Here is a 230,686-nt window from a genome sequence, read left to right as displayed (position 1 = left end):
CGGAAAAAGAAAGATTAAATGAGTTTTTATACTGAGTAATTAATTTTTCTAATTTGTGAAATGGCTCTAATTCGAATTTTCTGGGATGAAATTTACCGGAGTATTCTAAAAGATCAACAACACCTTCATATAAATAGAAATAATCAAATGCTATTTTTGTATACTCATTTAGGGATACTTTGATCGTATTTTGCTTAACTTCATAGATCAACCAACTTTGGGAAGAAAGCATTCTGAGTGCTACGTTTATATATCCTGCATTTCCTCCAAATTCTTCTATGATTTCAGAAATGGATACACTTTTTTTAGTAACGATATAATCAGTTATTCCTTTTTTTAAGAGTGAATAGGCAACAGGAGCAACGGTTATACCATCTAAATGTCTGAATAATTCTTCTCGGAATATTTGCTTCTCCTCTTTTGTTAGCATAGATACTTAATTAAGTTGGTTGTCAATTGTTTTAGTTCAATGATTTACCAAATTAAGCATTTATTTCCGAAGTTTTTTTAGGATTTTTTGTTAGCTGTTTGCTTTTTGTCTTTTTTTTCAGGCATCGGTCCTCTTAAATGAATAACAAGTCCATTAAGAAAATTACGAAGAATTTGATCCCCGCATTCCATATATTTAGGATGATTTTCATTTCTGAAAATTGCACCAAGTTCGCTCTTTGTTACTTTAAAATCTACTAATGAACAAATTTTTACAATTTCATCATCTCGCAGTTTGTGAGCTACTCGTAATTTTTTGAAAATATCATTATTTGTTAATCCCATAGAACAAAGGTACCTTTTTAATTGACTTCAAGAAAAAAATATCCTTTATGTTCCAAAACAAATATGTTTATAGGATATTTGCATTTTTAAATTATATAGTAAAATATGTATAGTAAGGAAGAGAAATTAAGTTTGTTATCAGAAATGATTGATTTTGCTAAGGCTGATAAAAAAATAAAAGATGAAGAATATAATTTTATTTTAGCTGTGGCTTCTCAATTAGAGATATCAGAAGAAGAGATTGGTTATTTAGTGAGAAATAGTGCTGAGAAACGAAATCTACAGCCAGAATCTCAAAGAATACTTCAGTTTCATAGATTAGTGTTGTTAATGAATGTGGATCAAGAAGCAGCTCTTTCGGAAGTAGATAAAATCAAAGAAATGGGCTTGCATATGGGATTACGACAAGAAGCTGTTGATACGGTTTTAAAGGAAATGCATAAATATCCCAATAAAGTAATACCTCCAAAGGACTTAATAGAGATTTTTACTAGGTTTTATAATTAAAGAAGAAAATTATTCATAATAAATATAGCCTTCAGATATCCTCTGAAGGTTTTTTTTTGGTTTTGTCATAATGATTTGACATTTTGTCATTATTTTCAAATACAAATATGTCAAAATGACACAAAAATAGTAATGGAACTCTAATTGCTATATACTCATTGAATTTAAATCTAGAATAACTTTAAAAAAATAAATACAATGAGTTTAATTAAAAGAACAGACAGATTACCACTTATTTTCGACGATATTTTTAATACCGATTGGTTTGGTGGTATCGCCAATGAGCACAAAATAGGTTTTAATACTCCAGCAGTGAATGTAAAAGAGAGCGATAATGATTTTATTATTGAATTGGCTGCACCAGGTTTAGTAAAAGAAGATTTTAATATCGAATTAGATAATGATGTATTAACAATCTCTTCGGAAACTAAAAATGAGGCGAAAGAAGAAAAAGATAATTATACAAGAAAAGAGTTTAGTTATCAAACGTTTAAACGTTCATTTAATTTGCCAGATACAGTAAATATCGCGGATATTTTAGCTTCTTATGATAATGGAGTATTATTAGTGAAACTTCCTAAAAAAGAAGAAGCCAAGGTACAGCCTAAACGTTTAATAGAAATTTCATAAGTTGTTTTTTGAGATTTGAGTTAGTTAGTTAATGTTACGAAAACGCCCTTATATCAAGGGCGTTTTTTATGTTTTAAAGGCAAATGTTAGCAATTAGTTTTTTGCTTAGTCTTTGTCAAATTTTATAATTACGAAAATTTTCCGTATCATTGTGATATCAAAATGATATTATTATGAAAAAAGAAAAAAATATAAAGACAAGTAATGGTTACATGATGTTGATGGTACTACTATTGTTAATAGTAGGAGTTGTTACTGGTATGGTTGTGACAAAAAATCCTCTATTTCTGACTTTAATAGTAGTTATTGTATTGGTAATCAAAGGTTTTTTTATTGTAAACCCTAATAGTTCTAAAGTAATGGTGCTTTTTGGAGCGTATAAAGGAACAGTAAAGGAAAATGGTTTTCTATGGGCTAACCCTTTTTATTCGAAACAAAGGATTTCTTTAAGAGCTAGAAATTTTTATAGCGAACGAGTAAAAGTTAATGATAAAATTGGAAATCCTATTTTGATAAATGTGATTTTGGTTTGGAAAGTTAGTGATACTTATAAAGCAGCTTTTGATGTAGATCATTATGAAGATTTTGTGAGGGTACAAACAGATGCGGCAGTAAGAAAATTAGCAGGTTCATATCCTTATGATAATTTTGCAGAGGGACAGATAGAGGTAACTCTCTTATCTGGTATGGATGAGGTAAATGAAGCTTTAGAAAGTGAAATAACGGAACGCTTGGCTATTGCAGGGATAGAAGTTATGGAAGCTAGAATAGGGTATTTGGCTTATGCTCCAGAAATAGCAAGTTCTATGTTAAAAAGGCAACAAGCTGTAGCAATAGTAGCAGCGCGTAAAAAGATAGTAGAAGGAGCTGTGGGGATGGTAGAAGATGCATTGCTTAAATTATCTCAGGACGAAATAATTGATTTCGATGAAGATAAAAAAGCTTCTATGGTTAGTAATTTAATGGTAGTTTTGTGTGGTGATAAGGAGGCGACTCCTGTTATTAATACAGGAACACTACATTCGTAATTTATGAGTAAGAAAAAATCATTTGTTCTTAGGATATCCCCAGAAACTTTTAAGTTAATAGAAAAATGGGCAGATGATGAATTTCGTAGTGTTAATGGTCAGTTAGAATGGATGATTTCTAAAAGCCTTAAAGATGCCAAGCGACTTAAACCCAAAAAAAAGGATGATGATTCTGAAAAGGAATAGGAAATAACATAATTTGCAAATGATTGTTTTCAAAAATGGGATGATTCGAAAACAATCATTTAATAAGTTATAATGTATTACCGTAATAACAATCTTTAGAAAGGGCTTTAGAATAGCTTGTTTTACTTTCTAAATCCATAATAAGATATGTTTCTTTTTTTAGCTTGATTTCTATCCTGTTGTACTTCCAATAAACCTTAATATCATTGGACTTAAGATTTTTAATGTAGCTATATTTATTTGCATAATCTGTGGTTAGAGGAGGTGCATTTCCATTTTTTGTAGCTTCTTTAGGGCTCATAGTAATAGATTCTGGATCTACTACAGAACAAAGAAACCCATCAAAATCAATACCTTGTTTGTCAGGGTTTAAAACATAAACCCAGATTGAGTATTCATCTTCTTCTATCATTAATGTTCTACCTGATATTGGATCAGTAGAAGTTATAAAAATACCATCGGTATTATTCTCTGTTCTAGTTTTTAAGGTGCCTAAAGCAAAAACACTAGTAAATATTGATAATAAAATTAATTTCATTTTTGGGGCGTATTTGATAATATTAATTGAATACTACAAATGATCTGATGTACTATTCTTAAGCCCTAATAAAATTATGTGAATCATTATCCGATTGAAATTCGGATGGTTTGTGTGGTTCACGAATTTAAGAAATTAATTGTTAACTTAGATCTATTTTGAGTCTTAATTTTGTGAGATTTCCCCCTTTTGTATTGAAGGAAAAATCTTATTTTTTTACTATTTCTGACTCTAATTCTTCTAAACCTGACTACTCATCTGTTAATTTTTATCCACTGGTTAAGTGTTTTTAAAACAGGGTATTGATGTTTAGTTCGGTCTTGTTATAATGTTTTGAATAATTATAAAATTCATTATAAAAATCGAGATAATGAATGATTAAATTTAAAGACTACTCAAGCAAAAAAATATTAAACTAAACTTAATTTTATAGCGCTTTCTGCGCAAGCAATAATAGCATCTTTGACAGGTATTGGTTTCCAATCTAAAAGTTTTACGGCTTTATTATTATTTACCTTTCTTTCTGTACCCAAGTCAATCAAGATTGGTTTAATTGTTTTGTCGATATTAGAAAATAACCGTACTGCAAAATCTGGTAAAGTAAACTTAGGAACTTTTTTATTTGGATAATTTTCTCTCAATATATTAGCAACTTCCTGAAAAGTCATATAACCTGCAGAGCCAACAAACCGTTCTCCTGCTGCTTCAGGAGTTTCTAGAGCTCTTATGTGTAAATCCGCAACTGATCTTACATCAACCATATCAAAACCAATTTTTGGAATTGCAGGAGAGCTGCCATCCATAGCTTTGATGACAATATTGGCAGAAGTTCCAAAATCTTTTTCAAGTATAGGACCTAAAATAGCTCCAGGACATACAGTAGTCAACTCTAATCCGCTAGTATCATTTCTAATAAAATCCCAAGCTGCCTGTTCTGCAATAGTTTTACTTCTAAAATATGGAGTAGAATCATTTATATTGGAAACATCGGTCCAATTGTTTTCGTCAAAAATACCTTTTCGATTTGATTTGTCTTTTCCATAAATAATTGCACCAGATGATGAGGTAAGAACCACTCTTCTTAATCCGTGCATAGAAGCGGCTTTTAGAATATGTAAAGTTCCTGATTTAGCTGGTATGATAAGATCATCTTCGTTTTTGGGTAATTCTCTTGGAAATGGAGATGCAATATGTAAAACATCCTGAACCTCGCTAACCAAATCATACCATACATCTTTATCTAATAAATCCGCTTCTGCAAAACTTAGTTTATCAATATTTGGGGTCTTCTTTTTTATAACTTCTTTGATTTCTTTGGCTCTATCCATACTTCTTAAAGTACCGATTACCTCATATCCTTTATTTAATAATTGTATAGCGGTATGTGAACCTAAAAAACCAGTAATACCTGTTAATAATACCTTTTTGTTATTCATGCTTAATATGATTTTTTCGAATTTATAGATCCAGCCATTTTTTGAAATTAGAAGTTCTTTCTCTAGAAACAATAATTTGCTCTTCTTCTTGAGGTTTTAGTTTTAGTAATAATCTACTGTTAAAATAACTGTGAATCTCTATGACTGATTTTACCGATATCATAAATTTTCTATTAATCCTAAAAAAATGAACGGGATCTAGAATTTCTTCCAATTGATCAATAGAATATTCAATAGGATATTGTTGACCATTATGAGAATAAAGGAATATTAATCCTTCGTTAGATTTGAAATAGGCAATATCTTCTACACTAAAAGTATTGAACTGATTTCCAACCTTAATCATAAATCGTTTTTTGTACTCTTTATTAAATAGCTTTTTGATGTTTGCTAATTTTTGTTCGTCAAAAATGGGTTCACTATTGGATTGTGATTTTCTATATTTATTTAGGGCATTATTAAGATCATTCCGATCTATCGGTTTTAATAAATAATCTAATCCATTGTATTTAAAACCTCTAATAGCATATTCATTATATGCTGTAGTAAAAATAACAGGAGGATGATCTTCTAGCATATCCAAAATATCAAATCCATATCCATCGTTTAATTGTATATCTAAGAATATTAAATCTGGTTTTTGATTATTATCAAACCATTTACGGCCATTTTCTACAGATGTAATTTGCCCTATAATATTTATTTCAGGAGCCAACTCTTCTATTAAAGAAGCAAGTCGTTTAGAGGCAAAATTTTCATCTTCAACAATTACTGCTGTCATTTTAGGATACTTTTATAATGGAAACTTCTTTAATGTTTTTAGGAAGTAAAGGAATGGTTACTTTAAAGTATCCATGTTGGGTTTCGATATTTACTTTTTGATTGGTATAAAATGAATACCGTTTTTTTATATTCTTTAGACCAAGTTTTGTTGATTCTTCTTTCTGCGTTCTTACGTGTAGATTGTTTTGAACGATCAAACCATCTTTTTCTGTCGAAATTATGGTGACTTCTAAAGGTTTTTCTTTAGAATAGTAATTGTGTTTTAAAGCATTTTCTACTAACATTTGTAAGGAAAGGGTAGGTATAACAAAATCTTTTGGGTTAACTGTAATATGTGTTGTAATGCTTAAAGCTCCTTGATGTCTAACATTCATCATGAAAATAAAAGAATCTAAAAAACTTAATTCTTTTTCTAAACTCACTAAATCCTCTTCACGATTATCTAGAATGTATCGATAACAAGTTGCCAATCTAGATACGAAATCAGATGCTAAATCTCTATCCTCATACATTAAAGAGGTTAAAGTATTTAGGCTATTAAAAAGAAAATGTGGACTGATTTGATTTTTTAGGGATTTATATTTAGACGTCATAATCTCCTTCTGTAAATCATTCATTCTATTTTCCATTTCTTTTTTCTGTTGTAAAGAATGATAGAATAAATTGAAGATTATTAAAGCAAACCCTAGAATAGCCGCTCTAAAAAAATCAATTCTAAATCGCAACCAGGGGTCATCTGCATCAATTTGACAAATTTGATCAAATTGAAAAATAGCGAGATAATATACTAATGCAGAAATGGGAAGACAAATAGCTAAATTAATAACTAATATTTGTAATCCTTTTGTTAAATCAAGACCTTCACCATTATTTGATTGCTGTCTTTTTACCAGCCAATCATTACTTTCCCAGGCAAGCATAAATAAAAAAAATGCACTACAATAATAAAAAATGGCAGGAGCGTCAAAAATTGATTCCTTTTCTTCATGAACTATTGTTAGTTTGATTAAGAAATAAACCACATTAATTATAATGATCCTTATTCCTATTTTTTTTAATGTAGTTTTTTTTACCATAGAAATTATAATAGTACTGTTAAAGATACATAACTACGAATCAAATTGTCTAACACTTTACACCGAACTGTCAAAATAAGAGTTGAACTGTATGAAAAGTTATTTCGTTTGTAAATGTCAATTGATAAGTCAATAAAAAAGATCCAATAAGAGTTTTAGACAACTCAATTGATAATTTAACAACTCTACTATTTTAATTAGAAGGATTAGAATCAAGTTAGCAGATTTGAGTAAAATCAAAAAGGTTATGAAAAAATATATTTTCTTGTTTACTCTTTTATGTACAACGATAAGCTATTCACAAACTGGTGTTATAAAAGGAATTGTTTTGGATAAACAATCAGAAACTCCTCTAATCGGCGCCACTGTAGAGTTATTAAATACCGAAGAAGCTAATGGTGTTATTACAGATCTTGATGGTTTTTTTACTTTAGAAGGAGTTCCATTAGGAAGACAAGTAATTCGTGTAAGTTATATTGGTTTTGAATCTATAACACTACCGAATATAGTGGTTACATCTGGTAAAGATGCCGTAGTAAATGTAGCTTTGATTGAAGCTTTTGATAGATTAGACGAGGTAATAATTACATCTGATACTAATAAAGCCAGATCTATTAATAAATTAACATCAGTATCAGCAAGGCAATTTAGTTTAGAAGAAGTAACTCGTTTTTCTGGTGGAAGAAGTGATGTGGGTAGGCTAGCAGCGAATTTTGCTGGAGTATCAGCTCCTGATGATAGTAGAAATGATGTGGTAATTCGAGGAAATTCTCCTACAGGATTATTATGGAGATTAGAAGGAGTTCCGATTCCTAGTCCTAATCATTATAGTACATTGGGAACAACTGGAGGTCCTGTGTCTGCTTTGAATCCTAATCTGTTAAAGAATTCAGATTTTATTACTTCCGCGTTTCCGGCAGAGTATGGAAATGCAATAGGAGGAGTTTTTGATCTTGGCTTTAGAAAAGGAAATAAAGATGATTACGAATATACTGCTCAGGTAGGAATTTTTACAGGTATAGAAGCAATGGCAGAAGGTCCGTTAGGAAAGAATAATGGTTCTTTTTTAGTCGCAGGAAGATATTCGCTTGTTGGTTTATTAGGAGTTGGAGCAGGAGGAACTTCTGCTGCTCCTAACTATAGTGATGTGTCTTTTAATCTTGATTTTGGGAAAAGTAAATTAGGTAATTTTTCATTATTTGGTATCATCGGTTTTTCTGATATTGATTTTCTTGGAGATGATATTGATGAGGATGATCTGTTTGCTGCAGAAGATGAGAATTCTTTTGTAAAATCTAGATTTGGTGTGATAGGTTTAAAGCATCAAATTAATATTACCAACAAATCATATCTTAAGACAATTTTGTCTGGATCATTTACGGCAAATGATTTCGTTGCGGATCGATTTATAGATAAAGAGACTCCACAGGAAAGAGTTATTCGATATACAGAAGCTGATAATAAAGAAAACCGATTTACTTTCTCAACCCTTTATAACGTAAAATTAAGTAATAAAAGCACCTTAAGAACTGGAGTATTATTAGAGAATATTGGTGTAGAATCTTTGTTTCGTGATAGAACGGAACAACCTGATATTAATAATGATGGAGATCCAGATATATTTACTTTTAGAGATTTAGATGAAAACCTTACAATTATACAGCCTTTTATTCAGGGACAATTTAGATTAACAGAAAAGCTAACTATAAATGGTGGTATTCATAGCCAATATAGTACACTAAATGAACAATTTGTAATAGAGCCAAGAGCAGGATTAAATTATAAGATATCCCAAAATCATCGTTTGAGTTTTGGGTATGGTCTGCATCATCAGCCTGTTCCGCTACCTCTTTTGTTTTTAAACGAAGAAGTGGATGGAGAAATTCTACAAACAAATAAGGAGTTGGATTTTGTGAGAAGTAATCATTTTGTATTAGGATACGATGTGAAACTGGGCAATAGTTGGAGAGGTAAAGCAGAAATATATTATCAAGATATTGATAATGCAGCTGTAGAATCATTTCCATCTAGTTACTCTTCTTTAACAGAAGGAGCGGATTTTGGTTTTGATAATGATAGAACTTCTCTCCTAAATGAAGGAACTGGTTTTAATCAAGGAATAGAGCTTACGTTAGAAAAGTTTTTTAATAAAGGATATTACGGATTATTAACGACATCAATATTCGAAAGCAAATATGAAGGAAGTGATGGTGTGGAAAGAAATACTCCTTTTAATAATGGGTATGTTATTAATATGCTTGCCGGTAAAGAATTTGCTATGGGTAAAAACAAAAAAGATGTTTTATTTTTTGATACTAGAGTAACATTTTCTGGTGGAAGATATTATACACCTGTTGATCTGCCTGCTTCACAAGCGGCTGGTTTTGAGGTTTTGCAAGAGGATATTGCTTTTAGTGAACAAAATGACGGATATTTTAGGTGGGACGTTAAGTTTGGTTATAAAATTAATAGCAGTAAAAAGAAAACTTCTCATCAATTTTATGTTGATCTACAGAATGTAACTGCTAATGAAAATCTATTTGCAAGACGATATAATAGATTGACTAATAATATAGATGAGGTAAATCAAATAGGGTTTTTTCCCGATTTTGGATATCGTTTTGAATTTTAACATAAAAAAATCACCATGAACACAATGAGAACACTATTATTCACGTTTTCTGTTATTTGTAACTTGGCTTTCTGGGGGTATGGACAAGGAGATAATAATGATGTTAAGAAAGGATTTATGGATAGCCAATTATATGATATCGCATATTTGATTCAATTTAGAGACAGCGTAAATACCAATGTCTCTAAAGTGCCAGTTGCATGGCATCTGGATCATACGCTTAAGGTAGTAAACAGAATTCATAATATACTACAGAATTCTGATCCAACTGTCTACGAAAAACGTTTTAGTTTAACACGAGTTTTTTCATTTACACTTGGATATATCCCTAGGGGAAGAGCAAAATCCCCTGCAGCTGTTTTACCGCCTAATACTATAAAAACAGAAGATATATTATCTCAATTAGAAGAAGCCCGAGAAAACCTATCAGAACTAGAAAAATTAGATCAAAACGTGAATTTTATCCATCCAGTTTTTGGTCAATTAAATAAGAAACAAGCAAAACGTTTTTTGAAGATTCATACTAAACATCATTTAAAAATTGTACGAGATATTTTAGGTAAAGAATAAAACCTAGACCTGAGGAGAACTTTTAATAATCGAAAAACGTAATCAATAATTGTTTTAGTTACGTTTTTCGATTTCTAGAGCTCTTTTATAAAAAGCTCTAAAATCTTCTTTTTTATAGGTAGCTCGCATAGCAGAAAGGACGTCTAATAAAGATAAGCTATTCCATTCCCATAATAATGTATCAAAATTATAAATGTACATTGATTTTTCTACTTCATTTCGTATTTTAATAATTTCTGTTTCATTAAAATTATTCTCCTGAAGCCTAGTTATAAGTAGTTCTCCATTTTCTTTAGTTAACTCAGTATCTAGGTAAGGTTCTAAAATCCAATCCCAATTCCAGCTATAAGGGGACAAAGGAATGGCATTTCTTTCTGCAAATGCTTTTAATGTTTCCTTTTTCTCTGCAGATATAAAAACTATATCATCTTTTAGAAAGATTTTAATAGCTCCAAATTCTATGCCTATAGATTCAATTTCACTAGCGTGAACTAATCTTTCTGGATAGATGATTGAAGGCTCAAATGGATATTCATAAAACCAGATAGCATTTTCCTGTATTTCAGAATTTCCTATTCCACAAAATAGATTTTTTGCGAATAGCTTTCTATTGAAAATTGCGGATATGTTTTTGAAAAATTTCAATAGGGATAATTAGTTAAGCTTTATTTAAATTTAAGTTTTAATTCGCCATTCTCTGCTATTAAATCCCATTCTTTACAGAGTTGATCAAAATCTTCTTTTATTTTTTCAATATCTGCTAGATTCATTTTTGGGACTTTAATTCCATTAATGTTTTGAGCTTCCCAGTTTATTAATTCAATGAACTCTTCAGTTTTTGCAGCTCCAGAACCTATAGATTGCAAGTTTCTAGCCATAATTTCAGATAACCAGGTTTCTGCACCAAGACTCTTAATAACCTCTTTGTCAGATAACTCTTGAATAGTCATTCCTGATTGAATTTTTCCGTAAAATCCATCTCTTAAATTGAACCTTGTTTCAACGACATAATGAGCAATATCATGATTTGGGATTTCTGGTCCTAAATTTACAGATGTAGAAGTCCCATTTTCTCTTTTACAAGTCAGCATATTTCTATTTTTACCTTTTGCAATTATGATCTCCATTTCTCAAATTGTATAAACAGGTTTTTCTTGAGTAATCAAATCATTTATAGCATCCCAGAGTAAGATTCTTTTTTCTAGGGATTGTTTTGCCACTAGTAATGTTTCATTCCATTTTTGCTCATCTGTTCCGCATAGTTCTTCTATCATTTGAAGAGATAAAGGTCCATGTTCATCACCATCAAGTTCGATATGTCTCTCTAGATAGTATTTAAGCTTGTTATATGTATTGTTTTCGGAATCAGCCCGTTTCAATATTTCTATAAACATATCTGGGATAAGATCTTCTCGTCCGAATGTAAAAGAAGAAGCGACTAAGTGAGGTTTGTTAGTTTCAATAATAGAAAATGAAAACTTTACAAAATCTGCTACTCTTTTGTCAATGTTAATTTCATTTAATGAATATAAAACCGAGTGGCCAGATTCAATTTTTGTTATAAATTTATTAATTTCATTTGTATTTGCTTTTACTTGTTTCATAGCGTCCAAATACATTTCAAAATGACTTTTGGGCTCTCCCATTTCATTGATGTCACTTTCTTCTCCATGGACAATTTCATTTATAAACCTTGAAAGTGTTGGATTATTTGAAGGCGTCCAAGGAATTTGAACATTCGTTAAGTTTATTTGAAGGCTTTTTAAAAGTGACATAAAATCCCAAACTGCAAATACATGATTTTCCATAAAGGTTTTAATGTCATCTATTGTTCTCAAGTTTTTGTACAGTTGATGATTCTGCAACTGATTTCTCAATTCAGAAATTTCATTTTCTATATGTTGAATTTTATCCATTTTTTTGATAGCTATTAGTAATTCCAAAAATATCCAGTCTATACTTTTTATGTATGATTTTATTATAGACTTATATTATTGTTAGATATTATATGTTTATTAATAATTATGGTTGCAATATTGTTGTTGTCCATTCCTTATTGTTCAATTGAAAAAGAGTTCTATGATGAAATCTATTCGTCTTGAATTCCATAAACTCGATTCTAATAGGCTGTATAGCATATCCTCCCCAGTTTTCAGGTTTTACAACATCGTTATTTTTATAAATTGATTCAGCTTCATAAAACTTTTGTTTAAAAGTGTCTATACTTTCAACAATATTCCCTTGTTCACTAATTGTCGATATAATTTTAGAGTCTTTAGCTCTTGGTTTAAAATAAGATATAGCTTCACTATTACTTATTTTAGAAGCATTCCCTTGAATTCGTATCTGTCTTTGAGTAGTTTCCCACCAAAAAGTAATTGCTATTTTTGGAGATTTTTCGATTTCCATTCCTTTTCTGGATTGAAGTGGTCCAGTAATTATAAAGGCGTCATTTTTTAGCTCTTTTAGAGATACAAATCGAGCATTAGGATACTCATCTAATCCAATGGTAGATATACAACAAGCAGCAGGAAGACTGTTTGTGCTTTTTTCAAGCTCTTCGGCATACCACTTAGTAAATAATTGGAAAGGATCTATATTCATGAGTTTTTTATCAAATAGTGTTCAACTTCTGATATTCTTTTTTCTTTTTCTTGATCAGGTAACCAACTCGCTTTAAAACTATTTTTGACTAAATCAGCTATTTGCTTTTTTGAAAGATTTAAAGCATTTGCAATACCTATGTAATTTTCATTCATATACCCCCCAAAATAAGCAGGATCATCAGAGTTTACAGTTACAAGTAAATTTTTGTCCATCATTTTGACTATTGGATGTTGCTTCAAGTCAGAGACTACTTTTAGTTCTAAATTAGAAAGAGGGCATAACGTTAAAGGTATTTGAGAAGTAGCTAATTTGTCTACTAATTTGTCATCATCTAAACAACGATTACCATGATCAATTCGAGTGACTTTTAATAGTTCTAATGCTTCCCAAATGTAAGATGCAGGCCCTTCTTCTCCAGCATGTGCTACCGTAAGAAATCCTTCTTTTCGAGATTTCTCAAATACTCTCTCGAATTTTGAAGGAGGATTTCCTACTTCAGATGAATCTAATCCAACTCCACTAATCCAATCTTTGTAAGGCAAAGCTTGATCCAAGGTTTTAAAAGCAGAAGCTTCGTCTAAATGTCTTAGAAAGGATAAAATCAATTGATATGTAATACCTAGTTTCTTTTTTCCGTCTTCGAGAGCTGAGTAAATTCCTTTGATAACGGTATCAAAAGATATTCCTCGATCTGTGTGTGTTTGAGGGTCAAAAAATATTTCTACATGAACCACATTTTGTTCGCTAACTTTAGTAAGATAGGCCCAAGTGAGATCATAAAAATCTTGCTCTTCAATCAATACATTAGCTCCGGCATAATAGATGTCAAGAAATTCTTGTAGATTATTAAACTGGTATGCATTTTTTAAAGCTGCAACAGAGTCATAAGGAATCTTCTTTTGATTTCTTTTCGCTATTTCGAACATTAATTCAGGCTCAAAAGTTCCTTCTATATGTAAATGTAATTCTGTTTTCGGAATGCCTTCTATGAATCTTTCTATGGAAACCATATTCGTTCTAGTTTTTTAGTTTACTATTTAAGAAAATAACAGAGATCTGATTTTAAGAATATTGTCTAATGCATTATACTTTTTGATCCTGAATTTTAGCTTGTAACATCTTTATTTCATCTCGTAATCTTGCAGCAGTCATAAAATCTAGTTCTTTTGCCGCTTTTTCCATTTCTTTACGCACATTACGAATTCGAGCTTCTAACTGTTCTTTTGTGAAATAAGCAGTTTCTTCTTCTGCTGCTTGCAATGATGGAGCAGTCTCGAATTGATACGGTTCTACTTTTTTACCAGCAAGTGCATTATCCAGTGATTTTTTTATTGCTTTAGGAGTAATACCGTGTTTGGTGTTATAAGCAATTTGCTTTTCTCGACGATAATTAGTTTGATCAATAGTGTCTTGCATACTTTTTGTAATTTTGTCCGCATACATGATAGCTAATCCGTTGACATTTCTAGCAGCTCTCCCTATGGTTTGCGTTAGCGATCTATTATTACGTAGAAAGCCTTCTTTATCAGCATCTAAAATAGCAACTAAGGATACTTCGGGAAGATCTAATCCCTCACGAAGTAGGTTAACCCCAATCAATACATCAAACAGCCCTTTTCGTAAATCCTGCATGATTTCTACCCGTTCTAATGTATCTACATCACTATGGATATATCTACAACGAATATCAATTCTGGTAAGATACTTTGTTAACTCTTCGGCCATTCTTTTGGTAAGAGTAGTAACCAATATACGTTCGTCTTTTTCAATACGCTTATGCATTTCTTCAATTAAATCATCAATTTGATTAAGGCTTGGACGTACTTCTATAATTGGATCTAATAATCCTGTCGGACGAATAATTTGTTCTACATATGTACCTTCACTTTTTTGTAATTCATAATCTGCCGGTGTTGCACTGATATAAATTATTTGGTTCTGAAGAGCTTCAAACTCCTCAAATTTTAAAGGACGATTATCCATCGCAGCTGGTAATCTAAAACCATATTCTACAAGATTTTCTTTTCTTGACCGATCTCCTCCATACATCGCGTGTGTTTGTGGTATCGTTACATGACTTTCGTCTACGATCATTAAATAATCATCTGGAAAATAATCTAATAAACAGAATGGTCTGGTTCCAGGCTCTCTACCATCCAGGTAGCGAGAATAGTTTTCGATTCCTGAACAATATCCTAATTCTTTGATCATTTCTAAATCAAAATTAGTGCGTTCTTCTAGTCTTTTAGCTTCAAGAAACTTTCCAATCTCTTTAAAATATTCTACTTGTTTACCCAGATCTAATGCGATTTGATCGATTGCTCCGTGTAATATATCAGGAGAGGTAACAAACATATTAGCAGGATATATATTTAGGCGATCATATTTTTCTATAATTTCATTAGTTTGTACATCAAAAGCTTCTATTTCTTCTATTTCATCACCAAAAAAATGAACTCTAAATGCATCATCAGCATAACTTGGATAAATATCTACTGTATCTCCTTTAATTCTAAAATTACCGTGATGAAATTCTCCTTCAGTTCTGGAGTATAAACTTTGAACTAGTTTATGTAACAAGGCAGTTCTTGATACAAATTGTCCTTGTTGTATAGAGATTACATTCTTTTGAAATTCAACAGGATTTCCAATACCATATAAGCAAGAAACTGAAGCAACTACTAGTACATCTCTTCGCCCAGAAAGCAGGGAAGAAGTAGCACTTAATCTTAACTTTTCAATTTCATCATTAATTGATAAATCTTTTTCGATATAAGTACCTGTTGTTGGGATATATGCTTCTGGTTGATAATAATCATAATAAGAAACAAAATACTCTATAGCATTTTCTGGAAAAAACTGTTTAAACTCAGAATATAATTGAGCTGCTAATGTTTTGTTATGTGCTAATACCAATGTTGGGCGTTGTACTTCAGAAATAACGTTAGCCGCTGTAAATGTTTTACCAGAACCTGTTACTCCTAGTAATGTTTGGTATCTTTCTCCTGCTTCTAAGGCATTAACAAGCTGCTTTATAGCTCCAGGTTGATCTCCTGTTGGTTTAAAATCTGACTTGAGTTCGAACTTCATTATATATAGACTGTCTTTTCTGAATAAAGATAAAGAATACTACTATGATTTTTTATGATGAATCGAAGTTTTAGGGAAAGTTTATCGTATTAATGAAAAACTGCCTTTTCGTACTCTTCCATCACTAAGTTCTACCCTATACCAATATTCACTTGATGGCATAAGTGTTCCTCCATAAGTTCCGTCCCAGCCATTTCCAGATGGGACTAGCTGTTTTAACAACTTGCCACTTCGATCAAAAATATAAATAATCGAATTACCTAAAACCTGCGATGAAATTCCGCCCACGTTCCAAGTTTCATGGAAACCATCTCCATTTGGAGTAAAATATTTAGGAAAACCAACTACGGAAATAGCTTGAGAGGCTTCTGGTCCGCAACCATTTTTGTCTCTTACGTATACTGTATGGAATCCTGGAGGGACATCTGTAAAGATTGGACTATCTTGATACGTTCGGATATTAGCATCATTAAAAGCAATCGCATATTCGTAGTCTCCCGATCCTAAAACATTAATAGCTACCGTGTTGTTATCCAAAGCATCATTAATTTCAATAGGTTGTATAATAGTCGCTGGAGAAGAACTTGTAACTGAAACTATTCTATCCTTAGAACATCCGGTGATTTGATTGGTAATCGATACTGTATATGTTCCCGCTTGAGATACCCTGATACTTTCTGTAGTCTCACCATTTGGAGACCATAAATAATCAAAATTATTAGAGGTTCCAGATTGTAACCCTGAATTGATAGTTACATTACTACCTTCACACAAAAAAGCTTCTGCTGATTCCTCAATATCAGGTAAAGGGTTTACAAAAAGTGCTACTTGATTAATACCATAACATTGGTTTAGATTGTCTTCTATACGAGCATAAACAATATCCGTTCCTTGGGTTCCTGTGGTAGTGTTAGTATATGAGGTTATGAGATTAGTTTCGCTTAAAGCGTCATCAATATTTTGATAGTAGACAACTGATAAATTAGGGTTATTGATTCCAAAAAGTACTTGAGCATTGGCAAGTGTTAAATCGAATTCTGTAAAACCATCTTCAATACCATCATCGTCACATGCAGCTATAGAAGCATTATTGGCAGTAGTGATACTTACCTGAAGATCTAAAGTAACAATTCTAAAACAGTTATTGGTGTCATCAGTAACTCGAACAAATAGTTGTTGATTTGTTGTTGAATTCTGATAAGCATCTGTATTCGTAATTGAGGGTGCTCCCATATTAGCTGCTGTTAGGTCTTCAAAAAATGTAACTGTTCGATTAGGGTTGCCATTAGTGATTTGATCAATTGATTGATTGAGATTAAATAGAGTAATACCATCGGTTGGATTATTATATTCATCACATTGTGTAAGTGTAGAAGCATTTGCAACAGGAAGTGGATCAACTTGTAACTCAAAACTAGTGGTACTTAAACAAAGTAAGGAAGTATTTTCTTGAACTCTAACAAAAAGTGTTTGTGGATTAGAAATGTTAATATAAGGCGTTGTTTTATCAATAATATTTGTTCCTGCATCAGCGTCAGATTGAGATAGATGATAGGTTAATGTATAATCCGTTGGATTTAATCCATTAAGAATTTCTGAATCCTTATTACTTAATAAGAAAGAAACAAATCCATTTGTGTCATTACCATCATCATTAGTATCACATACTATAAATGGAGTAGGAATAGCTATAGGGGGACCAGGATCTGTTATTAAAAGAAAGGTGTCTACTACAAAGCATTCTGTGATTGTATTTTCTATTCTTACATAAATGGTTTGATTGTTTTGTGTACTGAGATAAGGACTTGTTAATGCCCCATTTCCTAGGCTGGCATCTTCTTCAGAAGCGTGATACGTAATAATGGTATTTATTTGAGTTCCAAGAATTGCTGCAGTATTACTTTCTAAATCAAAATTTGTCATTCCGTCATTAGGATCTGTAACGATATCACATTCTGTAAGGTCTAAACTAGTAGAAGTACCAGAATCATTTTGAGGGCTATCAGGCAGAAGTGCTGTTCCTGTAAATTCTAAATCAAAACCACCATTTTGCGAATAGTTATCGATTAATATGTAATATTCTTCTCCTGCAAGAGCATCTATAGATCTTACAAATCCATTTCCTTCACTACCAGGTCCCTCACTAGTTTCTGTTTCAGTGTCATTAAGTCCTGTTAAAGTAGATACTCCAGCCGCTGGAGGATTAGTAGATGAGCATCTAATAGAAGTACCGAGTGCATTACAGGTGACATTGGGGCCGTAAACAGCAAAATCATAATCTTCAGCAGCACTACTAGATTCTGGTGTTATGGTAAAGGCTAACGTTCCGGACTGGACTATATTCACTTTAATCCACAAGCTTTGACTTTCCACAAATGCGCAATCTGGAGGGAAATTGCCGGGTAAAGCAAAATCATTAGTACCAACTCCGTTAGAATTAAGCTCTAAATTTGTATTTCCACAAACAATAATGCTATTTATACAATCCGTAGGCTCGTTTTGTGCATATCCATTAAAGCATAATATAAAAAGTAATAAAGTGAAGTGTAATTTTTTTACCATCTACAATCTCTGTTAGGCCACGAATATACTAATAATATACCATAGCTTTATAGAAGAAGAAAAGGCTTGTAGATGTATTATCTTATCAAAGAGAAACTTCCTTTCCGAATTCTTCCATCACTTAATTCTACACGAAACCAATACTCGCTAGAGGGCATTAACGAGCCGCTATATGTTCCATCCCAACCATTTCCAGATGGAACTAATTGTTTTAATAATTTCCCACTTCTATCAAAAATATAAATGATAGAGTTTCCAAGTACTTGAGCAGATATTCCCTTTACGTTCCAAGTTTCGTGAAAACCATCTCCATTTGGTGTGAAATATTTGGGAAAACCAACTACAGAAATAGCTTGAGAGGCTTCTGGTCCGCAACCATTTTTGTCCCTAACATATACCGTGTGGAATCCTGGAGGAACATCTGTAAAGATTGGGCTATCTTGATACGTTCGGATGTTAGCATCGTTAAAAGCAATTGCATATTCGTAGTCTCCAGATCCTGAAACATTTATCGTTACTGTATTGTTGTCCGATGCATCATTAATTTCAATAGGTTGTATAATAGTCGCTGGAGAAGAATTTGTAACAGTTACCATTCTATCTTTAGAACATCCAGTGATTCGATTCGTAACTGAAACAGTATATGTTCCTTCTTGAGATACATTGATACTTTCTGTAGTCTCGCCATTTGGAGACCATAAATAATCGAAATTACTTGAGTTTCCGGATTGTAATCCTGAGTTAATAGTAACATTAGTGCCTTCACATAAAAAAGCTTCAGCTAATTCTTCAATATCTGGCAGAGGATTTACAAATAATTGCACTTCATTAATACCATAACACTGATTTTGATTGTCTTCTACTCTGGCGTAAACAATGTCTTGTCCTTGAGTTCCTGGAGTTGTATTGGTATAAAATACAATTTCATTAGTTTCACTTAGCGCATTTTCATTAGTTTCATAATATGAAACAGAAAGATTGGGACTTGCTATTCCGAGCAAGACTTGAGGGTTTGCTTGTGTAAGATCAAATTCTCTAAAACCATCTTCTATGCCGTCATCATCGCAAACTGCTAAAACAGCATCACTCGCGGATGTAGTACTTACTAGTAAATCTAAGGTAGTTGTTCTAAAACATCCCGTAATATCATCTATTACTCTTACGAATAGTTGTTGATTAGTAATTGTATTTATAAAAGTATTTGTATTTGAAATAACAGGGGATCCAGTTTCGGCAGATACCATATCTTCAAAAAATAATACTGTACGATCTGTTGATCCACCAGTAATTTGATTTATTGCTTGATTTAAATTGAATGATGTTATTCCGTCATTTGTGTTCAGATATTCATCACATTGTGATAGAGAAGAATTATTGGCAACGGGCAATATATTAACGGTTACAGGAATTTCTGTAGTATCAAAACAAGCTGTGTTCAAGATGTTTTCAAGTCTGGCAAATATAGAGGTCATCGTGTTAGATAATATCACACTTGTTGGATCTGGAAATGGATTCGTATTATTCTCGGCATCAATTAATGTAGCGTGATAACTAAGGTTGTAATCAGAAACATTTTGACTGCCATAAATGTCAGAATTGATTGTGGTTAGATCATATGTAATCATTCCATTGGTGTCATCTCCATCATCTGCATTATCACAAGCAACTATTGGACTAGTATTAAAAGCTGTGGGTCCATCAAAAATCTGTACCTGAAAACTAGATGTATTATAACAGACTATATTTTCTATATTCTCAATTCTAATGGCAATAGTTTGTGGGTTGTTTTCTGTTACGAAATTTCCAGATATCTCATTTATATCAGCATCAGCATCGGCAATCGATCTAAAATAACGAACTTGAAACTGACTAGGATCTTGCATTCCGAGAATAGAGGAATCATAAATAGAGAGATCTAAACTTGTTATTCCGTCATTATTATCATCACAGATGATTTCATTCATTGGTGTATTTTGAATGGTAGGAACTTCAAAAAATGTCACATTAGCAACACCAATTAAAGGGCAACTTCCATCATTTAGATCAACTTCTAATCTATAATTCCCAGTGGTTGTAATGTCTAGAAAATAAGGAGTGTTTGTGACTGCTACATCATTGATATACCAAGTATATGTGGCTGTAGAGATATCTTGATATTCAAGTCTAAATGTGTCTCCTTCACAAAGTAAAAGGTTTACATTATTTACGTCACCATTATTTATGATATCAATTGACTGGGCAAAAATAGATTGGATAAAAGGAGGAAGTCCTATTCTGGATCCTCTTCTTCCATCCGTGTTAACTAATAACCCTCTATCACTATAGTTGATATTTGTTGCTAATTCTTCGGGGTTTTCTATAACTCCAAGATAATTTCCAGTTCCAGAATCAAAATCATATAAAGCTCTGTAGATTCTACCGTCCGGTCCTAATTGCAATGCTCCCGCACTAAAATTAGAATTGTCTTGTCCATTCTCATTTAAAATTCGAGTGCCACTAGCGGCGATTTGGTTGTCGGGTAATGTAAGATCGAATTGCATAAGAAAACCATTGCCAAATCCTCCGTCTCCAATACCAACTGTAGTATATAAACGTTGACCACTTTGTGAAAATTCAATACCGTAAGGTGCATCACCATCATATAATTCTATCTCATTACTTACAATTCCTGTACTATTATCAAAATCATAAAACAATACTTTGCCAGGCCCATCACCTCCAGTTACAGTAGTCAATCCAAAATGAACTACAGCTAATTTATCACCTTCCGGAGAGGCTTTTAGGTAACCTAATGCATTACGACGGTATCCAGAAATAGGAACAGTAACTCCAACCTGTGATGTAACGGGAGTAGTGTTAACACCTGTTTGATCAACACTAAATGCATAATAGGTATCAATAAAATGAGTAATTACCCAAAAAGAATCACAATCGTCACTTTTTACCGCTGTTATTTTTTCTGAACATCTGTATAAGCTTTCTAAAGAATCAGAAGTATCATACGTTATTAGCGGAAGATTTTTTTGACCAGAAATTACAGCCCCATTTCCTCCATCTAACGACATATCTACTACCGAATATAATAGTCCATCATTTACTCCATCTCCATCATTGGTGTTGGAATCTCCATCTGCATTAAAATGATGAGGCTCATCTACAGTAAAAACAATATAAATATTAGGAGTGTTTGGCTGAGGGACAATCAATGCAGATGAGGTACTCGAAGTATCTCCTCTTAGATCTTCTCCATTTAACATGATACTATGATTCTGCGTATAAATAGTCGAACCATCTGTATAAAAAAGAAGATTTCCAGTAGCATCAGATATTGTTGTACATCCTTCTAAAGTACTTATCCTACCATCTGTAAGTGGAGTAGGAGGTGTAGTACTAAAGTTGACTCCCGCATTTTGTCCAAAATACCAGTTATTAGCTTCTCCTTGCGAAAATACTGAAGCTCCTAATAAAAGGAAAAAGATGAACGATATGTGTTTCATGAGTTGAGTTCCAAAAACCCAAAGATATTATAAATCTCTCTTTTTAAGAAGATAATACGAAAGTCTAACAAATATTACAGTCCAGATTAACACAATTAGTATCTCATACCAGTGTACAGCATAGTCTCTTTGAAAGTTTTCTCCTAGTTGATTAGCTGCAGATTGTATAAAATTTAATCTAGTTATTGGTTCGTTAATAAGATTAGACATACTATCTAAAGGTAAAAAAGGTATAATTTTATCTATGATATCAGAATCAAATTTCCATTTAATTAAACCAGAAAATAATCTAAAAGCGCCTTCAATTAGCTGCCAAAAAATAAGAAAACCAAGAGCAAAAGCTGAACGTTTGATAAGTATTCCTAAAAACATACAAAAAGAAAAGAAACCAACTAATTTTATGAAATAAGCAAAAATAAATTCTAAATCCGAAAATATAATTGAAATCTCATTGTAATCAGAAAATATCAATCCTAGAATTAGAGATACTAAGAATAAAAAAATGGTAGATATTAATGAAAAAACAACAACGGTAAGAAACTTAGAAGCAAGAAATTCTTTTTTGCTTAAGCCATCTATTAGGTTTTGTTTTAATGTCCTATTAGAGTATTCATTCGCCATAATAGATACAATAACTATGGCTAAGAAAAGCTTTAACCAAGCAGCAATCCAAGCATTAAAATGCCATATATATGGAAAATTAAAGATCCCTTGATCCGCTAAACGAAAATTCACTCCTCCAAAACTAAATTCATAAGATGCTATAAGAGAAATAAGGAGTATTAATACAAAATAAGTTATAGTCAGTACTTTCGCAGACTTATTATATCGTAATTTCTGAAATTCTATATTGAGTAATCGTAACATGGCTTTAGTTTAAGTTGTTGGTTAATTGTAAGAACTGTTCTTCTAGACTTTCTTTACGCTTTACAAGATGTGTCAGAGTAATACCAGCGTCATATAGCTGTTTGTTAAGACTTTCGGCATCTAATTCACTATTTAAAAAAGCGATCAGTTTGCCGTCCTCTTCTTTAATATTACCAAAAGTACTTTGTTCAGATAACCACTTCTTTAAGATGCTATTTTGATTACTGTTTAATTCAAAGAAACCATGACTTGCATTCATTTCATCAACCGGTCCAGAATATAATTTCACTCCTTTTCTAATAATAACCACGTGACTACATACTTTTTCTACTTCATCTAAGAGGTGAGATGCTAAAAGAATTGTAGTGCCTTGAGATGCAATTACTTTAATAATTTCTCTGATTTGATGAATCCCTTGTGGATCTAATCCATTTGTAGGCTCATCCAGAATAAGGATCTCTGGATCATTTAGCAATGCAGAAGCAATTGCTAATCGTTGTTTCATACCTAAAGAAAAAGTTCTGAACTTACTGTCTTTTCTATCTAAAAGACCAACAAGTTCTAGTTTTTCATCAATTTTATCAGCCGCTACTTCTTTTATTTGACATACTAACTTTAAGTTTTGAGCAGCAGTCATATAGGGGTAAAAATTAGGACGCTCAATAATTGCTCCTACTTTTTTTAGTGCCTCATGGGTGGACGACGATCCGTCGAACCAGGTAAAATCTCCAGAAGTTCTATTGACAACATTAAGAACAATTCCTAAAGTAGTTGATTTACCGCTTCCGTTAGGTCCTAAAATACCATATACGTTTCCTTTTTTAATTGTAAAGGAAAGATCATTGACGGCTGTTATTGGTCCGAATCTTTTGGTAAGATTCTTTAAAGTTAGAATGGTTTCCAATTGTGATTATTTTTGGTGGTTATATTAAACTAGACGACCGGTATTAAGTTTTGTTACAATAAAGTTGTGGTTTGTTAGTAATTGAATATTGTATTTCGAAACCTTTTCTTTCGTAAATTGCTATCCGAAAGCAGCTGAATATGGAAGAAAAGTTAATGTCTAAAAAGAAACCTACCTATCCAATTAATGATAGTTTGGATAGGTATTTAAAAGAATGTAATCGTAAAATAAAGATTCCAGTATTTTACGATGATTTGTTGAGGTTTTCAGGCTCCATAGTTGTTTATGATAGTAATGATGAAGATACATTGTGGGTTCGTGTATATTATGAAGAGCATGAGCGGCCAGAGATTGAATCTAGTTTAAAAAAAGTATATACGATATTACATTCTGATGGAAATGAAGATGCTATAGAGTTTCTTAATATCGATGCAATTGACTATTGCACCTTTGGAAATTCAAAGCCTTTTAGAGTTCGAGTTCGGAATATACTGAATGATAACTATACGTATATTTATGTTAAGAAAGCAGATGCTTCTCGTATCTACGGATTGGAACTAGAGCATATGTTTTCGCCCAATAGAATTAACTTTTTAGTATATAAAAATACACTTATAGAAGAGCATATTGCAGGTATTCCTGGAGATGTATTTATTAAAGATTTTCTACCGGATTTAAGTGATCAGGCTAAATCCCAAATAGCAAAAGAGTTTGTGAAGTTTAATGAACGTTGCCAGATGCGTTTATTAGGAGATATGAGATCATATAATTATGTTATTATCCCTATCCATGATTTTGATCATGTAGAATATAAAATAAGGGCTATAGATTTTGATCAACAATGTTTCGAAGGGAAGTTAAAAGTATATCAACCACAATTTTTTAAGGAGAATTTTGATATGGTAGATATTGTGATGAATAAGCTTCAGCCTAGTTCTATAGAGCAGTATAAAAAAGAAGAACGTTCTATTCTTGCAAAGCGAATATTGAATTCTAGATCCCGTTATGAAACCCTTGTGAAATGTATGTGCGAAGACACTATTTCTACAGAAAAAAACTTAAAAGAATTAAGAGAGCATTTATATAATTTTACACTAGACTTAAAATTTAGGCGAAGTAAGTCGATGGGAGAAGTTTTAAAAACAGCGTTGGATTTCGTGAAGCGTAATTATGAAAATGTAAATATGAAACGATTGTTGGAAGGATAATTGGGAGTCGGAAGTCGGAGGACCGATGTCAGAAGTCAGAAGTCAGAAGTCAGAAGTCAGAAGTCAGAATTAAAATAGTAGACTACCTCTGACACCCGACTTCTGGCCTCGAACAATTATTTCATTTTTTTCTCAAGTTCAGCATTTTTTTGTTTTAAAGCTTTTACTTCTTTGATGAGGTTATCGGTCTTTTTATTCTGCTCAATCATATAGAGTGTTAACTCTTCTATTTTTTGAAGTAGTTTGGCGTTCATTTCTCCTAATTGGATACCATTTTCTCCTACTTCTGCTGCAGAAGGAATGTTTTCTAAATGCCCTTTTTCTGCGATATGATTTTCTACTTGCTGCAGAGTAGGTAGGTTGTAACTATCTTTGAATACATAATCTGGCCAATTTGAGTGCAAAGCTACCTTAACTTCTTCTGCCGCTATTTTTCCTTTGACACCTAATTTGTAACCTTTAGTGTCTGCGGTTCCAATACCGACATTTCCATTTTTCATTATAGACATTTTACTGCTTCCGTCAACTTGAAAACCAAATCGAGAAGTAGTCGATCCACCTGCAATATTTATGTAACTATTTCCATCTCCAGAGGTAAAAAGATTTACGTATCTGCCATCAGTATTTGATGTTTTAATTACTCCTACTACGTGTAGTTTTGCTGAAGGATTTGCGGTTCCGACACCTGTATTACCACTTACATATAAATTTGAATCTTGACCTCCAAATCCTACTCTTACGTGTTTACCAGTATTGTAGTTAAGATATAAATCACTAATTGCTCTACTTTGATAATCTTTACCATCGACATGTCTTGTTCTTAGACGGTAATTTTCTTCTCCACCTATATTAACGTGTCCTACAACTGTTAGTTTTGATAATGGGTTAGTTGTTCCAATACCTAGATTACCATTAGCTGACATTGTCATCATTTTTTGATCATAATTGGTCCACGCAAATAAAGGTCTGTTCTGAACCGCACTATTTAATCTCCTTGCATTAAAATTTATCAATGCATTGGATCCATTATCCATTGCATCAGAGGTAGATCCCATAATTGCAAGAGAATACCTGTTATCTGTCTGATGATATCCTTTGATTAATGGAATAAATTGATTTGCAGATCCGGTAGAATTTGCTATTTGTAAATAATCAGAAGGAGCATCCGATATTTTAAATCGCATTAAACTTTCTGTTTGCCCTGTATTAGATAATATATCTAGTTTAGCTCCGGGGTTAGTAGTTCCGACACCTAGATTACCAGAAGGATTAAGAGTCATTAAATGACCAGTTCCTTTATTGAAAAAATACATATTACCTATAGTTTTTTCAACACTTCCTATATACAGTTGATTTGCTCCATTTAGGCCAAAAGCTCTAGAAAAACCTGTTTCTCCAGTTTTTTGAACTCTAATATAATCCGAAGAGTTATTTAAATCTATATTTTGAGATTTTCCTTCAACAAAAAAAAGTGCGATTGCTATTATTAATAATGTCTTTTTCATGATTTCTTTCATTGTTTGTAATTTTAAAATGTAATAGTTCTAAAAACTTTGGATGATTATTTTTTTAGTTCTTCAATTGCATTTTTTAGTTCTTTCATCTGTTTTTGTTGTTGTTGATTAACTTTATCCTGCTCAATCATATAAAGTGTTAACTCTTCTATTTTTTGAAGAAGTTTTTTGTTCATTTCCCCTAATTCGATACCATTTTCTGATACTTCTGCTGCAGAAGGAATGTTTTCTAAATGTCCTTTTTCTGTGATATGATTTTCTACTTGCTGCAGAGTAGGAAGGTTGTAATCATCTTCGAATACGTAATCTGGCCATCCCACTAAATCTACTTTTACTTCTTGAGTATGGATATTGCCATTTACAGCTAGTTTGGCATCCGGTGTGTTTGTCCCGATACCGACATTGCCTCCATTAAAAAAAGAAGTTCCATAAGAGTGAATTTGTACTTTTTTTGTTTTATCTGTTTCAGAATTTGCGGTATACATTTCAAATTTAGAATATAAAAAACCATTTGATGAACCACCAGGTTTAAGCATAAAAACATTATGATTATAACTTCCAGGTATTGTTCCCATTGTCATATTATGCCTAGCCCAATATATTCCATCGTCATTTAGCCCAGAGTTCAAAAACATTTTACCTTTTACTTCAAGTTTTTCTTGGGGAGTAGTTGTTCCAATACCGATGTTACCATTTGTTCCAATTAAGAATTCTTCTTTTCCAAAACCATCATAACCTCCTACCCAATAATGAAGACCATTATTATCAACTCCAAAATCAACTGTACCAGTATTAGATCCTGTTCTGTTTAATTGAATTTGTATTGCACTATCCTTAGCATCTACTTGTAGTTTTTGAGTTGGATTTGTAGTTCCAATACCTATCTTGCCTCCAAACGGATTAAGAAGTAAATCAAATTTTGCAGCAGTTGTAGTTTGTTGTGTTTGAATTACAGCTTTTAGATTAGTGTTATCTACTCCAAACCTAAGACTTGCATCATTACCATTATTATCAGCTCTTAAAACTAAAGCACTATTTGGTAAACTTATATCATTTGATAAATCTGCATTTTTTAAAACTTCTAGTTTACCAGAAGGACTTGTAGCTCCAATACCTACATTACCATTCTCGTCAAAGACTATTTTGTCACTTATGCCATTTGGTTGAAATCTTATTTTGCCTGAAGCAGATCTCATAATTAAACCGTTTGATAATTGGCTGTCAGTTCCTAAAACACCAGCATTGGCCCAAGTATTTACTTGGTTGTAATTAGAGGAAGTAGATAATAGATAAACTGATTTCCCTGGTGTTCCTTCTCCTATTATGATTCCACGTCTTGCGGAATTACCACTATTATTGTTATTAATTTCTAGAAGAGTAGAACCATTTTGATTCTTTTCAATGTTCAAAATGTTTGCTGGATTTGTAGTTCCAATACCTATATTACCTCCAGGAAGAATCGTTAACCTTTCTTTTGTACTGGTTGCATCTTCAAAAATACCAAAGCGATCTGCCGTTATAGTCCCTGTTGCCCAAACTCCATTAGAAGAATTGCTTTGGAATAAACTTACAGAACTAGGTGATTGTAGGTTTATTTTTTCATTGTTAGAGGTCTCTGTTTGTGATATACTGTGTAATGATATCAACAAGAAGGAAAGTGTTAAAAAAACAATTTTTTTCATGATTTCTTTAAATTATTTGTATTGCTATAACTTCCGTAAACTTTATAATGCTTTTATATACGTGTCTTGAGAGAACTAAATGTTACCTTAGAAAATGAAGTTTTTTTTGAAATAAATGGGCGAATTCAAGAGAAATCTATGGTTTTACGATAAGATAAAGCTGAGATCTTAATGTCGGAAGTCAGATGATAGGAGTCGAGTTGTCGGAAGATTAATAGACTACTTTACAACCTCTGACTTCAAGCTTCTCAAGCTTCGGACATTTTTAATCTTTCTGTTCTTTATTAAAATATACCAGGTAATAGTACATCTGTTTTTCTTCATCCCAACCTTTTTCTACAAATTTTTCTGCAGATTCTGGATTGATAAAATCCATTTTAATTTGGATGTTAGTATCTAAATTAATAGTGTTTTTAATCTTTTTTCTTGCTGCAGAAACTGCAGTATTGGCAATTGGGAACTCAGTAAGATCTTCGATATGATATTTTGGAGCTTTTTCTGTTTTGTAGTGTTTAAATTCTGGGATAAGATCTGGATTATCTATAACTTCATTAAGGAAAGCGGATTCTTCGAAGGTGTCATTTTTAGCAAAGTGATTTACAGCTCGGTTCATAAACATCACTTCTTCTTTTTTGTCTTCTGCTGGTAATACTACGTCCTTTGCAAAATCCTGACAGAACTTCATGTATTTTTTTGTGTAGAAGTTTTCATCGGCAAATGCTTCTACTCCAAGAAAATGCTCTAACCAATATTTAGTATCATAACGGTTAGAGTCTACAGAAAGAATTTTATATCCTTCTTCTTTTTTATGATTGAAAATAAGGCAACCTTTATCAAGTTTATTAAGGTTAACTCCTTGTTGGTGTAACAATGCTATGTTAGTTCCTTTTTCTTCAAATTGAAGGAAATCATATTTTAATTCTGATTTAAAAATTCCAACAGCAGAAGTTTTTTCATTATCTATGGTAAGATTATCTAGATAAACAACATATACTTCACCACTTTTGATATGTGGGTGTTGCGATTGCTCGTATAATAAAGAAGCAATTCTTTTGGATTTTTCGTGTGCTGATGCTGGATTGTTAAAAATTTCGGTCACTATCTTATATAGCGGATTAAACTCCACATCAACTTCATTAACAAACTGAAAATAATTCTCTTCTTTTTCTCTAAAAGGCTTAAAGAAATACTCCTTTAATAGCGCAGTTAATTCATCATTAAGTGCATACGGAGCATCAGAAAGAAATATGTTCTCGTTTCTACTTTTGTTTCCTATTTTATGAATCGAAAGAGATTCAATCTGGGTGCTATATAAGTTGATCATATTCTTTTAGTTTTAATTCCAATGTTCGTCAAATCCTAATTCATCATAATCATCAAGGTCTAAGAAACCTTCATCATCACTATTTTGGTCTAAATCATCAGCTTTAAATTCTTTATCGGGAGCATTGTCAGGAATTTGTCCGTGAACGAACATAACATTCGGGTACTCTCGTCCATTTTCATATTCTGCAATTTCGGCAAGCTCTACTAAAAACGTCCACATGCTTAAAAAATCATATATGTAGATCAATCTTGGAGAAGCTTCATGAACTACATCATTAAGTGTTGTTTCATTCATTAATCTTACTGGCTGATTGCCATCACTCATGTCAAAAAGAGATATCTCTTCTCCTTGATTCCATTGCTCATCACTGGTGTAAAAAGATGCCATTTCCATACCATCAAAACCAAAAGATTGGTTGATGACATTATGGAACTGCTCTAAAGTAGCATCTTGTTCGATTTCGATATCTCTAAATACATCTTCTTCTGTATCCAGGATAATTCTGAAACGGTAAATCATTCTTGATTAATTTGGATTGGCAAAGATACAAACTTGTTCGTGACTATTTTAAAATTTTAAGCTTCAATAACTTTATTTTTAAACACCTCTAATATGATATAAAACTGTACACCAAATAATAAGGATGATATAACCAAGTGCAAGGGTTGTGATAGAAAAGGGAAATCAAAATAATACATTAATATTCCTGTTAATGCTTCTAAACCGATTAATCCTATAACCCAATTTAATTTAGATATTCCTAATTGCATTTTTTTGTTATACCAAAGAAGCCAAGTATTTATTAAAACAATCAATATGGAAAATGATCTGTGTATATAGAAGGTGAAAGTAGGAGGGCTTAACCATTCGGATTTTGTATGCTCTCCAACAATTTTAATTTGTTCATCAACATATTGTCTTACCTGAGTTCCTAACGCCACTTGTATTAGTGTAAGTATAGTAGAAAAAAGTAATATGTTTTTAAATGTAGTTCCGAACTTAATGGATGTGATTTTTTCTCTTGTTAAGAATAATACATATAACAATATTGCTAGAATAATGAAAGCAACCAACATATGGACAGTAATTCTAAGTGGTAGTAAATTAGAATCGACTACAATTTTCCCTAACCAAGCCTGAAAGGCCATTGCAATAATTGTAATACACGCATATATGGGTATTTTACGATTTTCTTTCCAAAATCGTAACGATAGGATAAACATCAATAAAATTGGAATTCCAGAAAGTACTGTAACAAGTCTGTTGATATATTCAATCCAAGTATGCCATACATTAAACTTAGCATAATCATGTTTGGTGTAGGGTTCCCAATTATCAGGATTGTATGTGGAAGCAGATGAGAAGTCTCTAGTTGCGATTCTTAATTCTTTATCCAATATGACTATAAACCCTTTTTCATATTCATAATTAGCTTTCCATTGGATCTGAGCTTCATCTGTAGGGGGAATATAATACCCAAAGCATTTAGGCCAATCTGGACATCCCATTCCGGATCCTGTCATTCTAACAACTGCTCCAGCAATTATGATTAAATATATAAGTACAACCGATGTAATGACAAGTGGCCTGAAATATTTTTTCATATGTTTATACTAAAGATTATGAGTGTCTTAGTTATTTTTTTAACCCTAGTTCTTCTCCTTTATTAATCATAAATTGATAAGCAGCTTCATGTTCATTTGGTATTTCTCCCTCCAAAATAGCTTCTTTAATGGCTTCCTTTATAATTCCAATTTCGCGAGAAGGTTTAATGTTAAACGTTTTCATAATTTCTTCTCCGCTTACTGGGGGCTGAAAATTACGAACATGATCTCGCTCTTCTACCTCGACCATTTTCTGACGTACAATTTTAAAATTGTTGTGGTATTTTTTAAAGCGTTTAGGGTTTTTGGTAGTAATATCAGCTTCGCAAAGCGTCATTAATTCGTCTATATAATCACCAGCATCGAATACCAATCTTCTTACTGCAGAATCTGTTACATCTGAGGCAATAACAATCGGGCGAGAACTCATTAATACCATTTTCTGAACAAACTTCATTTTGTCATTCAAAGGCATCTTTAGGCGCTTAAATAGTTTAAATACCATTTTAGAACCTACAAATTCGTGACCATGAAATGTCCATCCTACTTTTTTATTAAATCTTTTTGTAGGAGCTTTTCCTATATCATGTAATAACGCTGCCCAACGAAGCCAAAGATCATCTGTGTTTTCGGATATATTATCTACAACTTCTAAGGTGTGATAGAAGTTATCCTTATGTTTTTGTCCTTCTACTTCATCAATGCCTTTTAGAGCCATTAATTCAGGCAAAATGTATGGTAGTAATCCTGTCTGTTCTAGTAAAAGAAAACCTACTGAAGGTTTTTCGCTAAGTAATATTTTATTAAGCTCATCAACAATGCGTTCTTTGGTGATGATTTTAATTCGGTCTTTATTTTTCGTTATCGCTTCTAATGATGTTGGTTCAATCTTGAAATTGAGTTGCGTAGCAAAACGAATTGCTCTCATCATTCTAAGAGGATCATCAGAGTAGGTTATATCTGGATCTAATGGTGTACGAATAATTTTAGACTTTAGATCTTCTAGTCCATTAAAAGGATCTAAAATATCTCCAAATGTATCTTCAGAAAGGCTTAGTGCTAAGGCATTAATAGTGAAATCTCTTCGGTTTTGGTCATCTTGTAATGTCCCATTTTCGACAATTGGGTTTCTACTATTTTCTCGATAAGATTCTTTTCTGGCACCTACAAACTCGACCTCTATGTCATTAGCTTTTAACATAGCCGTTCCGTAGGTCTTAAAGATTTGAATTTTTGGATTTCCCGGAAGTAATTTAGAAACTTCTTTTGCCAATTCAATTCCGCTACCTACAGCTACAATATCGATATCTTTTGCGGTTCCTCTTTGCAAAATATGATCTCTAACAAAACCACCGATAACGTAGCTTTCTAATTGAAGATTAGCTGCTGCTTTGGTAATAGTATTAAAAACAGAATGTTGTAATGCTTTTTTATAATTTTTCTCTTCCGACATGAATCAATTTACTTCCTGATAATTTTCACTGTGCTATCACCACCTATTTTTATAATTGAAGAAGGTTTAGCATCTTTATTTTTCAACGGCAAATTTACAACATAGTCAACGCCTTCCAAAATCTCTTTACTTATTTCTTTTAGGTTGCGAGGAGTGGATTTTCCACTAATATTAGCAGAAGTAGAAACGATTGGTCTTTTGAATTTTCGGATTAACTTTCCGCAAAAAGGATCACGAGCGACTCTAATTCCGAGTGTATTATCTGCTGCAATTAAATTTTCTGCCACTCTTAGTGGTCTGTCATAAATTATTGTTGTCGCTTTAGATGCATATTTTAATATGTCATAAGCAACCTCAGGAACCTCTTCTACATATTGTTGAAGCATCTTGAAATCACTAACTAGACATAACATGGACTTACTATCTGCTCTTTGTTTTAAAGCGTATATCTTGTCAACCGCCTCAGCATTGGTTGCATCACATCCAATTCCCCATACAGTATCTGTTGGATATAGAATAAGTCCTCCTTTTTTAAGAGTATCTATTGTTTTTTGTATTTCTTCTCTTTGATCTTCCATTCTTGTTGAATTTTAGAATTATATTTTCTATGTCAATGCACTGTAAAATTATCGTTTATAGATATTCTGGTCTTACTGTGTTGATAATTATAGTTAGATGATACTTATTAATCTAGTATTATATTTTTATAAACTTCTAAAGTTTGCTGTGCCATATTAGCGGTTGTGAATTTTGTAATAAGTTTTTCATATCCTTTATCAACAAAACTCTTTTGTTTTAAAGGGTTTTCTGAAAGTTCTATGATATGTTTAGAAAGGCTTTTAGGAGTATGCATAGGACTTAATAAGCCATTAATATCTTGGTCAACAATTTCTGGAATACCACCTACATCAGTACTTATTACTGGAGTTTTATGATAAAAAGATTCGTAGATTACTTGTGGGACACCTTCGCTTTGAGAAGTGACAAGGCTTACATCAAATTGTGGTAAAAAATTGGATGCATTGGGAGTGTATCCTAAAAACTCTATATGGTTTTCTAAATTTAATGCTTTGATTCGTTCTTTTAAAGCCTCAGTTCTGTCAGTAAACGTACCTATTTGTATAAAGAAGAATTCTTTTCTTTTTTGTTTGTTAATAATAATATCTACAATATCAACTAAGGTGTCTAAGTGTTTAGCTCTGATGTGATTAGCTATGTTTCCTATGATAATTTTGTCACTTGCTAGATTGTATTTCTCTCTAAGTAAGAAAGGTGTTTCTGTACTTTTGGTTTTTAGATTTGTTCCATGGTAAATAGTAATTAGTTTTTCCTGATTTTCGATTCCTGCAGAAGCAATTTTCTGAGTTTCTTTGGATACACAAAGTACTTTTTTAATTTTAGGGTAGTTGTACTTGTACAACGTCTTTTTACGTTGTTTAATAGGAAAAGAAGTTTTTTTACTAAAAACAAAAGGAGGTAGTTTGTAAAATTTATCTGCTAAAATCGCTAGTAATATGGCACTAGGATCATGAATATGGATGATGTCTACTTTCTGTTTTTTACATACTCGACCTAGTTTTATGAAAAATCTAGGATCAAATTTTGGCCATAGAGTGGCAGGAATAAAATTTAAGTTGGTTTTTTTTAATCTTTTATGAAATGCACCATTTTTTACACAAAAAATTGTATTCCTTACTTCAGGATTTGATAAAGCTAGCTCAGAGCATAAGTTTTCTATATGGTTTTCGCCACCACCCCAGTTTTTAACAGCAGATAAATGTAAAATATGCATACTACTTTCGTGCAATTGTTTGTTTTAATTTTAATGACTCCGATAAAGAAGCGCCTTTTAGAAAAAGTATAAAAAGAGAAAAGTTTTTGGGTTTAAAAATAGATTTAAAAAAGAACTTAAAGGTTAACCAAGATCTTAATACCTGATAAGCTAGGTATCCTGAGTTTTTTCTAAGAACATATAATAGTGAAATTTTTAATTCCTTTTTAATGGCTATACTTTTCTGGGTACTTTGTCCCTTAAAATGAGTGTAACGACCTTGCGGAACAAGATAACAATGACCATTTGATATGTTCTTCGAAATTCTATAGCAAAGATCCGTTTCTTCGTAATACAAAAATATATTAGTATCAAAACCTCCAACTTTTTCAAAAGCATCTGCCGAAACAACTAAAAATGATCCAGGTACACTTTGTACTTTAACTGAAGCGTCATAGATTTTCTTTCTCTTAGGATATTTTGTTGGATTAGTTTTTTCTAATACTTTTCTTCCGAATAGTTCTCTGCGTAAAGAAAGAAAATGATCAAATGATTTTTGTACTTCTCCTTTTTCATTATACTGTTGAGGAGCACATATTGATGCATCTTCCGTTTTTTCTAGAAAATTAAAAACAATATTTAGGCAATCATTTTGTAGGATGGTATCGTTATTAACGAAAGCGTAATATTTTCCATTAGAAAATTGTATTCCGTGCATATTTCCTCCTCCAAAACCAGTATTATACTTACTTCGGATTAGTTTTAGATTTGTGACTTGTAATTCTTTAATCTTTTTATCCAGTAGTAGATAATCATCTAATTCTGAGGCGTTATCAACTACAATAAATTCATAAGATATGTCGTTTGATGTCTTCTCTATAATTGACTTAATACAATCTATAGTAAAAGAAGAAGAATTGTAATTGATTAGTATAATCGAAATATCTTTCATAATAATTTATGCGCTTAAGGATCAAAAGTAAAGGTTGCATTTCGATAAAACAAGCAATTGGAATTTGTTTAGTTTTTGTTTTAATAATGTTCTTAACGAATAATATATTACCTGATTGCGAGAATACCAATGTCAACAATATTTAAATAGGTTTTTTTGATGGAAATTATATCGTTTAATTTTAAATATATTTGCAGAATAACTTAACAAATGGATTACGAAAATAAACCTAGTGGTTACTACGACAATATTAGAGACGAAATGATTCAGTATTTGCCGGAAAACCCAAAAACTATTATTGATGTTGGCTGTGGAAATGGAGCTTTTGCTGAAGTCTTAAAAAATACAACAGGCGCAGAGGTTTGGGGTATAGAATATATGGACAAAGAAGCTCAGGTAGCCAAGAGCAAATTACATAAAGTTTATTCTGGAAAATGTGAAGATTATATAGATGAATTGCCAGATAAGTATTTTGATGCAATTTATTTTAATGATGTATTAGAGCATTTGGTAGATCCTTATGAGGTTTTAGATAAGATAAAGCATAAACTAACGGCAAATGGTGTGTTGATTAGTTCTATTCCTAATGTTAGATATCACAATACCTTTATGAAAGTTCTTGTTCAGAAAGATTGGAAGTACGAGGATTTTGGTGTGATGGATAGAACGCATTTACGCTTTTTTACAAAAAAGAGCATTCAGAGAATGTATGAAGATCTGGGTTATGAGGTTTTAGTGCATACAGGCATCAACCGAAGTAGATCTATAAAACCGTACTTGTATAACATTCCGGTGTTATTTACTCAGCTCGATATTAGGTATCCTCAATACGCAACTGTAGCAAAATTCGAAAACACCTAATGACCATGAAAAAAAACTTGGTTGTACATCCAGATCATACTGATTTGACTCCGGCTATTGAAAAAGCAATTGTTGATTTTGATAATCATAAAGAAATTTTAGGAGATGCTGAACGAAATGTCATAAAGATAGTTACTGTAGGGAATAAGAAATTTGCTATCAAATCTTTTAAAATCCCTAATATTGTCAACCAAATTGTTTACAAGTTTTTTAGAAAGTCAAAGGCGGAGCGATCATATAGATATGCTAATAAACTATTAGATTTTGAAATTAAGACTCCTTTTCCAATTGCCTATGAAATAAGGAGTACTTCTTTTCTATTTAAAAAGAGTTTTTATATAAGTGAATTAGTAGAAGCTGATCTTACCTATAGAGAATTAACTACTGATTTTAGTATTGTTGATCATGAAGAAATACTAAGAGCTTTTACTAGGTTTACATATAATTTACATAAGAATGGAGTGAACTTTTTGGATCATTCTCCTGGAAATACTTTAATAAAAAGAAAGGAAAACGGTTATGATTTTTATTTAGTAGATCTTAATCGCATGGAGTTTGGTAACATGAATCTTGAAACTCGTATTAAAAATTTTGCACGTTTAACTATTCATAAATCTATGATAGAAGTTATGAGTGATGAATATGCAAAATGTAGTGGAGAAGATAAGGCAAAGGTATTTGATCTTATGTGGGGATATACCAAAGATTTTCAACATCGTTTTTATCGTAAAATACGTATTAAAAAGAGAATATTTTTTTGGAAGAAAAAATACAAAGAAAGAGTGTCTAAAAGTCCTATTTAGTTAGTTTTTAGTGAAAAGTTAGTTGTTTTTTCATGTGAAGAGAAGATTAAAAAGAGAAGTAGTTATGTCAGGAAAAAGTAACTTAAAAGAGCAATTATATTTTTCACTAATTCATAAATGGAAATATATTGTTGTTATATTATTTTCTGTCTTAAGAAAAAATAAATCTAGAAGGATAATAAACAAAGCAGTTTATATCGCTAGAGAAAAGGATAAAGATTGGATTTTTGGAGCTAAAGTAAGACGGTTATCTAAATATTCATCTTTAAATGCAACTACATTTTATCATAATAAGTTAAAGAATTTGCCAAAAGCAGATGCGTATTATTTTATTTACCAAAACTATTTTTGTCGATGCTTAAGGAGTACTCCAAGTATTTTGTTTAAAAAAAATGTAGTGATGTTCACACATCCCACTTGGTCCAAAAAATATTCTAAAACTCATGTAGTTTGGTGCCTCAATAAAGCGGATTATGTTATTTGTTTAAATTCTGAAATTAAGAAGTATTTGATAGATCTAGGTGTAAAACCTGATATTCTTAAAGTAATGCATATTGCTACCTCTTCTTCTTTCTTTTACTCGCACGAAAGAGGTTCTGGAGGTATAGGATTTTGTTCAACATTTAGTGATCGAAAAAACCCAGACTTAGTTCTTGATTTAGTGAAAAATATGCCTGATCGACAGTTTTATTTAATTGGTCGTCATTGGCAACAATATGATAGGTTTAATGAGATATCTGACTTACCTAATTTTAAGTACCTTGAAGAAGAACCTTATGATTCTTATCCAGATTTGTATAGTAAAATAGATGTTTTTGTATCTCCATCTTTGATCGAAGGAGGTCCTGTGCCTGTGTTAGAAGCAATGATGTCTAATTGTGTTCCCGTGGCATCAAGAACTGGTTTTTGTCCAGATCTTATTACAGAAGGAGAAAATGGTTTCTTGTTTGATGTAGATGCCGATTATAAAGAAGTAATTACCTTAATAGAAAAAGCATTTTTAATTAAAACGGATGTTAGAGAAACCGTGTTGCCTTATACTTGGGAGAATTGTTCTAAAAAAATAGATGATTTGTTTATTAATTGATCTGATCTTGTCTTTTATTTTATAGTGTAGGGTGTTTTTGTGTTATCTTCAATGTTGCTGTTTGAAAATCAGTATTATAGGTACATAGATTCCGTATGCGAGAAACTATAGAGAAAGCCATTTTTTAAACTTCCCTATTTTTTCGATCGCAACAAAAATGTTGCTTTCAGAAGCAATAGGAGTTAATGATACTTTTATTCTAGATTTGGATGTATAGTACATTTCTTCAATACATTTTAGATGAATTATGTATTTTCTGTTAATCCTAAAATAATTGGAAGGGTCTAATTCTTGTTCTAATTTTTTTAAAGAAAAATCTATAGGAATCTTTTTACCATTCCAGAGTTGAATGAAAGTTAGTTTTTCTTCCGTATAGAAATATGCAATTTGATCAATTTCGATAGTCTTTAAACTATTGTTCATTTTTACTAAAAATCGTTTTTTATAATCTTTTCCGTTGTGAAGAAACAAGTCTTTGTATTCAGGCAACTTGTTTTTATTAAGCCCAAAGAATTTATCGATGCTCCTTGATAATGAGTTTTTAGCGACTGGTTTTAATAAATAATCAATACTATTTTGTTCGAATGCTTTAATTGCATATTCTGAGTATGCGGTGGTAAAAATTATTGGAGTATTTATTTCTAATATTTTAAAGATTTCGAAAGAATATCCATCGGATAAATTGATGTCCAAAAAAATTAAGTCAGGACTCTCTGTCGATAAATACTGTATTGATTCATTTATGGAGGTCAGAACCTTAACAATCATTATTTGGTTATTGACTTCTTGAATTAGATTTTGTAATCTAATAGCTGCAATACTCTCATCTTCTATAATAATAGCTTTGGTCATATTTCAGGTTGAATAAGTGGTATAGAGGCTATGTAATTGTTGTTAAGTATGTTAAAAACAGGAATCTCGGAATGCAACATCTTGTATTGATTTACTAAGTTCTTTTGTCCAATACCAAGCGATTTTTCATAATCATTATTTTTAGGTTGGAAGTTATTCACGACTTTAAGACTTAAATTATCAATTGAAATAGTTATTTTTAAAGGTTTACTGATGTCCACACTGTTATGTTTGATAGCATTTTCAAAAAGTAATTCTAAAGTCATAGGAGGTAGTAGAAGGTGTAGTTTAGATTCTTCGATATCATTTTGAAAAATGATACTTTCTCCAAATCGAATTTTCTGCAATGACATGTATGAATTAATAAGTTCTAATTCTTTTTTTAACGGTACTACTACCTCTTCGCTCTGAGTTAAGTTATAACGGTAAATATTAGATAATTCTTGTAAAAAGTGTTCTGCTTTTTTTGTATCAATACTTATTAAGCCAGATAAACTATTAAAACTATTAAAAAGAAAATGAGGATTTAATTGTTTTTTTAAGGCCAAGTATTGAGCTACTGATTTTTCATTTTGATATTGCGTGAGCTTAATTTTGATGTCCTGTTTCTCTTGCTGAGATTCTAAGAAAATTTCAATAAAATATACGAAAGCAATGACTGCGAAATTGATTAATAAAACTAGCCAGAACACCAAATCAAAAAAAGATCTTTCAAGTTCTTTATCATTTTCAAATGTATAAGCAACTGTCTGCCAGATAAATGTTAGTGTAACTGTTTTTGTTAAAATAACGGTAGTCCAAACACTTAAGAACTGAGATCTATTTTCTATATCTATTATTTTTGGAATTAGTTTGTTTTTTAAATAAACTCTAGACCAAAAAATAAACAAAGTATAAATGAAACTTACAGGTAATAATATAATAGTTTCAGAAAGCCCTTCTTTTAGATCAGCAGTATAAATTTCACTAATAAGGTGAAAAGCATTAAACAGAAGAATAATGAATAAATAAAAATAAATCCTGTTAGTTTTCAATTTATTAGTTTTAATTTTCTATGATTGTCATGGTATCTTCTTCGATATCTACTGTATAAAAGAACCCTAATGCTCTATTATTGGGGTTGCTTAAATTTATTAAATTTCCACGTATTGAAGCTGGTGGCGGGTTACCAATTATTGGATTACCTAAATTTCCTGTTTGTATAAACAATTCGTTTAAGAAATCGAAATAGTCTTCAGATATTGATAATTGTTGTGCTGTAGCAATATCTCCGATTTCAAAAGGCACTTCATCATTTGGATTTACACCAATACGTTGTCTACCATCAAAGAATTCATCTGAAACAATTAAAACCTCGCTATTTCCTGGATCCGGAACTATAATAAATTCATTGTTTTTGAAAAGACGATAATAATAAAAATTAGCAATATCTATAGGGTCTGTAGTATCAAATTTAACAAAATATCCTGCATCTGTTGCGATTGTTTCTTCTTCAAATTCAAAATAGAAATTATCAAATGAAGGTACTTCACTTATAGAATCTGACCCTTCATAGGTTTCTCCATTCCAATTTATTGTGATTGTGTATGTGTTTCCAATTTCTGGAATGATTTCTGTATTTTCATAAAACCCATTTGTAGAATGATTAAATATCCAAGAATTAGTGCCATCTGTTACTGTAACGATTGCATCATCTACAAAAGGTTGGTCTTCTGTAGATAAAAAAGAGGCAGTAGTAGTTAGTTGAATCTGCTGTATAGGTAATGGACTGATAGTGTTTCTCTCTAGTCCCCCATTGATAACTAGTCTTGGAGTACTTTCATTTAATGTGATGTCATTGGTTACGTCTGTTTCGCATGACAGGAAAATTGACGAGATGATTATTACAGATATTATAAATAAATTTTTCATTTGATTTTTTTTTAGAATTTGAACTCATAAGATATACTAGGTACAATACCAAAGAATGATAGTTTGGTTGCTTGGGTCATTCCTGTAGCTATTTCTTGATCTCCAACTTCTCCAACTTCATTAAAGTAGATAGAAGCTGCGTTTTGTCTGTTATACACGTTTACAAGGCTGAATACCCATTTACCGTTTTTACCTTTTTTAGGGTTTAATGTTGCTGATATGTCTAATCTGTGGTAAGCAGGTAAACGATTTCCATTTCTATTATTGTAATCGGCAACTACTAATCCATTTTGTTCATATCGTCCTGTAGGATAGGTTACTGGTCTTCCTGAACCAAAAACAAAATTAGCTCCAAAATCCCATCTTTTATTTAGTTTATAGAATCCAACTAGATTTAATTCGTGTAATTGATCACTGTTGGATGGGTAGTATTCGTTATTGTTGATTCCGAGAACTTTAGTTTCTGATTTAGCAAGTGTATAACTTAACCATCCAGTTAATCTACCTTCATTTTTATTTAGTTGTACTTCTAATCCATATGCTCTTCCTTCTCCTTGTGCAATTTGCGTTTCTATCTCCTCAGTAAATATTAGATCCGCTCCATCAATAAAATCAGTAACATCATTGAGTTTCTTGTAATATGTTTCGAGACTTAAGTCATATTTTCCTTCATTGAATGATGTAAAGTATCCTAACGCTAATTGATCAGCATATTGTGGTTTGATGTAAGGCCCACTAGGAGACCATACGTCCAGAGGAGTAGGAGAGGTAGTGTTGGAGATTAAATGTAAATACTGATACATTCTATTATAACTTAGTTTAAAAGAATTAGAATCATTTAATAAATATCTTGCGGATACTCTGGGTTCTATTCCATTAAAAGACTTTATGCTTTCTCCAGAACTATATTGTGTGGTCTCTATGATTTCATTTTCTTCATAAGTATCTTGTTCAACATTGTAGGTTAAAGGGCTTCCTGTATCATATTGACTTATTTCTTGAGATCCTAGTCGAAAAAAGTTGGACCATCTTAGTCCATATTGAACACTAAGTTTATTTGATAATTTTTGTTTTAGATCAACATAAACCCCGTTTTCTAAACTAAACTTATCACTAAATTCTTCTCCATTGATACTGGATCCATTTAGAGATGATATTTTTCCAGGTTTAAATTGATAATATGTCATATCTACTCCTGTTTTAAGTGTGTTGTTATTATTAATGTACCAAGACAGTTTTGGTTTTAGGTTGTAGTTGGTGATACTGGATTTCCATCTAAACTCGGAACCTGTTCTTAGATTATCTAAGTTGTATTCGTAATTACTAAAAATAGCGGAAGTCTGTAGAAATAATTTCTCGTTGATAACGCTTGTCCATCTTAATGTTCCAGATGTATTTCCCCAAGTTGTTCCTAATAATCCATCAAGTTCAAATGTGTCTCTACCGAAATATCCTGAAAGAAATAATCGATTGTTTTTATTCAAGTCATAGTTCGCTTTTAGATTGAAATCATAGAAAAATAAAGAGCTATCTTCAAAATCCTCTAGAAGGAATGAAAATAGGTCTATGTATGATCTTCTACCTGCTAACATATAACTACCTGAAGCTTCTTCTTTATCACCTTTTAGAATAGGTCCTTCAATTAATGCTTTGGCAGAGATAAGACCTATTCCGATGTTCCCTCCAAATTTTTTAGTATTTCCTTCTTTTTGTTTTATATCCAGTACAGAAGATAATCTTCCTCCATATATAGCTGGAATTCCTCCTTTGTATAATTTAGCATTTTTGATGGCGTCAGAATTGAATACAGAGAAGAAACCAAATAAATGTGAAGCGTTATATATAGTAGCTTCATCCAGTAATATTAGATTTTGATCTACAGAGCCACCTCTTACATTAAATCCAGAAGAGGCTTCGTTTACACTGGATACTCCTGGTAATAGTTGTAATGATTTTAGTACATCAGGTTCTCCAAGGATAGCTGGCATTTTCTTAATAGTTTCTCCTTGTAATGAAATAACACTCATTTCTGTTGATTCGATTTTTTTTCTTGTGTTATTAGATGAAATGATGATTTCATCTAATTGAGCTAACTCTTCTGTTAGATTAAAATCTATTTTTTGATTATTTGTAATTTGAATTTCTTTAAGAATAGTTTTATATCCTAAATAACTGATTTCTATTTGATGGGTTCCTTTTTCTATGTTCATGGAATAAAAACCATAATCATTTGTTGTGGTTCCTATGGAATTATCAATAATGATATTAACTCCTAGTAATTTCTCTCCAGAGCTAACATTTTTTATATATCCACTTATGGTAAATTGTTCTTGTCCAATTGTTCCAAGTGTGCATAAAAAGAGCAGGTATACAATTTTTTTGATCATATGCATATAGTTTTAAATATGTTTTATTCAAAACTATATGAGAAGCTTTCTTGGATTTTAGAAATATGGATAAACCTTGAAAAAACCTGATGAGCCATTATTTTTTTACGTGAATAAAAATGGAATAGCAGGTTTTATTATCAAAAACCTTTGTTTAGTTAGGTTAGAATGCTGATTTATTGTTTTTGTTGTTTAATTAATTCCCTTAGCTTAGAGTATTTTAGAAAAGTAATGTTCGCAGTTTGTATGCATATAACCAAGCCATTAAATCCGTCTAGAAATCCAAATCTTAGAAAATAAGATTTTAAAAATGCCCAAGTTGGATTAAGAATAATCTTCCAAATAGGAGCTCTTTTTCCTAGTTGATAGTAAGATTGTGCTGATATTGTAGAGAACTTATCTGTTTTAAGATTAAATTCCTGGTAGGTCGCATAATTCCAATGTAATATATCACCTTTTAGTTTTGAGGAAGCTTTAGGGGCTGTCAGTTTAAAAGAATCGTGAGGATTTATACCTTTCCACTCTCCCTTTCCCTTTATAAAAGCCCTTAATTTTTTATCTGGATACCAATCAGAGTATTTTATCCATTGCCCACAAAAATTATTATATCGATTCATATAGTATCCATCGTGAATCCAATTGGATTTTAATTTTATCAAAGAGTTCTGAAGTTCACAAGATAAAGCCTCATCACCATCTAATGATATAATATGATCATTAGAAGCTTGAGTAATAGCAAAGTTTTTTTGTTCTATATATCCTAAAAACTTTTGCTTAATAAATTTTACATCAAACTGTTTACATATTTCCTCTGTTCTATCTGTAGAAAAAGAATCGACAATAACGATTTCATCAACCACACCCACTAAAGATGAGAGGCATCGCTCTATTTTTTTTTCTTCATTGTAAGTGATAATAACAGCAGAGAGTTTAACCATTCGGATACTTTAAGATTGATGCTTTATTTATAAAGGTATCGTGCAAAAATAGTTATTTTTACGGCAATGCAATCACTAGAAATAACAGTAATCATAAGTACTTACAATCAACCAGAATGGTTGAGTAAAGTGCTGTTTGGATATGAATGCCAAAGTATAAAGAATTTTCAAGTAATTGTTGCAGATGACGGGTCAACAGAAGATACAAAGGAATTAGTTTTAAAGTTCTCTAAAAGAGTTAGTTATCCTTTAAAACATATTTGGCACGAAGATCAAGGGTTTAGAAAAACAGTAATTTTAAATAAAGCTATTACAGTAGCAGATTCTGATTACCTATTATTTACGGATGGTGATTGTATTCCTAGAAAGGATTTTGTTGAAACTCACCTGCGGATGAGAAAACTCGGTTGTTTTTTGTCAGGAGGGTATTTTAAGTTGCCAAAAGATATTTCTGAATTGATTTCTGAACAGCATATAAAAAATCAAGAATGTTTTGATGCTAAATGGTTAATAAGTAAAGGGCTAAAATCTTCTTTTAAGCTAAATAAATTAACAGCTGATGGATGGAAAGAACGTTTTCTTAATTTTAGTACACCCACTAAAGCTACTTGGGATGGTATGAATGTCTCTGGGTGGAAAAAAGATGTTTTATTGGTAAATGGTTTTGATGAGCGAATGCAATATGGAGGAGAAGATAGAGAGATAGGAGAACGGTTATTTAATCTAGGAATAAAGGCTAAACAGATACGTTATAGTGCGATTTGTGTGCATTTATATCACGAAAGAGGATATGTTCATCCAGAAATGATTACAAGGAATAAGGCTATAAGAAAAGTTACAAAACGAGATCAAGTGATTAGAACTCCTTTTGGAATTGAAAAGGACTAAAGATTTAAATTTTTAAGGAACGTTCTAAGTTTTGGGATTATTAATTCTGAAGAAAGATTTTTATATAATTCTAATGCATGATCTTTCATTTCTTTTGGAGTTTTATCTCCGTATAATTCTGGCTTGGTGTCATAAAGATGTACAGAGTCATGTGTAATACCATCTTCAAACATATTCCAGTCTTTTTTAATAATCCAAGGCGAAAAAATAGTAAAAGTTGGTTTGTCTAGGGCTTTTGCCATATTTACAGCTCCGCCTTCATTTCCAATTAAAACATCGCAATGAGATAATATAGCTATAAATTCACGTAAGCTTTTTCCGAATACATTAAAATGAATATGTTGTTGTGTGCTTTTTGTTGTTAAATCATAAATAGTTTTAGCATCTTCTTCTTGACTAGGTATATAGTTAAAAAGAATATTGGCTGAGGTTGTTGTCACAATTTCATCAATAACTTTGGCCATGTATTCGAAAGGTAGTGTTTTTCTAATTTCGCTACCTACAACACTTATCATTATCAGCGGTGTCTCTGAAGAAATTCCGTTGGTAGTTAGATATGCTTTAGAAGTTTCCTGTTCTTTTTTTGTCAAAAATATTTTAGGACGAATTATGTTGGAAGTAAGTCTGTCTTCAGGATATACCAACCGAAGTCGATTTTCTATTGCAATAGAAGCATTAGTAATAGGGTCTGATTTTCTATGTACTACTTCAGAATAAATAAATTTAGTGTACCATTTATAAAAAGATATTTTTTTTGGGGCTTTCGAAAAGAAAGAAATAAGATTACTTTCTAATTTTCCGTATGCATCTATAACCAAATCATATTTTGCCTTTTTGATTTCTTTTAGAAATGAATAAAATGCTTTTTTACTATCGCGATATTCATTTTTAAATTCAATAATTGTGTTGAAAAAAGGGTTTTCTAGAGTTACTGGTTTTGTATTAGAATTTACTAAATAGTCAATCGTTGCATTTGGGTACTCTTTAGTTAGTGCCTCACAAATAATTGTACTTGTAAGTACATCACCGATCATTTTTTGCTGAATGACTAATATTTTCATTTACCTAACTATTGATTAAAAGAATGAGCTTGCCTAAAAGACAAGCTCACAAGTATACATATTTATTTCTAATTATACAGCTACATCGTGCTCTCTCAAGGCATCATTTAGGGAAGTCTTTTTATTAGTACTTTCTTTACGCTTACCAATAATTAAGGCACAAGGAACATTATATTCTCCTGCAGCAAACTTTTTAGTATAACTTCCTGGTATAACTACTGATCTTGCAGGTACGACTCCTTTTCTTTCTACAGGAGTATCACCAGTTACATCAATAATTTTGGTAGATGCAGTTAATACCACATTGGCACCAAGTACAGCTTCAGTTTCTACGCGTACTCCTTCTACTACGATGCATCTAGATCCGATAAATGCATTATCTTCTATGATAACAGGAGCCGCTTGAAGTGGTTCTAAGACACCACCAATTCCAACACCACCACTTAGATGAACATTTTTTCCAATCTGAGCACAACTACCTACCGTTGCCCAAGTATCTACCATGGTACCTTCATCTACATATGCACCAATGTTTACGTAACTAGGCATTAGTATGGTTCCTGGAGAAATATAAGCTCCATGACGAGCTACGGCATTAGGAACGACTCTAATTCCTTTTTCTTTATACCCTTTTTTTAATGGAATTTTATCGTGGTATTCAAAAATACCAGCTTCAAGTGTTTCCATTTTCTGAATAGGAAAATAGAGCACAACTCCTTTTTTCACCCATTCGTTTACTTGCCATCCATCTTTAGTTGGTTCTGCTACGCGAAGTTCACCAGCATCTAATAAGTCGACTACTTTTCTTATAGCATCCTGAGTGTTTGACTCTTTTAAAAGCTCTCTATTATCCCAAGCTTTTTCTATGGTTTCCTTTAGTTGGTTCATTTATTAAAAATTTTCGTAAAGATAACAGCTTCATTCGAAAATCATATGCTCATTGAATATTTTAGGATACTCTTAATAATTAGAACTATTTTATAATAATGTCATACTTTTGCACAAAATATAATATGGCAAGGATTTTAGCAATAGATTATGGAGGAAAGCGATGTGGAATTGCTGTTACAGACGAGTCAAAGATTATAGCCTCTGGATTGACTACTGTAGATACTAAGGATTTATTGAATTGGTTACAAGAATATGTTTCAGCCGAAGATGTAGAGTTATTTGTAGTGGGAGAACCAAAACGCTTACACGGAGATCCTTCTGAAAGTGAGAAATTGATACAGCCGTTTTTGGAGAAGTTGTCAAAAATGTTACCTGATATTCCTGTGAAAAGAATAGATGAGCGATTTACTTCTAAAATGGCTTTTGATACAATGATTGCCAGTGGAATATCTAAAAAGAAACGAAGAGATAAGGCATTGGTAGATCAGATTAGTGCTACCATCATCCTTCAGGATTACCTTTATAATTTGTAAAGGTAAATTTAAAAATAGAGAATAAAAACAGAGAATATTAATAATATGATTTTACCCATTGTAGCGTACGGCGATCCAGTATTAAAGAAAAAAGCAAAGGAGATTTCTAAGGATTATCCTAAGTTTTCGGAATTGCTCGAAAACATGTTCGAAACGATGTACAATGCTCATGGAGTAGGTCTTGCGGCTCCACAAATTGGACTTCCAATACGTTTATTTTTAGTAGATGCAGAACCTTTTGCGGATGATGAAGAACTTTCTGAAGAAGAGAGAAAAACATTAACAGGGTTCAAAAAAGTTTTTATAAATGCTGAAATTATAGAAGAAACTGGAGATGAATGGGCTTTTACAGAAGGATGTTTAAGCATTCCAGAGGTTAGAGAAGATGTCTTTAGAAAAGAAACGATCAAGATTAATTATTTAGATGAAAATTTTGTGCAACATACAGAAACATATAGTGGTCTAGCTGCTAGAGTGATCCAGCATGAGTATGATCATATTGAAGGAGTTTTGTTCACAGATAAATTATCAAGTCTTAAAAAACGTTTAATTAAAGGAAAACTTACTAATATATCTAAAGGAAAGATTAGTGCTGATTATAGGATGAAGTTCCCTTTAGCTAAAAAAGGACGTTAATCGATTTTTAGAATTTACATAGAATTACAATACAATTTATGTTGGTTAATGTTTGATTTTTAAAAATGAACTACTGATATTTGCCAACTTTGAAGATAAATTTATGAGCTTAGACAAAATATTATCAATTTCTGGAAAACCAGGTTTATATGAATTAAAGGCGCAGACCAGAAGTGGTTTTGTGGCTGAATCATTAGCGGATGGAAAAAAACTTTCTGTTAGTATTCAAAATAACGTTAGTATTCTTAGTGAAATTGCAATCTATACTTTTACAGAAGAAGTTCCTTTAAGAGAAATTTTTAAAAGAATCCAGGAAAAAGAGAATGGAGAAAAAGCAATTAGTCACAAAGAGTCTAAGAATAAGTTAGAAGCTTATTTTAGCGAAGTATTACCTGATTATGATGAAGACAGAGTATATGTAAGTGATATGAAAAAAGTGATACAGTGGTATAATATTTTACAAGCTAAAGGAATTACTGATTTTGAAGAGCCAGAAGAAGTAACTTCTGATGAAGAAGAATAAAAAGTTTTTAGATAAACAAAAAACCCATCTCATTTAGATGGGTTTTTTGTTTTAGAGTTTTAATAATTCATTATCAGTTTTTTACACTGTTAAAGAATTATGGATAAGTTGCAGAAATATTGCTTTATTTTCGATACCTAGTTTGGGTTCTTCTTTGTATTTTTGCGCAAAATTTAAACACAACCGAACAAATAGTTAAGTTTACATGGCTAATACCAAATATGTTTTTGTAACTGGAGGCGTTTCTTCTTCTTTAGGAAAAGGGATTATAGCAGCTTCATTGGCAAAATTGCTACAGGCTAGAGGATACAGAGTTACAATTCAGAAATTAGATCCGTATATCAATGTTGATCCTGGAACATTGAACCCATATGAACATGGAGAATGCTATGTAACCGATGATGGTGCAGAAACCGATCTGGATTTAGGACATTATGAACGCTTTTTAAATACACCAACTTCTCAGGCGAATAACGTAACTACCGGAAGAATATATCAGAGTGTTATTGAGAAAGAACGTCGAGGAGAATTCCTTGGTAAAACTGTTCAGGTAGTACCTCATATAACGAACGAAATAAAAGAAAGAATTCAAATTCTTGGCAAGAGCGGGGATTATGATATTGTAATTACTGAAATAGGTGGAACAGTTGGTGATATTGAGTCCTTACCATATATTGAAGCTGTTAGGCAGTTAAAATGGGAATTAGGAGATACGAATGCTTTAGTGATTCATCTTACATTAATACCATACCTTTCTGCCGCTGGAGAATTAAAAACTAAGCCTACACAACATAGTGTGAAAACATTAATGGAAAGCGGTATAAAAGCAGATATTTTGGTGTGTAGAACAGAACATGAGTTGTCAGAAGATCTGAGGAGAAAGCTGGCATTGTTCTGTAATGTAAGGCAAGAGGCGGTTATTCAGTCGATTGATGCATCTACTATTTACGATGTTCCTAATTTGATGTTGGAAGAGGGGTTAGATGCTGTGGTATTAAAACAACTTGTACTTAGAGACGATAATGTTCCTAATTTGGATAAATGGAATGATTTTCTAAAACGACATAAGAATCCTAAGTGTGAAGTAACAATAGGTTTAATAGGTAAATATGTAGAATTACAAGATTCTTATAAATCTATTTTAGAAGCTTTTATTCATGCTGGTGCAGAAAACGAGGTAAAAATAAATGTAGAAAGTATACATTCAGAATATATAGATGATAAGACTATAGCTACTAAAATTGCGCATCTTGATGGTATATTAGTTGCTCCAGGTTTTGGAGAAAGAGGAATAGAAGGAAAGATAAAAGCAGTACAATATGCAAGAGAAAACAAATTGCCTTTTTTCGGTATTTGTTTAGGAATGCAAATGGCAGTTATAGAGTATTCACGTAATGTTTTAGGATTAAAAGACGCATGCTCAGTAGAGGTAGATGAAAACACAGCGTATCCAGTGATTAGTTTGATGGAAGAACAAAAGAATATCACAGATATGGGGGGAACTATGAGGCTTGGTGCTTGGGATTGTGAATTAGTTGACGATAGCAAAGTGTCCGAAGCCTATGGAAAACCTTTAATTACCGAACGCCATCGTCATCGTTATGAATATAATGATCAATACAAAGAACAATTAGAAAAAGCAGGGCTTAAAACAACAGGAATAAATCCTAAAACAGGTTTAGTAGAAATTGTGGAAATTCCTGAACACCCTTGGTTTGTAGGTGTGCAGTATCATCCAGAATATAAAAGTACAGTAGCTAATCCTCATCCGCTTTTTGTAGCTTTTGTAAAAGCAGCAGTGGCATATTCTAACTGTAATAAAGATGTCAAAGTGTCATAGTATCTCTAACTGGCTAGATAATTGACAAAAGAAAAGTAATATAATTTTAGAAAGCCTCTTTTTTAACCTAAAAGGATAGAGGTTTTTTTATACACATATCAATGGAAGAAAAAAAGTTTGACCTTAATACAGTAATTGGATTTGTACTGATATTTGGAATTTTTGCGTGGATGTTTTGGGTTAATAAACCAACACCAGAAGAGATTGAGGCTCAAAAGGCTGAACAAGAACAAGTTGAAGCTCAAGAAAAAACTGAAGATAATAAGACGACAGATTTTGTAAAAGAAAGTGAAGCTATTGTGGCGAATCCACAAGATTCCCTTGCGGTAGTTGCTGCTAAATCTCAATTAGGTGCATTTGCGTATTCTGCTAGTTTGCCTTCTGCAAAAGAAAATGTTACTAAAATTGAAAATGAAGTTTTAACTTTAAAGATTAATAATCGAGGAGGTTATATTCAAGAAGCATTATTAAAAAACTTCAAAACGTATGATTCCGTTCCTTTATATCTAATTAAAGATGGCAAAAACGCTTCATTTAATCTTAATTTCGGAACAACGGATAATAGAATTTTAAATACGAAGGACCTGTTTTTTGAACCAACTGTTACTAAAAATGGGGATAATACTGTTTTGTCCATGAAACTTAAAGTTTCTGATTCTAAGTTTTTAGAATACCGTTATGAATTGAAACCTAATGATTATATGTTGGATTTTTCAATTAAATCACAAGGATTACAACAGGTGTTTAATTCAAGTCAGGTAGTTAATTTAGATTGGAAATTACAGGCTATAAGACAAGCTAAAAGTGCTTCTTACGAAAATCGATATACGGAGATTCTTTATGAGTATGATGGAGGGAAAGATGATTATACTGGACAAGGAGATTTTGCAGAGGACACTGAAGAAGAAGTAACTTGGGTAGGATTTAAACAACATTTCTTTACTTCTGTTTTATTAACAGATACTCCTTTTAAAACAGCAACATTTGCTTCGAAAAATGTTGCTAATACTAGTGAATTAGATGATAAAGACATTAAAGTTACAAAAGAGTTTGCAGCTTCTATGCCTCTAGAACTTAAAGGTGGTGAGTTAAACTATAATATGAACTGGTATTATGGTCCTACGGATTATAAGATTTTAAGTTCTTATGATCGTAACTTAGACGAGATTGTGCCGCTAGGATGGGGGATTTTTGGAGTGATAAATAGATATATATTTATTCCATTTTTTGGGTTTCTAAGTGGTTTTCTACCATATGGTATAGCTATAGTAGTAATGACAATCGTGGTGAGAATTGTATTGTCTCCAGTAACATATAAATCCTATGTTTCTCAAGCGAAAATGAAAATATTAAAGCCTGAGATTACAGAGATTAATGAGAAGTATAAGGATAATGCTATGAAAAAGCAGCAGGAAACTATGGCTTTATATAGTAAGGCTGGGGCGAGTCCTATGAGTGGCTGTCTACCAGCGCTTATGCAGATTCCTGTGTTTTATGCGTTGTTCAACTTCTTTCCGAGTGCCTTTGATTTAAGACAGAAGAGTTTCTTGTGGGCTGATGATTTATCAAGTTATGACACTATTGCAAAATTACCATTCGAAATACCATTTTATGGTGATCATATTAGTTTATTTCCAATATTAGCTTCTATTGCTATATTTATTTATATGATGATGACAACTGGGCAAACGATGCAACAACAACAACCTGGGATGCCTAATATGAAGTTTATTATGTATTTGTCTCCTTTAATGATGTTGATTTTCTTTAATAACTATGCAAGTGGACTTTCTCTATATTATTTTATTTCTAACTTGATTACTATTGGTATTATGTTAGTTATTAAGAATGTGATTATAGACGAAGATAAAATTCATGCTAAGATTCAAGAGAACAAGAAAAAACCTAAAAAACAAGGTAAGTTCCAGAAGAAGATGAAAGAATTAATGGAGCAAGCGGAACAACAAAAAGCTAGTAAGAAATAATAAAAATTTTAATATTTTAAAAAGCCCCTTTTTCTAATTAGAAAAAGGGGCTTTTATTCATCTACCTATTTCTAGTTAGGAATTATAACGGGCGATAATACCATAACTTGATCTATCACGTGTATAACACCATTAGTGGCTTGTATATCTGTTATGGTAATATTGCTGGCATTTATAGTATCTGTTCCTTCAGGACGGACAGTTTTTGCTGTAGCATCTATAGTTATTTCTCCAGTTATGCCGAAAAGATTGCCATCAACTAAATTTATTTCTCTAAAGTTAGAATCAGGAATAACATGAATATTTAATGAATTCTCTAAAATAAGTTCTGGAATATCACTAGGAGTACTCCAAGAAGCATCAGTATCTAGTAGAGCATTAAAAGCAGTATTATTTGGTGCAAAAACTGTAAAAGGGCCCTCTCCTTGTAGTGTAGTAACATAGTCAAAACTATAAGCGGTTAAGGCTTCTACTAATCTTGAAAAATTTGGATCTGCTGTAGCAAAAGTGGTTACATCAGGTAAACCAATTACTGCGTCTATTTTATGGATAATACCGTTAGATGCCGCGATGTCCGGTGTGCTTACAGTAGCACCTCCATTAAAAACTACTCCATTTGTTGTATTGTAGTACATGCTAATAGTAGATCCATTAGGGCCAGCAGTTGAGGAAGTTTCAGTATAACCGGCTACATTGTTAGTAAGCGTAGTGGAACTAACTTCTCCAGGAATTACGTGATTTAATAAGATTTGTTGTAATTCATCTGTTGGCACAGCGCTAATATCTGCATAATTGTTTGCAGTTAGAAAGGCTTGAATAGCTGTATCTGTTGGAGCTAAAACAGTGAATGGTCCACTACCATTAAGTACAGATACTAAATCTCCATCTGCAGCAGCAAGAGCCATTACCAATAAAGATAAATCTGAGTCTGCAGTTGCTATAGCAACTATATTATCATCTGTGGGTATGATAACATTACCATCATCATCATCGCCACAAGATGAAGCTGTTAAAATTAATGCTGTTATTACAATAGCATTGGTGACTTTTGAAATAATTTTCATTTTTTTGAGTTTTAAAAGTTAAAATTTGTTCAGATAAGCTAACGGAGTATTTATTTCATATATTTTCAATAATTTGTTAAACAAAAGTTAACAAGGTCTGGTTTTGAGATTAGTTAGTTGTTTTTTTAGAAGTTTTAATGTTTTTTTTGTAGGATTTTTTTACCTAAAAAAATAAAATATTTTCTTTTGATTATATTTTTGATGAATATTGGTACGTTTTTTGGATTATGAAATTACTAAAAATGAAATAAAACCATGCGAAATAGATTTTTGTTTTTCGTTTTTGTTTATATCACTGCTATAGGATATGCTCAGAAGTTTAATTCTTTTGATGCAGACGGTAAGAGACATGGAAAATGGCAGAAGAAATATGAGAATAGTGATCAACTTCGTTATGAAGGGACTTTTGATCACGGAAAAGAAGTAGGAGAGTTTAAGTTTTATAAGCCAAATAGTGGAACAATGCCAACGGCTATTAAAGTTTTTACTTCTGACACGGATAGTGTGCAAGTAAAATATTTTACAGCTAAAGGAAAGGTAATTAGTAAAGGAAAAATGCTTGGTAAAGAAAGAGTTGGAGTATGGACTTATTATCATAAAGGATCCCCTGAAATAATGATGACTGAAGAATATAAAGCTGGAAAATTAGATGGAGAACAGAAAACATATTTTGAAAATGGTCAGCTAACCGAAAAAATAATTTATACTAATGGTAAAAAGCAGGGTAAACGAATAGTATATTCTCAGAAAGGTGTTTTAATTAAGGAGTTTACTTATGTAGATGATCAATTGCACGGAATTACGAAGTACTATGATGTAAAGGGAAAAGTTAAGATAGAAGGTGCTTACAAAAGAGACCGTAAAGATGGAGTGTGGAATTATTATGAAAATGGAAAATTATTAGAACAGAAAACATTCCCTATTGGAAAAACAGGTTCTTAGTATCGATTTTTAGAATCGATAGATAGATAAAACCTTAAGGCAATGCACAAGCATTGCTTTTTTTATTTGTTATTTTTGCAGATAATTTTTAAAATAAATATTTCTTCAATTTTTTGAAGATATTAAGTATAGAAAACGTTGGTAATGAAAAGGGTTATTGTAGGTTTATCGGGAGGAGTAGATTCAAGTGTAGCAGCATATCTTTTAAAGGAACAAGGATATGAAGTGATAGGTCTTTTTATGAAAAATTGGCATGATGATTCTGTTACTATTTCGGATGAATGCCCATGGTTAGATGATAGTAATGATGCTTTACTTGTAGCCGAAAAATTAGGTATTCCTTTTCAAACAGTTGATCTTAGTGAAGAGTATAAGGAACGTATCGTGGATTATATGTTCAACGAGTATGAAAGAGGAAGAACACCGAATCCAGATGTACTATGTAACCGAGAGATTAAGTTTGATGTTTTTTTAAAAATAGCAATGTCGCTAGGTGCGGATTATGTTGCAACTGGACATTATTGCAGAAAAGATACAATAATAAAAGAAGGAAAAGAGGTGCATCGCTTATTGGCAGGAAAAGATCCTAATAAAGATCAATCTTATTTTTTATGCCAATTATCACAGGATCAATTGTCAAAAACTCTTTTTCCGGTTGGTGAATTACTAAAACTTGAAGTGAGAGAGATTGCAAAAGAACAGAATCTTATTACTGCTGATAAGAAAGATTCTCAAGGATTGTGTTTTATAGGAAAAGTAAGACTTCCAGAATTCCTTCAACAAAAGTTACAACCAAAACAAGGAGATATTATTGAGATTTCTTCATCAGAAGAAATGTATAATAGAACAGCTCCGAATTTTAATTCTAAAAAAGAAGAGTTAGAGTTTCTTTCTTTAAAATATGAATATGATATAGCTGATGGGAAAGTAGTTGGGAAACATCAAGGGGCGCATTATTATACAAAAGGGCAACGAAAAGGTTTAGCGGTAGGAGGTACTCCAGAACCATTATTTGTTATTGAAACTGATGTGAAGACTAATGTGATTTATACCGGACAAGGTAAAGCACATCCTGGTTTGTATAGGAGGGCTCTTTTTATTAGTAATGAAGAATTACACTGGGTAAGACCGGATCTTAAATTACAAATAGATCAAGAATTAGATGTAATGGCAAGAATACGCTATCGACAACCACTGGATAAGGCAACTTTGCATCAAGTAGATTCTGGTATGTATATTGTTTTTGAAAACCCTCAGAGTGCAATTACAGAGGGACAATTTGTTGCTTGGTATATTGATGAAGAATTAGTTGGGTCTGGAGTAATTTCGTAAGTTATTTCAATTATTTTCTAATTCCATTACTATTTTATCTATTAAATTCGGATTTTTACTGCTGAGGGTAAATTAATAAAATCAGAAAATTTGAAAAGTGGAAAATTTATTGAGTTAAATAATCTGTCAAGCGGTCTGTATTTAATAGAATTAATTTCGGGTACCTCGCGTCATACAATGAAGATATCTAAAAACTAATGAACAAGGTTAAAGAACTTTTTAAAATTAAATATCCCATTGTTCAAGGTGGGATGATTTGGGCAAGTGGATGGAAGCTTGCAAGTGCAGTTAGCAATTCTGGAGGTTTGGGACTTATTGGGGCAGGTTCTATGTACCCAGATGTGTTAAGAGAACATATTCAAAAATGTAAAAAAGCAACGGATAAACCCTTTGGCGTAAATGTTCCAATGTTGTATCCAAATCTTCAAGAAATTATAGAAATTATAATTGAAGAGAAAGTTAAAATAGTATTTACATCTGCAGGTAATCCTAAAACATATACCTCTTACCTTAAAGAAAAAGGTATTACTGTAGTACACGTGGTAAGTAGCTTGAAGTTTGCTTTAAAAGCACAAGATGCTGGAGTAGATGCTGTTGTAGCGGAAGGTTTCGAAGCAGGAGGTCATAATGGAAGAGATGAGACTACTACTTTAACTTTAATTCCTATGGTCAAAGAGAAGATTAAAATTCCTTTAATTGCAGCTGGAGGCATCGCCACAGGTTCTTCTATGTTTGCTGTGATGGCATTAGGAGCCGATGGAGTTCAAGTAGGTAGTAGGTTTGTAGCAAGTGAAGAAGCTTCTTCTCATCAGAGTTTTAAACAAATGGTGGTTGATGCTAAGGAAGGTGATACACATCTTACATTAAAGGAGTTAGCTCCAGTAAGAATGTTGAAAAATAAATTTTACAATGATGTTGCAGCATTGTATGATAAAGGAACATCATTAGAAGAGTTAAAAACATTATTAGGGCGTGCAAGAGCAAAAAAAGGAATGTTCGAAGGAGATTTGGTAGAAGGAGAACTTGAAATAGGACAGGTGTCAGGTTTGATTAATGATATCAAACCAGTTGTTGAAATAGTGAGAGATCTAGTCTCTGGTTTTAAAGAAATACAGAAATCAATGAATAAAATTCAGTTTTGATTACTTTACTTTGGAAAATACTAAATCCGTAATGTATTTCTCACAAATATTTAAAGTATCATAAGAATTTAATTTTTTTTGTATAAGCTTTATGTTATTGTAATAAATATCAGCCTCTAATATTTTGTTTGCAGCATTTTGTATAGAGATAATCCTTGGTCTTTCCGTTTTTAGATCGATACCTAATCCGCAATAATCAATACGTGCACAAATCTCATTTTTACCTTCATTAATACCTGCAGTAATCATTGGTACTCCATGCTTAATACTAATCATGATGCTCCCGTATCCGCCATTGGTAATAAAAATATTTGTTAATGGCATTATTTCATCAAAAGGTATAAAATCTTCTATATGGATGTTTTTATGGGGATATTTCTTTTGTAATAATTTAGTTTCATTATGTGCGGTAGCTACTAAAATATTATAGTTAGTATTTTTAAAAGCTTCTAATGATGGGATAATAAGTTTTTTATTGTTTTTTTCTACTGTGCCCTGAGAAATTAGAATGGTTTTTTTACTGGGATCTAATATTTTTTTCCAATCTTTAGTTTTCCTATTATGATGATTGATTGACCAAGTATCTAAAGCTCCAACATATTGTATCGTTTTAGGTATAGTGTATCTTGGGTAATCCATCTCCGGTATTCCATTTTGTAAGAAGATAGAAGAGTTTAATGGTGAGATGTCAAAAATATTATGTTTTTCTTTGGGTAGATTCAAATTTTCTAATAGTTCATTGTATGCTTCTTTAGTATCTCTAAATAGTAATTTTTCTGCCATTAACTTTATAAAGTTTTGTTTTCGTTTACTCAAAAAATTAGTAGCAGGCTGATGTCCTAAACCGTATTGAGGAATATCTGGTGAGGATAGTGCTAATGGAACAACCCCAATACCAACAACTGGAATATTTAATTTATCTTTTATAATGGTACCAGGAAATGTATTGTCGAATACTAAGATTTCGAAAGAGAATGATGAAGATACTTCCTTGATATCTAAGTAGTAATCTTTCATTCTATTTATGAAAAGATTTATAATATCAAATTTTATATGAGATATTCCTTTTAGTTTTTTGCGTTCTGGATATGCTTGATCTAATTCTGATACTTTGATTTCTTTGGATTTTTTAAAAGGAATATAAGGGATTCCCATCTGTTCTAATTTTTTTTCATAAACTTTTCCTGTATACCATCTTACATCATGTCCTTTTTTCTTTAGATGCACGGCTAATTGGGTCATTGGATTAAAATGCCCGTCAGCGGGTATACAAGCAAAAAGAATTTTAATAGAGTGCATATAAATTGTATTACTGTTAAGAGAACTTCAAATCTATAGTTTTTTTATAAAAAATTACTTTTATTCTTAAATTATAAGGAGCATGATATTATCCTTATTTTTGAAATAAAACTATACAATGAACTCTAGGGAAAATCAATTAAAAGCTTTTGATAGGTTGCTTACTATAATGGATGAATTGCGAGAGCAATGTCCATGGGATAAAAAACAGACATTACAGTCACTTAGACATCTTACTATTGAAGAAACTTATGAACTAGGTGATGCGATATTAGATAATAATTTAAATGAGGTTAAAAAAGAGCTTGGAGATTTACTATTACATATAGTTTTTTATGCTAAAATAGGAAGTGAAACTAAAGATTTTGATATTGCAGATGTAGCCAATGAAATATGTGAAAAATTAATTAGTCGTCATCCTCATATTTATGGTGATGTAGAAGTAATTGATGAAGAAGATGTAAAACGAAATTGGGAGAATTTAAAACTTAAAGAAGGTAAGAATAGTGTTTTGGAAGGTGTTCCTAAGTCTTTACCTGCTTTAGTCAAAGCAAGTCGTATACAGGATAAGGTTGCAGGAGTTGGTTTCGATTGGGAAGAGCCACAACAGGTTTTCGAAAAACTAGAGGAAGAATTAGGAGAACTTCAAGACGAAATTGAAAAACAAGATGCTGATAAGATAGAGTCTGAGTTTGGCGATGTATTATTCTCGATGATCAATTATGCTCGTTTCTTAAATATTAATCCAGAGGACGCGTTAGAACGAACCAATAAAAAGTTTATAAAACGGTTTCAGTATTTGGAAAAAAAAGCAAAAGAAAAAAGTAAGAGTTTACAGGACATGACACTTGCCGAAATGGATGTGTTTTGGGAAGAAGCGAAAAAAATATAATATAATGATGCTTTTTTTCCATTTTTCGGATAATAAAAATTATAATTTTATTGATATTTTGTATGTTATTTACGGTAATACCATATTTGTTTAAAATAAATTTTAGTTTCAAAACTGTTGATTTTATTGAGTTTTTTAGTAAGATATTATCGGGAGACGCTCTATTGTGAAAAAATTAAGAAAAAGTTGTCGTAAATTAGAATCAATAATTATTTAGTAATAATTGTGTGGCTAACTCAAAAAAATATAAAAAAATATCTTTACTAGGTATCTTTGTTTTATTTTCCATTTCTTCAACCATATATGGTTTTGGTAGCAATGGAATAATAGATGAGGAGAATACTTTGTCCTACACTCAAGATAGGTATGATACTAAAGAGCAATATCAATCTGTAATTGATAGGTATCTTAATGCATTAGAAGAAAAACAAGCGGATTCTTTATCAGTATTTCAGAAGTTGGCTTTTACCTATTCCGAAATGAGAGAACCGGAGCTTGCCGTACAATATATTGATAGGTATGTGAAAGCAAGTTTGGATATTTCTTTTGCAGGTCATAGTTTCTTTAATAATATAAGTGACTCTGAACCTTATCAGCTATTAGCAAATAAGTATCTCAAAAAAGTTGATTTGTGGTCGATTTTTTGTTTGTATGTCGGTTTCATTGGTTTTTTTGTTGCGATAGTTCTAAATCTTAGAAAGCGTTCGGACAAAGTGGCGAATCTTTTAATGAGTTTTTTTGTATTACTACATTCTTTTTTTATTCTACATATCTGCGCGCTATTGACAAATTATCAATATTATTTTTCACATAGTTTGTACATATCTACTTCTTTTTCATTTTTATATGGTCCTTTAATTTATTTTTATTTTAAAAGAGTTATTAATAAATATGTTTTTAAAACTATAGATCTTTTACATTTAGTTCCTACTGTATTATTAATTGCATTCTTGTTGTTGCCAGTATATTTTTTATCAGCAGAAGAAAAATTAAAAATGATGTTAAATGGTACCGTTCCGCATGGTGCTTTAATCACTATTGTGAAATTGATGTCACTTATGATTTATGGCGGATTGGTTTTAAAAATTTATATTAAGTCAATTAGAAACAAGAGATCAGTTTTACGCTTTGAATCTGTTTGGCAAAGAAATATTGTAATTTTTTGTTCTGTATATATAGTCACATATAGTATTTATGCATTTTTAATTATTTCTAAAATTTACAGTGGTTTTCTATTCAATATGCAGGTTGGATTAATGGCGTTATTAGTATTGTATGTAAGTTATACTGCTTTTGTTCAACCTAGTATTTTCGGAAGCCTAAAGGTGATCAAGACTAAGCCACAAAATAAATTACCTGTTACTAAGTATGTAAAATCTGGACTTACGGAAAGCTTATCAGCAGAATTAAAAGAAAAATTACTGTATTTATTAAACGAAGAAAAAATCTATAAACAAAATAATATAACCCTTCAAGGGCTCTCAGAGTTAATGGACACAACGAGGCATAATACTTCTCAGATAATAAATGAACATTTTAATTTAAACTTTTTTGAGTTAATTAATAAATATAGAATCGAAGAAGCAAAAGAGCTTTTACAAGGTGAAAAGCATAAAAAATTTAATATTATTGATATCGCTTATGAAGTAGGTTTTAATAATAAAGTAACCTTTAATAAGTCTTTTAAAAAGTATAACCAAATCACACCTTCGGAATATCTAAAAACATTTGTAGCTTAGTTTAATTAGGGTACGTTTTAGTAAACATTCTTCGGAATTAAGTAAACATTATTCGGTAAAGGTAAACCTTGATAAGGGTTACCCGACTTTATATTTTCTATCCTTTCTTTTACATTGTAATCATAAAAGGGATGTGCATTTTCTATAAAGACTTTGTTCAAGTTTTATGAAATGTAATATTTGAGTTAGCCATGAAGATATTCATTATTGCCATCTCATTATGGTTACATTATTTTCGTTTTAATGATTAAATTTAATTGTATTTAAAGTATTAATATATTGGTTTTAAGTTTTTTAAATTATTTTTATGTAATTTTTAAACTTGTTTTTCGACCAATGGGATGTTCGATTAGTTTTATGAAAATAATAATAAACATATAGTATTTTTATCTACACAGATTTTTCAGCATATTATGTTACAAACTCAACTAAACCTAAAATCTGCTTATTGTTGTATATTTTTACTTTGTTTTCTTTTTAGCAGTGGTCTATTTGCAAAGAATAACAATGTGAACTTAGTGGTAGATTTTATTTCCGACACCACGCATGCTTTAGCTAAAGCTGATACGCTTTTTAGTTTAAAAAAATATGATCTGGCAATTTCGATATACAAAACGTTATTAATTGATGATTATAAGGATCCTAATTATTTACATAAAAGGTTAGCCTTTTCTTATGCTAAATCTGATCAGCCAGATGAGGCTAGTGTTTTTATTGAAAAATACATTCTAGGTACACTTGATGTATCATTTGTAAATCATAGTTACTTCGATTCAATCAAAACATACGATAAATTTAAAATATTGCAAAAAAAATACCAAAGCAAAATTAACGGATGGGCTTTATTTTGTTTATATGTAGGATTTATTGGTGTTTTTATTTCTACTATTTTAATATTTAAACCTACTAAAGATCGATTAGGCAATCTTTTAATTGGTTGTTTTTTATTACTCCATTCTCTTTTTATTCTTAGAGTTAGTATTCTTATTACTAATTATGAATTTTATTTACCACATACATTATATATATCCGCGTCTTTTTCTTTTTTATATGGCCCGTTTATTTATTTCTATTTTAAAAGAATCAATCAACAACATAAATTTCGAAAAGTTGATTTATTGCATTTGCTACCAACGCTTTTGTTTTTGATTTTTATGATACCTATATATTCTTTATCGAGTGAAGAAAAATTATATATGATTATTCATAACGAAAGACCTTATGTTATTTTAATAATGATAGCAAAATTAATTTCATTAATGATTTATGGATTGTTGTTAGTAATGGAACACTTTAATAAAAGAAAGAAAGAGAAGACTTTGGATATATCAAAAAAGAATTGGCAAAGAAACTTAATAATGTTTTATAGTCTTTACGCTGCATTTTATGGAACATATACATTTATTTTCAGAAAATATGAAATGGGAAGTTTATTATTTAATCTTCAAATTTTTCTAATGAATTTGTTAGTGTTATATATAAGTTATAATACGTTTTTTAATCTAGCACTTGTTAGAGATAATAAAAATAGATCTCTAAAAACTCATAACATTAATAAATTGAATCCTTTTAAATATAGTTCTTCAAGTTTAACAACAGAATTGTCGATAGAATTAAAAGATAAACTTGTTAAGCTTATGGACAAAGAAAAAGTATATCGAAAGAATGATATTACTTTGCAAAAAATAGCCGATCTATTAAACACAAATAGGCATAATACCTCGCAGATTATAAATGAACATTTTGGACTAAATTTCTTTGATTTAATTAATTCATATAGAATTAACGAAGCTATGTCAATTTTAAAAAAGAACAAATCTGGGGTTGTCAATATTATTGATGTTGCCTATGAAGTAGGGTTTAATAATAAAGTTACTTTTAATAAATCTTTCAAAAAGTATAATCAGATTACTCCATCCGAATATTTAAGAAGTTTTAGTGTCTAACTAAAAAAATAGTTCTCTCATTTTTATTTTTTAGTATTATAATTAAAGATGTAAAATGCTTTTGTTTTTGATTTTTGTTAAAATCAAACCCTTACAATAGAAAGCTAAGTAAATAAGTAAAATTTCATCGGTAAAAAGGTAAAGCTTGATCATTTTTAACTAGTTGAAGTCCCATAATCACTTGTTTTGTCAAATATTGCTAGAAAGAGAAGGAGAATTTTTTAATCTACAGAATGCCTTATACATTTTATAAAAAGTCAATAGATAGATTGAATTAGCCATCATTATCATATTCTTTTTCTCTTTTTGCAATTTCTAACGGAGGTTTAATTTTATGAAATTTAATTTATGAAACAAATTAATTACAAATTACTGTTGTTTGTATTTTTTGTATCCAGTATTTCTTTAGCACAAGAAAAAATGATCACTGGATTAATAACGGATAATAAAGACTTACCCTTACCGGGAGTTAATGTTATTGTTAAAAACACATCCAACGGAACGCAAACGGACTTTGATGGAAATTATAGTATAAAGGCAAATAGAGGAGCTGTACTATCGTTTAGTTATGTGGGTTTTGCTACCAAAGAAATCGTGGTAGGCGATTCAAATAATATTAATGTGCAATTAGAAGCCTCGGCAGCTGAGTTGGAGGAAGTTGTAGTAGTTGCTTATGGATCGCAGATCGAAAAAAAATTGGTTACCAGTATTACTACAGTTTCAAGTGATGATATACAGGATATTGTTGCCGATTCTCCACAAAATATACTACAAGGACAAGCGGCAGGAGTACAGGTTTTTTCTAGTTCTGGAGGTTTAGGAGCTTCTCCTACAATTAATATTAGAGGTACTAATTCAATTGGTAGTAACACAAGACCATTATTTGTTATCGACGGAATAGTACTAGGTGATAACTTTACTACTTTTGGACAAGGTTCGGGACAAGGGATTAATCCTTTGGCTAATATAAACCCAAATGATATTGAAAGTATTTCTGTTCTAAAATCAGCAGCAGCAGCAGCATTATATGGTTCACGTGGAGGCAATGGAGTTGTATTGATTACAACTAAGAGCGGAAGAAAAGATGGAAAAGTTACGGTGGATATAGACATTAACACATCTTTTGCATCTATTACAGATTCGCCAGATTTATTAAATGCTCAAGAATTCATTGATTTTACAACACTTATTAGAAATGGTTCAGCGGTAGGAGCAAGTCCATTGACTAGTGCTGGAGGAGAGTTTGATGCTTTAGATGCGGTTTTGAGAACTGCTTCGACACAATCATATAATTTTAGTGTGCGAGGTGGTAATCAAAATGGAAACTATTTTATTGGCGCAACAAGAGAAGACCAAGAAGGTATTAGAGTAGGTGATAATCTAGAGAGAACTAGTTTTAGATCAAATGTCCAAGCGAAAGCAGGTAACTGGTTGACAGCAACATTAAATGCAAATATCTCTCATAACAGATTTGATAGAGTACCAGCAGAGAATGCTTTTGCTTCTCCATATACTATTGCATTATTACAAAGACCAGATGTAGAACCATTTGATGATGAAGGTAATTTTACGACAGCTGGTAACGTAGGTGGGGGCAATGTAATAGCTCAAGAACTATTAAATCTAAATTTATCGACAACTACACGAATCGTTGGAAATGGATCTTTAGATTTTAATTTATCGTCTTTATTAGATGGATTAAGTTTTAAACAAGATTTTGGAATAGATAGGGTGTTTACAGAAAACCAACAAAGAAATGTTGATCTATTAACTCCAGGTGGATCTGCGGCAAACTCCGTTTTCCAACAAAATAGATATATACTTAATAGTATTCTTACCTATAATAAGAGTTTCGGTGATTCACATAATTTAAATGTTTTTGGAGGATTCTCTTATGAAGATAATGCTTTTAGAAATGTACAAGCTCAAGGTACAGGTTTCTTATCTGATGCTCAATTGAATATTGAATCAGCTTCGACATTTCCTGTTACTTCTTCAAGCGGAGATGCAACTAGATTAGTTTCTTATTTAGGTAGAGCTTCTTATGACTACGCAAATGGTAAGTATATTGTTGAAGGTACTGTAAGAAGAGACGGTTCTTCAAGATTTGGTGCAAACAATAGGTTCGGTACATTTTGGTCGGCGGCAGTAGGATGGAATGTTTCTGATGAATCATTCATGCAGAACGTTGATTGGATTCAAGGATTAAAATTAAATGGGAGTTATGGTACAACTGGTAATGATAGAATAGGAAACTTCCCTTCTTTAGGATTGTTTACAGGAAATAACTTTAATGGTAATTCAGGGTTAACTCCATTCACTTTGGCAAATCCAGATTTACGTTGGGAAAGTACTACGACTTGGGATGTAGGGTTAACTGCCGCTTTTTTTAATAGAAGATTGTCTTTTAATGTAGAGTATTATGAAAGAGTTACAGATGATTTAATTTTATTTGTTCCTGTGGATCCTACATTTAATTTTGGACTGAATGGAAGAAATGAAAATATTGGAGAATTACAGAATACGGGTGTAGACTTTTCTATGGACGCTGTGATTTTTAAAGGAGCTAATGACGGTTTTAAATGGACCTCTAGTCTAAATCTTGGATTTAACAAGAATGAAGTTACAAGTCTTCCTGAATCAGCAAGCGTAGATGAGAATGGAAATAGGTTTGTTGCTCAAGCAGGTGGGTCACTTGCATTTTCAGGACAGAGAGCAATAGAAGGACATTCTGCAAATTCATGGTATTTGATTCCATATATTGGAGTTAATCCTCAAACAGGTGATGCTGAATGGCTTGATGCTGATGGTAATCCTACAACAACCCCAACGGATGCAGATAGAAGAATAGTTGGTCAAGCAAATCCTGATGTAGTTGGAGGATTTTCGAATGTGTTTACATATAAAAATTGGTCGTTAAATACATTATTTAACTTCTCTGTAGGTAATGACATATTATTAACTTCTAGAACATTTACAGAAAACCCAATAAGCGGTTTTAATAAATCATCAAGAGTTTTAAGTGTTTGGCAACAACCAGGAGATCAGGCTCTAATACCTAGTCCCGATAGCCCAACAATAAATACATTTAATCAAAATTCTACAGCTCAATTAGAAGATGGGTCTTTCCTTAGATTAAAGAATGTAACTTTAGCATATACACTTTCTGATAATTTTTTAGATAAGATTTTTATTAATAAAGTAAGGTTATATGCTACTGCTACAAACTTATTGACTTTTAAAAGTGATGGGTTAGATGGTTATGATCCAGAAGTATCAAATGGATCTAATGGTGCTGGTGCTATAGGACAAGATTTCTTTACTTTACCACAAGCTTCAACATATACTTTTGGTATTAATTTGTCCTTCTAAACAATTTAACGATATAATATACACGTATGAAAACAAGTATAAATAAAAATAATAAGTTTAGTTTACTAGTAATTTTACTGGTAATACTAACGACTTCTTGCGAAGATAGAATAGAATTATTACCAGAGGATGATACGGCTAATGAGGTTGTGTTTTCAAACGGTTCCTTAGCATTAGGAGCTGTAACAGGTATATATAATAGAGCACAACAGGATAATGTACTTAACGGAACATTACAATTTATTACAGAGTGGCAGTCTGATAATGTAGATTTCATAGGTACTTTTACCACATTTGGAGAGATAAGAGATTATGCTACATTATCTGCTAATGGAGCGGTATTTGGTATATGGGATGATAGTTACGAAGTTATCGGAGCTGCAAATCTAGTTATCGATAATGTTCCTTTAGTACCAGATGAGAGCTTTACAGAAGAACAACGTACAGGAGCTATAGCAGAGGCTAGGTTTTTAAGAGCTTTAGTATACTTTAATATCTCAACAATTTTCGGACAACCTTTACAAATTGGAGCAGGAGCAAATAATTTGAGCGTACCTCTTGTAGTTACATCAGAACAAGGTCAAGAGTTACCTAGAGTAACTTTAGGGCAAATATATGATTTTGTAGAAACGGAATTATTAGCTATCATTCCTGATTTAGAAACCAATAATAGAATAGGAGCTAGTTCAAGAGCCGCTGAAGCGCTATTAGCGAAATTGTATTTGTATCAAGAACGTTGGGGTGATGCTGCAAATTTTGCAAACGATGTAATTAACGATTCCTTCTATAGTTTAGCTCCTGATTATACTTTTTATGACTCTCCAGATTCACCAGAACATGTATTTACATTAATAAATGATGCAGTAACAGGTCAGACATCTGGGCAAGGATTTTCAGGATTAAGTAATCCTGTCCCTGGAGGAAGAGGTGATGTTCCTTTTTCTCAAAATTTGTTAGATGCATATGCTGAAGAGCCTGGAGATTTAAGATTTGATAACTTGACTCAAACTGGACCTGGAGCTGAAGGTGCGGATAGAATATTTACTAATAAATTTCCGGAGGACGTTAACAACTCTGATGACGCACCTGTATTAAGAATTACAGAAATGTATTTAATAAGAGCAGAGGCTAATTTTAGAGCAAGTTCTTCTGTGGGTTCAACACCACTGGAAGATATTAATCTATTAAGAAATAGAGCAGGATTATCTGATTTAACAAGTGTTGATTTAGATATTATTTTAAATGAAAGAAGAAAAGAATTGGCTTTTGAAGGACAAAGACGAATGGATCTTTTAAGAAACAACTTGAGTTTAAGAAGACCGGATCAACCAAACGAAGCTCTTTCTGCTCCAGGTATGGATAAAACTATATATCCAATACCTCAAGGGATTAGGGAATTATCTCCATTTATAGAACAAAATCCTGGTTTCTAATTATAATAAAACATGTAAGGAAAGGGAAGGTCTACTGAAAAGTAGACCTTTCTTTATTCCATATTTCAAGATTTAAATTTGTGAAGCATATTATTTTGATGGTTAGATATAAAAGGTAAACATATAGTATAATTGAATTTGATTAACTATTAACTTATAGCTATTAGATGTATAGATTGTTCATTTCGTTTAATTGATTAATCCCTTTAGTGAAATACAATGAAACGTCTTGATTAAATATAAAACACTACTATTCATTTTCATAAGTAAATTTTTATCGGCAAGGTAAACGTTGATAGGCTTTATCCATTTTTTTGACTTCTATAAGTTCCTTTATCACTCAATCATTAAAGGAACGGGCAAGAGATTACCAATAATAATTGTGTAGTTTAATCATATTGGTGATGTTATTATTGAGTTAGCCTTCAATATACTCTTGCCTTCTTTTATGTTATGACTAAATATTGGAGTATAAATCTTGAAAAATTTCAATTATGAAAATCAACCATTACAAATTATTAATACTCGTTTTTTTTATATCGAGTATTGCATTAGCGCAACAAAGATCCATATCTGGAACTGTAACAGACAGTAACGGATTACCTATTCCAGGAGTTAATATAATTATTAAGAAAACAAAAAGAGGAACCCAAACAAATTTCGATGGAATCTATTCTATAGAAGCAGAAAATCAAGAAATTATTATGTATTCTTTTCTTGGATATATTTCGCAAGAAATAATAATTACCAATCAAAATATGATAGACGTAGTCCTTGAAGAAGATGTTAGTGCTTTAGAAGAAGTGGTAGTAGTAGGTTTTGGGACACAATCTAGAAGGAAAATTACAGCTAATATAGCTTCTATTTCTTCTGATAAAATTAATGAAATACCAACTCCAAGTTTACAAAGTACCCTGACAGGTAAAGCAGCAGGCGTACAAGTAACACAATTAAACGGTAAAGTAGAAGGAGGAGTAAAGGTAAGAGTTAGAGGAATATCTACAATATCTTCTTCTCAGGAACCTTTATATGTAGTAGATGGTATTCCAATAACTAATTCTGATGAATCTATTAATGATTCCCCAATTAACCCTTTAATTGCATTAAATCCTAATGATATAGAATCAATCGATATTCTCAAAGATGCTTCTTCTGCCGCTATTTATGGAGCCAGAGGAACGAATGGAGTTATTATTATTACAACAAAACAGGGGAAACAAGGGAAAACAAAAGTGTCACTTAATTCTTCTTATGGAGTTAGTAGTGCTACGAATATTAGAGATTGGCTTAATGCAGAACAGTATGTAGAATTAGTAACAGAATCTGCATTAAACGCTGGTTTTACTCAAGCCGGAATAGAAGGGCAATTTGATTTTTATGCTAATGGATTAGATTGGAGAAATGGAGAAGTCGATACGGATTGGCAAGAATTAGCTTTGGTAGATGGATCAGTACAAGATTTTGGAGTATCGGTTTCAGGTGGAAGCGAAAAAACAAGATTTTTTATGTCTACCGCATATAATAATACAGATGGTATTGTTCGTGGAAATCAATTAGAAAGATATTCTTTTAGAACAAATATAGATCATACACTTTCTGAAAAGTTTAGAGTGGGAACTAATTCAAGTGTTTCGAAATCTATAATAGACAGAATTTCTAATGATAATGCATTTGCAACCCCACTTCAGGCAATAGCGCAATCACCACTTTCTCCTGCGTATTTAGCAGACGGTGTTTCTCCTAATAATGAATCTACGGAATATTATAATTTTTTGACAGAAGAATTTAATGGAAACTTCAAAACGAATATCTGGAGAGTATTAGCAAATGTGTATGCTGAATATAAAATTCTACCTGAATTAAGTTTTAGATCAGAGATAGGATATGATTTTCTATCTCAGGTAGCAGAACGTTTTTCCGGAAGTCTTACTGAGTCAGCTTCGGTTGGTGGATTTGGAACTGCAAATGCTGTTCAAACAGAAAAGTATAATTTAAATAACTACTTCACCTACAATAAAAGGTTTAATGATACTTTTGATTTTGAAGGAACCTTAGGAATGAGTTATGAAGATAGTCAGCGAAGATTGCAGTTTGCCCAAGGTCAAGGTTTTCCTTCTGATGATTTACAAACATTAAATAGCGCAGCAGAAATTACAGCAGGTGGATCTAGCCGAACTAGATTTAATTTTCTCTCTTACTTTGGTAGAACTACACTTTCAATTGCCGATAAATATCTGTTCAATGCAAGTTTACGATATGATGGTTCTTCTAGATTTGGGGATGAAAATAGATTTGGATGGTTCCCAGCAGCATCAGTGGGATGGATAGTTTCAGAAGAATCGTTCCTTAATAGTTCAGAAGTTGTTTCACTGCTAAAACTTAGAGGAAGTTGGGGAATTACAGGTAATGCAGGTATTGGAAATTTTGCAAGTTTGAGTTTGTTTCAAGGAACTCCATATAATCAAAGAGCGGGATTAGCTCCTACTCAGTTAGGAAATCCAGCACTTAAATGGGAAAAAACAACTCAGGTGGATATAGGATTAGATTTTGGTTTCTTAAATAATAGAATCTCTGGAGAAATTGATTACTATGTAAAAGATACCGATGACCTTCTGTTAAATGAGCCTGTTCCGGGAGCTTCAGGTTTTCCTAATATTACTAGAAATGTAGGAGAAATGAAAAATAGAGGATTTGAATTCATTATTAATACAAAAAATATTGTTTCTGCAGATGGTAGTTGGAGTACATCATTAAATCTTTCTACGATTGATAATGAAGTAACTAAATTGCCAGGTGGAGATATTATAGCAGGGAGAAACATTGTACGAGAAGGTGAAACGGTTTCTTCATTTTATGTAGTAGAATTTGCAGGTGCTGATCCGGCTAATGGAGATGCTTTATTTGTTAGAAATACTGTGAATGCAGATGGTTCAATTGATAGAAGTACTACAAATAATTTTAATGAGGCAGATAGAATTATAGCTGGTAGCCCTTACCCTGATTTTATAGCTGGTTTTACTAATAATATATCTTATAAAGGAATTGATTTTGCATTTACTTTTCAAGGAGAATGGGGTGCCTCGATATATAATAACGGCGGACGATTTCAATCGGGAAATGCAAGATTTTTCGATAACCAAACTACAGATCAATTAAGAAGATGGCAACAACCAGGAGATATCACGGATGTTCCACAAGCTCGTTTGTTTAGTACAAATGGACAGCAGGCATCTACAAGATACCTTCAGGAATCAGATTTCATAAGATTAAGAAATTTGACTTTAGGATATACCATACCGCAAGAGGTAACAAAGAAATTTTATATGGAACGAGTAAGAGTTTATTTCACAGGTTTTAATTTACTCACTTTTACTGACTATGATGGATACGATCCAGAATCTACTGCGGATTTTAACGGAGATTCTAATATTCAAGTAGGAGAGACTTTTTATTCAGCTCCTCCTGCTAAAACATACACACTAGGTATAAATATTGATTTTTAAAAACGTATTGATATGAAAACATTAAAATATATAAAACTGATAATGATCGCAGCACTGATTGTTTCGATTTTTGGGTGTGAGGATAATTTGGAGTTAGCACCTGAACAAAGTTTATTACCAGAAGTAGCTACATCAAATCCTGCTAATTTGCAAAATATATTAACAGGTATTTATGATGAAGCTGGACAAGCCGTTTCATACGGTGGTCAAATAAATTTAGCATCAGAATTACTTGGTAATGATACAGATCTTTCTTGGAATGGTACTTTTGAACAGCCAGCTCAATTAATAGAAAAACAACTAGTACCGGACAATACTTTCGTAAGGGATTATTGGTTAAACGCTTATGAGGTTAATAATCAGGCTAATATTGTATTAGCAAACTTAAGTGTATTTGAAGATGAATCAGAAAGAAATAGAGTAGAAGGAGAAGCTAAGTTTCTTCGTGCTTTAGTTTATTTCGATCTAGCGAGATTATTTGGACAATCATATGATGCAGCTGGAGGCAATTCTCAACTTGCCGCCCCGATTGTATTAGATGCAATATTAAACCCTAGTGATATCACTTCTCCTTTAAGAAATTCTGTAGAAGAAATGTATGGTCAGGTGATTTCTGATCTTCAAAATGCTTACAATTTGCTTCCTGATTCTAATGGAGTATTTGCTGATAGATATGCGGCACAGGCGTTATTAGCTAGAGTATATTTGCAACAAGGCAATTATACAGGAGCGAGAGATGCCGCTGATGATGTTTTACAAAATAGCGGACATTCTCTAACAGAGACATATGATGGAGCGTTTAACAATGATGGGGACTCTAGTGAAGATATTTTTGCCTGGCAAGTTACCAGTCAAGATGGTATAAATCAAATGAATACTTTTTGGGCAGGCCAGGCATTTGGAGGTAGATCAGGAAACCCTGATGTGTCAATAAATAGTTCGTTTTTTGATATTTTTGATGATGTAAATGATGATAGATCACAATTTTTTTATACAACTTCTGGCGGGACTGCTACAACCAAATGGCAATCACAGTTTGCTAATATTCCATTTTTACGCATTGCAGAAATGCACTTGATTAGAGCTGAAGCCAATCTCAGATTAACAACAGCAATTGGGTTAGATCCTTTGGTAGAGATTAATGCACTTAGAGGTAGGTCAAATGCTGGAGCACTTGGAGTTGTTACTTTACAAGATATAATTGATGAACGTAAACGCGAACTAGCGTTTGAAGGTTTTACTTTGCACGATATTAAAAGATTACAAGGTACTGTAGGTCCGTTGAATTATGATGATAACTTTTTGGTAATGCCAGTTCCTCAAAGAGAAAGAGATGCGAATCCGAATTTAATACAAAATCCAGGATATGGGAGTTAATTGTTGAGTTTTTATATTTTTCAAAACTGCCTGGAAATATAATCAGACGAAATCTACGGAGTGGAATGAACTATAATCTGATTCAAAATAATTTTCTGGGCAGTTTTAATCTCTTAGGGAAATAAGACCGAAGATTGTGTATATCCTTTTTATATCCCAAAAAATTACCCGTTTAAATATTGTTTTAAACGGGTAATTAATTTTAAAAGAATTTTTCTTGAAATTTTATTGTTTTAAAATTTTTCTAGTAGAAGACTTACCGTCAATAGTTATTTTACAAAAATAAATACCACTTGCTAGAGATTTTTCTGCCAGTTTATATTGGTGCTTTCCTAAGCTTACTTTTGTATTAATAATAGTTTGAGAAGCTCCATATAAATTAATAAGTTCTATCCTTACGTCACTTCTATTCTTTAGTATTTCTAATTGTAATACAGAGTTTTCGGTTATAGGATTAGGAAATATTTTAATATTCTTATCTAATGTTTCATCTTTAATATTAGTATCATTTAACCTTATTGCATCTGGATTTTGATCGTGCCAGGTTCCATTATAATACCACCCATTTTGACAACGATTTAGATCTGGTGTTTGAGAAACCCCACTATTACTAAAAATAAAATTAGAGCAAGAAGTATTTGGTAATGTATATCGGTACCAACCATCTGTCGCTAATGTCATAGGTTCTCCTGGCCAACCAGTTGTTGAGTTAGAAGGAGTAGCATTCCAAAAATAAATAGTTGGAGATGTATATGAGTCTGATTTAAAGTACACTGTTAAGTCTTGACTTACTTCAGGGTTACTATCATACCAAGTTCCATTGTAATACCATCCATCTCCGCATCTTTGTAGATCTTGTGTTTGCGATATTCCATTATTACTGAAAATTATATTAGAACAATTAATTCCTTCAAGTTTTAAAGAATACCATTCATTACCAATATTATTCATTGTTACACCAGGCCAAGGAACTGTTGCGTTAATTGGAGTTGTATTCCAGTAGTAAATAGTTGGATTAGATAATGAACCTTTAAAATATATTGTCATTGAATCAGATGTATTATCTGAAAAAGTAAATGAATTACTGATAATTTGAGAAGATAGTCCTTCTACATCGTATGCAATAGCACGTATAGTTGTGTCAGATGTAATACTTAATGGGGCAGTATACTTATCTGAAGAAATAGAAGGTTCATCACCATTTAAAGTATAATAGATTTCTATTCCTTGTGGATTATTATCTGTAGCGCTTAATGATATACTTACGGTTTCTCCAATATTAAAAGATCCACCTTCAGGTGACATGGATATTATTGGAGGCGTATTTCCTGTAATTCTTGGATCCGTATCGTACCATATACCATTATCATACCAACCATCTTTATTTCTACTTAAATCATCTGTTTTAGCACCACCATTATCATTAAATAATAGGTTAGTGCTTTGTACTCCTTCGAAAATATATTCATACCATTCAGAGTTGTCTATTCGATTCATCTGAGGTCCTGGCCAATTGCTTGGAGGTAAAACGTCTGGCGATTCATTCCAATAATGTACATTTACTTGAGACCAAGAAGATGGTTTTTTTAAATAAACGTGTAATCCTTCTATGGGGCCAATTCGATAGTTTTGTGTAATAATATCAGAAGCAGTACCATCTTTATCAAAAGTAACTGCTTTTATAGTAGTCGATTCGGTAATAGTAAATGAACTATTATAAGCAATGCTAGAAGCATTAGGATTAGAACCATCAGTAGTGTAATAAATAGCATAAGGAGCTCCAGCACCACCTACACCTTCAAGAGTAACCTGAATAGGATCTTCAGAATTTGTAATATTAGGATTAATAATAACAACAGGATTGCTAGGGCCATTAACGCAATTTTCGAAAAAACCACCTCCGCAACCTCCAATAAGTCCAGGTCCATTTAACACATAAATTCCTGCTGATCCAGAAGTTACTGTAAAGTTTAATATCCCATTTTGTGCTGCAATTTCACGACCAGTAACTGCATCTCTATATAAACCATTTGTCATTCCTGAAATAGAGAATGATGCATCTCCATCTTTTGCTAACCCTACCGCAACTTCACTATTTTGATATATTCTTCGATAGGATACAGCATTTCCGGGAGCTTCTTTCCAATCCCAACTTCCTTTTTGTAAAGCGGGAACAGCTTTTCTAATAGCATTTAGTTTTTTAATATGTTGGTATATCTGATGATTAGAAGCTTGATCAATAACATCTCCATAGTATGCTCTACCGGTTTCATTGATGGATTTTTCGATTCCAGATGCGTCATGAATATCATTAAACTCTCCGGCTTTAAATCGCATTTCTGTTCCGTAATATACGGTCGGGATTCCTCTCCAAGTGAACATGAAATTCATGCAAGCAGCTAAATTCTCATCAGATCCACCATAACGTCTATTCCAGTCATTATTTGGGCCAAAATCATGATTGTCTAACCAAGTAACTAAGGTAGAAGGGTCGCTATATAGATTATCATATCTTGCAGCTGCTTTTACTGTTGGAAAAGATTGTCCTTCTTCAAAAGTACCGTGAAAAGTGGCTTCTCCGAAAAAATCTATTACAGCAAGATCTAAAGGTTCTGAATTATTAACTTCTCCTCTCCAAGTATAATAATGTGGGTTAGTTTCATCAACAGGATGTAGTTCGTGACGTTTTTGTGCTACTTCTCCAAAAATAAATAGATCGGGGTTGATAGCTTTAAATGCATCGTAAAAATAAATAATATCCTCTCTGCTCATATGTTTAACGGTATCCCAACGAAAAGCATCTACTCCCATATTTATATACGTGGCATAGGCATTTACAAGATAATCTCTAACCACTTGACTACCTGTATTAAGATCAGGTGTATCACCAGCTAGTGCTCTGTTTTGTAAATTTTCTATATCATCAAATCCTTGCGCAAAACCATTTCCAGAATGATGGTACCAATCCGGATCAGATGTATCAACATAGCTTTCTTTGCCAGGGAAATTGTAAGCGGACAGATCTTGATTATATGGTGGAGGCATTTTTTGTAAATTCGCTCTACTCCATATTAAACCATCTTCTGGATTAGGAGTTAAACCGTCATATTCCCAATTAGGATTATCTGGAGCGTACCAAGGTTTTGTTGGATCTGTATTATATTTTATCTCAGCGACATCCTTTATACCAAAACGACCGGCGTGATTGGTTACAACATCTAGAACAATTTTCATATCACGAGCATGAATTTCATTTATTAAATCTTGAAAGGTAGCTCCGGGAGACTCTAATCGAGGATCTACTTTCGTAAAATCCCATGCGTGATACCCGTGATAATCTAAAGGGCTTCTGTTGTGTACAATTGGTGTTATCCAAATAGCGGTAAACCCGAGATCTTTAATATAATCTAGTTTTTGGATTAACCCTTTAAAATCTCCTTTCCAAGTTACATCTTCTGGATCCGTAATTGTTGGATTTATTGTTGGATCAGGATTGTACGAGGACCATTCTGTTGCTGCATTATTACTAGAATCTCCATCGAAAAATCTAGAGGTCATTAAAAAATAAATTGTTTCTTCTCTAAAATCAGTCTGCGCTGTTAGAATGTTAGAATTGAGAAATAGACTCCATAGACATATTATGCCTAGAAGTTTAGGTAGTGAGTTTTTCATAAGTTTTAGTGTTTGAATTGTGTTTGTGTGAAATTTTATACTTCTTTCAGAAGTTGTGATTTATATTGTCATATTGATTTGATTAGGTGGTTTTTGTTAAAGAGGTGATACTTTTTTAGTTTAAAAAATGATGATTTACTAATTTAAGCAATAATTGAGTATTAATTTGATTGTTTTTTTACTCAAACGTTTTCGTGTTGATAAGATTTAGAAGTGGTTATATACTAACACCCTGTGCCAATAATTTTAATACATGTTTTAAAAACTTATTTTTTGAAACATATTAATTTATCGGAAACTGATAGATCATTAAAATGATAGTTGGTTTTAATCCAATTTAAAGTTTTTTGTGTGTAGAAGAATACGTGGGTCGGATCATTTTTATACCACCAAGAATTAAAATCAATAGATCGGTTATAAAGATAGGTTTTACAATATAAACTTCCTTTTTCCTGTAATAAGGAGTGTAATAATTTGAACTCTTGATTTGGATTGTAAAAGTGTTCCATTACTTCACAACATGCAATGTAATCATAGGTTTGGTCTAATGCTTTTGGATTTGGATCAAAAAATGGATCATATGTAGTGATATTGTATCCTATATTTCTTAACATCGAAGTGATCACAGGACCACTACCGCTTCCAAAATCCAGACCATTATGTTCTTTTTTATATTCATCTGTAATGGAATTCACTATGGGGGACACAAAATTTTGATAACCAACGTCCGTCACATCATTGTTATGAGTATCATACCTGTTTTTTTCATCTATACTAGATAGAAAATATGATGGATACATTCCAATCCCATCACAATGAGTACACTGATAATAGCCTCTTTTTTCGGTAACAGAAAATTCTACGGTTTCTGATCCACAAAGAGCACAATTCATAGATTATAATTCTTTAATTTTTTTAAGCTTGTTTTTCCAGACTTGTAAACTGTCTTTATGTTTTCCAATGTTTTTCTTTACCTCTATTACCAGAGGGTTGTTATCATCTGCGTGTTTAAAAAATTGTAGATTATTTTCTAATTGGCGAATTTCACCATGAACTTCATCTATTTTTTTACGAATGAAGTTTTGCTCATTTCTAAGTGCTCTATCATCTGATTGATTGGCAAGAGAACTAAGTTTGTTTTCATACTTAATCATCTCAGTTTGCTGTCTACTAAGATTTAGTTGTTCAAAAAAGGTGTCTAAGACCTTATTATAATCAGATTCTATGTTTTTCTTTTTGTAAGGAACTCTACCTAGGCTCTTCCAAACGTTAATGTTTTCTTTGATTGTAGTAAGATCAGTTTCGGGATCACCAGATAATTTTAGTTCTTTAAGTGCTTCTATGTGCGCTAATTTTTTCTCATAAGAAGCAACTTCTTCTTTATTAGCTTCATTTTTTTCAGCGTGGATTCGATCAAAATAAGAATTACAGGCATCTTTAAATCGTTTCCATATTCTATCGCTGTCTTTTCTAGGAACGTGACCTATTTTTTTCCAATCCGCTTGAATTTTTTTCATTAGCGGTGTAGTTATAGAAAAATCATCACTATCCTTATTATCTTCAGCGATTTTGATGAGTTCCATTTTCTTATTTAGGTTTTCGAACTGATCTTTCTTAAGACCTTTATAGAATGCATTTTTATTTCTGTTAAAATCTCTTACCGTACTTTTAAATTGACTCCAAGTTTCTTCATTAGCATTAGAAGGTACTTTTCCAGCTTGAAAGAATTCTTCCCTTAGAGCCTCTATTTCTTTGATTTTTTGTTGCCATCCGCCATGATTTTTTGGATGATCGGAAGCTACGTTGATGATCTTAGAAATAATTTCTTGTTTTACTTCTAGGTTTTTTTCGTAAACTTTATCTTGTATTTTAAAGAAATCTTGACGGTTTTCGTGTATCTTTTTAGTAAGAGCACTAAATTTTTCCCATATAGGTTCTCTATATTCTTTAGCTACTGGGCCCAAATCTTCTTTCCACATTTTATGCAGAATTTGCAATTCTCTAAATGCCCTATTTACATCAGTTTCCTGAGCTAATTCTGTGGCACGCTCAATAATCTTAAGTTTTTGCTCTAAATTATGTTTGAAATCCAGATCTCTAAAATCTCTGTTTAGATGAAGAAAATCATAAAAGTTCTCTGTGTGATGATGGTATGTGTTCCAAACTGTATTATACTTATCTCTTGGAATAGGACCCGCATTATGCCATCTTTCTTTTATTTCCTTAAAGTGGTTATATGTAGTATTAATGTTTTCTTCTACATTTAATAGCCCTTTTAATTCTTCAATTATATCCAATCTTTTTTGAAGATTAACTTGTAGATCTTTCTTTAAATTTTGGTAATATGCATTTCTTTTTTCTTTATAATCAAAATAAACAGAATTAAACTCTTTTTTTAATGGAGTAGAGTAGTAGAAGTCAATTATATTACCGCCATCTGCTAAAAATTCATCTTTTTTCTGCTCTACTTCCTCATTAAACTTAGCATTAAATTCAGTTTTAATTTCCTCCACATGCTCCTTTATTGCCTGGATCTTTTCGCTTTTAATAAGGTGGCGTAATTCAGATATGAGCTCATCTTTGCTCATTGCATGATAGTCTTTTTTTTCTATATCGTGTCGCTCTAACTTGCTTTCATCCTCACTATCTTTTGCTACTGCCTGATCCATCTCATTTTGGATCTCATTTTCAGAATCAGAGATAACTTCTTCTTTTTTTATTTCTTCAGTAGCTGTAATTTCTTCGGTAGATGGTTCTTCTGCAGGTAGTTCTTCTGTAGCAGTCTTTTCTTTTACAGTAGTTTTTTCAGATAGATCGTCTTGAGTTGACTGTGATTCAGTAACTTCTGTGACAGTTTTTTCTTCTATAGCCTTTGTATTGTTCTCTTCGTTTCCATCTGCTTCTGGCAGGTTATCGTGTGTGGACATTATATAAAATGTTTTTGTTTGTCTGAGCTTAACGATTGACTAAGATACTAACATCTTATATAAACTCAAAGCAAATGAGCTGTTTTAGGAATTACATTTGTAGGAATTATATAATAATTCTGATATAGGAAATGAAAAATTATTGATTCCAGATCTCCCAAGATTTCTCGGCTTGGAGTATTAGCATACGTAAACCATTACTAGTTTTCGCTCCATATTCTTTTCCTTTTTTCATAAAGGTGGTTTCTTTTGGATTGTAAATAAGATCGTATAAAACGTGATGTTCACTTAAATATTCAAAAGGAATGTTTGGGTGACTTTCTACATTAGGGTGTGTCCCCAATGGAGTACAATTTATAATTAATTTAAATTCTCTAATAATATCTTCATCTAGATCATTGTAGCTCAATTCTTTGAAATCAGGGTTTCGAGATACAAAGTTGTGTTTTATATTTAATTTATTTAATGCAAAAGCAATTGCTTTCGATGCTCCTCCGGTTCCTAGGATTAGAGCTTTTTTAATCTTTTCATTTAATAATGGCTTTAAAGATTCTGTAAAACCGTAATAGTCACTGTTATAACCTGTTAGTTTTCCGTCTTTGTTAAACTTAATTACATTTACAGCACCAATTTCTTTGGCAGTAGGATCCAATGAATCTAAGAAGGGGATTACTTCTTCTTTATAAGGTATGGTTACATTCATTCCTTTGATATCTGAATCTTGTATTATAGTTCTTAAATCATCGATCGTTTTGATATCAAAATTTTGATAAGAACAATCCAGATTTTCATTTGCGAATTTGTTAGAAAAATAGTTTCTAGAAAATGAATAACCGATATCTCTACCTAATAATCCGTATGTGTTCATGTTGGTTTGGTTTTTAATGTTTTCTCGCCATACCATTCCAACCAAAGGACAATCCCTATACCCACTAAAATAAAAAAGAAAGCAGCATAGGTTGGTATTATTGTAAGATCTGGAAGGTAGCGATCGTAGTTGTCCAGTATGGGATTTCCTTGTGCATCGATCAATATTTCTCCTAGATCATTTTTTTTATACATTTTATGTTTCCATGGCCAAACAACTCCTAAAGAACCGGTTATAAAACCAATAATAGCAGCAAAAGTTGCATTTTTGTAATGCTTTAATACATATCCTAAAAAGTGCGATAATGTAACTAGGCCAGTTATAGAGCCTAAACTAAATACTACAAGAACTTGGAGCAATCGTAACCTTTTAGCATTTTCCATAAAAGATAAATCCCACCGTATTAAATCAGCTATAGTGTCATATAAAGCATTTACAGCATCTACTAATAATAACACATAATTACCAAATAAGATTAAGATAAAAGAGCCTGATAATCCAGGTAGTGTCATACCAGAAACTCCGACTATACCACAAAAAAAGACAAAGAATAAGTTGTCATTTTCCTTTGCAGGTTCAAGTAAACTAATACTTATTCCGACTATAGTACCTATGATAATAAAACATATATTGCGTTTATTCCACTCATCAAAATTTTTGGTTATGTAGTATATTGATCCTATAATCATTCCAAAAAATGCTGCCCAAACGTACAGTTCATAATGGATAATTAGATAATCAAGAATTTTAGAAACACTAAAGTAGCTAATTAACATTCCTGAGATCAATAGTGCTAAAAACCGGCCGTTTATATATCTCCAAAAACTTTTGAATCTAAAATTGATAAATAGTTTAAATGCTTTTAGGTTTATTTTCTGCAATGAATAAATAAATTCTTCATAAAAACCAGCAACAAAAGCTACAACTCCTCCAGAAACACCAGGTACTTTATTAGCGGCTCCCATAGCCAAACCTTTAATGACTAGAAAAAACTTATCGCTAAACGTTCTGGTGTTTTGAGCCATAGATATTAATCTCCTTTTTTAGTTGCGAGTCGCTCTAGTGCAAGAATTAATAGAAACCCTATTATAATAAAAAGAAGTACCCAAATAATTCTAGGATCGCCATCAAAACTAGAAGGTAGAATACTTTTTTCTAGAAAAGGAACTTCAATACCTTCTGAGTTCGTTCTCCATGAAAGTACTTTTTTCCAAGGCCATAATTTGTTTAAAGAACCTATCATAAACCCTGTAAGTAAAGCTAATGTCATATTCTTATGGTTATTAAACATCCAGTTTAATATTTTAGAAAAAAGCTTTAAACCAACTATTGCTCCAACAGCTATGATCAATATTTTATAAAATGCTTGCCATAATAGATTAAAATCTAAGGAAGTCAACCCTTCTCTAAATTGATTTAATATACCAATGAATGTTTCATAAGCTCCTAAAATTAAAAGAATGAATGCTCCGGAAACTCCTGGTAAAATCATCGCTATTATAGCTATAAAACCACAAAATAGTAAGTACCATAGACTTTCTGGTGATGCAATTGGTTCTGCAATTGTTATAAAGTAGGAGATAACTGCGGCTAATAGTATGCTTATAAGAACCTTAGGACTCCAGATTGTTATTTGTTTTCCAATATAAAGTATACTCGCCAATACCAATCCAAAGAAAAATGACCATAATAATAGCGGTTCATTATGCAATAACCATTTAAGAATTTTTGCTAATGACAGAATACTTATTGCGATACCTGAAAATAGTGCTAATAAAAAAGAAAGATTGTATTTTTTCCAAGAAGCAACAAACCCTTCATTTTTCCATGCCTTAAAAAAATTAAGGTCTAGATTATTGATTGTAGAAATCAACTCTTCATATATACCCGAAATGAAAGCTATTGTTCCTCCCGAAACTCCAGGAACTACATCCGCAGCTCCCATGGCAATTCCTTTAGCTGAAACTACCAGATAGTCCTTAAGACTTCGTTGCATTCTTTTTGATTTAGCATTTGTTATACAAACAAATGTATGTATTTTTTGTTGTAAATTTTGTTGTTACTTAAAGGAAATTGAAGTAATCTATTTGATTTATAAATTCCACAAAAAAACAGCTTGATTACCCTTTGTATTCAGAAATAATATTCTGAACTAATGTAAGATTAAATACGTGTTCAAATAATTCTTCCAAAACAATAGTGAACTCAATATCTAATTCCAGTGCTTTTCTAAGATGAAATTCACCTTTGCTAAATTCTTGTTTCTCGTAATATAAACCTGCTAGCCTATATTGTATTTCTGCATTTTCTGGATAAAATTCAATAGCCTGTTGCATATTTTGAATAGCGGCATCAGACTCTCCGATAAATTTTAAAATATCCGAACGATTAAGCCAAGTTTCTAACTCGTAGTTTCCAAGTTCTAAAGCCTTTCGGTATCCTCTTTCTGCTTCTTCAAAGAAAGCTAAGCGATTATTAATTTTAGCATAACGTTTCCAGTATAAAACATTTTCTGCATCTATGCTAATCGCTTTATTGGTATAATACAACGCTTTTTGATAATTGCGTTTTCTCATATAGAAATCAGTGATTGCAATCCATCCTTTGTCCAAAAGTGGATCTTCATGCACTGTTTTAGAAAAATGTTGAATTGCTAAATCATCGCTACCTAATTTTTCGAAACATTTACCAATTCTGAGTAGAGCAAAAGAAGTTGGGTCGTCTAATTCTAAAGTAATCCGATAATTTTCTATAGCTTCATTGTAGCGTTTTAATTTTTCTAAGACCTTTCCTTTTTCTAAATAAGCACCTATAAAATATTCATCACTAATAATAGCAAAATCAAATGCAGCAAGAGCTTTTTCATATTCTTTAAGGTCAAAGTACTGTTTGCCGACTTGATGCCAGGCAACTTCACAATATGGATTTTTATCTAAAAACATATTGAGATAATTTATTGCTTCTTCATGTTGTTCAAGAAAATCAAAACAGTAAATAATATTATATAGTGCCGAGTAATCTTGATTATCTGATTCTAGACATCGCATGAAGTTTACTTTTGCATTTTCAAAATCATCCATAAACAAATACTCCATACCTATAAGAGAATATACATCTGCTTCATCAGTAGTATATTGCAGCGCAGTGCTTAGTAATTCGATTGCTTTTAAGTGATCATTTTGTTTAGAAAGTATATTGGCTTTTTGGATATATATTTCTTCATTTTCAGGTTCCAATGCATGAAGCTGTGCCAGAAGATTATCAGCTTTATCTAAACGATCTTCAAAAACAAGAATTTCAACTTGTAATAGTTTTAGATTAACAGAAGAAGGATGTTGAGAAAGTCCTAGAGAAATTGCTTTTTTGGCTTTAGCAATTTTTCCATTCTCTAGATAATGATGAATTATTGATTCGAATTCATCAGAATCAAAAAATTTAACATCATTAGATCTCAGCATAGACTCATATCGAGTAATTGAGAAATTATTTTCTTCGAATTCTTCGTGGTTAAATTTCATACACGTTGATTAAAGATGCCGAATAAATCATAAATGCGTTGTAAATCTTTTTTGTTTTCCCCAACAATTAAGAGTAATACAAAACACCTTACTTAATTTATATTGGCATTATTGATTTCCTCTGTATTAAAATTACAAATGAATTGGTATAATACTACTTCGGAAATCATTTGTTTGTTAACAAACTAATTAACAAAATGCGTACCATTTATAAATGAATGGATTACAGTTTTAAAAAATAAAAGCCTTTGGATGCTACTGGATGTGCGATATGGTAAGATAGCTTACTAAATATAAGGAATTTATATGAATTAATCAATATCGATGTTTGAATTTTTATGATTTACAAGTTCATCCAATATATCGATGATTATTTGACAACCGATACTAATTTCTTCTTCCGAGATCGTTAAAGGAGGCGTAATACGTACTGCTTTTGGTTCAAAAAGAAGCCAAAAAAGTATTAATCCTTTATCTTGACATCTTAAAACAATTTCATTTGTTATTTCAGCAGAAGGTGTTATTAAAGCTAACATTAACCCGACACCTCTTATTTCTTTTATCAAAGGGTGTACTAAGAACGATCTAAATAATTTTTCTTTTTTTAATGTTGCTGCCATTAAGTCACTTTCTGTAATTTCCTGCAAAGTTGCCAAAGCGGCAGCCGCGATGACAGGATTGCCTCCAAATGTGGTAATATGACCAAGTTTTGGATTGTCTTGTAATTGATCCATCATTGAAGAAGAAGCTGTAAAAGCTCCTATTGGTAATCCACCACCCATTCCTTTTCCCATAACAATTATATCCGGAATGATATCATAATTTTGAAATCCAAACAGTTTTCCGGTACGACCAAATCCAGGTTGAATTTCATCTAGAATTAGCAAAGCGCCAACTTCACTACAGCGTTTTCTAACTTTTTTAAGATAATCATTAATAGGCTCAATGAATCCAGCTCCTCCTTGTATGGTTTCTAGAATGACACCTGCAGTTTTATTTGTAATGCTTTGTATATCAGCTTCCTTGTTGAAATTAATAAACGAAACATCCGGAATAAGAGGTCTAAAAGCTTGTTTTCGTTCTTCAAAACCCATAACACTCATTGATCCCATAGTATTACCATGATACGCTAATTTAGCAGCTATGATTTCACTTCTTCCAGTAGTTCTTCGTGCTAATTTTAAGGATCCTTCTATTGCTTCTGTTCCTGAGTTTGTTAAATATGTTTTTTCTAAAGGATTGGGTAGAAGAGAAGCTAGTAATTTGGTAAGTTCCACTGCCGGTTTTTGAATATATTCTCCATAAACCATTACATGTAAATACTTGTCAAGTTGCTCTTTTATAGCGTTCACAACTCTAGGATGTTTGTGACCAAGACTACAGGCAGATACACCTGCTACAAAATCTAAATACTTTTTGTTTTCAGTTGAAAAAATATGACTCCCTTCTGCATGCGAAATTTCCATTGCCAAGGGATGTGGAGTAGTTTGCGCTTGATAAGTAAAGAAATCTTTTTTCACATTCGTAAAGTTAAGTCAATATGAAGTTTTCGATAGCTTATTTTAATGTTTAAAAAAAAGAAAAGATTTAAAAAGAATCTTGTTTATTTCTTTTCTTGAATACTATCTAAAGTCTTTTTGTTTTTTAACGTTGTTACTGTAATGCTATCTCGTTGTCTTGCCGTACGATTAAGATCATGGTCCACAAAAGCTACCTTTTTTGGTAATTCTTTTTTAGAAGTTGTATCATTTTTCTTTTTGGCTTTTGTGTTTTCCTTAGTCTTTTTCTTGGGTTTTAGAATTTCATCCAACTCTTCATTAGTTTCCTTTAATTCTGCGTCTTCAAGTTTTTGCTCTAATAGTCGAGAACCTTCGGATTTGTTTTCTTCTAGACGCTTTATAGTTTCTTCATCAAAGAAGTCATCATCTTCTACAGGAAGTGGTATCCCTGTTATTTTTGTCAACTTGGGAGGTGTTTCTCCTCTAAAAAGATCCTTCTTACTAAGTATTTGTTCTTCTCCTCTCCATTTAAAACCAGATAGTTCCCTAGCATTTTCAGGCAAATCAATTTCTCTATACAATGTTCCGTCTACATTTTGATAATAGTAGACATCTACAATTTCTCGTTGTTCTAGTAGTAATTTTATCGAGCTCGATAATACTTTATTAATACCAATCAGTTTAAGTTCTCCTTCACTTTCTCTTTGATAAAATATAGTTTCTGTATTCTTATCGATATCTACTTGATAAATTTCATTGTCTTTAAATAATCCATACAGCGTTTGACCTTTCACCTGATTATATCCAGCTTTTAGTGTGTCTTCTTGGACTAAAAATGCATTTTGATACACTAGCAGTGAATCAAGCTTTTCAGTTTCAGTATTTGATATAATCTTTATAGTATCACCGGTCATTTGATTTCGCTGAGACCAAATAATAGGTTTTCCTATCATTTTAGTATATCCAGTGGTTTGATCAACATTAATAGAATCACTCTTACCACTCATATTACTTTTAAAAATTCGAACATCATAAAAACCATTCATAATTCTACGTTCTGGTTTTCCTGTAACCATTAAAGTGTCACTGTGAATATAAATAGAGTCTTTTTCCTGTAAAGTGGATGCTAATGCTCTTTTTGTGATAAATACAGAATCTTTGTCCTTAAAAACTTCTGCATAATGACCGGTAATAATCGAATTATTGGCGGTATCTAATACTTTAATGTTATTCGTGGCTGATGCAAATTGTATGGCACTATTATAAAATATACTATCACCAAAAACAGTTCGATTATCATAATCGATACGAGCATTTTTTATAGCATATCCAGTCTTTACTTTAGTATCATAAAAACCACGCTCGCAATAGAGTGTGCTTTCTTCTCCTTTTACTGTTGATGGTCCGTATAAATATGCATGACCGTTATCTGTATAATAATCCAAACGATCAGAATCTACCGTATTTTCTGGGTTAACAATTTTTACTTTTGTATTAAATGAATATTGTTTTCTGTCCATAAAATACCTTCCTATTTTACTAGTAAGGGTATTAGAAGAATCTTTTACTGTTCCACCACTTCTGTAATAAGCTTGCTGACGTAATCGATCAAAAAATAGTGTATCTGTTGTTAATGTATTCGATGGGGTTTCTAAAAAGACTTTTTCTCTCGCATATGCAAATTTACTATTACCATTATATTCAGCATAAGCACTTGTCATAGTAAGCGTATCTCCTTGCTTCATTTTTACATTACCAAAAGCTCTTACAAACTTATCTTCTCCATAATGAACGGCTTGATCACACCATATTTCAATGCCTTCGTGTTCAATATAAACTTGTTTTTTTACTTTGGCAAGAATCGTTGCACCGGGAAAACGTTCTTCGTTTTTAATGGTACGATCTGATTGAACCTTGATTTTTTTACCTTCTTGAGCAAACGAGATAGTGCAAAAAAGAAGTGTAAAAGTTATATAGAAAAATGTATTTTTCAAGTATCTGTAATTTGTCTGCAAAATAACGAAAATTGTATGTAATGATTGTATCCGTTCATGCATAAATACTTAAGCAATGAAGTTTTGTTGCATTTTTGATCTAAAATCAATGAATCATTATAATTTTCTGCTAATGGTTATTAAGTTTAACTAGAGTATAATTTAGAGAAAAGGATTTTCGCAAAACAGAAGTTATTAGCCTTTTAATACTATAAACGAAAAATCCCTTATTACCGCACGTAACAAGGGATCTATACTTTACTAAGAATAAAGTTAAATTAAGATTGTAATCCTGGAATTTCAACAACTTCATTTACATCTTGGGTATAATCGATTCCAGCTACTTTAAACCCAAATAAGTTAAAGAAATCATTACTGTATCCTTCTAAATCACCAATAGTTGATAACGTTTCTGTGGTGGCACTATCCCAAAGCTCTTTTATCTTTGCTTGAATATCTTCGCGCATTTCCCAATCATCGACTCGTATTCTGCCTTTGTCATCGGTAGCGATTTCATTGTTGTTATATAATCGATCTGCAAACAAACGTTGCATTTGCTCTATACATCCTTCATGAACATTATTTTCTTTCATTATTTTGTATAATAAAGAAATGTATAGAGGAATAACAGGAATAGCTGAACTAGCTTGTGTTACTAGCGCTTTATTTACAGAAACATATGCTTTCCCGTTTATATCAGCAAGAGAATCAGTAATATCAAATGCTGTTGCTTCTAAATGATCTTTGGCGCGACCAATAGTTCCTTTTCTATATACAGGTTCAGTTAACTTAGGACCAATATAAGAATAGGCAATTGTTTTAGCTTCTGGAGCTAATAAATTTTCTTTTTGCAAAGCATCAATCCAGAACTTCCAATCTTCTCCCCCCATAACTGTCACTGTATTTTCTATGTCTTCTTCAGTCGCAGGTTCTATGGATACTTGAGATATATTTCCGGTATGGAAATCTACAGTTTTATTTGTGTAAGAATCTCCAATAGGTTTTAAAGAGGATTTATGTTTTACTCCAGTTTCTGGATGTACTCTTACAGGAGAAGCTAAACTATAAATTACTAAATCAATTTGGCCTAGATCTTTCTTGATAAGAGCGATGGTTTGCTCTTTTATCTCATTAGAAAATGCATCTCCATTAATACTTTTGGCATATAATCCGGCTTCATGCGCTTGTGTCTCGAATGCAGCAGTATTATACCATCCTGGAGAGGCTGGTCTATTTGTTTTAGGTGGTTTTTCTAAAAAAACTCCTATTGTAGCAGCGTTAGAACCAAAAGCACTAGTAATTCTTGAAGCAAGACCAAACCCGGTAGATGCTCCTATAACTAGTACATTTTTTGGACCTTCAATGGCTCCTTTAGATTTAATATAATTGATTTGATTTAGTACATTTTGTTCACATCCTTTAGGATGTGCTGTCAAGCAGATAAAACCGCGAGTTCTTGGTTCGATAATCATTGTGTAATGTCTTTTCTGAGTGTACGAACATAGCCTAAAAAGAGTCGATTTCCAAGTAAAAGAACAGGAGATTGAATAATTTTTGAAATTCAATAACTATCCAGTAAAATCCATGAAAGTATTTTTAAAAATGTATATTGATACATAGTTGAAAAATATGTGTTAATATTTACGAAAAAGGTAGTGAATCAGGTGGTAAATAATTCATTTTATCCTCTTTAGAGTTGAAAATATCGAAACTATAATGAGCATTTACTAATTCTTTAAAGTTGTTCTATAAATCGGGAAATTCCGTAATGAATCCTTTAAAATTATTCGATTTAGATTTTTGTATGTAGTGGTTTACAATGTTAACTGCTGCAATCGTCAATGTACTATTAAACTTATCGGTTGCATTTAATTTAGTCACATATGATAAAATATGATTAGAAATTTTTTTACAGGCTGTATCTGCATCACTAAAACTTATGTATATCCAAGCTAGTCTTAGGTGTGCTTCATGATTGAATAAAGAAGGGTTCAGAGTGCCTTCTTTGAATAATCGTATAAATTCTAAATCATCTAAATCAAAATGCGTCTTCATTTTTAATGATATTAGCTTTTATGGTTTTTTACCGTAAACATTGGTAATGCAACTTGGTATTTTACTACAATTAGTCGAATAATAATAATTAATAAGGTTGTAATTATATATATAAGATTAATTGGAGTGTTCAGTGTATATAAAATCATAAAACATATTCCTCCAGCAATAGATGCCGTTGCATAAATTTCTTTCCTGAAAATTACAGGAACTTCATTACATAGGATATCTCTAATAACACCTCCAAAACATCCCGTCATGGTTCCTAATGCAATAGATACAATAGGGGCTAGGTTGGTCTGTATGCCTGTTTCTACTCCTATAATAGTAAAAATACCTAATCCTATAGTATCAAATAAGAAAAGAGACTTTTTTAGGTAATCTATTTTATTTCGGAACAATATAGCTAGTATAGTTACTCCACCGATCAAGTACATGTTTACAGTGTTTTGCATCCAGGATACAGGTGTTGCACCAATTAATACATCTCTTAGAGTTCCGCCACCAATAGCTGTGACAAATGCAATAATAAAGATTCCAAACAGATCGAATCTTCTATTCATCGCACTTAAAGCTCCAGAAATAGCAAAAGCAATAGTTCCTAAAATATCCAAAGTATCGAAAAGTGTCATTTTCTTTTATTTTGGAATAAAAGTAGGGTATCTAATTGAAATTATGATTTTTCGGATTCATCTTTCTGATGATTATCTAGGATATCTATATATGAATAACAATTCTTAATAACTTTAGTGTAAGGTTTATCATCAAATTGCTACTTTTACATCAGTTAAATAGAAAAGATTATGTCAGATACTATAGAAAGAATAAAATGCCTTATTATAGGTTCAGGACCTGCAGGTTATACTGCAGCAATATATGCAGCCAGAGCAGATTTAAAACCAATTATGTACACTGGTATGGAACCAGGAGGTCAGTTAACTACTACGACTGAGGTAGATAATTTTCCGGGATATCCTGAGGGAATCGATGGACCTACAATGATGGTGCAATTACAGCAACAAGCCGAGCGTTTTGGAACTGAAGTCCGAATAGGGATGGTTACTTCTGTCGAATTTAGTAAAGAAGTAGGAGGTATTCATAAAGTTACAGTTGATAATACGAAAGAGATCGAAGCAGAAGCTATAATAATATCTACTGGTGCCACTGCTAAATATTTAGGTTTGCCTAGTGAACAGAAATTACGTGGAGGTGGAGTTTCTGCCTGTGCAGTTTGTGATGGATTCTTTTATAAAGGACAGGATGTTGCGATCGTGGGAGCGGGAGATACTGCAGCAGAAGAGGCTACTTATTTGGCTAATATTTGCTCTAGTGTTACGATGCTTGTGCGTAAAGATTATATGAGAGCTTCGAAAGCTATGCAACATCGTGTAAATAATACTCCAAATCTTAAAGTGCTTTATAATACAGAAGTTGATGAGGTGATAGGAGATCAGGTAGTAGATGGTCTGCGTATGGTAAACAATCAAACTGGAGATAAGTCTGAAATTTCAATAACAGGATTGTTTATAGCTATTGGTCATAAACCTAATACTGATATTTTTAAAGATCAGATTGATATGGATGATACTGGATATATTATTACAGAAGGTAAGTCTACAAAAACAAATATTCCTGGAGTATTTGCTTCTGGAGATGTTCAGGATAAAGAATATAGACAAGCGGTTACTGCTGCAGGTACTGGTTGTATGGCAGCATTGGATGCAGAAAGGTATCTTGCTACAATAGAAACTAGTGAAGAAGTTTCTGCGTAAATAATAGTATATCGATACGATAAAAAACACCTGATATGTATTTAATACATATCAGGTGTTTTTTTATTATAGTTTTAGTAAACCAGGACTATAATCTATTTTTTTCTTGTACAATATAGCTTCATTAGTAAATACAGGGATATTGATTTTTGGTTCTCCAAGAAGGTAAATCTCTGAATCATCCTTGGCTTCAATAGTAATTTCTTCATTGGCTATTAAATAACAATCGGTAGAACCTTCAGCAATTATTGAAGTTTTTTCTGTGATTAATTTTTCACCATAGAAATCAGTATTTCCATCAGCTCTTAATAGCATCGAAGTTACTTTCCCTTCTAATTTTGCATATCCTTTTTGATATAAGTCTATTTTTAGGCTATCTGCTTCTACGATACCTTTAAGTTCGGAGTCATCATTTACTTGATAAAAAGCTTCATTTGCATTTATATGTAAATCAACATTAGATTTGCCATTTGTAATACTACTTGTTTTATCAGCTTCAATACTTAGAAACATCTCAGAATCATCATTACTTTCGATTCTTATGTTCGAAGCTTTTATTAAAGAAGTAGATTTAAGTTGTACTTTATTAAAAGATACTATCTTCTTTAAATCTTGAGCATAACTGATTTTAATATTAAGTGCTTTTGAGCGTTTGATCCTTTTATCAGACTTAATATTTAAGATGCTATCTTGTACAGTTATATTGATTACTTCCTGTAAATTACTATCTGCCTCAATAGATATTATATTATCACTGTCTTCTTGTAATGTTACTTCAAAATTATCATTGAGTTGTATTGTATGAAAAGCATCTACTGATTTTTGTTCAGTAACTACAATTTTATTTCCTTTTATTTTCTCTTTTTGCGCGTGTAGGTTTCCTAAACCGATTAGGCATAATAAAGAAAGTGCCCATGTTCTCATAGTATGAAAGTTTTTATTTTAAACTGTGTTTTTTTTATTTCAGTATAATACGAGTCAAAAAAATATCATCTTCAATTCAATATTATTTATTAAATATAATGTTGTTTTAAGCGATATTTCAAAAGACGTACCAAAAAAAAGACTCTTTTAGATTAGAGGCTTTTTTTTTCTACCAAATGCAAAAAAAACGTTTAACAAGGCAATGTTATTTAAGGTATTATTTTACTTTTTTCGCTTCTTCTACTATTTTACCATTTTCGCGTACAATCATTTTTGAGACTACACTGTTCTTGTCTTGTATAAACTCAAAGGTGAGAGGGCTTTGTTTATGAAAAAATAAATTTTCTGTTTGCGGGTATACTATTGCGTTCATTTTGCCAGCATTTACTTCTAAATGTTGCTCTTTTTTGGTAATAATTACTGTTCCCGTTTGTGGCGCTTGGTAGGTTCCTATATATTTATTTAAGATATTATCTGATAAGGAAATTTCTTTTTTGTCTGTATTTTGTGGCGCTGGTTGGTGATCGTAACTAAGAACTCTAGTCATTTTCCATTGTTCATCTTTATGTCGCCAAACGTGAGTAAATTTAGCTATTTCAACAAGTTTTTCTTTTTTATCTTTTTCTGAAACATAAAAAACGTGTTCTCCAGTAATAATTGCACCATAATTATTTAGAGGATATACCTGTACACTACCTTCTACAACTTCTCTGCGAACTCTTGGGTTTTCTGGATTGCATAATCCATTTTCTACACTGGACATCATTTTAGTAAGTCCAGAAGTAAGCCCTCCTTTATCGTGATAAAACTCAAAATCTTCTACAAAAAAAGTTTTAAATGTAGTAATATCACAAGTGTTATATGATTTCCAGAATTTTTTATCTAGCTCTAGAATTGTTTCTTCTAATGAAGAATTATTTTGTGCGGTTAGAAGTGAAGGAATTAACGCTATAAATAAAAGTTTATGAGTTTTACTTAAAATTGTTTTTAACATGATAGTTCGTTTTTGATTGATTAATTTTTTTGATTGATTTTTTGGAGTATAATTGGGATCCATTTTCTAAAAATGGTCCATATCATAAATGATATTATTATGAGAACTAAACCGATACCTATTGGTAAGATCCCTCCAAAAGTATAGGTAAGCCCAAGTATAAAGCCCAGTAAATTTCCTGGAAGATATATTGGAATGAAAAAAGCTAGAATGATTGGCGTCCAAATAGCATATTGTAAAATGTTTTCTAACCGTAATTCCCATAATAAAGCTATTAATATTCCGAAAACTAATCCTCCAATAAAACCCTTTGCGATTTTTGATAAGCTGTAGGTAATTGAGTTTTTATTATGTAGCCACTTACTTAAGGAAATCAAAATCCAACTTAGTAAGGGGATTGATAATAATCCCCACCAATTTGATATTCCAGGTAAATCTTCTCGGGCTAATAGATGATGTGTCGTTACCCCATTATTATAATGATATTCCCAAAAGATATGAAGCCCAACTATTGATGTAACAAGAATAATGAATGGTAATTTGTTCTGAATTACTTTTTGTGTGATCATTTTTTGATTTTTAAAATGATGAAAAGAAAAAACCACCCAAAAAGCATAAATATCTAAATAACTTGTCTGTCAACAATGGAAGCTTTTCAGGTGGTTCGATTTTTGGTTGGTTGGTGGTTGGTCTGTGGTTGAATTTATTGGTTATATATTTGTTTAATTTCTTTTTACGTTTCCTCCAGAATTTTCTACTTCATCAACTTTTCCAGGTTCTCCATAGTAATTAATATTAGCACCACTAGTTGCTTTTCCTGTAAATTGATCTTTAGCATGGATTCTAATCATTGCACCACTAGTAGCTTTTGCTTCTGATACTAAACTTAATAATTCACTAGCTCTAATATCAGCACCACTAGTTGCGCTTGCATTATGGTTGTTTACTTTTCCGGATAGATCCATCATTGCTCCACTGGTTACAGATGTAGTAAGTGTTTCCGCTTTTACTTTTAGTTCAATATCTGCACCACTTGTTGCACTAATTGCAAGGTCTTTTTGTACAACTGCTCCTTGAGATGTTACTTTAGAACCACTAGTAGCAGATATTTTTCCTAGTTTATCATATGATACATATACTGTTTTCTCGTCTGCTTGATAAATGTTTTTGTCAGAAGTGATATATAGTGTCTCGCCTTCTACATATACCTCTATATGCTGATGCAAATTTTCATTAGCTTCAATGATTACTTTTCTATCTTTTTTATTCGTTAAAACTACATCTAAACCTCGACTTGATTTGATAGTATCAAAGTTTTCGTTAATGGTCTTTTCTTTTTTAATTACATCTCCCTGACCTCTAATTCCATTAAAGGCTATGTTACAAGAACAACATAATGCAGATAAGCATATGGTTACTATTATTTTAGCTAGTGTTGTCATAATTTAAGTGATTTAATTTGTTAAACTGTTCGTTTTTTGATTGTTACTAATTATCGGTTTTGATTTTTATTCCGTTCTCGTCAATTTTTATATCTACTTCTTCACTTTTGATTTGTACTCCATCTTCGTCAATCTTAAGATTTGCATTGTCATCATCAGAGTTGATATTAATTTTTACTCCGTCATCAGAATCCTTATCATCTTCTTCCCATTCATTGTATTCCCATTCATCCTTTGGACAGTCTAGACAACTAAGTTTTCCATCTATTAGTTTTAGATACTTACCTTCTTTACCATCAATAGTTAGATAATCGTTATATTTCCAAGAGTTATTAAAACCAGAGGTATTATCATCGGCATATATTGTCATCCCTTCGGGTATAGAAATTATGATTTCAACTTCTTGATCATTGTACTTATTTGTGTAATCAGTGATAGCATATCCGTCTAATAATAAGGTGTTCCCTTTTATGTCATAATTATACTTGATTGCAGCAGCTCTTTCTTTTGCTCCATCATAACTACTTCCTTCTGCATTTTTTCTAATAATTAATTTTGGTGTTGAATCCTCTCTGTTTTCTTTAATCAAAACTTCTACATCCTGAATTACAATCACCTTATTATCATTTTCATCTCTTTTTATTTTAAAATCATTTCTGTGATATAAACCTCTTACATATCTGTTGTTTCCAACCATTTTTATAGTTAAAGTGTCGTTTGATTGTATGTTTAAGTTTCTCGAATCTTCGATTACTTCTGCATCATAAGCTTCTTGAGTAGCTTGACGAATCCCTACTACGGTTAATCCTATTACAGATAGAATCCAAACAGCTAAAAGAGCTAACTTGGCTGGTGTACCTATTGATTTTAGATTATTGATTACAATTTTTAATCCTAAAATGAATAAAAAGAAAAATGGAATACCTACTGCAAATAATGTAAGTAATGATACCAACCATAAAGGAATATTAGGATGATTGACAACATCAATATATTCAGTAAATGGTGTTTCTATAAATCCAAAAGTACCAACAGTAAATAAACTAATAAAAAGACTTATTAAAGTAATACCTGCAACTATTATAAGTAATACACCTATAAATTTTACGAATATTTTTAATACTACTAATAGTACATCTCCAAGGGCGTCAAAGAAACTAGTAGATCCACTTTTTACTTTATCACTATATTTTTGATAATCTACGTCTTTAACTTTATCTGCAACATCATTAAATCCTTCCTTGATTTTTTTTTCAATGTTACTGATATTTACTGCCTCACCTTTCATAGCTAGGTAATCTGCAGTACTTTTTGCTTCTGGTACAAAAATCCAAAATGCTATATATATAAGAATAAATGCACCACTAGAGAATACAGTAAATAATATCCATGCGATTCTTAACCAAATAGGATCTATACCTAGGTAATGACTTAACCCGGAACTTACACCTCCTACATACGAGTTAGAAGTATCTCTGAATAATTGTTTAGACTTGGTAGTTCTTTGATATGATGATTTTGGTTCATCTTCAAAAATTTCTTCATCCAATCTATAATCTTCGGGTTGCCCCATTACTTCGATTACTTCATCAACTTCTTTGATGCCTATTACTTGTCTTTCATCTTTTATTTTTTCACTGAAAAGTTCTGCTATTCTAGCTTCGATATCAGCGATAATTTCATCTCTACCTTGAGAGTCGGTAAACGAACGTTTTATCGCCTGAATATAGCGCTGCAGCTTTAAGTAAGCGTCTTCATCGATATGAAAAAATATGCCTGCTAAATTTATATTGACTGTCTTGTTCATTTTTGTTTCTTTTTTTGTTTAGTAACTATGGTTACTGCATTTTGTAATTCGTCCCAAGTAGTGTTTAATTCTTTAAGAAAAAGTTTTCCTGTTTCTGTAAGTCCATAATATTTACGTGGTGGTCCTGATGTTGACTCCTCCCAGCGATAGCTTAGTAAGCCTGCATTTTTAAGTCTGGTTAGTAGGGGATATATTGTGCCTTCTACAACTAACATCTTTGCATCTTTAAGGGTCTCTAAAATCTCTGCCACATAAGCATCATCGTCCTTAAGAATTGAAAGTATGCAATATTCCAGAACACCTTTGCGCATTTGCGCTTTTGTGTTTTCGATCTTCATAAAACTGATTTTTAAAAAGTTAAACTGTTCATTTTTTGATTAATAATTGATTGATGATTATTATTTAAATAAATATTGATCAGAGAATACAACCCCTGCAATAAATACAGTTGATAAAAGATAATTGATTAAGTTAAATTTTAAATTGTATCTCTGCTCTTTTGATGTTTTAATTACTAATATGAGTAATGTAAAACTTACTAATAATGGTAAAATCCAATATCCTAGACCTAACCAAGCACTAATTCTAGCTTCATCATTAGGATTAAAAATAGATATTATCATAGCTAATACTCTAGAGTAAAAAGCAAAGAATAAAAATGGATACCAATACTCATTATTTGTTTTTTTTATAAAATAGAAAATGACAAAAGCCTGAATTATTGTAAATAATGGACCTGCAGCACTTACTAATTGTTGATGCCAACTATATTGATATTCTCCTTCCTTCAGGAATGCAGAGTTAAGTGTCATTCCCATTTCATATCCTAAAAGTTTCCCAGTGATGAAGTGGGCCAACTCATGAAAAAAGAAGGAGGATACCACAGCTATAGCTGTAATTAAAACATATTTTATATTGATTGATGAGTTCATGTTAAAATTACTTTATAAAGCGTATTGTTAATGGATATTTATATCGCTCACCTTTATTTCCTTTAATTGCAGCAGAGATGATAAAAATGATTTCTAAAAAGAAACCAATTAAAGCAATAACTCCTACAAAAGAAGCGCCTATTAATGTTCTAAATCCACCATCACTAGAAAAGTGAAGATCTAATCCATTATGATTAAAAATATCGAACAAAGAAGCATCTCCAAGTATGTTGAACATAAAAAATGGAAAGGATATCATTCCTAAAATAACAGTGTATAATAAAATACTTAACTGAAAATTGATTGCTTCTTTTCCGTGTTCGTCTATAAAATCGGATTTTTCTTTATTGGTAGTCCATAAAAGTATGGGAACAATAAAATTACCGAATGGAATAAAGTACTTAGTGAACACTCCTAAGTGCATAAATGTTGCGATGTTATTATGGTTGTTAGTTGACATTTTTTAAAAGTATATAATAGTTTCTTATACAAATATATGGTTAAAAGAAGGTATTATGCAAAACATAGTACCATATTTTAACATAATTTTATGATTTAAAGCGATTTTGTATGTCCATTCTTTTTCAATATTTTAGAACAATTAAATATCATATTATGAAGATTACACCAGGAAAAATTAACACCTTCACAATGTTTAAGTTACCCTCTGCTTGGCTCTGTGGTGTTCGTGTAAAACAAATTAGTGAGTCTAGTTGTACTGTTAGCGTTAAGCATAGATGGATGAATCAAAACCCTTTTAATTCTATGTTTTGGGCAGTACAGGGTATGGCTGCAGAGATGAGTACAGGTGCTATGGTTTCTGGTCAGATTAAGGAAAGCGGCAAAAAAATATCGATGTTAGTAGCAAATAATAATGCTACTTTTACAAAAAAAGCTACTGGTAGAATCACATTTATATGTAGTGATGGGCATTTGATTAAAGAGGCGATTCAGAAAACAATAGAAACCGGAGAAGGACAAACTATATGGATGAAATCTATAGGGACAAATAAACAGGGTATTGAAGTCTCTACATTTAATTTTGAATGGACAATTAGATTAAAAACCAAGTAGGTTTAAGTGTAAAAGGTTATTAATTTTTATTTATTAGATACTAAATTCTGTAACACTTTGTGTTAATCTGTAACTTATATATTGAGACTATTCATTAATCAATAAAATAAATAATTAAATATGACAGCACACGAAATTGACTACGCTATCTATGGAGAAGAAATGCAATATGTGGAAATAGAACTAGACCCTCAAGAAGGAGTGATTGCAGAGGCAGGTAGTTTTATGATGATGGAGGATGGTATCAAGATGGATACTATTTTTGGAGATGGTTCCCAGAAAGATGAAGGATTTATGGGAAAGATTTTTGGAGCAGGAAAACGCTTACTTACTGGTGAAAGTCTTTTTATGACTGCTTTTTATAATGAAGTTGTGGGGAAAAAGAAAGTTAGTTTTGCTTCGCCATATCCAGGAAAAATTATTCCTATAGATCTTACAGAATATGGAGGTAAGTTTGTTTGTCAGAAAGATGCATTTCTTTGTGCAGCTAAGGGAGTTTCTGTTGGGATCGAATTTTCAAAAAAATTAGGAAGAGGCTTATTTGGAGGAGAAGGGTTTATTATGCAAAAGCTAGAAGGAGATGGAATGGCTTTTGTGCATGCAGGCGGCACTACTGCTCGAAAAGAATTACAAGTTGGAGAAACATTGAAAATAGATACTGGCTGTATTATAGGTTTTTCTAAAGGCGTTAACTATGATATAGAAATGGTAAAGGGTATTAAGAATACAATTTTTGGAGGCGAAGGATTGTTTTTTGCAAACTTAACAGGTCCAGGAGTGGTTTATATACAATCTTTACCATTTAGTAGGTTAGCAAATAGAGTGCTAGCATTAGCTCCTAGAGGAGGAGGCAAAAGTAGAGGAGAAGGTAGTATTTTAGGTGGTTTAGGTGATCTTTTAGATGGCGATAACAATTTTTAGTAAAGTTAAATAAGGGTTAAAAGACGGTTTTTTAGTTTTATTTGACTATATTAGTTGTAACAACTTTAAAAACTGTAAGTATTATCCTACAATTACTTGTATTAAACCTAACATTTAAACCCCTATTAATTTATGGCGAGAGCAATGTTTGATTATACCAAGACTGTACTGAAAAAGGTTAGTTTTGATGTAAATCTATTTACAAAGGAAGTAATTAAAGCACTAAACAGATTACTACCGCACGAGATTGAAGAATTAAAACTTTGGATTCAATCTTTGGCACTTAACAAACCAGAGTTAGAACCTTGTTTAATTTATTTAAAATCATAAAATTATAAAAGCGACTTTTTAGTCGCTTTTTATTTTTGATATAGGGCTTATAATCTGAACATTTTGAAAAGTAATTGCTCCTTTTACTACACCAGCGATTGTACTGTGTAGTGCTTCTATAATTTGCATTTTTAACTCACTTTTGTGAAAAATAAGGCTTACTTCACGAGCTGGAGAAGGTTCGTTAAAAAAATGTAGATTTCCTTTTTCCTTATCATTGATATCCAATGTATGTAGGTAAGGTAATAGTGTCATTCCTAATCCTTCATTAGATAGTTTAACCAATGTTTCGAAACTTCCGCTTTCTAACTGAAAATGATCTTCGTCATAGCTCTTTTGGGTTTTGCATAAGTTTACAATTCCATCTCTAAAGCAATGCCCATCTTCTAACAATAACATGTCGTCTATATCTAAATCAGATATATCTATTTTATTCTTTTTATTTAATCGATGACTAGGAGGTATATAGCCAACAAAAGGTTCATAGTATAACACACGCTCCTTAATACTTTCATTCTGTAAAGGAGTTGCAGCAATTGCAGCATCAAGATGTCCGTCTTGCAAACGTTCCATAATAGCCTCAGTTGTTAGCTCCTCAATTTTTAGTTTTACTTTTGGATATTTTTTTATGAAATTATGTAAGAACATAGGTAATAAAGTAGGCATTACCGTTGGTATAACTCCTAATTTAAATTCTCCTCCAATAAACCCTTTTTGTTGATCAACTATATCTTGTATTCGTTCACTTTCATTAACTATATTCCTAGCCTGTTGTACTAGTTTTTTACCCACTTCTGTAAGCTCAATTGGCTTTTTACTTCGGTCAAATATTAGGATAGCTAGTTCTTCTTCTAATTTTTGAATTTGCATACTCAATGTAGGTTGAGTAACAAACGTTTTTTCTGCTGCTTTTGTAAAATTTTGATGTTCAGCAACTGCTAATACATATCGTAGCTGTGTAATGGTCATGTTGTTAATTTTGGATGACAAAAATAGGAAAGCTATTGATAAAACTTATTAATGATATACTAAAAATTTGTTTTTTCTATTGAAATTTTTTCAAGAAAATGTTGACCTCTCTCTATTTAACCATACTAAACAATAAAACTTATAATAATTAAAAATTTAACAAATGAAAATAGTAAGTAAATCTTTAGTGATATTGGGATTAAGTATTGGTGCGTTATTAACTTCTTTTTCAGAAGAGGAAATTTTAGAAGATCTTACAGGAGGTTGTATCGCCATTAATGCAATTGAAAATTATAGTGCTGCACTAGAGCGATATGGAAATGACCCTAGTGTAGAAAATTGCGAATCTTTAAAAGCTGCATCGATAGCATATTTGAGTGCATTGGACGATTGTCCACTTATTGAAGATGCTGATTTGGAAGAAGCACTAAGGGATGCTAGTGAAACGAATTGTGAAGATTAATATTTAGTAGTTATTATATAAAAGGGTTTTACTTATATTATAAAGTAAAACCCTTTTTTCTTGATTGATGAGTATGTTATTCTATATTAGAACCTAATTTCTAATTCTAGATCTTCGTTACCTACTTCAAATTTTGCATCACTCCACATTGGTGGTCCATAGCTCATATTGTTGTTAGATACTCCATAACTTTCTTTTGGCATTCCGTTTTCTTCAAAATCCATTCTTTCATTATTATTGGCATCGTGCACACAAGAGATACCATACTCTCCAGTAGGAATATCTGTAAAAGTTATTGTGGCTACACCATTTTTTATTTCGCCTTTTGTTGATTTTATCGGAGCAGCTTTCATAAAAGTAGCTTCATCATATAATCCAAAAAGTACGGCGCCATCAGAACTCGATACATTAGGTACTGTTACTGTGATAGTAATCCCTTTGGTGTCTTGTGCATTAGTTACAAAGTGTATGGCAGTCATTGCTAAAAATAATACTAGAGTTTTCATAAGAGTTTAGTTTTTTGATTTTTATTATTTCGTTTTGATGATTCAAAAGTCTATAAATCTTGGATACTCTTATAAAGTATATCACCCAATTGTAGAATTTAATGGATGAAATGTAAATAGTGTTTGATTGAGGAATTATAAAAGCCCTCTAGCTTTGATCTCTAAATATTTATTAATGGTGTTTACAGTTAAGTCTTCTGGTGATGTCAAAACTGTTTGGATGCCATGCCTTTGTAGTTCTTTTACCATTATTTTTTTATCGTAGGCAAATTGCTGTGCGATAGTTTGATCATAGATAGCTTGGATATCTTCTGCATTCTGGTGTATCAATTGATGTAATTCCGTATTTTCAAAGAAAATAACTACCAATAAGTGTTTTTTTGCTAATGCTTGTAAGTAAGGGAGTTGTCTTTTTAATGCCGAAATATGTTCAAAGTTGGTGTAGAATAAAAGTAAGCTACGATGATTGATTTGTCTTTTTACATGGGCGTATAATAATCCAAAATCCGAATCTAGAAACTGTGTTTTAATATTGTATAAGGTTTCAGATACATTATTAATATATGTTTTCTTTCTACTTGCTGGTAAAAAGTTGCTAACTGAATTGGAGAAAGTAAGCATTCCTACTTTATCATTTTTCTTAAGTGCGATATTAGAAAATGCAAGTGTACTGTTTACTGCATAATCTAATAAACTTAACTCTTTAAAAGGCATTTTCATTACTCGACTCTCATCAATTATAGAATATATTGGTTGTGATTTTTCATCCTGAAATTGATTGATCATTAGGTTTCCATGCTTGGCAGTTGCTTTCCAGTTGATTGTTCTTATATCATCACCAACCACATATTCTTTAATCTGTTCAAACTCCATTGTGTGGCCAATACGTCTTATTTTTTTAAGCCCAAATTGAGTTAATTTGTTGTCAATAGCTAAAAAATCATACTTCTTCATTTGTATAAAGGATGGATACACCTTTACCATAGCAGATTTATCAAAACTATATCTTTTTTTGACTAAATTGATTTTGGTCATAGTGTAGACATGTAGATGGCCAAAAACATATTCTCCTCTTTTAATCGGTCTTAATGAATACTCAAAATCCAAAGTTGACTTTGGAGGTATTACTCCAGTCTTTAGAAAGTCTCTTTTTTGAAATTGGATAGGGATCTCATCTATTATTTCTGTAAATGTTGTAAACGCATAGTTACTTTTAACTCGCACAGGTATTGCATTAAGATCACTATTAGAAAATTTTTCAGGCAACAACCTACTTGCTTCAATACCTTTTTTTGTATTAAATAAAATAACAATATCAAATAAAAAGGTAACTACTAATCCCCATAATAATAACCAAGCTATTGGATACAATACATTGAACCAATAAGATGTTAAAAAAAGCACCGATAGTATAGCGAGTATATAAAATACTCGTGAACTTAGATATAAGGATTTGTAAAATTTGATCACAGTTAACGAGGTATTTCTACTGATTGGATAATCATTTCAATAACATCTTCTGTAGTCATTCCCTCCATTTCACGTTCTGGTGATAATATAATACGGTGTCGTAAAACTGGATATAATGATTTTTTAATATCCTCTGGAGTTACAAAATCTCTACCATTAATTGCAGCAAAAGCTTTGGAAGCATTCATTACCGCTATAGAAGCACGTGGCGAACCTCCAAGGTATAGATGAGGATGTGTTCTAGTCTTGGTAACAATTTCTGCGATATATCCTATAATTTTTTCTTCGATAATAACTTCTTGTGTTTTTTTCTTGTATTCTGCAAGTTTTTCAGGAGTCATTACAGAATTTACTAGTTCTAATGGTTTTAATGTCTTTCTTTCGTGATGCGTTTTTAGAATATTTACTTCTTCTTCTAACGACGGATAATCCACTTTGATTTTAAACAAAAAACGATCTAGTTGCGCCTCTGGTAAAGCATATGTTCCTTCTTGCTCGATTGGATTCTGTGTTGCTAGTACCATAAAAGGTGGTTCCATTATATACCTAATACCATCTATAGTAACTTGTCGTTCTTCCATTACTTCAAATAGAGCGGCCTGAGTTTTTGCAGGAGCACGGTTGATCTCATCAATTAAAACCATGTTAGAAAATATTGGCCCTTTTTTGAATTCGAAATCACTAGTTTTCATGTTTAAAACAGAAGTTCCTAATACGTCACTTGGCATTAAATCTGGAGTAAATTGAATTCTATTAAAGTTGGTTTCTAAGGTTTTTGCAAACAACTTAGCGGTTACTGTTTTGGCAATTCCAGGGACCCCTTCTATAAGAACATGTCCATTGGATAATAGAGATACAATTAGTAATTCAATAAAATCCTGCTGTCCGATAATAACTTTAGCTAGTTCTGATTTTAGTCTTTCTACTGCTTGTTGTAATTCGCTAAGATCAATACGATTCTCAAAATTTATATTTTCTGAAGTTTTTTCTGTTGGAATAATACTTTCTTGAGTAGTCTCAGAAGGAGTAGTGTTATCGGGAGCTTTTTGAGCATCATTTTGTAACTCTTCGTTTTCCATATGATTTCGTTTTTTCTCTTTTTAAGAGTATGTTTTATATCGTTTCCGTTATGATTTGTTTTTAAATTCGCTAATCATATTATATAGTCGAATTAATTCTTCTTTAGTTATTATTCTTTTTCTACTAAGTTCCTCAAAGTATGTAAACAATGCCTTGGTATCTTCAAAATCATTATTACTTCTTGCAGAAATGTCTAACAAAGTTTTTTCATCCAAAGTATTTGTAGGTATTCTTAGATCATGATGAACATAATCTAAGAAAAGAAGATTTTGTTTTTCTACAATTTCTTTATGCTTTTCCTTCTCAAAATACATTGCACTAATCGTTCTAGTAAAAGCTAATGTTTGATTTTTTAGAGGTGTTATAATCGGGATACTTCTTTGTTTTCTTTTTCCTTCAAAAATCACAAAAAGTAACACTCCAATCAGTAAGATGTAATAAGCCCATTTTAAGTATCTATTTTGTAATAAGAAAAACAAAGGAGAGCTATAGAATGTTTTTCCTGATTTGTAATGATTGTCCCAAAGAATATTTTTTTTAAAGTCAATATAGCTCAATAAATTTTGGGTATATTCATAATTGTTATCAGTTAACATAAAGTAGTTTCCGAAAGCTTCTGGAAAAGAGTGTAGTAGTATCTCACCTTGACCAAAAGGTTGCTTAATATAGTTCAGCTTAGGGTTTTTAATTTGTAATGTGTCATTGTATAATTGAGTAAGTCCAAGAACCGTAGTGCTTGTAGTATCTATCTCACTAAAATATGGATTGTAGGTGTCGCGATCATAATGATATGGTTTTTCTACTTTTAAGTTCTTATTTACTAGTTCGACCATCGGTTGCGTAGAAATATCATCTAAGGATACTAGGTTATCTAATTCAATAGATAGTGTATCTAATAATTTACTACTAATAGATTTTGAAGATACAAATAGCGTATTTCCTTTTTCTACCCAGTTTAGTATTCGATCCAATTCAGCGCTATCAAAATCTATAGAACCATTTACAAAAAAGTATGTTCCACTAATCGTATCATTGTCTAATAAGAATTCATAAGGCGGTTTATTAATATCTTTTAATGTACTCTTATCAAAAGTTTCTTTAATCATATTGTAAGAAACGAAGGTGCCTAGCGGAATTTTATCTGTTTTAGCATAGCTAGGAAACCAATTAATGGGTTCTGGTTCACTTGCTTCTAAAAAGGTAAGAAGACCTATTAAGGCAATAATTACAATAATGAATATTTTAGTCTTTTTAGTTAGCAAATTAGGATCTTATACTATTAGTAATCGATTTAAATTTTTGTTCTGCTTGTTCAAACGATGTTTGGTTAATATCAAAACTTCCGTACCAAATAAAGTCATATAGTCTTGTGATATTCTGAAATTTATTTTTTAATGAATTATCAGTTAGTTCCTTTAAATAATCAGTATTCGTTTTTTGAGACTCCCAGTTTATGAATTCGTTTTCGGATAATTGTTTAAGTACAGATAAATAATAATACCGGATAGCCAATCTATAGTTATTAGCTTTCAAAGCTTGTTGGATTAATTGTTCTATATTTTGGTTTTGGATGATATCTTCATCCTCTGTAAGTATGATTTGAGGGGCTTCTTGTTTTTCAAAAAGCATATCTCTTGGGTTTACTCTCATAAATAGCCATCCTAATAAAAACAATACACCTATAATGACTAAATAAGGTAAAAGTTTGAATAAAACAGCCCAGAAACCAGTTACTTCTCCTACACCGAATACCCATTGTAGAAATCGACTCCATAGTTGTCCTACCCAGCGTTTAAATTGTGTCCAAATATTATCGGGTTCTTCATACTCGGTGTAGTTAAAATCTTCTTCATTGCGATACTCTTTAATTTTATCGGAACTAAACTCTCTAATTTCTTTACTAGAGTCTAAATCGTATACGATTTCTTCAGATTGTTTTACAGATATACTGTCCTGAATCTTAGCAGAAATAGAAAAAGGTATAATTATAATTAAAAGAAGAAAGTAGCTTAGTTGTTTCAAATTATTCGGTTTTACCTAAAGAATCAATTTGTTCTAATGTTCCCGTGTGATGTTTTCTTTCATTTAGATTAAAGTAAATGAAAGCAGTGGAAATTGCTGTAAAGAGATAGATAATAATATATTGAAGAACAGAAGCTATCGTATTTAGTAGAATGAAAACCCAATCAAACATACTGGATGGATCAGAAAAACTACCTTCTGATGCAGCAGTAAAGGTTTTAAAAAATGTGTACATAATTGCAGGAATAGAAAATACCATACTTATCACATAAGATAATAATCCAATAACAAGAAGTGTTGCGAATGTTATCCACCATTCATTTTTCACTAATTCGAAACTCTCACTGATCGTATCGAAGACTGCAGATTTTCTAAAAACCAAAATAGGAAAAATAAGACTTAAAGGCACATACAAGTATATTCCTGGAATAACACATAGCATGAATCCTACTACTAGCATAATACTAGAAAGAATTGAAAGCCCTATGATACTTCCTAAATCTTTTTTTACTCCATTGATAACCGATTGTTGTAATACTACCCCTTGATTATCCGAGTATTCTTTTATGTAATGTAGAACGGTACCAAAAACTAATCCGTAAAAGATTAAAATACTTATTATCATCACAAATGCTGATATCAAAAAAGAGCCAGAATTAAACATGTTTAAATTACCAGCGCCTCCACCAAGAGCAAAAGGATCCATAAAATTAGAAGTTGCATGGGTGTAATATGCAATAGATAAAAGAAGGATAACCAAAACGATTCCAGTTGTCTTAAATAAGACCGTAAATAAAGGTTTAAAATTAGTTCTTAAAAACACAAAAACATCTGTAAGAATATCGCCTAATTCTCTTTTCTTTTTAAATTCAATGTAATTATTATTCATCTGTAGAAATTGATTTTTTATATAATTGTCTTGGGTATATTACGTAATAGAATAAAATTAATGATAAAGATAAAGCAATAATAAAAATCGCCAACCAATCTGGCATTTCGGTATGTCGAGTTACAAAACCTTCTAAAAAACCTGCGATAATAAAAAACGGAACTGTACTAATTACAATTTTTAACCCTGCTTTAATACCTCTTACAAAAGAGGTTAATCTGGTATAGGTTTTTGGGAATAAAATAGAATTACCGATTACCAACCCTGCACATCCTGCTATAATAATAACAGAAATCTCAATAGTACCGTGTATCCAAATGGTGCGTGCACTCTCCCAAAGAAGTCCTTTTTCATAGAAAAAGTATTGAAAAGAGCCTAACATAATGAAGTTTTGCATCAACATGTAGATCGTTCCAATTCCTAAAAGAATACCAAGTATAAAACAGTTTAGAGCTACTCTTATGTTATTTATGGTGATACCTAGGAACATATCGGTTTCTTCCATTTTTTTATACACAGCCATTGGATCGCCATTTTCAATATTCTCTAGGGTCATATTTACATAACCATCACCTAATATTGATCTTACAAATGCCCCATCAGTTGCAGAAGAATAGACTCCTATAGCAGTAAAAAGCCCCGAAATCAAAAAGGCAATAAGCAGTTGTCGTTGGTATTTATAAAACTCCAAAGGGAACTCTTTAACCCAAAAAGAATAAAATCGATTCTTTTTTTCTTTTTTAGTTTTATAAATTTTTTGATGAGCGTTAGAAGCTAATCCGTTTAAGTAGTTAAATGTCTGACTTTTAGGATAAAAGGTTCCTGCGTAACTTAAGTGATCCGTGATCTCAATATATAAACTAGAGAGTTCATCTGGAGTAATTTGCGCATTATTAAGCAGAACACTTTCAAATTTTAACCATTTATCTTTATTTTGCTTCACAAAAGCCGCCTCACGCATGGATCAAAAATTAGGAGCTTCAAAGAAACATAATTAATGGATAATTTTCAAATAGAAACAGCTCAAAATGTGAGTATACAGCAAAATACTGCTGGAATAGGGGAACGAATCTTAGCATATTTAGTAGACTTGTTGATAATCATCGCGTATTTTATTGTTGTAATTTTAATTGTAGCAGCTTTGGATTTGGGAATGGCTGATGAGTGGGCATTCTGGATGGTAATAGGTTTACCTCCCTTTCTTTACTTTTTATTATGGGAAACTTTTTGGGATGGGAGAACTCCCGGAAAAGCAACAATGAAGATACGAGTTGTAAGATTAGACGGATCTCGACCTGCTTTTTCTGGATATTTAATAAGATGGTTACTTAGATTGATTGATATTACATTAGCGTCAGGAGGAATTGCGGTAGTTGCAATATTATTTAAAGGAACTGGCCAGAGACTAGGAGATATGGCGGCAGGAACAACAGTAATTAGTGAAAAACAAAAGGTAAGATTTCATCAAACTATTTTAGTAGATATTCCAGATGATTATAAACCTGTGTATCCACAAGTAACGGTGTTTGACGATAGTGAGATGCGTAAAATTAAAGGCATCTACCAAGATGCAAAAAGAAATGGAAATCATAATGTTATTTTGCAATTATCTAACAAAGTGAGTAGCATTATGCAGGTTACACCGCAAGAAAAACCAATACAGTTTTTATCTAAAGTATTAGAGGATTATAATTATTATACGCAGAAATAGAACTGAAGTATCAATCTATTTTTTTAGGGTAACAAATTTTTATGATGATTGATATATTGATATAAATCATAAAATCAAATATCATGAAAGCAAAGAGTTTTAAACACTTAGAATTGCGTAAAGAAACTATTTCAAAGCTAAAAGGAGGGTTGGCACATCCTATGGGGCCATATAAGGAGCGTGTAAAACACGCAGTAGGTACTCGTAATACTTGTCAGTGCGAAACAATAGCCGATCCTTGCTAAACTATTAATGATGGCTGTCTATAAGATGATATATTTTTTAGACAGCTATTTATCTAATTACTTCTGCCTTGATAAATATGTTTTCTTTAGGCCATTCACTGCCATCAACAGGAACATTAGAGATTTCATCAGCCACGCTCATACCTTTTATAACTTTCCCAAAGATTGTATGTTCTCCATTTAGATGAGGAGCTCCTTCTTTAGCGATTACAATAAAAAACTCATAAGGTGTAGAGCGATTAGAAGGATTGTTTACCCATTGCTTGGATAAAGCCACTGATCCTCTGTTATGTTTAAGACCTTTTATTGGTTCTTGAGGTAATGTATAATCTCCAATATCATGACGCTTTTGAGCCATTTGAGTACGGTCACTATTTCCACCCTGAATAACAAAACCTTTGGCAACACGATAAAAGAAAGTCTCATCAAAATATTTTTGTTTAACTAGATAAATAAAGTTAGCACGATGCATAGGGGATTCTTTATAAAGTTTAATATCAATATCTCCAAATTTGGTGCTAATACGAACAAGAGTTTCTGGGTTTTCTTTACCATATTGTAATAAAAACTCTTTCATGTTAGTATTGGTCAGTTTAAATGGCTCTTTATCTATAGTTTTGGAAATATTGTTTTTTTCTTTTTTTGTAGTTTTTAGTAAATCTTTCTGATTCATAGTGTTTTGCTCAGAATTGTCTTTTTCATTTTTTACAACTGTCTGTTTAGTTTTTTTAGATTGTGTATCTTCACAACTATAGAATATAAAAAGACTAACGAAACCAAATACTAAAATCAATCGGGTTAATGACATTCGAAACATTTAAAAAATTAATACCAAAAATACAGAAAATGTCGGTGCCTGGAGAATCTTCTCATTTTATTATGGCTCCAGAAATTAGAAAACAGGAGCTTTATAAAATTAAGATAGAGGAGAAAAATCCTAGAGATGCAGCCGTTATGATGCTCTTTTATCCTAAAGGGAATATTACACATTTAGCATTAATTTTACGACCAACGTATGAAGGAGTACATTCGGGACAGGTAGCATTACCTGGTGGTAAGGTAGAAGAATATGATAAAAATTATGAAGAAGCTGCGTTACGTGAGACTAGAGAAGAAATAGGGGTAAATTCTGATGTAATCAAGGTATTGAAACAATTAACCAAAGTGTATATACCTCCATCTAATTTTTGGGTGCATCCATTCATGGGAGTTTCTAATGGATTACCTAATTTCGTAAAACAAGAAGAAGAAGTAGCAGAGATAATAGAAGTACCTATATCCCAATTGTTAGATGAAAGCAATGTAATTTCTAAAAAATTGTCTACTTCTTATGCAGAAAATATCGAAGTACCTTCCTTTGAATTAAATGGTTACATCGTTTGGGGTGCCACGGCTATGATGCTTAGTGAACTTAAAATGTTTATAAAATCTGCGTTAGAGGGATGATTTTGTATATTTGGCTCCCATTTTCTTCTTAATATTTAGAAGAATTTAACTGAATTGTTATCTATTATTTAATTAATTGTATTTAGTTTTAAGTATAACTAACTAATAATCAGAAGTGATAATTTTTTTGCTTGAAAATAATAGATGCTAATAAACTAAAATTATTTATGGGATTATTTAAAAGAAATCCTTTTGGACATATATTATTCCTAAAAAAATGGCTTATTAGAATTATGGGATCTATGACGCATCGTCGTTATAGAGGCTTTAATGAGTTACAAATAGAAGGAAGTGAGATTTTTAAAGAGCTTCCTGATAATAATGTATTATTTGTTTCTAACCATCAGACTTATTTCGCTGATGTGGTTGCCATGTTTCATGTTTTTAATGCTAGTTTAAGTGGTCGTACAGATTCAATAAAAAATATTGGATATTTATGGAAACCTAAACTTAATCTTTATTATGTAGCCGCTAAGGAAACCATGAATGCCGGTTTACTTGCAAGGATATTAGCATATGCAGGTGCTATTACGGTAGAAAGAACTTGGAGGGAAAAAGGCCAGGATGTCAATCGCCAGGTAAAGATGAGTGATATTACTAATATCAAAAGAGCCTTAGAAGATGGATGGGTGATTACATTTCCGCAGGGAACTACTAAACCATTTAAACCAATTCGTAAAGGGACTGCACATATTATTAGGCAATATAAGCCTATAGTAATTCCAATAGTAATTGATGGTTTTAGAAGATCATTTGATAAAAAAGGTATTAGAATCAAAAAAAGAGGAATTCTTCAGTCAATGGTTATTAAAGAACCATTAAAATTTGACTACGAAAATGATACTGTAGACGATATAGTTAGCAAATTAGAATTTGCTATTGAACAACATTCCTCTTTTCTTAAAGTAATTCCACAAGAAGAGCTAGATGCAGAAGAAGAATTGAACAAGAAAAGACAATGGGAATATTAGAATATTTTAATATTTCCGATTTATTGAATGTTCAGAATCAATAACTAAAGTGCCAAAATTGGTTGAGACTATAGCTGCTTTCATTTTTATTTAAAGTGTAAGTTCTAAATCTCCTGATACTAAGCTTACGTGACAACAATCAGTACTTACTGTGTAGTCACTACTAATAACTTGCTGATCATTAATAAATCCTCTAAACTGAATTTGTTGCTCTTGATTTACTCCGAGCACATCATCTTCGATTAATAGGTATTGTCCAAGTTGCAATTCTTGTTCGGCTGGGGACAATGAAACGGTAATATTTTCTCCATTCTCTAGATTAATCACTTCATAGGAGTCTAAAATAACGGGCTTTTGATCCTGATCAGTTATTGATACCGAAATTCTAATCAGTACTAATGTACAGATAGCATCTTCACAATTATTAGTGTCATCACAAGATATCTGTGCACTTGTAAATAATAAAGATATTAGGATAACGATTAATTTGAATGGTTTGTTCATTGTCTTTTGCTTTTTTATAAGATGTGAAAAATTGAAATGGTTGCGCAAAATTATAGAACTACTTAGAACTTTAATATTTAAAGAGGGTTGCCTATACCTGATTGTATTAAAATCTTTTTTATTCTAGTATTAGTATGTTTTGAAGATGAATTGATAGTGACTTATGTTAGCTAGCTAACATTCCTAAGAAAACTTATTTGTTAAAGATATCTAACATAAATGTTAATGTTATTTTAAAAACTATAGGTTTTACAATTCCTGTGTAAATATTTTATTTTTAATTAAATATTTGATTTTTAATGTTTTACGATTTTTGTTGTTACCTTTTTATTTTCTTTTTATGTTCGATAGACTCTTTTAGACTTGTAAGTACAGAAAGTATAAAGCGTACCAAATATCAGTCAAGAAACTTAAAAATTAAAATACTTCATTTCTTGATTTTGCATTGTATTCGGCCGAATAAAAGTGTGTAAAAGCAATTAATCATTGTCTTGTTTTATGAAAAGGCAATGTGCAAAGTTTGACGTAAACATAAACTCAAAACTCAAAAAAAGAAACAAAATGAAAAATCTAAAATTTAGCTTATATATACTATTGGCCTCAACATTAATATTCACTTCGTGTAACGATGATGATAATTTCGTTCCAGATGGAGGAGAAGAAACTAATAATTTTGTAGGAGCGGTATACGCAATGACAAATGGTGAAGGACAGGTAGATGGGGTAGAGCAGGGACCTAATACCATTGTAACTTATGGTAGAAATGTAGATGGGACACTTACGCCGATAGGACCCGTTGCTACAGGAGGAAATGGTGGTGATTTTGATGGAGGAGAAGGATTAGATCCTTTAATCTCAGCATATGCAATTACCAAAACAAGAGATAATGCATTTGTTTTAGCAGTAAATGCAGGTAGTAATACAATTTCTGCATTGCCAGTAAACGATGATTTCTCTTTAGGAAATCCTGTCCTTCAGACAACTTCTGCCCAAGGTCCAAATAGTATAGATTCTTATCCTGCTCCAGAAAGTATGACAGGAGTAAATAGTTTGGTTTTAGTAACCAATATTACGCGCTCAGAGTTTTTGGATGGAGGAGAGCCAATGCATAGAGGTACTTTAGATTCTTTTTGGTTATTAGATGACGGAACTTTTCAATCTGCTGGAGCTTCTGTTAATCTAGATAACAGACCGTCTTGTGTGTATATTGCTCCTGGTGGAGCGTATGCGATCGTTGCTTCTATTAATGCAGGAGCTGCTGGTTTAGATGTAGGTGCTACAGATAATTTAGGAACAGGAAGTACTGCAGTGGGTAATCAAGACGAAGTAGTTTTATTTGGTATTAATGGAGGTTCACTTACTAGATTAGATGGTGCTACTTCTACTTTACGAGGAAATGCAGAGCAAAGGAACCTTCCTTCGGCAATTGGATCTCAAATTGTTAGAGGAACAGATGGAGAATTATATGCAGTTGTTACTGAGGCTAGAGAATTTCAATATAATGGAGCACCGCCAGCATTTCCAGCTTTACAAGATGGTTCTGTTTCTACGTGGAGAATTGATGGAGATCAACTTGTAGATGTTAACTTAGATGTTAGATCAGGTGAAGGAAACACAGGAAGAACCGCTTGTTGGTTAGATTTTACGTCAGATGAAAATACATTTTTTGTATCAAATGCTATAGAAGCTGGATTGGCATCCTTTAGCTTTAATAATGGTGTAGTAACCTTGTTAGATCAAACAGCTGCTCAAGGTGTGGGAGCTACAGGTAATACTACAGATCCAGGAGCTGCATTCGGAACTACAGAAGGATGGATTGATATGTGGATTTCTGATGATGGAGCTTTCTTATACCAGTTATATGGATTAGATGGTACTATTGGAATCTTTGGGGTTAATGGACAAACACTTAGCCCAATAGGTGAAGAGTCAGGGAATCTTCCAGATACAAATACACAAGGAATTGTAGCGATATAGAAGAATAATTGTAGTTTTATTTATTATTATTTTCCCAAAAAGCCTGGAAGTCATGTAACTCCAGGCTTTTTTATTACAACTTATAAATATTTATAATATTTACATGATTTGACAATATCCCCAATGACAGAAGAATTTTTCATATTCGAATCCTGGAATTCCATTTAGAGCGCTACAATCTGAATGACTACGACATTGCATGCCTGTGTTACCTCCATTAATAGTTTTTTGCTCTTTTTTGTTTAAAACCTGAGCTCCTTTTAGTTGCATTAATTTTTTCATTTTGTTAGAAATTAAGTGATTTTAGTTTAATAGCAAACATTTTAAGACAGTTGCAGTTTTCTGTCTATTCTCGATTAGAATTTATGAACTTTTCATCTCCCTTATTTTAAAGGAGATATAAAGTGTTTAGGTAAATGAACATATAGAGAGAGTGATAATGTTTCCGTTGATGATTTTCTCTACTCCACAACTTCCAGAACAACAATCACTATCATCTATACATCTTCTTGCTATGTTCTGACAACCATATGTACCTCCTTGAATTGATTTTTGACGCTCTTTTTTAAGAATAGTAACTCCGTTTAAGTTTAAGATTTTGTGAATCATTTTGCGTTATTTTTAAATTAGAAATACGATAAAAAAATCCCGAGAAGAACTCTCGGGAGAAATAATATTTAATCAATTTGCTCAAAACAATGTCCGAAAGAACAACTTCCACTACAAAGTCTAAGACATAGATCTCCGTAATACGTTCCGGCTTTAATCGTTTGTTGTTCTTTTTTGTTCAATTGAGATACTCCTTTTAAGTTTAAAAGATTATTAAGCATAATGATTTGTTTTTAACTACCTACTCTATATTAAGGTTTTCGGTTGCCCCTTGATCAAAATGTACGGTTATCTGTATTTTGATGCTGATACTAAAGTAAACTGTGATCAGAGGAATTAAAAAAGAAGGTTGACCATTTTAAACAAAATAGTCACAAAAAAACCCTGCATATTAGCAGGGTGATTAGTGTACAAAAAAAAGTAATACTATTTAATACCTAAAGCGCAAATATTCCAAGGTTCTCCATCTAAATTGATAATGTCTGTTGGTAACGTAGTTCCACTAGATCCTCCTTCTATTTTTCGCATTGTATCTATGTTAATCCTTGCTATTGTTAACTTTTTTAGTTTGATTTTTCGTGTTCCGTCTTTTTCCATTTTATGATTATTTAATTGTTAGTTAAGTCTTTTTTCAGTTTCCTGAGAATGACTTGCAATAAAAAATGTATTTCATAGAAATATATTTGATTTCAAGGATTTGTAATAATAACACATGGCTAAATTGTTTAAAATAGCCATAGGTTATACCTCAATTTCCGATGCTTCAAATTGCTTATCAAGACTTTTGATATAATAAGACGGATTGATACCTGTTTTTGCTTTAAAATGCTTTACTAACGAATAACTACTCTTGTATCCAATCTCTGTAGCGATGGATTGAATGGCATATGATCGAAACTTTTTATCATCCTTTAATCTGTTGAGTACATACTCAATTCTAAGGTCATTGATATACTCTGTAAAGTTTTTTTCTTTGTGTGTGTTGATTGTTTTGGATAAATAAGTAGCATTGGTTTTCAGCTTTTTTGCCATGGATCGGAGATTGCAGTCCGATCTTAGAAAATACTCCTGCATTTCTAGTTTTTCTAATCCTTTGATGATTTCATTGACCTTCTGATCATCAATAGTGATTTCTTTTTTTAATTCTTCCTTATGAATTGGATTTTGTTTGCTAGCTTCTAAAGTATCGATTTCTTGTATTAACTTGTGAAACATCGTTTTGTTGGATCGTTGCTTTCTAAAATATAAGAAGACACTAAAAATTAATGCTATTGCGGTACCTAAAAGAATCCAGAATATTCGATTTTTTGCTTGCCTCTCTTCTGTTTGTTTTGCTTCTAAGGTTATTATTTCTTGTTCAAGTTTATTAGTTTCTTTTTGATGAATGATATCCACCGTTTGGTCTTTATCTTTTAGATAGTATTCATTTAATGCGGTATATTTAGTATTCCAAAGCATTGCCTGCTTATAGTCGGCCTTTTGGTTGTAACAGTTTACTAATAATAAATGTGATCTGATTGCAGGAGGTTTAAACTTATCACTTTCTTCAAAACAATTTATACTATTTAGTAATACACTAATTGCTTTATCATAGGACTGTTTTTGATAATAACAATTCGCAATAAAATAATTAGCTCTAATAGTTGGATAAGACTTGTTGTTAATTTGTTTATTATTAAGTATTTCTTTTGCTTCAAACAAATATTCTAAAGATTTGTTATACTCCTTTTGGTAATAGAAGACCATCCCTTTCTTGATTAAAAGGTCTACATACAATTCATCTAGTTTAAGAGATTTACTCATCTCGACACCTTGTTTGGCATAGTGTAATACGGAGTCATATTGCTCTGCATCTAGATATATATCACTAAGAGTAGTTAAGAATCTAACATGATTTTCTTTATTATGGTAGGTGGTACTTGGGATAGTTTTTAGAGAACGCAGTGCAATTTTTTTTGCTTTGGTATTTTGATTCATTCTTGAAAGAACAATAATAAGCCCAGAATTGACTATGATCTCATTTTTTACATTCCTTGTTTTTTCAATAATATCGAGGGCATTATAGTAATTTTCTAAAGCTTCTTTATTTTTTCCATTCCTACAATATATATGCCCTTTCATTATATGAGAGATGCATATTAGTGAAGCATTGTTCAATTTTTTTGCTGTAGTTTCTAGCTTGTTATAGGTTGCGATGCTTTTTTCATATTCTTCTGTCTTGTAGAATATCATTCCTTGTTTTTCCAACTCCTTAAGATCATTGGTGTCATATTCTTGAGCAGAAATATTGAATGAATTTAGCCAGATAAAAAACAAAGAAAAAATAAGGTACTTACCTAATAAAGGGTTACTGTGAGTTGTCATTCTGATAGATGTGTATGTCTAAAAGTAAGCAATACTTTTGTTTTCTAGAATATTATCTATCATTGAGAGTTAAACAAAGCAGATTTATATTATCCTAATTTCAAAAATGAAGGTTATTTTTTACTTACTCCAACCAATCCTTAAAATCTTTTACACGTTCACGTGCTACAATGATTTCTTGCTCACTAAAATGATTCAACTTGATTTGCAATCTAGAATTGGTATAAGAGATAATGTCTTTTATCGCATTTATATTTACATAGAATTTGCGATTCACTCTATAAAATTGTTGTGGGTTCAATTCATCTTCTAGAGATTCTAACGTAGTATCGATAAGATAGTTTCTGTTTTCTTTAGTATGAAGGTATGTTCCTTTGTTTTCTGAATAAAAACATTCAATATCCTCTACAGAAAAGATTTTAAGATGCTGACCGACGCGAGCAGTAAAACGTTTTTTATATACTCGATCTATTGGGTTGACTAGCAATTTCTTAATGTCTTCAAAATCTACTTGGATAGATTGACCTGGTGATACCTGATCCTTGTACTTTTTTACAGCAGCTTCTAATTCTTCATCATCAATTGGCTTTAGTAGGTAATCGATGCTATTTAACTTAAAGGCTTTTAATGCATATTCATCATAGGCAGTTGTAAAAATAATCGAGCTTTTAATTGTAATAGCGTCAAAAATCTCGAACGATAACCCATCACTTAATTGGATATCTAAAAATATCAAATCAGGATGTTCATTATTACTAAACCATTCAATAGATTCACTTACAGAATGAAGCATTGTATCGATCTTAATATCTAGATCATCTAGCATGCGCCCTAATCTCCTAGCAGCTGGTTTTTCGTCTTCGATTATTATTACATTCATAGTTTGGTTATAATTACTTTTTTATTTGTACTTCTTTTCCAGCTTTCCACATAGAAGCTATAGTATTTATATGTTTAATATCTTCTATTGGGTTTTTATCTAATAATAAAAGATCTGCAATATACCCTTCTTTTACATATCCTATTTTTCCTAATTCGAATTTATCCGCTGGTAAGGAGGTAGCTCCTTTTAGAACTTCTTTATTTGGAATACCTGCTTCTGACATCAGGATTAGCTCTTTATAAAGATCGGTTCCATAGTTAATATCTACATTTGGAGGATCGGTTCCTGCTAAAATAGGAATTCCTGCATCGTATAATCGTTTTACTTCTTTTTTTAAAAATGCTTCCAATTGTTCAATTTCTTCTGCGGTTTTTTTTCTTCGTTTCTTTTGGACTTCTATTGATACAAGAAGTGTTGGGATCACAAAAAAATCTTTTTCTTTTGCTAATTGTTGTAATTGCTCTTCTGGCATTGGAGTATCTCTCCAGATATGTACCAATCCATCGGCATTATTAGTTAGCACTTGATATCCGTCATTCATTTTAGAAACATGCACTACTACCTTTTTTTTGTTTTTATGACCTTCATCAATAATCGCTTTAACGGTTTCGTGCGATAATGTAGGTTTCCATGGTTCAACGATTATTTTAATGTGGTCTACACCTGCTTTTACTCTATCAGCTATATATTTAATTGCATCCTCTGGTCTAGTTAGGGTAGGAACAGGGAAACCATATTGTGTGCCGTGTCCTTCTGGAGCGGTAGCAGCATATCCAGCTACAAAAAAACGAGCATAATTTGTAGAATCTCTATAGGTCTTCATCATTCCTTGGTATGGCTCAACACCATGCATATCCAATAGATTAAATACACCAGCTCCTACCGCTTGTTGTAAAATAGGAACTCCCCAAGCGTGTACGTGGCAATTAGTCATTGCAGGCATTAAAAATTTACCATTTCCATCAATAACAGTAGTCTTGTGATTTATTGATTTGGCAACTTTAGAGATAGTTCCATTTTCTACAAGAATGGATGTTTTTGGGATCACTTTATCACCATCAAAAATAGTTACATCTCTAATGATAAAAGATTCTTGAGCATTAAGTAAACCTATAAAAAATATAATAATAAGATGGATGAGTGTTTTCATTTTTACCTACTTTAATTTCATTATCAAAATTGGATTATATAAACAATATAGAAAGAGCATAATTTACTCCCAAAGTTGCTTTTCTTTATCTTCTTCATCCATGTATTTTCTGATTCTACGTTCTTCCCAATCTTTATCAAACATAGGATTAATTCTATATGCTTTAACAGCGTGGAAAGCTAAACCGATTCCCCAACCAAATGCAGCCCATAAGAACCAGGCATAACGCCATTCATTTTGATAGTAATTTAGACCAGCTAAGAAACCTATAACAATAACATAGGAAAATAGGTTATTGTAAAATTTCTTTAATTCGTCTACTCGTTCTTTTGCGCGTTCGTATCTTTTTTGTTCTTCGAAATCTTTCATGATGATTAGTTTTTTAGTGTTAGTTTTGATTGATGTTATGATACATCTGGTGTATCTTCTTCGTCCATTAGTTCCTTGATTTTTCGTTCTTCCCAGTTCTTTCCAAAAATAAAATTACGTTTAAAGACTTTTAATCCGTGAAACAATAACCCTATTCCCCAAAGTGCAGGAGTAATGTATAAGTGCCATTGTGACCAGCTTTTAAATCCTTGATTGTCCGAATTAGTGTTGATGATTAATATAACTATGTTAATAACAATATAAAACGTTAGGTGTGTATAAAAACCTCGTTCATCATCCACTCTTTTTTTAGCTAGTTCATATCTGTCTTTTTCTTCATAGTCTTGCATAATGAATAGTTTTAGATTGTTGTTGTTTTTTGATTAATGATTTTGATCACTATAGATAATCTATAGTGTTATCTTCATTCATTAGTTCTTTGATTTTTCGTTTTTCCCATTGTTTACTGAAAATTATGTTAGGATTAAAAACCTTCACCCAGTGAAAGAATAAACCAATTCCCCAGAAAAATGGAGTAATGTATAAATTCCAATTTAGCCAATTATTAAATCCTTCATCTATGAAATCTGAGTTGATCAGAAGTAGAAAAACATTTACAATTACATACGCTGTAAAATGGCTATAAAAACCTTTTTCTTCTTGGACTCTCTTTTTTGCTCTTCTATATTTTGTTTGTCGTTCTAAGTTTTCCATGTTATATTTTTTTTGAATTAGTTATTTTCTTGCATTAGTTCTTCAATCTTTTTTTCTTCCCATTTCTTGCTTAAAAAAGATGGTTTTGATGCTTTTCTTAATACATCTTTATTTCCAAAAACCCATAGCCCGTGTCCAAGTAAGAATATTCCCCAAATGATAGGAGAACTAATTAGGTTTAAAAATAAATATCCGTCATATATATGGTGTTTTAGTTGTAAAATTATATAAGTAATCACCATATTAATTACTATATACAAGGCAAGGTGTGTAAAAAAAGATCGTTCGTCTTGAACTCTCTTTTTTGCTTTAGAATATCTTTTATGTAATTCAGAATTTTCCATTTGTTTAGATGTCATTCTTCTTGTTCATAAATTCTTCAATCTTTTGTTCTTCCCATTCTTTACCAAAGATGGATTTACTAAATAATTTTCCTAATCCATTTTTTCCTCTGAATGTCCATAATCCGTGTGCCAGTAAACCAATTCCCCATAATATCGGAGCACTAAATAGATTCCATGGCAGGTAATTGTCATAATTTTCACTATTTACATAATCTCCAATTTTTATTTTAAAAATTATGATTATTATATTCATTACCACATACACTGCGACGTGTGAAAAAAAACTTCGTTCCTCCTTGACCCTTTTTCTAGCACTGTTATATGCTTTTCTTTTATCATTATCATTCATAATTTCTTCGATTAGATTCGTCCATATATTTTCTAATTTTTTTCTTCTCCCAATCTTTACCAAATATTGGATGATGGTCAAAAGCCTCTGCATAATGGAAAAGTAATCCTAATCCCCATCCGGCCATCGGAAAAATAAACCAAGGAAGGCCAAAACCAGTAGTTCTGTAATTAATGAATATTAAAAAAGGAATTACGATGCAATATGCTGTTAGACTTCCGTAGAATTCTTTCATTTTTTTAACTCTGTCTTTCGCTCTTTTATATTTTAAATCTTTAACGATTTCTATATTCTGTGATGCTGTCATATCGATTGATGTTATTTTTTTTGTTAATATTGGAAGCTTTGCAATGAAAGCCGTTTCTGTCTTGAATACCGAAAACTCTCTTTTAGTTAGTAATCCGTATCGTTGTTGCACATTTCCTAAACCTACTCCGCTACTTTGCTTTATAACTTCTTTAGGTTGTAAGTTGTTTTCTACAATTAGAAAACCATCGTCCTCATAAATTTTTATATGTAGAGGTCTATCTGGCATAACTACATTATGTTTGATCGTATTTTCTAATAAAATCTGTAATGATAGTGGTACTACCTTTGCTTCAGAATTACCTGCAGATTCTAGCATTTCAAAAATGATACTATCCTCAAACCTTAATTTTAGTAAGGTCATATATGTTTTTGCAAATTTTAATTCTTCATCTACAGTTACTAGTTCTTTATCTTTTTGTTCTAAAACATATCGATACACCTTAGATAAGGAAGTGGTAAACTTCTGAGCCATTCTTGGGTTTTCATCTATCAAAGATGTTAGCACATTTAAACTGTTGAATAAAAAATGCGGATCAAGCTGATTTTTTAGTGCATCAAACTTTGCTGACGCTGTTCCTGCGATTATTTTTTGTTCAGTTACCTTTTTTTCTTGTAGTGCTTTGTAGAAATACATTGCATGAAAGAATAAGGAAATTACTGTAGTAAATAATAAAGGGAAAATATAATCTTTAAATGATTGGTCAGCTAAAAACTCCTCGACAGTTTGTCTTTCTAGAATAATAACCGCTGCTATAAATTCACAAATTGCAAACCCTATCATAGTGATAATAATGGAACCTCCTGCACCAATTACTATTCTTTTAACTCCTTTATTTTTCCATTCGAATTTATAATTGATGAATCGAAAATATAATGTGTTTATATAGCATAAAAAGAAACTATACATAAAGTTAATTCCAAACCAAGAGACCGTAAAAACTTCTTCGAATTTAAAACCATTAGTTAATAAATTTAATACAGCAACTACTAATGAAATTACTAGAGAAACAATTGCAATAAACTTTATGTCTTTTCGGGTATTCATATATGCTAAATATTGTTTTGTTTATGACTTACAATTTTCTTGTATTCTTGCTATCTGATCTTTTCCCCAACTTGGATAAAAAGGTATGGCAGAAGACGTCGTATCAAAGTACAAGATAGCTTTTTCTATCTCAGAACAAAAGGCTTTTGGGTCTTTACCCCAGAATTTTGCTGCTCCCATTTGCCATTCTGCGTGATATAATATTGCTCTTGGGTTTTCAGGTTCAATAATCTTTGCTTTTTGATATAATTCTTCCACTTTAGCAGAATGTGTCATTCCATATTTTGCTCCATCATATACCACATATGCAGTATTTAACATTGCTTCCATAATTAGGATTTCTGCGTTATTCTTAGAAAAAGTTTTGGCTTGATTAAGGTAATCTTGGGCTTTTGTAAGACGAGATTCTACTTCTTCTGCATTTTTAGTTCCAAACGTCTTTACAATATGGATCTGAGCAGCATAGTAAAATGGAAGCCAGTTGTCTTTTTCTGCTTTACCAATTCTTTCGAATAAATTGGCAGCTTCATCATTTTTTTGTTGTCCCCAAAGTTCAAAAGCTTTTCCCATTCCTTTTTCGTAGGCCGATTGAGCAGTGGTAGTTGTAATTGTAAAAATGCTAAGTATAATAATTAATGTTTTCATAGTATTGGTTGTTTTACATTGTAAAGATCCTTTAATAAGGTGTGTTTTGGAATTAAATAATACCGAACTGTAGTTTTTTTGAGATGAATTGTATTACAGATTATCCAATTGATTATCGTTTTTATTATCACTGATTGTCCAAAAGAAACCGACTATAAAGAAACGATCAGCAGTTGGTCTAATAGCACGTCTAGCAAAATCACCATTAATGTTAGGAGTATTGGCGTATTGATAGTTAAATACATTGTCAAAACCTAGTACATTAGATACTGATACAAATAAAATCTTTTGTTGACTAATTAGATAAGCCCAACTCATATTTAAAGAATTAAATGTTCTTGTCTTTTCACCTAAAAAGTTAATAGTATTTGGATCTGTGTATGGACGTCCAGAAGCAAAATTATAGGTAGCACTGATTAAAGATTTCCAATCTTTAGCCCAATATTTTCCAACTACAGATAGATTATGTTTTGCGGCAAAATTTGGAGTAGCACGTTCTGGGTAATTTCTATAATTTCTCTTTGTATCCAAATAGGAGTAACTCGCCCAATATTCGAAATTCTTAATAGATTTATTGTCTCTCCAATAAAGGTCTAATCCAGCTGCATATCCATCTCCATTGTTGTTGTAAAAACTATCAAATTCTGGTAAGTCAGTATCGAATTTGACTAAACTGTTGTAGCTTTTATAATACCCTTCTGCCCGTAATGTTCTTCCATCATTTTGGTATAAGTAGTTAAGAATATAATGTGATGACTTTTCTGGGCCTAATGCACTATTATATTTAAGCACATCTTGCTGAGGTGTTTGATAAAAATCTCCATATGCTAAAGAAATTTGAGATTTATCTGCAATTTTATACGCTAAAGAAGCCCTAGGAGATATCTTTGTAACATCAAGTAAAGCATTGTGAGTAGCTCGTAATCCAACTTGCATTGCTAATTTTTTATTGAAAAATACATTAGCTTCAGAAAAAGCAGCAGTACTGTTATTTCTAAAACTACTCCGAAAATTCCCAAAGGATTGAGCATTTGCTTCTTCTTTAAAATTACCTAAGAATTGTTCTGCTCCAAAACTTAGTTTAAATCGGTTGCTAAATCTTTTTCTTAGTTTTATTTTGAGATGTGCACTATTGTCATCATTATCAACATTAGTTTCTTCAATTTTTATGTCATTGTGGTCATTTGCAAAACTTGCTCCAGTAGCTAATGTCCAATCATTTCTTAGATCACCTTTATAAGAGGCATTTAGATATAGATTTCTATTAGTAAGTCCAAAGTTTATTCCTGCAGGTCTGTTAATATCTTCCTGAATTAATTGGAAATCAGCATAATTTAAGCCTCCATATAATTTGAATAAACCATTATTAAATTGATGTCTATAAACAGCTTCACCGGACAGTGACTCGAAAGGTTTAATCCAATCTACACGTTGAGAAATGATTTCCTGATATGGTTTTAGATTAAGGTAAAATGCGTTGATACTTAAGGAATTTTTCTCCCATTTTTGTGTGTTTCCTACACCAAGACCTACAGTTATAAAAGATAAATCTGTTTTTTCTTGTTCTGGTTCATTAATGGTATTTAAAAGTAATACACTAGATAAAGCATCTCCATATTCTGCAGAATACCCACCTGTAGAAAAGTTGGTGCCTTTAAATAGAAAAGGAGAGAAACGACCACGAGTAGGAATGTTATTAGCTGTTGCTGAAAAAGGTTGAAAGACTCTTAAACCATCAATGTAAACATTAGCTTCATTAGCATCACCACCTCTTACAAATAGTCGACCATCTTCTGCCACAGTAGATGTTCCTGGTAAGGTTTGGAAGGCACCAATATAATCTCCGGCTGCTCCTGCGGTAGTAACAATATCCAAGGGAGTCAATACTGATGCTTTACTATTGTCTCCTGCAGAAAAAGTACCTGCGTTAAGAATAACGCTTCCTAAAGAATTTACATCTTCTTTTAGTACTATTTTTAGATCTTTCATTTTGTTTACAGAGGCATTGAACACATATGTTTCGAAAGAAAGAAAAGAGACAACCAACATTTGTTCTCCCGTTTCTGAGGTGGTAAAAGTAAATGTACCATCATCCGCTGATGATGCTCCATCGTAGGTGCCTTCTAAATAAATATTAGCCCCAGGAATAGGAGCGCCAGATGGTTCTGTAACGGTTCCTGAAATGGTAGTTTGCGCATGTAAAAATGATATGGTGAGTAATAAAATTATGGTTAGTAATGATTTCATCTGTTCTTTTGTTGTTTTTAATTGATACCCCAAAATTGAAGCAAAAAAGCAGATGATAAAATTGAATATAACTCAACTGTCGAAATAATAGGATGGAATGTTGTTTGCGGGAAAAATGATAATAATAAAATAAACTAAGAAATTAGTTGAATCATTCAACTAATTTCTTAGTTTTGCTTTTTGTACACAAATATCTTTATGAAAATTACACTTCTATTATCAATTTTTCTATTTATGTGTGTAGGGAATTATGCGCAAGAATTTACCGTTTTCTATAACGAAGTCAGAAAAGCGAATTATAGGCAGTTAAGATCTTCTATGTTAGATATTATTCCAAGGACAGAGGATGATATGTCCTTGATAAGAGATAAAGCCAAAGACCATAGTAATGAATTGAAAAGTTATCAATACAATAGTGTACTAAGAATAGATGGTAGTAAGTCAATCTATTATCCTGTAGAACGACAATATAATGACACAATAAATAATTCAGTTACTTATGGGAAAGGAGGTAAGCGAGTTTTTATAAGTAGAGAAACATCAGAAAAAGAGTATAAAGTTGTGTATGTCAACAAGCGTAAAAAGAAAAAATCAAGTGTTGAATATGCGTATGGAAAAGAATATTTAATTGAAGAAAAGTTATCTAAATTAAATTGGAAAAAAACCAATGAAACCAAAAAAATGTTTGGGTATACTTGTAAAAAAGCATTATTGTTTAAATCGTTAAAAAAAGAATTTACCGGATCTTACGGGGTATATACTACTAAAAACCAAAAACCTGTAGAAGTATGGTATACAGAAGATATAGATAGTTCATTTGGTCCAGCTGGATATTGGGGCTTACCGGGATTAATAGTAAAAGTGGTGGAGGACGATGCAGTTATCGTTATAGATAGAATACTTTATACACTAGATGGCTTTAAAGTAAAACCACCGAATACAGGAGAAAAAATTACTAGAGAAGAATTAGAAGATATTCCAATGTTACTTTTTAATGAACATTGATGAATTGTTAAAATATAAAATAGATGTTACAGGTGATTTATAAGTATTAAAGGGTAACATTTTTAAAGAATATAACACTTAGGTATATACTATAGTTTATAATATAAATTAGAAACTGATGAAAACTAAACTACTCATAATCGTTTTCTTTATTTCCTTTTCAGGAAAAAGTCAGGAGATTACTGTGTTTTATAAAGAGAAAAGAAAACCTGCTCAGATTTCGAGGCGTCATGCACCGATGGATACAGAACACTTTAAAGTTTATATGGATGAAATAAAAAGAATCAAAGCTGCTAGTATTGCTGACAAGGATAAAGATTCTACTGATATATTTCGTCAAATGATACAGGAGCAAGCAGATAAAATGTCTGCTCACTCTATGAAAATTTTTAAAGAAACTAAGAAGAAATCTTTGGATATTCCAGCATATGATTTCGTTACTGTTTTAAAAATCAAGAATGAAAATTCATTGTACTATCCACAAGATAAAGTTAGTAATGATACTGTATCCTATACCAGAACAAATAAAACAGGCCGTGAATTTGTGGATGAACGGGTCAATTATAATAATTCAGAAATTATTTATATAAATCATAAAAAAGATCAAAAAATTAGTTCACTAAAGATTTATGAGTTTGATCAAAGAAATAGACAGTTTTTGATAGAGGAAAAGTTAATGGATTTACAGTGGATACTAACAAAAGAGACCAAAAAAGTTGATCAATATGTATGTTATAAAGCTGTACTAAACAACTCTGATAAAAGGGTAGAAGCTTGGTACACTAAAGAGATTATAGCTAATCATGGTCCAAAAGGATATTATGGATTACCTGGACTTATTCTAGAATTAAAAGAAGGAAAGAAAACAGTCCGTTTTCACAAAATTCATTTACTTTCTTCGGATACTATGGATATTAAACCACCAACCGAAGGAGAAAAAATTACTAGAGAAGAACTTAAAGATTTACCTTCTAAGTTGTTTAATGAATATTAAATAGATGCTATGGTTGTATTTTCTTTGAATTTAAGAACGCATCTTACTTTATCATAATCATAAAAAGAAAATCATTACAGCTTTGGGAGAAAAAATTGATTAATTGATCTCTAAGCCCATCAAAAATAAAAAAATGAAAAAACTATTATTGCTAATCATTGTTTTATTCTCTATTACTATGCGATCTCAGCAGATGACTGTGTTTTATAAAGAGAAACGTATACCGTCTCAGGTGAATACCAGATATGATCATTCTGGTGAGAAAGAAATTGAATTGCTTGCTATTGAGATAATACAATTAAAAGCCACAATGAAAGCAGAAAAAAATAAAGACTCTATTCAAGTATATGAGCAAAGAATACAAGATCTTTTATCGAAATTAAAGGTCCATACTGTGAGAAATAAACAAAAATCATTAAAAATACCCAAGTACGATTATATTACCGTATTGAAATTAGAGAACAAAAAGACATTGTATTATCCACAAAATAAGGCGGGTAATGATACAGTTTCACAGGAAGGAACTAATGAAAAAGGAGATAATTTTAAAAATGTACGAATTAACTATTATGACTGTGAAGTAATTTACATAGATCAATCACAAAATAAGAAAACAAGCTATATAAAAGTACATGAGTTTGATTTTAGAGGAAGAGAATTTTTGATTGAAGAGGTATTGGATAAGCAAGAATGGATACTAACAAAAGAGACCAAAAAGATTGATCAATATGTATGTTATAAAGCTGTACTAAACAACTCTGATAAAAGGGTAGAGGCTTGGTATACTAAAGAGATTATAGCTAATCATGGTCCAAAAGGATATTATGGATTACCTGGACTTATTCTAGAATTAAAAGAAGGAAAGAAAACAGTCCGTTTTCACAAAATTCATTTACTTTCTTCGGATACTATAGATATTAAACCACCAACCGAAGGAGAAAAAATTACTAGAGAAGAACTTAAAGATTTACCTTCTAAGCTATTTAATCAATATTAGAATATGATCTTAAATAGAATTACACTCGTTCTACTTCATTTTCTTTTTTATTCTTAAAAGGTCTTACTATAAGTCTTGCAGCTTTATCATAATTAATATAGTTATACGTCCAATTAAAAAACGTAACAAAACGATTTCTAAAACCGACTAAAAACCATAAGTGTATAAACATCCAAACAAACCAAGCGAAAAATCCTCCAAAACGGAATTTGCCTAAATCTACAACAGCTTTATTACGACCAATAGTAGCCATAGATCCCTTATCAAAATACTTAAAAGGAATCATTGGCATTCCTTTTAATTGCCTTTTAAGGTTCTTTACGAGATGATTTCCTTGTTGTATTGCTGGTTGGGCTACCATAGGATGTCCTTTTGGATATTCATCCGTTTGCATCAAAGCAATATCTCCAATAGCATATACATCATTATAACCTTCAATTTGATTATATTTATTTACCTTATATCTATTAGCTCTTGGTATAAGAGTATCTGCTTGCAAACCTTCTACAGGCGCACCAGTAACTCCTGCGGACCATATAAAAGTCGCGGTTTTTAAAGACAGGTCTGTATTGGTAGAAACTAAGTTTGATTCATAATTAGTTACCTGAGTATTGGTATGAATACGAACCCCCATTTTTGTGAGAAATTTAGAGGCTTTTTCTGAAGCATTTGTGCTCATAGGTGGTAAAACGCGATCTGCTCCTTCTATTAAATGAATTTCCATTTCACTAAAATCCATATCAGGGTAATCACGCGGAAGTACATTGAGCTGTAATTCTGCAATTCCTCCTGCTAATTCTACACCAGTGGGTCCTGCACCGGCTAATACAAAACGTAATAATTCTTTTCTCTTTTCTGGATCTGTAGTAATAACTGCCTGTTCTAGATTTTCTAACAATAAGCTTCTTAAATTCAATGCCTGCGGAAGATTTTTCATTCGCATCGCATTTTTTTCGATAGTTTCATTGCCAAAGAAATTAGTTCGCGCTCCAGTGGCAATAACTAAATAATCATAAGTAATACTACCTATGTTTGTATTTACTTTTTTTTCGTTAGGATCTATAGAGCTTACCTCAGTCATTCTAAAAAACGTGTTTTTTCCACGTTTTACAATTTTTCTTAAAGGATACGCAATAGAATCAGGTTCTAAAGATGAGGTAGAAACTTGATATAATAAAGGCTGAAATGTGTGATAATTGTGTCTATCTAATAGTACGAGTTGTACATCTTCTTTGACCATTTTTCTGGCCAATGCAACTCCTGCAAAACCACCTCCGATTATCACTAATCTTGGTAAATTAGTATAAGGAATGTTCATAAATAAAGTGTTGTTCTACAAAGATAAAATGATAATATCATATACCCTACAGAATATTTATTTTTGTTGTTTTTATGTGATAAACTACCTGATTATTAGTTTTTTATTGTTTGTTTTTATTAAAGGATATTTATAATATGTGTAAATTTTAGTTTTTAATGTGTAACGTATTTGTTTTATTACCTACTTATTAGGTGTAACTAACTGAAGTGAATAAAGAATTAGAACATAGTTTTGTAACTAATCTTGAGCAAAATCAAAATATTGTGCACAAGGTTTGTAGAATATATACGAATGATGCAGAATCACATAATGATTTGTTTCAGGAGATTACTATCCAGTTATGGAAGGCGTATCCGAAATTTAGAGGAGATTCTAAATTCAGTACTTGGATGTATAGAGTTTCTTTGAATACGGCCATTACGTTATATCGTAAATCAAAAAGAAGTATTAAGACTTCTGATTTTGATACCATGGATTTCAAAATTAAGGCTGAAGAATATGACGATGAAATAGAACAACAGCTTAAGTTAATGTACGCAGCGGTAAAACAATTAAATGATATTGAAAAAGCGTTAGTTTTTTTATATCTGGAAGACAAATCATATAAAGAAATTGCAGAGACTATGGGAATCTCTGAAGTAAATGCAAGAGTGAAAATGAATAGGGTGAAAACGAAGTTGAAAAAAATATTAAACCCATAAGCATGGATGAATTAGAATTATTAAAAAAAGACTGGAAGAATCAAGATGAAGCGCTTCCGAAGTTATCATATAATGAAATCTACAAGATGATATTGAAAAAATCATCTTCAATGGTAAAATGGATTTTTATCATAAGTGTTTTAGAATTTATTGTATGGTCATCAATAGATATTATAGTTAGATTAACTGGTCAATACGAAGAATTAGAGGTTCTTGGTTTAGAAGGCTTTTCAATGTTTACAACGATATTGTCATATGGGATATTACTATACTTTATGATCAGGTTTTATCTAAATTATAAAAATATCCAGACAACAGATTCAGCAGCTGTTTTGATGAAAAATATTCTAAATACAAGAAAGACAGTAAAACAGTATGTATGGATTAATATAAGTTTTCTTGCGATAACGACATTGGTTGTAATCACATATATGGCATTTTATACAGATGCTTATACTAGTAAATCAACAGATCAAGAAGTTCCAATGTATCTTATTATAGTTACTTCTGTAATAGTATTGGCCATTTTTATAGGGCTCTTAGCACTGTTATATCGATTGATTTATGGCATACTGACTAGAAAGTTAAAAAAGAATTATAAAGAACTTCAGAAATTAGAAGTATAAACAACAAATAAAAAATCCTGATTTAATCAGGATTTTTTATTTGTTTTCGTTAAATGCAGAAGGTAATAACTGAGGAATAAATTTTATTAATAGTGGTAATAATAAACTACCGCCAGGAAGAATAAAAATAGCAAGAGAAGGAATTGTTTTGCAAACATCTAGTAATTGCTGTTTCATTTGTTGTTTTTCCTCTTTGGATAAATCTCTAACCGCCGATTGTCCTAATAAAATCATTAAGTCTTTACTTTCAGAAATTTCCTTAATTAATCTTTTCTTATTTCTAAGTATTAAGATACTTACAGTTCTCGAGGTTTGTTTATAGAAGTGGTGAGCAGGATTAGAATAATTAAAAAAAGATATTTCCTCTTTATAGTCTTTTACAAATGATTGCACGGAATGTAGGGATTCTTTAACCCATTGATTTGGCAATATAAGTTCTGCTCCTAATGCACGCATAAAATCTTGTTCTCCTAAATCAATTTCTTTATCATTCCAAACAGCCAAACTTGTTAGATCTAGAATATATCTTTTCTCTAATTCATCAGTATACGTATCTAAATCTATTTGATCAAAACTAGCATCTTCATCAGTATTTACCTTGGTGTATCTTACAGAAGAAGCAAAAAGCTTAACTAGTAACTCATAGTAATCATCTTTTTCTATTTTCGAATTTAGAGCAAGAAAAACAATATTTGTTAATGTTTCTTCTAGAGAAGCAGCGTACTCAATGGGGTTTATATCATGAATCAAAAAATGCTCAAAAGCTAGAACATCAATAAACAATAAGGCATTTGTTAGTAAATGACTAAAATTCTTTTTGAAAATAGATTCATTCGTCTGAATCCTAGTATTAATTATTTTTTCTAGTTTCTCACTTTTACTAGTTGTCAATGCATTGACAAAGGAAAAAAAAGATTTTTTGGTATCTAAGTATTCATAAAACTCTATTAAAGCTTTAATACAGTCTTTAGAATCTCCATTATCGATAGTATCATAATACGTAACTACCAAAGCAGTAAAAAGATTTATCTTAGTTTTCTCTTCTTCTGAGTATGTGATTTCCGAATCATATGACAAAGCTATTTCTACAGAAGTACCATATATAAAACCTACCTTCCTTAGTTCTGGATATAATTCATCTAGTGATGATAAAGAAAGAGAATCTATATCAAAATCTCTCAGAAATTTATCTATCCAACCAGCTGTTGATGGGTTCATAGGTTTGTAGGTTTAGCACAAAGGTAAATTTATTTTTCATCTAACGGCATTCAACGATAATCTAGATCTATAAATTAATAGTTAACAAATTTTTAACACACTTGAGAAAACCGTGTTCTTTTTATCCTCGTATGTAATAGCGTAAACATTTAAAATTAAATAAAATGAACAAGATTAGAAAAACAAATTTATTTATTCTAGGTGGTCTCTTTAGCCTAGGAGCAGTTTTTATGGCAGCAGATCATATAGATGCTCCAGCAGTTGTAGGAAGTACCGCTGACATTACGGATCTGTATGCTTTTGAAGGAGCAAATCCGGATAACACGGTGTTTGTAGCAAATGTTCAAGGGTTGTTAGCTCCAGGAAGCTCGGCAACTTTTGATGAAAACGTACTAGTAGAAATTAACATCGACAATAATGGCGATCTGTTAGAAGATCTAGTGATACAAGCTATACCTAGAGATGGTGTGATGTATTTTTTTGGCCCTTATCAACCTTCACAGACTGGTTTGAATAGTACTATTGATGATGATACACAATACTTAGGTCAAGTTGCAATAAGTACAGGGTCTAATTCCACTACATCAGAAGCAAATGGAATTTCTTATTTCGCAGGTTTAAGAGAAGATCCTTTCTTTTTTGACTCCAATCAGTTTAATGCCATTATTGGCGGAATGGCTTCTGGAGGATTTAATAACCCTGGTAATGATGATTTTGATGGAACTAATGTATTATCGATAGTCGTAGAAGTGCCTAACTCACTTTTAGGAGGGACATTTAGCCACCCAGCAGGAACAGGAGTTGAAGTATTTAATACTTGGGCAGAAGCAAAAAGAAAACAATAATCAAGAATTTTAAAATAATAGATATTATGAAACTAAATAAATTAAAAAATATATCGGTTGCTTTAATCATACTAGTTGGATTAGCAAGCTGTAGTAATGATGACGATGTGGTCGTAGTTAATCCACCTGTAGTTTTGGATTTCTCCGGAACCTTTGCGCAAGAAGATCAAATGGGACGTCCCGGTATTAATACGGTTTTTAGTGCAACACCTGATATAGAGAATAGCTTTAATGTAACGATCCCTTCAGAACAAGGAGCAAACTTTCAATCATTATTCGAAACTCAATTAGCAGGGCTGCATAATGCATTTGGAGCAACTTATGAGAACAATATTTTAGGATTAGACATTACAACCCTAACTACGGTTTTAGCATCAGATGTATTACAAGTCGCTCCAGGAGTACCAACAACTTATTTTGATGGGACTAACGTATTAACTGGAAGAAATCTTACAGATGATGTGATTGATGTATCGTTAATCTTATTATTTGGTGGACAAACAGGAGATCGATTTAATGGACAAGATTTAGATAATGATGGAACTCCAGATTTACCAATACTTGTTACTGATGGAGTTAGTAATTCAGGGGAGACACCTTCAGATACATTTCCATACTTAGAGTCCCCACACGGTTCTTAAGTAAAACCAGATTCTTTGCTGTCAAGCTGAGCCTCTCTGTAGCTAAATCAGCCCTCAAATGATTTTGTATACCTTAATAAAGGTCAATATAGTAGGCTCAGAATGATGGTTTAAACTCAAAAAAAAAAACAAATGAAAATATCAAATAGCATCATAGTTCTCTTAATAGGAATACTTATTGTTTCCTGTAAAAAAGAAGAAGCAACTATTACGAATCCAGAAGATTATGCGGTATATTTTGCTGAACAGAATAATCAAACAACAAAAGAAACTAAAGAAAAGCTTCAATTTTGGAATTCTAGAATAAAAGCAGACAGTCTTCAGATTACAGCTTTAGCACCAGCTGCAACTGCATATACAGAACTATTTCATTCTACTGGAGATATAGCTTATCTTAAATTAGCTGAGAAAGCATTAACAAAATCTGTAGATGTAGCAGCAATTGGAAAATCAGGGTATCTTTTAGCATTAGCGCATAATTATATATCCCAACATAGATTTATTGAAGCAAAAGAAGCAGCACAAGGTGCTTATCTTTTAAAAACAAATAGTAAGGCGACAGAAATGGTCCTGTTTGATATATCTATGGAGCTAGGAGAATATGAAAATGCGGAGAAGTATTTACAAAAAATAACAAATCAAAGTGATTATAATTTTCTAATTCGTTTAGCTAAATGGAATGATTATAAAGGTAATTTGGATGCCACTATTAGGAATATGGAAAAGGCATTGAAAATTGCAGAGAGTAGTAAAAACAAAGGGTTGCAATTATGGTCCTATACCAATTTAGCGGATTACTATGGTCATGCTGGTAGAATAGAAGAGTCTTATGATCATTATTTAAAAGCTTTAGCAATTGATCCTTCTAATGCATATGCAAAAAAAGGTATTGCGTGGATTATATATTCTTATGAGCATAAACCAGAAGAAGCGTTAAAAATTCTTGATGCGGTTATGTCTGATTATCAAAGCCCGGACTATTTTTTATTAAAAGCAGAGATAGCAGAATTTCATAAAAATGATACTGTCAAAAAAATCAATCTAATAAAATATTATAATTCAGTTAAAGATAATAAATACGGTGCTATGTATAATACGCATACGGCACTGTTCCTTGCAGAAGAATATGGTGAGTATGATAAAGCATTAGCTATAGCTGAAGAAGAAATACAGAACCGTCCAACACCACAATCTTATGATTTAAAGGCATATATATTAAATTTAAAAGGAGATCATAAAGAAGCATTGTCGATTGCTGAGAATTATATAGTTAATAAGACATTTGAACCTGTAGCGAATCTTCATATTGCTCAGATTTATAAAGCAAATAATTTATCAGAAAAAGTAAGTCCAATAATTGAAGAATTGATGGAAAGTAGTTATGAGTTAGGACCTGTTATTTCTAAGGAATTAATGAATCTGTAAAAATTACTTTCTTTTAAATTATTAAAAAATACCATGAAAAATATACTTGTGATATTCTCGCTGATATTCGGCTTACACACTTACGCTCAAAATCAAACTTTAAAAGGAAAAGTTGTTGATGCATTTGATACGGCTCTTTCCGAAGCGTATGTATATAATAATCATGCTGAGAGCCATACCCACACTTTAGAAAATGGAACTTTTTTACTTTCTAAAGTAGCAATTGATGATACATTAACCATACGCTTATTAGGTTTTGAAACGAAAAACTTAATTATTAAACAAGTCGATTTTGATAACGGAATTGAAATAATGTTAGAAAGTAAAATTTTTCAGTTGGATGAGTTGATCTTAAAACAGGAGATTAATCCATTACAGCTGATTAATAAAATAGATATGAAAGTAAATCCGGTAAGCTCTTCTCAAGAATTGTTACAAAAAGTCCCAGGCCTATTTATAGGTCAACATGCAGGTGGTGGTAAGGCAGAACAGATTTTCTTAAGAGGGTTTGACGTTGATCATGGGACAGATATTTCAATTTCTGTAGATGGTATGCCAGTGAATATGGTATCTCATTCCCATGGACAAGGATATGCAGATTTACATTTTATTATTCCTGAAACTATTGATAAAATACGTTTTGGAAAAGGATCTTACACGGCTGATCAGGGAAACTTTAATACAGCTGGATATGTAGCATTTAAAACAAAAGAAAGTTTTACTAATAATAAAATTAAAGTAGAAGCAGGAGATTTCAATACTATACGTACAGTTGGCTTATTTAATCTTTTAGATGCTTCCGCTAAAGAAAATGCCACATTAGCATTAGAATATCTAGAGAGTGATGGTCCTTTTGATTCGCCTCAGAATTTTAATAGAATTAATGTAGTTGGGAAATATACTAAGGAGTTATCAGATAATAAAAAAATATCAGCCACAGCTTCACATTTTACAAGTCGTTGGGATGCTTCTGGACAAATACCAAATAGGGCAGTAGCGCAAGGTGTTATCTCGAGATTTGGAGCTGTTGATGATACAGAAGGTGGGATAACATCTAGAACAAACTTTAATCTGGCATACGATACGTTTATTGCAGAAAACTCGACGTTTAGAACCAATGTGTTTTATACAATGTATGATTTCGAATTATATTCTAATTTCACTTTTTTCCTTAATGATCCTGTAAATGGAGATCAAATTAGACAAAAAGAAAGCAGAAAATTGTTTGGTTTTAATAGTGTTTTTAGTTCTAGAAAATATTGGGATCAGGTAGAGTTAGAATTAAATGGTGGAATCGGATTGCGGAATGATGCGATTGATGATAATGAATTATCCAGAACAGCTAATAGGAATGAAACCCTCGAACGTGTAAGTTTAGGAGATGTAAATGAAACAAATGCATATGCTTTTGCAGATGTTACTTTTGATTTCGGGAAGCTAAAAATAACACCTGCTGTTCGTTTGGATTATTTTAAATATGTCTATGAGGATGCATTATTGGCTCCTTTTACTGTTCTATCTGAGACAAAATCTATTATATCACCTAAAATGAGAATTTCTTACGATCCAACCGATAACTTACATTTTTTTGCAAAATCAGGAATTGGATTTCACGGTAATGACACTAGAGTAGTAACTGCCCGAAATGGAGAAGAAATTTTACCTAATTCATATGGTATAGATTTTGGAATGAATTGGAAACCTTTCTCAAAAGTATTTTTGAATACGACACTTTGGTATTTAGGATTGCAACAAGAGTTTGTATATGTGGGTGATGAAGGAGTAGTTGAACCTAGTGGGAAAACTAGAAGAACCGGAATTGATATTAGTGGAAGATATCAAGTAAATGATTGGTTGTTTTTAGACTCGGATGCGACCTACGCATATGCCAGAAGTATAGAAGAGCAAAATGGTAATGATTATATTCCTTTAGCTCCAAAATTTACTGCTGCAGGAGGAATAAGCATAGAGAGTTTACATAATTTCTCTGGCGGGATACGTTTCAGGTATTTAGGAGATCGCCCGGCAACAGGAGATAATGATATCCAAGCAAAAGGATATACTGTGATCGACATGGCATTAAATTATCGATGGAAGCAATTTGATTTTTCATTAAGTGTTGAGAATTTACTTGATACAGAATGGAACGAAACACAATTTGCTACAGAATCTATGTTAGCAAACGAAACTCAATCAGAAGAAGAAATTCACTTTACACCTGGCACACCATTTTTTGCAAAAGCAGGAATAACATATAGGTTTTAGAATATAATGATGAATAGAATAAAGTATCGAAAAGATAATTGAGTTAATTGGTTTTGTTTTTTGATGTTGTTAGTAAGAGCTTGTTTATAGGGGAAACAGGCTCTTTCTTCTTAGTATGGATATATTGGTGAAATATTCTTAATATTACTTATATAAAAATGGTTACGAATTATTTAAAAAACTGATATAATAATGAAAGTACATATAGAAACAGAACGATTAATTATAAGAGATCTAGAGGAATATGATGTACAAGGAATTTTTGAACTTGATTCGGACCCTGAAGTTCATGAGTTTTTAGGAAAAAAACCTATAAAAACAATTGAAGAAGCAAGACAAGTAATAAAATTTATAAGAACTCAATATAAAGAAAATGGAATTGGACGTTGGGCAATTATTGATAAGGAAACTGAAGATTTTATTGGTTGGACTGGATTAAAATATGAACAAGATTTACGAAAAGAATTTAATTATTATGATTTAGGTTATAGACTTAGAAAAAAATACTGGGGAATTGGAATTGCAACGGAAACAGCAATAGAATCGCTCAAATATGGATTCGAAAAACTTGACCTAAAAGAGATTGGTGCTGCCGCAGATATAAATCATCTGGCATCAAATAATATATTAAAGAAAATCGGTTTAACATTTGTCGACAGATTTGATTATGAAGGAGTATCTCATAATTGGTATAAAATTAAAAAAACGGAATGGATAAAGAATAAGTAAAGAGATGATAATAAGAATATCATGTTTAGATCTTATCTAATTAATTTATTGAAAATGGGAAGCGCGTTTACAATTAAGCATATCTTTGGTTGTAATGTTTCCATAAATCAGACAATCAAAACTATCTAATGAAGAGACCTACAATAATCATCTATAGTTTTATCTTTTTATCCTTGGCACTTAATTCGTGTAATTTTATAAGTAGTAATAAGGAAGGTAATTCTGAGAACATAGATAATACGGAAGAAGATAATAGACCTTATTTTGAAGGTGAAATTAAACTATCAGAATCTAGAGGACTTTATGGCGATTTAACAAAAGTGCATACTACTTATTTTATATCAGAGTATAAGATAAAAAGAGAGCAAAGATGGGGAGGTGTTTATAGTGTATTGGATAATTATGCAGGTATCATTATTGATTTAAAAAAAGACAGTGTAGTAATGTATTATGCTGATAAATTCAGTGACAAAAGAAATAAACATACACTTAGTATTAAAGATTATAAATCGCAGCTAGAAAATAAAGTGATGCCAAGTGGTATACCATCTCCTGTGGATCATACTTTTAAACTATTACCGGCTTACAGATTGATTGAGCAAATAAAAGATTCTACGATAATTAAGGAGTTTAGTTGTGATTTTACACGATATCATGATGATACGGATTTTCTAAAACAAGATATATTCGATTCTAAAGAAATAAAGGTAAAACGGGAATTATTAGATATGGTTTTTTTAAATCTTCCTGATGAGATTAATTTCCCTTTAAAATCAGATGTAAAAACCACCTTTTCTGAAATTAGTAATGATTCGATAATAAAAGGAAAACAAACGAAGGCTATTGATCAGTTAGCAAGAAACATATTACGTAAAAAAGATTCTACGATTAAAAAAGAAACAGATTTAGAAAAATTATCTAAAAATAAATGGCTCAATATGGGACTACAAATTCTTAAAAAAGGAGTAGATCTGAACATTCATATAACTACAGATGTTTCAGAGTTTTCTATTAGAGCATTATCAAAAATAGATATTTCTATACCATCTGGAGATTTTGATGAAATTTCAGATTTTGATGAGTTTCTAAACACGCTTCCTACGGGTGGAGGTGGAGATTTTGATGATTAAAACTTAACTTATAGGAGATAAAGTCATAGAATATATACTATATCCTATGATTCATACTGAGAATGATAGGATATAGTATGTTATTGAATTTTTATGGTGTATTCACTGTTTTAGTTTCATTTAAGGCCTGTATAGCTTGATATACGTGACTCAGGTCTGTTGGTTTTAATCCAGGTGTTTTAGAATTAGAATGACAGGAAAAACAACTACCATATTCACTGTATGCAGCTCCGTTTTGGGCATAGGTTTCCATTGTACTATTAGCTAATTGACTTGTTCCAATAGCAACTCCATTAGTTGTTAAGGTTTCGGAATAACTTTTTCCGGTTGGTGCTGCACCATCATTTGTCCAAGTAGCGCCAATAAAGATATAATTTTTACGCATATCTCCACTCGTTAATTGTCCTAGAACACTATTATTGGTAGATATGATTTGACTATTAGAGGCTGCGACTGATTTATTTTCAGGGTTTGGAACGCCAGCATTTGCAACTCCCCAAGGTTTTGTCATCTTAGTATTACTAGGAGTAATGGTTTGTGTTGGACTTGTTTTTGTGTTTGCAATGATATCTCCTTTATCATAAGTCATATGAGATTTATTGTAGGTGCCACTCGCACTATTACTATTTAGTAACCAATCATTTCCAGTATCAGCTGCAACAGCAATAGTGGCTGGTGGAGTAGCATTGTTTACGTATTCATAGGTTAAATTTGGAGCATTACTAACATGCTCGAAAGTTGCCCAAACCATTTCTGGGTGCCCTGAGGTACTACCTACAATATGTATTCCTACAAGAGCAAGTTTTGCTGTTTTAGTTCCATTTGGTGTCCATTTTGTATCTGTTTTAGTATATGTTGGGATGATAGCATCCATAGTGATATACGTACCAATATCTGATTTAGAAATACTATCAGCCTCTACCCAAGATGTTTTGATTTCGATGGCCAGGGTTTCAGGATCTTTTAATGTTACTCCTTGACTTTTAGCAAATGCTGTAATACTATCTAAGGTAGTTTGGGTTGTGGGAAACTCATTGTCATAAAGCTTTCCTGTTTTGGCACCTGTCAAAAATTGAGCATATACATCATTAACCATAGTAATATAATATAAAAGAGATCCATTTTGTGCTAATAACACATCATCAGTCGCTTGACCTTCTTCAGTATCAATTAAAGGATCATTTTTTTGAGTGTTTGCAACTGCACTAATCAATTGTCCTGGTACATGAGGAATTAATGTTCTTTCTTTATCTACAACTGGAGAAACTGTATAAAAAGCAGGTGTTTCTATTACAGTACCATTGCTATAATCACCTTGTTTTACTGGAGATGTCATCCAAAGAAACATTCGTTCAGACCATTTATAAAAATCGCAATTGTTTAGGTGTTTAAAGGTTACACTATTGGCAGGCGTTACAATACCGTTTTTGGAAACACTATTAGTTTTAAACCAAGATTCAAAACTAGAAGCATCTACTACACAAGATTGTAAAACATCAGAGGGAAGTTTAGAGTTTACTGGAGTTACTGCTGCGATCAATGTCTCGGTATTTTCATTTGGTGAGTCTGTAGTATATTCTTTTTTTTCTTTTTTATTACAAGAAATAATTATAGCTACCATTATAAGTAGTAGTACTACATTGCTAAAAGATGATTTTTTCATTTGTTAGTTATTTAGTTAGTATTTGCTTAGGCAAAATATTATAATCGAATAGACTAAAATTACCCCAAAAAAAATAACTGTAACAGCGTATTTATACGTGTTTTTTAGTAAAAAATACTTCAAAAAAAAGCAATAAGAAAAAGCTAAAAGCACCTTTAGTAGCTAATTATAAGTTTCCCGTAATTGAGAAAATGATAAATGTTATGATTCTACGGTACCCAGAGTGTATAGTTGTTCCATAGTAGGAGATTCACTTCCTCCTTCTGGTTCTAGAGTGATACCAAAAGCTTCTGAATCATTAGTGTTTGTAAGAGAGAATATTTTGATTCCATCTTCTGCGAACTTGTCTAAAATACCTAAACTAGTTGGAGTAAGTGGATCCAATTTTAGAGACCACACTTGATATACTTTACCTGGTGGTGGAGTAGGTAATCCAGCAACATCTATGTAAGTAGTTTGTTTTTCCTTATCCCAATAGACAGCTGCGTATGCTGTAGGATCCACTTGTTGAGCTTGTAAAGGAATCTGTAATACATCTTTATCACGTAATACACTTAAAAGTGATTTGACTTTAGATAGGTCTTCTTCTGCGATATTAATTTTTCCTTCGAGTAGCTGTTGCTCTATTTGTGATTGAACAACTTGTTGACGTAGTGTTTTGTTTTTGTTAAACTGAATAAATAATCCAATTAACAAAGCGATAGAAGCAGCCCAACCAATATACGTAGTCCAATTTGTTCGTTTAGGAGTAATAGGGATCACATCTGTTTCTTTATCCGTAAGATTTAGTTTTTCCTTAATACGATTAAAAACAGATTCTGGGTTATAAGGAGCTGCTGATACAGAAAGTTGCATAAGAGATTTTTCAATCTCTCTTACTTCTTGTTCAATTTCTGGATGTTCTTTTAAAGCTTTGTATACTTCGGCATTCTCTTTTTCGGATAATGCGCCGTATACATAAAGCTCTAATATTCCAGATGATATGTATTGTTCTATATCCATAATTATTCAGCCAAGACTTCTCTTAATTTATTAATGCAAATTCTGTTCCGAGTTTTAATCGTTCCAATTGGAATGTTTAATTCTTCTGAAGCCTCTTTTTGTGTGAACCCTTTAAAAAACAATAAATCAATAACTTTTTTACAAATAGGTTCAAGTATTTCTATATACTTTTTTATACCTATAGCGTCAACTTTACTTGAGAAACTATTTTTATCTTCTAATATATCTACGAAAGAATCAGCAGTTTGGTTTTGTTGAGAATTTTTAAACCCTAAAGATCTTGTTTTATCAATAGCAGCATTTCGAGCAATATTAAGTATCCAAGTAAAAAAACGTCCTTTTTTTTCGGAATATGTATCTGCTTTATCCCAAACTTTTATAAATACATCCTGTAATACTTCTTCAGATAAAGTCTCATCTTTTAGAATGCTATGAATAATACCTAGTACATTTTCGGAATACATTTCATAAATACGTTGAAACGCCTTTTCGTTTTTTTGTTGTAACTGAATTATTAATTCTCTAGGCTGCATGCAAAGTCCGTTCGTATATTACTAAAGTACTGCTTTTCTTTAAAAAAAGAAAAAGAGCACATCTTATGGATATACTCTTCTTATATTTAATTACTTTATAAAGTTTTATTTCTTATTCTATAATTCCACCACAACTAACTCTACTTCCGGCAGCACCTGAAGGTTGAGAAGTGTAATCATCAGTTCCTTGATGTACTATTATAGCTTTACCTACAATATCTTTTTTCTTGTCCTCGCAACCAATACACCATTCATTTGTAGCGAAGGTGATAGATCCTTTACCATCTGTAGCAGCATTAAAGTTACCAATATCTCCTTTGTGGTAACCTTTTGAAGCTCCCCATTTTCCATGAGGTTCCATAGTTGGATTCCAATGGCCTCCGGTAGATTTACCATCTACAGAAGAACAGTCTGCTTTTTCGTGAATATGAATCGCATGTTCTCCTTCTGATAATCCATTTAAATAAGCAACCATAGTAACCATACCGCTTTCTTCTGTAAAAGTAATATTACCAGATACATTGCTATCACTTTTTGGTGTTAAAGAGATCGCTAATGTTTTTATCTCGCTCTTATCTTCTTTTTCCTCAGTAGTTTCTTCTGTGATTTCTTCGTTTACTTTTTTATCATATTCCTTTCCTTCCTTCTTATCTCCTTTGCAGCCAAGAACAACAATAGTAAGAAAAGCAATTACCACTAGATTTAGAGTTTTCATAATTTAATGATTTGTTACGTTTAGAGTAAACTAATATAGGACTGTTTTAGCTTATAGCAAAGGATTTAAGAGGTTTTTAGATTTCGTTAAATATTTATTGTGCTTAATTCAGTAATACTTATACCTAAATTTACATCCGGAGTAAGTCTATATTGATATAACCCTGTCTCACCAATTGCGATTAATAAATTCCCAGATATAATGACATCAAATGCATTGTTGTTAATCGAAGTAACCAGATTTGATTCTGATGGATCAGAAACATCGAAGATTTTAATTTCGTCATCACAAACAATTAAGAAATTGTTATAAAGCCCTAATCCTCTTGGGAAAGTAAGGTTTCTGGAATTGATCAGAATGGGTTCTGTAATAGTGGTAACATCATAGATTTGTAAGACATTAAGATTATTACCACAAAATGTATCGGAGTGTAAAGTAACGAATGCATGTGTATCATTTGCAATAACAGGGTCACAAGCGGTAAAATGTTCTACTTGAGAAAGTTTTTCGGGAAATTCTGGATTTGTTAATCCATATATAAACATTCCGTTTCTTGATCCTATATATAAATAGTCTTTATAACTAAAAAGTGTTTCGATATTAAAACCAATCGGTATGGTGTTAACTTGTACGGGATCTTTGATATCAGTAATATTAAATACGGTAAGATCCGTATTATCTACAGTGTATAGATAATCTCCTTTTAACGTAAAGGTTGCTAAAGATCCACCAATTCCATCATTATTTATTGGAGATAAAGAGTCGTTAGAAGAATCGGAATCGCAACTAAAAATAATAAAGGAAGTGAGTATCATAAGTATGCATTTTTTCATAATATTTGGTGTTAGTTGATTAATGTCCATCCTATTACAACATTGTTTTCAGGTATATCGAAAGGCAAAAAACCATCTGGGGAACGCATTTCCGGAAATACATTGATTACTCTTTTAGTAAGTGTAATACCGTCAGTGTTATTATATTCTATTGCAATTAAATCAGTAGCTTGATTAATGTATATCATATTATCACGAATCGCTAAATCAGTTGATCCTGGAGCTTCAAGAAATTTTAACGGAGTAGGAGATGTAGGATCTGTGTTATCATAGACATGAAAACCTTTATGAACTTCATTGATAAAAAGTAAATTATCCTTACTGTAAATTTTACCCGAAGTATTAATTGAAATAGGATCTTTCAAAGAAACTGAATTTTCGAAATCATTTCTATCTAATAATATTGGTTCATATTGCGAAAATGCTGGGTTTATTGGGAAATCATCATCGTTGTTGTCGCAATCTACCAGAAAAGGACAGCAACTTTGTAGGCTTATGAGTAGTAAGCCAAAAATAATTAATTTTGTTTTTTTCATCTTTTGATTGTTTGATTAAAAGATGAAAAGAATTTATAAAGGTTGCGTCGATTAAAAGAACTTAGTTTCCTTTTTCCAACCTAATTATTTTCTATTATAGCTTTTTAATAAGTTGTTTTTTGTCTCTTATACCAAGTTTTAGGTTCTCAGTAATGATCAAAGCCTTGTCTATTTTGGTCTGAGAGTTTTTAAACTGTAGTACATAATAAATTAAACTTCTTTTCATACCAGCGGTAAGTGATTCGAATATATCAGATGCCTCAGGATCACTTTGTAATACGGCTTCTAGTTCTTCGGACATTTCTACACCGTATTTAGAAGTATCTTCTAGTAATTGTATATTAAAATAATCATTAAGAAGAATACCAAGTTGTTTCTGTTTTCTTTGACTAAACATAACATAAAATTGTTCCTTTCTTTTTAATAAAGCTGCGTGAAATTTAATATGGGTATCCTTAAAACTTATTTCGACAATTACTCTTTTCTGATTGTTAGTAATAAATGATTTGGCAATTTCCAAAGGAATTAGTACGCTATGTGATGATTGTAAGGAGGTAATAAAAACTGGGCTTTTCATTTATATATTTATGTTTTCTTCTATAATACAGTTATCCAAATAGTTTTTTTTATCTGAAAAGTTATAGTAATATGTTTTTGTTTTAACCAAAAACATATAAATGTTTTAAGTCAAAATATTTATGTATTAGAATAAGTTGTTTAATGTTTTTTTTGTTTCGTTAATCAAATTGATCTAAAATAACTTATAAAGTGCTGTTTTAATAAAAAAAGTAAAAAAAAAATCTACAGGTATCCCGTAATTAAAAAAAGGTATAGTTATTATTCTGATTATCAGTATATGTGTAGCGATATGTTAAAAAAAAATAAAAAGTCTAGTATTTATGTAGGTTAACTAACAATTGGTAGTTTAAATAACTACCTGAATTTTTGTTTTAGGGAAAATTCAGTGAAAATGTGAAATTGTTAAACTTTATTCAGTGATATTAGATTTGTGTCTAAGATGTTTTTGATTTTGTTAATTTTAGTTAACACAAATTCAAATTTTATACATATGAGAAAAATGTACTCGTTTGTCTTATTAACTATGTTGATAGGCCAGGCAATGTTTGCACAAAACATCATGGATGGTATAGTTAAAAACCATCTGAACAGCACAACAGCTAAATCAGCACTAACATCAGACGATGTGTCAGAGTGGGAAGTAACCGATGTGGTTCCTTCTTTAAATCCCGATATACAGCACGTATATGTACAACAGCGTTATCAGGGAATTCCAATACAGTATGCTACATATAAACTTACTGTAAAGAATAATGAAGTAACTTGGAAGATAAATCAATTTATATCGGATCTTAAGTCCAAAGTTACTTCTGCAAAAGCCTCTCTTCCAGCAGAGACGGCAATTATGAATGTTGCTAGAGCTCACAATTTACAATCTCCTCAGTTGGTGAGATCAAAAAGTAAATCTGATGGATCATTAGTTTATGAAAATTCTGGAATTACTTTAGAACCTATAGAGGCAAAACAAGTTTATATCAAGCAAGATGATCAATTGATATTAACTTGGCGTGTTAGTTTATATCAAAAAGACGGTCAACATTGGTGGAATGCTAATGTAGATGCTACTACTGGTGAAATTTTATATACGGAGGATTGGGTAATAACTTGTAATTTTGGTACTCCTGATCATGAAAATCACAATCACGGAGCGTCTGTTTTATTTGAAAAAGAAACGCCAATTGTTCCTGCTCCTACAGCTAAAACTAAGTCAGAAGCGTCAGCAGCGTTTGCTCCTGACTCTTATAATGTATATGCAATGCCTGTAGAAAGTCCTAGTCATGGTAATCGTTCTATAGTAACCGATCCAGCTGATCTTAATGCTTCTCCATTTGGATGGCATGATACGAATGGTAGTGCTGGAGCAGAATTTACAATTACTAGAGGTAATAATGTATGGGCTCAGGAAGATAGAAATGGGAACAATGGTACAGGTTTTTCTCCTGATGGAGGAGCTAGTTTAGATTTTAACTTTCCTATCGATCTTAACCAAGCACCTACAGCATATGATGATGCAGCAATAACAAATCTTTTCTACTGGAATAATATTATGCACGATGTGTTTTATCAGTATGGTTTTGATGAAGCTAGTGGAAACTTCCAAGAAAATAATTATGGAAATGGTGGTGCTGGAAGCGATTCTGTAAATGCTGATGCACAAGATGGAAGTGGAAGTAATAATGCGAATTTTTCTACTCCAGGAGATGGAGGTAATCCTAGAATGCAAATGTTCCTTTGGACAAGTCCAAATCCTGATAGAGACGGAGATTTAGATAATGGAATTATTGCACACGAGTATGGTCATGGTATTTCTATTAGATTAGTAGGAGGCCCATCTTCTAATAATTTAGGAGGTTCTGAGCAAATGGGTGAAGGATGGTCTGACTGGTTTGGATTAATGCTTACTATGAAAGCTGGTGATTCTGGAATAGATTCTAGAGGAATAGGGACATATGCACTAAATCAGCCAACGACAGGAGATGGTATTCGTCCAACTCCATATTCGATAGATAGATCGGTAAATAATACGGATTATGCAGATATAGGAGGATTAGCAAGACCACACGGAGTTGGATATGCTTTTGCTACTATATTATGGGATATGACTTGGGGGTTAATCGATGCTGAAGGATTTGATCCTGATTTTTATAACGGAACAGGTGGTAATAATATCGCGTTAGCTTTAGTAACAGAAGGATTAAAAAATACTGCCAATAATCCAGGATTCGTTTCTGGTAGAGATGGTATTCTTCAGGCTGATCAAGATTTATATGGAGGTCAGTACGAATGTATTATTTGGAAAGCATTTGCTGAACGTGGTGTTGGTCAAGATGCTAACGAGAATAATAATGGAGGTACTAATGGGCAAACAGATCAAACAGTATCATTTGTTAATCCTTGTGATGGTGGTGGACCTGGACCAGGTGGCGATGAGTGTACAGGTGATATAGCATCATTCCCATATAGTGAAAGTTTCGAAGGAAATATTGGAGATTGGTCTCAAGATTCTGGAGATGATTTAGATTGGACTGTTGATTCTAACGGAACTCCATCTAATGGAACAGGACCAAGCGGTGCGGTTGATGGTACTTCTTATATTTATGTAGAAGCTTCAGGAAATGGAACAGGATATCCTAATAAGAGAGCAATTTTAAATTCACCTTGTTTAGACTTTAGTGGATTGACTTCTCCAACATTAAGTTTCCAGTATCATATGGTTGGTAGTGCAATAGGAACTTTTGACGTTGAAGCAAGAACAGATAATACAGGAGATTGGACAAGTGTATTTAGTAGATCTGGTGCTCAAGGAACAGATTGGAACACTGCAAGTGTTGATCTTTCTGCATATGCAGGAAATGCTAGTGTACAATTACGTCTTAATACGGTTACAGGATCTAGCTGGCAAGGTGATGTTACCATAGATGATTTAAGTATTACTAATGGTACTGTTGATCCAGGACCAACTTGTGAGTCAATTAATTTCAATGATTTCTCTATTACTCCTTTCTCTAATCAAGATTCTGCAGGTAATTTCTCTATTGTAAATGGCGGAGCAGGACTATCAATGTCTAATAATACTTGGAAGTATATTCCTCTAAGTTATACGGTAACTGCTAATACGGTTATAGAGTTTGATTTTAGCAGTACTTCTCAAGGAGAGATTCATGGTGTTGGTTTTGAAGATGATAATACTTTAACTTCTACTAGATACTTTAAAGTTCACGGTACTCAGAATTATGGGGTAACTAATTTTGATAATTATTCTAGTGGTACAACAACATACGTAATTCCAGTAGGTAATTTCTATACAGGAAGTATGGATAGATTGGTATTCATTAATGATAATGACGCAGGATCAGGAAATAATTCAATCTTCTCTAATGTTAAGATCTATGAAGGATCTTGTGATGGATCGGCTGCTTTAGTAGCAGATTTCGGACCAACAACTCCTATTATAGGAACCGAAGATGAAGAAGGAATTTCTATTTTCACAATTTCACCAAACCCACTACAAAGAGGTGGAGTATTACAGATTGCAATGAAGGATACTAAGAGTACTAATAATACATATTCTATTATGAATATGGTTGGACAAGTTGTTGGACAAGGTACTTTAAGTAATAGTAAAACTATAAGTGTTGGTAATCTTGATACTGGTATGTACTTATTAAAAGTTCAAGGAGAAACTAAACGATTTATAATAAAATAGATTTAATTTAAATCTTAAGTTTTTTAAGAAGGCCGTCCGAAAAGGCGGTCTTCTTTATTTCATAATAATACTTTTTAATTATTAAGATTACTAAAAGCGGAGTTAGTCCATGTGGAATTCTATACAATACTTGATGTAAATTTTGATGAATCGATTGAATTGGAAAATCCCAATAAAAATTAGCAACTATTCTAGCAAAAGCTGTAAGTAATCCCCATAAAAATGCATACCATAGTCCATAAAACCTGAGTTTAGGTATAAAAATTAGAATAGCAAGTATAAAATCTAAAATTCCAGCAATGTATAAAAAGGTAATAGCCGTTGCTTCAGAAAAACCGAAAATTTGTATAACCATGTCTACAAATTTTCCTGGAACTGGATAAAATCCAAAAGCATATAACCCATGCGAGAAAAATGTAAGAGCAATTAGAATAGTAAGGATTAAAATTAATCTGGTATTATTCTTCTTTTTGGAATAATAGTATAATAAAACAAAAGGCAATCCAAATTGAATACTGTGCTCAAAAAATTGAGCGAAATGGTAAAATTTTTCTTTGGTCATTAATAGTGTTAGTAATAGTAAACTAATTCCACCAAATATGATGGGAATTCGAAACCATTTTAGATTCGTTTTTTTTATTGTAAGAGTGGAGATTGCGGCGATAAGATATAAGAGACCATTAATTTTTATGCCATATTGTATAGCACTATCTGTTTTGTGACTAGTGGCATAGTCTTGCCAAGGAGTCTTAAAAAACCCTTCTACAACAGGTTGTAATATAGATTCGTCCCAGAAAAAAGTACGATACGGTGCATCCCAAAAAAGATGTTGCAGCGATCTGCCTAAAAAAATTAAGAAGACACTAATTTTAAGAAGTAATTCTATTCGATTGCTTTTCATTGCACAAAGTAACATAGTAAGATGTTAATAGATTGTAAATTCAAGGTTATACTTTTTGTAATCTTAAACTATTAAAATTAAGGATTAATTAAGAATCTAGAATTAGATTTTTTTAATTACATGATATCCTAAATTTGAGAAAACTAACTTAATCTTCATATTAAATGAAACAATTCATTACACTAACTTTAATACTATTAGGGCTTCAATTGCAAGCATCTAATGATAAATATCGACTGACCCTAAGAGGTAACCCTTCCACTTCGATAGTTGTAGGATGGAATCAATCATCTGGTAGCAATCCTACTGTTTATTTTGGGACTACAGATTATGGCACTAATTATAATAATTATCCAAACTCTAAGTCACCAGATAGAACAGTTTCATACAAAGGAATGAATAATAATTTCGCTAGACTTACAGGCTTACAGCCTAATACAGCCTACTATTTTGTGATTAGAGATAGTCAAGGTACAAGTGAGCGTTTTTGGTTTAAAACAGCTCCAGCTGATAAAAGTAGGTTATCCTTTATTGCGGGTGGTGATTCTAGAAATAACAGAACTCCGAGACAAAATGCAAATCGTTTGGTTGCTAAGTTAAAGCCTCATGCAGTATTGTTTGGAGGCGATATGACAGATGATGATACTAATAGTCAATGGCAAACTTGGTTTAATGATTGGCAATTAACAACTGCATCCGATGGCAGAATGTTTCCAATTGTAGCAACAAGAGGGAATCATGAAGATAGTAATAACAGCGTTTATAACTTATTTGATACGCCATCATCAAGTGTATATTATGCATTAACTTTTGGTGATAATCTTGTTAGAACATATACGTTAAATACAGAAATTTCTATTTCAGGTAATCAAACGACTTGGTTACGTAATGATTTGAATTCAAATACCAATGTTATTTGGAAAATGGCGCAATATCATAAACCAATGCGTCCACACGTATCTTATAAATCAGAAGGAAACAGTCAGTATAGCAATTGGTCCCAATTGTTCTACGATAAAGGAGTGAAACTAGTAATAGAGTGTGATGCGCATACCGTAAAAACTACTTGGCCTGTGAGACCATCTACAGGATCAGGAAGTGATGAGGGTTTTATAAGAGATGATCAGAACGGAACAGTATATGCTGGAGAAGGATGTTGGGGAGCTCCTCTGCGTTCTAATGATGATAATAAAAATTGGACAAGAAATTCTGCAAGATTTAATCAGTTTAAGTGGATTTTTATTGATGAAAATAAGATTGAAACTAGAACTATAAGAGTAGATAATGCTTCGCAAGTGGGTTCTGTATCTAATAGCAATGTATTTCAGGTTCCTTCGAATTTAGATATATGGAATCCTTCTAACGGAAGTGTAGTTACCATTAATAAGGGGACAGTAGATCCTAATCCAGATAGTGGCACAATAGAAGTGGCTATTAGCAATGGTAATGATGATGTAGAAGAAAGAGAAAATGGAGATGTGTATACAAATAGTAGTGATTTAGAATTAGTTTATGATAGTTATAGTAATGCAGGAAATCAAATAATAGGACTTAGATTTCAGTCGCTAGCGTTACCTAAAAATGCAACAATCACTAACGCATATATTCAGTTTACGGCTGATGAAAGTAATAGTGCCAATGCAGAATTAGAAATAGCTTTACATGATAGTAGTAATTCTTCTGCATTTAGCACAAGTGACTATAGTGTTTCTAATAGATCGGTGTTTTCTAATAAAGTAATTTGGAGCCCTAATTCTTGGTCAAGTGGTCAGAACGGTTCGGGACAACGAACTCCTGAGCTTAAGAATATGGTTCAACTTCTGGTAAATAAAAGTAACTGGGTTTCTGGTAATAATGCTTCTTTTATTATAAGAGGAAAAGGTGTAAGTTTAACTAGCACTTCTGCAAAGAGAGTAGCAGACTCGTATGAAGGAGGTTCTGATAAAGCAGCGCGTTTAGTTGTTGTTTATACTACAGATTCGGATACAGATCCTGTAGATATTTGCTTAGGTATTTCTCCTTGGCAAAGTGGCATTAGCTATGCTGTTGGAGATAAAGTAACATATCAAGGTTATTTGTATGAAAGAACATCCTCCAATTGGACTAACTTGGGGGCTTGCGGAATAGTAAGAGTTAATACTGATGTTGCTAAAATACTATCTCCACCACTAGAAGAATTAGAGAATGATTTGACTTTTGATATATATCCCAATCCTTTTACTGATCAATTGAATGTTACTATTTCTAGAAAGTTAAAAGAAAATTATAAAGTTTTCATTTACAGTTTGCAAGGTAAGGTTGTGTATAATAAAATAGTAGAGCCTAGTGCTGATAAAACTACTATTTCATTATCTGGAACCCAGAAATCAGGAATATATTTATTGTCCATAGAAGATAGTAATGGTAAGACTATCAAAACAAAACGATTGATAAAAAAATAAAATTGATCAAAAAACACTAATCCAATTATGGATTAGTGTTTTTTTTGAAGTAATGAATAATATGAATTTAAGAAAGTGTTAGATAACATTTTGATAATCATTAGGTAAACCAATATTTGATTTTTATTTAGAAATTTAGACTTTAACTCTTAAACCAATATTATTATGAAATTGATCAAGGTGATGCCATTTCTAGTCGTATTATGTTTCTTTTCTTCTTGTGAAATGGAAACAAATAATATGGAAGAAATCACATCAATAACTGAAGAAAAAAGTGAAGTAAGATTTGATGTAATTATCAAGTTAGTAGATGAATGGTCTGGTCAGGAAATTCCCGCAGGAACTTTACCTGGATATGGAGCTACTAATTTAGAAACAGGAGTCATTTATTTTGATTCAAGATATGAAGTAGGGCTTTTCGAAAGTCTTCCAATTGGAACATATAGGTTTGATGCTCGTGATGGTTATTTTGATGGAGCATCCTCTGCAATTGTTGAGGTGAGTTCAGAAAATGAAACTCCAGAAGGATGGATTGAAGTAACATTAAGATATTGGTCAGAATAAAAAAAGGTCAAAAAGTTTTATACTTTCATAATGGAAAAAAGGGAAACGCGAGTCCTGTATAGTTTCCCTTTTTTATTTGTTTTAAATTTAATTACGATTATTAAATCAACTTAGTAATTACCTGCGTTTCAGAATGCAATGTTTTGTGAACGGGGCATTTATCAGCAATTTGTAATATTCTTGCAATTTGTTTTTCATCTAAATCTCCTTCTAGTTTAATCTCTCTATTAAAAGTGTCTATCTTGGCAGTAGAATCTTCACAGTTTTCACAATCTTCTATATGTTTTTTATCATAACTTGTATGTACTTCTACATTTTGGAGGTCCCAACCTTTTCTGGCAACATACATTTTTATAGTCATAGCCGTACAAGCAGATAGTCCAGCGGAAACTAGCTCGTAAGGAGACGGGCCAAAATCATGACCACCAACACTTTCGGGTTCATCGGCAACCATATAATGATTTCCTACTTTCATTTGGGTAGTGTATCCCTCGTCGTTTCCAAGACTAGCTACTACATGGTGTTGACTTTTTAGTCTAGGTTCTTCAGGGATATCAACATATCTAGTAGACCAACCTGCTATTACTTTTCCAGCATATAAAGAATCTTCTTTTCTCATTAATAAATGATCAGCCCCATCTAAGGTTACAAAACTTTTTGGATGTTTGGCAGCATGATATATTTCTTCAGCATTTCTAATTCCTACGGTAGTATCTTGTGGAGAATGCATTACTAACAGAGCTTTATCCAGGTTTTTAGCTACTGTTGGTAATGATTTTGTTTCAAGATCATCAAGGAATTGCTTTTTAATGGTAAAATCTCTTCCACTTAGGTTTACGATTGCCTTACCATTTGTTTCAATTTCTTCAAGACCACTTCTTAATAGATGTTGTACGTGAGTAGGGTCAGAAGGAGCACCTATTGTAGCCACAGCTTTTATAGAATCAATTTTTGCAGCAGCAAAAATTGCGGCAGCACCACCAAGAGAATGTCCGATTAATAGGGAAGGCGCTTGGTATTCTTTTGCTAAAAAATCCGCTGCAGCTATTAAATCTTCTACATTGCCAGAGAAATTAGTATCTGCAAAATCTCCTTCACTTTCTCCTAAACCTGTGAAATCAAAACGTAATACGCCAAATCCTTGTGAGGTAAGAGCTCTGCTAATATTTCTTACCGCTCCTAAGTTTTTATTACATGTAAAACAATGCGCAAATAAAGCAAAGTTATGAGGATGTTGATCTGCAGGTAATTCTAAACGACCAGAAAGTGTCTGACCTTCTGCATTAGTAAAAGAAATTTTAGAAAGGCTCATGTGATTGTTGTTTTTATTAAATGTCGTTTTTTTTGAGCTTTTCTAACTTTCTATAGGGGTTAAAAATGTGTTAACGTTTTTGATTTAGCTATTTTTTAGTGGAGGTTCTTTATTTTAAATTCTTAATGATTTTATTAAAAAATAAATTTGAAGAATTATCTAGAAGAACAAAACTTGTTTTCTTTTTAGTGTTTCTTACAAAATAAGAATTAGCCGCTAACCAAACTCCATTGTGCATTACAGTATCTTCGTTTAGAATCACCCAACCAAATCCATAGTTCGATTTTTTACCATTATTTAAAGTAGGCTTTTTAAAAGCTTCTTTCAAGTTTTCTTCACTGATAAGATCATTTTGATACCAGAATTGATCCCAAATAACAAAATCTTCTATACTACTAAAAACAGCACCATCTCCTGCAACGCCATCAATAAATGTGGGTTTAATCTCTCTAACCTCTCCTGCCATATCTTCAAAACCATCAGCTTTATGTTTAAATGTTGTATCCTTGGATAGTAAATTCCAAACTCTGGTGTTTTTCATTCCTAATGGAGTAAAAATTCGTTCACTCATAAAATCTTCAAAAGATTGATTAGAAATAATTTCTATAATTCTGGCTAGTAAAATATAATTTGTATTAGAGTATTGGTACTTCTCATTAGGTTCGAAATTAACTTTTGGATGATTTTGAACTAACAGATTTATAGCTATTTGATTTGTGAGAATATCAATACTATCTTTATTCTTTTCTGCAAGACTCATATATGCATCTGGAACTCCTGAAGTTTGATTTAATAGGTGTCGAATAGTTACTCTTTTATAAGGAAATTCTGGGATATAGGTACTTACAAGATCATCATAATCTAATTGTTTTCTCTCTTTTAGTAGCATAATACCGCTAGCAGTAAATTGTTTAGATACTGATGCTAATCTAAATGAAGATTTATTGGTTAGTTTGATGTTTCTCGACACATTTGTGAATCCATAAGTTTTTGCTAATAGCGGAATTCCTTCTTTTGTAATTAAAACACCTCCATTAAATTTTCTGTCGGTATGAAGTTGTTCTAACCATTTATCTATTTGCGTAACTCTTTCTGTTTCACTAGCATCTTTAGGAATTTTTAATGCAGGAACTTGTAGATAAAAGGCAAAGAACCAAACAAAAAACCCAATTACGGCTACAATACCTATTAGAATAATATATAGTATTACTTTTTTCATATACGATTATGATCTTTATAGTGTATAAGTATTAAAAAAGACCGTTTTGTTACCGTATTTTCATCATTAATATTTCTAAAAAGAGATAGGTTAGTAGAGGATAGAAGTTATAGAACATAATTATCGAAAAGAAGATCTAGTTCTTTTTGAGGATCGTGACATATTCCCGGATGGGTTTTAGAACTTTGTATAATTGTACTTCTACAAGCGGTTAACCAGCGGAATCTATCTGATAGTTCTAATTTTCCGATTGCTCCACCAGAAGGAGCCCCAATACTAATTAATTCCCAGGATTTAAGATATTCCTCTAAATGTTCCAAGGTTACTTCACTTGAAAAAGCTTTTAATTTATTTGGGTCAATATGATATTTGACTTTAAGAAATTTTTTTCTTTTAGAGAATAGAATGACCCCTACATTAAAGAATTCTTCACGTTCCACTTTGGGAACGAATCGTATAATTGCGTATTCAAATGTACATCTATCTTGCATCTTCAGCTTCTTTTACCAATTCATCAATTTTAGAAAGTCTACTATGAATAAATTCTATATATGCAGCCCTCATATCATTTGGACTTAAGTCCTCAGACTCATCGATTAACCAATCTTCCGGTATTTTGGTAATAATTTCATTGATCTTTTCGTGAGTCATATGTAATGTAATCTCTTTGGCTGCTTGTGGTAGTTTATCAGCACGTTCCAGCAATACGTGATCTTTTATAATAGGAAACGTTCTCTCTAGATGATTTCGCCACTGTTTCCAATTGTGATGAAAATAAAAACTAGCACCGTGATCGATAAGCCATAATTCTTTTTTCCAATTAAGTAAATTTGTGTTTTTTGCAGTTCTATCAATATTACTAATGATGCTATCTAATAATACTACTTTTGATGCAGTCATTCCATCTGCAATAGAGACTAATGGATCGTACATGATAGCTTCTGATAAGAAATGCAAACCTAGATTAAGTCCAACACTAAACTTAAGTAAATCCTGAATTTCTTCATCTGGTTCAGTTTTACTGAAGGAATCATCTAGATTCATGAACACTAATTCCGGAACTTTTAATCCGATAGATCTTGCTAGTTCGCCACCGATGAGTTCAGAAATTAAAACCTTTTTACCTTGACCAGCTCCTCTAAACTTTAATACATACAGAAACTCATCATCTGCTTTTACGATTGCAGGCAGAGAACCACCTTCGCGTAGTGGTTGTATATATTGTACCACATCTACTGTCCTAATATCAATAGTATTCATAGGGGTCTAATATAATAAAAAGAAGCAGCCATTATATAAAGTTAAGAACAGATTTTTTTTGGTAATAATATCGGGGAAAAATACTTTTTTTAAGATGACTAAATAAAAAAACAGGTATAAATACCTAGGTAACTAATGATTCTTTTTGGTCTAATTGGGATTTAATTTACGTAGTTTTAAGATATTAAAACATTTATATATGAAACATAATTACATACCCCTTATGGTTTTGATGTTTTTTTCTTTTGGGATCACCTCGATGATCGCACAAGAGAATACTGTTTCTGGTAGCGGAAATGCTTCAGGAACAAGTGGAACATCAAGTTTTTCTGTTGGACAAACCTTTTATACAACCATCCAGAATGCAAGTGGATCGTTATCCGAAGGAGTTCAACAGGCTTTTGAAATCGAAACGTTGAGCAATCCAGAGTTCGAATCAGTACAACTTAATGTTAGTACATATCCGAATCCTACCACGGACAGATTATTTCTTTCCATCGATGAGATTGATTTAGAAAATACAAGTTTCGAAATCCATGATATTCATGGGCGGTTAATTATTAGTAAAGCTATTGATAGTAATACTAATGTAATAGAAATGAGTTCCTATGCTTCTGGAGCGTATATTTTAAAAGTGAAGAAGCTAAACTCCTCTTTAAAGACTTTCAAAATCATAAAAAAATAAACCGATGAATAAAATAATTACTTTTTTAATTTTTGCGTGTACAATAAGTATTACGGCACAAAATTCATATAGAATTAACTATCAAACTGTCATTAGAGATGCAGATAATATGGTTGTAGGGAATACAAATGTAGGAGTACAAATTAATATTCTGCAGACATCTGCTTCTGGTACTTCTGTTTATTCGGAGAATCAGAATGTTACGACCAATATTAATGGACTGGCCAATTTAGTGATTGGAAATGCTGCTGGTTTTGATTCTATTGATTGGTCTGCTGGACCCTATTTCATAAACGTAGAAATAGATCCAACAGGAGGAACGAGTTATACATTGTCGACAGTTAATCAATTGTTAAGTGTTCCCTATGCTTTGCATTCAGCTAGTGCAGATGTTGCAGCAACTGCAGATTATAATTCATTAACAAATCTACCGACAATAATAACTTCAGAGCAAGCTGCAAAGGTCGATTTTATCACTGTTACATCGGCTGTAAATTTAGATCAATTACAAACAGACGTAACAGCTAACAATGCCAAAGTTACATTTCCTGGATTTGGAACTGTTCCTGGTACCGCTTTAGAAGGAGATAATGTGATATGGACAAAATCTGTAACTGACGATATTTTTTATAATGCAGGGAATGTTGGTGTTGGTGTGGATGAATCGAGCAGTTTTAGTGGTTCAAAATTACATGTAGGAGGCCCAATTTTGTTTGATGGCACTCCGGCGGGAACTGTTCCTGGAAGTTTATATTATGACAATACAGGTAATGGAAGCTTTCATTATATAGACAATACCAATACAGATGTAACTATCAATACAGGAGCTGTTACATATACTGGTGGATTATGGAGTATAGAGAATGGAGATGCTACTATTAGTACTGATGTAATTATTCAGAATAGTTTAGGAGTGGGTGTAGATGCAACATCTGGTGTTGACTTTGGATTTAATACACTTCTTCTTACAGAAAATAATCTAAGAATATTATTTGATGATAGTGATGATATCTCTGGGACATTACCAGCTAATGATTGGCAAATAGAAATCAATGAATCTTCGAATGGAGGTACGAATCATTTTGCGATTTTAGATGTTACAGGAGCAACAACGCCTTTTAAAATTATGGCTGGAGCGGCTGAACATTCTTTGTTTGTCGCAGCTAATGGTAATGTTGGAATAGGAACAAATTTACCAACCAATAAATTAGAAATTGTAGGAGCAATTAAAGCAGATTCTTTTGTAGGAGATGGCTCTGGAATAACCGGAATAGCTTCAGGTACTGGTGGTATTACTAATGCAGGAGATACTACTATTGCGGCAGATAATGATGCAGATACTGTTGGAGAAATTGCTTTTCAAACCCAAAATACAACCAGAATGACAATTAGTAATACTGGATTTATTGGTATTGGAACAACAACTCCCTCGGTAGCTTTAGAAGTAGTTGGGGATGCCAAAGTAGATAATATGACACTTAATGGTAATGTTTCGGTTCAAGGGATTGCGATTACACCTAATGCAGAAATATCAGCTACAACTTTTCCTACAACTTATGATGTAACAGATAAGAGTTTTGTTACGTTTGATGGTCAAGCAGCTTCTTCAATTCAGGCATTTTCGGGCGGTATCACAGGGCAATCTGTAATAGTTGCCGTTTTGACTTCTGATGTAACATTCGAACATAATGCAGGAACTACCTCACAGAATTTTCAGTTGGCAGGAAATGCGAATATTTTATTGACGGCTAATAGTAGTGCCACATTTATCTATGATGGAACTAATTGGTATTGTGTAGGACTTAACAACTAATAAGAAGATGAAAAAGTTATTTATAAGCCTATGTTTGCTAATACTTACGACAAGTATATATGCACAGGCACCAGAAAAGTTAAGTTATCAAGCTATTATACGAGATGCCTCCGACGCATTGGTTATTAATGCTAGCATATCTGTACAAATTAGTATAGTGCAAGGCAGTGCAACTGGAACCACAGTATATAGTGAAGTTCATAATCATATGACTAATTTTACAGGAGTTGTGAGTTTGTTAATAGGGGATGGAACAGTTGTTTCCGGATCATTAAATGGAATCGATTGGGGAAGTGACTCTTACTTTATTAGAACGGAAACCGACCCTGCTGGGGGAACTAATTATAACATAGTAGGTACGTCTCAATTATTAAGTACATCTTTTGGACTTACCAGTAAGAATACAGATAGAGCTTTGAGTATAGATTACAATAATTTAACTAATACACCTACGACAATAACCACAGAACAAAGCGATAAGGTAAATTTTTTAAGTATTACATCCGCTGTAGATTTAAATCAGATTTTAACAACAGTATCTGTTAATACGGCTAAAACTTCTTTTCCAGGATTTGGAACTACTACGGGAACAGCATTTGATATTATATGGTCAAAAATAGGAGATCATGTGTATTATGATACTGCAAAAGTTGGTATTGGTTTTACCGATGCGACTGCTTTTGGTAATGCTGTTTTGGGAGTTAAAGATGGGATTACCTTAAGTAATATGAATGATGAAGTAGCACAAGCAACTCCTGGTTCTCTTTTTTATGAAGGAAGTGCTAAAGGATTTATGTTTTATTATGATAATACTGGAACATTAAAATCTTTAGGAACTGGTGACATTACTTTTAATACGAGAAATAATGTTTTTATTGAAGAATCTATTGTTAAAAACCGAGTAGCCATAGGCGATGATGTAATGACCGGAATGGATTTTGGAGAAAATGATATGATTTTATCAGATGATACTATTGGTATTTGGTTTAGAGATACGAGTGTTAGTGCAAGTTTCCCAACTAATGATTGGGTGATAAAAATCAATGATATATCTGATAATGGAGAGAATTATTTCGCTGTTTTAGATACGACTGCTAATAGAATCCCTTTTAGGGTTATGGCGGGAGCACCAGATAAATCTTTGGAAATAAATGCAAATGGAAACATTAATGTAGGGAATCTGATTCCTACTGAAAAAATCGAAGTAGACGGTAGTGTTGCAGCTACTTCTTTTGTTGGTAGTGGAGCAAACCTTACTAATCTTACTGGAACAGGTACAGCAACTACATCTAATATAGGAAGTACTACTATTGGAGCAGATAATGATGCAGATACGAATGGTAGTATTATTTTCGAAACAGAGCAAAATATCAGAATGAGAATTGAAAGTGATGGATCGGTAAATAATGGAATCGTAGATCCTTCAAATCTTTTGAGTATTAATGGAGATGCTAATTTTACCGATTTGACTGCGCAAACTCTCTCTGTAGGGGGAGCTGTACAAACTCCTGTATTTACAGAAACAAGCGTTGGTAATTTTACGGGGTATGATTTAACAAATAAATCTATTGTACTTATAAATAATGGTTCTAGTGTTACTGTTTTTGGATTTATTGGAGGAGTAACTGGGCAAAAGGTACATTTGATTAATATTCATCCTACTACTACCATAACGATATTTCCAAGTCAGGTTCTTTTACCCGCTTCTTTGGGTAATCCTGTCTTGAATCAAAACGAAAGTATAAGTCTTATATATAATGGATCTAATTGGGTCGTTACTGATTTTGTAGGTACTCCTTAGTTTTAAAATATTTTAGATAGAAATTAGAAAGGCCCTTTGTTTTTAATAAAGGGCTTTTTTTATTTATAGTTAAGAAAAGTTATTCTCTCTCATTTAAACTCCAGTCATATTCCAAGTAATTTATTTTTGATGACTTATCGATTTTTACTTTTGAATATCTATTGATATAACTTTTAATATCTCCATTATCAAAATCTTTAGCGTACCAATCAAATACTTTTGAAATGTTCACTTCATTATTGGTGATGATATTTTTAGAAGGATCATTAATATATTCAATAGTCCTTTCTTCTAAGGCTTTAGTAATGTTTCTATTTGTATAAGCTCTATTCCATAGTTTTGGAGAAGAAGTTGCAGCACAATTAAGTAAGAAGTGAATTCTAGGTTCATCCATTTTTCTTAAAATTGTGTGCTCAATATCATCGAGACTATATTTTATATTATTTATTTCAATTGATTTTTTCTTCCAGGGATTTTTAAGATCATTTATTGATTTAATGGGATAGTGATCTATTATCATTTTCATTACAATAGCATTATATAGATTTACCCAATACGCTAATTTCTCAGAGTTTTCTGAATTTTCTGAAGGATAGTTAGTGGATAAAGATGTAAAGTATTTGTCAAATAAAAATTTATCCCTAATAAACCCTTTATAATCTACTTTACCATCATTAGATACATTTAATAGTAGAAGTTGATCCCATACCATATGATCTATATGTTTTTTTTGTGCGTGTATACTAGATATAAAACTTGATAATGTTATTATTGCTAGTAATAAATATGTCTTTTTCATATTATGGCTATACCGTTAGAACTATTTTTTAATAAAAATGGGGAAAATTACGTAAAATTGTTAATTATGGTTTTACCGTAAATATAATATTTTAATCGATAAAAAGCAAATAATGTCGATAAAACAACTTATAAACATTTTTTTTAGCAAATTATAGTATTTCTTAAAAGATTAAAATATGTCTCTAATTTTTAGTACCCAATTTTAGATAACTTATATTGTAAACGGCCTCCGTTAGTGTTTTAGTAATAGAAGATTAATTTACTAAAGAAATAGGAGAGGTTTTTATGTTTGATTAATTAAACTAAGAAAGTTTAACTATTTCTTCAGTTAGCACAACCGTAGCAAATTCATCTTTGAGATTAGCAATTTCAATATCGTGTACCATTTGAGCACTATATCTTTTACCACTAAAGCTAATTTTATCAAAAGCCGCTACAGCGTCTTCAATTAGAAAAGTATTAAACCCATAGTTAGAGGCCATTCGGGTACTGGTAGATACGCAATGTTCTGTGGTTAATCCTACAATAACTACGTTTTTAATATTTGCATCTTCTAATTGTGTTCTGAGATCTGTACCTATAAATGCACTGTTTACATCCTTTTCAATAACCGGTTCGTTTTGTTGTGGTACTATAAAATCTTGAAATTCATTACCAATTTTCCCTTTGGCCAATGGAGAATCTGGGTTAGAAGAACAATGTTTTACGTGATAGATTGGTAAACTTTCTAATCTCCATTTTTTTAATAAAGCCTCTATGTTTTTTTCAGCGTTAGGGTTATTACGTTCCGTGCCATAATATCCTGGATTGTTGATTCCTTTTTGTACATCAATAAGTAGTAATGCTGGATTATCTTTTTTTGTAAGTGCCATAGTTTTCTTTTTTAAGAGCTTAAAAAAAATGAAGCTTTTTATTTTCTAATTGAGCCTTTGGAAATTTTAATCTTTTAACAAGATAAAAGTGATCAGAGGCCCAATTAGATATCAATACTTTTTAACTGTATCTTTTATTCTTTCTTTCTGAAGTCGGTATTATAGATGATACCTAACTGTAATCGATCAAAGTTGATACCAGTAAAATGATTTTTTAAGTACCCAAACTGAATACTAAAGTTTGATTTTACATTATAACCAACTGCACCATACAAACGATTTTGACCAAAAATAGGCTCTTGTAAATTAATAAAAACTTCATCATAAACATTTATGAACCATTTTTCGTTAAAAGGATATGTCAGTTGTAATCTATATCTAGCGCGATGTTCGGTGAAATCATCAACTTGCGTACTAATAAATCGTTGTTCTAATCGATATCGATGTTCGAATTTTATTTTTCCTACTTCATTTTTAAGAATAAATTGCTCAAAAATTCGATGCTCATTACTATTTTCTTCACCAGGAATATCCGAGAAAGTACCATCTGTATTGATATAACCATATCCAATAGTTGCTATTGCATTTTCTGTAAGATGATAATTTAAACCGGTTCGAAGTAATAATTGATTAAAAGTATTAGCTACTTCGTAGAAACGAAATTGAGCTTCTGAGTGAATACTTAATTTATCCGTTATTCGATTCGTTCCAAAATACATATACCAAGCGCCTAAGTCGTCTTCTCCAGTTTCTTGAGCACTGATATAGTTAATACTCATTAGTATTGTAAGGAATACAATTGTTTTTTTCATAAATATATGTAGCAATAATATAATACTAGGATTCTGATTCTACAGTTTTAGTTTCAGATTTTCCGTCATTAATGATTTCTGATCCAGGTTCTTTTAGATATTTATCTAAGAATTTTAGGATTCTTCCATAGGCTTCGATCTGATTCTCTTTTTTTACAAACCCATGTCCTTCATCTTCGAACAATACATATTCTACAGGAACACCATTTTTCTTAACTCCAGCGACTATTTCATCCGATTCTACCTTTAGAACTCTAGGGTCTTTAGCTCCTTGTAAAACAATTAAAGGTTTGGTCACTTTTTCAGTATGAAATAATGGTGAAATTTGACGTAATCTTACTGAATCAGCAGTATTAGGATCTCCCATCTCTGTATATAAAGCATCTTTAAAAGATTCCCACCATGGTGGAATGCTTTTTAATGTTCTTAACCAGTTAGTAACTCCAAATATATTAACTCCCACTTTAAAATCTTCAGGAGTATAGGTAAGGGCTGCCATAGTCATGTAACCTCCATAAGAACCTCCAATAATTCCTATTTTATTGGCATCAATAATATCTTGTTGTGCTAACCAATTTTTTCCGGCTACACAATCTTTTAGATCTTTATCTCCGTGATTTTGATCATCCATTTTATAGAACGTTTTACCATAACCACTACTTCCTCTATTATTTACGGCAAGAATTGCGTATCCGTGATTTACATAATATTGGATTTGTGAACTAAAACCTTGTCTAGATTGTCCTCCAGGACCACCATGTACCCATACCAATGCTGGAACTTTATTGTCTGTAGTAGCTTGTTTTGGCTTATAATATATCGCAGGAATTTCTAAACCATCAAAAGATTTAAAACGAACAACTTCTGATGCTACTAAATGATCTTCGTTAATATCTTTGTTTAATACATCTGTTAATTGATGATATTCTTTAGATGCCATATCGTAAGAGTACACGTTTCTAGGAGTACTTGAACCTGAAACATTTAAAAATGCCATGGACTCATCTCTAGAAAAACTTGCACTTGAAATTTCTTTATTTTCAAATGAAGGAAATGCCACATCTGTACCAGTAGCGACTTCTTTTACATCCATTACAGTTTTAGCATCCTCATTAGTAAACATTACTTGATATTTTCCATTTCTAGTGAAATAAAATGAATTAATATCCCAATTTTTTTCTGCTACTTTTTCTTTTGTACCATTTGCAAGATTATATTTCATTAAATAACTAAATTCTGCATTATCATCGGTGGTATAATAGAATGAAGTGTTGTCTGGAGAAAAATCTTGAGGTTGATTACCGCTAATATTCTCATTGACTTTAGTTTTTTCTTTGGTTTCTGTATTCATTAAATACAAATCGACATCGTTTGTAGTTACTGCCTTAGTAAGCGCAATGTACTTTCTATCTTCAGACATACCGCCAAAATCCATTCCATCGTTATTCTGATAGATCATTTTAGAAGTGAAATCGGCAATATTCATTTCATAATGATCCATGTATTTAGGATCCCTTTCATTACTTCCATAAAAGAAACTTTTTCCATCCTTTGACCAACCTCTAAATAAAGCTCTCACATTTTTTTCGGGAGTCAGTCGTGTAATACCAGAACTGTCTTTAAGAAAGATTTTATATATTTCATCTCCATTACCATCCATTCTAAATAGTATTCTATCATCTTCTGGGAAATAAGAAATACCAAAAACAGAAGAGCTATCGGATTTTGTAACTGGAATTAATTCTCCGCCTTTAACCGATGTGGTATACATATTATAAATACCAGAACGGTTACTAGTCATAAGAACTTTAGACTTGTCATTAGAAAAGCCATTGGAAAAAGCATTTTCATTGTCCATGAATTGTTCAATTGAATATTCTTCAATTGCAATAGGAGGAGCAACAACTTCTTCTTTTTTTTCCTTTTTGCAGGAATGGAGTAGTAGTACTCCAATTCCTATAATAATGAGTTTTTTCATGATTAAGAGTTTTTATTTGATTGTGAAAGTTTTTATCTCCTTAAACGGAGAAGTCTCTAATTTTTCTATTGCTTCCTGATAAGGTTTCCAATCTTCTTTGAAGAAAGAATTTGTTTTATCTAAAGCCTCTTTTAATGCATCATTAGCATGTTTTATCAAAGTTTTTTCGGTAACTGTTAAACCATTTTGTCTACTTCCTGTATACCACCCTGCAGTACCTAAGCGTTGCATCACAGTTACTTCCGGATTACGAGTAATACCTTGTCTTTTATCTTCTTTGCCTAAATAAATAGCTAAGGTAGAATCAATTTTTTTAATAATATCTTTAGAAGACTTAATTTGATCTTTAAACTTCTTTTTATCTAACTTCTTAAGTTCTTTTTGGTATTTAGAAGCTACTTCTTTACTTTCTACCAATTGCTTAACTGCATCAGCGACGGTTTGTCTCATAGATTCTAGGTTTTTGGAAGCATCGTATATTTCATTTATATTTTGCTGAGAAATCTGTAATCTTGGATCAGATTTAACTTCGATACTAGATTCTGATTTTTGATCACCATATTCCATTAGTAATTTATAAGTCCCTGGTTTAACTGTAACCCCACCAGGTTCTCTCTTAGATTTCTGGATTTTTCTAGATGGTCGATCTACTCCTTTTTCATCCATAAACCATCGCATTTTATGAATTCCAGTAGAATCTGGAGTTTTTTGTTTAAGCGTTCTGATAAGTCGATCACCATCATATATTTTTAGATGTATAGAATCCCATTTAACCTTTTTTTCTTCATTCTCATCTATTTCCTCTTCATTGTTTTCTTTTTCATCTTTTTTATCTTTTTCTTTTTTAGACGCTTCTTTTTGTTCTACGGTTACAAAAAAGGAAATATGTGCGCCAAAATCACGATTCTCACCGTTATATAAGGCATCAGCACCGAAACGACTTCCTGTTGGTTGTTGATAGGCAGCTTGATATGCAGTTGGAGGATTAAATAATTGTAATTTCTGAGTAAGAATGTTTTTATTTTTGGCTAGAGCACGTAAGGGTCTAATATCATCTAGGACCCAAGCAGCTCTACCAAACGTTCCTATCACCAAATCATGTTCTCTAGGTTGTATTACTAAGTCTTTTACTGAAACTGTAGGGAAACCAGAGGTCCATTTTGTCCATTTGCGACCTGCATTTAAGGAAATGTATAATCCATCATCTGTTCCTAGAAAAAGTAAATTTTTCTCAATAGGATCTTCTACAATACTCAAAACATAACTTTGAACATCACCATTATCTACGATGCGCTCCCAAGTTTTACCATAGTCTACGGTTCTATACGCATACGGAGTGTAATTAAACCTTCTATAATCATTTGCTACTAAAAGAGCTTCTCCTTTTTTCTTATTGGAAGCTTTGATCTGAACTATCCAACTACCACTAGGTAGCCCTTTAATGTTTTTAGAAATATCAGTCCAATTTGCACCACCATTTTGAGTAATGTGAACACGTCCATCATCTGTTGCCGCCCATAGCATATTTTGTTCTAAAGGAGATGGTTCTATTACTAAAATAGTACAATGATTTTCTGCTCCAGTAGCATCCATTGTTAAACCACCGCTTTCTGCTTGTTTTAGTTTTTCTGGATCATTGGTGGATAGATCAGGAGAAATTACCTCCCAAGTTAACCCTTTGTCTTTACTTTTATGTACAAATTGACTTCCAAAATATAATGTGTTATTATCAAAAGGATCAATATTGATAGCGGCATTCCAATTAAAACGCAGCTTTACTTCAGGATCTGGATGTGTAGGTTTAACTGTATAATTATTACCGGTCATCCAGTCATAACGGCTAACAAAACCTTGTTGACTCATAGACCATCCATATCTGGAATCATCTTTATCAGGTACTACATCAAATCCATCTCCAAAAGATATTTCTTGCCAATAAGAATTTCTAATTCCTTGAGCTTTCCACACATATGCTGGACCTCTCCAACTACCATTATCCTGCATACCTCCATAAACATTATAAGGATACTCATTATCTACATTAATATGATAAAATTGCGCAACAGGCAGATTTCCTATAAATCTCCAGGTTTTTCCACCATCTCGTGTAATATTTAAACCTCCATCATTACCATCGATCATAAAATTACCATCCTGCGGATGTATCCACCAAGCATGATGATCTGGATGCACTCCATTATCAACACCATAAGCTGGCATTAACTGCTTGAAATTTTTTCCACCGTCTTCAGATACATTTACATAGGTAAATACAGAATATACTCTATTTTCATTCTGAGGATCTACATATATTTCTGAATAGTAGAAAGGGCGATTGCCAATGTCGTTTTTATCATTAATTTTTTTCCAATTAAAGCCACCATCTTCGGATTTATATAAGGCATTTTTCTTAGCCTCAATTAATGCATATACAATATTAGGCTTATTTCTAGCTATAGCAATTCCAATTCGTCCTAGATCACCTTTTGGTAATCCATCTTTATCAGTTCTTTCTTGCCAAGTTTTTCCTCCATCATGAGTAATATATAATCCAGAACCTTCACCTCCTGATTTAAAAAACCAAGGGTCACGTTTGTGTTCCCATAAAGCAGCAATTAATTTATTAGGATTGGTAGGATCCATTACTAGATCTGCAGCTCCTGTTTTATTATTAGCAGAAAGAACTTTGTTCCAAGTTTCTCCTCCATCAGTTGTTTTAAAAATTCCTCTTTCAGGATGTATTCCCCAAGGAGAACCAATAGCCGCAACATATACAATATTAGGATTGGTTGGATCTATTACTACTCTGTGGATATGACGAGTTTTTTCTAACCCCATCAATTTCCAGTTCTTACCACCATCTAAAGATTTATAAATTCCGTAACCTCCATTAAGACTATTTCTAGGATTACCTTCTCCTGTTCCTGCCCAAACTACAGAAGGGTTTGATTGTTGAATTGCAACTGCACCAATAGAAGCGGTAACTTCCTTGTCAAAAATAGGTTTCCATTTAATTCCACCAGATGTAGATTTCCACAACCCTCCAGAGGCTGTTCCTGCATACATAATATCCGGATTAGAGGTAACAACATCAATAGAGGTAACACGTCCGCTCATTCCACCCGGACCAATATTACGTGGATGTATTTTTTTTACATAATCCATAGAAAATTCTTGTGCAGAAATAGAGGATATTAGGGTAAGAGATAATAGAAATAGTAATCTTTTCATTTTATAGAGTGAGTTAATTATAATTGAATTTGTTCTTCTAGTATTGTTAAAAAATGTACCTCAGGATATTTTTTCTTTAAATCCTGTAATTCTTGTTTCTTTATTTTAGGTGAAATGTGTGTAGCGATAATCTGTTTGGCGTTAATATGATTTTTGATCAGTTGACTTGCATTATTATCTAATAACATCCAATAAGGAAGAATTGCAATGTCAATACCATCATTTACCAATTTTAATCGGTTAAATAAATTAATATCATTCATCCAATTGGTATCACCAACGTGTAGAACTTTTTTTGACTTAAAATCAATAATGTAACCTATATTTTCTACGGTTGTATGTCTTTTTCCTGCATGATTGATTTTTACACCTGTGATATCAAGTTTTTTGATTTTTATGGTCTGTTTTTTGTAATCTGAAGTAGCAATTGTAAATAATCGATTATTAAAAGGAATTATTTTTTCTGTTATTTGATTAGGCCCAAATAAAACAGCTTTTTTATTAAAATTTAAATAATCATTAGAAAGTAATGTACTAAAGTGATCTCCATGATGATGTGTAAATAGTATAACATCTGGTTGTAAATCTGTATGTATTTTATTAATCAAGGAGGTTGGAGGAAAAAGATAATCATCTCCATATTTAGAATGTAATCCATCGATTAATACGGAAGATTCTCCATTAGAAATATAAACACCCATATTCCCTGTATAGATGACCGATATTTTTTTTTGAGAAAAACCAGAAACACTAAAAATTATAAGAGTTAAAAGGAAAAATCTTTTTAACATTTTTGATTGATTATCTAATTAAAAAGCTAAAGTTAAGAAAATGAAAATGCGAAACTCTTAAAGGGGTGTTAAGTTAGAAAATACCTACATTTGAAGAGGTTAAATACTAATAATATGAAATTTATAGAACTTACTTTGCATAATCATACTATCGTGCATGGATTTGATGCAAGAAATCAAGAAATAATAGAAGAAGTTGAGGTAAAATCTCCGTCTAAAAAATTGGTTTCGGTAGATCGAATATTGTCTGTAAGCGAGAAGTATATTTTGATCAAATATGCATTTGATAGAATTATCTATTGGGAGTATTTAGAAGATTATGAAAATTTAAAAACAATGTTAGCCTAGCGATCTATATTTTAGGGGGTCATTATTTTCTTTTTCTTACTATTTCTGGCGGAAATTAATTTAAAATTCTTATCAACTTTTATGATAATAATATTTCCTGTATGAAGATTGACCATTTTCCATCTAAATCCATAAGAAGTTTCAAAAATGGCAGATCGAGCCATTTTTCTTAAATCAATTTCATCAATTTGTTCAATAATTTCTGTGGCTAATAAATCTAATCCACGTTTTTTTTCTTCATCTTCAGATAGTTTTCTATCAATCTGATTTTGAATTATCATTGAAGAATTTGATGTTATAAAAAGATTATTAGGGTATAATAAGCCGAAGGTAAATAATAATAAGAATAGTATATATTGTTTCATATGTTCTTGTTTTTAAAACTATATACTATATTTATTGTATTGTATATAGTTACTTAATTATAAAATGTGTAACCATATTTTGTTGTTATTTGTACTAAACTTAAACGTTCTTAAAACTAAGGGATTATAAAATTAGTTCATTAGATGTCTTTTGAATATATAATTTTGTTAAAAAAAGATCAATATTTCTTAAAGTTTGAGATTTTATCGGGTAATTAAGGGTTTATTTTGAGAAATTGTTAAAGAAAAGTCGTTTTAGAAACGAAATTATTTACTTTTTTGTTTTTCTAAGTCGTGGATCATTCTTCCTAATTGCGCTAGAAATGGAATTCCGATTTTATCATATTCATAATTATCATCGTTATAGATTTCATTTTCGTTTACATGTATTGTAGCCGATAATATAAATTCTACATTGTTTTTTGTGTCTTTAAAATATGCGCAATCGGTAAGATAACCATAAGCATATCCTACTTTATTATAGATTTCTATATGTTTAGGAATATCTTTTTTTGTGTCACCAAACATAAAAAACTTAACATATCCATCATAATATTCTTTTCTGTCGTAGCCAGCTTCATATGGAAGTGTCTTCATAGCTTTAATTATAAAATCACGATCCCTTTCTGAGATTTTAAAACGTTCTTTTGGAGTAAATGTATCAGGAAATTGAATACGTTTCATTAGCCCGTGTAATGATCTTAACGGAAGATAATTTTTCTGTGAAAAATCTTTTGGAGTTGAAATTAGTGAATCATTAAGAATATAACCTTTACCTTTTAGTACATCTTTTAATGCTAATTCGGCACTAGGTAAATTTTCTATACCTGATTGTTTATATAATGGAATACTATCTTGTATGTTTTTTTTAAAAATTAATGATTGAGATTTAGTATTAGAAGCATTATTAGTCGATAACCGATGAGATATTCTACTATTGATATTTTTAGAGTTTAGCTTTTGATTGATATAATCTTGTCCAAGAAATTCAAATAATCGATTGTAGGCTTGATTATCACTTACTGCAAAAATTTTAATGATTTCTTTATCTATAGAGGAGTATGCAGAATCTTGTTCTGTAATAAAATTAGTTTCTTTAGAAATAGGGATATCATTTTTTTGTAACGTGTTTAATTTTTCTAAAGCAAGTAAAGCAATTGGGAATTTAACTGAGCTTGCTGGATAAAAATAGGTGCTATCTGAAACATTAAATTCGTAATCCGTAAATGTTACTTGACCTTTTTTATTTCGGTTGATTTGACTATATAAAATCTGAACTTCGTATTTCTCTATATTCTTACTTACGTTTGCTATTTGTGGTGTATCCGAGTTTAAGATTTTCTCTAAAGGATCTTGCTGACTACAGGATATCATAAGTAGACTTATAAAACTAATTAAAACAATTGATTTCATATGAACCGATTATAAAATGACAATTTATTTTTTGTTATATAATTTTATACCAGCATCATAGTATTTATCACCTTCTACCCAGAAAGGTGTTTTAGGGTTATTAGCAATATTTCGGCACGCCAACACATAGGATTGGAAGAATTTTAAAAGATAATCATAATCCAGGGTGTCGGGATTGTCGGTTACCTGATGATAATATTTTGTTATTTCTTCGTCAAAAGCAGTAAACCCCATACTAAATGTTGGAGCAGGAATTCCTTTAGCAGCAAAATGTACATTATCTGATCTATCGAATAACCCTTGTTCAGGAGCTGGATCATCAATTGCTTTGAGTCCAAAAGGAGTTGCAGCCTTCTTTATATCATCCGACGCAGTAGTTCGTTCTAGACCAACAATTGTGGCTATACTAGTATCATTATATCCACCATTATCACTATTAAAACAGTATACCATTTTATTTAAAGGAATCAAGGGGTTTTCTACATACCATTTGCTACCTAGCAATCCTTTTTCTTCTCCGGTAAACAATATAAATAAAGCCGACCTTTTAGTTGGATACTTAGCAATATTTTTCGCTGCAGACAATACTGTAACAGTTCCAACTGCATTATCTCTTGCTCCGTTATAAATAGAGTCATTATCGACAGCTTTCCCTATACCCACATGGTCATAATGAGCAGAATAAATAATGTATTCATCTTTAAGTTTTGGATCCGTTCCTTCAACCATTCCAACAACATTTTGAGTAGTTATGTTACCTTTCTTGATACCTTGAATATTAATTGATCCATTCACCTCATTTTTGTCTGTAAAGAATTTACTAATTTCTTCTTTTTGGTCATTTACCCATAAATAAGTGAAATTATTAGATGTGTCTTCTTCAGAAATATACATTTTTTCTCCATTAAAACTATGATCTAATTGAGACCAAGTTCTATTATCAATATTATTAAGCTCAATAATGCCAATGGCACCTTTTTCTTTTGCAATTTTGATTTTCTCTTGTGTTTTAGAAAAGGCAAATCTTAGGTTACTATTTTCTTTTGTTCCAGAATATGAAACAACTATTTTACCCTTTACATCTACATTAGCATAGTCTTTTTCGAAACCATAATTAACAAATGCCAATGAACCAGAATAGGATGTATTCGTTTTGTTTATTGTTACGATTTTTGAAGTACTAAAATTTTTTATTTTCAGTTCTGCTTTATCAAATTGAGATACTGAATTAAGTACGACTTTCTGAAGATAACTTTTATCTTCTGTAACGGGTTTTACTCCATAAGAACGTAGCATATTAGCTAGATATTGAGCAGCTATTTTATTCTCAGCAGTTCCAGTTTGTCTACCTTTTAGTTCATCAGATGCCAAAAAATAAATGTGCCCTTCAATTTCACTTTTTGAAATTGTAGTTTTTACTTTTTCGATATCATTTTGGCTATAATTTATAAATGGAAAAAGAAAGAGTAACAATAGGAATGAATTCTTCATAAACTGAGTAAGATGACTTTTGATTATTATAAGAATATATTCTTAAAAATATACTTGATGTCTCAAAGATAAGAATTGTTTAGTGTTTATTGTTTTTAGATAAAAGTGTCTTTAAGCCAGAACAATTCCAAAACATTTGTTAATTATCTATTATTAGCATTGAGTTCAGTATATATCTTTTACAAAATATGCTAAATTTATATAATGAAAGAGAAAAAGGGATTTTTAAAAAAAGGGTTCGCTTTTAAAAACTATGAAGCACCTGAGCAATCTCCATTTGATAAGCTTTTTGATATTTTTCAGGAGATTATTACTCACACTTCTGGCGACCTAGATGAGGCTTTGGATTGGATGAGAGAATTGGATAAAGAATACAAACTTACCACAGAAGAATACACATTAGATGATTTTATTGAGGATTTAAAGAAAAAAGGATATATCCGAGAGGAAATCAAACCTGATGGAAAAGGCGGAATGTCTATTACAGCTAAGACAGAAAGAGCAATTCGTAAAAGAGCATTAGATCAAATTTTTGGTAATTTAAAGCGTAGTGGATCAGGAAACCATAGAACTAAATATACAGGAAGAGGAGACGAACACGCCGGAGAATATAGGAATTATCAATATGGTGATGGATTAGAAAGAATATCAATTACAGAAAGTTTAAAAAATGCTCAGATTAACCATGGTATCGGAGATTTACACCTTACTGAGGATGATCTTGTTGTAGAAGAAACACAGTATAAGGCGCAGATGAGTACTGTATTGATGATTGATATCAGTCATAGTATGATATTGTATGGCGAGGATAGAATTACTCCTGCTAAAAAGGTGGCAATGGCATTAGCAGAACTTATTACGACAAGATACCCGAAAGATACCTTAGATATTTTGGTGTTTGGAAATGATGCTTGGCCAATTGCAATTAAAGATTTACCATATTTACAAGTTGGACCTTATCATACGAATACTGTTGCGGGATTGCAGTTGGCTATGGATATGTTAAGAAGAAAGCGTAATACAAATAAGCAAATTTTTATGATTACCGATGGGAAGCCTAGTTGTTTAAGAATGCCAGATGGACAGTATTATAAAAACAGTAATGGGTTGGATCGCAATATTGTGAATAAGTGTTATATGATGGCACAGCAAGCTAGAAAGTTACATATACCTATTACTACGTTTATGATCGCACAGGATCCTTATTTAATGCAGTTTGTAAGAGAGTTTACCCATGCGAATCAAGGTAAAGCTTTTTATACTGGTTTAAAAGGGCTTGGTGAGATGATTTTTGAAGACTACGAAGCGAATAGAAAAAAAAGAATTAAAGGATAAAAAAGATAATAAATAAAGAATATTTCGGAAAAGAAAATATGGATTTTAAAAATATAAAAACATTTGGTGAGCTAAAAGCATCGGGATATCATAGTAGAAGTATAAAAGACGAGCTTAGAGAAAATTTGAGAATTAAAATAGGTAATAATGAGGATACTTTTACAGGAATTCATGGATATGAGAATACTGTTATTCCGGAGTTAGAACGAGCAATATTATCTAGGCACAATATTAATTTATTAGGTTTGCGAGGTCAAGCAAAAACTCGTCTAGCAAGACAAATGATTAATTTGTTAGACGAATGGATTCCAGTTGTTACTGGATCAGAGATTAATGATGATCCGTTTAACCCGATATCAAGATATGCAGTTACATTGATTGAAGAAAAAGGTGATGACACACCTGTTTCTTGGATGCATAGAAATGATCGGTTTGCCGAAAAATTGGCTACTCCTGATGTTACGGTAGCAGATATTATTGGTGATGTAGATCCAATCAAAGCTGCAAATCTAAAGCTAAGTTATGCAGATGATAGAGTTATTCATTTTGGGATGATCCCAAGAGCCAATCGTTGTATTTTTGTAATTAATGAATTACCTGATTTACAAGCTCGTATTCAGGTGGCATTATTTAATATTTTACAAGAAGGAGATATCCAAATTAGAGGATTTAAACTTCGATTGCCGTTAGATATGCAGTTTGTATTTACTGCAAATCCAGAAGATTATACTAATAGAGGTAGTATTGTAACTCCTCTAAAAGATAGGATTGGTTCTCAGATACTAACGCATTATCCAGAAAGTATAGAGATTGCTAAAACAATTACTCAGCAAGAAGCAAAGTTAGATTCTAGACAAAGTACACTGGTCTATGTGCCTGATTTAGCCAAGGATTTATTAGAACAAATTAGTTTTCAGGCTAGAGAAAGTGAATTCATCGATGCTAAAAGTGGTGTAAGTGCTAGAATGAGTATTACTGCATACGAAAATTTATTAAGTACTGCAGAGTATAGAGCTCTTAAATCTGGAGACGAATACACTTTTTTAAGACTTAGTGATTTTATGGGCGTAGTTCCGGCAATAACAGGTAAAGTAGAGTTAGTATATGAAGGTGAGCAAGAAGGAGCAGCATCTGTAGCTCATACTTTAATCTCTGATTCTATTAAAACATTATTCGCCGATTTTTTTCCAAAAATTGAGAAGTTAGAAAGAGAGAGTGAGAGAAGCCCATATCAAGAGTTGATTGACTGGTTTTTTGAACAAAGCGGTTTTGAGCTTTTGGATGAAATTTCTGAAGAAGACTATAAGAAAAAATTAGATGAAATTATTCCGTTAAACAATCTCATTAAAAAGTATCAAGATGATATAGATGAAAAAGACAGCTATTTTATGAAAGAATTCTTGTTATGGGGGTTAGTGGAACATAAAAAATTAAGCAAATATCGACTGTCTGAAGGTTTTAGGTTTAAGGATTTATACGGTAGTTATATAAATGACTTATAATCATAAAATTATTACCACCAAACAATGAAACACTTGGTAAAAGAATCTTCATTACTTTTTATCCAAAGTAATGGAGATTTTTTTTTGATCAGTTGTATTTGAAGCTCTTCTAGTATTGCCATATAAGAGTTCCAAACTCTATTATGTTTTGGGTGTGTGACCCAATCTTTCTTCTCTGGGATGAAATACTGTCGAGAGCCATACTTATCTGATGTAAAATCTTTTTCATGTATCCAAAATCCTTGTATACAACTATTATTTAGATCAGTAAGTTTCTTGTTTAGATAGGATAGAGGAACAAATAAATTTCCAAAAAAACACACTTTTTGTAGTACTCTGTTTGGATCAATATTTAGTTCTCGAAGTTTTAATACAGTTTCAGAACGATAGAGTAGCGGTAATTGTTTTTCTTTTAATTTGGTTACTTTTTCTAATAAACTATCTTTTTGATTAGGACCAATCCATCTTTCTAAGATAATAGAACTTTTTTTAGGGTTGTATAGATAGAATTTATAAACCAATTCAATGTGTAAAATGTTTTTTTTACGTAAATCTTCTATTATAAAATCTAATTCTCCAATAGTTATCTTGTTTTTGAATATCTGCAGACCTTTTAATATCAATTTATAATCATTAGTACTATGGATGTAATGTTCAAAAAAGTGTTCAATTCTTTTTCCTAATACTTCATTAGGTGCAATGTTAATAGAAAACTCTTCGAAAGAATTACTATTTGAGTTGCGTAAATCAAACTGAGAAAGTTCAAAAAGACTGTTATCTTTCCATAATAGGTTGCTGTTTATAAAACCAGCATACTGATGTTCAAAAGACATTATTTATACTATTGTTTATTTCTAAATATAGAAATGTACTTATCTAATATTGGTCTCAATATTTTTTGATCTACTGGTTTAGCAAGAAAGTCATCACACCCTGCTGCTAATGCTTTTTCTATATCTTCTTCGGTGGAATATGCTGTTTGAGCTACAACTGGAAGATCTGGGCGCATTTTTTTTATACGTTTAGTCGCATCATAACCATCCATAATAGGCATTTTGATATCCATTAAAACCAAATTAATCTTTTCATTTCCTTCACATATTTCTACAGCTTCTTTTCCGTTTTTAGCACGGTAAATAACAAATTCGAAATCAATCATCTTAGTTAAAACTGTTTTTAAAAATAAGAAGTTGATTTCGCCATCTTCAGCAATTAGTATGACATGTTTTTCTGGAATTATTTCTCCTTTTTTTTTAGTAGCTAGTTCTGCGTTATTCTGCATTGGGGTATATGGAATTTTTAGTAAGAAGGAACTTCCTTCATTTTCTTTACTTATAAAGGAAATATTTCCTCCGATTAAGTCGGTATATTGTTTAGCAATCGCTAGGCCCAACCCAAGACCTCCAAAATTTTTAGAGATTTCTTTTTCTGATTGTGAGAAACTCTTAAAAATAATATCTTGATCTTTTGGTTTTATTCCTATTCCGGTATCTTTTATGGATATAGCAACATAATCTTGTACAAGATAAGAAAAGATTATTATTGAACCAGTATGGGTGAATTTAATACCATTATCAATTAAGCCACTCAATATTTTATATAGTTTTGGTTGATCTGTAATAATTGTGCTTTTTTCTTTTGGAATTTTGTGATCTAACTCAATACTTAAGTTCTTTTCATTAGCTTTAGATGAATATTCGGAGATTAATTCTAGAAGTAATTCTTCCAAATTCGTTGGTGTAAATCTAATTTTACTTTGTTTAGTTTCTAATACAGAAATTTCCAAAATATTGTCAACGGAGTGAATTAAATCTTTACCACTTTCAATAATAATTTTAGTATACTCTTGCCTTTCTTCCTCTGTTATTGTTCCAGATTTTAATAATTCTGAAAAGCCCATAATCCCATTCATAGGAGTTCTAATTTCATGCGAGATATTCTGAATAAAATTAGTTTTAATTCTATTACTCTCTTCGGCTTTATCCTTAGCAATTTGAAGTTCTTTGGTCCTTTGTTTGATTTTAAACTTTAAATAAAAATGTATTAAAATAATACTTGCCAGAGCGGCGAAGAATGTAATTGATGAAATGATCCAAAACTTTGGTTTTTTGTAAAATGGTTTTACAACATCAAAAAGCCAATTGTCGAGTATTTCTTGTTTTTCTTCATCAGTAATAGTACGTGTGGCTTTAGCGATTATTTCGTTTAATATTTTATTGTCTTTAGTAACAGCTATGCTGGGGATGTAACTGTAATCAATTTCTGTAATAACTTTTAACCCAGTAATACCTTCCGACTTTATTAAATAATTGACCAATGCCTTTCCGCCAATATATGCATCCGCTTCTCCTGATTGTAATTTAAGTAAACAGGTAATATCATCAGGATAATTCTTAATATTTAAATCGGGATAATTTTGCTTAAGATAGTCGTCTATAGAGTACCCTTTTGGGACTGTAACCCTTTTATCTAGAAAATCATTAAGCTTTAATGTGCTATCGACCTCTTCTTTAACCACTAAAACGAAAGGAGTTTCGAAAAATTTAGTGTAAAAATTTAGATATTTTTCTCGTCCAGCAGTTTCCTGCATTTCCAATACTATATCAATTTTTTTATTTTGAGCATCTTCGATTAAGTTTGACCAATTTGTATAATATTTTTTTCGAAAACGATAACCAATTTTGTTTTCAATAAGACCGAAGTGATCTACTAAAATACCATCGATACTATCTTTTTTATTTATAAATTGATAAGGAGGATAGTACGCATATACTGCAACGGAAATAGTATCTTGTTGTAACAGCCACTCTCTTTCATTTTTGTCGAGAATATCTTGATTAGAACAAGATGTTATTCCGATAATTAAACAGAAGAAAACAAAAATATTAGTTATCTTTTTTAGCATATATTATGGAGTGTTAGAAGTCTTATTTCTACTTTTAAATAATGGGAAATACTTATTTAACATCGGTCTTAATATTTTTTTATCTACAGGCTTAGAAACAAAATCATCACATCCAGCATCCAAAGCTTTTTGTACATCGTCTTCTATGGAATAAGCAGTTTGAGCGATGATAGGCAAATTGGGTCTCATTTTTTTGATATAGGCGGTAGCATCATATCCATTCATAATCGGCATTTTAATATCCATAAGAACTAAATCAATATTCTCATTTTCTTCACAAATGGTTACAGCTTCTTGACCATTTTTTGCTCTATAGATTGTAAAATCATAATCGTTCATTTTGGTAAGAATTGTTTTAAGGAATAAAAAGTTAGTTTCACCATCTTCGGCGATTAATATGATATTCTTTTCTTTCTTAATGGAGTTTTTATCATCCGTCCTCTTTGTATTTGAACTATTCTTTTTGACTTGATTATATGGAACTTTTAATAAAAACGTGGTTCCTTCATGCTCCTCACTTATTACTGTAATTTGACCACCAATAAAATCAGCATTTTTTTTAGCAATAGTAAGTCCTAACCCTAATCCAATATTTTTTTCTATTAGATTTATAGAGTTTTTTGTTGGATCTAGGCTATTAATTATTTTATTTTTCTTTTTTTCTTCAATCCCAATACCAGAATCTTTAATAGAAATAGATAAAAAATCATCTATTATGGAGTACATAATATCAATAGATCCATTATCGGTATATTTAATTGCATTATCCATAAAAACGTTCAGAATCTTGTTTAGTTTTGGACGATCCATTAAAACTAAATTTTCTGAATTTGTAAGTTCACTTTTAATATTAATTTTAATATTTTTTTCTTCTGCTTTTACTTGATATTGAGAAGTTAATGTACGAAATACATCTCGAAGATCGATTTCGATTAGCCTAAGGGTAAATCTTTTAGTTTGTAATTGAGAAATTTCTAAAATGTTATCGATAATTGATAGTAATTCTTTACTATTTCCAATAATCATTTGTGTATATTTTTGTCGCTCTTTTGCACTTAAATTGTTATCATTTAAAAATTCTGAAAGTCCTATAATTCCATTCATAGGAGTTCTTATTTCTTGCGGAATATTATAGATAAAATTTGTTTTTAGGCGATTGCTTTCTTCAGCAATATCTTTTGCAATTATTAATTCTTCGGTTTTCTGTTTAATTTTATATTTTAAATACGCATTGAAAGAAGCTCCTAAAATGAACAATAATAATGTAATTAAGAATACCATTATCCAGAAAGTAGGAGTTTGATAAAAAGGGGTAACATTACTATAGTACCAATTATTTAAGATTGATTCTTTTTCTTCTTTTGTTATATTGGATAGTACTTTAGAAAAAATGTTATGTAGTGTTGTGTTAGTTTTATTAACGGCAAAACCGGGTTCATAATCTAAGTTAGTGTCCGAAGTTATTTCGATATCATTTAATTTCTTTATCCTTATATAATAATTAACCAAAGCTTTAGGTCCTATGTAAGCATCATAGACTCCAGAGTTTAATTTAATTAAACAGGTTTGTTCATCTTTTTCAGTTACAATATTAAAATTTGGATAAGTACGCTTTAAAATTTCTGTAATGGCATAATCTTCAGGTAATACAATAGTTTTATCCGTTAAACTATTAATGTTAATTCCAAAATTAGCATCCCTTCTAGTTACAATTACATGAGGGGACTTAAATAATGGGGCATAAAAGTTTAAATATGATTTTCGTTCCTTAGTTTCTTGGATTTCTAATATACATTGAACGGTATTGTTTTTTACATCGTGTATTAATTTGGGCCAATGATCATAACGTTTTTTTTGAAATTTGTAATCAATTTTCTGCTCAATCAGTTTTAAATAATCGATGAAAATACCATCAATTTCATTTTGTTCATTTACAAACTGATATGGCGGGTAATATGGATATATGGCAACAGTAATACTATCATTTTTCTCTAACCATTCTTTTTCTAAGTCATTGATAACTGTCTCTTTCGAACATGATAATGTAGATAAAAATAAAAGGAAGATTGGGAAGAAATACAGTACTTTTTTTAGCATATGAATTTACAGTTTAAATACTTAACTTTTTTCTTTCCCTTTAATAAAGATAGTATTTTAATAGTAGTTTTAAAAGGATACTACTTTTAAAACTATAGTTGTAAAGGTGTAAAGTATTGCTTTTGAGTACTTAAGAGTCTTTAATAATTTGACTTCCATCAGGATACAAGGCAAAACGTCCTTTAGACCTATTATGTACATGATCATAGCTAGGCCAAGGCCATTTACCAAATTGAGTTTGTTGGTATTCTATAATGGCTTCTCTAATTTCTTGCTGACTATTCATTACGAAAGGACCTTGTTTAACAACAGGTTCACTAATTGGTTTTCCTTGAAGAAGTAATAAATGAGATTCTTTATTTCCGTTATTTATTGTCAAATCTTTATTTGCGATGGTAACAAGTTCATGATTTACTGGGATTTTATATCCATCACTTTCAATTTCATTTCCTTTAAAAAAGAAAATAGAACGATTTATTCCTTCTGATGCCTTCTTAAATGTGTATTGGGCATTCGGTGCCATTTTTATAGTAGCTATTAAAACTTCGTTTTCTGAATTGGATGCCCAAGAATTCGGAGCTGGATCTGCAGCATTTTGATTTTCTATTTTTCCAGAAATTAAGGTTATTTCTGTTGTCCTTTCATGTTCATCAGCGATATTTAATTTGGGTATTTCTTCACTCCAAAGCATTTTAAAATGTGGGGCTACCATTTTTTTACTTTTAGGAAGATTAAGCCAAATTTGGAATAGTAAAAAGGGGTTTTCCTCTTCGGAATTTAATAGAGGGAACATTTCAGAATGTTGCACACCTCTACCAGCAGTCATCCATTGCACATCGCCATTACCGAAACGTCCAGCTGCTCCTAAAGAATCGGAATGGTCAACGAGTCCTTTTTGTACAATTGTTATAGTTTCAAATCCGCGATGTGGGTGCGCAGGAAAACCAGGTACTTTACTACCGTGATACATTCTCCAACCATCTTTGATAATAAAATCTTGCCCAATATTTCTTCCTTCTAGAGAAGCATTTGGACCTAATTCTTCATTTCCTTTAGGGTATTGATCTTCATGATAAGCACAGAATAAAAATGGATCTGGAGTTTCCCAGGTAAATCCTAATGGTTTTATTTTTTTGATTGCATCCATAAATAGTTGTTTTTCTGGACCTAAAAAAAATCAGATATATTATTATGAGTTAATCAAGTTACATGTTTTTAGGATCATAAACTTTATTTCCTTTAATAACCTTATAAATATCTTTAGTATTCTTAATATTTTGTATCGGGTTACTATTAAGAATAACTAAATCAGAAACTTTTCCAATTTTAATTGTACCAGAAACTTCATTTTTTTTAAGATAATGAGATCCGTGATATGCTGAGGTCTGTATTGCTTCTAAAGGGGTTAAACCGGCTGATACCATTGCTTCTAGTTCTTTATGTAATGAAATTCCAGAATATGTGTAGGAGTTAAAAGCACCACTATCCGAACCTGCCAAAAGTTTTACATCAGCATCTTGCAGGGATTTAGTTAAACCTTTAAAAAAGGTATTTAATTCTTTTCTTGATTTTTTAGATTCATCAGATGCCGTTAATGCACGTTTGATTCTACCTTCATAGGTTTTAATAATTCCTTTCCCTATAATTTTTAGATAAGGATCATTACTATGATCTACTTCATCCAGATAACTTAGGATGTCTCCGATGTGTAATGTCGGAACAACATAAGTGTTCGCTTTCTTTAGATCATTAAATGTTTGTTGAGCAATTGAATCATTATAACTTATGATTAAATCATCCATAGCATCCCAAAAACTTAATTCTTTACGAATAATGGCCTGAGTGATTTCGGATTCTTGAGAAGAGCACCCTTTTAAGACATAATATAAATGTTCAATTGCTCCGATACCAGAATTTACAGCTTCATTAAGCTCTACTGTAAACGGCATGTGACCTGAAGATATGATGCCTCTAGCCGAGGCTTGTTTTAATATTTCTAAATAATTCTCTCTAGAAATTTTACTATCATATATTTTTACAAAATCTGAAGGGATTTTTTCTAAAGAATCCAATGCTTTGGTAATATCTTCTGATGATTCTATATGTAAAGAACCTGCCCAAGTGGCATTTGATCCATCTAGCTTAGGACCAGAAGTATAGATAGTTGGTCCAACCAATGTGTTATCACTTATTTCTTTTCTCCATTTTAAAATTTCTAATGTTAAGTCTCCACCTGCATCTCTTACAGTTGTTATTCCATTAGCAATAAATAGGGGAAGTAAATTCCTGTTTTCTTCTACCAAAGAATCTCCTCCTCTAAGGTGAATATGATTATCCCAAAATCCAGGTAGAAGGTATTTATTCGTTCCGTCTACTTTGTTTTTTGCTCTATAGGTGTCAACACTATCTAATAACGTTATTTTTATTATTTTTCCATTATTGATAAATACAGTTTTAGTTGTAATATTTCCATTTTCAATCTCTACCAGATTTATATTAGAAATTACAATATCGTAATGTTTTTTTTCCTTTTTAGAGCAACTTAAAGTGCTTAGAAGTGTAATTACACATAAGGCTATTTTATAGTTTTTGATAATTGATAGCATCATCTTTTGTGAATTTACTTTTAAATGAGAATGCATACGGAGTTTCTCCGTGCTCTTGTAAATAGTATAGTCTTTCTTTAGCTTCTTCTGGAGAAGGCTCGTGACCATTTTCTACGTACCAAAATGCCATATGCATTCTAGGCATTTTATGAAACCACTCTTTTTTCCTTTTTAATATTGCTACATGATCTGATTTATACGTAAAGCTAAATAGTGCGTCCATGCTTTCCCAAACGGACATATTGATGATCAAAAAAAGATTGTCAAAAACTGTTAATGCAGTCGCATTTCCTTCGTCACCCTTTAATCTCCATACAAAACCATCACTTTGTTCGGCTAATTCATTGATACGATCTAAATTATTTACAAAATCAGCCATAATAGGATCATTAATAGGGGCTAACATTTCAGCAATATTTACCTGTGCTAATTGCATATTTTTTGTTTTTGATTGTCTATTTTCTTTTTAATTATGACCTAGATGACACCCGCAACCTGGTTTCATAAAACTCTGAGCCGTTTCGTGCCAAGGAAAAGCTTTGTTAGATTTAGAATTTTCCCACCAAAATTTCGTTCTTTCTTTTGTTGTATTTCCAATTTCATTCATGGTTTCTGTGTCATATAATCTTCCATTAACCATAGTATATTTTACTGTTTCTGTATTTCGAATATTTTCTAAAGGGTTTTTATCTAGAACGATTAAATCCGCTAGTTTTCCTTCTTTAAGCGATCCTATATCATTACCTGCACCGATATAATTAGCACCATTTATGGTTGCAGCTTGCAATGCTTGCATATTGGTCATACCACCTTGTTGAAGCATCCATAGTTCCCAATGAGCTCCAAGACCTTGTAATTGACCGTGAGCTCCTAAATTAACTTTGACACCTTCATTGGTCAATTTTGTCGCAGTTTTAGAAACCAAAATATGTCCATTTTCATATTCTTCATCGGGAACCATTGTTCTATGACGAGATCTAGCATCTACGATAGATCTTGGTGTGTATTTTAATAATTTTTCATTTTCCCAAATATTACCTTTTTGGTAGAAGAAATATTCTCCATTCATTCCTCCGTAGTTTACAATTAATGTGGGTGTATATCCAGTTTTACTAGTTTTCCATAATTCATATACATCCTTATAAACTGGCGCTACTGGTATATTATGCTCTACACCTGTATGTCCATCCATGATCATACTCATATTGTGGTAAAAAGTAGAACCTCCTTCGGGAACGACATTAATTTCTAATTCACGAGCGGCTTGCATAACCTGCTGCCTCTGATCCCTTCTAGGTTGATTATAACTTTTTACGGATTTAGCTCCAAAAGCTTTTGTTCGACGAATGGAAGATCTGGCATCTTCGAGATTATTTACAACTGCTTTAAAATCCCCGTCCGCACCATATAATATAAAACCAGTAGAGTAGAGTCTAGGTCCCACCATTTTTCCACTTTTTAGTAGTTCCGAAATACTGAAAACAGTTTCCGTATTTGCAGAAGGGTCATGAGCAGTTGTTACCCCAAAAGCTAAATTAGCATATAGTTGCCAATGCTTCTGCGTCGTTAATCCATACCTAAATGCTCCAACGTGTGCGTGTGCATCTACGATACCAGGCATAATTGTTTTTCCTCTAACGTCGAATACTTTTGCATTTTGTGGAATGCTAATATTACTTGTTTTTCCAATCTTTTCTATCGTATTTCCATTTATGATAATAGTTCCTTCCTCAATTACATTGTCACCTTCCATAGTGATGATATGTGCATTAGTGAAGGCAATTTTTCCGGTTGGAGCATCTGTTTTTGTAATTAAACCAATAGGAGTCCCATTGCTGGTTATTTCTCCTACTTTTTCTGGAGAGTTTGGTAAGAAGATAAACCTATCTTTAATATTATTTGAAAAATATTCATCTCCTAGTGTCCAGAATATTTGTTTACTGTCTTTAGACCAATGTAAGTTGATACCAGCGTCTTTAGAAATTTGTGACACGGGTACTAAGGTTGATTTATTGTCTAAGTCAATTGTTTTTCCATTAATAACTAGAGGAGCTATATAGGCTTTATGCAAATTTGTAAATGCGATCCATTTATTATCAGGACTCGGAACTAATCGGTTGGCGTATTTTGATTTTATATGCGATTTTTTATCTTGTCCATTAAGATCTACTGATTTCAATTCTTTCGTTAGACTTCCAAAGTAAGTTCCTCCTGTTTGATAGAAAATACGTTTTCCATCTTTCGTAAAAGTTGGATATTCTCCTTCTCTTAAAACCAATTTCGAATTACTTCCGGAAGAAGACATGGTATAAATACCAGTTTTTTTACTAAAACTTCTTCCTTGGTCATTATTTCCTCCTTCTTTTCGATATGTAATTAAACTACCAGAAGGGTTATATGAAGGAGTTCTGTAGATACCTTTTCCGGATGTTAGTTTTATAGGAGTTCCTCCAGTAATTGGAATTTTACAAATAGCACCTAATGTTTCATCATTCCAGGTTACAAATACTATGTTTCCACCATCAGGAGAAAAACTTGGCTCGAACTCAAAATCAGTATTCTGCGTTGTTAATCGCTGTGGTTTTCCTTTAGGTAATTTTTTACTCCATAGATGCCCCAAAGCACTAAATATTAATGTTTTTTTATCAGGAGAGGTAACAGCATGACGAATAACTTTAGCGGTAAATTCTTTTGGAGATACTGGGGAATTAAAATGTACAGTTTCGGCTATTTTTAGAGTAGCATCTGCAGTAAAAGGGATATTAGTTACATTAGAGTTCTCCACATTTATTTTATGAATTTTTCCTGCTGACCAAAATATAATCTCTTGGTTATTTGGCATCCAACTAAAATTGGGGTAAACCCCAAAAATTGCCCAAGCTTCTTGTTGATCTTTATTTAATTGATCATAAATGGGCCATTCTTCACCAGTTTCTAAATCATGGATATATAATACTGTCTTAGTTCGTACTCGTTTTACAAATGCTAGTTTTTTTCCATCTCTTGAAATTTGTGGTCTTGCAGCTCCTCCAGGACCACCAGTTATTCTTGTGGTTTTTCCAGTTTCAAAATCGTATCGTTTGATTACATAAATCTGTTTATTTGGATCCTTGTTGTATTGAAAAAAACCGCCAGGATAAACGTCTTCACTATAGTACATATATTTTCCATCAGATGAAATACTAGGTTCGTTTACGTCTTGTTGATCATTCTTTCTTTTCGTTAGTTGTACTCCAGATCCTCCCGTAATATGATATTGCCACATTTCTCCAGCTCCTAAAGACCGTTGTGATGTAAAGTGTTTTCTAGCAACGATATAATTACCATCTGGCATCCAATAGGCATTATTTAGTAATCGGAATTTTTCTTTAGTTATTTGCTTGGGATTGCTTCCATCCAAATTCATTGTCCAAATATTATCTCCACCACCTGCATCACTAGTAAAAGATATTTTTGATCCATCTGGACTAAAACGAGGCTGTACTTCAAAAGGAATTCCTGTACGTAAGGTTTTGGCTTTTCCTCCCGTTATAGGAATGCTATAAATATCTCCCATAAGGTCAAAAACAATAGTTTTTCCGTCGGGACTTACATCTAGATTCATCCAGGTACCCTCATCAGTCGTAAAACTATGATCTTTATAATTAAACTGACCATTAGGATTAGAAACATCCCATTTATCTTCTTTTTTGTCTTTTTGTGCTTGGGTATTAAATATTAGAAACAGCCCTAAGAATAGGGTAGTTATGATGTGTTTGTGCATGGTATTTGATTTATCTGAATCGAAAATAATGAATTAGACAACAAAATGTCTTAAAGTGTTGTTAATGGAATGTAGGGAATCATGGGATCAAAAGTGGTATTTCTTAGTATTTGGTTTATCTACCACCATCTCTAGTTTTGATATTAGCTTTACAAAATTTGATAATTTCCAAAATCCTTTTATCTCTAGTTTCTTGACGTTTGGCTTGATTTAGCCAGTAAAGGTAACTTTTTCGATAACTTCGGGCAAAGTTAGAATAGTTGGTGTATGCTATTTTATTAGTATTAAATGCTTTTTGTAAATCCTCTGGGATGACTCCATTTTCTACATTATCTAATGCTGTCCAAGATCCATTTTCTTTTGCAATACTAATAGATTTTAGACCACTATCCTGCATTAAATTGTTTTTGATCAATTCCATGATATATGTTTTGTTTACTTTACTCCAAACACTTTTAGGTTTTCTAGGACAGAAATACTGTCTTCTTTTTTCATTATCGAGTTTTTTTACCGTAGAATCAATCCATCCATAGCAGAGTGCTACTTTTACAGCTTCTTCCCAACGCATACTTGGTTGTTTGCTTTCTACTTTATAAAAAATCAAATATATTCCTTCAGAACTTGTATGATTTTCATGAAGCCAACGACGCCATTCTTGATCATTTTTAAAGTATAGTTCTGGTTTGGTAATCATGAGATTGGTAGGGTTTTAATTTTAAACGGAAAGTTACTAATTTTAGTGAAATAAAAGACCCATTATACATTAACATAAATGTACAATGGGTTTCACTATTTTGTGTAATATGTTCGTCTAATAGAATCTAGTGTAGGCTCTAAAAGACCCACTACTAGTTGGTCGTGTTCTTTTTACTTGTCTCTCAGTATTTGTAGAAGTATAGTAATAGTAATACCAGTATCCATTCGGTAAGTCTACCTGATATTTTAATACCCATTTCCAATCGCTAAAAGGCCAAGAAGCTGTGTTTTCCCAAGCATAAAATTGTAATCTGGTTAATCCACAAACTACGTTAGTACGCGTATACGTATCATCTAATTCTTTCCAATCACCACCATAATAAGAATTACGTGTTAATGAAGTCCATAATCCATTATCGCAGAAGCGTATATCTGTTGGTGTTGATACAACAGGAACTCCACCACAATAAATATTTCTAAAATCAGTAGCTCCTATATCATAGCAAGCTTTTTGGTCTATAGCTTCTGCGTAATTTGGATCTTTGATCTCTAATAAAGCACCATTTTTTTCAATATTTCTACCAGATTGTTCTAATTCTAAACCTTTCGCTGTTTTTGCTACGCGTTCTGGTACGGACACAGAATTAGATGTCAATGCAATAAAAAGATTAAAAGGAGATTGTTCTATGCTATGCAGACTTTCTTCAGCATTTTTAGAAGCATTTCCGTATAATGTCTCTGCTACAATCATTTCATCTTCATCACCTAATGCAATAAAATGATATTCGTGCCCATCTTTTTGAATTTTTGCTACCTCATAAGAAGTTTCACTTAATTCATCTAAGTATGCAGCATTTTTGGTAGGAGTTTCCTGTAACTCCTGTAATTGTTCATCTTGTAACTCATCTTCTTTGTTTTCACAAGCTACAAACACAATACCAAAGGTACATGCAATGGCAAGTGTTTTAAAAATTGATTTTTTCATAATTATTGGTTTTAAGAGTATTTAATTAATGAAAGGCTTCCGGAATTGTCTTTCTGAAAACAAAATTAGTATGTAAGTGGTTGTTTTACAATGAGTAAATAGCTATTTATGAGTAGTTGTTACCCCGATATTTTTAGGGTTATTTTCCCTTGTTGGCTGGTGGTTTATAGTTAGATTTCCATTAATATTAATTAATATGCCTAATTATTAAGGTTATATGGATTTCTATAGTTCTATCTTTTTTTTCAATTTGTAATAATGATAAAGTAGGTAGTAGAAATTGATATTCATATAATTTCTTTGTAGTGACCTGCTTTTTTATAGTTTTGCACCTTTAAAAATATGATAATATGATTTCTGTTGATGGAATTGCTGTAGAGTTTAGTGGTGAGACATTATTTAGTAATGTTTCTTTTGTGATTAATGAAAATGATAAGATTGCCCTAATGGGTAAAAATGGAGCAGGTAAATCTACTATGATGAAGATTATTGCAGGTGTACAGAAAGCTACCAGAGGAAATGTACGTTGTCCCAAAGAAGCTGTGATAGCTTATTTACCACAGCATTTGTTAACAGATGATGATTGTACAGTGTTTGAAGAAGCGTCTAAAGCGTTTGGTCAAATTCATGATATGCAGCATCAAATGGATCAATTGAACAAAGAATTAGAAACTCGTACAGATTATGATTCGGATGAATATATGGGAATCATCCAAAAAGTTACAGATCTTGGAGAAAAATTTTATGCAATAGAAGAGGTAAATTATGATGCAGAAGTAGAAAAGGCATTACAAGGACTAGGTTTTAGGAGAGAAGATTTTACAAGGCCAACTAGTGAATTTAGCGGCGGATGGAGAATGCGAATTGAGCTTGCTAAAATATTATTGCAAAAACCAGATCTTATATTATTAGATGAACCTACGAATCACGTGGATATAGAATCTGTGATATGGTTAGAAGATTTCTTACTCAATAAGGCGAAGGCAGTTATTGTGATTTCTCATGATAAGGCATTTATAGATAATATAACCAATAGAACAATAGAGGTTACTATGGGAAGAATCTATGATTATAAGGCTAATTATACGCATTATCTTCAGTTAAGAGAAGAAAGACGTTCTCACCAATTAAAGGCATATCAGGAACAACAAAAATTTATAGCTGATACAAAACAATTTATAGAAAGGTTTAAAGGAACGTATTCTAAAACAAATCAGGTAAATTCTAGAGAACGTATGCTGGAGAAACTTGATATTATAGAAATAGATGAAATAGACACTTCTTCATTGAAACTAAGATTTCCACCATCTGCACGTTCTGGAGACTATCCTGTTATAGCTAAAGAACTATCCAAGAAATATGATGATCATGTAGTTTTTAAAGATGCCAGTATGTCTATTGCGAGAGGAGAAAAAGTTTCTTTCGTAGGTAGAAATGGTGAAGGAAAATCTACTATGATCAAAGCAATTATGGGAGAAATTGATTTTGAAGGTCAATGTGATCTAGGACATAATGCTAAAGTTGGATATTTTGCTCAAAACCAGGCATCATTATTGGATCCAAACCTTACTGTTTTTCAGACTGTCGATGAAGTTGCAAAAGGAGATGTAAGAACACAAATTAAGAATATATTAGGTCAGTTTATGTTTAGTGGCGATCATATTGATAAAAAGGTGGGTGTACTCTCTGGAGGAGAAAGAACTAGATTGGCAATGGTTAAGTTACTTTTAGAACCTGTAAATGTTCTTATTTTAGATGAGCCAACGAATCATTTAGATATACGATCCAAAGATGTTCTTAAGGAAGCACTGTTAAATTTTGATGGGACATTGATATTGGTGTCGCATGATCGAGATTTTTTAAGAGGATTATCTAATAAGGTGTTTGAATTTAAAAATAAAAGAGTAATTGAGCATTTCGAAACTATTGATGCTTTCTTAGAGAGAAATAGAATGGAGAGTTTAAAAGAAATAGATTTAAAAGCATAACTTCTTAGAATCAATATAAAATGATATTTTTTTATTTGGTTTCGCTACTTAATAAAATGGTCTCTTTTTCTACAAAATCTCTAAAATTATTAACTGAGGGGTGCGTTAAAAAAGGAACGTGAAAAAAGGAAGGTGTATCATTACGCCATACCATAGCATACGAAATACTGCTACTGCGAATTGCTTTATAAAGACTTTCTGTCCACCAAGTATCTTGAGTTATATTAGTTAATCCCGTTTCCGTAAGTGCAAAAAGACGATTTTTGTCAGTTGCGATACTTTCTACTATTTGTAAATTATTTAGCGAGTTTTGTAAAAACCTCCCATTCATAAAGTCATATACGTCAACACCAAACATATCTACATAGGCATCACCAGGATAGTTTCTCATATACTCTGAAGCGTCTGAGACCCAATTGGGAGAATATATATAAATCAAATTATGAACGTTTAAGTCTTCTGACAGAATGGTAACTGTATCTCTAAATAGTTGAATATACTCTTGTGTAGTTCTAAAGCCTTCGCCCCAATAAAAGAAATCACCATTCATTTCATGCCAAGGTCTAAATAATACCGGTATTGGTTTTCCTTCTGAATCTTTTAAATTTTTAAAAAGAGTAGCTGCTTTTCTTAAAGACTCTAAAAAAAGGTCTCTAAATTCTCCACCTTCTAGCATGTCTTGGACTACAGTATCTCTTCGATCAAAACCTTGGATATGGCTTGGATTTACTGCGTGCCAACTCATTGTGATAATACTTCCATTTTCATGCGCCTCTACTACCGCATTAGTAAATTTTTCTATAAAATTGTCAATCACTAAGGTGTTTTGAAGCGATATAAGTTCTAAGTCAAAACCAGCAATCGCTGGATGATCATTAGCAACTTCAAAAAAATCATTATCAAGTTTATCAGGCATGGGAAAATTGTTGCCTGTTCCGAAAGCTTCTTGTCTTCCAAAAGCAATTCCTTTTTGTGTAGAAGAAATTAATCTAGTATATAAATCCTTTGCTTCTTGACATAAATCAGCGTCAGCGAAAATACCATTGTGCGCAATTACTGGAGGATTTCTTTCGGCATTTGGGTCATATAGAATTTGGTCATCTGTAGAACAGCTAAAAAATACTAGAATGTTAAAAAAAAGAATCCCAAAGCCTTTATTCATATTTTTTCTCAATCAGTCGTGTAAAAAGTGATATCATTACAGATGAAGTTGTTGAAAGTGAAATGAATAGAAGAGTTAGTGGTTGTTTATTTTAATTCTATTATATCAATTACTAGTTCGAATTTTTCTTCTTTTTTGTTGCCAATCAGAAAAGCAACTTCTTGCATTTGTTCAGTTTGATAATTAGGAAGATCTAATTTTCTTCCTCTAAATGCCGGATACATTTCGGATAATGAGATTTCAATAGTTTGCCATTCACCGGTAGTCTCAAAAATTGCTATGTAAGAATATCGATCATTAGAATTAGTTTTAGCTCTAAACTGATATGTAGTTGGATCTCCTTTTAGTCTGATTATGGCCTTAGTATATCCTTGTACTTTTAAAGTTTCAAAACGATACCGAACCAATGAAAATCCACCATTGTTTTCTAAAGAAACAGTACCAGAAAAAACAGCATTTCCGTCAGGATTAATTTCTAGAGTACTATTAGATACACCACCCATAATGACATCATTTACTATGGTCCAATTTGATAAATCGCTATTTTTATTAAAATCAAAAATAAGTAAAGAAGATGTCATTAAAAGAGTAAATATATATGATGTTATATGACTGATCATTTTTGCTTTAAAACGTTTGTATTACTCAGAAAGTTGTTCTATTCGTTTTAAAATTTCCTCGGCTTCAGCTTGTTTGTTATCACTTGCCTTACGATTCGTGTGGGAAAGTTTATAGGATTCTTCCATTAACAAGCGGTACTTTTTTTGAAGTTGTTCTTTCTCTGATTTTTTCTTAAATAATGTAAACATAGCTAACCTTTTCTTATAAAGGTAATGCATAAGGCTTTAAACATATGAGAAAGTTATCTTAAATAACATGGATATGGGATTTAAATTATCGAAATAGAATTACGATTCCTCCGATAGCTGTCATGATCAAAATAAACTTTCGATACTGATGATCTTTAAAAAGTTTCACCACTTTTAGCCCAATTATAAACCCTAGTATAACTCCTGGGATTAAATATAAATCAGTAAATATTGATTGGTAGGTAATCGTTTTCCAACTAAAAATATGAAAAGGTAACTTGATTAAATTGATTATAAAGAATAACCACGCAGCGGTTCCGATAAATTCATTTTTTGGAATGCGCATGGCAAGAAAAAATATGTTCGCAAATGCACCTGCCAAATTCCCAATCATTGTAGTAAATCCAGCTAAGAAACCAGTTGATCCAGCGAACCAAATAGCGGTTGGGATATTTTTCTTTTCATAACGTTCCCAAAGAAACATAATAATAACACTTATGATTATGATAATTGCCATTCCTTTTTTAAAAACATCTTCGCTAAGATCTTTTCCAACAAACACAGCAACCAATACGCCAGCGATCATCCAAGGAAGAAATTTGATAAGGTATTTCCATTGAGCGTGTCTATTATAATATATAACAGCGAGTATATCCGCAAAAATTAAAAGAGGTAACACAATACCGGTTGAAGCTTTAGCTCCGTGAACTAATACCATTAATGTAACAATAAGAACTCCCATTCCTTTTAATCCAGATTTAGACATCCCGAGTATAATGGCAGCTATAAATGATATAATATATGCGGTCATTTATTAAGAATTGACTTTTAGGTGTTAATTTATGGCTTTAGATAAGGTTGTAATAAGTTTATAGCCTTTTGATCTTGCTTTTCGGTTGCTACTGACAATGCAGTATCTCCACTAAACCCTTCTTTAGCGTGTACATCTGCGTTATTTTTTAATAAAAACCTAGCAATGTCAAGATTTCCAAACCTAAGACTTTCGATAAGTGGTGTTGTCATAGCTTCCGGATGTTGGTAATTAATATCAACTCCTATTTTGACGTAGTATTTCACCAATTCTAGATCACCTGTTTGCGATGCTAATAGCATATCTTTCCAATTACCTCCTGACATAGTTTTTAGGTATTCATTAATAAATTAATAATTTTTTCAATAGGGTGTAATTCAGAAATATCTGTGGTAATTGATTCTAGAACACTACTACCAACGATAGTGAAATTTTCTTGTAATGCTTTTATGCAAGTTTCAGATTCTGAAATGGTAACACCATCAGCTACCTGATAATATGTTTTACTATAATCATTGGGTTCTAGACAATCAAAATCAAAGTGTATATATAGTTTTGTAATATTTTTTGATTGTAAAGTTTCGATCAAATTTGTAATATTTATATTTTTTGGGGCATAAATTTCTCCCTTATCAATTCTACTTTGTTCTGTGTCATCAATATCTCTTAAGCCGACATAATGTATTTGCGACGCTTTAATTGTAGAAAATAATAGAGGGTTCATATGATCAGATCCTTCTCCTAATAATGTTCTTAATGGCATACCATGAAAGTTACAGCTAGGGGAGTCACAAGGTTTATTTATATCGGCATGTGCATCAAACCAAATTACACCTAGATTAGGATATTTTTGATTAAGGTAAGAGACAGGAACAATTTCTAATCCACAATCCCCACCAATGGTTTTGATTGTGTTTGGTTGTGTTTGGTTAATTTGTGTTTTTAGATAAGTCAATTGATCTGTGATTGCATCATAATTATTAATATGATGTTTTCTTTCTCCATTTTTTCCAGCTGCTATTTTTGATAATGGGATATGAACAAATTCTGGATCATTAAGATACTCTAAGATGGCTTTTGCTCCATCTTCTATATTTTTACCGGTTCCAGACCCTTGCCATTGAGGAAAATAAATTTTCATTATATAGATTTGGTATTTATATAAAAATTAGGATCGATTACAATTTCATTTGTTTTTACTTTTAGCGTTTGCCACTTTGTATTTGGCTGTACCCATTGATCTTTTCCGTTTATTTTTAAACGCACGGGCATATCAAAATCTTCAACAATATCAATATATCTGTATTTTAATCCATTATCGTCAAAACTATATTCTAAAGTAGGTATTCTTGTATCTCTTAAATATTGATTAAAAAAAGCTGTTAGGTCAATGTTGGTTTTTTCACTTAGATAATCTTCAATTTGTTTCGTAGTAACGGTTTGATGGTAAAAATCTTTATTTAATCCTCTTAAAATAGATCTCCATTTTTCATCATCTTCTATTAGTTGACGTAAGGTGTGCAACATATTAGCTCCTTTATAATACATATCACTAGATCCTTCGTTATTTACGTGATATCTTCCAATAATTGGCTTATCATTTCTAATTCCTTGACGTGTACCTATTACATATTCGGAAGAAGCTTGTTTACCATAGTGATAATCCAAAAATAGGTTTTCTGAATACGCAGTAAAACTTTCATGAATCCACATATCGGCGATATCTTTATAGGTAATATTATTAGCAAACCATTCATGACCGGATTCGTGTATAATAATGAAATCAAATTTTAATCCCCAACCAGTACCAGATAAATCATTGCCTAAGTAGCCATTTACGTACTTATTTCCGTAGGTTACAGAACTCTGATGTTCCATACCTAAATATGGAGCTTCTACTAATTTAAAACTATCTTCATAAAAAGGGTATGGTCCAAACCAATGCTCAAAAGATTTCATCATTTTTGGAGCATCTTTAAATTGTTTTTTGGCATCTTCAAGATTATCCCTTAATACGTAGTAATCCATGTCAAGATTGCCTTTTTCTCCATCATATTGTTCTCCAAAATGTACGTAATCACCAATATTGATATTTACACCGTAATTATTGATAGGGTTTTGCACAAACCAATGAAATGTTTTAGTATTGGGCGTGCGCTCTTCTACTTTACGAAGTCTTCCATTACCCACATTCATTAACCCTTTTGGAACGGTAACACTTACTAACATACTATCTACTTCATCATACATATGATCTTTATTAGGCCACCAGACACTCGCTCCTAATCCTTGACAAGAGGAAGAAACAAAGTGTTTTCCGTTACTGTCTTTTTTCCACGAAATTCCTCCATCCCAAGGTGCACGAACGGCTTCCTTTGGATTACCACTGTAATAAACATCTATCGAATTGACGCTTCCTTTTATTTGTTTTTTGGAAAGTGTAACGAAATGGGCATTCTCTTCAGAGGTTACTTTTAGTTCTTTTCCATCTTGTATTACTTTTTCTATAACTAATGGTGGTTGAAGATCTACTTGTAGTACATTGTGGTTTTCTAATACTTTATAATGAATTGTATTTTTTCCTTTTATTAATTTTTTATCAGGATTTACTGATATGTCCAAATGATAATAGGTGAGGTCCCACCAAGCGCGTTCTGGAGTAATAGAACCTCTTAAAGAATCTTGTCTTGTAAATTTTTGATGCTCATCAAAAAGTGAGGTTTGCGAGAATATTGGTGATAGTCCGCAAACAATATAGACCGTAAAGAAAAACTTATTCATTTTGTTTAATTTATTGTAATAAAAATTCTAGTGGAATATGTATTCTGTTATTCCAACTCCTTTCATCATGCGCGGCACCTTCAAATTTTTTAGTAATCCAATTTTCACCTTTGGTATATCCTTTATCTATCATCATTTGATCTACCTGTTTTTGATAGGGTTCATATTGGGCATCTAACGTTTCTGTTCCAAAATCAAAATATATTTTATGAGTTGTAGGATCTGGAAGGGTAGAAGGTAGGGTTTTTATATATGCTTCTCCTAAAACAGGAACCGGCCAATGCGTTGATACACATCCTGCTGCACCAAAGACTTCGGGATATTTGCAGATCGCATACAATGAAATTAATCCTCCCATAGATGATCCCATTATACTAGTGTTTTCCATCTTAGTATAAACATTATATGTTTTGTCGATAAAAGGCTTTAATTCTTCTACTAAAAATTTCAGATATTGATCAGAATACAAATCATCAAAACCTGTATTTTGTTTTAAAGCAGCTTTCACTTCTGCACTACTGGTTGCTTCAGAAGGAGCTTTAGGCATATATTCAGAAAACCGTTTTTTTACCGTATTCCAAGGAGCAACAACGATCGTGTTTTTAATCTTTGAGATCTTAATCAAACTATCAACAGCTTCATCAACACCCCAATCAATGCCTGTATATGATGTTTTTGAGTTAAAAACATTTTGTCCATCATGCATATATAATACATTGTATTTCTTTTTGGAATTAGCATCATATCCATCCGGAAGAAATACTTCTACATTTCTTGGGATTACGTGTTCTGATTTAAAATTTTCATGTATTATAACCTTTCCTTTTGTTTCAGAAGGGAATAATGAGGCAATATCATTGGATATGAATGTTTTCTCTTTGAAAGATTCTTGTTTGCAAGAAATTATACAAAGAAGTGCAAAAACAGCTATAATCTTTAAGGTTTTCATGAATTGTGTGGTTAAATTAGCAAGGTTAATATACTTAGAAATAGTTTATTTTCTAAATATCCCAGATGGAAATACTACTGGACTTTCATGACCATTTTTTCCTACTGCAGATATACCAAAAAAGTAATTGTCAATAACAATACCATTTAACGTAAAGTTGTCTACACTGCCAACAAATCGGCTATGATCCCAAGTAGGAGAAGTAGTATCTCTCCAGTAAATTTTATATCCTTTGATATTAGGGTCATCTGATTTTTTCCATCTAAATTTAACTGATGGTTCTACAATCCCTCCGATTTTAACTTCAGTAGGAGCGGGAGGCGCCCAACCGATACTCGCCATATTAATTACATTTACAGCTGTGAGTTTTGCGGCATATTCAAAATTAACATGTTCAACTACATCTCCATATTTAATACCGTCTTCTTCTCTTATATCTTGATGTTGTTGCGTATAATTTTCGTGCGCTTCCATAATACGGATTCCAGCAAAACCAGCATCATTAAATGGACGATGATGGCCACCACGACCAAAACGATCTAAACGATAAACCATCATAGGATTCATTTCTGGCATATATGTTTTAGTAGTTTTATGGATGTAGCGAGCTAATTGACGGGATATTCCATCTACTTCACCTCCATAAAAACGTCTTCTTTCTACTGTTTTTTGATCATCAGTGAGATTCGTAGGCTCTGAAAAAATCCTAAATGTTCTATTGTCGATAACACCATCTACCCCTTTGATATTTCCAATCATATCATTGTTCATTACTCCAATGATTTCCCAATTTTTTGTTTTTGCAAAGTTTGCTAATCCTTTTCCTCCAAAGAGACCTTGCTCTTCGCCAGATAAACCAACATAGATAATGCTATTTTCGAATTTATATTTGGATAAAACTCTGGCGGCTTCTATAGCTCCGGCCATTCCAGTTGCATTATCATTAGCTCCAGGAGCATCATCAGTAAAATTAGTAGGATCAGTAATACGTGAATCGATATCACCACTCATTATAATAAACCGATTAGGGTATTTTGTACCACGCTGTATTGCTACTACATTGACTACCATCACATCTTTAACGATACGTTGGTTCGCTCCTTTTTTTACCAAATCTTTTTGATAAAATACTTCTAAGCAATTGTTACAACTTTTAGAGATATTATCAAACTCTGATTTGATCCATCTTCTTGCAGCACCAATTCCTCTAGTTTCGGATATCGTATCACTTAAGGTATGTCTGGTGCCAAATCCAGCTAATTTTTTTATATCTGTTTCAATTCTTTCCGAAGAAACAGCATCAATAATATCATATATTCTTTGATCGGTTTGAGCAGTTAAAATAATAGAAAATAAAAAGAGTGTTGAGGTGAAAATTGTCTTCATGTGTATTAATTTGATCGCCCAATTTAAGTAAAAGGTATCATTGACTACTGCTCCTTAACAAATTTATAAGATCAATTGCTATTCCTATCTTTCAACAAAAAAACTCTTAGAGATACTAGATATACCATTACTGGAATGATAAGGTATAGGAGTTTAAAACTAAAGTTAAAGCTATCTGAGAATATGGGAATTAATAATAGCACTAGTAATAAACCAACAAATAGAACACCATAACTGTAACCTATTTTAAGGAGTAAGCTAAGTTTGATATATCTTCCTCGGCAAAATCTGCAGCTGCTTTTATGGTGAATAACTACTCATTGTAGTTGAATTCTGAAAAACCAATGATTATATATTAATTTATTAATCTCCTTATTTACTTACTTAAAGAATTAGAATCTATATCAAAAAACGATAAATATTATTCGGTAAAATCACTAAAAATACCTTCCTGATTTTTATCCCTACTACTAATTTTTTAAATATCTTTTTTCATTCAATATATTCTAGATAAATAACCTATTGGTAATGCGTTATAGTACTATTTTTCTGTTCTATTTTTTGCTTTAAAAAAAATATCTCGAATTAAAAAAATAATAAATAATGATAATACACCTATTTTTATCAATTTAATATACTTTACTTCTCTGGTATCTTTTTGATTCGGTACGTAAATAGCATTTTTATTAGTATTACAACCCGCACTTTTATCATAAAGAACTTCAATAACTTCACCTTCCTTTTTATTGGTTCCTATAAATAAAAGATAAGGTGTATCCACTAAAGTTTTAACCCAACAGGATTTATCTGCGTTGAAATATTTTACGCCAAAGACTACATTGTTTGGTTGACTCTTAAATCCATATATTTCACTTACAGAATTAATTGTTACAGTTGTAAATTCATATGAAAGAGAGTCTTTTATTATTTTATCCTTTAAAAGTGACGAAATTGAATGCTTTTTATATGGCTTAACAATAAACAATAAATCTTTGCTAATAAAAAATATGATCAATAAAACAGCTAATACTAGCATCCCTTTTTTCATCTACAACTTTCTTACACTATATTTACACGTACTCTGAATGTTATGTTCTATATCCTCTATAATGGTTAATTCAGCATCATTAATAATTCTATCAAATAAAGAATAAATGAGAATCAAAGTCACATTTTTAATTTATCATTCCAATCTATTTACCAGTAGTTAATTCAGGACATTCACTTTGTAACATTGTCATGTATATTAATTGAAAATAAAATGGATTCACCTCTTTGTTTTCATTTAGTAAAGAAATGCCTTGTTCTTTATACTCATTTTCTAAAACCTCTTTGTTATCAATAATAGCTTTATTAGTACAAACTCTAGTGTCTTTAGCGGTATCATTCTCAATACATTGACAAGCTTGCTTAGCTACGGTAGTAGTAATGGATTCTGAGCAACTGATAATAAAAAAAGCCAAACCTAAAAAAAGTAATTGTGTAGTTTTCATAATTGAATTATTAAATAAATACAGAAAAAACTTATAAACAGCGGTATAAAAATTATCAAAAGCCCTTCTAATTGTCTTTTATTAGCAACAAACTCGTGAACACTTTGTTTATATGTTGTTTCTAAGTTATGGCGGTCTTTTACGAACCTGAAAATTTTTACATTGCTTATTTTCTTCTTTTCATTATAATTATATTTCTTATGTATATTTTCGGTGTTCATAAAAACGGTAATCATTCTGTTTTTCCAATTGGATATGATGTCATATGTAGGTTTGTAGCCTATAGAGCTAATTGTTATGTGTTTGGCAAGTTCTTCGTTGAAAAAAGTGATATAGTATTCATAAACATTTGCACCCATGCCATAATAGTTAAAAACCTTTTTAATAACTTCTGAGGTTATTACTTTATCTATTTTTAAGGAGATTTCTTGCCAACTAGAGATTTCTTTACTCACCAATTTGATATAATGTTTTTCGACGATAGCCTTTAGGTATATCATATATAATATCATCGGTATTATAAGATAAAGCAGTTTAAAGCTAAAGTTAAGGCTGTTAGAAAAGATAGATATAAGCACAAGTATTAATATTAAACTTCCTATTAGAATACTACAACCATACCCTATCTTAATAAGTAAATTTAGATTATTTTTTTTAAACATTAAATTGGTGATTGCGCAGATATTGTTCCTTGTCCACTTATTAAATCCATAGAAGCAGCAATTGCTAATTCTTTCCTTGCACTTTCTGTAAACCAGGTGGAAACAAATGGGAGAATAAGAGCGACTACCGAAAATGATTCAATTTTTTTTGCTGCAGCTAGTCTGTTTCCTGTTCTTACTGTTTCAGAATTACTAGCTCTTTCTATTTTTACTTGATCTTTAGTAAGACTTGTTCTTCCATGTTTTTCTATTGCTCTTGCTATTTCTGGATTTGTTTTTTTAAGACTTCTAAGTGCTGCTCTTCTTTGGGAACGAGGCATTCTATATAATCTTTCATATATAGGAAGGTTCTCTTTTGCAACTCCCCGTTCTGTTAAAATTCTTCTTGCCTCTTCCCAATTCTGAAAACTTAATACATCCCCAATGTTTTCGGGGTCGCTAGGATCTATAGTTCCTGTATCACTTATCCATTCAGGCACATAACTAAGACCTTCTACTTTATTTAGATTTTCATAGCTTTTGTTATCTTCTAAAGAATTAGATCTAATGATATCTTTTTCTGCTGTTGTCGCTAGTGATATCAATGGTGTACCTATAGCAGTGGTTAAAAACATTTTACTTACTGCACCCCATCCCGCTGCACCAGCTGAAACTAGACCAAAACCAAACAAAAATGAAATTGCCATATTAGCACCAACCTCAACAGAGTTTCCAAAGGCAATTTCTTCGGCTGCTTTCTGAGCCAGACCTGGATCAAGAATTGGTTTTAAAATCCCTGATTTTCCACAAGTCATAATTGACATTTGGGTAACTGCTGGACTTTGGTCTAATTTTACAGTACTATGTTGCAAAGACCAGGCTCCAGCTTCTAGATTAGGTGTACAAGTATGTGATACCTTTGCAACGACATACGTTACTGCACCAGCGGCCATAACGGCAGCTCCAACGGCTATGACAGCCCAACCTATTGGTCCTGATAAAATCAAAGCAGCTCCTAATAATAATCCAGCTCCAAAAGCAAAAAGCGAACCTGCTAAATTCATAGGGATTTTGCAAGCAAAAGCTACTTGTATATTTTTATCCGCTATAGTTAATAATGGTTCTTTCTTACTTTTATACATTACAGTAACGGTACTTCTAGTTACTATTAGTTCACTAGGAGCTGGGCTAGTTTGATATGTACAAACAACGGGTGTTTTATTAGGAATATATTTTGCACTCATATCTTTACCTGTTTAAGATTAAACTCTGTTATAAATTCATAGTTATTCTTAATTTGTTCAGAAAAAACAGCTTTTCCTTCAGTTATATAGCCTGTTTTCTTATCTATGCGATAAGATTGTCTGTATATATAATTATATTCTGTAAAGTTATACTGTATCATTGGTTTGTAAAACAAATTATACTGTCTTATGAGCTCCTCATTGTCTAATGTATCTCTAATTAATGTTCCAACTTTTCTTTTATAAATAAAATCATTATCCTCTTTAATTGTAGTCTCTGAGATCTCCAATTTAACTTTTACTTTTTGGAATATCTGTGATATAAATGTCAAAGTAGTTATTTTTGTTTTATTATCTAAGTCTATTAGATAAGAATCAAGTAAAATGTTATAGAAGACATTTTTATCTAATGTTTTTATGAGGTTTTTTTCATTTTTAAATTCAATATCTCCATTGTCAATAATATCCTTTGCGGCATTTTTATTAGCTTTTTTTAATTCTTGAAAAAAATCGGTGTCAGGCAATACTTTGGTTTTAAACTTGATCCAAGATTCTGATAAGTTATTTAGATTAAGAATTTGTTTTATTTTTCCATTCTCGTTTAATTGCAACGAAATATTTTCTTTCCAATATTCTAAATCTCGAAATGCATCCATTGCAATTTCAAAGTGCTTGGGTTCTGAACTATAAACATAATCTTCTAGAACAGAATTAAACACGATGTTTTTTTCTTTTTTCAGAAACTCTACTAGATATTCTTTTTTTATGTTTGCGTGGAAAATTATTGATTTATCACTGTGTGTACTATTTGTTTGTTCGCAACGATAACGTATTTTATTTGTTTTGTTTACCGGATTGAAAAAAGAATCATCATCAACTTGCACATTTCCCGAAGTTGTATCTTCTTCATCCAATAAAAAACTCAGTCTTTTTTTCTTAGACATTCCTTAAGATTATTTTTTAATTAATATCAACATTAGAACCAATAATCTTTGCATTTCCATCCAGATAAACCTGGCTATTCTTAGAAATTACACTTATGTTATCGTTACCTGATAATCCTATAGTGTCTCCGATTACAGTGATATTTTTACCTTTAAGTTCTATTGTTCCATCTTTTTTTAAGATCAAAGAACTTTCACCAACAACGACTTGGAATATTTCTTTTGCTATAATGTCAATTTTTCCGTCTTTATCCATGACAAGCGTACTAGACTCCTCACCAACATTAACTTCAAATTTTTCATTAGCTTGTGATATTAAAAGTCCGTTCCCATCTAGTTTTATACCAGCAGTTCCTTGATCCGTTATGGTTGTAGAACCTTCTTTGTCATCTAATACTAATTTCGTACCGCTTCTGGATTGAATTGCTTTGATATCATTTGCATCACTCTGAAAAGCTCCCGGTTGTGCGGTACCAGTATACATACTACCCATTACATATGGTCGTTCTGCATTTCCTCCTTCGAAACCAATAAGAACTTCTTCTCCTTTTTCAGGAATAAAATGAAATCCTTTTTCGCCACCTGCATGTGGGGAAACGACTCGTAGCCAAGGTGTTATTTCTCCATACGGTTTTTGCCAAGGGAACTGAACACGAATTCTACTCAATCCATCTGGATCAACATTTTCCATTACAGTAGCTACCTGAGTTTCACTTTTAGGAAATGCCATCATATCTGTATTGGGATATACATCTAACTCTGCTGTAATTCCTTCAAATTCATTATAGTATTTACCATTTTCTGAGGCAGTATGAGTAACTTTGATGATTCTAAATGAACCATATCCTGTCATATCATCTTGTATTGTAACTACATCTCCTAAGTTAACACCAGGATTATCACTTTTTCCCTTTACGATTACTTGATTTACTATGGTAGCTTTTTTCTGTTGTATTACATGTGTATCGAGACGTTGCTTTAATTTGGCATCATCGTAGGAGTTAATATAAACAGCAGTTTCTTTAGAAAATATACTTTCACTTTTATCATTAGTGAACTGATTATATCCATTAACACCGGTATTCACTTCTGCTGTTGATTTCTCGTGTTGTTCATCAGTTAAGTAATCATTAGTGAAGTATTTATACTTATTAGGTTTTGGAGCCAATTCAAGAGAAAACTCTTGTAAATCAATTCCGTAAGATAAAGGAACGGTATCATACTTTGCATTTCCAAAAACTAATGTATTCCCGTTATAATAGAACCATTCGCTATATTGGGCAGCAAGACGAGTTGCATATTCATAAGAGCTTTCATTTTGCTGTACGCTATAATGCAAAGCATCTGTTTTAGTAGGATCAAAAGAAAGGGCTAGCATAGAAATGTCATATCCCTGAAATGTTTTTTGTAAAATATCAGATAGAGGGACATCGTTATGCGATGCATAATGTGGGCCATCATCTGCTATAATAGAACTACTTTTACCAGAAATTACAACGCTGTCACCTGTACTGTTTTGAAATCCCTTGGTACTATTTACAGAAGTTACAATACCTTTAAATGCTAATTCTTTATAACCACCTATAAACCCTAATGGTTTTATTTGTACCACAAAGGATTCTCCTAAAAAGTTCTTAGTTTGAGATACCATCTCACCTGATAGTTGTTCTAAAACATCTGTCCTACATATCAATTCAAAATCGTGGTGTTCTGTAATTTTTTGTCGAAGAGAAAATTTCTTAAATGAAGTAATAGGCGTATCTCCGATGTAGATATCTAATTTTGATTGAAGTGCCATAAACAATTATTCTTTTTAGGTTCTATAGATTAGTGCTTTTGCAAGTATTATTGTTACCTAATTAACTCTATTTTTTCCATATTATTCCTTGTTTTCGATAAGTTGCGCTATTTTTCGTTTAATAACAGATTGTCTTACATTTCACTTACAATTTATGACTACGTTTTTTAATTGATTTACAATGTCTCTTATAATATGGTAATCATGATTGTTTAGTTTAACAAACTATACATCAAATAAAAAGCATACTGATCATTTAGCTTAATTCCTAGAGTATTATCTTCGGGAGTTTAGGGTTAACTTGTTTTTATTGGTATTTATTCAAAAGCCCAAAATCAAATGGCGTCCAAAGACAAGATTTCAACCCACTTTCTTTAAATCCAGTATTTACCCAGCTATTACAAGTCTTAAAACAAGAGTAACTTCCTTTAGATTTATAAAAGTCATCCTTAGAAGAATACCCTTTATTTTTTAATAAAATTTTCATTCCTTTTTCATTTCTCTCAAAGGTATTTAATAAATAAGTATTCAATTTTTGCAATTCAATCTCATTTATTTTTATTTCAACCCAATCTGAATGTTTTTGTTTATATCGAGTTACATGCATTAATGTCGTACTTTTCAAAAACATTGCTTTGAATGCATTGTTAAAAGTCAAATCTCCCCAAGTTGGTGTATTAATATAAAAGTTTTCATCTCCCCAACCGAATGATATGTATTTTTCTATATTCTCATATTTGATGCCTGATAAGAGCATACTATCTATATCTTTTTCTGGTAATATAATATCTAAATGAACTCCGTTTGTACTTAAGTAAATAGATTTACTTAAATCGTTATTACTTGTTTTTGAGTTGATTGTTATAGCAGATAGAATCAATGATATTATTAAATAGGAAATTGGAATTAAAAAAATAAATAAAATCCATTTAAATATTTTTTTTACAATCTTCATATATTATTAAATCAAGCTTTTATTTAAGAGTGACACAAAACCATAATGATGTGTAAGTAATATTGTGAGATATTCTAGTTAGGGATTCTTATTATTTCAGAACTAACCCATTTTAATTTTCCATTATTTGAATAAAAAATAAATTTTCCGTCTTTAGAAAGTGATGGCGCAAAATCCTGATTTGTGATGTTAATTTGATCTCCCAAATTTTGAGGTTCTGTCCAATTATTTTTTTTATTTCTATAACTATAGTAAAGACTGCTATTACCATTTTCGTTGATTGAGAAAATTATAAAACTTTCATCTTTTGAAATATATGGGTCAAATTCATATTTTTCGGTACTTAATGGTTGACCTACATTCTTTGGTTCCGAAAACGTATTATTGTCTAATACTTTTACAGTGTAAATATCAAAAGAACCTTGACCACCAGCTCTGTTAGATGAGAAAAAAGCATTTCCTTTATCTGAAATCGAGAAGAAATATTCATCAAATTCTTTTGAATTTATAGGTTCAGGAAGTGGCTTGGGTTTTCCCCACATACCATTTTCATTATTAGCATACCAGATATTCCAATCCGTGTTTTCATCATTTTGGCTGGTTGGTCTTTCAGAAATAAAATATATTCTATCCCCTTTTTTAGTCAAAAAAGGATCAGCGTCACTATACTTTGGATCCGAAAAAGATGCAATTTTTGGTTCACTCCATTTTCCATTATTTTTTTTTGATATGTAGATGTTTTCTTTTGAATCTATAGTGGTGAAATAGATCTCATCACATTTTTTAATTTCAACGTTAAATTTAAAGCTCCCTTTTAAATTTAATATTTTAGGATTAAAATCTTGCGGAATTGTTTTGGGTTTGGGTAAACCAAAGTAACTGCAGTCATTATCTTGTGCAATTGATGCACTACATATTATAATACAGGAGAAAGTGAAAATTATTTTTTTCAAAATAGATGATTTCATAATATGCTTAAAGATTAATTAGTAATTTATTTCTTTTCAAGGTTTTGCGTTACACAATGAATTGTATATAAAACTTGATGTACAATTTAAACTTTTTCTTGTTTGTCTACCAATTCTAATTGATTTCTATACTTTATCATTTGTACTTTGATATTACTTTTTATTATAACAATCATCTCTATTACATACTTTAAGTTGCATTAGCTGATTTAATTCATTCTATACTTTTTTCTGTATTCCGTAGGACTGACACCTTCTTTCTTTTTGAATAGTCGTGAAAAATAAGGTGGATATTCGAACCCCAATTCATAGGCTACTTCTGAAATGGTTTTGCTAGGGTTCAGCAAAATATTTTTAGCTTCATTGATTAGGTATAAGTGTAAATGTTCGGTAGAAGTTTTTCCTGTTTCTTTTTTTAACGTATCACTTAGATATCTCTGCGAAACTGAGAGTTTATTGGCAATTTGTAAAATGCTAGGGATTCCATTTTTTTGCAATTGTTCTGAATCAAAATAGCTTTCCAGTTGTTTATTAAATTGTTCTAGGAGATGGTTAGAAAAATCTTTTCGATTGATAAATTGTCGCTCGTAAAAGCGATTGGTATATTTAAAAAGAGTACTTAGTTGGGAAATGATGATGTCTTTACTAAATCTATCTTGATTATTTTGGTATTCTATATCAATACTTTTTACAATGTCTTCGATCAACTTTTCCTCTTTGGGTGATAGGTGTAACGCTTCATTGACTGAGTATGAAAAGAATCCGTATTTTTTGATCTGATGTGCTAATTCAGTTCCTTTCAGAAAATCTTCATGAAAGTTGATGGAAAATCCTTTTTGTTCAAAAATCATGTTGTTATCCCATTGTAATACTTGTCTTGGTGAGATGAAAAATAGAGCACCATTGGTGAAATCATATTTGGTACGCCCATACGTTAAACTTCCTTTTACAATTTTTTTTAAACTAATAGAATAACAATCATTGGTAATTGGAGGAGAACTTTTTTTAGTGCACGGCAAAAAATTATTTCCAATAGAAGAAAAAACACTTAGCATAGGATGTTCTGGTCTAGGCAGTTCCAGATATTCTAGATAAGCTGATAATGTTTTAAAATGTTTCATTTTATTTTTTCAATTCTTTTTCTACTGCTAATAGTTGTTTCTGGTAAACATCAATTCTCGCATGGGCAGTGCCGTCAATCAATAAAATAACAACTAACATGGCAATGGTGGTAATCATACTAGCACGCCAAATGGGTGTATTAATAAATAGAATGAAGAGGGCACAAGCTGCTATAATTAAGGGAACAGCAGTAAAAACAACGTTTTTATATTCGTTTAAAGTGCTTTGGGTACGTTGGAGTTCTGAAGTAACAAAAGTTGTAGTATCGCTATTGTAGGCTTTTTTAAATTCTGTAATTCTTGATTTATTAGTAAAAAATAACCCTAACCCAATAATTACCAATAATGAGCCGGCTACCAATGTTGGAATTATGTAAGCTCTTGCCATGTCGGTTTTTCCCAATTGCCAAAAACCTAAGCTTGCAGCTATAAATATTACTCCGAAAAGAATGAAAAATGGTGTCGAAAAAAGTTCAGCTTTTGCCCAGTCTGTTGATGTTTTTAGAATATCCATGTTTTATTTTTTTTTCAATTATATAGTTTATAAATTCCATTTTAACCCTATCGCTTTTTCAGACACTTCCCATAACTTTTTTGCTACAGTTTTATCTTTTGCGTGTGGTTCTAACGAACATTCGCCAACAGGACCTTTAAAATAACCTCTTCCTGTAGGTCCGTAAAATCCTTTTTGATCTAAATCATCTTCTGTGGCGCACATTAACTCGGGATACGAACCTTTTTCTGCAGATTGTACCATTGGAGTCAACTTCATTATTTGCCACACGAATCTAGTAACTAGACTACCACTAGTTTTGATCAATGATGTTCTGGAAGCTCCTGGATGACAAGCATACGCTTTAACATCGGTCTTGCCTGCTTTTTTCAATCGATCTTGTAATTCGTAGACGCACATAATTTGCGCCAATTTACTTTGGCTATATACTCCATTAGGACTGTAATTTTGATCCCAATTCATATCGTCGAATTGTATGGTTTTAATTCCTAAGTTATATCCCATACTACCTACAGTCACAATACGTCCTTTAGATTCTTCAATTCTTGGATAAAGTAACGCTTGTAGTAAAAAGTTACCATAGTGGTTTACACCTAACTGACTTTCAAAACCATCAACGGTTAAGGTTTTTTTTGGTACTTGAGCAATGGCCGCGTTGCACATTAACGCATCGATTTGCGGAACTGTCTTAAGAACTTCTTCTGCTGCTTTTTTTACCGAAGCTTGTTCTGCCAAATCCATACGTATATTGGATACATCTATAGTATCACTAAGTTCTTGTTTTAATGTTGCGATAGTGTCCTCTGATTTTTTTGGATTACGATTAAGCATTACTACTTTTGCTCCTTTGGATAACAATATTTTTGCTGCTTCATATCCTGTACCACTTGTAGTACCCGTGATAACAAATGTTTTATCTTTAAGTGATGTGATTCTATCAGGGGTCCATCCCTTTTTTCCAAATTGGTTTTTGATACTCATGTTGATCTTTTTTTTATTTAAAATAATAGAGCAAAGATCAGTACAATGATGTGTTGGAATCTTATACGGAATTTCGAAATACGTATACTTTTTGGTTTTCTTTAATTATACAACGGATTAGCTTAAAAATAGTAGTAGATTTTAGTAATCGAACTATTCTGATTAAACATTGTTTTATACTTTATTGAGGTATGTTGTTTATAAGTTATTTCGAGACAGCTATAAACCGCTTTTTATATAGATTTAGATGCTTTTATTTTTTCTAATCCAATCCATTCGTGTTTAATATTCTTCATTAAAAGTGCATTGTCGAATTTTATAGAATCTTTTGGAAAAATAGTTTTATTCTCAAAAAAACTAGAGTGAACTTTTTTTACATTTAAGAGGGATACTTTCCAGTTATATGCTTTAAGCTCTAATCCGTCAAAGTCATTTTTGTCAGGAGAATAACCAATTGATCCATTTTCAAAAAAATCTGAGACGCAATTTAGATTATCAAATACACTTTCTTCGTTCCAATTGTCTGTTTCACTTGCTTCAATTGATAAAGAGGTATCGTCATCACTAATAAATGCTACATCATAATTTCCGTCTGATTCATTAACCGTAAATTCAGCAAGATGATGAAGACCCGGAAAAATAGTACCTCCGGCTAAAGAGTTTACTTTAGAAGAAGTATCTCTTCTTGGAATGTAAACACCTTCTTTTACTTTTCCGTTTTCATTCCATTCAACTGCAACTCTATGAGCTCCATTTTCTGAGGAAATTCCGATTTGTTTTGGTAATCCTTTCGGTCTGATTTCTTTTAGTCTAATTAAACATATTCCAGCAATACCTTTTCCATTAATAAGTTTGGGTCTAAAAGGTTTCGGTAAATAATTTTCCAAGATCTCCTTGTCAACTTGATAATTGATAAGAATGCGCCTGTCGATTATTCCTTTTATTTTCGGGATTTTCATTTTCTATGGTTATAGCTAATATCAGTTTTTATTTCTTTTCTTTTCGCAAAATCTTCTCCATTTTGCGACCTCTCGCTAATTCATCAATCAGCTTTTCCATGCGCCTACATTGCTTATATAATTCAAACTCATCCTCTATTTCTTCAATTCGATAACCACAAACGACTCCTTTAATCAAGTGTGCGTTTGAATTTATTTTAGCTTTTTGAAAAAATGTTCTAAAGGTTACTTTTTCATTAATAAGCATTTGTAAAGCATCATCATCAAAACCAGTAAACCACTTAATTACTTGGTCGAGTTCTTCTTTTGTTCTACCATTTTTTTCCAACCTATTAAGGTAAAGTGGGTAAATGGACGCAAATATCATATTGGCAACCTTTTCATTTTTTTCGACAGTAACTTTCATTTTTATTTGATTTTAAATTAATTGGTACTAACGTGTGAGTATAAAATGTGATTTAATAGATTTTTGAATAGTGTTGGCTTACAATTGTTATTAATTTCTACAAGCACATTCATGATGTTCATTTAAATATGCGATTGTTTCCATACTCAGTTTTTCAACAATTGAGATATTTAAATCAGCTAGTTTTTTAAAATAAATACAAGCTTTCCCCATTTTAAATTTCCCTAAATCCGTCAGGAGAGCATCACTTTTTTCTGTATTTGAATAAATATAGAGTGAAAATTGTGTTTTACGTGGTGAGAATCCTAGCAAAGGAGCATCACCTTCATTACCACTTGCATATTTATAGTGATAGCTTCCAAAACCTATTATAGTTGGTCCCCACATCTTAGGTTCAAAACCAGACCATTCACTCATTAATTCTATTAATCTATAACTATCAGCTTTCTTTTGATCGTTGTCTACATATGATTCGATAAAATCAAATACGTTTACTTCTGTTTCTGTGGTTTTATTTTTAGCCATTTTATTAATTATTTTAAGTTGCTTCGAAATGTCTACCCAAAATGATCGTATAGTTACTATTTCGCTACTTATAATTAATTATAAATACTTACAACCCTTTGTTTATCAGTGTTAGTTTTATTCTTTAGGTTTTTATATTTCTAATTTAATAATTAATTCTGTAGTATCAAGTAACAGTTTTTCTTTGGGTAATCCAGTTTGTTACAATGGGCCATATTTCTTTTTTTGAGTTTTGAGACTTTAAAATACGACTATGATTATAGTTTTCTAAATTTCCATTTTCTTTTGAGAAGAAAAGAAGTTTGTTCTGTTTGTTATCAAATGCATTGAGAAACTTTTCACAACCTTTCCTTGGTGCTATAAAGTCATCACCTTGTGCACAAATTGATAAAATTGGCACATTGATACTATTCATCCTTTTTAAGTAATCAAAGCCGTTTGCTCCAATAAAGTTCTTTTTTAAATTCCAATCAAACCATTGTTTCATGGTATAATAACTTTCGCTTTGTTCTGTAGAACCTGCAGCTTTCGAAGGAACTTTTCCCAATAAAGCGGTTATATATTTGCTTAATACTATTTTTATTTTACTATTCAATGTCTCTCCAGCTCCGAATGCTTGTACAGCAAATAAAGTAATACTATTAATCATTGGGTTATAACTCGGGTTGTTAATCAAAAACATTGTTAAGATAATACCACCACCACTATGAGTTAAACAATCTATTTTTTTTATGTTTTGGATATTGAAAAGAAAATTGAATGTTGATTTAATGTCAAATTTTGCAATGGTTTCAAAATTAAATTCTTTTTTGGTTTTTGAACTTTTTCCATGATTTCTCCACTCCATTATCCAACAGGTAAATCCTTTTTCAATTAAATATGATGTTATACCGTCACATATTTTTCTATTAGAAAATGTCCCGTGAGTTAAAAATATATGTTTACCAGATATATTATTAGAACTCAATTTCCAAAGAGCTATGAGTTCATTGTCATCAGTTTTGATATGATAAAGATGTTCTTTCAGCACTGGTTTATTAAATGTTCTTTAGATATATAGTTTATAAGAGGGGGTATTATTTTAATCATATAAATTTAAAAATATATGCTAATAATGCCATTAGCATCATGTAAGTAATATTACCTAATACATATGCTAAAAGTGATTTTAGATAATTTACGATCCGATTCTCTCCGTAAAACTGGCCAATTCCCCAAACGATGTAAACAAAATACATAATAATACCAATTACTCCTATAATTGGACTTTTTAAAATTGTCGTTAAAAGAATAAAAGTTCCTAAAATAATAAAGGATTCCCCTAAAATGAATGATAGAAGAACTAGTATTTCATAGAAATTGTAATTCGATTTTCGGTATAATAACTTTATCCATAATCCAATAAAAACACCCATTGCAAGTTGAGAATATCCAATGTTGTTTTGAGTCCAATCTCCAATTTCCTTGGACCGGATCTTTCCACTGAAACCTCGAACTTTATCAATGTTAAAAAGACTAAAATTTATATCTAATGAATTTATAATAAATGTAAAAATCACAGAAGTGAGAATTAAGAATAGCATCGGTTTTACATACTTTTCTCTATTTTCATGTATAAATTCTCGAACAGATTGCCCCGGTTTAATCAAGAGGTTTTTTACGGTTAATAAAAACCCTTTTTCTAAATTAAGTATACTTTGAATTTCGGCATATAAATAGTGTTTATCAATTCTTTTTAACTTGGAATTCGCTTTATCCTTTTGTTCTATGTTTTTATTAGATTTTTTAAACATTATATTCTTCGAATAATCAGAATCTTGTGTTTCATTAACAGTACGTATAACGACTAAGATCTACTGATGGTGATTACGATTTATTACAAAATATAATGTTTATTTTTTTATCAATTTACGAGTAACTAATTTGTTTTTATTTAAACGTAAAAAATAAACTCCATTTGATAAGTCAGAAATATTTAACTGAGAATCTTGAGATACAGATAATTCTTTGATTAATTGGCCGTTAATATCAAAAATTTCAAGTTCTGCACTATCATATTTTTTTAATTTTATTGTAATAATATCGGATGCCGGATTTGGATAGATTGAGAAATTGTCTGTAATCGAAAAATCATCAACATTAAGTGTGTTGTTTAAAGATATTGTCTGTAGTAGGTTATTGTAGCCTGTTTCAGATTGCCAAGTATTTGTGTTTGCAAGTTGAATACTATAATCAGAATTAGATGCTAATGATGCTTCAGTATCAGGCATCCAAAGATATAATTGAAATGTTCCGGTTAACCCTAAATCAAAATTTTGTGTTATTGAAACAGAAGATTCCCAAGTTCTAATATCTGTGTCGATCACTTCTGTAATGATTTCATCTGTAGCTGTATTTTTCAAAATTAGATATACAGTTCTTTTTTTAAAAGGTCTTGCGAAACCGACATTTGTGATATCTAAACTTAGGTCAAAATCACTATTGTTAGTCGTTATCGTTGATGAATTTAAAACAAATCTGTATCCGACGTTTTTTACAATATCATCATAATGACCAGAGTTGATTGCCTGAGTCCAAAAGGGTGTATAGTAATCTCTGTTTATGGTTGTCCAATTGGTTAAATTTAATTCATTTAACGCATTAGCGCCGCTCGTTCTAAAACCATTATCGCAAGTATTTATACCATTAGTCTCTCCCGTCATTGGTAAATACTTGGTTTCGTTAGAAATATAAGAGTAATCAATTGCCCCAACAGGATTTTCGCATTGCGATGACACTCCGTAGGTTCCTTGATCACCAAAATCATTTAAGAACGCATCATTATAGAATCCAATTCTAGCATTTTCGTTATTTTGATAGGCGGTTTGTTCATTTAGTTGCGTATCACCATACATCGTAGTTTTAATAGCGGCATATCTAACTTGGATGGGAACTTCTATTGGTGTAGCTGCTAACATTGCATCTACTATTTCTTTGCGATTAGCCCATTGAGTTTCTGAGATACTACCATCGGTACCAAATTCTGTAGAGTTTGTATAATACCATTCCCCCCAAGTACCAATAAAACCCGCTTGAACAGAAAAAATAACATCTTTATTGGTGTTTAATACTGTAGAAAGTTGAGAAATATGCGTTAATATTTGTGATTTGCTTGGTTGCTGTGCCGAAGTTCCTTGTGAATTAGAATAAGAAAATCTCACAATTATTTTAAGACCAGCAGTTCTTACATTATCGAAATCCCCCTGTATATTATCTAAAAAAGTAGCGTTAATATCTGTATTTAAAAATGCATCTAAAAGAAAATAACGGTATACAACAGTTACTTTGTCCGTACTTGTCTTCCAATTATTTAAAGTGCTAACAGATAAGTTGCTAAAATCCGCAGTCGTTGCGTACTCACTGGATGTAATAGAATATTTTTGTAATCCCCTTTCAGGGTTTGCTATAATATCTGTAGACGCTGTATAGTTAATCGATTGCCCTAATACTAATGTACAATTAAATAAGAGTAGCACGAATGCAATTATATTTTTTAAGAGACTAGTCATATTGTAGGTTTTCATAATGGTTAAATTTATCTTTTTAAATAGTCAAAATAAATTCTAACATCTTGGTTGGGTTAGAATGGGAATTAAAAGTAATGAACTTTCGATTAAGCTACTCATCCTTACCCTTATATTTTGTGTCTATTTAAAAAACGTATACTTGGCTAGTACAGTATACGTTTTTAAAAAAATCATTATTATTTTTTAGGAAATAAAACCTTTTAGAATAATTATTACCAAAAGTGATTAGTTTTATCTATTGGGCTTACGGGAAGTTATTTGTTGATTGAACTTAGTTTGATCATTTGATTTACACCCATATATAAAACAATTAACGCAATAATACTGATTATTAAGTTCCCTGTTTTGGTAATTTGAAAGGGATTAAATGTTACGAGCAATACGCTAGCCAGCACCCAGGCATAATCTTGAGTTATAATCCAAATGATAGCTGATTTTCGTTGCTTCTTGATTTCAAACCAAATGGTCAAAGCAAAGTACATCAATACGACTCCCACGATCCAAAAAACGGTATTGTTATCGGTACCGAATAGTTTTGCGATTTGTTGATTTAATATAATCAAAATAATGCCTGATGTACTAGAGAAGAAGGCATTGATTCTTAAGGCATTTTGTAGTTTATTCATTTGAATGAGATTTTGTTTTAGCAAATTTCTGTAAACAAAGTTTAATCTCTCTTGACAAATGATAGTTAATTCATTCTTCTAAGCCTACTTAATGATTCTGGAGTAATTCCCAACATAGACGCTATATATTGTAATGGGACATTTTTAAAAAGATCTGGTTCTTCACCTAGTAAACTTATAAATCGTTGTTTTGCTGTAGTATGTAATTGAGCAAACATATTTTTTTCTAATAAGGCAAAAGAATGTGCCAATAACATATTATCAAACTCTAACCATTTGGGCTCAGTTTTATTTAGCCTAAAATGATTTTCTCGGTTGATTACATATAGTTTGCAGTCTGTAATTGCTTGTATGTTCCAGTTATTTGTTGTTTGGAAAATGAAGCTTGAAAGCGAAGTGATAAATTTACCACTACTACCAATCCATAAGGTTATTTCTTTTCCATCTGCAATGTCATACATTCTCATATAACCAGATTCAATAAAGGCCATTTGGCGACAAATCCTTCCTGATTTTAGAAAGAAATCACCTTTCACAATTTCTAATGGTTCAAAAACTGAAAGAATGGTATCCATTGATTTTTTTTCAATGGCAATTTGACTTAGAATACAGTTTTTTAATTTTTCCACTTTTGTTTAATGACTAGTAATATCAAATATATACATTAGTGTAAGATAAATGTTGTTAAACTTCTAATGTGTGATAGCTTTTTCTTAATACATGGCCAGATCATTATTTATGTAAATTGATGTTTCATTACAATCACATGTTGCATTAGCTTGTGTTTTGTTGTCTAAAAACACATAAGACGGTTTTATTAATTAGTAAAACCTTAAAGAATATTTATAAACCGCCTTATGTTTCTATAGTATATCTGCTAACTTTATTAGTTATTAATAATTGCAGGTAATATGTATTCTTTCATTATTTTGTCTGCATTAGGATGTGCGTTAGGATTATTATATGCAGAAGAAGTTATAACTATTACATAAGGAATGTCTTTACATATAAAAATTTTGTTTCCGCCTCTACCACTACAAAAAGAAACCTCATAGTCTTTTCCATTAACATTATATGTTTTATTCCAGAAAAGGTATCCATAATACCCATCTTTTATACCTGCAGCTGCTTGTGACACTTGTTTTGATAAACTTTTCTCTACCCACTTTTTGGTTATAATTTGTTTACCATTCCATGTACCTTTGTTTTTGTATAATTGTCCATATTTTGCAAAGTCAATGGCTCGTAGTTGTATTCCTCCCGCGGTATTACCAACTTTTTGAGGAGTATATTGCCATTTATAATTAGTGATATTAAGTGGTTTAAAAAGTTTTTTATCCGCATAAGAAACTAATCCATCAGGAACAGATTTATGAATGATATCACCCAGAATAACTACTCCTGCGGTAAAGTAAGTGAAATCGGTTTCTATTTTTTTACTTTTTTCCATGGGTAAATCCAATGAGAATTTAACCCAGTTATCTGTTGGATACATGTTTTCTTCATTTCCGGGACTACTATAATCGTTATCATCTCCAAGAAATCCTGAACTCATTGTTAGAAGAGATTTTAAGGTTACTGAATCTTTCTTTTTACTATAATTTTTAAAGGATTTTAAATTGTAAAAATCTTTTAGAAAAACCTTCTCATTGTTTATGAAATCATCTTGTATAGCAATTCCTAACATTGTAGAAGCAAATGATTTGCCTACAGATCTAGAATCGTGTAGACTATTTCTATGTTCGCCATTAAAATATTCTTCTATTAGAAGTTTATTTTCTTTTATAACTATGATTCCATTAATGTTTTCGAATCTGTTTTCAGCAATTTTTCTATTTAACGCTTCTATTTTGCGATTATCGAAACTATCTTTCGATATTTCCCAACCACTATTTGATTGGATTTTTTGAACAGGTATTAGGTTTTCATCTACTTGGATTTTAGCTACTTTGATGGAGATAGTCCCTTTAGCTAAAACAGCACCTACTTTTACTGTTTCTTGTTTTAAATATGGTCTTACCTCGATTGTTAAGGAATGATTGCCTTCTGTCAATATATCTTGTCCACCACTTAATTTCATGAACCTTAACCACGTGAACCAACCCCAAAAATCAATCTGTTTAGGATAGAGTAAGGGAACCATATATTTAAGTTTGGTTGTTTTAGCATCTATAGTTCCTGCACCTTTATTTAGATTTTCTACGTGAACTTTTTTACCATTGACTAAGAATGAAAATTGAAAATTCCCTTTGTTTAATAATTGATCTTGGGATAGGGTAGGAGCTAATAATTTAAGGCTCTCTATAAGCGGTTGTTCTAAAGTAAAATGAATGTTCAGAAAAGCATCCTTGTTTAATGTAAAACTTTTGATATAATTATCTGATGTAGGGGGGCTTTTTTTGAAGTCAACTTTAGAAAAATGTAGCTTTTCAGTTTCTCTTGTTTGAGAATTTTCTGGAGTTGAACTTTTGCTGGTATTACAAGCTATTAGTAAGCATGTAATTAGTACTAAATAATTTGATTTCATTTTTGATTTTATATTTGATTGATAATTGAATTATTCCACAAACATAGACTTATCAAGGTTTTTAAAAGCTCCAGATTATATAATGGTACTCATTTAAGGATGTTTTGAGTCATTTTTTATAGACTTTTTATAATGTAAAGGAGTTACTCCTTTAATATTTTTAAAGACTCGGTTAAAAGTTGTTTTCGAATTGAAACCACACTCAAATGAGAGACCTAACAGCGTGAGATGATCATAATGACCACTATGCAATTTTTCTATGATAGTGTTTACGCGATATTCATTTATAAAATCAGAGAAATTTTTACCTAATCCATCATTAATAACTTTAGATAAAATATTAGGATGCATATCAAGGTTTTCTGCTAAGGATTTTAATGTCAATTCTGAGTTAAGGTAAAATCGATTGGTTGCCATTTGTTCTTTTAACCAAGATGCTTTTTTAAAGATTTCTTCCGATGGTTTCTCTTTTTCGAGATTATTTTCTCTGTTGGTTTCTAATAGAATTACTTCTGGTCTCAAAAAGGCTTCGGCACTAATCCAAATAGTAACAATTGACAGTAACACATAAATTGGATAATAATCCGCTAGTCCTAACTGGAAATTAAATAGAGCATAATCTATAATAGTATATGGTGTCCATAAGAACCAAAGTACGGCAAATATGATAATTAATCTATATAGCCATCGTAAACTGTATGCATCGTTATTACTATAATTTTTGTTTAACCATCTATGATAAGTTCTAATTTCTTTTAGTGCATATATACAGTAAGTAACAATAGATACAATAGCAAGAAACTGTACAATAGGCATTAATTGAAGATATGTAATCGTCTCAATACCAATGGTGTTATTTATAAGTGCATCACGACTAATTACAAAATGTATAATGAGTTCTATAACTAAAGGAAAAAAATGAAGGATATCTTTTTGAGAAAGACGATAATTAAAGTTGGTTATTTTTTTTACATATAGATATAATAATGGTCCTAGAGCTAGAGAGTACTGTAATGGTATTAAGTGAAAATTTGGGAGATAGTTGGTTACCTGAAAATCTAAACTTAATATCCAAATATTCCATAAAACAATGATAAACGTAAGTAACCCAAGTAATACATTGGCTTTTTTGTTTATCCGCTTAGTAAGAATTAATAGTAGTCCAAACGTAGTTCCTATAAATACAGATGCTATTATAAGAAGATTAAAAATATTTAAATTGAATTCACACATTAATTGTATTCCGTATCTGATATTTTAGATTTTGATTTTGATTGTATTTTAATATACGTCTCATGATGCGGTGTAATGTTACTTGATTTATTAACTTTTATGGATATTACTGATGGTTACCATTGCAATGTAACCAAATTAGAGAACTATTGGTTCAAATTCTAATTGCTATACCACCTAATGATAATTAATTATCAATAGGCTCTGTATATCTTACAATATCAATTCCAATACCGTTTGGATCTTGTATAGCAAAATGTCTTTCGCCCCAAGGTTCATCTCTTAAATCTACTTTTATTTCCACTCCTCTGTTTTTTATCTCAGCGTAAAAGGTATCTACATCCTCGACTTCAATTGTTAGATACATTCCTTCTCCTAGAAAAGGTTTATGAAAAAAGGATTGTTGAGTTGGATGATTTGGTAATAAAAAACTTAAAGTGTCTCTTTCATTGGGAGTCTTGAGCAGAAGATAAAACTCATTCTCAAACTTTATTTGGAAGCCTAAATTTTTAGTATAGAAAGATTTTGTTTCATTGAGTTTTTTAGTCAGAATCCCAGCATTTAGTCTCATAATGAGTTATAATTTTGTATGATTATATTGTACTTTATAAATTGATATTATAATTGAGTTATATCCTATTGGGGACTAATATCTTTTAGAAAATAGTATGGTTTCTAAGGTATCAAAAATTGATGACACGGAGAATTATATCGTTAGCTTTCATTTTTTAATTTAATGGAAATGTAATACCTAGGGTAAATGCTCCAACGTATTGCGCAACGGATGGCTGAAAATAATAGGCAAAGCCTAAATCTACATTATGGTTTTTTCCTAGCTCTAATCCAAATGAGAAAGGAATGTGATAAATCACTCCACTTTTATCAATATTATCAAATGCTGTTACTGTTTCAAATTTCCCGATAGAAGTTCCTATCCCAATTTCGGCATAAGGTGCTACCCAAGGAATTGGTGCTCTCAATCTTGCTTTTCCACCTAGTAAAAAAGCTTTTGTCTCGGCTTTTTCATCGGTTGGGTTATCATTTATATCTTTTCCATTAGAACTAGTTGTTATAAAGCCTGCATAAGGTTTGAACTCAACCCAGGAAGTAATTTTAAGTACAAATTCTCCTTGTATGAAAAAACCATTATTAACAACTTGATCAACACTATTATAGGGAGCACTTAATCCGTAACCAATTTGAGCATTGATAGATTTTTGTTTTATAAACTGTGCCTGTACTAAGTTAGAAGTTAGAACTATGATTAGCAGTATGATTGTATTTTTCATGAGATATAACAAGGTTTATTGTAAGTAGCTTTATAGCTAAAAATGTTACCCTGTTTTTTTATATTTATAATAAAAGATCAGATTTATTATAAACAGATTATACTTTAGGTATTTTTTATATTTCTTCTAAAGTGGATTTTCCTTTTGATTTATCTCCAGATGTCCATTCCCAAGTTTCATGAAGACGTATTTTTCCGTTAGTTAATATTTCTGGTTTCGAAAAACAGATTCCAGTCATTAACTCTTTGTTGTTATTTGTTTGATGATAACGCATTTCGATATTTCCGTTTTCATCCACTAATCCAATTAGGTGTCCTTTTTTAATTTGACCACCACTATATTCCGAAGTTAAGATTGTACCTTCCTGTTTATATTTAAAAATTGTTTCTTCTGTTGTTTCCCCATTTTCTGAATTTTGTGTTGGACGAAATGACTTATTATGGTAGTTCATTTTCTCTATTCTTTTACTTAATTTTATAATCTTTAATTATGTTGCTAATACCTTGTTGATAAGAAGTTATTTTAAAATCAGGGAATCGATTTTTGAATTTAGAAGAATCAAAAATATTATCAATCTTATACCTGGGTAATAACTCCTGAGTTTCTCTGATGTTTTGATTAAAGATTGATGTTACTTTTAGAATAAATCCTCCTAAGGTATTGTATGTTATTTTTCGATCTAATTGTAACGAGATTTGTTCTATGATTTCTTTGTATGTTAATCGATTTTCATCACACGGAAGGTGCCAAGTTTGACCATATGTATCTGGAGTATTCCCGATCAAAGCCATTGCTTTACTAGCATCAGGAGTATAAATAAAGGTCCTTAAGACATTATCTTTTAAAAATACTTTTGGTTTTTTATTGGCTTTTAGCGCATCAAAAATAAGTGTATTCGTTATTCCCTTTGTTTTATCGGGCCCATAAAATTCAGGTGCTCTACATATTACTCCATTAATTTCTTTGTTATTAATCGCACTTAATAAAAGTTCTGCAGCTATTCTTTTTGCTTCTCCTTTTTTACCTTTTGGTTGCAGGGGTGTATCTTCTTTTTGAATTTTGCTGTCTTGGGGATATGCATATGTATTGTCGAAGTATACAAGTTTACAGTTGTTTTTTTTGCAACCAGATATTACATTCTTCATGATGATAGGCCAATCTCTTAACCAAATCTTAGATCGGTATGGGAGCCCTACAGTTAGATACGCAATTTTGGCATTTTCTACAGCGTTATGAACATCTTTTGCTTGTAACAGATCACCTTTGAACAAAATATCATCTATATGTACTTTTTTGGGGTTCCGTCCAACTAGTTTAATTTCTTTCGTGTAATTGGATCGTAATGCTTTGGCCAATTCCTCTCCAATTATTCCATTTGCACCTAAAATTACCTGCATAGTAGTATTAATTTGCGTTCAATACTTTGTAAGATACTCTTTAAAATGTTAATTGATGATATAGGCAACGTTTGTAAAAGGTTTTGATAATCATAATTGAACTAATTATTATTACATTTCATTACATTTCATTACATTTCATTATGTTTTATTGATATAACTGGGGTTTTGTTATTCCCTTTTCAAGAAACATTTGTTTGTTCATTTCAAAATGCGACTTTGTCATTTCATTATAATATTTCTTTAAAGTTGGAAGAGAATATTCTTTTCTTATGCTATCTATATTTGTAGAATCTAGCAAACCATTTTTTGGTATCGCTTGTCCATTTTTATTGTATGTTAATTGGGTGCCAAAACGTTGAGGTTTATTTAGGTTCACTTGAATTCTATCCTCTAACATCGCGTAGTGATACTTGTCATTACTTCCGTTTTTAATTTCTTTCTCCATCGCTGTCAGCATTTCTTGCTGAAAAGGGATGTCGTTATCTGCATGTTGAATTGGAAGCCAAAAACTTGTCGAAGCCTTTTGTCCAACTTTGCGTTCTCCGAGATAACCATATTTATTAAATAATTCTTTAATTTTTTGTTGATTTATTATTCCAATACTATCTCTTTGACGTTCAAAAATCTCCCAAGCTTTTTCGTAACCATGTTTTTCTCTTAATGCTGTAGGAGGTATACCGGCGTATTTTTGATCAAGAATATCAATAACATTAAGTTCTGATATGATCTGTTTCTTATCTTCTTCAGAGATATTTTTTTTATTTGTACAACTTGTAAGTGCTATGGTTATTACGAGTAATGAAATTATTTTTCTCATAGTTTATTAGAATTATAAATATAACTAAAGACTTTAGGTAAAATCTTTAGTTACAGATTTTAAGACTCTAGTTTTATTTAAGTTTATATTTTGGTAATTGAGAAGAATTTATAACAACATCAAATTTTTTTGTTAAATCCTGAAGGATGAGTCTTAGTGTTTGATCTTCAATTCCAATTAATTCTAATTTTCTCTTTAGTGTAGTGTCCTTATGAATTTTAGATACTTCGTTTTTTGGGATAGTGTTAGTAGATGTATCTGTTGCATTATTACAAGAAAATAGTATTAGTAAGAATATAGAAAATAGATGTCTCATGTTTTAGTTTTTGTAATTGAATGTAAAGAAGTACAGTGTTAGTAATGATCAGTCTTTTTTTTCAAAAAATTGCCCGACTAGGTTTTGCCTTGATAAATTAAACCCAAGAACTTCTCCTTCAGAATTAAAGATAAAGTCGATTTTACCAAAGTAGCTATTTATTACATTCATCATAGATTCAGAATATATGTTGAGTGAAAACGTTCCGTTTATAGTGTGTTTTACAATTAGTTTGTTATCAATAATCGTAAGTTCATAGATTGCATTATGATCTTTGTTTTTGTAGATGCCTATGTATTTGGTAAGATCAATATTAGAGTTATCTATGGTTGGAAGATCTACTTTTTTAGCCCTGAAAGAAAAATCTAGGAAACGCAAGTCTAAACTATCCTCATTAAAGATCAATTTAGAATAAGGTAAAACAAAATCAAACACGTTTTTTCCTGTTTTAGGGAGCATTGTTTTTTCGGATGTTCCATGAGTTCCAAAGTATAATGAATTATCCTCTTCCCAAATATTATAATATGTACTAGCATTTAATTCATAAATTCCTTCATAAGAGGATAAATCACCCTTGTATGATGGCTCTTTTTTATTTATTAAATTATCTTTTAGTAGTATTTCTAAGGAATCATATATGATTTCATACCCTGATAATCCTCCAGCATTAGATAAGAAGATTAATGATAAATCATGTTTTGGAGCGTGTAAAATATAAGATCTATAACCTTCCGTTCCTCCGCCATGGAATACAATATCAATGCCTTTATAATTTTCAAACTGAATTCCTAGACCATATTCTATAACTCTATTGTTATTTAGAATAGTTTCTTTCTGCATTCGTTTGAAATGTTTTTGATATTTAGAATTTTTTCTTGTAAAATTTTTAGCCCAAACTATTAAATCATTTAAGCTAGCATATACTCCTGAAGATCCTATTGTGCTAATTTTTACAGAATTATTTATAATATTATTTTCTATAGAAGTATAAGAATATGCTTTATGTGGGATTACCTGATTGTAGTTGTCTACAGCTTGACTATAATCCATTCCAAATGGATTAAATACTTTTTCTTTGAGCTGTTCTTGGAACGTTTTTTCGCCTACATTAGTAATGATTTTCGAAAGTAAAACAAAACCTGTGTTGTTATACTGATAATCATTTCCTGGCTTAAAATTAAATTGTCTTATATTAAATAGCATAGTTATAACCTCTTCATAGGTCATTTTTCTGATTCCTTTTATTTGGGCTAATTCATCAACATTAGGCAATCCGTGTGTATGATTCATTAATTGTTTAATGGTAACTTTATAAGGAAGCTCTTTAAGTTCTGGTAAATAATCTCGGATGTCATCATTAATGGACAACTTCCCTTCCTCTTGTAAGATTAAAGTTAATAGTGAGGTCATTTGCTTAGAATTGGAAGCAATATTAAAAACTGTCGTATCCGCAATAGGTATTTGATATTCTACATTAGCCAATCCCATTGTTTTTTTGAATATAACTTTACCCTTTTGTATTATAGCAAAAGCTCCACCTGGGTTTTTTTTATCGAAATGAGATTCTAAAATAGATGTTATTTTTTCTGAATCTATGGATCGTATGGACTGTGCATTTATTAATATTGGTTGTATTAGTATTATTATAAGAATACATTTTATATATATGGTTTTCATAAGATTTTGATTTATGATTTTAGTGCTTTTTAAATGTAATAGGTTCTTTTTGTGAGAATAATTGTAAACCGGAGATATCTCCGTTCAGATCATTGATAAACTTTAAATCGAATTGAGGACTAAAAACATCTTTAAAATTTTTGGTCGGTTTAAAAAAGAATGAGTTGTGATTTGTATGCTGTAAATGGAATTTATATTTAGGTAATACCGCGTATAATTTTTCATTTTCTATGATAACTTTAATACGTCCATATCCTTTTGCTTCAAATATTCCACAAAAATTATCCAAAGGGTGGGTCGGCATTTTCTCTTTATTAAATGATTGATAGGGAAGTGGTTTGAAAATTTCTTTTATTTTTACTGGGTATGCTGACTCAGGATCGATGTTAAATAATTTTCTTGTAATGATATCCGCTATAAGGTGCGGTAACAAAGAATTATCTTGATTACTAAGAACTACGATGCCTATTTTTTCAAAAGGAAACATTACTAAGGAAGAACTAAACCCAAATGTATTACCACCGTGGTCTATTCTATAATGACCATAGCTAGATTTTAGACGCCATCCAAATCCATCTCCGTGTAAAAAGGAATCACTTTCATAATCTCCATTTTTGATATTTTGAAGCCTTGTTGCCTGCTTAACATATGCTTTTGGGATAACTTCATTGTTTTCAAAAGTTCCATTGTTTAACCAAGTTAACATCCAATTTGATAGATCGCTTACGGTACTTTTTATTGCTCCAGCTGGACTGATAGAATTGTATATTTCGAACTTTACTTGCTCTATGTTTTTATTATATAAACCATAGGGTAAAGAATAATTATCAGATTTATTGATTTCTTCGAGTTCGGTATATGAATTATTCATAGATAGAGGTTTGAATATCATTTCCTGGATATTGGTATCCCAACTTTTCTTTGTTATCTGTTCAACTATTGTCCCAGCTAACGTATATCCCATATTACTGTACTCGAAACTGTTTTTAATTTCGCCTTCTGGTTTTAGATACTTTAATCGTTGGACTACTTTGAGTTTATTTTTGTCAGGGAAAAACACCTCTGATGTACCTTGGTTCCCAATACCACTTTTATGGCTTAGTAAGTCTTCAATGGCAATTAAATTATTCATCTTATCATTGTAGAATTCAAAATCTGGAATGTACTTAGCAGGTTTATCTTTAAGTGAAACTTTGTTTTGGGATGCTAGGATGCCCAAAAGTGAACCAGTAAATGCTTTGGTTGTCGAACCAATTGGGAAAACAGTGTTTTCTGTTACGGGTAATTGTTCTTTTAGATTTCTATATCCAAAGCCTTTTGAGTATATAATTTCATTATCCTTTACTACCGCTACAGATAATCCAACTGCTTGATATTTTTCTATCCATAGCTTTATGTCATCTTCAATTCCGTTTAATTCAGAGGTGTTTTTTTGACTAAAAGAATATTGAAAGAATATGAAGAGTGTGATTACATAAATTGATTTCATCTTTACTTGTTTTTTGATTTCTACACAAAAATGAGTATTCAAAAAGATGAAATGGTACGGGTATAAGAAGTCGAACCTTTTTTACCATATAAAAAGGTTCGACTTTAAATCGAACGTTCCTAAGTTATTGATTTACGGTAGCTTGAAGGTGTGTTTAATGTGTGTTTTTTGAAGGCAGTATTAAACGAAGATTTGGAATTAAATCCCACTTGATACATAATCTGTTGAATATTTAATGAAGTATTTTTTAATAATTTTTTAGCTTCTTCAATTCTATAAGCATTTATAAAATCAAAGAAATGTTTATTTAAATGTCTGTTGATTAGAAGAGATAAGTTTTTTTCTGAAATATCTATTTGGACTGCCAATTTCTGTAGTGTAAGTTCAAAATCTAAATAAGGTTTATCACTTTCCATAAATGAACGTAATCTCTTTAAATGTTCATCTTCAATAGGAGTGGTTTTTTCTGACAACTCACTTGGGGAATTCGAAGTTAGCGGTTTCAGATTCATGTTTATACCGGTAAAAAGTTCTGGACGATATAAAGCACTTAATACAAAATAAATGGTAATGATTAATACCATAATACTAATCAATACATTTATATTTACTATATATCCTTGAAAAGTGGAGTTAGAGAGATACCATCTTAAAATTACAAAGCTATGTGCAAAACAAGAAAAAGCTGTGATATTAAATAACCATTTATAAACTACGTAATTTGTGCTAGAATAGTTTTCAAGATAAACGGTTTTATATTTTTTGAGAACTATAAATACAATGATGATGTAACCAATGAATTGTAGCTCACCAATTATTTCAAAAACCATTAAACTTTGATCGGAAAACCCTGTTATTTTAAAGAGCAATAAAAATAGAATGAATAGGGAGGTGTGTATACTATGCTTTTTCTTTATTCTAAAGTTAGTATAACAAGCGGAAAGTACATAAAGATAAAATAAAGGTAGTTGCAATAGACTAGAAGATACTTTTAAAATATTAAGATTTGGATACTCTAAAATTTTATTTGAAAACAGCCCTGTAAGATCGAATGCAACTACTAATAAATATATTCCAAATAATTTATTAGATAATTTGTTTTTTGTTTTGACAGTAAATAGGAAAATGGAAAGTAATAGCATTAAAAAAACAACTATTTTTCCAATACTTTCTATGAGTTCTATTTTGTTCTCCAATAATGATTAGCTTTATAAATTATTATCAACAAATATTAAGAAAATAATCATAATAAACCAGTTAGGTCTTTTTTGATTTGATTGACTTCCTAGTTTTGTTTAATGATCATAAAGGTTAGATACAATTCTAATTCAATCGGTTTTATTGTATAAAAGTAACCTTCGCAATTTTTCCGTTTTCTACTTCGTAAATCGCTACAGCTTTTCTCTTTTGACCATTCATAATCAGAAATTCTTCATCAATTACTTTATTACCATAAACAATCCGTTTTTTCACTTCACAATGTAAGTCTGGAGTTCGTTCGAAAAAAGAAGTATATCCTTTTTTTAATCGATCTTTTCCTTCGTAGATCAATTTATTTGGATAATTGTATATTTTTATAGTATCCGAATACGTGTCTACAAAGCCATTAACATCTCGTTTGTTATAAGCATCTAGTTGTTTTTGTACAATTTGTTCTGGAGAAACATCTGATACTAAAGTGAGCATTGTTCCTATTTCGTTGGATTTAATTCTGCTAATATTAGCAATTTCGTTATCAAGAAATGTATGAAAGATACTCCAACGAGTATCCGTTTTAGGGTTGAACTTAAAAATAGTATTCCCTTTTGGCATTAGAATAGTTCCATTGATCAACCAACACATATCTTCAGTTTCAGGTATTGTGTTAATTATTTTTTCAGTTTCACCGGTAATTGGGTTTAACGACCTTATTTCCCATTCTTTATTTTCTTTACTAATATAACTAATCAGTGGCGTATTGGGTATTTTATGCAATGATCGGCCTATTTTTTTCTGAAAAGTCTTATTTACCTTTGTCTTTAGATTAGAAACCACTAACGATAATCCTCCATCTTCTAACACAGAAGAAACTAATGTGTTTTGGTTAAACCAAACGTGATAACCGATAATTAGATCTTTTATAAGAACGGTTGGCTTTCCATTTTTAAAGTCATATTGATATAATAACTGTGTGCCTGTCGTGTCTAATCTGATAGCGGATACTGCCTTTTGATTTGGAATTTTAGTAGGCGAATATTCGCTACCTATTGCTGTTTCAGAAATCCAATCTATCTTATTATCTCTAATATTATATTTGGCAATGTCGGTTTGTTTGTTTCTAGTAGAAGCAAAAAGTACAATATTATCATTGTAAAAGGAAGGCTGATTGTCATATCCTTCGTTATTAGAAATGTTTCGTTTGTTTTTTAGCTCTAATGTTTCTCCATTTACGAAAATATCAAACAAATAGACTTCAGTACTTGGTTGTGCGGATACTACAAAAACAAGTAATAGTAGTATGAATGAGAGATGTTTTTGCATCGGTTTTGTTTTCTAAAATACACTGAATTATCAAGTATTTTCTTAAGTATTTGTTAAGAGTTTATAGTAATTGTTTTCTTGAACTATATAATCCAATGGCTGGACCAATTGCTAAAAATACAAATAAATATATAGGATCAATTTTGGTAATAGTATATGAAAGTAACTGAATACTTATGATGGTAATAGCAAAACCTATACAATTAACAATAGTAAGTCCTGTTCCTCTTAATTCTGGAGGAGCTGCAGCCGCAACTAAAGTCGAAAATTGAGGAGAGTCTGAAATAACGACCATTCCCCAAAGACATAATAATCCTAAGAAGATTTCTGTGTTTAACTGGAATAATAGGGGAGAGGTAATACAAAATAGTCCAGAAATAATAAGTGAATATCGAGCTACTTTTCTACTACCCGTTTTTAAAGAAATATATCCGCCAATGATGCAAGAGAAAAAACCTACTGCGATAATGATAAATGACCAAAATGAAATGGGAATTCCTATTCTGTGTTGTTCTACATATGTTTTTAATAATATCGGAACAAACCCCCAAAAAGCATATAATTCCCACATATGCCCAAAATATCCTAAAGCAGCTTTTCTAAAACTAACAATCCCAAAAAGCTCTGTTATTACACCTAATTGAAGTTTAGAAACAGGTTTTCTATAAGGACCGTTAGGAACAAAAATAAAGATTAAAATTCCTCCAATAGCAGCTAAAAGGCTTGTAGATTGTATTACAATTTTATAATCGCTATTCCAAGAAAGTTCTTTTAACAAATGTGGTAACGCGGTTCCAAGAACTAGAGCACCTACTAAATATCCAAGGGCTTTTCCTAATCCATCTTTATAGTAGTCAGATGCTATTTTCATACCTACAGGATAGATTCCTGCAAGAAAGAAACCTGTACCAAATCTAGCTGTTAATACATTTAATACGGTAATATTAGGTATTAGCAAGGCAATATTACAAAGTGCTCCTAGAATTGCCGAAATCATAAACACCTTAGAAGGAGGGAATCTATCGACTATAGTAAGTAAGGCAAAGGTTAGTGTACCAACAATGAATCCGAATTGTACAGTGGATAAAAGATATCCAAGAATATTAAATCCTACACTAAATTGAGCGGCAAAATCATCAATTACCGCATTACCTGCAAACCACAGTGAAGTACAGAAAAACTGCGCAATAATTATTACCGGAAGTATATAAAATTTTGGTTTCAGATATGTGTTCTTATGATTGGTTATTAAATTCTTTTAATAATTCGTGAACTTGATTTGTATCTTCTACATAATATTTAGCAATCGTCTTTTTAAGTCCAACTTTAACTGTATACGAAGAAGAAGGTAATTCTTTAAACATGTATTCATCTGTCCAATCATCTCCAATGGCGAAGATAAAATCATACTCTTTTTCAGTTAGCATTTTACACGCTGATTTACCTTTATTAATGCCACTAACTTTTATTTCTAATACTTTATCACCTTCTAGAATTTCTAAGTTGTGATTAGCTATTAGATGTTGTATGGTTGTTTTTAGTTCCATGGATCTTAATTTTCCTAAATCAGGATCTACATTTCTAAAATGCCAAGCTAATGAATAATTTTTTTCTTCTATAAGAGAACCCGGTGTTCTATCAGTAAACGATTCTAAAACTGGGGCGATTGATTCGAACCAATCATTACTAACTCGTTCCAAAAGTTCCCAATCTTTATTGTTTTCTTTTAGCCAAGCGCCGTGTTCAGTAATTAAGGTATAATCCTTATGACCAAACCACTTGTTAAAGGTGAATTTATCTCTTCCAGTTATTAAAATTATTTTGGTACGATCATCACTTTGTAACGTATCTAAAATATCAAATATTTTTTGAGTTGGCTTTGCATTCTCAGGAATTTTTTCAAAAGGTGCTAAAGTACCATCATAATCAATGTATAAAATTCTATTTTTTGAAGTATTATAATCATTAAATAAATCCTTTTTAATAGAAGGCGTCAGTTTTTTTAAAGAGTATTTCTTAGCAGTAGTCTTAGTTGCATCTAAAGACTCCATAAAATCATTTGCCCATTTCTCTACATTATATCTTTTTAACCGTTTTTGTAGTGCTTTATTTCTTTTTATTTGCTCTTCTTCCGGCATTTCTAAAGCAAATTTTAGTGTATCTGCTATTTCTTCAAAGTTATTAGGATTGATAATAAGTGCTTCACTCATTTCTTTTGATGCTCCTGTCATTTCACTTAAAATAAGAACACCTTTTTGATCTACTCTAGAGGCTATATATTCTTTTGCTACAAGGTTCATTCCGTCTCTAATAGGAGTAAGTAAAGCAACTTCACTAGAAGTGTATAAATCAATCAAGTTTTCAAAAGGCATAGAACGATAAAAATACCAAATGGGTGTCCAACTAACTTCGGAAAATTTTCCATTAATTCTACCTACCAATTGGTCAATTTCGTTTTTTAGTAGTTGATATTGTGGAACATTTGATCTAGATGGAACTGCAAGCATTACAAGTCTTGCTTTACCTTTAAATTGAGGGTATTTGTCCAGAAAATATTCAAAAGCTCTTAATCTGTTGGCTATTCCTTTGGTGTAATCTAGCCTGTCAATAGATAAGATAAGTTTAGCTCGATCACCACTTATTAAATGTTCATCTATCTTTTGCTGTATCTCTGTTTGATCTTTTTTCTCTTTTTCATTATGAATAGTAGCGGCATTATGAAATTTATCATAATCAATTCCCATTGGGAAAGAATCTACTTTTACTATTCTATTATCTATATGAACATTATTGAAGTTAATTTCTAATCCTAAAATTCTTTGGGCTGAACTCAGAAAATGACGTTCATAATCATAGGTGTGAAAACCAATAAGATCGGCACCCAGTAATCCTTTT

211 protein-coding genes (2 of these 211 only partly in view) are annotated in these 230,686 nt (G+C 31.6%); 58 read left to right on the top strand and 153 right to left on the bottom strand.

The features are described 5' to 3' along the window. A protein-coding gene (locus tag H526_RS0106595; protein ID WP_027392268.1) for a class I SAM-dependent methyltransferase crosses the window boundary here: on the bottom strand, window positions 1-430 show its 5' end (the start). The gene continues 1,178 nt to the left of window position 1, outside the view; the window shows 430 of its 1,608 coding nt (coding positions 1-430); its start codon is at window positions 428-430; its stop codon lies off the left edge, out of view. 77 nt (window positions 431-507) lie between these two features. Next, window positions 508-774: a DUF1456 family protein gene (locus tag H526_RS0106590; RefSeq protein ID WP_027392267.1), complete on the bottom strand. Its 267-nt coding sequence runs from the start codon at window positions 772-774 to the stop codon at window positions 508-510. 105 nt (window positions 775-879) lie between these two features. Here H526_RS0106590 and H526_RS0106585 point away from each other — a divergent pair, with 105 nt between their 5' ends. From H526_RS0106585 to H526_RS0106570, 4 genes are all read left to right on the top strand, one after another. Beyond that, window positions 880-1,281, top strand: a complete 402-nt coding sequence (locus tag H526_RS0106585; protein ID WP_027392266.1) for a hypothetical protein — start codon at window positions 880-882, stop codon at window positions 1,279-1,281. A 198-nt stretch (window positions 1,282-1,479) separates the two neighbouring features. Beyond that, entirely contained in the window at window positions 1,480-1,911 is a 432-nt protein-coding gene (locus H526_RS0106580) for an Hsp20/alpha crystallin family protein (RefSeq protein ID WP_027392265.1), read from the top strand. 173 nt (window positions 1,912-2,084) lie between these two features. After that, a complete protein-coding gene (locus H526_RS0106575; protein ID WP_027392264.1) occupies window positions 2,085-2,939 on the top strand; it encodes an SPFH domain-containing protein in 855 nt (284 codons plus the stop codon). A 3-nt stretch (window positions 2,940-2,942) separates the two neighbouring features. Then, window positions 2,943-3,125 carry a type II toxin-antitoxin system antitoxin gene (locus tag H526_RS0106570; protein WP_027392263.1) on the top strand — a complete coding sequence of 61 codons (183 nt, stop codon included), beginning with the start codon at window positions 2,943-2,945 and terminating at the stop codon, window positions 3,123-3,125. Between the two features lie 67 nt (window positions 3,126-3,192). Here the strand turns inward: H526_RS0106570 and H526_RS0106565 are convergent, their stop codons facing one another. The 4 genes from H526_RS0106565 to H526_RS30685 form a co-directional block, all read right to left on the bottom strand. Further along, window positions 3,193-3,663 (bottom strand): hypothetical protein, encoded by a 471-nt coding sequence (locus H526_RS0106565; protein WP_051336020.1) that lies wholly within the window; start codon window positions 3,661-3,663, stop codon window positions 3,193-3,195. Between the two features lie 410 nt (window positions 3,664-4,073). After that, window positions 4,074-5,099: an SDR family oxidoreductase gene (locus H526_RS0106560; protein WP_027392261.1), complete on the bottom strand. Its 1,026-nt coding sequence runs from the start codon at window positions 5,097-5,099 to the stop codon at window positions 4,074-4,076. A gap of 22 nt (window positions 5,100-5,121) precedes the next feature. Then, window positions 5,122-5,880, bottom strand: coding sequence for a LytR/AlgR family response regulator transcription factor (locus H526_RS0106555; RefSeq protein ID WP_027392260.1), 759 nt, complete (start codon window positions 5,878-5,880; stop codon window positions 5,122-5,124). Between the two features lies 1 nt (window position 5,881). Beyond that, window positions 5,882-6,958, bottom strand: a complete 1,077-nt coding sequence (locus H526_RS30685) for a sensor histidine kinase (protein ID WP_051336019.1) — start codon at window positions 6,956-6,958, stop codon at window positions 5,882-5,884. A gap of 247 nt (window positions 6,959-7,205) precedes the next feature. Between H526_RS30685 and H526_RS0106545 the strand changes: the two genes are divergently transcribed. Then, window positions 7,206-9,590, top strand: coding sequence for a TonB-dependent receptor (locus H526_RS0106545; RefSeq protein WP_027392259.1), 2,385 nt, complete (start codon window positions 7,206-7,208; stop codon window positions 9,588-9,590). A 24-nt stretch (window positions 9,591-9,614) separates the two neighbouring features. Beyond that, entirely contained in the window at window positions 9,615-10,160 is a 546-nt protein-coding gene (locus H526_RS0106540) for a DUF1569 domain-containing protein (RefSeq protein ID WP_158594414.1), read from the top strand. A gap of 54 nt (window positions 10,161-10,214) precedes the next feature. Here the strand turns inward: H526_RS0106540 and H526_RS0106535 are convergent, their stop codons facing one another. The 10 genes from H526_RS0106535 to H526_RS0106490 form a co-directional block, all read right to left on the bottom strand. Beyond that, a complete protein-coding gene (locus H526_RS0106535; protein ID WP_051336017.1) occupies window positions 10,215-10,805 on the bottom strand; it encodes a hypothetical protein in 591 nt (196 codons plus the stop codon). A 20-nt stretch (window positions 10,806-10,825) separates the two neighbouring features. Continuing rightward, on the bottom strand, window positions 10,826-11,287 hold the full coding sequence (locus tag H526_RS0106530) for a hypothetical protein (RefSeq protein ID WP_027392256.1): 462 nt from the start codon (window positions 11,285-11,287) through the stop codon (window positions 10,826-10,828). Between the two features lie 3 nt (window positions 11,288-11,290). After that, window positions 11,291-12,076: a DUF3050 domain-containing protein gene (locus tag H526_RS0106525; protein ID WP_027392255.1), complete on the bottom strand. Its 786-nt coding sequence runs from the start codon at window positions 12,074-12,076 to the stop codon at window positions 11,291-11,293. Between the two features lie 106 nt (window positions 12,077-12,182). Further along, window positions 12,183-12,764, bottom strand: coding sequence for a pyridoxine/pyridoxamine 5'-phosphate oxidase (locus H526_RS0106520; RefSeq protein ID WP_027392254.1), 582 nt, complete (start codon window positions 12,762-12,764; stop codon window positions 12,183-12,185). Beyond that, window positions 12,761-13,777: an adenosine deaminase gene (locus tag H526_RS0106515; protein WP_027392253.1), complete on the bottom strand. Its 1,017-nt coding sequence runs from the start codon at window positions 13,775-13,777 to the stop codon at window positions 12,761-12,763. Before H526_RS0106515 ends, H526_RS0106520 begins: the two co-directional genes overlap by 4 nt. Before the next feature lie 73 nt (window positions 13,778-13,850). Then, window positions 13,851-15,857: an excinuclease ABC subunit UvrB gene (gene uvrB, locus H526_RS0106510; RefSeq protein ID WP_027392252.1), complete on the bottom strand. Its 2,007-nt coding sequence runs from the start codon at window positions 15,855-15,857 to the stop codon at window positions 13,851-13,853. Window positions 15,858-15,938: 81 nt separating this feature from the next. Beyond that, the gene (locus H526_RS0106505) at window positions 15,939-18,419 is read right to left on the bottom strand and encodes a T9SS type B sorting domain-containing protein (protein ID WP_027392251.1); all 2,481 of its coding nucleotides are present in this window, start codon (window positions 18,417-18,419) and stop codon (window positions 15,939-15,941) included. Window positions 18,420-18,496: 77 nt separating this feature from the next. Continuing rightward, the gene (locus tag H526_RS0106500; protein WP_027392250.1) at window positions 18,497-21,916 is read right to left on the bottom strand and encodes a T9SS type B sorting domain-containing protein; all 3,420 of its coding nucleotides are present in this window, start codon (window positions 21,914-21,916) and stop codon (window positions 18,497-18,499) included. Between the two features lie 27 nt (window positions 21,917-21,943). Beyond that, complete coding sequence (locus H526_RS0106495; protein WP_027392249.1) at window positions 21,944-22,783, bottom strand: ABC transporter permease; 840 nt, start codon at window positions 22,781-22,783, stop codon at window positions 21,944-21,946. A gap of 4 nt (window positions 22,784-22,787) precedes the next feature. Continuing rightward, a complete protein-coding gene (locus tag H526_RS0106490; protein ID WP_027392248.1) occupies window positions 22,788-23,687 on the bottom strand; it encodes an ABC transporter ATP-binding protein in 900 nt (299 codons plus the stop codon). Window positions 23,688-23,827: 140 nt separating this feature from the next. Between H526_RS0106490 and H526_RS0106485 the strand changes: the two genes are divergently transcribed. After that, a complete protein-coding gene (locus H526_RS0106485) occupies window positions 23,828-24,895 on the top strand; it encodes a hypothetical protein (protein WP_027392247.1) in 1,068 nt (355 codons plus the stop codon). 116 nt (window positions 24,896-25,011) lie between these two features. On the opposite strand, the gene H526_RS30680 is transcribed toward H526_RS0106485, so the two are convergent. From H526_RS30680 to H526_RS0106440, 9 genes are all read right to left on the bottom strand, one after another. Next, entirely contained in the window at window positions 25,012-26,412 is a 1,401-nt protein-coding gene (locus H526_RS30680; protein ID WP_051336016.1) for a hypothetical protein, read from the bottom strand. A 44-nt stretch (window positions 26,413-26,456) separates the two neighbouring features. Then, complete coding sequence (locus H526_RS30675; RefSeq protein ID WP_051336015.1) at window positions 26,457-28,091, bottom strand: hypothetical protein; 1,635 nt, start codon at window positions 28,089-28,091, stop codon at window positions 26,457-26,459. A 265-nt stretch (window positions 28,092-28,356) separates the two neighbouring features. Next, window positions 28,357-29,415 (bottom strand): nucleoid-associated protein, encoded by a 1,059-nt coding sequence (locus H526_RS0106470; protein WP_027392245.1) that lies wholly within the window; start codon window positions 29,413-29,415, stop codon window positions 28,357-28,359. A 12-nt stretch (window positions 29,416-29,427) separates the two neighbouring features. Beyond that, complete coding sequence (locus H526_RS0106465; protein WP_027392244.1) at window positions 29,428-29,937, bottom strand: IS1096 element passenger TnpR family protein; 510 nt, start codon at window positions 29,935-29,937, stop codon at window positions 29,428-29,430. A 56-nt stretch (window positions 29,938-29,993) separates the two neighbouring features. Further along, complete coding sequence (locus tag H526_RS0106460) at window positions 29,994-31,022, bottom strand: COX15/CtaA family protein (protein ID WP_027392243.1); 1,029 nt, start codon at window positions 31,020-31,022, stop codon at window positions 29,994-29,996. Between the two features lie 31 nt (window positions 31,023-31,053). Continuing rightward, a complete protein-coding gene (locus H526_RS0106455) occupies window positions 31,054-32,475 on the bottom strand; it encodes a CCA tRNA nucleotidyltransferase (protein ID WP_027392242.1) in 1,422 nt (473 codons plus the stop codon). A gap of 8 nt (window positions 32,476-32,483) precedes the next feature. Further along, on the bottom strand, window positions 32,484-33,053 hold the full coding sequence (locus H526_RS0106450; protein ID WP_027392241.1) for an L-threonylcarbamoyladenylate synthase: 570 nt from the start codon (window positions 33,051-33,053) through the stop codon (window positions 32,484-32,486). Between the two features lie 107 nt (window positions 33,054-33,160). After that, window positions 33,161-34,267: a glycosyltransferase family 4 protein gene (locus H526_RS0106445; RefSeq protein ID WP_027392240.1), complete on the bottom strand. Its 1,107-nt coding sequence runs from the start codon at window positions 34,265-34,267 to the stop codon at window positions 33,161-33,163. 1 nt (window position 34,268) lies between these two features. Beyond that, window positions 34,269-35,198 (bottom strand): glycosyltransferase family 2 protein, encoded by a 930-nt coding sequence (locus tag H526_RS0106440; protein ID WP_027392239.1) that lies wholly within the window; start codon window positions 35,196-35,198, stop codon window positions 34,269-34,271. A gap of 210 nt (window positions 35,199-35,408) precedes the next feature. On the opposite strand from H526_RS0106440, the gene H526_RS0106435 reads away from it, so the two are divergent. The 3 genes from H526_RS0106435 to H526_RS0106425 all read left to right on the top strand — a co-directional run bounded on the left by H526_RS0106435 (window position 35,409) and on the right by H526_RS0106425 (window position 37,949). After that, window positions 35,409-36,059 carry a class I SAM-dependent methyltransferase gene (locus tag H526_RS0106435; RefSeq protein ID WP_027392238.1) on the top strand — a complete coding sequence of 217 codons (651 nt, stop codon included), beginning with the start codon at window positions 35,409-35,411 and terminating at the stop codon, window positions 36,057-36,059. 5 nt (window positions 36,060-36,064) lie between these two features. Continuing rightward, window positions 36,065-36,862 carry a lipopolysaccharide kinase InaA family protein gene (locus tag H526_RS0106430; RefSeq protein WP_027392237.1) on the top strand — a complete coding sequence of 266 codons (798 nt, stop codon included), beginning with the start codon at window positions 36,065-36,067 and terminating at the stop codon, window positions 36,860-36,862. Window positions 36,863-36,926: 64 nt separating this feature from the next. Continuing rightward, on the top strand, window positions 36,927-37,949 hold the full coding sequence (locus H526_RS0106425; RefSeq protein WP_027392236.1) for a glycosyltransferase family 4 protein: 1,023 nt from the start codon (window positions 36,927-36,929) through the stop codon (window positions 37,947-37,949). A gap of 105 nt (window positions 37,950-38,054) precedes the next feature. Here H526_RS0106425 and H526_RS0106420 read toward each other — a convergent pair whose 3' ends face one another. The 5 genes from H526_RS0106420 to H526_RS0106400 all read right to left on the bottom strand — a co-directional run bounded on the left by H526_RS0106420 (window position 38,055) and on the right by H526_RS0106400 (window position 44,037). Beyond that, window positions 38,055-38,801, bottom strand: a complete 747-nt coding sequence (locus H526_RS0106420; RefSeq protein WP_027392235.1) for a LytR/AlgR family response regulator transcription factor — start codon at window positions 38,799-38,801, stop codon at window positions 38,055-38,057. Continuing rightward, complete coding sequence (locus tag H526_RS28505; RefSeq protein ID WP_051336014.1) at window positions 38,798-39,835, bottom strand: sensor histidine kinase; 1,038 nt, start codon at window positions 39,833-39,835, stop codon at window positions 38,798-38,800. The genes H526_RS0106420 and H526_RS28505 overlap by 4 nt, the downstream gene beginning before the upstream one ends. A gap of 10 nt (window positions 39,836-39,845) precedes the next feature. Continuing rightward, the gene (locus tag H526_RS0106410; RefSeq protein WP_027392234.1) at window positions 39,846-40,712 is read right to left on the bottom strand and encodes a DUF4249 domain-containing protein; all 867 of its coding nucleotides are present in this window, start codon (window positions 40,710-40,712) and stop codon (window positions 39,846-39,848) included. A gap of 11 nt (window positions 40,713-40,723) precedes the next feature. After that, the gene (locus H526_RS0106405; RefSeq protein ID WP_027392233.1) at window positions 40,724-43,099 is read right to left on the bottom strand and encodes a TonB-dependent receptor; all 2,376 of its coding nucleotides are present in this window, start codon (window positions 43,097-43,099) and stop codon (window positions 40,724-40,726) included. Window positions 43,100-43,275: 176 nt separating this feature from the next. Beyond that, a complete protein-coding gene (locus tag H526_RS0106400; RefSeq protein WP_027392232.1) occupies window positions 43,276-44,037 on the bottom strand; it encodes a glycosyltransferase family 2 protein in 762 nt (253 codons plus the stop codon). Between the two features lie 66 nt (window positions 44,038-44,103). Here H526_RS0106400 and H526_RS0106395 point away from each other — a divergent pair, with 66 nt between their 5' ends. Next, window positions 44,104-44,925, top strand: a complete 822-nt coding sequence (locus H526_RS0106395) for a glycosyltransferase family 2 protein (RefSeq protein WP_027392231.1) — start codon at window positions 44,104-44,106, stop codon at window positions 44,923-44,925. Here H526_RS0106395 and H526_RS0106390 read toward each other — a convergent pair. Beyond that, window positions 44,922-45,986, bottom strand: a complete 1,065-nt coding sequence (locus H526_RS0106390) for a glycosyltransferase family 9 protein (protein WP_027392230.1) — start codon at window positions 45,984-45,986, stop codon at window positions 44,922-44,924. The genes H526_RS0106395 and H526_RS0106390 overlap by 4 nt on opposite strands. Window positions 45,987-46,058: 72 nt before the next feature. Further along, on the bottom strand, window positions 46,059-46,874 hold the full coding sequence (locus tag H526_RS0106385) for a 2,3,4,5-tetrahydropyridine-2,6-dicarboxylate N-succinyltransferase (RefSeq protein WP_027392229.1): 816 nt from the start codon (window positions 46,872-46,874) through the stop codon (window positions 46,059-46,061). A gap of 125 nt (window positions 46,875-46,999) precedes the next feature. Between H526_RS0106385 and ruvX the strand changes: the two genes are divergently transcribed. From ruvX to yidC, 5 genes are all read left to right on the top strand, one after another. Beyond that, complete coding sequence (gene ruvX, locus H526_RS0106380) at window positions 47,000-47,410, top strand: Holliday junction resolvase RuvX (RefSeq protein WP_027392228.1); 411 nt, start codon at window positions 47,000-47,002, stop codon at window positions 47,408-47,410. 45 nt (window positions 47,411-47,455) lie between these two features. Next, entirely contained in the window at window positions 47,456-48,046 is a 591-nt protein-coding gene (gene def, locus H526_RS0106375) for a peptide deformylase (protein WP_027392227.1), read from the top strand. A 103-nt stretch (window positions 48,047-48,149) separates the two neighbouring features. Beyond that, complete coding sequence (locus H526_RS0106370) at window positions 48,150-48,569, top strand: DUF5606 family protein (RefSeq protein WP_027392226.1); 420 nt, start codon at window positions 48,150-48,152, stop codon at window positions 48,567-48,569. Window positions 48,570-48,774: 205 nt separating this feature from the next. After that, a complete protein-coding gene (locus H526_RS0106365; protein WP_027392225.1) occupies window positions 48,775-50,409 on the top strand; it encodes a CTP synthase in 1,635 nt (544 codons plus the stop codon). Window positions 50,410-50,510: 101 nt separating this feature from the next. After that, window positions 50,511-52,394: a membrane protein insertase YidC gene (gene yidC / locus H526_RS0106360; protein WP_027392224.1), complete on the top strand. Its 1,884-nt coding sequence runs from the start codon at window positions 50,511-50,513 to the stop codon at window positions 52,392-52,394. 71 nt (window positions 52,395-52,465) lie between these two features. Here the strand turns inward: yidC and H526_RS0106355 are convergent, their stop codons facing one another. Continuing rightward, entirely contained in the window at window positions 52,466-53,458 is a 993-nt protein-coding gene (locus tag H526_RS0106355) for a fasciclin domain-containing protein (RefSeq protein ID WP_027392223.1), read from the bottom strand. A 255-nt stretch (window positions 53,459-53,713) separates the two neighbouring features. On the opposite strand from H526_RS0106355, the gene H526_RS0106350 reads away from it, so the two are divergent. From H526_RS0106350 to H526_RS0106340, 4 genes are all read left to right on the top strand, one after another. Then, window positions 53,714-54,400, top strand: a complete 687-nt coding sequence (locus H526_RS0106350) for a toxin-antitoxin system YwqK family antitoxin (RefSeq protein ID WP_035084612.1) — start codon at window positions 53,714-53,716, stop codon at window positions 54,398-54,400. Window positions 54,401-54,544: 144 nt separating this feature from the next. Further along, a complete protein-coding gene (mnmA, locus tag H526_RS0106345) occupies window positions 54,545-55,732 on the top strand; it encodes a tRNA 2-thiouridine(34) synthase MnmA (RefSeq protein WP_027392221.1) in 1,188 nt (395 codons plus the stop codon). A gap of 45 nt (window positions 55,733-55,777) precedes the next feature. Then, window positions 55,778-55,930 carry a T9SS type A sorting domain-containing protein gene (locus H526_RS32600; protein WP_081415564.1) on the top strand — a complete coding sequence of 51 codons (153 nt, stop codon included), beginning with the start codon at window positions 55,778-55,780 and terminating at the stop codon, window positions 55,928-55,930. Beyond that, on the top strand, window positions 55,930-56,874 hold the full coding sequence (locus tag H526_RS0106340; RefSeq protein WP_027392220.1) for an NAD(P)H-dependent flavin oxidoreductase: 945 nt from the start codon (window positions 55,930-55,932) through the stop codon (window positions 56,872-56,874). Before H526_RS32600 ends, H526_RS0106340 begins: the two co-directional genes overlap by 1 nt. Here the strand turns inward: H526_RS0106340 and H526_RS28500 are convergent, their stop codons facing one another. Beyond that, window positions 56,875-58,173 carry a glycosyltransferase gene (locus tag H526_RS28500; RefSeq protein WP_035084609.1) on the bottom strand — a complete coding sequence of 433 codons (1,299 nt, stop codon included), beginning with the start codon at window positions 58,171-58,173 and terminating at the stop codon, window positions 56,875-56,877. Window positions 58,174-58,291: 118 nt separating this feature from the next. On the opposite strand from H526_RS28500, the gene mazG reads away from it, so the two are divergent. From mazG to H526_RS0106300, 7 genes are all read left to right on the top strand, one after another. Then, window positions 58,292-59,065 carry a nucleoside triphosphate pyrophosphohydrolase gene (gene mazG / locus H526_RS0106330; protein ID WP_027392219.1) on the top strand — a complete coding sequence of 258 codons (774 nt, stop codon included), beginning with the start codon at window positions 58,292-58,294 and terminating at the stop codon, window positions 59,063-59,065. Between the two features lie 227 nt (window positions 59,066-59,292). Then, a complete protein-coding gene (locus H526_RS28495; RefSeq protein ID WP_051336013.1) occupies window positions 59,293-60,804 on the top strand; it encodes a helix-turn-helix domain-containing protein in 1,512 nt (503 codons plus the stop codon). A 509-nt stretch (window positions 60,805-61,313) separates the two neighbouring features. Then, window positions 61,314-62,750: a helix-turn-helix domain-containing protein gene (locus H526_RS28490; RefSeq protein ID WP_162144479.1), complete on the top strand. Its 1,437-nt coding sequence runs from the start codon at window positions 61,314-61,316 to the stop codon at window positions 62,748-62,750. Window positions 62,751-63,098: 348 nt separating this feature from the next. Continuing rightward, window positions 63,099-66,122: a SusC/RagA family TonB-linked outer membrane protein gene (locus H526_RS0106315; protein ID WP_035084607.1), complete on the top strand. Its 3,024-nt coding sequence runs from the start codon at window positions 63,099-63,101 to the stop codon at window positions 66,120-66,122. Window positions 66,123-66,148: 26 nt separating this feature from the next. Further along, window positions 66,149-67,555: a RagB/SusD family nutrient uptake outer membrane protein gene (locus H526_RS0106310; RefSeq protein ID WP_027392215.1), complete on the top strand. Its 1,407-nt coding sequence runs from the start codon at window positions 66,149-66,151 to the stop codon at window positions 67,553-67,555. A gap of 494 nt (window positions 67,556-68,049) precedes the next feature. Next, entirely contained in the window at window positions 68,050-71,058 is a 3,009-nt protein-coding gene (locus H526_RS0106305; protein WP_027392214.1) for a SusC/RagA family TonB-linked outer membrane protein, read from the top strand. A 12-nt stretch (window positions 71,059-71,070) separates the two neighbouring features. Further along, complete coding sequence (locus H526_RS0106300; RefSeq protein WP_027392213.1) at window positions 71,071-72,435, top strand: RagB/SusD family nutrient uptake outer membrane protein; 1,365 nt, start codon at window positions 71,071-71,073, stop codon at window positions 72,433-72,435. Window positions 72,436-72,660: 225 nt separating this feature from the next. Here the strand turns inward: H526_RS0106300 and H526_RS30670 are convergent, their stop codons facing one another. From H526_RS30670 to H526_RS0106240, 12 genes are all read right to left on the bottom strand, one after another. Then, the gene (locus tag H526_RS30670) at window positions 72,661-76,107 is read right to left on the bottom strand and encodes a starch-binding protein (protein WP_051336012.1); all 3,447 of its coding nucleotides are present in this window, start codon (window positions 76,105-76,107) and stop codon (window positions 72,661-72,663) included. Window positions 76,108-76,373: 266 nt separating this feature from the next. After that, window positions 76,374-77,000, bottom strand: a complete 627-nt coding sequence (locus H526_RS0106290; protein WP_027392212.1) for a class I SAM-dependent methyltransferase — start codon at window positions 76,998-77,000, stop codon at window positions 76,374-76,376. A 3-nt stretch (window positions 77,001-77,003) separates the two neighbouring features. Next, window positions 77,004-79,034: a DUF349 domain-containing protein gene (locus H526_RS0106285; protein WP_027392211.1), complete on the bottom strand. Its 2,031-nt coding sequence runs from the start codon at window positions 79,032-79,034 to the stop codon at window positions 77,004-77,006. Window positions 79,035-79,173: 139 nt separating this feature from the next. Continuing rightward, window positions 79,174-79,902 (bottom strand): shikimate dehydrogenase family protein, encoded by a 729-nt coding sequence (locus tag H526_RS0106280; protein WP_027392210.1) that lies wholly within the window; start codon window positions 79,900-79,902, stop codon window positions 79,174-79,176. Beyond that, window positions 79,899-80,927 (bottom strand): DUF368 domain-containing protein, encoded by a 1,029-nt coding sequence (locus H526_RS0106275; protein WP_027392209.1) that lies wholly within the window; start codon window positions 80,925-80,927, stop codon window positions 79,899-79,901. The genes H526_RS0106280 and H526_RS0106275 overlap by 4 nt, the downstream gene beginning before the upstream one ends. 5 nt (window positions 80,928-80,932) lie before the next feature. Then, a complete protein-coding gene (locus H526_RS0106270; RefSeq protein WP_027392208.1) occupies window positions 80,933-81,898 on the bottom strand; it encodes a DUF368 domain-containing protein in 966 nt (321 codons plus the stop codon). A gap of 124 nt (window positions 81,899-82,022) precedes the next feature. After that, window positions 82,023-83,420, bottom strand: coding sequence for a tetratricopeptide repeat protein (locus tag H526_RS0106265; RefSeq protein WP_027392207.1), 1,398 nt, complete (start codon window positions 83,418-83,420; stop codon window positions 82,023-82,025). A 311-nt stretch (window positions 83,421-83,731) separates the two neighbouring features. Further along, window positions 83,732-84,940 carry an aspartate aminotransferase family protein gene (locus tag H526_RS0106260; RefSeq protein WP_027392206.1) on the bottom strand — a complete coding sequence of 403 codons (1,209 nt, stop codon included), beginning with the start codon at window positions 84,938-84,940 and terminating at the stop codon, window positions 83,732-83,734. An 83-nt stretch (window positions 84,941-85,023) separates the two neighbouring features. Beyond that, window positions 85,024-86,913 (bottom strand): OstA-like protein, encoded by a 1,890-nt coding sequence (locus H526_RS28480; RefSeq protein ID WP_245591190.1) that lies wholly within the window; start codon window positions 86,911-86,913, stop codon window positions 85,024-85,026. A gap of 278 nt (window positions 86,914-87,191) precedes the next feature. Beyond that, entirely contained in the window at window positions 87,192-88,385 is a 1,194-nt protein-coding gene (gene fabV / locus H526_RS0106250) for an enoyl-ACP reductase FabV (protein ID WP_027392205.1), read from the bottom strand. A gap of 274 nt (window positions 88,386-88,659) precedes the next feature. Continuing rightward, window positions 88,660-88,968: a hypothetical protein gene (locus H526_RS28475; protein ID WP_245591189.1), complete on the bottom strand. Its 309-nt coding sequence runs from the start codon at window positions 88,966-88,968 to the stop codon at window positions 88,660-88,662. An 11-nt stretch (window positions 88,969-88,979) separates the two neighbouring features. Next, window positions 88,980-89,600: a trimeric intracellular cation channel family protein gene (locus H526_RS0106240; protein WP_027392204.1), complete on the bottom strand. Its 621-nt coding sequence runs from the start codon at window positions 89,598-89,600 to the stop codon at window positions 88,980-88,982. 171 nt (window positions 89,601-89,771) lie between these two features. Between H526_RS0106240 and trxB the strand changes: the two genes are divergently transcribed. Beyond that, window positions 89,772-90,740, top strand: a complete 969-nt coding sequence (trxB, locus tag H526_RS0106235; RefSeq protein ID WP_027392203.1) for a thioredoxin-disulfide reductase — start codon at window positions 89,772-89,774, stop codon at window positions 90,738-90,740. 66 nt (window positions 90,741-90,806) lie between these two features. Here trxB and H526_RS0106230 read toward each other — a convergent pair whose 3' ends face one another. From H526_RS0106230 to H526_RS0106195, 8 genes are all read right to left on the bottom strand, one after another. Continuing rightward, window positions 90,807-91,664, bottom strand: a complete 858-nt coding sequence (locus tag H526_RS0106230) for a GIN domain-containing protein (RefSeq protein WP_027392202.1) — start codon at window positions 91,662-91,664, stop codon at window positions 90,807-90,809. A 217-nt stretch (window positions 91,665-91,881) separates the two neighbouring features. Next, entirely contained in the window at window positions 91,882-92,658 is a 777-nt protein-coding gene (locus H526_RS0106225; RefSeq protein ID WP_035084767.1) for a nuclear transport factor 2 family protein, read from the bottom strand. A 20-nt stretch (window positions 92,659-92,678) separates the two neighbouring features. After that, window positions 92,679-93,227 (bottom strand): hypothetical protein, encoded by a 549-nt coding sequence (locus H526_RS0106220; RefSeq protein ID WP_027392200.1) that lies wholly within the window; start codon window positions 93,225-93,227, stop codon window positions 92,679-92,681. Between the two features lie 153 nt (window positions 93,228-93,380). Then, on the bottom strand, window positions 93,381-94,100 hold the full coding sequence (locus H526_RS0106215) for a head GIN domain-containing protein (protein WP_027392199.1): 720 nt from the start codon (window positions 94,098-94,100) through the stop codon (window positions 93,381-93,383). Between the two features lie 46 nt (window positions 94,101-94,146). Beyond that, the gene (locus H526_RS0106210; RefSeq protein ID WP_027392198.1) at window positions 94,147-95,907 is read right to left on the bottom strand and encodes a PspC domain-containing protein; all 1,761 of its coding nucleotides are present in this window, start codon (window positions 95,905-95,907) and stop codon (window positions 94,147-94,149) included. Next, window positions 95,904-96,245, bottom strand: a complete 342-nt coding sequence (locus H526_RS0106205; protein ID WP_027392197.1) for a PadR family transcriptional regulator — start codon at window positions 96,243-96,245, stop codon at window positions 95,904-95,906. Before H526_RS0106205 ends, H526_RS0106210 begins: the two co-directional genes overlap by 4 nt. Before the next feature lie 60 nt (window positions 96,246-96,305). Next, window positions 96,306-96,839 (bottom strand): zinc metalloprotease, encoded by a 534-nt coding sequence (locus H526_RS0106200; RefSeq protein WP_027392196.1) that lies wholly within the window; start codon window positions 96,837-96,839, stop codon window positions 96,306-96,308. Window positions 96,840-96,846: 7 nt separating this feature from the next. After that, a complete protein-coding gene (locus H526_RS0106195) occupies window positions 96,847-97,299 on the bottom strand; it encodes a DUF4870 domain-containing protein (RefSeq protein WP_027392195.1) in 453 nt (150 codons plus the stop codon). A gap of 155 nt (window positions 97,300-97,454) precedes the next feature. Between H526_RS0106195 and H526_RS0106190 the strand changes: the two genes are divergently transcribed. From H526_RS0106190 to H526_RS0106180, 3 genes are all read left to right on the top strand, one after another. Then, window positions 97,455-97,913 (top strand): DUF4442 domain-containing protein, encoded by a 459-nt coding sequence (locus H526_RS0106190; RefSeq protein WP_027392194.1) that lies wholly within the window; start codon window positions 97,455-97,457, stop codon window positions 97,911-97,913. A gap of 120 nt (window positions 97,914-98,033) precedes the next feature. After that, window positions 98,034-98,834: a TIGR00266 family protein gene (locus H526_RS0106185; protein WP_027392193.1), complete on the top strand. Its 801-nt coding sequence runs from the start codon at window positions 98,034-98,036 to the stop codon at window positions 98,832-98,834. A 132-nt stretch (window positions 98,835-98,966) separates the two neighbouring features. Further along, window positions 98,967-99,164: a hypothetical protein gene (locus tag H526_RS0106180; protein WP_027392192.1), complete on the top strand. Its 198-nt coding sequence runs from the start codon at window positions 98,967-98,969 to the stop codon at window positions 99,162-99,164. A gap of 18 nt (window positions 99,165-99,182) precedes the next feature. Here the strand turns inward: H526_RS0106180 and H526_RS0106175 are convergent, their stop codons facing one another. Beyond that, window positions 99,183-100,133 carry a LysR family transcriptional regulator gene (locus H526_RS0106175; RefSeq protein WP_027392191.1) on the bottom strand — a complete coding sequence of 317 codons (951 nt, stop codon included), beginning with the start codon at window positions 100,131-100,133 and terminating at the stop codon, window positions 99,183-99,185. Between the two features lie 163 nt (window positions 100,134-100,296). Here H526_RS0106175 and H526_RS0106170 point away from each other — a divergent pair, with 163 nt between their 5' ends. Continuing rightward, window positions 100,297-100,596: a hypothetical protein gene (locus H526_RS0106170; protein ID WP_027392190.1), complete on the top strand. Its 300-nt coding sequence runs from the start codon at window positions 100,297-100,299 to the stop codon at window positions 100,594-100,596. Window positions 100,597-100,682: 86 nt separating this feature from the next. On the opposite strand, the gene H526_RS0106165 is transcribed toward H526_RS0106170, so the two are convergent. The 7 genes from H526_RS0106165 to H526_RS0106135 all read right to left on the bottom strand — a co-directional run bounded on the left by H526_RS0106165 (window position 100,683) and on the right by H526_RS0106135 (window position 107,524). Beyond that, a complete protein-coding gene (locus H526_RS0106165; protein WP_027392189.1) occupies window positions 100,683-101,102 on the bottom strand; it encodes a DUF2141 domain-containing protein in 420 nt (139 codons plus the stop codon). Window positions 101,103-101,237: 135 nt separating this feature from the next. After that, window positions 101,238-102,569 (bottom strand): DUF58 domain-containing protein, encoded by a 1,332-nt coding sequence (locus H526_RS0106160; protein WP_027392188.1) that lies wholly within the window; start codon window positions 102,567-102,569, stop codon window positions 101,238-101,240. Window positions 102,570-102,574: 5 nt separating this feature from the next. Further along, window positions 102,575-103,651, bottom strand: a complete 1,077-nt coding sequence (locus tag H526_RS0106155; RefSeq protein WP_081415562.1) for an AAA family ATPase — start codon at window positions 103,649-103,651, stop codon at window positions 102,575-102,577. A 48-nt stretch (window positions 103,652-103,699) separates the two neighbouring features. Then, complete coding sequence (locus H526_RS0106150) at window positions 103,700-104,914, bottom strand: DUF4350 domain-containing protein (protein ID WP_027392186.1); 1,215 nt, start codon at window positions 104,912-104,914, stop codon at window positions 103,700-103,702. Window position 104,915: 1 nt separating this feature from the next. Next, window positions 104,916-105,674: a DUF4129 domain-containing protein gene (locus H526_RS0106145; protein WP_027392185.1), complete on the bottom strand. Its 759-nt coding sequence runs from the start codon at window positions 105,672-105,674 to the stop codon at window positions 104,916-104,918. Between the two features lies 1 nt (window position 105,675). Beyond that, window positions 105,676-106,563 carry a YciC family protein gene (locus H526_RS0106140; protein ID WP_027392184.1) on the bottom strand — a complete coding sequence of 296 codons (888 nt, stop codon included), beginning with the start codon at window positions 106,561-106,563 and terminating at the stop codon, window positions 105,676-105,678. Beyond that, a complete protein-coding gene (locus H526_RS0106135; RefSeq protein WP_027392183.1) occupies window positions 106,556-107,524 on the bottom strand; it encodes a stage II sporulation protein M in 969 nt (322 codons plus the stop codon). The genes H526_RS0106140 and H526_RS0106135 overlap by 8 nt, the downstream gene beginning before the upstream one ends. Window positions 107,525-107,560: 36 nt before the next feature. Here H526_RS0106135 and H526_RS0106130 point away from each other — a divergent pair, with 36 nt between their 5' ends. Together H526_RS0106130 and H526_RS31695 are read left to right on the top strand one after the other, a co-directional pair. Beyond that, on the top strand, window positions 107,561-108,274 hold the full coding sequence (locus H526_RS0106130; RefSeq protein WP_027392182.1) for an RDD family protein: 714 nt from the start codon (window positions 107,561-107,563) through the stop codon (window positions 108,272-108,274). Between the two features lie 83 nt (window positions 108,275-108,357). Next, window positions 108,358-108,519, top strand: a complete 162-nt coding sequence (locus H526_RS31695; RefSeq protein WP_155839632.1) for a hypothetical protein — start codon at window positions 108,358-108,360, stop codon at window positions 108,517-108,519. Window positions 108,520-108,568: 49 nt separating this feature from the next. Here H526_RS31695 and H526_RS0106120 read toward each other — a convergent pair whose 3' ends face one another. Continuing rightward, the gene (locus tag H526_RS0106120) at window positions 108,569-109,327 is read right to left on the bottom strand and encodes a peptidylprolyl isomerase (protein WP_051336010.1); all 759 of its coding nucleotides are present in this window, start codon (window positions 109,325-109,327) and stop codon (window positions 108,569-108,571) included. On the opposite strand from H526_RS0106120, the gene H526_RS0106115 reads away from it, so the two are divergent. Further along, window positions 109,321-109,965 (top strand): NUDIX hydrolase, encoded by a 645-nt coding sequence (locus tag H526_RS0106115; RefSeq protein ID WP_027392180.1) that lies wholly within the window; start codon window positions 109,321-109,323, stop codon window positions 109,963-109,965. The genes H526_RS0106120 and H526_RS0106115 overlap by 7 nt on opposite strands. A gap of 167 nt (window positions 109,966-110,132) precedes the next feature. Next, on the top strand, window positions 110,133-110,936 hold the full coding sequence (locus H526_RS0106110; protein ID WP_027392179.1) for a lysophospholipid acyltransferase family protein: 804 nt from the start codon (window positions 110,133-110,135) through the stop codon (window positions 110,934-110,936). A gap of 90 nt (window positions 110,937-111,026) precedes the next feature. Here the strand turns inward: H526_RS0106110 and H526_RS0106105 are convergent, their stop codons facing one another. Then, the gene (locus tag H526_RS0106105) at window positions 111,027-111,440 is read right to left on the bottom strand and encodes a hypothetical protein (RefSeq protein ID WP_027392178.1); all 414 of its coding nucleotides are present in this window, start codon (window positions 111,438-111,440) and stop codon (window positions 111,027-111,029) included. 561 nt (window positions 111,441-112,001) lie between these two features. Between H526_RS0106105 and H526_RS0106100 the strand changes: the two genes are divergently transcribed. Then, the gene (locus H526_RS0106100) at window positions 112,002-113,417 is read left to right on the top strand and encodes a lactonase family protein (RefSeq protein ID WP_035084600.1); all 1,416 of its coding nucleotides are present in this window, start codon (window positions 112,002-112,004) and stop codon (window positions 113,415-113,417) included. A gap of 99 nt (window positions 113,418-113,516) precedes the next feature. Here the strand turns inward: H526_RS0106100 and H526_RS0106095 are convergent, their stop codons facing one another. The 15 genes from H526_RS0106095 to H526_RS0106030 form a co-directional block, all read right to left on the bottom strand. Beyond that, window positions 113,517-113,699 carry a hypothetical protein gene (locus H526_RS0106095; protein WP_027392176.1) on the bottom strand — a complete coding sequence of 61 codons (183 nt, stop codon included), beginning with the start codon at window positions 113,697-113,699 and terminating at the stop codon, window positions 113,517-113,519. Window positions 113,700-113,825: 126 nt separating this feature from the next. Next, window positions 113,826-114,026, bottom strand: a complete 201-nt coding sequence (locus tag H526_RS0106090) for a hypothetical protein (RefSeq protein ID WP_027392175.1) — start codon at window positions 114,024-114,026, stop codon at window positions 113,826-113,828. A gap of 68 nt (window positions 114,027-114,094) precedes the next feature. Next, window positions 114,095-114,247 (bottom strand): hypothetical protein, encoded by a 153-nt coding sequence (locus tag H526_RS31690; RefSeq protein ID WP_155839631.1) that lies wholly within the window; start codon window positions 114,245-114,247, stop codon window positions 114,095-114,097. Window positions 114,248-114,452: 205 nt separating this feature from the next. Continuing rightward, window positions 114,453-114,623, bottom strand: coding sequence for a hypothetical protein (locus H526_RS31685; RefSeq protein ID WP_155839630.1), 171 nt, complete (start codon window positions 114,621-114,623; stop codon window positions 114,453-114,455). A 144-nt stretch (window positions 114,624-114,767) separates the two neighbouring features. Beyond that, window positions 114,768-116,390 carry an AraC family transcriptional regulator gene (locus H526_RS0106080; RefSeq protein WP_027392174.1) on the bottom strand — a complete coding sequence of 541 codons (1,623 nt, stop codon included), beginning with the start codon at window positions 116,388-116,390 and terminating at the stop codon, window positions 114,768-114,770. A 124-nt stretch (window positions 116,391-116,514) separates the two neighbouring features. After that, window positions 116,515-117,270 (bottom strand): LytR/AlgR family response regulator transcription factor, encoded by a 756-nt coding sequence (locus H526_RS0106075; RefSeq protein WP_027392173.1) that lies wholly within the window; start codon window positions 117,268-117,270, stop codon window positions 116,515-116,517. Window positions 117,271-117,283: 13 nt separating this feature from the next. Further along, complete coding sequence (locus H526_RS0106070) at window positions 117,284-118,423, bottom strand: amidohydrolase family protein (protein ID WP_027392172.1); 1,140 nt, start codon at window positions 118,421-118,423, stop codon at window positions 117,284-117,286. A 63-nt stretch (window positions 118,424-118,486) separates the two neighbouring features. Next, window positions 118,487-118,792, bottom strand: coding sequence for a 2TM domain-containing protein (locus H526_RS0106065; protein ID WP_035084596.1), 306 nt, complete (start codon window positions 118,790-118,792; stop codon window positions 118,487-118,489). Between the two features lie 35 nt (window positions 118,793-118,827). After that, a complete protein-coding gene (locus H526_RS0106060; RefSeq protein ID WP_035084593.1) occupies window positions 118,828-119,142 on the bottom strand; it encodes a 2TM domain-containing protein in 315 nt (104 codons plus the stop codon). A 49-nt stretch (window positions 119,143-119,191) separates the two neighbouring features. Beyond that, window positions 119,192-119,506 (bottom strand): 2TM domain-containing protein, encoded by a 315-nt coding sequence (locus H526_RS0106055; protein ID WP_027392169.1) that lies wholly within the window; start codon window positions 119,504-119,506, stop codon window positions 119,192-119,194. A gap of 17 nt (window positions 119,507-119,523) precedes the next feature. Next, entirely contained in the window at window positions 119,524-119,865 is a 342-nt protein-coding gene (locus H526_RS0106050) for a 2TM domain-containing protein (protein ID WP_027392168.1), read from the bottom strand. Beyond that, window positions 119,855-120,199: a 2TM domain-containing protein gene (locus H526_RS0106045; RefSeq protein ID WP_035084590.1), complete on the bottom strand. Its 345-nt coding sequence runs from the start codon at window positions 120,197-120,199 to the stop codon at window positions 119,855-119,857. Before H526_RS0106045 ends, H526_RS0106050 begins: the two co-directional genes overlap by 11 nt. Continuing rightward, on the bottom strand, window positions 120,192-121,553 hold the full coding sequence (locus H526_RS0106040; RefSeq protein ID WP_035084588.1) for a 2TM domain-containing protein: 1,362 nt from the start codon (window positions 121,551-121,553) through the stop codon (window positions 120,192-120,194). Before H526_RS0106040 ends, H526_RS0106045 begins: the two co-directional genes overlap by 8 nt. Before the next feature lie 21 nt (window positions 121,554-121,574). Continuing rightward, entirely contained in the window at window positions 121,575-122,198 is a 624-nt protein-coding gene (locus H526_RS0106035) for a hypothetical protein (RefSeq protein ID WP_027392165.1), read from the bottom strand. 93 nt (window positions 122,199-122,291) lie between these two features. Continuing rightward, window positions 122,292-124,445 (bottom strand): TonB-dependent receptor, encoded by a 2,154-nt coding sequence (locus H526_RS0106030; protein WP_027392164.1) that lies wholly within the window; start codon window positions 124,443-124,445, stop codon window positions 122,292-122,294. Between the two features lie 198 nt (window positions 124,446-124,643). Between H526_RS0106030 and H526_RS0106025 the strand changes: the two genes are divergently transcribed. The 3 genes from H526_RS0106025 to H526_RS30660 all read left to right on the top strand — a co-directional run bounded on the left by H526_RS0106025 (window position 124,644) and on the right by H526_RS30660 (window position 127,441). Further along, window positions 124,644-125,450: a GLPGLI family protein gene (locus tag H526_RS0106025; protein WP_081415561.1), complete on the top strand. Its 807-nt coding sequence runs from the start codon at window positions 124,644-124,646 to the stop codon at window positions 125,448-125,450. A 118-nt stretch (window positions 125,451-125,568) separates the two neighbouring features. Further along, window positions 125,569-126,444, top strand: coding sequence for a GLPGLI family protein (locus H526_RS30665; protein ID WP_027392162.1), 876 nt, complete (start codon window positions 125,569-125,571; stop codon window positions 126,442-126,444). 133 nt (window positions 126,445-126,577) lie between these two features. Then, window positions 126,578-127,441 carry a GLPGLI family protein gene (locus tag H526_RS30660; RefSeq protein WP_051336009.1) on the top strand — a complete coding sequence of 288 codons (864 nt, stop codon included), beginning with the start codon at window positions 126,578-126,580 and terminating at the stop codon, window positions 127,439-127,441. A 19-nt stretch (window positions 127,442-127,460) separates the two neighbouring features. On the opposite strand, the gene H526_RS0106010 is transcribed toward H526_RS30660, so the two are convergent. After that, entirely contained in the window at window positions 127,461-128,759 is a 1,299-nt protein-coding gene (locus tag H526_RS0106010) for an NAD(P)/FAD-dependent oxidoreductase (protein WP_027392161.1), read from the bottom strand. A gap of 209 nt (window positions 128,760-128,968) precedes the next feature. On the opposite strand from H526_RS0106010, the gene H526_RS0106005 reads away from it, so the two are divergent. After that, complete coding sequence (locus H526_RS0106005; protein WP_027392160.1) at window positions 128,969-129,463, top strand: RNA polymerase sigma factor; 495 nt, start codon at window positions 128,969-128,971, stop codon at window positions 129,461-129,463. 2 nt (window positions 129,464-129,465) lie between these two features. Next, window positions 129,466-130,089 (top strand): hypothetical protein, encoded by a 624-nt coding sequence (locus H526_RS0106000; RefSeq protein ID WP_027392159.1) that lies wholly within the window; start codon window positions 129,466-129,468, stop codon window positions 130,087-130,089. A 36-nt stretch (window positions 130,090-130,125) separates the two neighbouring features. Here the strand turns inward: H526_RS0106000 and H526_RS0105995 are convergent, their stop codons facing one another. Continuing rightward, window positions 130,126-131,307: an LETM1-related biofilm-associated protein gene (locus H526_RS0105995; protein WP_027392158.1), complete on the bottom strand. Its 1,182-nt coding sequence runs from the start codon at window positions 131,305-131,307 to the stop codon at window positions 130,126-130,128. 173 nt (window positions 131,308-131,480) lie between these two features. Between H526_RS0105995 and H526_RS32465 the strand changes: the two genes are divergently transcribed. The 6 genes from H526_RS32465 to H526_RS0105965 all read left to right on the top strand — a co-directional run bounded on the left by H526_RS32465 (window position 131,481) and on the right by H526_RS0105965 (window position 138,342). Further along, on the top strand, window positions 131,481-132,152 hold the full coding sequence (locus H526_RS32465; RefSeq protein ID WP_027392157.1) for a DUF4331 family protein: 672 nt from the start codon (window positions 131,481-131,483) through the stop codon (window positions 132,150-132,152). A gap of 26 nt (window positions 132,153-132,178) precedes the next feature. Further along, window positions 132,179-132,793 carry a DUF4331 family protein gene (locus H526_RS32460; RefSeq protein ID WP_027392156.1) on the top strand — a complete coding sequence of 205 codons (615 nt, stop codon included), beginning with the start codon at window positions 132,179-132,181 and terminating at the stop codon, window positions 132,791-132,793. Window positions 132,794-132,925: 132 nt separating this feature from the next. Continuing rightward, entirely contained in the window at window positions 132,926-134,218 is a 1,293-nt protein-coding gene (locus H526_RS0105980; protein ID WP_027392155.1) for a tetratricopeptide repeat protein, read from the top strand. Between the two features lie 33 nt (window positions 134,219-134,251). Beyond that, on the top strand, window positions 134,252-136,483 hold the full coding sequence (locus H526_RS0105975; RefSeq protein ID WP_027392154.1) for a TonB-dependent receptor: 2,232 nt from the start codon (window positions 134,252-134,254) through the stop codon (window positions 136,481-136,483). 192 nt (window positions 136,484-136,675) lie between these two features. Next, on the top strand, window positions 136,676-137,212 hold the full coding sequence (locus H526_RS0105970) for a GNAT family N-acetyltransferase (protein WP_027392153.1): 537 nt from the start codon (window positions 136,676-136,678) through the stop codon (window positions 137,210-137,212). Between the two features lie 128 nt (window positions 137,213-137,340). Then, the gene (locus H526_RS0105965; protein ID WP_027392152.1) at window positions 137,341-138,342 is read left to right on the top strand and encodes a hypothetical protein; all 1,002 of its coding nucleotides are present in this window, start codon (window positions 137,341-137,343) and stop codon (window positions 138,340-138,342) included. Window positions 138,343-138,433: 91 nt separating this feature from the next. Here the strand turns inward: H526_RS0105965 and H526_RS0105960 are convergent, their stop codons facing one another. The 7 genes from H526_RS0105960 to H526_RS0105930 form a co-directional block, all read right to left on the bottom strand. Beyond that, window positions 138,434-140,005, bottom strand: a complete 1,572-nt coding sequence (locus H526_RS0105960; protein ID WP_155839629.1) for a hypothetical protein — start codon at window positions 140,003-140,005, stop codon at window positions 138,434-138,436. A 201-nt stretch (window positions 140,006-140,206) separates the two neighbouring features. Continuing rightward, on the bottom strand, window positions 140,207-141,007 hold the full coding sequence (locus tag H526_RS0105955) for an anti-sigma factor (RefSeq protein ID WP_027392150.1): 801 nt from the start codon (window positions 141,005-141,007) through the stop codon (window positions 140,207-140,209). Between the two features lie 2 nt (window positions 141,008-141,009). Beyond that, window positions 141,010-141,540 (bottom strand): RNA polymerase sigma factor, encoded by a 531-nt coding sequence (locus H526_RS0105950; protein WP_027392149.1) that lies wholly within the window; start codon window positions 141,538-141,540, stop codon window positions 141,010-141,012. Between the two features lie 112 nt (window positions 141,541-141,652). After that, window positions 141,653-142,255: a superoxide dismutase family protein gene (locus H526_RS0105945; protein ID WP_027392148.1), complete on the bottom strand. Its 603-nt coding sequence runs from the start codon at window positions 142,253-142,255 to the stop codon at window positions 141,653-141,655. 86 nt (window positions 142,256-142,341) lie between these two features. Beyond that, window positions 142,342-143,088, bottom strand: coding sequence for an LVIVD repeat-containing protein (locus H526_RS0105940; protein WP_027392147.1), 747 nt, complete (start codon window positions 143,086-143,088; stop codon window positions 142,342-142,344). Window positions 143,089-143,099: 11 nt separating this feature from the next. Then, window positions 143,100-143,624 (bottom strand): hypothetical protein, encoded by a 525-nt coding sequence (locus H526_RS0105935; RefSeq protein ID WP_027392146.1) that lies wholly within the window; start codon window positions 143,622-143,624, stop codon window positions 143,100-143,102. Between the two features lie 94 nt (window positions 143,625-143,718). Further along, the gene (locus tag H526_RS0105930) at window positions 143,719-144,201 is read right to left on the bottom strand and encodes a YdeI/OmpD-associated family protein (protein WP_027392145.1); all 483 of its coding nucleotides are present in this window, start codon (window positions 144,199-144,201) and stop codon (window positions 143,719-143,721) included. A gap of 492 nt (window positions 144,202-144,693) precedes the next feature. Between H526_RS0105930 and H526_RS30655 the strand changes: the two genes are divergently transcribed. Beyond that, window positions 144,694-147,909, top strand: coding sequence for a M36 family metallopeptidase (locus tag H526_RS30655; protein ID WP_162144478.1), 3,216 nt, complete (start codon window positions 144,694-144,696; stop codon window positions 147,907-147,909). Between the two features lie 7 nt (window positions 147,910-147,916). Here H526_RS30655 and H526_RS0105920 read toward each other — a convergent pair whose 3' ends face one another. Next, the gene (locus H526_RS0105920; protein ID WP_155839628.1) at window positions 147,917-148,810 is read right to left on the bottom strand and encodes a DoxX-like family protein; all 894 of its coding nucleotides are present in this window, start codon (window positions 148,808-148,810) and stop codon (window positions 147,917-147,919) included. Between the two features lie 164 nt (window positions 148,811-148,974). Here H526_RS0105920 and H526_RS30650 point away from each other — a divergent pair, with 164 nt between their 5' ends. Both H526_RS30650 and H526_RS0105910 read left to right on the top strand, forming a co-directional pair. Beyond that, window positions 148,975-151,251: a fibronectin type III domain-containing protein gene (locus H526_RS30650; RefSeq protein WP_051336007.1), complete on the top strand. Its 2,277-nt coding sequence runs from the start codon at window positions 148,975-148,977 to the stop codon at window positions 151,249-151,251. A 165-nt stretch (window positions 151,252-151,416) separates the two neighbouring features. Then, window positions 151,417-151,815: a hypothetical protein gene (locus H526_RS0105910; RefSeq protein WP_035084582.1), complete on the top strand. Its 399-nt coding sequence runs from the start codon at window positions 151,417-151,419 to the stop codon at window positions 151,813-151,815. Between the two features lie 100 nt (window positions 151,816-151,915). On the opposite strand, the gene H526_RS0105905 is transcribed toward H526_RS0105910, so the two are convergent. The 4 genes from H526_RS0105905 to H526_RS0105890 form a co-directional block, all read right to left on the bottom strand. Further along, on the bottom strand, window positions 151,916-153,127 hold the full coding sequence (locus H526_RS0105905) for a bifunctional alpha/beta hydrolase/OsmC family protein (protein ID WP_027392142.1): 1,212 nt from the start codon (window positions 153,125-153,127) through the stop codon (window positions 151,916-151,918). Between the two features lie 109 nt (window positions 153,128-153,236). After that, window positions 153,237-154,346 (bottom strand): serine hydrolase domain-containing protein, encoded by a 1,110-nt coding sequence (locus H526_RS28450; RefSeq protein WP_051336006.1) that lies wholly within the window; start codon window positions 154,344-154,346, stop codon window positions 153,237-153,239. A gap of 107 nt (window positions 154,347-154,453) precedes the next feature. Further along, on the bottom strand, window positions 154,454-154,837 hold the full coding sequence (locus tag H526_RS0105895; protein WP_027392141.1) for a DUF3037 domain-containing protein: 384 nt from the start codon (window positions 154,835-154,837) through the stop codon (window positions 154,454-154,456). Continuing rightward, on the bottom strand, window positions 154,827-155,606 hold the full coding sequence (locus H526_RS0105890) for a HipA family kinase (protein ID WP_027392140.1): 780 nt from the start codon (window positions 155,604-155,606) through the stop codon (window positions 154,827-154,829). The genes H526_RS0105895 and H526_RS0105890 overlap by 11 nt, the downstream gene beginning before the upstream one ends. Before the next feature lie 199 nt (window positions 155,607-155,805). Here H526_RS0105890 and H526_RS0105885 point away from each other — a divergent pair, with 199 nt between their 5' ends. Genes H526_RS0105885 through H526_RS30640 form a run of 3 tightly spaced genes read left to right on the top strand, consistent with a single transcriptional unit; the run spans window position 155,806 to window position 159,905 of the window. Then, window positions 155,806-156,291 carry a T9SS type A sorting domain-containing protein gene (locus tag H526_RS0105885; RefSeq protein ID WP_027392139.1) on the top strand — a complete coding sequence of 162 codons (486 nt, stop codon included), beginning with the start codon at window positions 155,806-155,808 and terminating at the stop codon, window positions 156,289-156,291. Between the two features lie 4 nt (window positions 156,292-156,295). Then, window positions 156,296-158,104, top strand: a complete 1,809-nt coding sequence (locus tag H526_RS30645; protein ID WP_051336004.1) for a hypothetical protein — start codon at window positions 156,296-156,298, stop codon at window positions 158,102-158,104. A 7-nt stretch (window positions 158,105-158,111) separates the two neighbouring features. Next, complete coding sequence (locus H526_RS30640; protein WP_051336003.1) at window positions 158,112-159,905, top strand: hypothetical protein; 1,794 nt, start codon at window positions 158,112-158,114, stop codon at window positions 159,903-159,905. Window positions 159,906-159,984: 79 nt separating this feature from the next. Here H526_RS30640 and H526_RS0105865 read toward each other — a convergent pair whose 3' ends face one another. From H526_RS0105865 to H526_RS0105840, 6 genes are all read right to left on the bottom strand, one after another. Further along, window positions 159,985-160,704, bottom strand: a complete 720-nt coding sequence (locus H526_RS0105865; RefSeq protein WP_027392138.1) for a DUF547 domain-containing protein — start codon at window positions 160,702-160,704, stop codon at window positions 159,985-159,987. A 304-nt stretch (window positions 160,705-161,008) separates the two neighbouring features. Then, on the bottom strand, window positions 161,009-161,578 hold the full coding sequence (locus H526_RS0105860; protein WP_027392137.1) for a cysteine hydrolase family protein: 570 nt from the start codon (window positions 161,576-161,578) through the stop codon (window positions 161,009-161,011). 134 nt (window positions 161,579-161,712) lie between these two features. Beyond that, the gene (locus H526_RS0105855) at window positions 161,713-162,390 is read right to left on the bottom strand and encodes a DUF2490 domain-containing protein (RefSeq protein WP_027392136.1); all 678 of its coding nucleotides are present in this window, start codon (window positions 162,388-162,390) and stop codon (window positions 161,713-161,715) included. 25 nt (window positions 162,391-162,415) lie between these two features. Continuing rightward, window positions 162,416-164,368: a S9 family peptidase gene (locus tag H526_RS0105850; RefSeq protein ID WP_027392135.1), complete on the bottom strand. Its 1,953-nt coding sequence runs from the start codon at window positions 164,366-164,368 to the stop codon at window positions 162,416-162,418. Between the two features lie 12 nt (window positions 164,369-164,380). Next, on the bottom strand, window positions 164,381-167,599 hold the full coding sequence (locus H526_RS0105845; RefSeq protein ID WP_027392134.1) for a VPS10 domain-containing protein: 3,219 nt from the start codon (window positions 167,597-167,599) through the stop codon (window positions 164,381-164,383). A 17-nt stretch (window positions 167,600-167,616) separates the two neighbouring features. After that, on the bottom strand, window positions 167,617-168,390 hold the full coding sequence (locus H526_RS0105840; protein WP_027392133.1) for an MBL fold metallo-hydrolase: 774 nt from the start codon (window positions 168,388-168,390) through the stop codon (window positions 167,617-167,619). Window positions 168,391-168,504: 114 nt separating this feature from the next. Here H526_RS0105840 and H526_RS0105835 point away from each other — a divergent pair, with 114 nt between their 5' ends. Further along, the gene (locus tag H526_RS0105835) at window positions 168,505-168,738 is read left to right on the top strand and encodes a hypothetical protein (RefSeq protein ID WP_027392132.1); all 234 of its coding nucleotides are present in this window, start codon (window positions 168,505-168,507) and stop codon (window positions 168,736-168,738) included. An 11-nt stretch (window positions 168,739-168,749) separates the two neighbouring features. On the opposite strand, the gene H526_RS28425 is transcribed toward H526_RS0105835, so the two are convergent. From H526_RS28425 to H526_RS0105820, 3 genes are all read right to left on the bottom strand, one after another. After that, window positions 168,750-169,103: a hypothetical protein gene (locus H526_RS28425; RefSeq protein WP_035084578.1), complete on the bottom strand. Its 354-nt coding sequence runs from the start codon at window positions 169,101-169,103 to the stop codon at window positions 168,750-168,752. A 267-nt stretch (window positions 169,104-169,370) separates the two neighbouring features. Continuing rightward, window positions 169,371-170,516, bottom strand: coding sequence for a serine hydrolase (locus tag H526_RS0105825; protein WP_027392130.1), 1,146 nt, complete (start codon window positions 170,514-170,516; stop codon window positions 169,371-169,373). Window positions 170,517-170,540: 24 nt separating this feature from the next. Next, window positions 170,541-172,007, bottom strand: coding sequence for a M28 family peptidase (locus H526_RS0105820; protein WP_027392129.1), 1,467 nt, complete (start codon window positions 172,005-172,007; stop codon window positions 170,541-170,543). 204 nt (window positions 172,008-172,211) lie between these two features. Between H526_RS0105820 and H526_RS0105815 the strand changes: the two genes are divergently transcribed. Both H526_RS0105815 and H526_RS0105810 read left to right on the top strand, forming a co-directional pair. Further along, entirely contained in the window at window positions 172,212-173,342 is a 1,131-nt protein-coding gene (locus tag H526_RS0105815) for a vWA domain-containing protein (RefSeq protein ID WP_027392128.1), read from the top strand. A gap of 38 nt (window positions 173,343-173,380) precedes the next feature. After that, complete coding sequence (locus H526_RS0105810; protein WP_027392127.1) at window positions 173,381-174,844, top strand: hypothetical protein; 1,464 nt, start codon at window positions 173,381-173,383, stop codon at window positions 174,842-174,844. Between the two features lie 11 nt (window positions 174,845-174,855). Here the strand turns inward: H526_RS0105810 and H526_RS0105805 are convergent, their stop codons facing one another. The 9 genes from H526_RS0105805 to H526_RS0105765 form a co-directional block, all read right to left on the bottom strand. Continuing rightward, window positions 174,856-175,677, bottom strand: coding sequence for a DUF1853 family protein (locus H526_RS0105805; RefSeq protein WP_027392126.1), 822 nt, complete (start codon window positions 175,675-175,677; stop codon window positions 174,856-174,858). A gap of 8 nt (window positions 175,678-175,685) precedes the next feature. Then, window positions 175,686-177,749: a response regulator gene (locus tag H526_RS0105800; protein WP_051336002.1), complete on the bottom strand. Its 2,064-nt coding sequence runs from the start codon at window positions 177,747-177,749 to the stop codon at window positions 175,686-175,688. Between the two features lie 3 nt (window positions 177,750-177,752). Next, window positions 177,753-179,846: a hybrid sensor histidine kinase/response regulator gene (locus tag H526_RS28420; RefSeq protein ID WP_051336001.1), complete on the bottom strand. Its 2,094-nt coding sequence runs from the start codon at window positions 179,844-179,846 to the stop codon at window positions 177,753-177,755. A gap of 130 nt (window positions 179,847-179,976) precedes the next feature. Further along, window positions 179,977-180,993 (bottom strand): pirin family protein, encoded by a 1,017-nt coding sequence (locus H526_RS0105790; RefSeq protein WP_027392124.1) that lies wholly within the window; start codon window positions 180,991-180,993, stop codon window positions 179,977-179,979. Between the two features lie 58 nt (window positions 180,994-181,051). Continuing rightward, window positions 181,052-182,455: an amidohydrolase family protein gene (locus tag H526_RS0105785; protein ID WP_245591188.1), complete on the bottom strand. Its 1,404-nt coding sequence runs from the start codon at window positions 182,453-182,455 to the stop codon at window positions 181,052-181,054. Continuing rightward, window positions 182,427-182,888 (bottom strand): DUF3291 domain-containing protein, encoded by a 462-nt coding sequence (locus tag H526_RS0105780; RefSeq protein ID WP_027392122.1) that lies wholly within the window; start codon window positions 182,886-182,888, stop codon window positions 182,427-182,429. The genes H526_RS0105785 and H526_RS0105780 overlap by 29 nt, the downstream gene beginning before the upstream one ends. A 30-nt stretch (window positions 182,889-182,918) precedes the next feature. Next, window positions 182,919-186,215, bottom strand: a complete 3,297-nt coding sequence (locus H526_RS0105775; protein ID WP_027392121.1) for an amidohydrolase family protein — start codon at window positions 186,213-186,215, stop codon at window positions 182,919-182,921. A 115-nt stretch (window positions 186,216-186,330) separates the two neighbouring features. Then, window positions 186,331-186,909: a YdeI/OmpD-associated family protein gene (locus H526_RS0105770; protein WP_027392120.1), complete on the bottom strand. Its 579-nt coding sequence runs from the start codon at window positions 186,907-186,909 to the stop codon at window positions 186,331-186,333. Window positions 186,910-187,026: 117 nt separating this feature from the next. Then, window positions 187,027-187,896 carry a hypothetical protein gene (locus H526_RS0105765; RefSeq protein WP_027392119.1) on the bottom strand — a complete coding sequence of 290 codons (870 nt, stop codon included), beginning with the start codon at window positions 187,894-187,896 and terminating at the stop codon, window positions 187,027-187,029. 350 nt (window positions 187,897-188,246) lie between these two features. Between H526_RS0105765 and H526_RS0105760 the strand changes: the two genes are divergently transcribed. Next, the gene (locus tag H526_RS0105760; RefSeq protein ID WP_027392118.1) at window positions 188,247-189,884 is read left to right on the top strand and encodes an ABC-F family ATP-binding cassette domain-containing protein; all 1,638 of its coding nucleotides are present in this window, start codon (window positions 188,247-188,249) and stop codon (window positions 189,882-189,884) included. A 31-nt stretch (window positions 189,885-189,915) separates the two neighbouring features. Here the strand turns inward: H526_RS0105760 and H526_RS28415 are convergent, their stop codons facing one another. The 42 genes from H526_RS28415 to H526_RS0105550 form a co-directional block, all read right to left on the bottom strand. Continuing rightward, the gene (locus H526_RS28415) at window positions 189,916-191,046 is read right to left on the bottom strand and encodes a glycoside hydrolase family 26 protein (RefSeq protein ID WP_051336000.1); all 1,131 of its coding nucleotides are present in this window, start codon (window positions 191,044-191,046) and stop codon (window positions 189,916-189,918) included. A gap of 86 nt (window positions 191,047-191,132) precedes the next feature. Next, window positions 191,133-191,666 carry a CIA30 family protein gene (locus H526_RS0105750; RefSeq protein WP_051335999.1) on the bottom strand — a complete coding sequence of 178 codons (534 nt, stop codon included), beginning with the start codon at window positions 191,664-191,666 and terminating at the stop codon, window positions 191,133-191,135. 21 nt (window positions 191,667-191,687) lie between these two features. Continuing rightward, complete coding sequence (locus H526_RS31680; protein WP_035084574.1) at window positions 191,688-191,855, bottom strand: Lacal_2735 family protein; 168 nt, start codon at window positions 191,853-191,855, stop codon at window positions 191,688-191,690. A gap of 85 nt (window positions 191,856-191,940) precedes the next feature. Next, complete coding sequence (locus H526_RS0105740; RefSeq protein WP_027392116.1) at window positions 191,941-192,666, bottom strand: sulfite exporter TauE/SafE family protein; 726 nt, start codon at window positions 192,664-192,666, stop codon at window positions 191,941-191,943. A 29-nt stretch (window positions 192,667-192,695) separates the two neighbouring features. Further along, complete coding sequence (locus H526_RS28405; protein WP_035084572.1) at window positions 192,696-192,992, bottom strand: ankyrin repeat domain-containing protein; 297 nt, start codon at window positions 192,990-192,992, stop codon at window positions 192,696-192,698. 5 nt (window positions 192,993-192,997) lie between these two features. Continuing rightward, on the bottom strand, window positions 192,998-193,807 hold the full coding sequence (locus H526_RS30635) for an arginase family protein (RefSeq protein WP_027392115.1): 810 nt from the start codon (window positions 193,805-193,807) through the stop codon (window positions 192,998-193,000). Then, on the bottom strand, window positions 193,807-195,447 hold the full coding sequence (locus H526_RS0105725) for a M1 family metallopeptidase (protein ID WP_027392114.1): 1,641 nt from the start codon (window positions 195,445-195,447) through the stop codon (window positions 193,807-193,809). The genes H526_RS30635 and H526_RS0105725 overlap by 1 nt, the downstream gene beginning before the upstream one ends. Window positions 195,448-195,457: 10 nt before the next feature. Beyond that, window positions 195,458-196,396, bottom strand: coding sequence for an alpha/beta hydrolase (locus H526_RS0105720; RefSeq protein WP_027392113.1), 939 nt, complete (start codon window positions 196,394-196,396; stop codon window positions 195,458-195,460). Window positions 196,397-196,441: 45 nt separating this feature from the next. Further along, window positions 196,442-197,782 (bottom strand): M28 family peptidase, encoded by a 1,341-nt coding sequence (locus H526_RS0105715; RefSeq protein WP_027392112.1) that lies wholly within the window; start codon window positions 197,780-197,782, stop codon window positions 196,442-196,444. A 541-nt stretch (window positions 197,783-198,323) separates the two neighbouring features. Further along, entirely contained in the window at window positions 198,324-198,830 is a 507-nt protein-coding gene (locus tag H526_RS0105710) for a hypothetical protein (protein WP_027392111.1), read from the bottom strand. Window positions 198,831-198,975: 145 nt separating this feature from the next. After that, complete coding sequence (locus H526_RS0105705) at window positions 198,976-199,275, bottom strand: hypothetical protein (RefSeq protein WP_027392110.1); 300 nt, start codon at window positions 199,273-199,275, stop codon at window positions 198,976-198,978. Next, a complete protein-coding gene (locus tag H526_RS0105700; protein ID WP_155839627.1) occupies window positions 199,272-199,730 on the bottom strand; it encodes a hypothetical protein in 459 nt (152 codons plus the stop codon). Before H526_RS0105700 ends, H526_RS0105705 begins: the two co-directional genes overlap by 4 nt. Window positions 199,731-199,936: 206 nt before the next feature. Next, window positions 199,937-201,160, bottom strand: coding sequence for a PAAR-like protein (locus H526_RS0105695; protein ID WP_027392108.1), 1,224 nt, complete (start codon window positions 201,158-201,160; stop codon window positions 199,937-199,939). Beyond that, window positions 201,157-202,104: a hypothetical protein gene (locus tag H526_RS0105690; protein WP_027392107.1), complete on the bottom strand. Its 948-nt coding sequence runs from the start codon at window positions 202,102-202,104 to the stop codon at window positions 201,157-201,159. Before H526_RS0105690 ends, H526_RS0105695 begins: the two co-directional genes overlap by 4 nt. Window positions 202,105-202,120: 16 nt before the next feature. Beyond that, the gene (locus H526_RS0105685; protein ID WP_027392106.1) at window positions 202,121-203,902 is read right to left on the bottom strand and encodes a type VI secretion system Vgr family protein; all 1,782 of its coding nucleotides are present in this window, start codon (window positions 203,900-203,902) and stop codon (window positions 202,121-202,123) included. Window positions 203,903-204,209: 307 nt separating this feature from the next. After that, complete coding sequence (locus H526_RS0105680; RefSeq protein ID WP_027392105.1) at window positions 204,210-204,857, bottom strand: DUF2459 domain-containing protein; 648 nt, start codon at window positions 204,855-204,857, stop codon at window positions 204,210-204,212. A 74-nt stretch (window positions 204,858-204,931) separates the two neighbouring features. Further along, window positions 204,932-205,810 carry a TolB family protein gene (locus tag H526_RS0105675; RefSeq protein ID WP_162144477.1) on the bottom strand — a complete coding sequence of 293 codons (879 nt, stop codon included), beginning with the start codon at window positions 205,808-205,810 and terminating at the stop codon, window positions 204,932-204,934. A gap of 224 nt (window positions 205,811-206,034) precedes the next feature. Further along, window positions 206,035-206,946 carry a helix-turn-helix domain-containing protein gene (locus tag H526_RS0105670; RefSeq protein WP_027392103.1) on the bottom strand — a complete coding sequence of 304 codons (912 nt, stop codon included), beginning with the start codon at window positions 206,944-206,946 and terminating at the stop codon, window positions 206,035-206,037. Window position 206,947: 1 nt separating this feature from the next. Next, on the bottom strand, window positions 206,948-207,460 hold the full coding sequence (locus tag H526_RS0105665) for a hypothetical protein (protein ID WP_027392102.1): 513 nt from the start codon (window positions 207,458-207,460) through the stop codon (window positions 206,948-206,950). Window positions 207,461-207,487: 27 nt separating this feature from the next. Next, entirely contained in the window at window positions 207,488-208,441 is a 954-nt protein-coding gene (locus H526_RS0105660) for an SDR family oxidoreductase (protein ID WP_027392101.1), read from the bottom strand. Between the two features lie 233 nt (window positions 208,442-208,674). After that, complete coding sequence (locus tag H526_RS0105655) at window positions 208,675-209,400, bottom strand: DUF2071 domain-containing protein (RefSeq protein WP_027392100.1); 726 nt, start codon at window positions 209,398-209,400, stop codon at window positions 208,675-208,677. A 28-nt stretch (window positions 209,401-209,428) separates the two neighbouring features. Continuing rightward, on the bottom strand, window positions 209,429-209,806 hold the full coding sequence (locus tag H526_RS0105650; protein WP_035084569.1) for a DUF2200 domain-containing protein: 378 nt from the start codon (window positions 209,804-209,806) through the stop codon (window positions 209,429-209,431). A gap of 90 nt (window positions 209,807-209,896) precedes the next feature. Then, window positions 209,897-210,331, bottom strand: a complete 435-nt coding sequence (locus H526_RS0105645; RefSeq protein WP_027392098.1) for a DUF1801 domain-containing protein — start codon at window positions 210,329-210,331, stop codon at window positions 209,897-209,899. A 166-nt stretch (window positions 210,332-210,497) separates the two neighbouring features. Then, complete coding sequence (locus tag H526_RS0105640) at window positions 210,498-211,361, bottom strand: alpha/beta fold hydrolase (RefSeq protein WP_027392097.1); 864 nt, start codon at window positions 211,359-211,361, stop codon at window positions 210,498-210,500. A gap of 55 nt (window positions 211,362-211,416) precedes the next feature. Further along, window positions 211,417-212,124: a DUF3667 domain-containing protein gene (locus tag H526_RS0105635; RefSeq protein WP_118385525.1), complete on the bottom strand. Its 708-nt coding sequence runs from the start codon at window positions 212,122-212,124 to the stop codon at window positions 211,417-211,419. A 99-nt stretch (window positions 212,125-212,223) separates the two neighbouring features. Next, the gene (locus H526_RS0105630; protein ID WP_027392095.1) at window positions 212,224-213,894 is read right to left on the bottom strand and encodes a T9SS type A sorting domain-containing protein; all 1,671 of its coding nucleotides are present in this window, start codon (window positions 213,892-213,894) and stop codon (window positions 212,224-212,226) included. A gap of 257 nt (window positions 213,895-214,151) precedes the next feature. Further along, window positions 214,152-214,523 carry a hypothetical protein gene (locus H526_RS0105625; RefSeq protein WP_027392094.1) on the bottom strand — a complete coding sequence of 124 codons (372 nt, stop codon included), beginning with the start codon at window positions 214,521-214,523 and terminating at the stop codon, window positions 214,152-214,154. 65 nt (window positions 214,524-214,588) lie between these two features. Next, a complete protein-coding gene (locus tag H526_RS0105620) occupies window positions 214,589-215,152 on the bottom strand; it encodes a Crp/Fnr family transcriptional regulator (protein WP_051335997.1) in 564 nt (187 codons plus the stop codon). Between the two features lie 257 nt (window positions 215,153-215,409). Then, a complete protein-coding gene (locus H526_RS0105615; RefSeq protein WP_035084565.1) occupies window positions 215,410-217,050 on the bottom strand; it encodes a serine hydrolase domain-containing protein in 1,641 nt (546 codons plus the stop codon). A gap of 93 nt (window positions 217,051-217,143) precedes the next feature. Then, on the bottom strand, window positions 217,144-218,283 hold the full coding sequence (locus H526_RS0105610; protein ID WP_027392091.1) for a helix-turn-helix domain-containing protein: 1,140 nt from the start codon (window positions 218,281-218,283) through the stop codon (window positions 217,144-217,146). A 187-nt stretch (window positions 218,284-218,470) separates the two neighbouring features. Beyond that, window positions 218,471-218,854: a VOC family protein gene (locus H526_RS0105605; protein WP_027392090.1), complete on the bottom strand. Its 384-nt coding sequence runs from the start codon at window positions 218,852-218,854 to the stop codon at window positions 218,471-218,473. Between the two features lie 157 nt (window positions 218,855-219,011). Continuing rightward, the gene (locus tag H526_RS0105600) at window positions 219,012-219,572 is read right to left on the bottom strand and encodes a hypothetical protein (protein WP_027392089.1); all 561 of its coding nucleotides are present in this window, start codon (window positions 219,570-219,572) and stop codon (window positions 219,012-219,014) included. Between the two features lie 115 nt (window positions 219,573-219,687). Then, a complete protein-coding gene (locus tag H526_RS0105595; protein ID WP_027392088.1) occupies window positions 219,688-220,023 on the bottom strand; it encodes an avidin-fold protein in 336 nt (111 codons plus the stop codon). A 13-nt stretch (window positions 220,024-220,036) separates the two neighbouring features. Then, the gene (locus H526_RS0105590) at window positions 220,037-220,969 is read right to left on the bottom strand and encodes an NAD-dependent epimerase/dehydratase family protein (protein WP_027392087.1); all 933 of its coding nucleotides are present in this window, start codon (window positions 220,967-220,969) and stop codon (window positions 220,037-220,039) included. 148 nt (window positions 220,970-221,117) lie between these two features. Next, entirely contained in the window at window positions 221,118-221,789 is a 672-nt protein-coding gene (locus H526_RS0105585; RefSeq protein WP_027392086.1) for a DUF6624 domain-containing protein, read from the bottom strand. A gap of 73 nt (window positions 221,790-221,862) precedes the next feature. Next, entirely contained in the window at window positions 221,863-222,105 is a 243-nt protein-coding gene (locus H526_RS0105580) for a hypothetical protein (protein WP_027392085.1), read from the bottom strand. A 48-nt stretch (window positions 222,106-222,153) separates the two neighbouring features. After that, window positions 222,154-223,782: a serine hydrolase domain-containing protein gene (locus tag H526_RS0105575; protein ID WP_027392084.1), complete on the bottom strand. Its 1,629-nt coding sequence runs from the start codon at window positions 223,780-223,782 to the stop codon at window positions 222,154-222,156. 19 nt (window positions 223,783-223,801) lie between these two features. Further along, complete coding sequence (locus tag H526_RS0105570) at window positions 223,802-225,271, bottom strand: serine hydrolase (RefSeq protein WP_027392083.1); 1,470 nt, start codon at window positions 225,269-225,271, stop codon at window positions 223,802-223,804. A gap of 119 nt (window positions 225,272-225,390) precedes the next feature. Beyond that, complete coding sequence (locus H526_RS0105565; protein ID WP_155839626.1) at window positions 225,391-226,467, bottom strand: helix-turn-helix domain-containing protein; 1,077 nt, start codon at window positions 226,465-226,467, stop codon at window positions 225,391-225,393. A 142-nt stretch (window positions 226,468-226,609) separates the two neighbouring features. After that, window positions 226,610-227,791 carry a nuclear transport factor 2 family protein gene (locus H526_RS31425; protein ID WP_081415559.1) on the bottom strand — a complete coding sequence of 394 codons (1,182 nt, stop codon included), beginning with the start codon at window positions 227,789-227,791 and terminating at the stop codon, window positions 226,610-226,612. Between the two features lie 61 nt (window positions 227,792-227,852). After that, on the bottom strand, window positions 227,853-228,980 hold the full coding sequence (locus tag H526_RS0105555; protein WP_342667682.1) for an MFS transporter: 1,128 nt from the start codon (window positions 228,978-228,980) through the stop codon (window positions 227,853-227,855). A 46-nt stretch (window positions 228,981-229,026) separates the two neighbouring features. Beyond that, a protein-coding gene (locus tag H526_RS0105550; protein ID WP_027392079.1) for a bifunctional alpha,alpha-trehalose-phosphate synthase (UDP-forming)/trehalose-phosphatase crosses the window boundary here: on the bottom strand, window positions 229,027-230,686 show its 3' portion. Its footprint extends 554 nt past the window's final position; 1,660 of the gene's 2,214 nt are visible here — the last part of the coding sequence; its start codon lies off the right edge, out of view — the gene reads right to left on this strand; the stop codon is at window positions 229,027-229,029.

Origin of the sequence: Aquimarina latercula DSM 2041, from assembly GCF_000430645.1 — a bacterium.
GTDB lineage: Bacteria > Bacteroidota > Bacteroidia > Flavobacteriales > Flavobacteriaceae > Aquimarina > Aquimarina latercula.
Note: the sequence above shows the minus strand (reverse complement) of the source record. Positions and strands in the feature narration are given on the sequence as shown.

Bases quoted from the DNA above. Each gene is read 5' to 3' on its own strand.
- H526_RS0106165 (WP_027392189.1), bottom strand. From the start codon at position 101,102: ATGAAAACTCTAGTATTATTTTTAGCAATGACTGCCATACACTTTGTA.
- H526_RS0106180 (WP_027392192.1), top strand. From the start codon at position 98,967: ATGGCGAGAGCAATGTTTGATTATACCAAGACTGTACTGAAAAAGGTT.
- H526_RS30645 (WP_051336004.1), top strand. From the start codon at position 156,296: ATGAATAAAATAATTACTTTTTTAATTTTTGCGTGTACAATAAGTATT.
- H526_RS0106230 (WP_027392202.1), bottom strand. From the start codon at position 91,664: ATGAGAACATGGGCACTTTCTTTATTATGCCTAATCGGTTTAGGAAAC.
- H526_RS30665 (WP_027392162.1), top strand. From the start codon at position 125,569: ATGAAAACTAAACTACTCATAATCGTTTTCTTTATTTCCTTTTCAGGA.
- H526_RS0106115 (WP_027392180.1), top strand. From the start codon at position 109,321: ATGACATTCGAAACATTTAAAAAATTAATACCAAAAATACAGAAAATG.
- H526_RS0106035 (WP_027392165.1), bottom strand. From the start codon at position 122,198: ATGAAAACATTAATTATTATACTTAGCATTTTTACAATTACAACTACC.
- H526_RS0106350 (WP_035084612.1), top strand. From the start codon at position 53,714: ATGCGAAATAGATTTTTGTTTTTCGTTTTTGTTTATATCACTGCTATA.
- H526_RS0105765 (WP_027392119.1), bottom strand. From the start codon at position 187,896: ATGAAAAAATCAATTTTTAAAACACTTGCCATTGCATGTACCTTTGGT.
- H526_RS0106365 (WP_027392225.1), top strand. From the start codon at position 48,775: ATGGCTAATACCAAATATGTTTTTGTAACTGGAGGCGTTTCTTCTTCT.
- H526_RS0106470 (WP_027392245.1), bottom strand. From the start codon at position 29,415: ATGATCAACTTATATAGCACCCAGATTGAATCTCTTTCGATTCATAAA.
- H526_RS0105885 (WP_027392139.1), top strand. From the start codon at position 155,806: ATGAAACATAATTACATACCCCTTATGGTTTTGATGTTTTTTTCTTTT.
- H526_RS31695 (WP_155839632.1), top strand. From the start codon at position 108,358: ATGAAAGCAAAGAGTTTTAAACACTTAGAATTGCGTAAAGAAACTATT.
- H526_RS0106220 (WP_027392200.1), bottom strand. From the start codon at position 93,227: ATGATCACACAAAAAGTAATTCAGAACAAATTACCATTCATTATTCTT.
- H526_RS0106175 (WP_027392191.1), bottom strand. From the start codon at position 100,133: ATGACCATTACACAGCTACGATATGTATTAGCAGTTGCTGAACATCAA.
- H526_RS0106555 (WP_027392260.1), bottom strand. From the start codon at position 5,880: ATGACAGCAGTAATTGTTGAAGATGAAAATTTTGCCTCTAAACGACTT.
- H526_RS0106485 (WP_027392247.1), top strand. From the start codon at position 23,828: ATGGAAGAAAAGTTAATGTCTAAAAAGAAACCTACCTATCCAATTAAT.
- H526_RS31680 (WP_035084574.1), bottom strand. From the start codon at position 191,855: ATGTTTACATTATTTAAGAAAAAATCAGAGAAAGAACAACTTCAAAAA.
- H526_RS0106530 (WP_027392256.1), bottom strand. From the start codon at position 11,287: ATGGAGATCATAATTGCAAAAGGTAAAAATAGAAATATGCTGACTTGT.
- H526_RS0105770 (WP_027392120.1), bottom strand. From the start codon at position 186,909: ATGATTACCAAACCAGAACTATACTTTAAAAATGATCAAGAATGGCGT.
- H526_RS28420 (WP_051336001.1), bottom strand. From the start codon at position 179,846: ATGCTAAAAAAAGTACTGTATTTCTTCCCAATCTTCCTTTTATTTTTA.
- H526_RS0106170 (WP_027392190.1), top strand. From the start codon at position 100,297: ATGAAAATAGTAAGTAAATCTTTAGTGATATTGGGATTAAGTATTGGT.
- H526_RS0105965 (WP_027392152.1), top strand. From the start codon at position 137,341: ATGAAGAGACCTACAATAATCATCTATAGTTTTATCTTTTTATCCTTG.
- H526_RS30655 (WP_162144478.1), top strand. From the start codon at position 144,694: ATGAGAAAAATGTACTCGTTTGTCTTATTAACTATGTTGATAGGCCAG.
- H526_RS0106570 (WP_027392263.1), top strand. From the start codon at position 2,943: ATGAGTAAGAAAAAATCATTTGTTCTTAGGATATCCCCAGAAACTTTT.
- H526_RS0106240 (WP_027392204.1), bottom strand. From the start codon at position 89,600: ATGACACTTTTCGATACTTTGGATATTTTAGGAACTATTGCTTTTGCT.
- H526_RS0106455 (WP_027392242.1), bottom strand. From the start codon at position 32,475: ATGTCGGAAGAGAAAAATTATAAAAAAGCATTACAACATTCTGTTTTT.
- H526_RS0106315 (WP_035084607.1), top strand. From the start codon at position 63,099: ATGAAACAAATTAATTACAAATTACTGTTGTTTGTATTTTTTGTATCC.
- H526_RS0105725 (WP_027392114.1), bottom strand. From the start codon at position 195,447: ATGAATAAGTTTTTCTTTACGGTCTATATTGTTTGCGGACTATCACCA.
- H526_RS0105905 (WP_027392142.1), bottom strand. From the start codon at position 153,127: ATGAGCCTTTCTAAAATTTCTTTTACTAATGCAGAAGGTCAGACACTT.
- H526_RS0106140 (WP_027392184.1), bottom strand. From the start codon at position 106,563: ATGAATAATAATTACATTGAATTTAAAAAGAAAAGAGAATTAGGCGAT.
- H526_RS0106445 (WP_027392240.1), bottom strand. From the start codon at position 34,267: ATGCATATTTTACATTTATCTGCTGTTAAAAACTGGGGTGGTGGCGAA.
- H526_RS0105825 (WP_027392130.1), bottom strand. From the start codon at position 170,516: ATGAAATCAATTGTTTTAATTAGTTTTATAAGTCTACTTATGATATCC.
- H526_RS0106010 (WP_027392161.1), bottom strand. From the start codon at position 128,759: ATGAACATTCCTTATACTAATTTACCAAGATTAGTGATAATCGGAGGT.
- H526_RS0106195 (WP_027392195.1), bottom strand. From the start codon at position 97,299: ATGTCAACTAACAACCATAATAACATCGCAACATTTATGCACTTAGGA.
- H526_RS0105665 (WP_027392102.1), bottom strand. From the start codon at position 207,460: ATGGATATTCTAAAAACATCAACAGACTGGGCAAAAGCTGAACTTTTT.
- H526_RS0105865 (WP_027392138.1), bottom strand. From the start codon at position 160,704: ATGAAAAAGACATATTTATTACTAGCAATAATAACATTATCAAGTTTT.
- H526_RS0105695 (WP_027392108.1), bottom strand. From the start codon at position 201,160: ATGAGTGCAAAATATATTCCTAATAAAACACCCGTTGTTTGTACATAT.
- H526_RS0105835 (WP_027392132.1), top strand. From the start codon at position 168,505: ATGAAATTTATAGAACTTACTTTGCATAATCATACTATCGTGCATGGA.
- H526_RS0105960 (WP_155839629.1), bottom strand. From the start codon at position 140,005: ATGAAAAAATCATCTTTTAGCAATGTAGTACTACTACTTATAATGGTA.
- H526_RS0105950 (WP_027392149.1), bottom strand. From the start codon at position 141,540: ATGCAGCCTAGAGAATTAATAATTCAGTTACAACAAAAAAACGAAAAG.
- H526_RS0105780 (WP_027392122.1), bottom strand. From the start codon at position 182,888: ATGCAATTAGCACAGGTAAATATTGCTGAAATGTTAGCCCCTATTAAT.
- H526_RS0105910 (WP_035084582.1), top strand. From the start codon at position 151,417: ATGAAATTGATCAAGGTGATGCCATTTCTAGTCGTATTATGTTTCTTT.
- H526_RS30670 (WP_051336012.1), bottom strand. From the start codon at position 76,107: ATGAAAAACTCACTACCTAAACTTCTAGGCATAATATGTCTATGGAGT.
- yidC (WP_027392224.1), top strand. From the start codon at position 50,511: ATGGAAGAAAAAAAGTTTGACCTTAATACAGTAATTGGATTTGTACTG.
- H526_RS0105625 (WP_027392094.1), bottom strand. From the start codon at position 214,523: ATGAATAAACTACAAAATGCCTTAAGAATCAATGCCTTCTTCTCTAGT.
- H526_RS0106120 (WP_051336010.1), bottom strand. From the start codon at position 109,327: ATGTCATTAACCCGATTGATTTTAGTATTTGGTTTCGTTAGTCTTTTT.
- H526_RS0105630 (WP_027392095.1), bottom strand. From the start codon at position 213,894: ATGAAAACCTACAATATGACTAGTCTCTTAAAAAATATAATTGCATTC.
- H526_RS0106395 (WP_027392231.1), top strand. From the start codon at position 44,104: ATGCAATCACTAGAAATAACAGTAATCATAAGTACTTACAATCAACCA.
- H526_RS0105635 (WP_118385525.1), bottom strand. From the start codon at position 212,124: ATGTTTAAAAAATCTAATAAAAACATAGAACAAAAGGATAAAGCGAAT.
- H526_RS0106405 (WP_027392233.1), bottom strand. From the start codon at position 43,099: ATGATCAAAAAAATTGTATACCTGCTCTTTTTATGCACACTTGGAACA.
- H526_RS0105660 (WP_027392101.1), bottom strand. From the start codon at position 208,441: ATGAGTATCAAAAACCAATTTGGAAAAAAGGGATGGACCCCTGATAGA.
- H526_RS0106460 (WP_027392243.1), bottom strand. From the start codon at position 31,022: ATGAAAAAATATTTCAGGCCACTTGTCATTACATCGGTTGTACTTATA.
- H526_RS30640 (WP_051336003.1), top strand. From the start codon at position 158,112: ATGAAAAAGTTATTTATAAGCCTATGTTTGCTAATACTTACGACAAGT.
- H526_RS0106285 (WP_027392211.1), bottom strand. From the start codon at position 79,034: ATGTCCACACACGATAACCTGCCAGAAGCAGATGGAAACGAAGAGAAC.
- H526_RS0105890 (WP_027392140.1), bottom strand. From the start codon at position 155,606: ATGAATACTATTGATATTAGGACAGTAGATGTGGTACAATATATACAA.
- H526_RS0106225 (WP_035084767.1), bottom strand. From the start codon at position 92,658: ATGTTAAAAACAATTTTAAGTAAAACTCATAAACTTTTATTTATAGCG.
- H526_RS0106370 (WP_027392226.1), top strand. From the start codon at position 48,150: ATGAGCTTAGACAAAATATTATCAATTTCTGGAAAACCAGGTTTATAT.
- H526_RS0106440 (WP_027392239.1), bottom strand. From the start codon at position 35,198: ATGAAAGATATTTCGATTATACTAATCAATTACAATTCTTCTTCTTTT.
- H526_RS0105980 (WP_027392155.1), top strand. From the start codon at position 132,926: ATGAAAATATCAAATAGCATCATAGTTCTCTTAATAGGAATACTTATT.
- H526_RS0106045 (WP_035084590.1), bottom strand. From the start codon at position 120,199: ATGAATGATAATGATAAAAGAAAAGCATATAACAGTGCTAGAAAAAGG.
- H526_RS0105955 (WP_027392150.1), bottom strand. From the start codon at position 141,007: ATGGATATAGAACAATACATATCATCTGGAATATTAGAGCTTTATGTA.
- H526_RS28415 (WP_051336000.1), bottom strand. From the start codon at position 191,046: ATGAATAAAGGCTTTGGGATTCTTTTTTTTAACATTCTAGTATTTTTT.
- H526_RS0105800 (WP_051336002.1), bottom strand. From the start codon at position 177,749: ATGCTAAAAAAGATAACTAATATTTTTGTTTTCTTCTGTTTAATTATC.
- H526_RS0106135 (WP_027392183.1), bottom strand. From the start codon at position 107,524: ATGCGTGAGGCGGCTTTTGTGAAGCAAAATAAAGATAAATGGTTAAAA.
- H526_RS0106095 (WP_027392176.1), bottom strand. From the start codon at position 113,699: ATGAAAAAATTAATGCAACTAAAAGGAGCTCAGGTTTTAAACAAAAAA.
- H526_RS0106275 (WP_027392209.1), bottom strand. From the start codon at position 80,927: ATGGCTCAAAACACCAGAACGTTTAGCGATAAGTTTTTTCTAGTCATT.
- H526_RS28500 (WP_035084609.1), bottom strand. From the start codon at position 58,173: ATGCACTCTATTAAAATTCTTTTTGCTTGTATACCCGCTGACGGGCAT.
- H526_RS28475 (WP_245591189.1), bottom strand. From the start codon at position 88,968: ATGAAGACGCATTTTGATTTAGATGATTTAGAATTTATACGATTATTC.
- H526_RS0105850 (WP_027392135.1), bottom strand. From the start codon at position 164,368: ATGAAAAAACTCATTATTATAGGAATTGGAGTACTACTACTCCATTCC.
- H526_RS0106060 (WP_035084593.1), bottom strand. From the start codon at position 119,142: ATGCAAGACTATGAAGAAAAAGACAGATATGAACTAGCTAAAAAAAGA.
- H526_RS0105645 (WP_027392098.1), bottom strand. From the start codon at position 210,331: ATGGCTAAAAATAAAACCACAGAAACAGAAGTAAACGTATTTGATTTT.
- H526_RS0106340 (WP_027392220.1), top strand. From the start codon at position 55,930: ATGAACAAGGTTAAAGAACTTTTTAAAATTAAATATCCCATTGTTCAA.
- H526_RS0106215 (WP_027392199.1), bottom strand. From the start codon at position 94,100: ATGACAACACTAGCTAAAATAATAGTAACCATATGCTTATCTGCATTA.
- H526_RS0105930 (WP_027392145.1), bottom strand. From the start codon at position 144,201: ATGAAAAGCCCAGTTTTTATTACCTCCTTACAATCATCACATAGCGTA.
- H526_RS0105715 (WP_027392112.1), bottom strand. From the start codon at position 197,782: ATGAAGACAATTTTCACCTCAACACTCTTTTTATTTTCTATTATTTTA.
- H526_RS0105785 (WP_245591188.1), bottom strand. From the start codon at position 182,455: ATGATGCTATCAATTATCAAAAACTATAAAATAGCCTTATGTGTAATT.
- H526_RS0106055 (WP_027392169.1), bottom strand. From the start codon at position 119,506: ATGGAAAACTTAGAACGACAAACAAAATATAGAAGAGCAAAAAAGAGA.
- H526_RS28425 (WP_035084578.1), bottom strand. From the start codon at position 169,103: ATGAAACAATATATACTATTCTTATTATTATTTACCTTCGGCTTATTA.
- H526_RS0106590 (WP_027392267.1), bottom strand. From the start codon at position 774: ATGGGATTAACAAATAATGATATTTTCAAAAAATTACGAGTAGCTCAC.
- H526_RS0105845 (WP_027392134.1), bottom strand. From the start codon at position 167,599: ATGAAAAGATTACTATTTCTATTATCTCTTACCCTAATATCCTCTATT.
- H526_RS0105595 (WP_027392088.1), bottom strand. From the start codon at position 220,023: ATGAACTACCATAATAAGTCATTTCGTCCAACACAAAATTCAGAAAAT.
- H526_RS0106080 (WP_027392174.1), bottom strand. From the start codon at position 116,390: ATGACAACTCACAGTAACCCTTTATTAGGTAAGTACCTTATTTTTTCT.
- H526_RS0106205 (WP_027392197.1), bottom strand. From the start codon at position 96,245: ATGAAGATCGAAAACACAAAAGCGCAAATGCGCAAAGGTGTTCTGGAA.
- fabV (WP_027392205.1), bottom strand. From the start codon at position 88,385: ATGATTATCGAACCAAGAACTCGCGGTTTTATCTGCTTGACAGCACAT.
- H526_RS0106385 (WP_027392229.1), bottom strand. From the start codon at position 46,874: ATGAACCAACTAAAGGAAACCATAGAAAAAGCTTGGGATAATAGAGAG.
- H526_RS0106520 (WP_027392254.1), bottom strand. From the start codon at position 12,764: ATGAATATAGATCCTTTCCAATTATTTACTAAGTGGTATGCCGAAGAG.
- H526_RS30685 (WP_051336019.1), bottom strand. From the start codon at position 6,958: ATGGTAAAAAAAACTACATTAAAAAAAATAGGAATAAGGATCATTATA.
- H526_RS0106270 (WP_027392208.1), bottom strand. From the start codon at position 81,898: ATGCAACGAAGTCTTAAGGACTATCTGGTAGTTTCAGCTAAAGGAATT.
- H526_RS0106580 (WP_027392265.1), top strand. From the start codon at position 1,480: ATGAGTTTAATTAAAAGAACAGACAGATTACCACTTATTTTCGACGAT.
- H526_RS0106425 (WP_027392236.1), top strand. From the start codon at position 36,927: ATGTCAGGAAAAAGTAACTTAAAAGAGCAATTATATTTTTCACTAATT.
- H526_RS0105975 (WP_027392154.1), top strand. From the start codon at position 134,252: ATGAAAAATATACTTGTGATATTCTCGCTGATATTCGGCTTACACACT.
- H526_RS0106390 (WP_027392230.1), bottom strand. From the start codon at position 45,986: ATGAAAATATTAGTCATTCAGCAAAAAATGATCGGTGATGTACTTACA.
- H526_RS32460 (WP_027392156.1), top strand. From the start codon at position 132,179: ATGAAACTAAATAAATTAAAAAATATATCGGTTGCTTTAATCATACTA.
- H526_RS0106430 (WP_027392237.1), top strand. From the start codon at position 36,065: ATGAAAAAAAACTTGGTTGTACATCCAGATCATACTGATTTGACTCCG.
- H526_RS0106465 (WP_027392244.1), bottom strand. From the start codon at position 29,937: ATGATTTACCGTTTCAGAATTATCCTGGATACAGAAGAAGATGTATTT.
- H526_RS0105575 (WP_027392084.1), bottom strand. From the start codon at position 223,782: ATGAAAACCATATATATAAAATGTATTCTTATAATAATACTAATACAA.
- H526_RS0105750 (WP_051335999.1), bottom strand. From the start codon at position 191,666: ATGATCAGTCATATAACATCATATATATTTACTCTTTTAATGACATCT.
- H526_RS0106290 (WP_027392212.1), bottom strand. From the start codon at position 77,000: ATGAATTGTGCTCTTTGTGGATCAGAAACCGTAGAATTTTCTGTTACC.
- H526_RS0106435 (WP_027392238.1), top strand. From the start codon at position 35,409: ATGGATTACGAAAATAAACCTAGTGGTTACTACGACAATATTAGAGAC.
- ruvX (WP_027392228.1), top strand. From the start codon at position 47,000: ATGGCAAGGATTTTAGCAATAGATTATGGAGGAAAGCGATGTGGAATT.
- H526_RS31685 (WP_155839630.1), bottom strand. From the start codon at position 114,623: ATGGAAAAAGACGGAACACGAAAAATCAAACTAAAAAAGTTAACAATA.
- H526_RS0106070 (WP_027392172.1), bottom strand. From the start codon at position 118,423: ATGAAAACACTCATCCATCTTATTATTATATTTTTTATAGGTTTACTT.
- H526_RS0105570 (WP_027392083.1), bottom strand. From the start codon at position 225,271: ATGAAATCAATTTATGTAATCACACTCTTCATATTCTTTCAATATTCT.
- H526_RS0106265 (WP_027392207.1), bottom strand. From the start codon at position 83,420: ATGAAATTTAACCACGAAGAATTCGAAGAAAATAATTTCTCAATTACT.
- H526_RS0106105 (WP_027392178.1), bottom strand. From the start codon at position 111,440: ATGAACAAACCATTCAAATTAATCGTTATCCTAATATCTTTATTATTT.
- H526_RS0106540 (WP_158594414.1), top strand. From the start codon at position 9,615: ATGAGAACACTATTATTCACGTTTTCTGTTATTTGTAACTTGGCTTTC.
- H526_RS0105970 (WP_027392153.1), top strand. From the start codon at position 136,676: ATGAAAGTACATATAGAAACAGAACGATTAATTATAAGAGATCTAGAG.
- H526_RS0106155 (WP_081415562.1), bottom strand. From the start codon at position 103,651: ATGGAAAACGAAGAGTTACAAAATGATGCTCAAAAAGCTCCCGATAAC.
- H526_RS30650 (WP_051336007.1), top strand. From the start codon at position 148,975: ATGAAACAATTCATTACACTAACTTTAATACTATTAGGGCTTCAATTG.
- H526_RS0105705 (WP_027392110.1), bottom strand. From the start codon at position 199,275: ATGAAAACTACACAATTACTTTTTTTAGGTTTGGCTTTTTTTATTATC.
- H526_RS0105690 (WP_027392107.1), bottom strand. From the start codon at position 202,104: ATGTCTAAGAAAAAAAGACTGAGTTTTTTATTGGATGAAGAAGATACA.
- H526_RS0106280 (WP_027392210.1), bottom strand. From the start codon at position 79,902: ATGAACACATACGGATTATTAGGTAGAGATATCGGTTATTCATTTTCT.
- H526_RS30675 (WP_051336015.1), bottom strand. From the start codon at position 28,091: ATGAAAAAAATTGTTTTTTTAACACTTTCCTTCTTGTTGATATCATTA.
- H526_RS0105600 (WP_027392089.1), bottom strand. From the start codon at position 219,572: ATGAAAAATACAATCATACTGCTAATCATAGTTCTAACTTCTAACTTA.
- H526_RS0105805 (WP_027392126.1), bottom strand. From the start codon at position 175,677: ATGTCTTTTGAACATCAGTATGCTGGTTTTATAAACAGCAACCTATTA.
- H526_RS31425 (WP_081415559.1), bottom strand. From the start codon at position 227,791: ATGCAAAAACATCTCTCATTCATACTACTATTACTTGTTTTTGTAGTA.
- H526_RS0105740 (WP_027392116.1), bottom strand. From the start codon at position 192,666: ATGACCGCATATATTATATCATTTATAGCTGCCATTATACTCGGGATG.
- H526_RS0105580 (WP_027392085.1), bottom strand. From the start codon at position 222,105: ATGAGACATCTATTTTCTATATTCTTACTAATACTATTTTCTTGTAAT.
- H526_RS0106505 (WP_027392251.1), bottom strand. From the start codon at position 18,419: ATGGTAAAAAAATTACACTTCACTTTATTACTTTTTATATTATGCTTT.
- H526_RS0105610 (WP_027392091.1), bottom strand. From the start codon at position 218,283: ATGTGTGAATTCAATTTAAATATTTTTAATCTTCTTATAATAGCATCT.
- H526_RS0106130 (WP_027392182.1), top strand. From the start codon at position 107,561: ATGGATAATTTTCAAATAGAAACAGCTCAAAATGTGAGTATACAGCAA.
- H526_RS0105790 (WP_027392124.1), bottom strand. From the start codon at position 180,993: ATGGATGCAATCAAAAAAATAAAACCATTAGGATTTACCTGGGAAACT.
- H526_RS0105585 (WP_027392086.1), bottom strand. From the start codon at position 221,789: ATGAGAAAAATAATTTCATTACTCGTAATAACCATAGCACTTACAAGT.
- H526_RS0106040 (WP_035084588.1), bottom strand. From the start codon at position 121,553: ATGAATACCCGAAAAGACATAAAGTTTATTGCAATTGTTTCTCTAGTA.
- H526_RS0106450 (WP_027392241.1), bottom strand. From the start codon at position 33,053: ATGGAAGATCAAAGAGAAGAAATACAAAAAACAATAGATACTCTTAAA.
- H526_RS0106565 (WP_051336020.1), bottom strand. From the start codon at position 3,663: ATGAAATTAATTTTATTATCAATATTTACTAGTGTTTTTGCTTTAGGC.
- H526_RS0105590 (WP_027392087.1), bottom strand. From the start codon at position 220,969: ATGCAGGTAATTTTAGGTGCAAATGGAATAATTGGAGAGGAATTGGCC.
- H526_RS0106355 (WP_027392223.1), bottom strand. From the start codon at position 53,458: ATGAAAATTATTTCAAAAGTCACCAATGCTATTGTAATAACAGCATTA.
- H526_RS0106065 (WP_035084596.1), bottom strand. From the start codon at position 118,792: ATGAAAGATTTCGAAGAACAAAAAAGATACGAACGCGCAAAAGAACGA.
- H526_RS0106210 (WP_027392198.1), bottom strand. From the start codon at position 95,907: ATGAACAAGACAGTCAATATAAATTTAGCAGGCATATTTTTTCATATC.
- H526_RS0106545 (WP_027392259.1), top strand. From the start codon at position 7,206: ATGAAAAAATATATTTTCTTGTTTACTCTTTTATGTACAACGATAAGC.
- H526_RS0106525 (WP_027392255.1), bottom strand. From the start codon at position 12,076: ATGGATAAAATTCAACATATAGAAAATGAAATTTCTGAATTGAGAAAT.
- H526_RS0105945 (WP_027392148.1), bottom strand. From the start codon at position 142,255: ATGAAAACTCTAAATCTAGTGGTAATTGCTTTTCTTACTATTGTTGTT.
- H526_RS0105710 (WP_027392111.1), bottom strand. From the start codon at position 198,830: ATGAAAAAAGGGATGCTAGTATTAGCTGTTTTATTGATCATATTTTTT.
- H526_RS0105655 (WP_027392100.1), bottom strand. From the start codon at position 209,400: ATGAAAATCCCGAAAATAAAAGGAATAATCGACAGGCGCATTCTTATC.
- uvrB (WP_027392252.1), bottom strand. From the start codon at position 15,857: ATGAAGTTCGAACTCAAGTCAGATTTTAAACCAACAGGAGATCAACCT.
- H526_RS0105810 (WP_027392127.1), top strand. From the start codon at position 173,381: ATGGATTTTAAAAATATAAAAACATTTGGTGAGCTAAAAGCATCGGGA.
- H526_RS0106400 (WP_027392232.1), bottom strand. From the start codon at position 44,037: ATGGTTAAACTCTCTGCTGTTATTATCACTTACAATGAAGAAAAAAAA.
- H526_RS0105840 (WP_027392133.1), bottom strand. From the start codon at position 168,390: ATGTTAAAAAGATTTTTCCTTTTAACTCTTATAATTTTTAGTGTTTCT.
- H526_RS0105685 (WP_027392106.1), bottom strand. From the start codon at position 203,902: ATGGCACTTCAATCAAAATTAGATATCTACATCGGAGATACGCCTATT.
- def (WP_027392227.1), top strand. From the start codon at position 47,456: ATGATTTTACCCATTGTAGCGTACGGCGATCCAGTATTAAAGAAAAAA.
- H526_RS0106585 (WP_027392266.1), top strand. From the start codon at position 880: ATGTATAGTAAGGAAGAGAAATTAAGTTTGTTATCAGAAATGATTGAT.
- H526_RS30680 (WP_051336016.1), bottom strand. From the start codon at position 26,412: ATGAAAGAAATCATGAAAAAGACATTATTAATAATAGCAATCGCACTT.
- mnmA (WP_027392221.1), top strand. From the start codon at position 54,545: ATGAAAAGGGTTATTGTAGGTTTATCGGGAGGAGTAGATTCAAGTGTA.
- H526_RS0106300 (WP_027392213.1), top strand. From the start codon at position 71,071: ATGAAAACATTAAAATATATAAAACTGATAATGATCGCAGCACTGATT.
- H526_RS0106515 (WP_027392253.1), bottom strand. From the start codon at position 13,777: ATGGTTTCCATAGAAAGATTCATAGAAGGCATTCCGAAAACAGAATTA.
- H526_RS0106410 (WP_027392234.1), bottom strand. From the start codon at position 40,712: ATGAAAAATTTATTTATAATATCTGTAATAATCATCTCGTCAATTTTC.
- H526_RS0105860 (WP_027392137.1), bottom strand. From the start codon at position 161,578: ATGGCACTTACAAAAAAAGATAATCCAGCATTACTACTTATTGATGTA.
- H526_RS0106495 (WP_027392249.1), bottom strand. From the start codon at position 22,783: ATGTTACGATTACTCAATATAGAATTTCAGAAATTACGATATAATAAG.
- H526_RS0106110 (WP_027392179.1), top strand. From the start codon at position 110,133: ATGGGATTATTTAAAAGAAATCCTTTTGGACATATATTATTCCTAAAA.
- mazG (WP_027392219.1), top strand. From the start codon at position 58,292: ATGAACTCTAGGGAAAATCAATTAAAAGCTTTTGATAGGTTGCTTACT.
- H526_RS28450 (WP_051336006.1), bottom strand. From the start codon at position 154,346: ATGAAAAAAGTAATACTATATATTATTCTAATAGGTATTGTAGCCGTA.
- H526_RS0106030 (WP_027392164.1), bottom strand. From the start codon at position 124,445: ATGAAATCATTACTAACCATAATTTTATTACTCACCATATCATTTTTA.
- H526_RS31690 (WP_155839631.1), bottom strand. From the start codon at position 114,247: ATGCTTAATAATCTTTTAAACTTAAAAGGAGTATCTCAATTGAACAAA.
- H526_RS0105720 (WP_027392113.1), bottom strand. From the start codon at position 196,396: ATGAAAACCTTAAAGATTATAGCTGTTTTTGCACTTCTTTGTATAATT.
- H526_RS0105605 (WP_027392090.1), bottom strand. From the start codon at position 218,854: ATGAGACTAAATGCTGGGATTCTGACTAAAAAACTCAATGAAACAAAA.
- H526_RS0105615 (WP_035084565.1), bottom strand. From the start codon at position 217,050: ATGAAATCAAATTATTTAGTACTAATTACATGCTTACTAATAGCTTGT.
- H526_RS0106305 (WP_027392214.1), top strand. From the start codon at position 68,050: ATGAAAATCAACCATTACAAATTATTAATACTCGTTTTTTTTATATCG.
- H526_RS0105820 (WP_027392129.1), bottom strand. From the start codon at position 172,007: ATGAAGAATTCATTCCTATTGTTACTCTTTCTTTTTCCATTTATAAAT.
- H526_RS0106075 (WP_027392173.1), bottom strand. From the start codon at position 117,270: ATGAATGTAATAATAATCGAAGACGAAAAACCAGCTGCTAGGAGATTA.
- H526_RS0106000 (WP_027392159.1), top strand. From the start codon at position 129,466: ATGGATGAATTAGAATTATTAAAAAAAGACTGGAAGAATCAAGATGAA.
- H526_RS0106500 (WP_027392250.1), bottom strand. From the start codon at position 21,916: ATGAAACACATATCGTTCATCTTTTTCCTTTTATTAGGAGCTTCAGTA.
- trxB (WP_027392203.1), top strand. From the start codon at position 89,772: ATGTCAGATACTATAGAAAGAATAAAATGCCTTATTATAGGTTCAGGA.
- H526_RS0105650 (WP_035084569.1), bottom strand. From the start codon at position 209,806: ATGAAAGTTACTGTCGAAAAAAATGAAAAGGTTGCCAATATGATATTT.
- H526_RS30660 (WP_051336009.1), top strand. From the start codon at position 126,578: ATGAAAAAACTATTATTGCTAATCATTGTTTTATTCTCTATTACTATG.
- H526_RS0105855 (WP_027392136.1), bottom strand. From the start codon at position 162,390: ATGAAAAAAACAATTGTATTCCTTACAATACTAATGAGTATTAACTAT.
- H526_RS0106100 (WP_035084600.1), top strand. From the start codon at position 112,002: ATGAAAAATCTAAAATTTAGCTTATATATACTATTGGCCTCAACATTA.
- H526_RS0105760 (WP_027392118.1), top strand. From the start codon at position 188,247: ATGATTTCTGTTGATGGAATTGCTGTAGAGTTTAGTGGTGAGACATTA.
- H526_RS0105940 (WP_027392147.1), bottom strand. From the start codon at position 143,088: ATGAAAAAATGCATACTTATGATACTCACTTCCTTTATTATTTTTAGT.
- H526_RS0106575 (WP_027392264.1), top strand. From the start codon at position 2,085: ATGAAAAAAGAAAAAAATATAAAGACAAGTAATGGTTACATGATGTTG.
- H526_RS0106420 (WP_027392235.1), bottom strand. From the start codon at position 38,801: ATGACCAAAGCTATTATTATAGAAGATGAGAGTATTGCAGCTATTAGA.
- H526_RS0106185 (WP_027392193.1), top strand. From the start codon at position 98,034: ATGACAGCACACGAAATTGACTACGCTATCTATGGAGAAGAAATGCAA.
- H526_RS0105995 (WP_027392158.1), bottom strand. From the start codon at position 131,307: ATGAACCCATCAACAGCTGGTTGGATAGATAAATTTCTGAGAGATTTT.
- H526_RS0105680 (WP_027392105.1), bottom strand. From the start codon at position 204,857: ATGAAGATTGTAAAAAAAATATTTAAATGGATTTTATTTATTTTTTTA.
- H526_RS0106310 (WP_027392215.1), top strand. From the start codon at position 66,149: ATGAAAACAAGTATAAATAAAAATAATAAGTTTAGTTTACTAGTAATT.
- H526_RS0106560 (WP_027392261.1), bottom strand. From the start codon at position 5,099: ATGAATAACAAAAAGGTATTATTAACAGGTATTACTGGTTTTTTAGGT.
- H526_RS0106050 (WP_027392168.1), bottom strand. From the start codon at position 119,865: ATGACATCTAAACAAATGGAAAATTCTGAATTACATAAAAGATATTCT.
- H526_RS28405 (WP_035084572.1), bottom strand. From the start codon at position 192,992: ATGTCAGGAGGTAATTGGAAAGATATGCTATTAGCATCGCAAACAGGT.
- H526_RS0106200 (WP_027392196.1), bottom strand. From the start codon at position 96,839: ATGAACTCATCAATCAATATAAAATATGTTTTAATTACAGCTATAGCT.
- H526_RS0105775 (WP_027392121.1), bottom strand. From the start codon at position 186,215: ATGCACAAACACATCATAACTACCCTATTCTTAGGGCTGTTTCTAATA.
- H526_RS0105815 (WP_027392128.1), top strand. From the start codon at position 172,212: ATGAAAGAGAAAAAGGGATTTTTAAAAAAAGGGTTCGCTTTTAAAAAC.
- H526_RS0106190 (WP_027392194.1), top strand. From the start codon at position 97,455: ATGAAGATTACACCAGGAAAAATTAACACCTTCACAATGTTTAAGTTA.
- H526_RS0106090 (WP_027392175.1), bottom strand. From the start codon at position 114,026: ATGATTCACAAAATCTTAAACTTAAACGGAGTTACTATTCTTAAAAAA.
- H526_RS0105920 (WP_155839628.1), bottom strand. From the start codon at position 148,810: ATGAAAAGCAATCGAATAGAATTACTTCTTAAAATTAGTGTCTTCTTA.
- H526_RS0105895 (WP_027392141.1), bottom strand. From the start codon at position 154,837: ATGCAAGATAGATGTACATTTGAATACGCAATTATACGATTCGTTCCC.
- H526_RS0106025 (WP_081415561.1), top strand. From the start codon at position 124,644: ATGAAAATTACACTTCTATTATCAATTTTTCTATTTATGTGTGTAGGG.
- H526_RS30635 (WP_027392115.1), bottom strand. From the start codon at position 193,807: ATGAAAATTTATTTTCCTCAATGGCAAGGGTCTGGAACCGGTAAAAAT.
- H526_RS0105935 (WP_027392146.1), bottom strand. From the start codon at position 143,624: ATGAAAAAAACAAAATTAATTATTTTTGGCTTACTACTCATAAGCCTA.
- H526_RS0105670 (WP_027392103.1), bottom strand. From the start codon at position 206,946: ATGAAACATTTTAAAACATTATCAGCTTATCTAGAATATCTGGAACTG.